This is a genomic window from Stenotrophomonas sp. GSD10, assembly GCF_056172695.1.
In genome coordinates, this window is record NZ_JAOCMC010000002.1 from 1088811 (window position 1) to 1313389 (window position 224579).

The following is a 224579-nucleotide window of genomic DNA, read 5'->3' on the forward strand; positions in this document are numbered from 1 at the left end:
TTGCTGCGCAGGCGGTTCATCGGGTACTTCGGCGACAGGATGTTCTCGCCGTCCAGCAGCACCTCACCACGCGCCTCCAGCTTCGGGTACAGCGCGTAGATGCGGTTGAAGATGCGCAGCAGGGTCGACTTGCCGCAACCGGAGGGACCGATCAGCGCGGTCACGCGCTTTTCCGGAATCTCCAGGTTGATGCCCTTCAGGGCATGGAACTTGTCGTAGTAGAAGTCCAGTCCGCGCGCGGCAAGCTTGACCGGAGCCGGCGTGTGCAGGCTCTCGTGCGAGGACGGCACGGCGATGCGCTGCATCGGCACGGCGTTGGAAAGGTCGTTCATGGCGTTATCCACGGAAAGGTCAGTCATGGGAGATACGGTTGCGCAGCAGGATGCCGCGGGCGGCAAGGCTGACCAGCAACACGAAGACGGTGAGCACCAGGGCACCGGCCCAGGCCAGCACCTGCCAGGATTCATACGGGCTGCCGGCGAACTGGTTCATCACCACTGGCACCGAGGCCATCGGCTGGAAGATGTTGTTGTTCCAGTACTGGTTGCCGAAGGCAGTGAACAGCAGCGGCGCGGTCTCGCCGGAGATGCGGGCCAGCGCCAGCAGGATGCCGGTGATGATGCCGGCCGACGCGCTGCGGTACAGCACCTGCACGATCACCTTCCACTGCGGGATGCCCAGCGACAGCGCCGCTTCGCGCATCTGCGAGGGCACCAGGCGCAGCATTTCGTCGGTGGTGCGCACCACCACCGGCAGCACGATGAAGGCCAGCGACAGCGCACCGGCGAAGGCGGAGAAGTTGCCGCCGGTCTGCATCACGTACAGGGTGTAGACGAACAGGCCGAGCACGATCGACGGTGCCGACAGCAGGATGTCGTTGACGAAGCGGACCACGGTGCCAGCCTTGCGGGCGTTGCCGTACTCGGCCAGCCAGGTGCCGGCCAGCACGCCCAGCGGGGTGCCGATGCCGATGGCCAGTGCACACATCACCGCACTGCCGAAGAAGGCGTTGGCCAGGCCGCCTTCCTGCATCGGCGGCGGCGTCATCTTGGTGAACAGATCCCAGTTGATGCCGGCCAGGCCCTTCGAGGCCAGGGTGAACAGGATCCAGCCCAGGAAGAACAGGCCGAACAGGGCGGTGGCGCAGGACGCCGCGATGGCAACGACATTGCCGATGCGGCGGCGCAGGTACAGTGAATCAGCGGTAGTGGACATCAGTTGCCCTCCTTGCGGGACAGGCGCATCAGCATCAGGCGGGCGATGGCCAGCACCACGAAGGTGACGATGAACAGGACGAAGCCGAGCAGCAGCAGGGCCGAACGATAGGTTTCAGTGGCTTCGCCGAAGTCGTTGGCGATCAGCGCGGCGATGGTGGTGCCCGGTTCCAGCAGCGACGGCGACAGGCGCACGCTGTTGCCGATCACGAAGGCCACCGCCATCGTCTCGCCCAGGGCGCGGCCGAGGCCGAGGAAGATGCCGCCGATCACCGCCGAGCGGGTGTAGGGCAGCACGATGTCCCAGCTCACTTCCCACTTGGTGGAACCCAGCGCATAGGCCGATTCCTTCAGGCGGGTCGGCACGGTCAGGAACACTTCGCGCATCACCGAGGAGATGAACGGAATGACCATGATGGCCAGTACGAAACCGGCGGTGAGCATGCCGATGCCCAGCGGCGGGCCCTGGAACATCGGGCCGATGATCGGCCACTCGCCCAGGGTTTCGTTGAGGAACGGGGTGACGTACTCGGTCATCACCGGCACCAGCACGAACAGGCCCCACATGCCGTAGATGATCGAGGGAATGCCGGCCAGCAGTTCGATGGCGGTGCCGACCGGTCCGCGCAGCCAGCGCGGCGCGACTTCGGTGAGGAAGAAGGCGATGCCGAAACTGACCGGCACGGCGATGACCATCGCGATCAGCGCGGTGACCAGGGTGCCGTAGATCGGAGCGAGCGCGCCGAACTTGTTTTCGACCGGATTCCAGTCGGCGGAGAAGAAGAAACTCAGGCCCTGCATCTGCAGGGCATGGCGGCCGCCCCACAGCATCGACAGCGCGGCGCAGGCCAGGGCAATCAGGACGAAGATGACGGTGCCGACCAGCACCCATCGGAACAGTTTGTCGTTGCGGGCATCACGCGCATCACGCGTGGACGGGGCGGCTACAGGCTGGGCGATGGCATTCATGGGGACGGCAGGGCCAGGAAGGGGCGGGGCGGTACGGCGTGGAAGCAGCGGTGCCCGCGCGGGGCGGGCACCGTCGTATCCATCACTTCAGGTCGGTCGCCCAGTAGGCCTCGATCTGCTTGACCAGCTCGGCCGGCAGCGGCACGTAGTGCAGCTCGTTGGCCTGGGCCTGGCCGTTCTCGAAGGCCCACTTGAAGAACGCCAGGGTGTCCTGGTTGCGCTTGGCGTCCTTCGGCTGCTTCTGCATCAGCATGAAGTTGGTGGCGGTGATCGGCCACGCCTGCTCGCCCGGGGCGTTGGTGATGACCAGATTGAAGTCCTTGGCGCTGGCCCAATCGGCGCTGGCGGCCGCGGCGGCGAAGGTTTCCGCGCTCGGCGCGACCCAGTTGCCGGCCGCGTTCTGCATGGCGGTGTACGGCATCCCGTTCTGCAGCGCGTAGGCCAGTTCGACGTAGCCGATCGAGCCCTTGATCTGCTTCACGTACGAAGCGACGCCTTCATTGCCCTTGCCACCGACGCCGTCCGGCCACTGCACCGAGGTGCCTTCGCCGACCTTGCTCTTCCACTCCGGGCTGACCTTGGACAGGTAGTTGGAGAAGTTGAAGGTGGTGCCCGAACCGTCCGAACGGTGGACCAGGGTGATCTTGCCGTCCGGCAGCTTCACGCCCGGGTTGGCGGCGACGATGGCCGGGTCGTTCCAGGTCTTGACCTTGCCCAGGAAGATGTCGGCCAGCAGGGCGCCGCTCAGGCGCAGCTTGCCGGCTTCCAGGCCTTCGATGTTGACCACCGGCACCACGCCGCCGATGGCGGACGGGAACTGGGCCAGGCCGGCCTGGGCCAGCTCTTCGCTGCTCAGCGGCTTGTCGGAGGAACCGAAGTCGACGGTGCCGGCCTTGATCTGGGCGATACCGCCGCCCGAACCGATCGACTGGTAGTTGATCTTGGCGCCGGTGGTGGCGTTGTAGTCAGCCGACCACTTGGAGACCAGCGGGAAGATGAAGGACGCGCCCGCGCCGGACACTTCGGCGGTCACTTTGGCACCGGCGGCGGCCGGAGCGGCGGCACCGTCGGCAGTCGGCTGCTGCGCGGCCTGCTTGTCGCCACCGCAGGCCGACAGGCCCAGGGCGATGGCCAGGGAAAGGGCGGCAAGGCCGGCCGAGTGCAGTTTCATGGTCACTCCATAGCGGGGTAGAGCCGACGTGGTCGGCGGATGCGGCTATGAAATGATGTTTTTGTTACAGCCGTATTACGACCATGACAGAGGTGTCCTGGATCACGTTCTGACAGGGGTTTCACGGGGTTGGGCCGCCCTGGGAAAGGCCCTGGAGACCCAGGATCTGCGCACCGGCATGACCGCCGGTTGGCCTGAGTAGCGTCGAGCTTGCTCGACTGCTCCATGCCCTCGGTAGGTGCGGACCGTTGGTCCGCACGCTCACGCACCCAGCCGGGTCTTTGGCCCTTCGTAGAGTCGAGCTTGCTCGACTGATGCCCGCCGCGAGCAGTCGAGCAAGCTCGACTCTACACGCCCGTGCGCCGCAAACGAGAAAGGCGCGGGATCTCGAGGATCTCGCGCCCGGTTGGGGCCGGCGGGGAGAGAGGACCCGCCGGCCCCGTTCCTGCGGGGGAACGCTTACTTCAGGTTCTGCGACCAGTAGGTCTCGATCTGGCGCACCAGGCTGTCCGGCAGCGGCACGTAGTCCAGCTGGCGGGCCTGGGCGTCGCCGCTCTTGTAGACCCAGCGGAAGAACTCCTGGGTGGCCTTGCCGTTGGCCGCGTTCTTCGGCTTCTTGTGCACCAGGATGAAGTTGGTGGCGGTGATCGGCCAGGACTCGGCGCCCGGGGCGTTGGTCATCACCAGGTAGAAGTCCTTGGCGCTGGCCCAATCGGCGCTGGCGGCGGCCGCGGCGAACGAGGCGTCGCTCGGCTGCACGAACTTGCCGGCGGCATTCTTCATCGCGGTGTACGACAGCTTGTTCTGCAGTGCGTAGGACAGTTCGACGTAGCCGATACCGCCCTTGATCTGCTTCACGTAGGCGGCAACGCCTTCGTTGCCCTTGCCGCCGATGCCGGCCGGCCACTGGACCGAGGTGCCTTCACCGACCGAGCTCTTCCACTCCGGGCTGACCTTGGACAGGTAGTTGACGAAGTTGAAAGTGGTGCCCGAACCATCCGAACGATGCACGACGGTGATCTTGGCGCTCGGCAGGGTCACGCCCGGGTTCAGCGCGGCGATGGCCGGGTCGTTCCAGGTCTTGATCTTGCCCAGGAAGATGTTGGCCAGCACGGTGCCGTCCAGCTTCAGCGCGCCCGGGGCGATGCCGGCCACGTTGACCACCGGCACCACGCCGCCGATCACCGACGGGAACTGCGCCAGGCCCGAGGCGGCCAGTTCTTCCGGCTTCAGCGGCGCGTCGGAGGAGCCGAAATCAACGGTCTTGGCCTTGATCTGCGCAATACCGCCGCCCGAACCGATCGACTGGTAGTTGACCTTGTTGCTGGTGGCGGCGTTGTAGTCGGCCGACCACTTGGACATCACCGGGTAGATGAACGAGGCGCCCGCGCCGGTGATTTCAGCGGCGTTGGCGGCGAACACGGACGACGCTGCGAAGACGGCAACGGCAACGCGCGACTTGAAGGCGTGGATCACGGGGTGGCTCCTGGGTTGATTGGGATGCGGGGTTACCCGCCCGGTGCACATTCCATAACGGTTCGATGACAGCGCAGGGACCGTTGTATGACGCAACCGTTACAGCGCTGGCCGCTGCGGTTGCGGCGCAGTCCGTGAAGGTTTCGCGCGCGCTCCAAGGCTGGGGGAAGCGCACCACCACCCTCTATATGTCGTCATCGGAGCATCTGGACCGACGCCTGCGCATCCCGGGAATGCGCATCCGGCAGCGATGCCCGCGTCACCAATGTGGCCGCACGGCGCTGCGCTGCACGTTGAGGGCGATACACCACGCCCTGTACCGCAAGGCTTCGACACAGGCCACGGCCGAATTGCGTCGTCCGCATGACCGCACGAAGAAACCTGTGTTTGGTGCGCAGTTTGTCATTCGACTGTCATGGTTTTAACGGAACGTTCGCAAAACGCTTGACCGGCCTGCCGGCGTGGCGTTCTGCCCAAGCCATTCCAACCCTCTGGAGAGATCCAAAATGCGTTCCCATTTGCTCGCCGCCGCGGTCGTTGCAAGCCTCGGTCTGGTTTCCGCCGACGCCTTCGCAGCCCCCGCCAGCTCGGGCGTTTCCCAGGCACAGCTGCAGCAGCTGCAGGCACAGATCGCCGCGCTGCAGGCCCAGGTCCAGCAGTTGCAGAACGATTCGCAGGCGCTGCAGGCGCAGTCCGACGCGCAGTCCGAAGTGAACATCACCCAGGCCCAGGCCCTGGAAACGGCGCAGAAGACCCAGACCAGCGTCGACAAGCTGGCCAAGCTGGTCAATGACAACAAGATCGGCGGTCGCATGTTCTTCGACCTGACCAACATCGACAAGACCAGCAACGGCAAGGACACCGCCGCCAGCGGCACCGGTCTGGACGTCAAGCGCTTCTACCTGACCGTCGACCACAAGTTCAACGACATCTGGTCGGCCAACCTGACCACCGACTTCCAGTACAGCTCGGCCATCGGCAACACCGAACTGTTCGTCAAGAAGGCCTACGTGCAGGGCAGCTTCGACCCGGCCTTCAACCTGCGCGTCGGTGCCGCCGACATGCCGTGGATTCCGTACGTCGAGAAGTTCTACGGCATGCGTTATGTCGAGAACACCCTGACCGACCGCCTGAAGTACGGCAACTCGTCCGACTGGGGCCTGCATGGCTTCGGCAACCTGGGCAACAACTTCAACTACGCCGTCTCGGTGGTGTCCGGCGCCGGCTACAAGAACCCGACCCGCAGCAAGGGCATGGACGTGGAAGGCCGCGTGGCCTACACCCCGAACGAGAACTTCGTGGTGGCCGTCGGCGGCTACAGCGGCAAGCTGGGCAAGGAAACCGACATCCAGAGCGCCGAGAACACCTACACCCGCGCCAACGCGATGGTGGCCTACGCCGACAGCGACTTCCGTGTCGGTGGTGAGTACTTCCAGGCCAAGAACCTCAACAACGTGACGACCGTTGCCACCGACAAGTCCAGCGGCTGGTCGGTGTGGGGCAGCGTGCGCGTGACCGACGGCGGCATCAACGTGTTCGGTCGTTACGATGACACCGACGTCAGCAAGACCCTGGACCCGACCCTGGGTGACAAGTACTGGAACGTCGGTGTCGAGTTCCCGGTCATGAAGAACCTCAAGCTGTCGACCGTGTACAAGTACACGCACCTGGCCAACGCCAGCGACAAGAAGAACGACAAGACCAAGGAATTCGGCGTCTGGGGCGACCTGTCGTTCTGATCTCCTGAAGCACGCTTGTCCTGAAACACAGACGGCGGGCCTTGTGCCCGCCGTCTTCGTCTGGTCACGACAGAGACTGCGTCATGCCTCGGCCGTGGTCTTTTCCTTGAACCGGCACAGGTCGGCGATCACGCAGCCCGGGCAATCCGGCTTGCGCGCCTTGCACACATAACGCCCGTGCAGGATCAGCCAGTGATGCGCGTCGAGCAGGAACTCGGCCGGAATCGCCTTCACCAGTTTGTCTTCCACTTCGCGCACGTTCTTGCCCGGGGCCAGTCCGGTGCGGTTGGCCACGCGGAAGATATGCGTATCCACCGCCATCACCGGTTCGCCGAACGCGGTGTTGAGCACCACGTTGGCGGTCTTGCGACCCACGCCGGGCAGCGCTTCCAGTGCATCGCGATCGCGCGGCACCTCACCGCCATGCTTTTCCAGCAGGATCGCGCAGGTGGCGATCACGTTCTTGGCCTTGGCGTTGAACAGGCCGATGGTGGCGATGTACTGCTTCAGGCCATCCTCGCCAAGCGCGAGGATCTTCGCCGGCGTGTTGGCCACCGGGAACAGGCGACGGGTGGCCTTGTTGACGCCGACGTCGGTGGCCTGCGCCGACAGCGCGACCGCCACCAGCAGCTCGAACGGCGAGCTGTATTCGAGTTCGGTCTTCGGGTGCGGGTTGAGTTCGCGCAGGCGCGTGAACATCTCCACCACGTCGGCGCGCGGCATTGCGCCGGCACGCCGCGCCGGGGCGCGCGGGGTCTTCTTCGCGGTGGCCATTACTGCTCCTTGCCGCTGGCGCGGGCCTTGGCCCGGGCGAGGATGGCGGCCGCCGCAGCGGGCAGGGCGGGCTTCACATCCGGCGCCGGGGCCGGCGTGCGGCGTGCGTCGCGCTCGGCCTCGCGTCGTGCCAGGCGCACCGCACGGGCGCGGTAACGCTCGCGCGCGGCCCAGGCCGTGTGCAGCTGCTGCTGGGCCTGCTGCAGGCGCTGCGGAAGCTCGGGGTGGCCGGGCAGCAACTGTTCGTCACCGGCACGGGCCACATAGTCCATCAGCCCGGCCTGCAGGGCGCCATCGAGATCGTCTGCCTGGACCCGGGCGAACAGCTGCGCGGGATTGGGTCGGGATGCCATGGCGTCAGCGGTTCTGGAAGGCCGGCGGGCGGCGCTGCAGGAAGGCGCTGGTGCCTTCGCGCATGTCCTCGGTGGCGAACAGCAGGCCGAACTGCGCGCTTTCGTATTCCAGGCCGGCCTCCAGGCTGCATTCGCCGCCCACGTGCACCGCATCGAGCAGGCCTCGCAGGGCCAGCGGCGCCGAGCGTGCCAGCTGGCGGGCGACATCCTGGACGCGGTTGTCCAGCGCGTCGGCTGGCACCACTTCGTTGACGATGCCCAGTTCCAGCGCACGCGCGGCGTTGATCGGTGCACCCAGCAGGCACAGCTCCAGGGTCGCGGCGCGGCCGCACAGGCGCAGCAGGCGCTGGCTGCCGCCGAAGCCGGGAATCAGGCCGAGGTTGATCTCCGGTTGGCCGACCTTGGCGGTATCGGCGGCAATGCGCAGGTGGCAGGCCATCGCCAGCTCCAGGCCGCCGCCCAGCGCAAAACCGTTCACGCGGGCGATGACCGGCTTGGGCATGCGTTCGATCTGCCGCATCAGGGCCTGGCCCAGCAGCGAGAAATCACGTCCCTGAACCGCGCTGAGTGTGTTCATCTCCGTGATGTCGGCGCCGGCCACGAAGGCCTTCGGGCCGGCACCGGTCAGCACCACCACGCGCACGTCCGGGTCGGCGGCGGCGGCGCTGAACGCCTCGGCCAGGGCCTGCAGGGTCGCGGCATTGAGGGCATTGAGCTTGTCCGGGCGCTGGACGGTCACGGTGCGGATGGCGCCGTCGTCGGCGACGGCGATCAGGGCATCGGCCACGGGGAAACTCCTGGAACGTTAAAAAAGTGATATTGAACTCTGCAAACGCAGACGGGTCATAGCCTGCATCGTGAGTAGCGGTTACACGTTGCGCCCGTTATCCTAACCCGTCGCCTCAGGGCGGCGCAGAACGTCCCTGAGTTACCACCCCTGGAGAACTGTTTGATGAAGTTGCGTTCTATCGCGGTCGCCGTCGCGGCCCTGGCCCTGACGGGCAATGCCTTCGCCCAGGACGTTTCGTCCGAAAAGGGCAAGCTGAGCTACTACTTCGGTTACGACTACGGTAACAACCTGGCGGAGCTGACCGGTCGCGGTGAGCAGCTGGACATCAACTCGGTGGTGAAGGGTCTGCAGGACGCCTACGCCAAGAAGCAGCCGGCGATCACCGCCGAGCAGCTGAAGCCGGCCGTTGAAGCGTTCCAGAAGCGCGAGCAGGGCCGTGCCCAGGCTGCCAAGGCCGAGTACGAAAAGGCTGCTGCCGAAAACAAGACCAAGAGCGATCAGTTCATCGCGGCGAACAAGGCCAAGACCGGCGTGCAGTCCCTGCCGAGCGGCGTGCAGTACCGCGTGATCGAAGCCGGCAAGGGTGCCAAGCCGACCCAGGCCAGCACCGTGCAGCTGGAAGTGGCCGGTCCGTTCCCGTACGGCCAGCGCCCGACCGAGGCCCGCCCGGCCCAGCAGATCCCGTCGATCAAGGTCAGCGAAGTCGAAATGAAGGCCATGCGCGAGACCCTGCTGCAGATGCCGGCAGGCTCGAAGTGGGAAGTCACCCTGCCGCCGGACCAGGCCTACGGTGCCGACCCGCGCACCCCGTTCCCGCCGAACGTGGCTGTGCAGTTCGAGATCAAGCTGGTCAGCGTCAAGTAAGTCGAAGCAGTAAACCAAACGCGCCGGTGATCCCACCGGCGCGTTTTTGTTTGCGCAGATCCCGCCTATTCGCGCTACTGTTGCCAGGTGCAAACAATGGAAGAATCGGCGCGTGTTGTCGCAAGTCCCTGCATCGGAGTGTGCACGCTGGATCCGCACCGGCAATGCACCGGCTGCGGGCGAAACCTCGATGAGATCGCGCGGTGGTCGTCGATGAGCAATGACGAACGCAGCCGCATCCTGCATCGCGTGCAACCGTTGCGCGCGCAACTTCAGCAGTCGCTGCGCGGCTCGCTGGCCGACCACGAACGATTGATGCGCGCGCTGCATCCGTTGGCCGATCCCCCGCCGGCGATGGCTGGAACCGCAGTGAACTGATCGATCTGTTACCGCCTGGGCCTCCTGTGGAAGCGGCGGTGCTGGCCGGTATCGTGCCGCGCGCCAACGGCGCCCAGGTGATCCTCACCCGCCGTACCGAAACGCTGCGCACGCATGGTGGCCAGGTCGGCTTCCCCGGTGGCCGCACCGAACCTGACGACCGCGACGCGCTGGCGGCCGCACTGCGCGAAAGCCAGGAAGAAATCGCATTGGCGCCAGGCCAGGTGCAGGCACTGGGGTATCTGGATCCCTTCGTGACGATTACCGGCTACCGGGTCACCCCGGTGGTGGCGGTGGTCGATCCGGACTTCGTGCCGATACCGCAGCCCAGCGAAGTGGCCGAGGTGTTCGAGGTGCCGCTGGACTACCTGATGGCCGCCGACAATCTGCGCCAGGTCGAAATCAACCATCGCGGCCGCATCCGCCACGTCCTCGAATACGGCTGGCCGGGCCAGCGCATCTGGGGGCGACCGCGGCCATTCTCTACAACCTGCGTCGTCGCCTGGAGCAAGTGCAATGAAGCCGATCGATCCACCGTGGACCACCCTGGTCGATGTCACCACCCTGGCTGCCGCATTGGGCGAGGGCGTGCGCGTGGTCGATGCACGCGCTACCGCCAGCACCGCCGTGCGCGTGGTCGATGCGCGGGCCTCGCTGGCCGATCCGCAGGCCGGTGATGGCCAGTATCTGGCAGGGCATGTGCCGGGCGCGGTGCATGCCGATCTCAATCGTGACCTGTCCGATCTCTCGCGCGTCGGCCATGGTCGCCATCCACTGCCAGACAGCGATGCCTTTGCCGCAAAGCTGGGGCAGTGGGGCATCGGCCCCGACACCCAGGTGGTTGTCTACGACGGCAGCGACGGCAGCATGGCCGCCTCGCGGTTGTGGTGGCTGTTGCGCCTGATCGGTCACCGCCGCGTGGCCGTACTCGACGGCGGCATCGCCGCCTGGCAGGCGGCCGGCCATCCGCTGGCGACCGGCCAGCAAACGGTGACAGCGCTGCCCGCCTATCCGGGCCGTTTCGACACCGCACAGATCGCCAATGCCGATGAAATCAGCGCACGCCTGAAGCACGCACCGGGTTGGCTGGTCGATGCGCGAGCGGGCGAGCGCTTCCGCGGCGAGGTGGAGCCGCTGGACCCGGTGGCCGGCCACGTGCCGGGGGCGGTCAACCGTCCGTTCGCCTTGAACGTGCTCGACGGCCGCCTGCGTGATGCACAGGAACTGCGCGCCGAACTGCAGGGCGTGATCGGCAACCGCGATCCAGAACAGGTGGTGCTGATGTGCGGTTCCGGCGTGACCGCCTGCCATCTGCTGCTGGCGATGGAAGCAGCGGGCCTGAGCGGCGCGCGGATCTATGCCGATTCCTGGAGCGGCTGGGTCAGCGACAGCAGCCGCCCGGTTGCCACCGGCGCCTGACTCTATCGTCTCGGTATCCACGCAAAGAGCAGTCGAGCATGGCTCGACTCTACAAAAGCCCGTACCGATCGATTTGACGTTCATCCACGCATAGCGTGGATGAACGGTGTCGACCAAGGTCGACACCTGCCAACAGCGGCAGAGATCTGTCGAAGGCGGGGTGGGTCCGGTTGCGGGGGTGTCCGCGGCATGGATGCCGCGGCCAAGCCCCAGGGATGGGTTTACGGCGTCCCCCGCAACCGGACCCACCCCGCCATCCCACGGAAGGCCCCAGCTCTTGACGTTGACGTTGCTTCTGCGGGTGCAGGGCGCAGCCCTGCCGGTCATTACTCCAAACCCTGCAACGGCACCTTCGCCAGCACCCGCGCCCAAGGGAACAGTGGCCCCGGATCACGCTTGCGCGCCACCGTCAACGCCGGATCATCACTGGCCGGCACCTGCTCCAGGTCCAGCTGGTCGTGCCCGGCAATTCGCCGCAGCGACGGGTAGCGCTCCACCAACGCCAGCAGCAGCCGCTCCAGCGCCTGCAGCTGCGCCTCGGTATACGCTTCGTCCATCGCCTGGTGACGGCTGTCGAACCAGTGCGGATAACGCCCGGTATTGACCAGCTCGATGCCCAGCGTATGCGCGTTCATGCCACGCACGTGATGCGCCACGCGCTCGGGTGCCACGTACTGCACCACGCGGCCGTCGCGGTCGATGTAGAAATGCCCGCTGTTGCCGGCGCCACTGTCGTACAGCACGCGCTCGCCGTACTCGCGGGCCATCTCCAGATCGGGCAGCTCGGTGCAGTGGATCACCACCATCTCCAGCGTGGCCGGGTCGCGCAGCGGCAGGCGGTCTTGGTAGGGCAGGGGCTGCAGCTGCAGGCCGGGCAGGAGCGGGTTGGGCATCCGGCGATGCTAGCATTGCGGCATGAACCTGCCTTCCCTTTCCTCGTCGGTGCGCGCGCACGGAGCCTGTGCATGAGCCGCGGCCACTGCATCCTGTCCCACGGCTTCGAGAGTGGCCCGGAAGCGACCAAGGTCACCGCCCTGGCCGAGGTTGCCGAGCGCCTGGGCTGGAGCCACGAGCGCCCTGACTACACCGATCTGGACGCGATGAGCGAGGTCAGCCGGGTGGGCGACGTGCCGACCCGCCTGCGCCGCCTGGTCGAGCGTGCCGCCATCGCCGCCCAACAGGGCCCGGTGGTGCTGGCCGGGTCGAGCCTGGGCGCCTACATCTCCGCCATCGCCTCGCTGCAGGTGCCGGTGGCCGGCCTGTTCCTGATGGTGCCGCCGACCACCATGGGCCCGATGCCAGCGCTGGATGCCGCCGCCGTGCCGACCACGGTGGTGCAGGCCTGGCATGACGAGGTGGTCCCGGCCGCCGGGGTGATCGCCTGGGCGCAGGCGCGCGCCGCGCAGCTGCTGCTGGTCGATGACGGCCACCGCCTGGAACACCACGTGGAGGCCTCCGCGCAGGCCTTCGAGCGCTTGTTGCGGCAACTGTGAAGCCCGGGCGCACGGCGCGCCCGCCCGCTTTGACTACAATGGCAGCCCCGCCGCCCCCGGCGCGGGCCTGCTGGCCGTGCTTGCGGCCCTCCTTTCCGACCGGCCCGGCCCCTGTGCCGCGCCCGACCACCTGCGAACCGATCCCGTGAAATTCTTCGTCTCCTGCGCCAAGGGCCTGGAATACCTGCTTGCCGATGAACTGTCGGCCCTGGGCCTTGGCAAGGCCACTGCCACCATTGCCGGCGTCAACGCCGAGGGCGAACTGGAGCAGGGGCTGCGGATCGTGATGTGGTCGCGACTGGCCAGCCGCGTGCTGTGGCCGATCGACGAGTTCGAGTGCCCGGACGAGCAGGCCCTGTATGACGGCGTGCGCGCGCTGCCGTGGCATGAGCACATCAAGCCGGAGATGACCCTGGCGGTGGACGCGCACGTGTCCGGCGACAAGATCACCCACGCCCGCTTCGCTGCGCAGCGGATCAAGGACGCCATCGTCGACCGCATGCGCGACGAGGGCCTTGAGCGCCCCTCGGTCAACACCGACCTGCCGGACGTGCGCGTGAACCTGTCGCTGCGCAAGGGCCGTGCTTCGCTGTCGATCGATCTCGGCGGTGGCCCGTTGCACCGTCGTGGCTGGCGTGGTGCCGCCCACGAGGCGCCGCTGAAGGAAAACCTGGCCGCCGCGCTGCTGCTGCGCGCGCAGTGGCCGCGCCTGCACGCCGCCGGCGGTGGCCTGCTGGACCCGATGTGCGGCAGCGGCACGCTGCTGATCGAAGGCGCGCTGATGGCCGCTGACGTGGCTCCCGGCCTGATGCGCCATGGCAGCCTGCCGCCGAGCCGCTGGCTGGGCTTCGACAAGGCCGCCTGGAAGGCGATCCAGAGCGAAGCGCGCGATCGCGAGGCCGCGGGGCTGGCCGCGCTGAAGCCGGTTATCCATGGCAGCGACATCGACCCGACCGCGATCCAGGCCGCGCGCGAGAATGCGGAAGTGGCGGGCGTCGCCCACGCGATCCGCTTCACCCGTGCCGACGTGGCCGATCTGGCCGCGCCGGAGCAGGAGATCGGCGCGGTGGTCTGCAACCCGCCATACGACGAACGCCTGGCCGCCGATCCGGCGCTGTACCGCGCACTGGGCAATGCCCTGCAGAAGGCGGTGCCGCAGTGGCGTGCCAGCCTGCTGTGCGGCAATGATGAACTTGCTTTCGCCACCGGCCTGCGCGCCGGCAAGAAGTACCAGATGTTCAACGGTGCACTGGAATGCGCGCTGATCGTCTGCGATCCGATCGCTGTGCCGGGCCGCGATCCGGCGCAACCGCGTGAGCTGAGCGAAGGCGCGCAGATGGTGGCCAACCGCCTGCGCAAGAACCTGAAGAAGTTCAAGAGCTGGCGCGCGCGCGAGGACATCACCTGCTTCCGCGCCTACGACGCCGACCTGCCGGAGTACGCGGCCGCCATCGACGTCTACGAGGAAGACGGTGGCAAGCGCCGTACCTTCCTGCATGTGCAGGAATACGCGGCACCGGCGGCGATTCCGGAGAACGACGTGCGCCGCCGCCGCAACGAACTGCTGGCTGCCGCGCGTGAAGTGTTCGGCGTGCCGCCGGAACAGGTCTCGATGAAGTCGCGCGAGCGCGGCAAGGGCGGCAGCAAGTACGGACGCTTCGAGCAGCGCGATGAGTTCATCGTGGTGCGCGAGAACAACGCGCTGCTGCAGGTGAACCTGTTTGACTATCTGGACACCGGCCTGTTCCTCGACCATCGCCCGCTGCGCCGGATGATGGCCGAGCAGGTGCGTGGCAAGCGCTTCCTCAACCTGTTCTGCTACACCGGCGTGGCCAGCGTACAGGCCGCCGTGGCCGGTGCCGCCAGCACCACCAGCGTCGATCTGTCGGCCACCTACCTGCAGTGGTGCTACGACAATCTGGCCTTGAACGGGCAGGGCGGCAACCAGCACCTGCTGGTACAGGCCGATGCGATGGCCTGGCTGGAAGCGGACCGTGGCCAGTACGACGTGATCTTCTGCGATCCGCCGACCTTCTCCAATTCCGCGCGCGCCGACGACTTCGACGTGCAGCGCGAGCAGCTGAAGCTGCTGCGTGCGGCCGTTGCGCGCCTGGCACCGGGCGGCGTGCTGTACTTCTCCAACAACTTCCGCCGCTTCAAGCTGGAGGAGAACGCCATCGCCGAATTCGCCCAGTGCCGCGAGATCACCGCGCGCACCATCGGCCCGGACTTTGAGCGCAACGCGCGTATCCACCGCGCGTGGGAGCTGAAGCGGTTGGGGTGATTCCAGCCGAAAGGGAATGCCGGCCAGCGGCCGGCACTACCCATGTGCGCGCAGAACGGTAGCGCCGGGCCATGCCCGGCGAGCGTGGGCCCGGTAGATCCATGCCCTGCGTGGACGGCTCTACAGCACCAGCAAGCGCCCCGGCGCGTGGGCCAGCGGCCAATGTCCCCGTTCGTACAGCGCAAGCACGGGTTCCCAGTGCGCCGGCAGGCCGAGGTGCGTTTCCAGCAGGCGTTGCCGGAAGGCGAACATCGCTCCATCGCGCGCCACCAGGTGCAGGTCATGCGCACCGCAGCGCAGTGCCGGCAGATCCAGTGCCGAAAGCGCGCGCATCAACCTCCGGTTGAGTTCGCGTCGGGCGTCGGCCAGCTCGGGCGGGCGGGGCAGGGCGCCGTGAAACGGATCCGAATCGCCCAGTGTTGTGGGCATCCATTCGAAACCACCGGTATCGATGGTCCGCAGTGCTTCGGCCAGCGATCGAACGGCGACGACGCCGGCCGTTGCGGGCAGTGTTTCACCCAACCGGGAAAAGAAGCCGATTCCAGCCGTCCGTTGCATCACGCTATCCATGCAGCCATTGTAGATCCACGCCATGCGTGGATGACGCAGACCCCGTCCTGCGGCTACAGCAACCCCACCACCAGCCCGACCACCGGCAACGCGATCGCCAGCGGGGCGATCCACTTCGGCCGGTACGGGTACAGACCGAACGACAGTGCCACGCCGCCCACGGTCATCGCGCCCAGCCACAGCACCGGGCCCATTGCCCAGCCGTGGTCGGCCACGCACAGCGCGAAGGCCACCGTCAGCAGCGCCCAGCCCAGCACCCGCCATTGCGTGCGCCGTGCCGGTGCCGCCGCGGCCTTGCCATGCAGGTCGTGCTGGTGCTTTTCCATCGCCAGTGACAATGCGGTGAACGCAGAGAACGACAGCGTCAGTGCCAGCAGCATCATGCGCTGGCCTCCGCTTCAGCCGCTTCTGCAGCGTCCACCGATGCCTTCGGCGCAGCCGCAGCGGCCGCACGCTTCTTCTTCTCGGCCGCACTCAGCGGCGGCGTCCAGCGCTGCATGCGCCAGCCGCACATCGCCAGCATCGCGCCGAAGGCAATCATCGACAGATCGACGCCGGCCAGCACCCAGTCACCGTTGCGCAGGGTGACGCCGAGGTGGGCATGCGTGGTCAGCGCGTTGACCACCGGCACCAGCGCGAACGCAGCCGCACCCAGGTACAGCTGCCACGCCCACATCATCCGCTTGGGCCAGATGAAGGCGGCCAGCAGCGCAGCGCCCCACGCGTAGAAGAACACGTTGGCCTCGGCACTGGAGCGCTCGGCGATGTCCAGCGGCAGCAGGCGGTTGCCCCAGAAATAGGCCGCGAAGGCGATCGGCAGGCCGGCCACGGTGCCGATGTTCAGCGCATCGACCAGGCGCAGGCCGAAGCCGGTGCGTCCGCTCTTGGCATGCTTCGGTCGTTCCTTCACCGCCCACAGCACCACGCCACTGGCTACCATCAGGCAGCCGACCAGGCCGGACAGGAAGAACAGTGCGCGCAGGCCCCAGTCGGCGAAGCGGGCCAGGTGCAGGCCGTACAGCACACCACGGGTGGCGGTGGCGCCACCGGACGGCGGCGTTTCTTCCAGCAGCGCACCGCTGACCATGTTGTAGCGCACGGCCGGAGTGTCGGTGGACAGGCGCTTGCCGTCGCGCTGGCGGATGTCGATCACCGCATTGGCCGCGCCCGGGTTGGATACGGTGAAGCCGGCCACTTCCACGCCGTGCCAATGCGCGCGTGCGCTGTCCAGCAGCTGTGCGATCGGCAGCGGGGTGGCGCGCCCTTCGGCCGGCGCGGTCACCTCCGGCATGCCACCGAAGGCCTCGAAGAAGAACTTGTCCTCGTCCTGCGGGTAGGCCACCTTCACCCCCACGGCAGGTACATGATCATCAGGGTAACGATGCCGGTGTAGGTGATCATCGCGTGGTAGGGCAGTGCCATCACCGCGCTGACGTTGTGGAAATCGAGCCAGGAACGCAGGCCCTTGTCCTTGCGGAAGGTGAAGAAGTCCTTGAAGATTTTCTTGTGGGTGATGACGCCGGTGATGATCGCCACCAGCATGAACATCGCGCAGAAGCCGACCAGGTAGCGCGCCCACAGCACCGGGATGTAGTGCAGGTCGAAGTGCAGGCGGTAGAAGAAGTCGCCGCCACGGGTCTCGCGCGCCTTCAATGCCTGGCCGGTGTTCGGGTCCAGGGTGGCGTCGCCGAAGCCACCGCGGCGGCCACGGCTGGGGTCGGCCAGTTCCGGCGGCAGCCGCCAGAACATCTGCATGGCCGGGTTGCGCGGCTGCGGCAGGGTGACGAACCAGTTCTCGGCCTGGCTGGCATTGGCCTGCAGGTAGTCCACCGCGCGCTGCGCAGCCACATCGATGCTGACTTTGTTGGCCGGCAGCTCCGGGCGCATCCAGCGGCTGATTTCCTCGCGGTAGTAGCTGGCGGTGCCGGCCATGAAGATCAGCAGCAGCAACCAGCCGACCAGCAGCCCGGTCCAGGTGTGCAGCCAGGCCATCGACTGGCGGAATCCGTTCTTCATGCCCAGGCTCCCATCAGGCGCGCGATGCCGGCCATCAGCAGAGCGGGGGCGAGGATGCCGACCCAGGCGCGCAGCGCGCTGCGGGTGGCAAACGCCCACAGTGCGGCGCAGGCGGCAACCAGGATCGCCAGCAGCATGCCGGTCAGCACGGTCTGGCCGCGCGCGCCGGGCAACGCCACCGCGCAGAACACGCTGGTCATCGAGGCCAGCGCATAGCCGCCGAAGATCGCGGCCAGCGAACGTGACAGCACGCCCCAGCGCGGGTTGGAGAAGAAGGGGCGGGGGCTGGCGGTTGCGGGCGAGCGGTCCACGGCGATCCTGCAGGTTTCAAGGGAAGAAGGCCGGCGCACCGAAGCGCGCCGGGGTTGGCCATCCGTGGCCGGGTGCCGGTCGCAGAACCGGCGCCATCCATCGGGGTCAGAGCTTCCAGCGCAGCGTCACGGTGACATTGCGTGGTTCGCCCCAGTACACGCCGTTGTAGAAACCGACATTGTTGAAGTACTTCTTGTCCAGCAGGTTGTTGATGTTCAGCTGGGCGCTGAAGTTTTCGTTGAAGCGGTAGCCGCCGGCGAGGTTGAGCAGATGGAACGCGTCCTGGGTGATGTTGGCCTTGCTGCGATCGGCCTTGGTGCTGGTGTTCCAGATGCGGCTCTGCCAGGTCACGCCACCGCCCAGCCAGAAGCGGCCATCGATGCCGCCAGGGCGCCAGCTGGTGTTGAGCCGGAAGGTGTCCTGCGGGGCGGTGGTCCGCTGCAGCACGCCGTCCTTGTTGCGGATGACGGTGTGGGCGAAGCCGGCCGAGATGTTCCACTGCTCGCCGATGCTGCCCTGGGTTTCGATCTCCCAGCCCTTGACCTTGTTGCCCTTGCCGGTGGAGCGGTAGGCCTGGCTGCCATCGGGCAGCGAGTTCACCGGCACCGAATCATCGATCTCGGCGACGTTGTCCTGCTTGCCCTCGAACACGGCGGCCGAGGCATTGAGCAGGCCGCCGAAGAACTCGGCCTTGACGCCGGCTTCGTACATGCTGCCGACCACCGGCTCGAGATAGTTGCCGTTGCGGTCGCGGTAGTTCTGCGGCTTGAAGATGTCGGTATAGCTGACATAGCCGCTGAAAATGGAGTTGAAGTCGTAGATCAGGCCGGCATACGGGGTGAGCATGTCGTCCGGCCTGTAGCCGGTGCGGGTGGTGCGGTTGCGGTTGCCGTTGGCATCGTAGCCATAGGCCCAGCTGCGGGTTTCCCAGCTGCCATAGCGCGCACCGACCACGGCCAGCAACGGATCGGCCAGGCGCAGGCGTGCGGCGACATAGGCTGCACGCTGGCGCAGTTCATTCTGCGATGACAGGCGGCCGAGGCGGGTGACGGGCAGCACCGGCACCTCGCCGGTCCAATGGCGCCAGTCCGGCACCACGGCATAGGCATCGTCGTAGTCGAAGTCCATGCCTTCCGATTCGCCCTTGCGCACCGCCTGGCCGAGCCCGAACACCAGTTCGTGCTCGCGGCCGAACAGCTGGAACGGGCCACCGACATTGACGTCGAACACGTCCATCGTGCTGTGTTCGTTGAAGTGCGAGATGTAGGCGGTGACGCCGGTGCCATTGGCGCGCGGGTTGCCGGCCGCGCCGTACCAGACGCTGCCATCGGTATCGCGCACGGCGTGGCTGAAGTTGCCCTTCACCGACCAGCCGTTGCCCAGCTGCTGCTCCAGGCGCGCGAAGCTGGTCTTTTCCACGATCGGCCAGGCGCTCCACGAGGCCGACAGGTTGGTCGAGCGCGGCAGGTTGGCCGGCGCGCCATCGGCGCCCCAGTACGGCACCACGCCCCAGGTCACGCCGGTGGTGCGCGGCGACTGGTACTCGTAGCCCACCTCGAACAGCGTGCTGTCACTCAGGTCGGCCTGCACGATGCCGTAGAGCACGTCCTTGTCCAGCGCATAGACATCACGGAACGAATCGCTCTGCTGCTTGGCCGCGACCACGCGCGCACGGATGCGTCCGTCCCAGGCAACCGGGCCACCCAGGTCGGCTTCCAGGCGGCGGTTGTTCCAGCGGCCCACGGTGAGGTTGGCGCCCATCTGGAAGGTATCGGTGGGACGCTTGCGGATCATGCTGATGGTGCCGGAGGGATCGCCGGCGCCGGTGGTCAGGCCGGTGGCACCACGGATCACTTCGATGCGCTCGTAGATCACGTTGTCGGTGTTGGTCTTGACCGAGCCACCGAAGGTGTTGAGCATGCCATCGATCTGGAAGTTCTCGATGGTGTAGCCGCGCGAGACATAGTTGATGCGCTCGCTGTCGGTGACCGACACGCTGACCCCGGTCACCTGGCCCATCACGTCCGACAGCGAGAACAGGCCCATGTCGTCCAGGCGCTGGCGGGTGATCACTGTCACCGACTGCGGGGTTTCGCGCAGCGACAGGTCCAGCTTGGTCGCACTGCGCGCGCCCTTGACCGTATAGCTGTTGGGAATCTCGCCGTCGGCGGTCACCTTCACCGTATCGAGCGTGCGCGCGGAAGGATCGGCGGTGCCGTCGGCGTGGGCCAGCGGAGCGATCATCAGTGCGGTCACGGCCAGGGCCAGCAAAGTAGGACGGGGGAGTTGAGCGGCGTTGCCATCGGTGCGGTTCCATGCAGGACGAAACAGGCGATGGAATGCGCAGACGCAGCAGCCGTGCGCTTCGCGCACGTCGCCCAGCGAGTCCCATCGACGGGGCGCCACCCGCGCAGTGCGGGCGACCCGGTAGTCGGGGGATGTACACGGGCGAAGGGGCGGGTGGGTGCGTGCTTCCGTGCCCCGCTTGGCTAAGCGTACAACCGATCAGCAAATGATAGGCATTCGCATTTCGTTAATCAAGCGTGAGGGCGGCACTCGCCGGCGCAGGGGGTACCTCAGAGGCGGAAGAGGACCGTCGCGGCGTGCAGCAGCAGGCCGATCAGACCGCCGACCAGGGTGCCGTTGAAGCGGATGAACTGCAGGTCGCGGCCCACGCTCAGTTCCAGCTGCTCGACCAGGTGCCGCTCGTCCCAGCCCTTCACGGTCTGCGCGATATGCGTGGTCACGCCTTCGCGCAGGCGCCCGGTCAGGCGCTGCGCACCTTCCAGCAGATGCTGGTTCAGCGCCTCACGCAGGGCCGGGTCGGCCTGCAGGCTGGCACCGAGCGAACCCAGGCTGCGCTGCAGGTGGCCGACCAGTGCCGAATTCTCGCGCTGCAGGTCCGCGCGCAGGCTGGCGTGGATGCGCGCCCACAGGCCCTGCACGTACTCCTGCAGCGCCGGGTGGTCGATCATTTCCTGCTTGAGCTGCTCGATGCGCTCGGCCAGCGCCGGGTCTTCGCGCAGGCGCTGCACGTAGTTCTGCAGCCAGGTCTCGTAGTCCTGGCGCAGCGGGTGCTGCGGCTCGGCCAGCACCTGCTGCAGCTCTTCGAGCACCGCACGCGCCAGGCGTTCGGCCAGGCTGTCGCCGATCTCGTCGATCGGCTTGACCCAGTTCACCGTGCTCGACAGCGTCGGCCATTCGCGCTGGATGTAGCGCACGATCAGCTGCGAGGCGCGCTCCTTCACTTCCGGCTGCTCCAGCCAGCGCCCCAGTCGTTGCAGGCCCTCGTCCAGCACGCGCTGGTGGCGCCCATCGGCGGTCAGCAGGGCCAGCAGTTCACCGGCGGTGGCGGCGGCATTCCACTGCCGCAGCTGCTGCACCACGAAGGCATGCAGCTGCCGGCGCACTGCGGCTTCGTCGAAGAAGTCCAGTGCCTGGAGGGCCCAGCCGCGGGCCATGTCGGCCAGCATCCGCGAGCGTGCCGGGTCGGCCAGCCAGCTGCCGAGGCGGCTGGCCGGATCGAACACCTGCAGCTTGGCCAGCAGCACGCCCGGTTCCAGGAACTGGTCGCGCACGAACAGGGCCAGGCTGTCGCCGATGCGTTCCTTGCTGCGCGGGATGATCGCGGTGTGCGGAATCGGCAGGCCCATCGGCCGCCGGAACAGGGCAACGACAGCGAACCAGTCGGCCAACGCACCGACCGCCGCAGCCTCGCAGAAGGCCGAGACCCAGGCCCAGATGCCGCGCTCGCCCTGCCAGTGGCTGACCGCGAAACCGGCCAGCATCAACAGCAGCAGGCCCAGCGCGAGGGCTTTCAGGCGCCGCAGCTGGGCGCGGCGCGGATCAATGGCAGGCGTCATGCTACGAGTCTAACCGCCACGGGATGAGCACCCGGTAGTGCCGGCCGCTGGCCGGCATTCCATGGCCGGTGAAGCCGTATCAGCGTTGCCGGCCAGCGGCCGGCACTACCGATCAGGCGTCCAGTAGCGCCGGGCCATGCCCGGTGGCACGGTTACAGCGCTTCCAGCTGCCTGCGCAGCGCGGCCAGCTGCGCGCGCAGGGTATCGTTCTCGCGGGTCAGGGCGACCACGCGGCGGCGCAGCGCCGGTGCGTCCTCACCCAGCTGCTCCAGTGCCGACAGCACTTCGGCATCGCGGCTGGCGATCTCGTCCTCGTCCGCTTCCTCGAAGTCCATCTCGGCCGGTTCAGGCTTCGGTGCGCGCGGCTTGCGCTTGGACTCGCGCACGCGCTTGGCGGCCTGCTTCAGCTCGTCCTTGCCGCCGGCAGCGGCGGCGCGTTGCTCGTCTTCCGGCAGATCGGCCACGGCGGCAGCAGCGCTGATCGAGATCACGCCGGCCTTGACCGCTTCCACCACTTCGGCCGCGGCCTGGGCATGAATGCGTTCGATCATGCCGACCTGGCTGGTGCTCAGCTTGGCTTCGCGGGCCAGTTCGGCGCGGCTGATCTTCGGTGCCGGTTCCCACGGCGGGCTGTCTTCGCCGCCCTCGTCGGCGACGTCGGCGGTGCCATCGCTTTCGCGCTGCAGCTGGGCCTGCTCGACCTGCTTGCGCGCCGCCAGGATGTCGCGCTTGCGCAACGCCAGCACGCCGCGCTGGAAGTCGGACACGCTGCGGCGGCCCAGGTGCTGCTCGATCATCCACAGATGCACGTCTTCCATGCTCTGGAAACGGGTGTTCTGCACCGTATTGAACGGCAGGCCATGCTTCTGGCAGATGCCGAACCGGTTGTGGCCATCGACCAGCACCTCGCCCCACAGCACCAGCGCATCGCGGCAGCCTTCGGCCAGGATGCTGCGCTCCAGCGCGTCATGTTCGTCCGCGGTCAGCGGGTCGATGTAGGCCTTGAGTTCTTCTTTGACGACGATATCCATGGGCACGGCAGCGAGCAGGAGCGGAACCGCCCATTGTACCTGCTCGCCAGCGCCGGCCCGGGCTCAGGCGGTGGCCCGGATCATCTCGCCCAGGGTGCAGGTGATCTGGTCGATCTGCGCCTTGTCCACGATCAGCGGCGGCGACAATGCGATGATGTCGCCGGTACAGCGCACCAGCAGCCGGCCGTCGTGGAAGCAGCGCCGGAACACCTCGTAGCCGCGGCTGCCGGGCATGTCCCGGCGTGGCGCCAGCTCGATCGCCCCGACCAACCCGAAGTTGCGGATGTCGATCACGTTGGGCAGGCCCTGCAACGCATGCAGCGATTCCTGCCAGTATTCGCCCAGTTCGATGGCACGTTCGAACAGGCGCTCCTCGGCGTAGACCTCCAGTGTGGCCAGGGCCGCCGCGCAGGCCAGCGGGTGGCCGGAATAGGTGTAGCCGTGGAACAGTTCGATGGCCTGTGGCGGTGCCTGCATCAAGGTGGCATGCACGGCGTCGCTGACCAGCACGCCCCCCAGTGGCACCGCGCCGTTGCTGACCGCCTTGGCGAAGGTCAGCAGGTCCGGCGTGACCCCGAAGCGCTGCGCGGCGAAGGGCATGCCGACCCGGCCGAAGCCGGTGATGACCTCGTCGAACACCAGCAGGATGCCGTGGTGGTCGCACAGCTCGCGCAGGCGCTGCAGGTAACCCGGCGCGGGCAGGATCACCCCGGCCGACCCTGCGATCGGCTCGACGAACACGGCCGCAATCGTCGAGGCATCGTGCAGGGCGATCAGCCGTTCCAGGTCATCGGCCAGTTCAGCGCCCTGGCGCGGCAGACCTTTGCTGAACGCATTTCGCTGCAGGTCCAGGGTGTGCCGCAGGTAATCAACGCCGCCCAGCTGCAGGCCGAAGGCCCTGCGGTTGTTGGGCAGCCCGCCCAGCGCCATGCCACCGAAACCCACGCCGTGGTAGGCCTTCTCGCGGCTGATGAAACGTGTGCGCTGGCCCTCGCCGCGCTGGCGGTGGTAGGCCAGCACCGTCTTCATCGCGGTATCCACCGCTTCGGAGCCGGAGCTGGTGAAGAACACATGGTTCAGCGGCGTCGGCGCCAGTGCGGCCAACCGCTGCGCCAGCGCGAACGCCGGTGGCGAGCCCATCTGGAACGCAGGCGAGTAGTCCAGCGTGCGCGCCTGCTCGATGATGGCGTTGACGATCCGTGGGCGCGCATGGCCGGCATTGCAGCACCACAGGCCGGCCGTGCCATCGAGGATCCGGCGGCCGTCGACATCCTCGTAGTGCATGCCCTCGGCCCGCACCAGCAGGCGCGGCGCGGCCTTGTACTGGCGGTTGGCGGTGAACGGCATCCAGTACGCCTCCAGTGACTCGGGGCGCTGGGTGGCGAGGTCGTGCAGGTCGCTTTCAGGGCGCTTCATGCCGGCTCCATCAGGTCCGATAGGGTGAATGTAGCGCAGCTGCGTCACGGCGGAGTCGCGGCCACGCCGGTATAACCGGGAACACTGTTCCGAGGAGCCCGACATGGCCGACTTCCCCGACCGCAGCCACTGGCAGGCGCTGTCCCAGCGCCTTTCGATGCCGGGCCAGGCCTTCATCGATGGCCGCTACGCCGACGCCGCCTGCGGCGCACGCTTCGACTGCATCAGCCCGATCGACGGGCGGATACTGGCGGCGGTCGCCGACTGCGACGCGCAGGATGTGGAGCGCGCGGTGCTGGCCGCGCGGCACGCCTTCGAGGCCGGCCACTGGTCGCAGGCCAGCCCGGCCCATCGCAAGCGCGTGCTGCTGGCGCTGGCGGCGTTGGTGGAAAAGCATGCGGACGAGCTGGCCCTGCTGGAAACCCTGGACATGGGCAAGCCGGTACGCGACGCCCGTCGCATCGACCTGCCCGGCGTGGTGCGCTGCCTGGCCTGGACCGCCGAGGCGGTGGACAAGCTGTATGGCGAGATCGCACCCACCGGTCCGCATGAACTGGGCCTGGTCACGCGCGAGGCGGCCGGCGTGGTGGCCGCGATCGTGCCGTGGAATTTCCCACTGCTGATGGCCTGCTGGAAGATCGCGCCGGCGCTGGCGGTGGGCAATTCGGTGGTGCTCAAGCCCTCCGAGCGTTCGCCCTTGAGTGCGCTGCGGCTGGCGGCGCTGGCCGCCGAGGCCGGCCTGCCGGACGGCGTGCTGAACGTGCTGCCCGGCCACGGCGCGCGCGTCGGCGAGCCCCTGGCCCTGCACAGGGATGTGGACGTGCTGGCCTTCACCGGCTCTACGGCCACTGGCGCGAAGCTGCTGGAGTACGCGGGCCGGTCCAATCTGAAGCGGGTCTGGCTGGAGTGCGGTGGCAAGAGCCCGCACCTGGTGTTTGCCGACGCGCCGGATCTGGACGCGGCGGCCAAGGGCGTGGCGCAGGGCATCTTCTTCAACCAGGGTGAAGTCTGTACCGCCGGTTCGCGGCTGCTGGTGCAGCGCTCGATCCGTGAGGACTTCGTGCGCCAGGTGGTTGCCTACGGCCAGCACATGCAGCCTCGTCATCCGCTGGACGCCGATGCGCCGATGGGAGCGCTGGTCGACGCCGCGCACGCGGACAAGGTGCTGGCCGACATTGCCCGCGCCGAGGGCGAGGGCGCCCGTCTGCTGCTGGGCGGCCACCGGGCCGAGGTGGAGGCTGGCGGGTGCTACGTGCAACCTACGGTGTTCGACCAGGTGCGGCCGGAGCAGGCGCTGGCGCGGGAGGAGGTGTTCGGCCCGGTGCTGGCGGTGCTCGGCTTCGATGACGAGGCCGAGGCGGTACGCCTGGCCAACGACAGCCGTTATGGGCTGGCGGCAGGGCTGTGGACGCGCGATCTCGGCCGCGCGCACCGTGTGGCCCGCCAGCTGCGCGCCGGTAGTGTGTGGGTGAACGGCTGGGACGGTGGCGACATGACCGCGCCATTCGGCGGTTACAAGCAGTCCGGCAACGGTCGCGACAAATCGCTGCACGCGTTCGACAAGTACAGCGAGATCAAGGCCACCTGGATCCAGCTCTGACCGCGCCCGGTTCTGCGCTGTTCCGTAGCGTCGAGCTTGCTCGACGGCCCTTCGCTGTTCTGTAGAGTCGAGCCATGCTCGACTGCCGTTCGCGAACAGCCGTCGAGCAAGCTCGACGCTACGGAAGGGCGCCCGCCACCTTCGTCGGCATCGGTGTCGGCTGAAACCATTGGCCCGTGCGGCCACCGGCCCGTGGCAGAATCGAACGATCCACCGTTGCCCGTACTGCCGATGTCGACGATCACCGCTGCCGCGCCACCCGTGAATTCCCCCGTCGTGTCCTGCTGGCCAGCCTGATCGGCACCACCATCGAATTCTTCGATTTCTACATCTACGCCACGGCGGCGGTGCTGGTGTTCCCGCACCTGTTCTTCCCGGACAGCAGCGAACAGGCGGCGCTGCTGCAGTCACTGGCAACCTTCGCGGTGGCCTTCATCGCCCGCCCGGTCGGCTCGGCGGTGTTCGGGCACTTCGGCGACCGCATCGGCCGCAAGGCCACCCTGGTCGCCGCGCTGCTGACCATGGGCCTGTCCACGGTGCTGATCGGCCTGCTGCCGACCCACGCGCAGATCGGCCTGTGGGCGCCGGCGCTGCTGGCGCTGTGCCGTTTCGGGCAGGGCTTGGGGCTGGGCGGCGAGTGGGGCGGGGCGGTGCTGCTGGCCACCGAGAACGCACCGCCGGGCAAGCGCGCCTGGTATGGCATGTTTCCGCAGCTGGGCGCGCCCATCGGCTTCCTGCTGTCGGCCGGCATCTTCCTGCTGCTGGGTCGCTACCTGAGCCAGGACGACTTCCTGCAGTGGGGCTGGCGCATTCCGTTCGTGGCCAGCGCGCTGCTGGTCGGCCTTGGCCTGTGGGTGCGCCTGAACATCCACGAGACCCCCGACTTCAAGCAGGCGCTGGAACGCAAGGCGCCGGTGCGGCTGCCGATGTGGACGGTACTGCGCGATCATCCGGTGCCGATGCTGCTGGGCACGCTGGGCGCGTTCGCCACCTTCGTGCTGTTCTACCTGATGACGGTGTTCAGCCTGGGCCATGGCACGGCGGTGCTGGGCTACAGCCGCGAGCAGTTCCTGCTGATGCAGATGGCCGGCATGCTGTTCTTCGCGCTGGGCATCCCGCTGTCGGCGCGCTATGGCGACCGCTGGGGCACGCGCCGCACGATGATCGTCGCCAGCGTGCTGATCATCGGCTTCGGGGTGCTGTTCGCGCCGCTGTTCCAGCCGCACAGCCCATGGCTGGTCACCGCCTTCCTGTGCCTGGGGTTGTTCCTGATGGGCCTGACCTACGGCCCCTGCGGCACCTTCCTGGCCGAGATCTATCCGGTGGAAGTGCGCTATACCGGTGCCTCGCTGTCCTTCAATCTGGCCGGCATCCTCGGTGCGGCGCCTGCACCGTACCTGGCCACCTGGCTGGCCGAGCGCTTCGGCCTGGTCGCAGTGGGTTACTACCTGTGCCTGACCGCGGTGGCGACCCTGTGCGCGCTGGTGGCCCTGCACCGTCGCGCGCTGCGGCTCAACCAAAGAAGCGCTTGAGCGTGCGCCCCAGCCAACCGCCGCCCTGGTGTTCGCGGGCGAACTGATTCAGGTGCGCCTTGACCTGCTCGGCGTAGGCCTGGTCGTCGCCGCGGATGTGGTTGAACAGCCAGCGCGAGAGCATGGTGCGCAGCTCGTCGCTGATGTCCTCGCCGGCCTGGAAGCGCAGCCGGTACTCGGCCACGCGCTTGATGAAGACCTCATGCACGCGCTTGTGCGCGGCACAGAACGGGTAGCCCGCTTCCTCCATCAGTTCTTCCTCGAACGCGAAGTGCGACATGGTGTAGTCCACCACCTCGTCGATCACCTCGCCCACCGCCGCACGCTGCAGACTGGCCTGGGCCACGTGCAGATGGTTGAGCATCTCGATGATGCGGCGGTGTTGTTGATCGATCACATCGATGCCGATGTTCAGATCGTCCTGCCAGACCAGTAGTGCCATCCCCGGCGCCCCTTCATGCGTATGTCGGGGCCGACTGTAGAGCCGCCAACCGCAGGCGGCGTTGATCTGGATCAAAGCGCGGCAATCAGGACAGCGCAGGTTCGCGCGGGCGCAACGGGCTGGCCACCGTGGTGCAGCTGACCCGGTTGCGGCCGCCGGCCTTGGCCAGGTACAGCTGGCGGTCGGCTTCGGAGATCAGCCGGTGCAGGGCATCGCGCTGCGGACGCAGGCAGCACAGGCCGATGCTGACGGTCATGCGCAGGGTGGCGGTGCCGATGTCCACCTCCAGCGCGGCGATGCGCTGGCGCAGTTCCTCGAAGTACAGCAATGCCTCGTCCTGCTCCATGTCCGGCACCAGCAGGCAGAATTCCTCGCCGCCGAAGCGCGCGATCAGGTCCTGGCTGCGCGCATGGGCGGCCACCGCGCCGGCCACGGCGCGCAACGCATCGTCGCCGGCCTCGTGGCCGTAGGTATCGTTGATGTGCTTGAAGTGATCGATGTCGATCATCGCCACCGCCACGCACTGGCCGTGCAGCTGCAGCTGTGGCAGCTGGCGCTGGCTCTGCTCCAGGAAGCAGCGGCGGTTGGGCAGGCCGGTGAGGAAATCACGGGTGGCCAGATCCTGCAGGGTGCCGATCAGCTCCAGCTGATCCACGTTCTGCGAGACGCGGCAGAAGAACTCCTCCCGTGAGAACGGCTTGCGCAGGAAGTCGTTGGCGCCGTTCTTCAGGAAGCGCGGGATCAGCGAAGCGTCGGTGTTGCCGGAAATGCCGATCACCGCGACCTTGTCGCGCGAGCGCAGGGTACGCAGGCGGCGGGTGAACTCCACGCCCTGCATGCCCGGCATTTCCTGATCGACCACCGCCAGGCGGATCGCGGGGTGGGCTTCGATCGCTGCCAGGCCCTCGTTGCCATCGGCGGCTTCATGTACTTCATGGCCGTACATGCGCAGCAGGGCGGCGGCATAGCCGCGCGCGGACGGCGAATCATCCACCACCAGCGCGGCGATGCGCCGGTTGCGCTCCAGGCGCTGCACCAGCCATACCAGGTAGTCGATGCTGCCGGGGGTGTTCTTCAGTACGTAATCGATGATCTGCTGCTGCAGCACGCGCTTGCGCAGATCCTCGTCATACACGCTGCTGACCACCACGGTCGGCAGGCCACGCTTGAGGAAGAACTCCACCACCGTGTCGCGGTCGCCGTCAGCCAGCACCAGTCCGGTCAGCACCAGGAACCAGCCGCCGCCTTCGCTCAGCAGACGGTCGGCCTCGGCCAGGGTGGGGGCAACCACGACCGGCAGCTCCAGGCGCTGCTCGATCGCCTCGCGCAGCATGCCGGTGAACGCGCGGGAGTTTTCGACCAGCAGGATCCGCTGTGGCAGTGGATCGGCGAGGTCGCCATCGACGGCGGCCTGCGGCAGCACGGGCATGATGCGGTGGCTCACGAGGGAGGGGCTCGGCACGGATAGCGGCGGTTTCGGGTGAAACTTTAGCGGAGGGGCTCAGTTGTGGACATATCTGCCCTATGCGGTTGGGGAGCGTGCACCGGGCATCTTTGGGAGAATAAGGGCAGATTCGAAGGCATGCCCTTCATGGCGCTCATGGCACGCCGTGGTTATGCTGGGTCGCGCCATCTCCCTACTGGTGTCTTGGACACGACTACGTCGAACGAAGGAGCCCTTCAAGCGAGGTCGAGAGCCATCCAGTCAAGGGGTGGCGAAACGGAGTTGCCTGGAGTCGTTTTCCAATCATCCATGGGGGTAAGCGTGAGATTTTCTGAATTGCGAGTGTTGCTTCCTGCCGCAGTCCTGCTTTCTGTGTCCGCTTTCAGCGCATCGGCGTGTTGTCCAAGTGGCGACAACGGAATCCATATGGCTCAGAGCGGTCTGGGAGAGTCCCTTCCTTTGGCCACGAACCTGAGTTCGAACCCCAATTGGCTTGTTTATGGGTTCGAGCGTGATGGGATCAGTTACTACCAAGTGAATGATCTCTTGGGTCAGGTCGTGCTGATCGTGGGAAATGTCGACACCACGTTCTGGACGCTCCCAGCTGGTAAGAGTGCTGCAAAGGTGTCTTTGCCTTCGCATCGACTTGGCTTGCCCGAGAAGGTTGTCCGACGCGTGGTGTTCCAGAGTGCTCAGTTCTCGCTGGTTGTCTATGGAGAAGGTGCGAGCGCTGTATGGGCGGTCGAATCTGTGGATACGGCAGGCTGAGGGCACTCTCGTTGGTGCCGGGATCTGGCATTTCGATTAAGCAGGAGCCGGGGGCGGCTCCTGCGATGATCCTATCGCCTAGGCCTTGCGTTCCAGTGGCTGGTGACAGTCAGGCTATGTCCGCTCGGCTTGTCCAGGCGGCATGCACGCTGCTTTGCGCGTTACTGGTCGCTGTCTCCAGAAGCAGCACGCGTACGCAGTTCCCTTCGCAGTGCACTTTCCCTCCATAGGCTTGTGCACGGGAGCTCAGGCGTTCGATAGCCAGCCTCGTTGTGTCGACGAGAAGATCGCGATCACGGTCCAGCAGGGCAATTCTGAGCAGAATTCCCTGTTGTCCTTTCAGTTTCCCACAGCGGGCACGTATCTGGATCTGTCCTTGTTCCTGTTTGAGCAGCAATGAGACGGCCTCGGTGAGAGTGCGGTAGGCCGCCAGTTGCAGGGCGATACTCAGTTTGCAGGGATCCCCGGTCAGGAAGGGAGATGTGACCCTGTGTGTCTGATCCCAGCTTTCGCGAATGCCGCTGACCTGCAGGGCAAGGTAAAGACCAACGTGCTCGACCTCGGTCGGATAGACCATGCTGGTCAATTCGCGGAACTGGCGGGAATGTGCGGTGGATGTGAGAAGCAGGTCCAGCGCCGGCGAGTGATGGCCATGTGTCTTCAGCAGGTCGGCTGTCCTGTTCAAGGAAACTTCAATGCCATCCGCGATTCTCCTCAGATCCAGGGCGCGCTCCCGCAGATCCATTTCGCTCGCCATATGAGCGGACCTTGATAGTCGAGCAGCCTGGTGCCCATCTACGTCTCTACGCGCCCGCTGATGATAGTGCCGGCTGATGCGCGAACCGAGTGCCAACAGCCCAGTCCCCGCAATGGCAATCAGCTGCTGTGTTGTGAAAGTTCGCTCATCGTATGAGCCAAGGAGACCGGATGTAGGAGTAACCACTGCAATGAGAATGTTCAGTAGGGGAACGCCAAGCGCTGCTCCCTGCCAGCCATGAATGCATGTCAACACGATCACGGGCAGTGCCATGGTCAACTGCAGACTTGTTTTGCTCGCATCCGACAAGCTGGGGATCATTGCGGTAATCAGACCAAGCCCCAGCATCACTGCGAGAGCGGTGACTGTCGGAGGAGAGCGCCAGAGCCTCCATTCGTCCATTGCATGGCGTCTGCTCCAGAGAACTGCCAGCGGCGCAACCGTCAGGATGGCGATGTAGTCACCGAGGACAAAGCGTACCGCCCTCGTCGCGACCGGTACGCTTGAAGGGTTCTCTGAAAGCAGGTGAGACAGTCCAAGCTTCAAGGCAGTGGCAATCACGGCGGCTGACACTGCGATCGAAAGCAGCCATCCATCTGCCCTTGCAGTCATGAATTTTCGATGCGCATACACAACCAGAGCAACCGCTGGCAGCAGGAATGCCGAACCCAGGATTACCCAGGCCAGCCCATATTGATCTATCAACGGGTAGCGCAGTTGTGCGAAGTACGCGTACTCGCCAATGAGCAGGTAGGGCCAGAGGCGAGGTGGACACACAAGCAAAGCTGCTACACGAATGCCCGCAGGCAGGTAAAACTGGTCCAGCGAGACCCGCCAGGCGGCCCAACACATGATCGCGTACATCGCGGCGATCGCCAGCCCCAAGGGCCGTACGCGAAACGTCAGCTCAATTCCCCTCTTCCACCAATTCAACCCAAGCCTCCATTGCTCGTGACATGGCGGCGGCCCCATTGCTTGTTTGAACGCGCCATTGGGTGACAGTATCCATAGAAGCACGGGGGCGCAATCACGCCAGGGGGCGCCTTGGCGGGGCGAGGGGGAGGCGCCGAACAAAGATCACTTTCGAGTAGTGATCTGCATCTCGTTTCCATGGGGGTCAGGTCGCGGCCCGCGGAGCGTCTGGATCGATGGAGCGTGGAAGCCCACCAAAAGCTTCGGGAGCGCCCGACTGGCGGGAATCTCTCCGCGCTTCGGTCAACACTATCCTGAGCCTGTTGCCCGTCATGTCCATGTGGCCACCATGTACCAGAATTCGGCCCAGCAACTGCTCATTTGCCAGTTCCGTGGTCCGGGCTCCCAATGATTCGTTTCGGCCTGCGAGGGCTACGCAGATGAATGCACCCGGCTTTTGGACGAAATTTCCGCAGCGGATACTGACCGAAATCTGTCCGGATTCGCATTTCAGTAGGAGTGATACCGCGTCAACCACGAGCCGATAGGCCGCAAGCTGCAGACCGACCCCGAGTACGCAAGGGTCACCCGTCAACCTCGGCTGGCCGATTCGATGCGTGGCGTTCCACGCCTCGCGTACCCCACCGGCCTGCAACGCCACGTACAAGCCCAATCGTTCCAGGGCGGCGGGATAGATCATGCTGGCCTGGGCCCGGAACAGGCGTGAATGCACCTCCGAGGTATGCCGCAGGCTGTCAGCCACGGCGTGATGACCCTGCGCATGCAGCCAGTTCACCATTTCGTTCAGCGACAGGTCCATGCCATCGCCCAGCTGGCGCAGGTGTGCCGCCCGTTCACGCAGGTCCATCTCGCTGGCCAGATGCGAGTTCCGGGCAAGCTGCAGGGCCGCCTTGCCGTCTTCTTCACGCATCCGGTGCTGGTTCTGGAAGTGGGTGATGCGCGCGCCCAGCAGCAGCAGGGCGATGCTGGCGATGGCCATGGCCTGCTGGGTGGCGAAGGTCGCCTGATCGAATGACGTCGGGTGGTCCGAAGGGGTGCTCAGGCCAAGGATCATGTTCACGGCAGCGACACCGATGGCTGCACCACGCCATCCCAGCAGGCAGGTCAGCGCGATCGCGGGAATGGGCAGGATCAGCAACGCCTGCAGCGAGCCTTCGGCCATGATCGAAGTGGGAACGGGCGTCGCCTGCACGCCAATGACCAGCATGGCCCCGACTGCTCCGACCGTGGCGGCAACAGACCGGGTCGTCCATTTCTCCTCGGCGCGGCGGATCCACAGCAGTGCCAGAGGCGCCAGGATCAGGATGCCAGTGAAGTCGCCCAGCGCATAGCGCAGCACGTTGGTGAGAAATGTCTCTTCATGCAACGGTTCCCAGATCAGGTACGAGATGCCCAGGTTGAGCAGGCTGATGACCGTGGCGGCGAGTATCGCAATGGAAATCACGCCGACGACCGTGGTACGTGCCAGCAGTTTCTGGTGCAGGCGCACGATCAGCATCACCGCAGGCATCAGGAATACCGAGGCGAGAATCACCCAGCTCAGGCTGTACTTGCTGATCAGGGGAATGCGCAGATGCGCGAAGTAGGCGTATTCACCAATCAGCAGATAGGGCCAGAGACGGGGCGGGCACAGTAGAAGTGCGGCCACCCGCACACCGGCGGGCAGGAAAAACTGGTCCAGGGACAGCTTGCGCGCCCCCCAGCAGGCGAGCGCATAGACGAATGCCAGCGCCAGCCCCTCGGGGCTGACCCGGATCCTCACCAGCAGGCCGTCCTTCCACCACTGCATCCACGTGCTCCCCAGCTCCTGCGCCGATTATGTGGCTGGGAAGGGTCCCACTACCACAACGCATCCCGCAGCTTGTACCACGACATCGCCGCCACCAGCAGTGGCGTGCGCAGCAGCCGCCCCCGGGAACGGCGCATGCCGCAGGCGCTGGAACACGTCCAGGCGCTCGCTCTGGCCGGCAATGGCGGCGGCGATGACCTCGCCGGCCAGACCGGCAGCCGCCACGCCATGGCCAGAGAACCCCTGCGCGAAGTACAGGTTGCCGTCCAGCCGGCCCCAGTGCGGGGCGCGGTTGCGGGTGATGTCCACGTAGCCGCCCCAGACCTGTTCCAGCGGCACGTCGGCCAGCTGCGGGAACACCTGGTGCATGCGCCGCTGCATCACCCCGCGCAGGCCCGGCGGCGGCAGCGCCGAGTAACTGGCGCGGCCGCCGAACAGCAGGCGGTGGTCGTGGCTGAGGCGGAAATAGTCCAGCGCCCAGGCGGTGTCGGCCACGGCCATGTCGTTGCCGATCAGGGCACGGGCGCGCTCGGCACCCAATGGCGCGCTGGCACCGATATAGGTGCCGACCGGCATGATCCGCCGTTCCAGCTCGGGCAACAGCCCCTGCAGCCAGGCGTTGCCGGCCACCACCAGCTGCGCGGCGCGTACGCTGCCCTGCGCGGTGTGCAGGGTGGGCCGCGGTCCGCGCTGCACGCGGGTTACCGCCGAATTCTCGTGGATCACCACACCCGCCGCGCGCACCGCATCGGCCAGGCCGCGCGCATAGGCCAGCGGGTGCAGGTGCGCGCTGAGCGGGTCGAACATTGCGGCGCGGTAGCGTGGGCTGTCCAGCTGCGCGTGCAGGGCGTCACGGTCCCACCACTGCATCGGGTAGTCGTAGTGGCGCTGCAGGTGCTCGCAGTTGGCGCGCAGCTCGCGCTCATGGCGTTCGCGGATGGCGACGCTGGCGTGGCCTTCCACCCAGTGGCAGTCGATGCCGTGGCGGTTGATGCGCGTACGCATCGCCTGCACCGCATCGCGCGACCAGTCGAACAGGTGGCGCGCATCATCGCGGCCAAGCTGCCGTTCCAGCTCGTCCACCTCGCAGCCGTAGCCGACCAGCGCCTGGCCACCATTGCGGCCGGAGGCGCCCCAGCCGATCCGCTGCGCATCCAGCACCACCACGCGGCGGCCGCGTGCGGCCAGTTCCAGGGCTGCGGTCAGGCCGGTATAGCCGGCACCGAGCACCGCGACATCGGCCTGTACATCCCCCGCAGCGAGGGCAGTGCGGGCGGTTCGGGCAGGCTGGCGGCATACCAGCTGGGCGGGAAGGCGGCACTCACTGCGGGCCTCGCGGGCGCAGGGCAACGGGGCAGGGCGGGGCAGGACGATCAGCGTTCACCCGGGTAGTTTCGCCGATGCGCGACGGCCCCGGTGTGACGGAGACGACTTGTCGCCGTCGCACGCCGGCGGGTAACGTGTCCACACGCCAAGGAGCTCTCCATGCGTCGCCTGCCCTGGGTGGGGCTGCCCACCGACAGCACCGTGCTCGGCCATCACCGTTTCGCGGTGGCCGGCGAGAAGTACGTGCGCGCGCTGGCCGGGGCGGCCGAAGTCACCCCGGTGGTGTTGCCGAGCCTGCAACCACCGCTGCCGCCCGCCGACTGGCTGCACGGCCTCGATGGCCTGTTGCTGACCGGTGCGGTCAGCAACATCGAACCGCAGCACTACGAAGGTGGACGCAGCTGGCCGGGCAACCCGCATGACCCGGCCCGCGATGCCACGGCCTTTGCGCTGCTGCACGAGGCATTGGCGCTGGATCTGCCGGTGCTGGCGATCTGCCGCGGTTTCCAGGAATTGAACGTCGCGCTGGGCGGCACCCTGCATCCGCAGGTGCACGCGGTGCCGGGCCTGTCAGACCATCGCGAGGACCCGCAGGCGCCGGTGGAGGTGCAGTACGGCCCGGCGCATCCGGTCACCCTGGCCGCCGAGGGATGGCTGGCGCAGTGGGCGGGCAGCGACCGCACGCAGGTCAATTCCGTGCACGGGCAAGGCATCGCGCGCCTTGCGCCGGAGCTGCACAGCGAGGCCTGGGCCGATGACGGGCTGGTCGAGGCGGCACGCAGCCTGCACCATCGGTTCGTGCTCGGCGTACAGTGGCACCCGGAGTGGCGTGTCATGCAGGCGCCGTTCTATCACGCTATTTTCCGTGCATTCGGCCAAGCTTGCCGAGAGCACCAACAGAAACGACTGGATTCCCGATGAGCTCCCGAACGCGCCCGCGCAAGACGGCCACGCCCCCGCACCGCAGGAAAGCAGCCTGCTGCGCTGGCTGAAGGAGCGGCGCATCACCGAGGTCGAATGTCTGGTGCCGGACATCACCGGCAACGCGCGCGGCAAGATCATTCCGGCCGACAAGTTCTCGCACGATTACGGCACGCGCCTGCCGGAAGGCATTTTCGCCACTACCGTCACCGGTGAATTCCCCGATGACTATTACGAGCTGACCTCGCCGTCGGACTCGGACATGATGCTGCGCCCGGACCCGGACACGGTGCGCATGGTGCCGTGGGCGGCCGATGCCACCGCGCAGGTCATCCATGACTGCTACACCAAGCATGGCGAGCCGCACGAGCTGGCGCCGCGCAATGTGCTGCGCCGCGTGCTGGCCGGATACGCCGAACTGGGCCTGCGCCCGGTGGTGGCGCCCGAGCTGGAGTTCTTCCTGGTGCAGAAGAACACCGACCCGGACTTCCCGCTGCTGCCGCCGGCCGGACGCTCCGGCCGCCCGGAAACGGCGCGGCAGTCGTACTCGATCGATGCGGTCAACGAATTCGACCCGATCCTCGACCTGATGTACGACTACGCCGATGCGATGAAGCTGGACGTGGACACCCTGATCCACGAATCCGGCGCGGCGCAGCTGGAGGTCAATTTCACCCATGCCGACGCCATGGATCTGGCCGACCAGGTGTTCCTGTTCAAGCGCACCATGCGCGAGGCGGCGATGCGCCATGGTGTGTATGCCACCTTCCTGGCCAAGCCGATGGAGAACGAGCCGGGCAGCGCCATGCACATCCACCAGAGCCTGGTGCGGGTGAGTGACGGCAGCAACGTGTTTGCCGGCGATACCGATGCCGAAGGCGAGTTCAGCCCGGTGTTCGGCCATTACCTGGGCGGGCTGCAGAAGTATGCACCGCAGGCGATGGCGTTCTTCGCGCCGAACGTGAATTCCTACCGCCGGCTGGTGTTCGGCGAGGTCTCGCCGAGCAACGTGCACTGGGGCTTCGACAACCGCACCTGTGGCCTGCGCGTGCCGCTGGATACGCCGGAAAACATGCGTGTGGAGAGCCGTTTCGCCGGTTCCGACGCCAACCCGTACCTGGCGATGGCCGCGACCCTGGCCTGCGGCCTGCTCGGCATCCGCGAGCGGCTGGCCCCGGACGCGCCGGTGACCGGCAGCGCCAAGGAACTGGGCTACAACCTGCCGCGCTCGCTGGGCGAGGCGCTGGACGGGCTGGAGCAGTGCAGCGAGCTGCAGGCGCTGCTGGGCGAGCGCTTCTGCCGGGCCTACATCTCGGTCAAACGCAAGGAATATGAGACCTTTTTCCGTGTCATCAGCTCGTGGGAGCGCGAGTTCCTGCTGCTGAACGTCTGAGCATCCGGAATAGAAAAATCCGCCGCCGGGGGTAGGCTGGCACCCGTCGCCGGCCCTGCCGGCCCCCTTCCCGCATTCTGGAGCACCCGATGAAGCTGCGTATCCTCACGCTCGGCCTGGCCTCCGCCATGCTTGCCGCCTGCAGCGGTGGCAACGGCGGCGCGCAGGACAGCCAGGTCCTGAACGTCTACAACTACAGCGATTACATCGCCGAGGACACCATTCCGACCTTCGAGAAGGAGAGCGGGATCAAGGTGACCTACGATGTGTTCGACAGCGATGAGATGGTCGAGACCAAGCTGCTGGCCGGCAACAGCGGCTACGACGTGGTGGTGCCGACGCTGAACTTCTTCGGCCGCCAGATCCAGGCCGGCGTGTTCCTGCCGCTGGACAAGAGCAAGATCCCGAACCTGGCCAATCTCGATCCGGCGGTGATGAAGCGCATCGCCACCCAGGACCCGGGCAACCAGTACGGCGTGCCGTACATGATCGGCACCACCGGCATCGGCTACAACGTGGACATGCTGAAGCAGCGCTTCGGCGGCAGCACCGACATCGCCAACAGCTGGGACCTGGTGTTCAAGCCGGAGAACATCAGCAAGATGAAGGACTGTGGCGTGACCATCCTGGACACGCCGGCGGACATGATCCCGATCGCGCTGCATTACCTGGGCCTGGATCCGCACAGTGGCGACCCGGCCGAACTGCAGAAGGCCGCCGACCTGCTGAAGTCGATCCGCCCGTACGTGCAGAACTTCCACTCCTCGCAGTACGTCGGCTCGCTGGCCAACGGCGGCACCTGCCTGGTGGTGGGCTGGTCGGGTGACATCATCCAGGCCCGCGACCGTGCCGAGGAAGCCAGCAATGGCGTGCACGTGGCCTATTCGATCCCGAAGGAAGGCGCCCCGCAGTGGTTCGACATGCTGGCGATCCCGAAGGATGCCAAGCATCCGGAAGCGGCCTACCAGTTCATCAACTACCTGCTGCAGCCGAAGGTCGCCGCGGCCAATACCAACTTCATCCACTACGCCAACCCGGTGCCGACCGCGACCCCGCTGGTGGACGAGGCGATCCGTACCGACCCGACCATCTACCCGCCGGCCGATGTGGCCGAGAAGATGTTCACCTACTCGATCAACACGCCTGAGACCGACAAGCTCTACACCCGGCTGTGGACCGAGGTGAAGACCGGCCGGTAAGCGGCCCGGGTAGCGCCGGGCCATGCCCGGCGGCTGCCTTACCCTGCGTCGGAGTCGACCCTGTCGCTCCGGCCAAGGTGCTGCAGGATGGCAGGCAGCAGGTCGCGTGCATCGCGACCACCGTTGCACAGGAACGACGAACTCATCCGCTGCAGGTTGTGCATGCCGATGAAGAACAGCCCCGGTTGCGGTGAAACACCGAATTCGCCGAGGGGTAGCCATGTGCATCCAGCGCGCCCGGTACGTCGAGCCAGGGCCATTCGGCGACGAAGCCGGTGGCCAGCACCACCGAGCGGATGCCCGCGGGCTGCAGGTCCAGTTCGCGCGGGGATGCGTCCGGTTCCCAGTGCAGGTAGACCTCCTCTGGAATGTAGCGGGCATCGTCGGTGCGTGGCTCGGGACGCGTGGCGTAGTACGCGCTGGCCAGCGAATCGAGATAGGCGTATTCGGCCCGCGTCGCCTCGATCGCGGTACGCAGCTGCGGGCGGACATCGGCGAAGCGGGCGATGCTTCCATCGAAGCCCTGCAACCGGCCCAGCAGCCTGATGCCCGCGCGGTGCATCGCCAGCAGGCTGATCGAGCTGCCCAGGCCGCCGCTTCCCTTGCCGGAAATGAGCGGGAACTCTGCGGTACGCGCCTTGCGCAGCGCATCCGGTTCCCCGGCCAGCACGCCCGCCGCTTCACTCACATGCTGGTGGATGCGTCCGGCCATGTCCCACCAGGTCATCGAGTCCTTGCCGCGCAGCCGGCGGGTATGCGAATGACGCTGGGCCAGTGACCAGTACACGCTGCGACCGCTGTCGCGCAGGTCCTGGGCGATCTGCGCACCGGACTGCCCACCGCCGATGACCAGCACGGCGCCATCGGGCAGCTGGCGGGCACTGCGGTAGTCGCCCGAGTGCAGCACGGCAAGGCCGGGCGCGGGCGCGAAGGGGACCCGGGGCATCCGCGCACGGCGGTACTCACCGGTCGCGACCACCACCGCGCGGGCATGGATCAGCCCCTGGCTGCTGTCGATGGCATAGCCGCCGCACGCGGGCGCGACCCGATGTACCGCGCACCCTTCGCTGATCGGCAACACGCGCTCGTCGGCATAGTCGCGGAGCCGACGGATCACCTCCGGGGCGCCCATGAAGCCTTCCGGGTCATCGCCCGAATAGGCATGACCGTGCAGGGCCATGGTCGCGTTGGCGGTGTTGGTCTGGAACGAATCCCAGCGCCGCTGCCAGCTGGCGCCCACGGTTTCGGCCTCCAGCACGCGATGCTCGACGCCGGCCTCCTGCAGGAGTGCGCTGAGGGACAACCCGGCCTGGCCGGCGCCGATGATGGCCAGCGGCAGCCCTGCGGGCACGGACGACGACGGACGGGAAGGGAGAGCGGAGGGGCTGACGGGGGGAATCAACGGGATGGGTCCATGCAAGGCCTTGATCCGGGCCATTGCACGGGGGATGCGCCGGGCCTTCAACAGATCCCGCTCCGAAAAACGTTGCAGATCGGGACGTTGCCCGTGGTGTCTGGCCGGGACGCCGCAGGCGCGATCGGGCAGCTCCGGCCTTTTGCGCGGACGGGCCCTGCTGGCGGGGTAAAACCGACACCCCCTGCGGCCCGGGAGCGGGCCGCTGGCGGCTTCCGCCCGTCGCCGTCATATCCCCTTCGGCCCCCGGCCGGTAGAATGGCGGCCGCTGTCCACCGCCCGCTCCCGGAGCCCCCATGCCCGTTGAAGCCCAGCCGGTAGCCGCCGTCGTCGACACGACCGGTGCGCCCGGCTATCTCTCCATTCGTGATTTGCGCAAGGAATTCGACGGTTTCGTCGCCGTCGACGACGTCAACCTGGACGTGCGCAAGGGCGAGATCTTTGCCCTGCTCGGTGGCTCCGGCAGCGGTAAATCGACCCTGCTGCGCTGCCTCGGCGGCTTCGAAACCCCCACCAAGGGCAGCATCACCCTGGATGGCCAGCGCCTGGACGCGCTGCCGCCGTACCAGCGGCCGGTCAACATGATGTTCCAGTCCTATGCCCTGTTCCCGCACATGACGGTCGAGCAGAACATCGCCTTCGGGCTGAAGCAGGATGGCCTGGGCAAGGACGCGATCAGCAAGCGTGTCGGCGAGATGCTGGAGCTGGTGCAGATGGGCCACCTGGGCAAGCGCAAGCCGCACCAGCTGTCCGGTGGCCAGCAGCAGCGCGTGGCGCTGGCACGGTCGCTGGCCAAGGGGCCCAAGCTGCTGCTGCTGGACGAGCCGATGGGCGCGCTGGACAAGAAGCTGCGCTCGCAGATGCAGCTGGAACTGGTCAGCATCATCGAATCATCGGGCGTGACCTGCGTGATGGTCACCCACGACCAGGAAGAAGCGATGACCATGGCCACCCGCGTCGCGGTGATGGATGCGGGCTGGATCCAGCAGGTCGGCAAGCCCGACGAGGTCTACGAGCAGCCGGCCAACCGCTTCGTCGCCGAGTTCATCGGTTCGGTCAACCTGTTCGACGGGGTGATCGACGAGGACCTGCCCGAGTACGTGACCGTGCGCTCGCCGCTGTTCCCGGCGCCGATCTACATCGCCCACGGCATCACCGGTTATGAAGGGCAGCCGGTCGCGTTCGCGCTGCGCCCGGAGAAGGTGATGATCGGCAAGGACGAGCCCGAAGGGCACACCAACAAGGCCCAGGGCGTGATCGAGGACATCGCCTATTTCGGCAGCCACTCGGTCTACCACGTGCGCCTGCCCAGCGGCGCCAAGGTGCTGGCCAACTTCGCCAACTCGCAGCGCTGGGCCAGCGATGGCCTGACCTGGGGCGACAACGTCTGGGTGCACTGGCGCGACAACGACGGCGTGGTGCTCACCTCATGAGCATCGCCGGCCTGAAGCGCTGGCTGCCGGGGCTGCGTGCCACGGTGATCGGCATTCCGTACTTGTGGCTGCTGCTGTTCTTCGCAGTGCCGTTCCTGATCGTGCTGATGATCAGTTTCTCGCACAGCCGGGTCGGCTCGCCGCCGTACACCTGGCTGCTGCAGTACGTCGACGGCGCGTTCTCGCTGAAGCTGAACCTGGAAAACTACCTGGCGCTGTTCCGCGATTCGATCTACGCCCAGGCCTTCCTGAGCTCGATCAAGATCGCAGCGATCTCGACCTTCCTCACTCTGCTGATCGGCTATCCGATGGCCTATGCCATCGCGCGCTTGTCGCCAGCCGCGCGCAACGTGGCAATGATGCTGGTGGTGCTGCCGTCGTGGACCTCGTTCCTGATCCGCGTCTATGCGTGGAAGGCGATCCTGGACCGCAACGGCCTGCTCGACCAGTTCCTGCAGTTCACCGGCCTGCAATCGCTGATGACCAGTCTGGGCCTGCCCAAGCTGCAGCTGATCGATACGCCGACCGCGGCCTACATCGGCATCGTCTACTGCTACCTGCCGTTCATGGTGCTGCCGCTGTACGCCAACCTGGTCAAGCATGACCACCGCCTGCTGGAAGCGGCCTACGACCTCGGCGCCAAACCGTGGCAGGCGTTCCTGCGCATCACCCTGCCGCTGTCCAAGGCCGGCATCATCGCCGGCTGCATGCTGGTGATGATCCCGGCCATCGGTGAATTCGTGATCCCGGAAATGCTGGGTGGCTCGGAGACGCTGATGGTCGGCCGCCAGCTGTGGAACGAGTTCTTCAACAACCGCAACTGGCCGGGTGCCTCGGCGATGGCGGTGGCGATGATCCTGTTGCTGCTGGTGCCGATCCTGCTGTTCAACCGTTCCCAGCAGCGTCTGCTGGAAGGAAAGCAGGCATGAGCCCACGTACCGCCAAGGGGCTGGGGCTGGGCGTGCTGCTGCTTGGCTTCGCGTTCCTGTACCTGCCGATCCTGCTGCTGATGTTCTACTCGTTCAACAGCTCGCGGCTGGCGATGGTCTGGGCCGGGTTCTCCACTCGCGCCTACAGCGACCTGTTCGCCGACCGTGCGCTGATGGACGCGATGTGGACCAGCCTGGTGGTGGCGTTCTGGACCGCCTGTACCGCGACCGTGCTGGGCACGTTGGCGGCGATGGTGATGACCCGCTTCAAGCGTTTCCGCGGCAAGCCGCTGTTCGGCGCGCTGGTCACCGCACCGCTGGTGATGCCGGATGTCATCCTTGGTTTCTCGCTGATGGCGTTGCTGGCCTCGATGGGCGCGATTCCCGGTTTCCCGGCGCGCGGCCTGACCACCATCTGGATCGCGCACGTCACCTTCACCCTGTGCTTCGTCACGGTGGTGGTGTCTTCGCGCCTGCAGGAAATGGACCTCTCGCTGGAGGAAGCGGCGATGGACCTGGGCGCGAGCCGGTTGACCGTGTTCGGCCGCATCACCCTGCCGATCATCGCACCGGCGCTGGTGGCCGGTTGGCTGCTGGCCTTCACCCTGTCGCTGGATGACGTGGTGGTGGCCAGCTTCGTCGCCACACCGGGCTCGACCACGCTGCCGATGAAGGTGTTCGCTTCGGTGCGCATGGGCATCAGCCCGAAGATCAACGCATTGGCCACGCTGCTGGTGTCGGCGGTGTCGATTGCCGCGGTGATCGGCTGGTACATCAATGCGCGTGCGGAGAAGCGCCGCCAGCGCGACCTGCAGTTGGCGCGGCAGGACAACGGCTGACGCCGCAGCCACATCCGGCTCACGGTCGGCAGCGCACAATGGGGGTCACCCTGATGGAGACCCCCATGACCGTCGAGATCGTCGACCCGGCCAGCGGCCAGGTGACCTACCGCCATGAACTGATGGGCGCTGCCGACATCGAGCAGCGCCTGCAGGCCGCCGCCGATGCCTTCCCCGACTGGGCCGCGCGTTCGTTGCAGGAACGCGGCGTGATCCTGCGCCAGATCGCCGCACAGCTGCGCACGCGCCGCGACGACCTGCAGCAGGCGATGACCCACGAGATGGGCAAGCTCAAGGCCGAGGCGCTGGCCGAAGTGGACAAGTGCGCGGCGGCCTGCGAGTACTACGCCGATCATGCCGCCGACTATCTCAAGCCGCAGCTGATCGATACCGAAGCGCAGCGCAGCTACGTGCGCTACGAACCGATCGGCTGCGTGTTCGCGGTGATGCCGTGGAATTTCCCGGTCTGGCAGGTGTTCCGCTTCCTCGCCCCGGCGTTCATGGCCGGCAACGTGGCCCTGCTCAAGCACGCCAGCAATGTGCCGCAGTGTGCCGACCTGATCCTGGCGGTGTGCCGTGACGGTGGCCTGCCCGACGGGGTGTTCGATGTGCTGCATATCGACAACGACCAGGCCGCCGACGTGCTGCGCGACGCACGGGTGAAGGCGGTGACGCTGACCGGCAGCGAGCGGGCAGGGCGCTCGATCGCTTCCAACGCAGGCAGCCAGCTGAAGAAGTCGGTGATGGAGCTGGGCGGCAGCGATGCCTTCGTGGTGCTCGACGATGCCGACCTCGACAAGACCGTGGCGGCGGCAGTGAAGTCACGCTTCGACAACAGCGGGCAGACCTGCATCGCGGCCAAGCGCTTCATCGTGGTCGAGGCGGTGGTTGATGAATTCACCCGCCGCTTTGTCGAGGCAGCGAGCGAGCGCCAGTACGGCGATCCCGATGTGCGCGGCACCACGCTGGCACCGATGGCCCGGGCCGATCTGCGCGAGGAACTGCACAAGCAGGTGCAGGCCAGCGTGGCCAAGGGCGCGCGGGTGCTGATCGGCGGTGAACCGATCGCCGGCACCCATGCCGGCTATCCGGCCACGGTGCTCGATCAGGTCGGCCCGGGCATGCCGGCCTACGACGAGGAACTGTTCGGGCCGGTGGCGGCGATCATCCGGGTCAAGGACGAAGCCGAGGCACTGCGCGTGGCCAACGACACCCGTTTCGGCCTGGGCGGCAGCGTGTGGACGCGCGACCCGGTCCGCGGCGAAGGCTTTGCCCAGCGCATGGAATGCGGCGCAGCGTTTGTCAACGCCATCGTCAAGAGCGATGCGCGGCTGCCGTTCGGCGGCAGCAAGCAGTCCGGCTTCGGCCGTGAACTGGCCGAGCATGGCATCCATGAGTTCATGAACATCAAGACCATCTACGTGGCTTGATGCCGAACGGTAGTGCCGGCCGCTGGCCGGCATTGCCGGGTTGCCGGCCAGCGGCCGGCGCTACCAGTTTTTGTGCCACGACCAACGGTCGTGGCCTACCGGTTTGGTGGGTATCGACCGTTGGTCGATACGCCCTACAGCCAGCCCGAACGCTTGAACAGCCGGTACAGGCCCACACAGACGCCGCCCACGCCGACGATCATCAGCGGGTAAGCCCAGGGTTGGCTCAGCTCCGGCATATGGCTGAAGTTCATGCCATACCAGCTGGTGATCAGCGTCGGCGCGGCCAGCAGCGCGGCCCACGCACCCAGCCGCTTCACCGTCTCGCCCTGCGCCAGCGTCACCAGCGACAGGTTCACGCTCAGTGCCGTGCCCAGCATCTCGCGCAGGGTATCGATCACGTCGCTGATGCGCACCGCGTGGTCGTGCACATCGCGCACGTACAGCTTCACCTCGTCCGGGATCAGATCGCCCTGGTAGCGCCGGATCTGCGCCAGCACGTCCTGCAGGGGCGCCACGGCCATGCGCATCTTGTTCAGTTCGCGCTTGAGTTCATACAGCCGCACCACCGTGCTGCGCTTGTAGTTGTCGGCGAAGATGTCCTTTTCCAGCAGGTCCAGGGTGTCGCGGAAGCGGTGCACGATCGGCAGGTAGTTGTCGACGACGAAGTCGGTGACCGCGTATAGGCAGTACGATGGGCCCATCTTCAACAGTTGTGGTTCGCGCTCGACGCGCGCACGCACCGGCGCGTAGGACAGCGAGGCGCCGTGACGCACCGTCACCAGGAAGCGTGGGCCAAGGAAGGCGTGGGTTTCGCCGTACTGGATGCGTTCGTCGACCATCTGCGCCGTGGTCACCACCACGAACAGCGAGTTGCCGTAGGTCTCGACCTTGGGCCGCTGGTGCGCATTGCGCGCATCCTCGATGGCCAGGTCGTGCAGGCAGAATTCCTCCTGCAGTTTCAGCAGTACATCGTCGTTGGGGTCGTACAGGCCGACCCAGACGAAGCCGTTGCCACTGGCGATGACATCGCTGATCGCGTCCAGACTGATGTCGTGGCGTCTGCCTTCGTCATCGTAGTGGACGCAGTTGATGACGCAGGTCGGGTTGGCCGAAACGGGGGCCGAAGCAGTGGCGGGCAATGACATGCCCGCCATCGTGCGTCAGGGCCGTGTTTCGGACAAGTGAGGATGGCGCCCCAGCACCCAGGCCAACGCCACGTGGATCGGCAGCAGCAGCACGATCCACTGCACGTTGTACTGTGCCTGCAGGCTCAGCCAGTGCAGCACCAGCGCGGCCACGGCCTGCACCGCCAGCAGCCACAGCACGATCCTGAACATGCGCCCCGGCACGCGCCGGCGCAGCAGGGCGATGGCGCCCGGCAGCAGCAGCACCGCCAGCGGCGAAAGCAGCAGCAGGTTGCGGTTGGCCCAGGCCGCGTAGTGGATGCTGAAGCCCCACAGGAACACCAGCAGGCCACCGGCAACGGCGCAGAACAGCCAGAACGGCAACGCCAGCCCGGCCAGCAGGCGCGGACGCCGGCGCAGCGCCAGCACACCGGCGGCGACGGCCAGGCCCAGCAGCAGCCAGGGCCACCAGCGGCGCGCAGTTTCCTTCGGTTCCGGATCGATGCGGTGCGGCAGCAGTTCCTGCTCGGACTGCACCAACGGCCGGCCATCACTGTTGCGCGCCTGGCGCAGTGCATCGGCCAGCCGCATCGGCACGAACGCTTCCTGCCAGCGCGACAGCGGCTGGTCGGCGAACGGCCCCAGGCCAAGGTCGAAGCCCAGCCACATCCACGGTGCCGGCGAGGCCAGGCGCACCGACTCGCTGCGGTAGGTGTTGCCGCGCGAACGCCCGGCCAGCTGCGACTTCAGGCCGCCACCCAGCGCCTTGTCCACGGTGTCGCGCACCATCGTGGCGCAGTTGGCGATGTAGTAGTCGTAGTGGTAGCGCGCGTTCTCCGGCTTCGCGCGTTCGGCCAGATCGGCGGCCATCGCCCGCGCCTGGTCCGGGCGCAGGTCCAGCCACTGCACGCTGGCGCCGCGGCCGGTCTCGTCGTAGTACGACAGGTCCTGCTGCAACGGCAGCGCGACCAGGTAATACATCATCTCGCCGCGCACGAAGCGGCCGATGAAATCGTCCTCGGACGGATCGAAGTAGCCGAAGTTGTACGAAGTCGCCTGACCACTGACCGGATCGAGCACGACGATGGCGTCGTGGCCGAAGCGTTCGAAGAACACCGTGCCCGGCTGCATGGTCACCACGCCGATGCGCGGGGCGGGGGCCTCAATGCCGGCAGGCGCCGCAGCGCCAGACGGGGCTGCCGCCGGCTGCGCGAAGGCGGCCAGCGGCAGGGCCATGGCCAGCACGCACAGTGCCAGCCAGAGGGTCACGATCAGGCCGCGGCGCTTCAAGTGTCGTCCTGCGCGTCCGGCGGCAGCACGGTCACGTGGAAGGCCTGCACCCGGCGCGCATCGGCGCGGGCAACGCGGAACATGAAGCGGTCCAGTGCCAGCTCGTCGCCGACTTCCGGCAGATGGCCCACGGCCTCGGTGACCAGGCCGCCGATGGTGTCGTAGTCCTCATCGGAGAAGCTGGCCCCGAAGCGTTCGTTGAAGTCGCCGATCGGGGTCAGCGCATCGACCACGTACTGGCCGTCGGACTGGATGGCGATCTGCGCCGACGGATCCTCGGCCTCGTCATGCTCGTCGTCGATCTCGCCGACGATCTGCTCCAGCACGTCCTCGATGGTGACCAGGCCGGCAACACCGCCGTACTCGTCGACCACGATGGCCATGTGGTTGCGCGACAGGCGGAATTCCTTCAGCAGCACGTTGAGCTTCTTGGCTTCGGGAATCAGCACTGCCGGGCGCAGCAGCTCACGCACGTTGGCCGGCCCGTTGTCGGCCACCACGCCGCGCAGCAGGTCCTTGGCCAGCAGGATGCCAAGGATGTCGTCCTTGTTCTCGCCATGCACCGGGAAGCGCGAATGGCCGGATTCGACCACCTGCTTCATCAGTTCCAGGAAGGGCGCCTCGACCGGCAGCGAGACCATCTGCGAGCGCGAGATCATCACGTCGCCCACGGTCAGTTCGGCCACCGAAATGGCGCCTTCCATCATCTTCAGGGTATCGGCGGCGATCAGACCCTCTTCCTGCGCGGTGTGCAGGACAGCGACCAGCTCGTCGCGGGTATGGGGTTCGCCGGAGAAGGCCGAGGTCAGGCGTTCAAGCCAGCCGCGCTTCTTTTCACTGGGCTCCTGTGCGGAGCTACTACTGTCGTCTTCTGACATCTCTGGAAAAAGGGCACCCGGCAAGCCGGGCGTTGGGCCCAGTCTAGCAGGATGTGGCGCCCTGTCAGTGACCGTCGCTGCCCGGGCCGGTGATCGGCGGTGGGGCCAGTTCAGGCCGGGCGGGGGCTTCTTCTTCGGGCAGGTCCAGGCTGTAGGTGCAGCCGGCCAGGGTCTTGCCGGGGTGGGAGGCCACGGTGGAGACGCTGAGGATGATCGACTCGATCTGGGCCTCGCCGGTCTTCGGGTCGGTCACGTCGCGGCTGACCAGCTCGCGCCCGGCCATGAACTTGCCATCCTGGTCGTAGCCGGTCTCCAGTCCCAGCCGCTTGGCCAGTGGCCGCGGGTCGGCCTGGTCGAGGATCGCCATGACGCTGGAACCGGCCACGGCGACCCGTTCGGTGCGGGCACCGAACACGCTGATCGGCTGCGCCAGCCGGTACTCGCTCATGAACTGGTTGCCCTGCGGCAGCGGCTGCAGGCCCTGGGCCACGGCCTTGAGTGGGTCGGCCAGCAGGGGCGCCAGCGCGGCCTGGTCGGCCACGCCCTGGCGGCATTCGATCAGGGCCGGCAGATCAAGCGCAGAGGCGGGGGCGGACACGGCAAGCAGCAGGGGCAGGGCAGTACGCAGCAGCACGAAAGGGTTTCCGTAGTAGAGCCGGGCCCATGCCCGGCTGCATTCCGGTCAAGTCCGGTGGCGCAGCCGAGCGCAGGCTCGGCGTTGAAATGGCACGTTCAGCGCTCGCCGGCGTAAGGGTCGGCAATGCCGAGCTCGGCCAGGATCTCGCGCTCCAGCTGTTCCATCGCTTCGGCTTCCTTGTCGTCCTCGTGGTCCCAGCCCAGCAGGTGCAGCACGCCGTGCACGGTCAGGTGCGCATAGTGGGCATTGAGCGCCTTGCCCTGTTCGTCGGCCTCGCGGGCCACCACCGGCGCACAGATCACCAGGTCGCCCAGCAGCGGGAACTTCACGCCCTTGGGCAGGCCTTCGGGCACTTCGGCCGGGAAGCTGAGCACGTTGGTGGCGTAGTCCTTGCCGCGGTAGTGGCGGTTCAACGACTGTCCTTCCTTGGCATCGACCACGCGGATGGCCAGGTCGGCCTCGCGGATGCGGCCCTTCAGCGCGGCCGCCACCCACTTGCGGAAACTCACCGCCGACGGCAGGCCGGCACGGGGCAGGGCGTAACTGACGGCGACATCCAGTCGCACGGGACCACGGGTCATGGAGTCGCTCCAGGTTGGATCTGATGCAGGTCGCGGCGATCGTAGGCGCTGACGATGCGCGCCACCAGCGGGTGGCGGACCACGTCGCGCGATTCGAAGAAGGTGAAGCTGACGCCGTCGACGTCGCGCAGCACATCGATGGCATCGCGCAGGCCCGACTTCACATGCTTGGGCAGGTCGGTCTGGGTCAGGTCGCCGGTCACCACGGCGGTGGAGCCGTAGCCGAGGCGGGTCAGGAACATCTTCATCTGCTCGATGGTGGTGTTCTGCGCTTCATCCAGGATCACGAACGCATCGTTGAGCGTGCGCCCGCGCATGTACGCCAGCGGCGCGATCTCGATGACGTTCCGCTCCAGCAGCTTGACCACCTTCTCCACGCCCATCATCTCGTACAGCGCGTCATACAGCGGGCGCAGATAGGGGTCCACCTTCTGGCTCAGGTCGCCGGGCAGGAAGCCCAGCTTCTCGCCGGCCTCCACCGCCGGGCGTACCAGGATCAGGCGCTGCACCCGTGATTCGTTCAGCGCTTCCACCGCGCTGGCGACGGCCAGGAAGGTCTTGCCGGTACCGGCCGGGCCGATGCCGAAGTTGATGTCATGGGTGGCGATCTGGTGCAGGTAGCGGCCCTGGTTGGCGCCGCGGCCGCGCACCGTGCCGCGCTTGACCTTGATCGCCACGTCCTGTGCCTCGTAGGAGCGCTCGGCGATCTGCTCGAGATTGGCCTGCGCCAGGCGCAGGTGGATGGCGTGGTTGTCGAAGGTGGTCTCGGCGGTCTCGGCGTACAGCGCCTCGATCAGCTTCTGTGCCTCGACGATGGCGTCCTTCGGGCCGCTGATGCGGAACACGAAGCCGCGATTGGCGATTTCCACGCCCAGTTTCAGTTCGACCTGTCGCAAATGGCCGTCGAACGGGCCACACAGGTTGGCCAGCCGCTCAATGTCTTCCGGCGACAGGGTGAAGTCTCGATGCTCGATGCTTTTCATTGCTCGGGGTGGGGCGGACGCCTTCCACCGCAGTGTCTTCAAGGGGAAACAAGGGTAGCGCGCGGGTGCGCGGACGGCCAGCACGGGCGCGCGGGGAAGTTCTCCACACCGGGTGTGGACGGTACCTGCGCAAACCTGTGGATAGACCTCGCCACTGCTTGTGCCACAAGCGGTATGAGCCGGTGGTGAAAAAACGTCACGGAGGCTGGCCGCCGGGGCGCCGGAAACTTGACGGCAGCCCCGTGCGGGGACGAGTATCGGCCCCGAGCCCCAAGGAAACAGGGTCTTCCACCCGGTCCTGCGCTGTGCGCGGACTGCCTGCCTGGCCACTTCCGGAATTCCGGCGGCGGTGCGGCCAGGTGCAGGGGGAAGCAGGCAGGCAAGCCATCGCCAGGACAGGAGTGCCTGGCTCAGGAGACGTCATGGATGCTTCACACGCGCGAGTCGCACTCGCTTCGCTGGTCGGGCTGGAGCCCGAGCACCAGCTGCACCGTCTGCAGGCCGAGGGCCTGCCCCCGCTGCTCGTCGAACAATGGTGGGGCCACGAGCGCCTCGGTGACGGATTCGATTACTGGGTGGATGTGCTGCATGTGGATGCCGGCCTGCCCATCAGTGAGGGACCCGGGCGCAAGGCGACGCTGATCACCCGGCTGGATGACGGCCAGGACCATGTCCGTTGCGGTTACATCGCCGCGATGCGCCTGCTGGATACCGACGGCGGGCTGGCGCGCTACCGCCTGCACTGTGTGCCGTGGACCTGGCTGCTGGGGCATGCCCGGCACAGCCGTGTGTACCAGGCGCGCAGCGTGCGCGAGATCGTCGAGGACGTGCTGGGCGGGCATGCCGGACTGGCCCGGTGGCGCTGGAGCGATGATGCGGTGGCCGACCTGGCCGCCGCACCGGCGCGCAGCTACTGCGTGCAGTACCGGGAATCGGACCTGGCCTTCGTGCAGCGCCTGCTGGCCGAAGAGGGGATTGCCGGTGCCTTCCAGAACGACGCCGAGGGCGCACTGACGCTTGTGCTGTTCTCCGACAGCAGCGCGCAGCCGGAAAATCCGCAGTCGGCCCGCGACGGCGGTATCCGCTTCCATCGCCATGACGGCACCGAGCAGGCTGATGCCCTGCAGGCACTGGGCGCGCGTCGGCAGCTGGGCAGCAACCGGCTGTCATTGGTCACCAGCGATTACAAGGGGCCGGTCGTCCGCCATGCGCAGCTGCCGTTGCAGGGCGCCGGCCACGGTTCGCGCGAAGTCTACGATCCGGCTGGTGCGCATGCGTTCGCCGACGCCGGTGATGGCCAGCGACGGGCCCGGCTGGCCGCCGAAGCCCATGAAGCCGGGTTGGGCGGATGGTGGGGGGCGGGTACTGTCCGCAGCCTGCAGGCGGGCCGGTTCATCCGTGTGCTGGCCACGGGTACCGGTTCGGCGCCGGTGATCCTGCCCACCGAGATACTCCATCATGGCTGCAACCCGCTACCGGTCGCGCAAGGGCGCGATCAGCCGCGTGCGGCGCCGCCGGCCCGCTGGCTTTCCGCCAGCGTCGCGCTGCCCGGTGCGCCGCTGGAAGCAAGCCCCGCGATGGGCTACGCCAACCGGTTCCGTGCCGTCGACCAGCAGCAGCGCTGGCGTCCGGTCCTGCTCGACGGCACCGGGCAGCGGCTCAACCCGCGCCCGATCGCGCCCGGTCACCAGAGCGCCACAGTGGTGTCCGGCGCAGGCCGCGACGACGCCGACCTGCATGCCGACAGCCAGGGCCGGATACGGGTCCGCCTGCATCTGCAGGGGGCCTCCGATGCGGCTGCCACCTGCTGGATGCGGGTGGCACAGCGCTATGCCGGGCCGGGTGTCGGGGCGCAGTTCCTGCCCCGCGTGGGCCAGGAAGTGCTGATCGGTTTCCTGGATGGTGACATCGACCGGCCGTTGGTGCTCGGTGCCCTCTACAACGGCCGTGGCGACGCCGGCATCGCCCCCACGCCTGCCGGGGCTGCCGCGGCGGACAGTGGCAGCGACATGTTCAAGCAGGCCGCCGACAACCGGCCGAGCGCGCAGGGCAACGCGGCCGGTGGCCACGCGCCGGCCTGGCACGCCATGGCCGCCGGCGACGACCAGCATCGGCACGCCGGTGCGTTGTGGGGCATCCAGTCGCGGGAATGGTCTGGCAGTGGCTACAACCGCCTGGTCTTCGACGATACCGATGCACAGCTGCGCCTGCAGCTGGCCAGCAGCCAGGCCCACAGCGAGCTGAACCTGGGGCACCTGCTGCACCAGGCCGACAACCATCGCGGTTCCCTGCGCGGTGAGGGCGTGGAACTGCGCAGCGATGCCTGGGGTGCGCTCCGCGCCGAACGTGGCGTCTGGTTGAGCGCACGCCCTCATACCGCGTTGTCGCCGGCCGGCGAAGCGGTGCCCGCAGGCGCGCTGCTGCAGCAGGCCACCACGCTGGCGGCCTCCAGTCACAACGTGGCCGCGGTCCACCGCACCGTCGGCCTGGCCAGCCATGCACCGTCGGACGACAGCGCCGGCCTGGCCGGCCTGCAGCGGATTGCCCGTGCCGTCGTGCCAGGGCAGAGCTATGACCTGGCACGCACAGGCGGCGATGAGCGTGCCACGGCCGGCAACATCCCGCACACCCGTGAACCCACGCTGGGGCTGCATGGCCATGCCGGGCTGGCGATGGTCACCGGTCAGGGCCTGCACTGGAGCAGCGCCTGCCAGGTGGTCCTGGCCAGTGGCCAGCACAGTGACGCCAGCGTGGCCGGCAACGCGCGCCTGCACGCGACGCAGGCGGTCGGCCTGCTGGCCGCCAGCGGTCGGGGGTTTGCCGGCGATGCGGCATTGACCGTGGTAGCGGGGCAGGCAGCGCTGGACGTCCGCGCCCAGTCCGCAGCGATCACCGTGCAGTCGCGGGCGGCATTGCGTGCCGCCAGCGCCCAGGCCGCTGTCGAGCTGGCCGCGCCGCGCACCCTGCACATCGCCACCGCCGGTGGTGCCAGCCTCACCCTGGAGGGCGGCAACCTGGTGGTGAACTGTCCCGGCACCATCACCGTGCATGCCGGACAGAAATCCTTCGTCGGGCCTGCGCAGCTCAGCTACGCGCTCCCGGACATGCCGACCAGCACCCTCAGCGAGCAGATTCCGAAGCTGGCCTTCCGCCTGCAGGACATTCCGGGACCACAGGGGCATCCGCTGGCAGGCCAGCCCTGGAAGATCGTGCGTACCCGCCAGGCGCTGGACGAGGACATGCGTGATGGCGCGCTGGTACCGGGCAACTGGGCCGAGACCCTTGCCGAAGGGCAGGCCGACGAGCAGGGCGACGTCAGCCTGGATGACACCCTGTGCGCGAAGATCTGGAACGATGCCGGCCGGTTCCCGGGGCGCCTGTTCCTGGTGCATGGGATCGACGCGATTCCCCTGCAGCGTCCGCGCCCCTACAGCAGTTCGCCGGGCGTGCGCGCCACCATGGACACGCTCGAAGCGATCAACTACGGCAAGACCCTGGCCGACCTTCCCGATGACGCGGCGCTGCATGCCTACCGGCAGCGCGCCGAGTACGAATTCCAGTCGCACATCGACGCCGACCCGGCCCAGCGCAAGGAGATCCAGTGATGGCAGACGGCACCAAGCTGGGCAGCGTCCCGCATAACGCATTGACCTGCCTGGACGGGCAGAAGGGCACCACCAGCGGCGACTATTACGCGCCACCGGACCGGCAGTTCGCGCCGGTGCGGAGCGGCAACAAGGTTGACGCCTACACCGACGGCCGCTCGGCGATGAAGGCGATGGCCGATGCCATCCGCGGCGCGCAGAAGTTCATCTTCATCGCCGACTGGCAGATGAACTTCGACACCGAGCTGGACAGCCGCGGTGGCGCCCACGCCAGCCGCCTGAGCGAACTGCTGTTCGATGCCATCAACCAGCGCGGCGTGGACGTGCGGGTGCTGCTCTACGACAGTGTCGAGGCGGCGGCCTACACCCACGAGAACGAAGCGCGCACGGCCCTGTACAAGATGCAGGATGCCAACACCCCGGGGCAGGTGCAGGTCGGCCTGCACAACCCGGCCACCGGCCGCACCGATGCCTTCAACATCGCCTTCTCGCACCACCAGAAGATCCTGGTGGTGGACGGGAAGATCGGTTTCGTCGGCGGCCTGGACATCGCCCACGGGCGCTGGGACGACGGCAACTTCGATGTGGTCTGCGACCCGAAGCTGCATGTGCTCAATGACCACTACAACAACTGCCTGAGCAAATTCCGGGGCATGACGAGTGCTGAGCAGGACCTGACCCTGGACAAGCCCGATACCAGCCCGGATGCGGTCGGCCGTGTCCGCCCCGGCTTTGCCCAGGCATACGTGCCGGGCCTGGCCATCGCGCTGGACCGGATGAAGGCGCAGTGGGATGCAGGCGCCGCACTGGCCGAACTGCAGGACTATGCGGACAAGCTGGGCGTTCCCGACGCACTGGAACGCGAAGGCATCCGCAAGCTCGCCGAAATGGTCATTCCGGGCATGGAAGAAGCCGTCAAGGTACAGCGTTCAGTCGCCAAGACCTTCCTGGCCATTCAAGGGTGGTTGACCGAGATCGAAAAGGAATACGCCGACGTCATCTCCGCCTCCAACCGGGCCGCCGACGAAGCGGTCAAGCTGAACGTCGGCGAGGCGGCTGCCGCCGCCGGGCGTGCGGTGGAAGGCTTCACCAAGATCCAGGCGAAGAAGTTCGGCGAGTGGGTCGATGAGCGCAAGGCCGCGATCAAGGACGTCATTCTGGGCCCGATCAAGACGGCCACCACCGTTGTGGGATACGTGCGCGATCCTGACTCGCTGGTCAAGGACGCCAAGACCAAATATGACGAGATCGAGGCCAAGTTCAACAAGGCCAAGCAGGCGTGGGAATCGCTGGTGAAGTGGATCAACGAGCCGGTGGATCGCATCCAGCGCCTGCTCGACAGTGGCCGCCAGCCGCGCATGCCGTGGCAGGATGTGCACGCGCGCCTGCAGGGCCCGGCGGTGTTCGATATCTGCCGCAACTTCATGCACCGCTGGAACGCCATGGTCTGGCAGAACCAGCGTGGCGACCGTGAAATCGGCACGGCGGTGCGCAAGGTCCTGAACCGTGGCATCCGCGGCGCCAACGACTGGATGGGCGCGGGCCTGCCGGAGCAGACCACGCTGGCACGTGGCATGGAACTGACGCCGTTGAGCGATCAATGGCTGCAGTCGATGGGCGGCATGCAGGCGTTGTTCGGTGACCTGGCCCGGCCGGGCACGGCCGGCGACGTCACCGTACAGATCGTGCGTTCCTCGGGCACGGCATTGCATGCGCTGGAAAAGAAGGGCTGCAAGGAACTCGGCCTGAACCTGGACGATGCCAGCTGCCTGCAGCCGTACTGGGAGCGCAACCAGCCGATGCACTCCATCCTTGATGCGATGGTCAACTGCATCGCCTCGGCGCGTGCTTTTGTCTACCTCGAGACCCAGTTCCTGATTTCCGAATGCGGTTGGTCCGACGCTGAGGCCGGCAGGACAGTGGAGACGGCGATCAAGGGCGGCGAACGGCGGCCCATGACCAAAGCCGAAAAGAAGAAGGCCGGCTACGTGGACAAGGGCGTGGCCATGAGTGGGCCCATCGGGAAAACCGGCGTCGTGCAGGACCTGGTGAAGCGCAAGCAGGGCGTGAAGTCAGCAGCCAGCAACCCGCTGGTGGCGGCCATCGCCGCGCGCATCCGTCGCGCCATCGTGGCCGGACAGGGCTTCCATGTGTACATCACCTTGCCCGTGCATCCGGAAGGCAGCCTGTTCGACGGTGCCGTGCTGAAGCAGCAGTACTGGGTGCAGCAGACCCTGTTGCGTGGCGACGACAGCCTGATCCGGCGCATCTGCCGTTCACTGATCGCGCGCGACAAGGACATCCGCGAGGCGAGCGTGGAAGAGGCCGATCTGCAGGCAGAGGTGAAGGCCGGGCGCTGGAAGGAATATCTGTCGGTAATGAACCTGAGAAGCTATGGGGTCCTTGCCGACGTCAACCATAAGAACCACTACGCACCGCATACGATCGGCGCGAATCAGGCCACCCCTTGTACGTGGTGACCGAGCAGTGTTACGTACACTCCAAGCTGCTGATCGTGGACGACGCCGTGGCCATCATTGGAAGTGCGAACTGCAACGACCGCAGCCTGCTGGGCACGGGCGATACCGAGATCGCCGCAGTGATCGTGGATGGTGCGGCCAAGTCGATGGACCTGGGCAATGGCTTGCAGGTGATAACCCGGAAGTTTGCGCGGGATCTTCGGATGAAGCTTTGGAAGAAGTTCCTGGGGCAGGCGCTTGAGACGAAGCCTGAGAAGGGGGAAGCAATTCGTCTTTTCTAATGCAACCGAAGACTACTACCCTTGGTTCAGCGAAAACGTTCCAACCCTGGAGGTCGACAAACCGGCAAGTGCCAGAACTTGGGCGGGAATCAGGGAGCTTGCGGACGCCAATTCGGAAGCTTATCAGCGTGTCTTCACGAATGTCCCTCGCGATTCGTTCCCGCGCTACGATTCCGTGTTTCATGGGTTCCCCGCAGCAGGTTTGAGTGACAAGGGGCACGTCAAGCGTATGTTGTATGCGCAGCCCCCTGACCTGCAGCCTGAATTCATGCAGGAGCCGAGCATTGTGACCAACTACGTGACCAGTGCTGTCGGTCGGCATGATGCAGAAGGGGCGACAAAGCTGCTGAGAGGTGATGATAAGCGCAAGGGAATTCAGGGCTTCTGGGTCACCATGCCGCTACTTTGGGGCAGCGGAATGGATGACCCGGCTGCCACGATGCCGAGCGAGATCATTGCAGTCGTGCCTGTTCAGGGGGATAGGTCAACTGAACTGGCTTACTCGAGTCGGCAGGTCCCCTGGAAACACGGAGAGCAGGTATGAGTGGGTATCAATTGTTGAGGGTATTCTTCGTCTTGGGTGGCCTGTGTGCTGTACAGGCTGCGCTTGCCGATTGTGGTTCGTCAAACGAGAAGAATGCACCGTTTCACGGCACTGAAGTGGTGCTCAAGTTCTCGCCGAGGGAAGTTGGCGAAGGGTCTGCAGTAGCCGCCAGTCTCGATCGTGCGAACACGGCTGCCCCCTATGTGCGAATTGACATGAACCCTCAAGTAAGTGAGTTGAACAATAAGCCGTTCGACTCGAGTGGTGGTTCGGTCTACTACTTGGAAAAAGGCGTTCAAGGACAACGGATATGTCGCGCCGAGCAATGGAAAAAGCGAGAGCACAAGTTGATTGGCGCACAGGTTCCTGAAAGCCTGCACCCTGCAGTCAGGCATGTGTATCCCTACTTCGAGGTCTACAAGACGCACGAGCTTGATTATGACGGGTCAGGCCAATTGACATCGATTCAACAGATTGACGCCGCAGGGCGCAAGGTCACAACGTTCTGTGCACTCTACGACGAAAAGGGTCGCATAGAAGTGGCAAATGAGAGTTCTGGGTTGATTGTCTCGGATAAGCCAGAGTTCCAGTGTTCGCAGCTCCGCGATATGCCATCCCGCGTTACCACTCGGTACTTCACTTATCGGCCGGATGGATTGCGCGCTTCCGATGTAGTCAAGCAGGCCACCCGTAAGCCAGGTGAGGATCCCTACCGCGAGGACGTCGGCCTTGGAACGGAGGCGACCGATGGTGCCTGGACTGTGGGGGCTTCGTCAATGTCGACGATGCTGAACTGAAACGGATCGTCGGCATTCGCTTCTATGGCAGCGAAAAGCGAGGGCTTGTAGGGGTGCAAAGCCCTTCCGCTACGCTGGTTCCGTCTGACGCCACTCCAGTTTTCGCAGAGCGCAGTCGGAGCGTGTCGCAGGAGGTGCGGTACACGTTCCCGGGTGAGCGTGTTCCTCCAGAGGTCGCCAAGGGGTACTTTGAAGGAGTCACAGGCTATACCCGTGTGCGTGAGTATCTGCACCGGTCGGATAGCAGGATTTTCGAAGTATTCGGACCGCAGGCAAAGCATCCGAGCGAACGCCAGTGGCGCAGGCTGGATCTGAATCGTCAGGAGAACTACGACGCAAATGGCAAGCTCACGCGAGTGATCCTGTCCGGTCCGGTATCCGATGACGACGGCTACACCGAGAACCTGCGCGCCTACGCCGACAAAGGCATCTTGAAGCTCACGCCGCTCACCAATGGCTACAGCTCTTACCGCGTGTATGACTACGACGCTGCCGGTAAAGAGACCCTGTCGTTCGTGTGCTGGCGCTATGAAGTCTCGACCAACAAGCCCTACGCCCATTTCCCCTGGTGGGAGCCTGATCCTCGGCCCAAGCGCAGTCGTGAAGCCGAGCTGCAATACGCCAGGACGCAGGTTGGTACTCGCTGTGGCACGCCGGACGGAAAGATGAGCGTGGAGGGCATGGGGCCGGTGAAGAAGCTGATGGAAACCAAATACGGCTTTGGTACCACGAAGCTCGGTTTGCCGGGCGAGTAACGAGTAAAGCGCTCTACGTACAAGGGTGCATGCCAGGAGGCAGTCATATGGAGTCGATGGGTGCGAGACCTCCGCAGAAGCGCGGGTGGTCAGTGGCGGGGCGGCGGGCAGGGGGCGTGATGCTGGCGTGTGTCGTGCTCAGCTCCTCGGCCTGGGCCTGTGGGGATAAGGTGGCAGACGATCCTTGGGTTTCCCCTTGGAAGATGGAGTACATCAGCGTTCTGACGTCCCCTCTGATCGATGACTATGCAACGGAGCTGAGAGAAGCATCGCCCATGGCTGATGGTCGGCTCTCGCTTCCGCAGATCAGGCTCAGTCGTTCGAATTCGGCCTCACGCACGCTTCCCTTCTCGCTGTTGGGTGGGAGCATTGTGTACGTCCAGTCGGAAGGCGGGGCCGGTGAGCGTGTCTGCCGCGAGGAGCTGTGGCGGAGCCGAGGATCTGATAGCTGGAATTCCGAAGCGGCCGGCCTGGTGTCCCGCGAGGTGCCTTTGTCCCCTCCTACCGACGTCGAGATTGATCCTTCAGCGAGAACGGCGGCTGCCGGACTTCTCCGGACGATATCCAAGGACTTCGTGCTCGCCGAAGCACGTGATTATCTCTACGACGACCAGGAACGCCTTGTCGAGATCCGCAAGCACGGGCGTGGATCGGATGGCATGTTGTTCAGCCAGACATTGAACTGCATGAAGTATGACAAGCACAGTCGACCGACATGGTCGGCGCAGCCAACCTCGGCCAGTCTGCGTCAAGGTGGAGAGGGATTGACCTGTGATCAGATGGATCAAGGCAACGCACTGGTGCAACAATATCTGCTCGATGATGATGGCCGGATGTATGCCTCCGTCAGATCAACGCCGCCGTCGCCATCGATGGGGCGGAATGTCATGGCATCGGTCAGGGGTACGTCCGGGTGGACCGGCGTTGCGGAGTACATAAGGCCGTCCGAGAGGAGCGTCTACGGATATGAGACCTATGCGATGGCCCGGATGGATCAGCAACTGGGGGTTTACGCGATCAACAGCATCGAAGGGGATCTGTTGCCGGCCGATGCGCAGCCTCTCTATCAGGATGCCGTTACCCGGCTGGGCGTGAAGGGTGCAGACCTGCGGTACGACTTCGTCAACGTCACCATTCCCGCCGAGGTGGGAATGAATGGGTTCTCGAAACTGTCGACCTATCCCCGGATCCGTACTCATCGCGTTGCGGAGAAGATGCGGGTTCACGAAGTGTTTGATGCAGATTCCCACGCACTGCGTCGGCGGGCCTGGGCCAGCGATTCCGGGCCGGTCTATCGCCAGGAGGATTACGATAAGGCTGGACGCCTGGTGCAGGTCATCAATGGCGGGGTGAATCCTGACGTACCGATGCCGGAAGACGCCATCGCTGCAGACGGATTCGATGCACGCGTGCTCCAAGGGTCGGGCAAAGGTTACAGGGTGTTTCACTTCGACCGGCGAGGACGTCCCGAGCGCGTGCTGGTGTGCGGGAAAATTGCAGCAGGCGCGGAAGCTGGCGATGAAATGCACTGCGGCAAAGGTGATCGTAGCGTTGTCGTCTACCAGAACAACGAGGTCAGTGGTTTCCTCAAGGATGCCTATGGATGGCGTGACCGGCCTCTGGCCGCAGGCTCTCCGCTCTGACGTCGCAGCTTTTCCACATCCGCTGTGGCTTCCCGCGCTGGTGGGATCGGCGCTCCAGCGGGATCCGATCTGGGCAATCAGGCCACCACAGCGGGCGCGCAGCGGGATGCTCAGCGTTTCGGTGATCACCCCGCTGCGTGATCCATCCTGCCGCCGGCGCACGTTCCATTGCCAGGCGAGCAATCCGGCCATCCCCTGCCGCTTTTCCACACCCGCTGTGGAATGATGCCGAATCAACCTGTGGATAGGTGGACCAGACCCTGACGGCACAAGGCCTGCCAGGGCGTGGTGAAAAACCGCCAGGGCGGATCGGCATCATCGCGGGTGCACGGGGCAGATGGCACCGTAGCGCCGTCGCTGGAGGGGATGGACATGGGCAACGGCATGCGTGGGTTCGGACTGGTGGGCCTGGCCCTGCTGGCAGGCTGTGGCCAGGCGCCACCGACTGCACTGGGAACGCTGGAATGGGACCGGGTCACCGTGCCGGCCCCGGCGGCTGAAGTGATTGCAGCGGTGGAGGTGCGCGAAGGCCAGCAGGTCAAGGCCGGTACCGTGCTGATGCAGCTGGACCCGGCCCGCGGTGACGCCCAGTTCGTTGCCGCACAGGCCGACACCGCGCGTGCACAGGCGCAGCTGGAAGAACTGAAGATCGGCCCGCGCCAGGAGCAGATCGCGCAGGCCCAGGCGCAGCTGACCGCACTGCGCGCGCAGGCCGCCGAGGCCAGTGCCTACTATCGGCGGGTGCAGCCGCTGGCACGCCAGCGCCTGATCGCCGCCGCCGAGCTGGACCGTGCGCGGGCGGCCGCCGGCAATGCCGAGGCCAGCGTCCGCGCCGCCGAGCAGGCCTGGCTGGAGCTGGTCCATGGCAGCCGCGCGCAGGACATCGCGCAGGGCCAGGCGGCGGCGGACGCGGCGCAGGCGCAGCAGGTGGTGCAGGGCGTCAACCTGCAGAAGCTGCAGCTGCGCGCACCCCGCGATGGCGTGGTCGACGCCTTGCCCTATCGGCAGGGCGACCAGGCCCCGGTGGGTGCCCCACTGGCAGTGATGCTGGTCGGCGAGCGTCCCTATGCACGCGTCTACCTGCCGCAGCCGCTACGTTTGCAGGTCAAGGTCGGGCAGGCCGCGCAGGTGCATCTGGAAGGGCAGGGCGCTGCGTTGAAGGGGCATGTGCGCTCGATCCGCAGCGAGCCTTCATTTACGCCGTACTACGCATTGACCGGCGACGACGTCGCGCGGCTGAGCTACCTGGCCGAGATCGAAGTGGACGAGGCGACCGACATGCAGAAACTGCCGGCCGGGTTGCCGGTGCGGGTGAGCTTCTGAACACCGGCGACGACATTGCCGTGCGTGCGCAGGGCCTGACCCGGCGCTTCGGCGATCTGCTGGCCGTGGACAATGTCGACCTGACCGTGCCTCGCGGCCAGGTCTACGGCTTCCTCGGCCCGAACGGCTCGGGCAAGTCGACCACCATCCGCATGCTGTGCGGCCTGCTGGAGCCGAGCGCGGGGCAGATCGAGGTGCTGGGCCTGTCGGTGCCGGAACAGGCCGAAGCGCTGCGCCGCCGCATCGGCTACATGACCCAGCGCTTTTCGCTGTACGAAGACCTGTCGGTGCGCGAGAACCTGGAGTTCCTCGCCGCCATCCAGGATCTGCCGCGCACGCAGGCCAGGAAGCGCGTCGATGCACTGTTGCAGCAGTATCGGCTGCAGGACCGGCAGCCGCAGTTGGCCGGCACGCTCAGCGGCGGGCAGAAGCAGCGTCTGGCCCTGGCCGGTGCGGTGGTGCATGGGCCCGAGCTGCTGTTCCTCGACGAACCGACCAGTGCGGTCGACCCGGAATCGCGCCGCGATTTCTGGGAGGCGTTGTTCGAACTGGCCGACGCCGGCACCACGGTGCTGGTCTCGACCCACTACATGGACGAGGCCGAGCGCTGCCACCGGCTGGCGATTCTGGATCGTGGCGCGCTGGTGGCCGATGGCACGCCGGCCGAACTGTGCGCGCGGCTGCAGGGGCGCACGCTGCAGGTCACCTCTTCGCAGCCACGCCAGGCCAGCCGCGCGCTGGCCGAACTGCCCGGGGTGCTGAGCGTGGCGCAGATCGGCACGCAGCTCCGCGTACTGTGCAGTGAAGACGTGGCCGACATGGCCACGTTGCAGCGCGCCTTGGCCGGTGCCGATCCGCAGGCGCGCATCGAGGCAGTGGCGCCGAATCTGGAAGACGTGTTCGTCGCCGCCACCCGCGGTCGTGGCCGGGAGCCGGCGGCATGAACCTGCGCCGGCTGTGGGCGATCATGCTCAAGGAGCTGCGGCAGCTGCGCCGTGACCGCATCACGCTGGCGATGATCGTCGGCATTCCGGTGATGCAGCTGCTGCTGTTCGGTTATGCGATCAATCTCAACCTGCGCCACCTTGATGCGGGTGTGGCCGACCAGGCCAACAGCGCAGCCTCGCGCGCGCTGGTGCAGGACATGGTCGCCACTGGTGTGATCACCCCGCGCAGCGAAGCCTACAGTCCGGACCAGCTGATGCAGGCGCTGCGCCGCGGCGAGATCAGTGTCGGCATCGTGGTACCGGCCGACTTCGAGCGTCGCCGTTTCGATGGGCGCGAAGCGGTACAGGTGCTGGTCGATGGCAGCGACACCGTGGTGCAGAGTGCGGCGATCCAGCTGGCGCAGGTACCGTTGGATACGCGCCCGACCAGCAACACACGGCCGCTGCGCGAAGGCAGCATCGCCAGCGGCCAGGTCAGCGTGACCAGTTTCTACAACCCGCAGCGGCGCTCGGCGGTGAATATCGTGCCGGGGCTGATCGGGGTGATCCTGACCATGACCCTGGTGATGTTCACAGCGGTGGCGGTGGTGCGCGAACGCGAGCGCGGCAACATGGAGCTGCTGATCGCCACGCCGGTATCGCGCAGCGAACTGATGGTGGGCAAGGTGCTGCCCTATGCGGCCATTGGCCTGCTGCAGACCACGCTGGTGCTGGTGCTGGGTACCTGGCTGTTCCAGGTGCCGATCCGCGGCAGCCTGCTGGATATCTACCTGGCCGCGGTGCTGCTGGTGCTGGCCAACCTCGCGCTGGGCCTGTTGATCTCCACGCGAGCGCGCTCGCAGTTCCAGGCGATGCAGATGACGTTGTTCCTGTTCCTGCCGTCGATCCTGCTGTCCGGCTTCATGTTCCCGTTCGCCGGCATGCCACGGCCGGTGCAGTGGCTGGCCGAGGTACTGCCGCTGACCCACTTCCTGCGCCTGGTGCGCGGCATCATGCTGCGCGGTGCTTCGCTGTGGGAGCTGTGGCACGACGCGCTGGCGCTGCTGGCCTTCATCGTGGTGATGATGACGCTGGCGATCCTGCGTTTCCGCAAACGCCTGGATTGAGGCATGCCGACCAACGGTCGGCATCTACCCAGGTAGGTGCCGACCGTTGGTCGGCACGCCTTATTCGGCCACCACCCGCGCGCGCAGCGAATTGGTCAGCGCTTCGGTAATCACCACATCCACGAACTGGCCGATCAGCCGTGCCGGCGCCGGGAAGTTCACCGACCGCATGTTCTCGGTCTTGCCGGTCAGTTCGTTCGGATTCTTGCGCGAAGGGCCTTCCACCAGCACCGTCTGCACGGTGCCGACCATCTTTTCAGAGATGCCGGCGGCGTGCGCATTGATGCGCTCCTGCAGGCGCGACAGGCGCGCGTGCTTCTCGGCATCGCTGATCGTGTCTTCCAGATCCGCAGCCGGCGTGCCCGGGCGGCGCGAATAGATGAAGGAGAAGCTGTGGTCGAAGCCGATGTCCTCGATCAGCTTCATGGTCTTCTCGAAATCGGCGTTGGTCTCGCCGGGGAAGCCGACGATGAAGTCCGAGCTGATCGAGATGTCCGGGCGCACCGCGCGCAGCTTGCGGATCTTCGACTTGAATTCCAGCGCGGTGTAGCCGCGCTTCATCGCCGACAGCACGCGATCGCTGCCGGCCTGTACCGGCAGGTGCAGGAAGTTGGCCAGCTGCGGCACGTCGCGGAACGCATCGATCAGCGAATCGCTGAACTCCAGCGGATGCGAGGTGGTGAAGCGGATGCGGCCGACGCCGTCGATCTCGGCGATGGTGCGGATCAGCAGGCCCAGGTCGGCGAACTCACCGTCGCCATACGGGCCGCGATAGGCATTGACGTTCTGGCCGAGCAGGTTGATCTCGCGCACGCCCTGCGCGGCCAGCTGGGCCACTTCCACCACCACGTCCTCGAACGGGCGGCTGACCTCGGTGCCGCGGGTGTAGGGCACCACGCAGAACGAGCAGTACTTGGAACAACCTTCCATGATCGACACGAACGCAGAGGCACCTTCGGCGCGCGGCTCCGGCAGGCGGTCGAACTTCTCGATCTCGGGGAAGCTGATGTCCACCTGAGGGCGCTTCTGCTCGCGACGGGCGCGGATCAGTTCCGGCAGGCGATGCAGGGTCTGCGGGCCGAACACCAGGTCGACGAACGGCGCGCGCTTGATGATCGCCTCGCCTTCCTGCGAGGCGACGCAGCCGCCGACGCCGATGATGACCTCGCGGCCCTTGTTCTTCAGGCCCTTCCACACGCCCAGCTGACTGAACACCTTCTCCTGCGCCTTCTCGCGGATGGAGCAGGTGTTGACCAGGATGACGTCGGCGTCGTCCGGGGTATCGGTCAGTTCCAGGCCATCACTGGCAGCGAGCACGTCGGCCATCTTGGCCGAGTCGTACTCGTTCATCTGGCAACCGTGGGTCTTGATGTACAGCTTGCCTTTCACCTGGTCGGGCTTGCGCGGACCAGTGGGCAGGGCAACGAGCGGGGTACCGCCCGGCGTGGCGGGCGGAAAGACGTCTGGCGTCCCGGTCATGGCGCTTAATCCATTCGGGTGGCGGGAAAGGCGGCAATTCTACCCGCATCCCGAGCCACCCGCCGCGCTGTGCGCTCGCGGGGCACGGCCCCGCGCTACCCGCATCCCGGCGGCGGCCCCGGTAGCGCCGGGCCGTGCCCGGCGGGCGTCCTTACGCCGCCGCCAGCTCCGCATCGATCTGCCGCGACCGGTCGAAGGCGGTCATCGCGCTCATCCGGGCGATGTAGTCGGCCGTTGCCGGCGCCGGCTGCACCAGGCCGAAGGCCGTGGTCCAGGCCAGCGCATTGCCCCACAGCACGTCGGCGGCACTCATCACCTCGCCCAGCAGGTACGGCCCCTGCGCCAGCTGGGCCTCGATCACCTGCAGCACGGTCTCGGCGTCGTTGTAGGGCGACATCGACTGCGGCGGCGGGTCGCGGCGCATCGCGCGGTCGATCATCGCCGGCTCGAAACAGGCGCCGTAGAAGGCCATCCACCGCAGGTAGGGGCCGCGCAGGGCATCACCGATCGGCGGCGCCAGCCCGGCTTCCGGGTACAGGTCGGCCAGATACAGGTAGATCGCCACCTGCTCGGTGACCAGCGCACCGTTGTGGACGATGGCCGGCACCTTGCCCATCGGGTTGATGGCCAGGTAGGCCGGGGCCAGGTTGGCGCCGGCCTTCAGGTCCAGCACCTGCATGCGGTAGTCGGCACCGAGTGCTTCGAGCAGGGCCACCGCGCCGCTCGAGCGCGAACGGGCGGCGTGGTACAGGGTGATCTGGCGTGAGGTCATGGCAGTGCTCCTTGCAGTGGGTGGTGAACTGGAGCCCATCCTGGGGCACTATTGCGGACGACTTCTGTCCTCGATCCTTCATGCGCCATACCGCTCATCGCCTGCTGCGCCTGATCGCCCTGTTGCAGGCCCGCCGCCAGTGGTCGGGGGCCGAACTGGCCGAACGCATGGGCGTGGACCGGCGCAGCATCCGCCGGGACATCGAGCGCCTGCGCGAACTCGGCTACCCGGTGCAGGCCTCGGCCGGGGTCGGCGGCGGCTATCAGCTCGGGGCCGGTGCGCCGGTGCTGCCGATGCTGCTGGACGAGGAGGAGGCCACCACGCTGGCCATTGCCCTGCGTGCGGCCTCGGCCACCGTCGCCGGCATCGATGACACTGCGCGCGGCCTGCTGTCCAAGCTCGACCCGCTGGTGCCGACCCGCCGTCGACAGCAGGCGGGCGAAGTGCATGCAGCCACCGCCACCCTGTCCGATCTGCCCGCCACCGATGCACGCCAGCTCGGCCGGCTGGCCCAGCACTGCCGGCAGGCCTCGCGGCTGGCCTTCGAGTACCGCAGCGCGCAGGACGCGGTGACCCAGCGCGAGGTCGAGGCCCAGCACCTGGTCAACTATGGCCGGCGCTGGTACCTGCTGGCCTGGGACCTGGGGCGCCAGGACTGGCGTACCCTGCGCGTGGACCGGATGGGCGCGGTGCGCGAGTGCACCGAGCCAGGCCTGCATCGGCGCACCCCGGCACCGCCGGACGTGATGGTGCGGCAGGCGGTCAGCCAGGCGCCGTTCGCGTTGCAGGCCATTGTGCGCCTGGCCGGCAGCCGCGCCGAGCTGGAAGGCCGCATCCCGCCGTGGTGTGGCGTACTGGAAGCAGATGGCCCCGACCACTGCCTGCTGCGCATGGGCGCCGAGAGCCGCGGCATGATGCTGGCGCAGATCCTCAGCCTGGACCGGCTGCCGGTGGCGCTGTGGACCACGCCACCGAGCCTGCGCGAGGAACTGGCGCAGCGTCTGGCCGGGCTGGGCCAGGTGCTGGCTGTGTCGCCGGTCACAGGCTGAGCCACATCGCTTGGCAAGCCCCGGCGAAGCTGGGACACTCGCCGCCATGAAGGGGATACTGGGGACAACGGCGATCATCATCGCTGCGCTGACCGCTGCGCCGGCCAGCGCCGGAACCCTGTTCAAGTGCCAGGGCGCCGATGGCGTCACCAGCTATGTCAGCAAGCGCGTGGCCGGGGCCCGTTGCAGCACGATCAGCTACAGCCGCGACACCCGCCCGGCGCCGCGTCCCATGCTGGCGGCGCCGAAGCCGGCGACGGCCACGGTGGCCAGCATCGAGCGCAACCCGGTCGCGGTCGCTGCCAGTGCCGCCGCGCCGGCCGTGGCCACACCGCCGCCCGCCGCCGCACCCGCGCCGGCAGCGTCTCGCGGCGGACGCATGGTCAGTGGCCAGGTCTATTCCTTCATGAAGGATGGCGTGCGCCACTACACCAGCGCACGCCCGACCCAGGTCGCCAACCTCGGCCCGGTGCGCACCATCCGCTACAGTTTCATGGAGCGCTGCTATGCCTGCGGGGTCAATCCGCGGGTCGACTTCGGCACGGTGCGTCTGAACACCACGGCCTTCCAGAGCGAGATCACCTCGGCCGCGCGCGAGTTCGGCGTGGACGAGGCGGTGGTGCGCGCGATCATCCATGCCGAGTCGGCCTACAACCCGACCGCGCTCAGCCGCGCCGGCGCGCAGGGCCTGATGCAGCTGATGCCGCCCACCGCCGCGCGGTTCGGCGTGAGCGATTCCTACGACGCCGGGCAGAACATCCGCGGCGGCGTGCAGTATCTTGCGTGGTTGTTGAAGCGCTTCAACGGCGATCTGACCCTGGCCGCAGCGGGCTACAACGCCGGCGAAGGCGCGGTCGACCGCCACGGTGGCGTGCCCCTTACAGCGAAACCCAGTACTACGTGCGCCGGGTAGGGCAGCTGGCCGAGCGTTACCGCACCGCCCTGAGTCACCAGTAGTGCCGGCCGCTGGCCGGCAACCCCTTGAACGGGTAGGTGCCGACTGTCAGTCGGCACGCGCTTCAAAATATTGTTGCACCGCGTTGTGTGGCGCGCGACGGTTCCGCTACACTCGCCCAAGATTCAATGCGGCTCTGGCCCCCACCGGATCCGCTGGCAGCCTTAAAGCTACCTAATCAATATCGGAGTGCCGGATGGCCAACGATGGGGTACACGATCCAGTCAACACCGGACGTCGGCGTTTTCTTTCTGCCACCACCGCCGTGGTGGGCGCCGTCGGCGTCGGATTCACCGCAGTTCCTTTCATCAAATCCTGGAACCCCAGTGCCCGCGCCAAGCTTGCCGGCGCACCGGTGGTGGCCGACATCAGCGCCCTGCAGGAAGGCCAACGCCTGATCGTGGAATGGCGCGGCCAGCCGATCTGGATCGTCAAACGGTCCAAGGCCATCCTTGATGCGCTGCACGGGCTGGATGGCCGCCTCAAGGACCCCGAGTCCGGCGAGAAGGACCAGCAGCCGGACTACGTGCTCAAGCAGAACCCCGAGCTGCGCTCGATCAAGCCAGACATCTCGGTGCTGGTCGGCCTGTGCACGCACCTGGGCTGCTCGCCGGAAATGGTCGCCGAGATCCGGCCCGAGCCCTATGACCCGCAGTGGAAGGGCGGCTACTTCTGCCCCTGCCACAAGTCGCGCTTCGACATGTCCGGCCGCGTCTTCAAGGACGTGCCGGCACCCATCAACCTGAAGGTGCCCGCGCACCACTACCAGGACGACAACACCATCATCATCGGTGTCGATCCGCAGGGGGCTGCCTGATGGCCAATATCCTCAGCCGTACCGCCAGCGGCGTGGCCGACTGGGTCAACGCCCGCGCGCCGGGCCTGATGCCGGTGTACCGCAAGCACGTCAGCGAGTACTACGCGCCGAAGAATTTCAACATCTGGTACTACTTCGGTTCGCTGGCGCTGCTGGTGCTGGTCAACCAGATCGTCACCGGCATCTTCCTGACGATGCATTACAAGACCAACGCCGCCGAGGCGTTCGGCTCCATCGAGTACATCATGCGTGATGTGGAGTGGGGCTGGCTGATCCGCTACATGCACTCCACCGGTGCCTCGCTGTTCTTCATCGTGGTCTACCTGCACATGTTCCGTGGCCTGCTCTACGGCAGCTACCAGAAGCCGCGCGAGCTGGTGTGGATCCTGGGCATGCTGATCTACCTGGTGCTGATGGCCGAAGCCTTCATGGGCTATGTGCTGCCCTGGGGCCAGATGTCGTTCTGGGGCGCCAAGGTGATCATCTCGCTGTTTGGCGCGATACCGGTGATCGGCAACGGCCTGACCGAATGGATCATGGGCGACTACCTGCCCAGTGACGCCACGCTCAACCGCTTCTTCGCGCTGCACGTCATCGCCCTGCCGCTGGTGCTGTTGCTGCTGGTGGTGCTGCACCTGGGCGCACTGCATGAAGTGGGCTCGAACAACCCCGATGGCGTGGAGATCAAGAAGGGCCCGAAGGGCAACCGCTGGTCGCCGAATGCGCCGGCCGACGGCATTCCGTTCCACCCGTACTACACGCTCAAGGATGGCGTTGGCGCCGGCTTCCTGCTGATCATCGCCGCCTTCATCATCTTCTTCGCACCGGGCTTTGGCGGCCTGTTCCTGGAGCACGACAACTTCACCGAGGCCAACCGCCTGGTGACCCCGGAGCACATCAAACCGGTCTGGTACTACACCCCGTACTACGCGATGTTGCGCGTGGTGCCGAACAAGCTCGGCGGCGTGCTGGTGATGTTCTCGGCCATCGCGATCCTGTTCCTGGTGCCGTGGCTGGACAAGGCGCGGGTGAAATCGGTGCGTTACCGCGGCTGGATCTCGAAGGTGATGCTGGGTGTGCTGGCGGTGTGCTTCGTGTGGCTGGGCGTGATCGGCTCGGGCCCGGGCACCGACGTGCACGAGACCTACATCGGGCGGGTGCTGACCTTCCTGTACTTCGCGTTCTTCATCACCATGCCGCTATGGACAAGGCTGGACAAGACCAAGCCGGTACCGGAGAGGGTGACCACGCATGACTGAGCGCTGGATGGTCCGGCTGGCCCTGGCGGCCACCCTGATGCTGGGCAGTTTCCTGGCCTCCGCCGCCGAAGGCGGCACCAAGCTGCTGCAGGCTGGCAACGACCTCGGTGACCGGGCGTCGCTGCAGCGCGGCGCGCAGCTGTACATGAACTACTGTTCCGGCTGCCATGCGCTGAAGTACCTGCGCTATTCACGGATGGCGGAGGATCTGGGCCTGACCGAGGAAGAGGTGATGAACAACCTCAACTTCACCGGCTCGGCGATCGGTGATCCGATCCCGGTGGCGATGCCCAAGGAAAACGCCGAGAAGTGGTTCGGCAAGATGCCGCCGGACCTCAGCCTGATCTCGCGTGTACGGGGCAGCGACTGGGTCTACACCTACCTCAAGTCGTTCTACCTGGACAGCAGCCGCCCGCTGGGCTGGAACAACGCCCTGTTCGCCAATGCGTCCATGCCCAACCCGCTGTGGGAGATGCAGGGCCTGCAGCACGCGGTGCATGGCAAGCCTGAGGCGCCGGGGATGGACCCGCCGGTGACCGGCCTGAAGATCGAAACGCCTGGTGCGGTCGATCCCGGCCAGTACGACCAGGCGGTGCGTGATATCACCAACTTCCTCGAATATGCCGGCGAGCCGGCCGCGCTCAAGCGCCAGCAGCTGGGCGTCTGGGTGATCCTGTTCCTGGCGCTGCTGACCTTCCTGCTGTATCTGCTGAAGAAGGAATACTGGAAGGACGTTCACTGATTCTGCCGCCGGCGATCACCCAAGCCTATTGGCTTTTGTGATGGCCGGTTGCACACTCGGGGAGGAGTCGACCGCTGGCACGGTGCTGGCGGCGCCGATGCGGCAGGCGGTCTCCTGTCGTAGGAGAGCCTTTGATGGCGGCGAGCGTACGCATGCGCAATACACTGACGCTGTTTTCCTCGAACGACGATGTACTGTGCCACCGCGTACGCCTGGTGCTGGCGGCCAAGGGGGTGTCTTTCGATTTCGTTCCGGTCGATCCGCAGAATCCGCCTGAAGACCTGATCGACCTCAATCCCTATCACTCGGTGCCGACCCTGGTCGAGCGGGAACTGGTGCTGTACGCCGCGTCGGTGGTCAGCGAGTACCTGGACGAGCGCTACCCGCATCCGCCGCTGATGCCGGTCGATCCGCTGTCGCGTGCGCGCATCCGCCTGGCGATGCTGCGCATCGAGCACGATTGGGTGCCACAGGTGCAGGCCATCCAGCTGGGCAACAAGACCCAGGCCGAGGCCGGGCGCAAGCGCCTGAAGGAGCTGCTGACCGCGTCGTTGCCGCTGTTCAAGGCCAGCAAGTTCTTCCTCAATCCGGAAATGAGCCTGGCCGACTGCGCGATGGCGCCGATCATCTGGCGCCTGCAGTCGCTGGATGTGCCGCTGCCGAAGGACGGCAAGGCGATCGAAGACTACGGCAACCGCATCTTCCGCCACCCCGGGTTCGTCCGCAGCCTGACCGACCAGGAAAAGAAGCTGCGCGACCTGCCGGTCTGATCCGGCGGAGGTCTACCCGTCTGCACGCCGACCGGTGTGCAGGCGATCCGCCCCGTCGGGGGCGCCGGGCGCGTACACTTCACGCATGACCGAAGACTTCTTCCACATGACCAGCCACCGCCCGTACCTGCTGCGGGCGCTGGTGGAATGGATCAACGACAACCAGCTGACCCCGCACATCCTGGTCGACGCCGGCGTTCCCGGCGTACAGGTGCCGCCTTCGGCGGTGAAGGATGGCCGGGTTGTGCTCAACATCGCCGAACGTGCCGTGGTGCGGCTGATGATCGACAACGAGATGGTGAGCTTCTCGGCGCGCTTCTCCGGTACCAGCTACCCGGTGCAGGTGCCGATCAGCGCCGTGCTGGCCGTCTACGCCCGCGAGACCGGGCAGGGCATGGCACTGCCGGATGATATTCCGGGCAACGAGACCGCGCCGACCAGCGACGAACTGCTGCATGACGACAGCACGCCGCCGGACGATACGCCACCGACCAGCCCGCCGCCGAAGGGGCGCCCGACCCTGCGCGTGGTCAAATAACGGCAGGTGCCGACCGTTGGTCGGCACATTGCCAGGCATCGGTGGGTGCCGACCGTTGGTCGGCACACCTTCAGCGCTTACACATCCTCGGCATCATCCACATCCGGCCGGATCTGGCTGATCCGCGCCGCGCCCGGCCCTGTGAATGAAATCAGCTGGTCGCCGCGCAACACCATGCGACCCACGTGGCGATCGATGCCGTCGTAGGAATACTCGAACTTGAAGGTGCGCTCGAAGCCGAGCCGGCCATCTTCGCCGCGCGACAGGCGCAGGCCGGTGGCGTGCACCGCCTGGTCCAGCCACTGCACATCGGCGGCGCGGCAGGCATTGCGGCCCAGTTCAACGGCGCGCTCGGCGGCCGAACGTGCCGCGTTCCACAAGAAGTAGATGATTCCGCCGGCAATCAGCAACAGCAGCAGGGTAGGCATGGCGTCAGCCGTCAGAGGTCGATCCCGCAAAGATGGCGGCGAACGCGCGCTGGATCAAGCGCGGTGACGCCTATGGATGGTCTAGCGATCGCAACGTGCGCCTTGGCCGGCGCGGCACGGGCAATGCCAACACGGGAGTGTCGCCAATGCCTCTCGAATTCCGAGGCGCTGACGGGCAGGGTCGGTGCTTTCCCGGGAATGGCAGCGCGACGCATGCAGGCACTGATGAAATGGGGGATGGGAATGCTGATGGCGGCGACAGGCTCGGCCGCGGCCGCGTCGAATCCGGCACAGGCCTGGCCTGCGTATCACCAGGCACAGGCACGACAGCCCTGGTCATATGAGGCGGTCGCCCGCACGCGCTTCGACGGTGGGCAGCGGCGGAGCTTCATGCTGGCCTCGCAGTCCTGGCCCGACCCGCAGCAGGGAACGGTCTGGCGTCATCGGGTCGAGCTGCTGCAGCCCGATGTGGCACAACCCGGTCCTGCACTGCTGGTCATCAACAATGGCGTGGCGCATGACGGCGGCGGCCGCCCGGCCGGTGCCGCCAATGATCTGCCCGACGGCGTGCTGGAAACGCTGGTGCGCACGCTGGGGATGGCCGTGGTGTCGATCGCCGACGTTCCGCCGCAGGCGATGGCGCTGCCGGGCGATCCTGCGCTGCGCACCGAGGACGATCTGGTCGCCGCCAGTTGGCGGCGCTACCTGGATGCGCCCGCAGAGCATGCGCATTGGCCGCTGCACTTGCCCATGGCGGCATCGGCGATCCGCGCCATGGATCTGGCCGACCGTGAACTGCCCGTGGCACAGCGCCCGTCCTACATCGTCACCGGTGCCTCCAAGCGCGCCTGGGCCAGCTGGTTGCTGCCACTGGTAGACGAGCGCGTCAGCCATCTGGCGCCGTTCGTGATCGACATGCACTGGCAGGCGTTGGCCCCGCATATCAGCCGCGTCTACGGCGGTCGCTGGCCGATCGCGCTGGGTCCATATGTGGAACATGGCATCACCGATGCCATCGGCAGCGAGGGCTTCGCCGATCTGATGGGTATCGTCGACCCGTACACTTATCTGCAGGGACCGCGCGCGTCCCGGCTGGCGTTGCCGAAACTCCTGGTCAATGCCAGCGGCGACGACTTCTTCCCGCCGGATGCGACGATTCACTACCTGTCTGCGCTACCCGGTCCGACCACGCTGCGGGTGGCGCCCAACAGCGACCACGGCGGAATCCGTCGGCATACCTTGGAGATGCTGGTTCCGGCCCTCAGGCGCTGGCGTTCCGGTCTTCCGCTACCGCAGGTGCATTCGCACTGGGAGGCCGCAACTGGCCGGATGCGCGTGCAGTCAGGAAAGGAGCGGCCGGTGAGTGCCGTGCTGTGGCAGGCTCACAACCCGGATGCGCGGGACTTCCGCCACGCCTGCGGCATTGCCTATGCCCCGACGGCGTTGGCAGTGGCCACCGATGGGCAGATGGATGTTGCGCTTGAGACACCCCTCGGGGCTGGACGGCCAGTTTCGTCGAGCTGCATTACCCGGACGGGATGATCGTCACCACCCCGGTGCAGGTGTTGCCGCAGGAGCGCTTCCCTGACCAGCCGCCGGTACAGGGGGCCGGGCGGTGCCGGTTGGTGCCTGCGCCGGCGGCAGCGGCGGTGGCGAACCTGCCGACGCAGCAGGAGTGATGGGGGCCGGTGGGGCCATCTGCAGCGGCGCCGTTGCGGTCAGCTGCAGCAGCGCCGCCCAGTCCTGGCGATTGAAGCTGCACTCGTCTTCGCGGCCCGGCGTGCAGCTGGGGTCGACGCCGGTGCTGTTGCGTTCGCGCGCAGGCGGCAGCTTGATCAATCCGGTGCGATCCAGTGGCAGCAGCCGCATCGCCACCGTGTTCATCACGTTGCCGCCCACCAGGTACAGGGTCTGGTCGCCGCCGAGGTTGGCGGCCACTACCACTTCGCAATGCGATTTCCAGTGGCCCACCGAACCATTGCCGAGCGCCTGCACCAGTCCGCTGTAGCTGAGCGTACTGCTGCGGTCGCGCAGGAAGCACAGCAGATCGCCAGGCGCGGGTTTGGCCGTGGCCGGGTCGACCAGCCGGTACGGCACGCCCGAGGGGCCACCCTGGTACGCGGCACGGATGTAGTCGATGTGGCGCGGCGACGTGTTGAAGCCGGGAACGCCGGCCTGCACCATCACCCAGGAAATGAACGCGGCCGACCACGGGTTGTCGATCAGGAAGGCGCGGCAGTCGCTGTCGGTGTAGCGCGTGCCCAGCGGGGCCAGGCAGCTGCTGGCGCCCGCGATGCTGCCCATCGCGTTGAGCGTGCCGCTGTTGCGCCAGTAGCCGGCCACGCGCTGCCAGGCGATCAGCCCGTTGTCGGCCAGGTGATCGCTTTCGCCTTCGGTGACGCTGAGGCTGGCAGCGCGGCCATCGCGATCGATGAAGGGGCGGAACCACAACCGGTGCTCGTTGCAGGCGGTATTGCGGATGGCCACCGCCAAGGGGCTCAGGCCGAAGCGCGGCGGCACGTCGCAGGCTTCTGCGGCGGCAGCGGACAGCGGCGTGGCGGCCAGCAGCAGGCAGGCAGGCAAGAGCATCCGGCGCATGCGCGGCTCCTGTGGGGGGATGACCGCAGCGTCGCAGAGGCAGGCGTGGCCGAGCCGTGAAGGCGAACGGGTCCTGTAGAGCCGAGCCCATGCTCGGCTCATCGCGCGAAGCACGTGCAGGGCTCGCTGCAGACCGAGAGGCAGCCGAGCGTGGGCTCGGCTCTACAAGGCCCGCAGGCCTCAACCCGGCGGCGGGCCCAGCTTCAACGACAGATCGATGGCCTGCACATGCTTGGTCAGTCCACCAATGGAAATGCAGTCCACGCCATCCTCGGCAATCGAACGCAGCCCGCCCAGGCCCACGCTGCCGGACACCTCCAGCGGGATGCGGCCGGCGGTGATGCGTACCGCCTCGCGGCGCAGATCCGGGCTGAAGTCATCCAGCAGGATGCGCTCGCAGCCGGCTTCCAGCGCCTGCCGCAGCTGCGCCAGATCTTCCACTTCGACCACCAGTGGCAATGCCGGCCATTGGCGGCGCGCGGCAGCCACCGCCGCAGCCAGCGAACCGGCGGCGCGGATGTGGTTCTCCTTCAGCATCACCGTGTCGTACAGGCCGAAGCGGTGGTTCTCGCCGCCGCCGCACCGCACCGCGTACTTCTGCGCCAGGCGCAGGCCGGGCAGGGTCTTGCGGGTGTCGAGGATGCGCGTGCCGGTGCCGGCCACCGCGGCCACGTAGCGGGCGGTGGTGGTGGCGGTGCCGGACAGGGTCTGCAGGAAGTTCAGCGAGGTGCGCTCGGCGCTGACCAGGCTGCGGCTGCGCCCGTGCAGCAGGGCCAGCACGGTGCCGGCGGTGACCGTGTCGCCCTCGGCAATGCGCCACTCGATGCGCACCTCCGGGTCGAGCGCGCGGTGGGTGGCGTCAAACCAGGGGCGACCGGCGATCACCGCGTCCTGCTTGCACAGCAGATAGGCGCTGTCGGCCTGGTCGGGCAGCAGGGCGGCGGTGACGTCGCCACTGCCCAGATCCTCGGCCAGCGCGCGCGCGACATCGGCGGCGACCACGGCCGCATCCGGCGTCGGCAGGGTGCTCATGCGGCCGGGAAGTCGGCGATCTGCGCGGTCGGGATGGCTTCCTCGGCCAGCAGCACCGGGATGCCGTCGTCGACGCGGAACACCTGCTTGCGGTCGCGGGTGACCAGCGCCTCGCGCAGCGGCTGCGCCAGCGGGTTGCCATCGGCCTTGTTCACCGCGCCGGTGGAAATGGCCTTGTTGAGGGCGTCCAGGCCCTTGCCATCCAGCAGGGACAGGGGCTGGCGGGTGTCCGGCGACACCAGCAGGTCGAGCAGCTTGCGATCCATGGTTCTTCGTCTTGCGTGGAAGACGGCTAGAATACGTCTTTAAGGCAGGTGACGGCCAATGACCCCCAACCCGATCGCGCCGCTTGTCGGCATCGTCATGGGTTCCCGTTCCGACTGGGAAACCATGCAGCACGCCGCCCAGAAGCTTGAAGCCCTGGGTGTTCCGTTCGAAGTGAAGGTGGTGTCCGCGCATCGGACGCCGGATGTGTTGTTCAGTTACGCCGAGCAGGCGGGCCCGCGCGGCCTGCGCGCGATCATCGCCGGTGCCGGCGGGGCCGCGCACCTGCCGGGCATGATCGCGGCCAAGACCGCGGTGCCGGTGCTGGGCGTGCCGGTGCAGTCCAAGGCCCTCAACGGCATGGACTCGCTGCTGTCGATCGTGCAGATGCCGGCCGGCATCCCGGTGGCCACCTTCGCCATCGGCAATGCCGGCGCGTCCAACGCCGCGTTGTTCGCTGCGGCGATGCTGGCCAGCGACCAGCCGGCGATCGGCCAGGCCCTGGACGCCTTCCGTGCGCGCCAGACCGAAGACGTGATGGCTCACGACGACCCGCGCCAATGAGTCTGACCGTCGGCATCCTGGGCGGCGGCCAGCTCGCCCGCATGATGGTACTGGCCGGTGCGCCGCTTGGGCTGCGGTTTGAGCTGTACGACCCGGCCGCTGACGCCTGCAGCGGGCCGCTGGCCCCGCTCACCGTCGCCGCCTTCGACGACCGCCAGGCGCTGGCGGATTTCGCCGCCAAGGTGGATGTGGTCACCTTCGATTTCGAGAACGTGCCGGCCGACAGTGCGCAGTGGCTGGCCGAACAGGTGCCGGTCTACCCGCCGCCGTCGGCGCTGGCCGTGGCCCAGGACCGGTTGAGCGAGAAGACCCTGTTCCAGCAGCTGGGCATCCCGCTGCCGGCCTTCGCCGATATCCGCAGCCGTGACGAACTGGCCGCCAAGGTGGCCGAGTTCGGCCTGCCGTGCATCCTCAAGACCCGCCGCCTGGGCTATGACGGCAAGGGCCAGTTCCGCCTGCGCAGCACGGCCGACATCGACGCCGCATGGGAAGCCCTCGGTGCCCAGGTCGAGCGCACCGGACTGATCCTGGAAGGCTTTGTCGCCTTCCAGCGCGAAGTCAGCGTGGTCGCCGTGCGTGGCCGTGATGGCAGCTTCCAGGCCTGGCCGGTGACCGGCAACTGGCATGTCGACGGCGTGCTGTCGGCCAGCGTGGCGCCGGCGGTGCTGTCCGCCGCCGAGCACGACGCCGCGGTCGGCTATGCGCGACGCGTCGCCGAGCATCTGCAGTATGTCGGCGTGTTCGCGCTGGAGCTGTTCTGCCGTGATGGCGAACTGTTGGCCAACGAGATGGCGCCGCGCGTGCACAACTCCGGCCACTGGACCATCGAAGGCAGCGAGACCTCGCAGTTCGAGAACCATCTGCGCGCCGTGCTGGGCCTGCCGCTGGGCAGCACCCGCATGCTCGGCCACGCCTGCATGCTGAACTGGCTGGGGGCGATGCCCGATCCGCTGCCGGTGCTGGGCCAGGCCAGTGGTCATTGGCATGACTACGGCAAGCAGCCGCGCGAAGGGCGCAAGGTCGGCCATGCCACGCTGCGCGACGACGATGCCGCTGCACTGGCCGACGCGCTGGAGCAGGTCGGCCTGGAGCTGGGCCGGCAGGCGCAGGTGGCACCGGCGGTGCACGTGCTGCGCCACCGCTGAGCCCGGTAGTGCCGGCCGCTGGCCGGCATTGCAACGCTGTGACGCGCCGGTGCAGGCATCGGCGCAACACTGCCGGTGATAGCGTGGAGCTCCTTTCACAGGAGTCACGACCATGCTCGACTGGAATGCCTACCGCAAGGAACTGAAGGGCCGCATCGGCGAGATCGGCAAGCTCTCGCCGGATACGGTGAAGGGCTATGCCACGCTGTCCAACGCGGGCGCCCAGACCAATCACCTTGATGCCAAGACCCGTGAACTGATCGCGCTGGCGGTGGCGGTGACCACCCGCTGCGATGGCTGCATCACCGTGCACGTGGACGCGGCGTTGAAGCAGGGCGCCAGCCGCGAGGAGATCGCAGAAGCGTTGGGTGTGGCGGTATCGCTCAATGCCGGTGCGGCGCTGGTGTATTCGGCGAGGGTGATGGACGCCGTGGCGGCGCACGAGAGCGTGTGAGGCCTGATCTGTAGAGCCGAGCCCATGCTCGGCTGGCCGGCCAGCAGTCGAGCATGGGCTCGGCTCTACAGGGCCTCAGCGCAGCTGGCTCTCGACGAATTCCCAGTTGACCAGTAGCCAGAACGCGTCCAGATAACGTGCGCGGTCGTTCTGGTAATCGGTGTAGTAGGCGTGTTCCCACAGATTGCAGCCCAGCAGTGGCGTGCTTTCGCCGGTCAGCGGGGTGCCTGCATTGCGGGTCGCCTGGATGCCCAGCTGCCCGCCCGGGTGCTGCACCAGCCATACCCAGCCGGAGCCGAACAGGCCCAGTGCAGTGCGGTTGAACTCTTCGCGCAGGCGCTGCAGGTCGCCGAACTGGCGCTTGATCAGCTCGCCGAGGCGGCCCTGCGGTTCGCCGCCGCCCCGCGGGCGCAGGCATTGCCAGTAGAAGCCATGGTTCCAGGCCTGCGCCGCTGCGTCGAACAGCGCGCCCTGGCTGTGGCGGACGATGTCTTCCAGTGGCGCCTCTTCCCACTCCGTGCCGAGGATGCCGGCATTGACCGCATCGACTTGGGCGCGGTGATGCCGGCCATGGTGCAGCTCCACGGTCTGGGCGGACAGGTGCGGCTGCAGGGAGCCGGAGAGGTAGGGCAGGGCGGGCAATTCGACGGGCATGGACAGGTTCGTGGCCAGGGGCGGCGGCAGCTGGTTCCATCGGCTTACAATGGCGGCTACCGTGGGCAGTCTAGCCGACCATCACGGTCGGTTTGTCCGGCGAAGCAAGGAGTGAGGTTGTGGCGGTAATGCAGCAAATCCAGGCCGAGGTCGATCGTTACCCGCTCGTGTTGTTCATGAAGGGGTCTCCGCAGTATCCGATGTGCGGCTTTTCCAGCCGCGCGGTGCAGGCGTTGATGGCTGCCGGCGCCGTGACCCTGCGCACCGTCAACGTGCTCGAAGAGCCGGAGATCCGTGCCAACCTGCCGCGCTTCTCCAATCTTCCGACCTTCCCGCAGCTGTTCATCAATGGCGAGCTGATCGGCGGCTGCGACATCGTCATGGAGCTGTTTGAATCCGGCGAGCTCAAGCGCATCGTCGAAGAGGCGACCCAGGGATGAGTGCCAGGCCATCGACGTCACCGACGGAGGGGGCGCTCGATGGCCGTCCGTTGCAGGACCGCGTGGTACTGGTAGCCGGCGCCGGCGGCGGCCTGGGCAGCGCTGCGGCGGTCGCCGCCGCTGCAGCCGGCGCGACCGTGGTGCTGCTGGGGCGCAAGCCGCGCCGGCTTGACCGGGTCTATGCCCAGGTCCAGGCGGTTGGCCCGGAACCCCTGCTGTATCCGCTGGACCTGGAGGGGCCGGACCCGATGACTATGCCGAACTGGCCCAGGCCCTGCAGCGTGAGCTGGGGCGGCTGGATGGCGTGCTGGTCTGCGCTGCCCATTTCCCTGGCCTGACCCCATTCGAGCTGGCCGACCCGGCCAGCTTCGCCCGCGCGGTCCATGTCACCCTGACCGCCCCGGCCTGGCTGGCGCAGGCCTGCCTGCCCCTGCTGCGGCAGCGCGAGGATGCGGCCCTGGTATTCGCGGTGGATGCGCCCGAACGGGTCGGACAGGCCTACTGGGGCGGCTACGGCGTGGCCCAGCACGGCCTGCGCGGGCTGATCGGCAGCCTGCATGACGAACTCGGGCGCAGCCCGGTGCGGGTCAGTGGCCTCTATCCCGGCCCCCTGCGCACGGCCCTGCGGGCCCGCGCCTACTCGGTCGACCAGGATCCGGCTGCGCAAGGCCCGGAGGCCGCCGCAGCGGCGGCTGTGACCCTGCTGTCCAGCGCCGGTGGCGCCTGGCGGGGGCAGATCCTCGATGCCAGCGGTGACTCGGCCGCCGTGTGAAGGTGGCCGTAAGGCGGAATGAAGATCCCGTCACGATTGCGTTGCGATCCGGTGCCGTTTGTCGCACAACCGTCACATTGAAGGCGTAGCGTGTTAATCTAGTGTTAACCGTTATGGCTGCCTTCAGCCAAGCGGTAGGGAACCCCAGATAACTCTCCGACCAGCCACCCGCAGGGCTGATTGGATGCGCTTTTTTCCGCCATCGCCAACTCGCATCGAGGCTACCGAAAAATGACCCACCCACTCCGGATGTCCAAGCTTACCCTTGGTCTCGTGGCTGCACTTGCTGCCGCTCCCGCCTTCGCCCAGAGCACCTCTGCCGGTGTCGGCGGCCAGGTCGTGACCCGCGGCGGCCAGCCCGTCGCTGGCGCTGAAGTCACCATCACCCACACCGAGTCGGGCACGGTTTCGCGTGCGACCACCGATGCGGCCGGTCGATACAACGCGCGCGGCCTGCGCGTGGGTGGTCCGTACAGCATCACCATCACCAAGCCGGGTGAAGGCACCAAGACCGAAGATGGCGTCTACCTGGGCGTGAACCAGACCGGCACCATCAACGCGACGCTGACCGGCGATCTGACCGGCGCGACCAACCTGGACACCGTGCAGGTCACCGCTGTCGGCGGCGGCTCGGAAGTGTTCAGCGCCACCAAGATGGGCTCGGGCACCAACATCAGCCAGCAGCAGATCGAAGTTGCGCCGTCCATCGGCGGCAACATCCAGGATCTGATGCGCCTGGATCCGCGCGTGACCTTCATCGATCGCGCCTCGGGCTCGATCTCGGCCGGCGGCCAGAACCCGCGCTTCAACTCGATCAACATCGACGGCGTCTCGGCCAGCGACACCTTCGGCCTGGAAGGCAACAACATGCCGACCCGCCGCCAGCCGGTGGCGATGGAAGCCATCGAAGCGCTGGACATCAACCTGTCCAACTACGACGTCAGCATCGCTGCTGCCGCCGGCGCCACCGTCAACGCGGTGACCAAGTCGGGTACCAATGAATTCCACGGTTCGGTGTACGGCACCTACCGTGATGGCGACTGGTTCGGTGACAACCCGGAAGGCCAGCCGTTCAAGGGCTTCACCAAGGAAAAGACCTACGGCATGACCCTGGGTGGTCCGCTGGTCAAGGACAAGCTGTTCTTCTTCGCCAACTACGAGAAGTTCGAGCAGGCCGCTCCGGGCGCCGACATTTCCGGCACCGCGCTGGGCAAGGCCAATGCCAACTTCAACGCCGCTGATGTGCGCGCGCGCAGCAGATTGCCCGGGACGTCTACGGCTTCGAGGCCGGCGGCACCGAGAGCAACGGCGACACCACCATGGAAGAGTACGCGCTGAAGCTGGACTGGAACATCAGCGACAACCACCGTGCCAACATCCGCTACAGCAAGATCGATCAGAGCAAGCTGCGCATCAACGGCATGAACTCGACCTCGGCCGCGTCGCTGAGCTCGTACTGGTACCAGCAGGGCAAGACCAACGAGAGCTACGTCGCGCAGCTGTTCAGCGACTGGACCGACACCTTCTCGACCGAGCTGAAGGCCTCGTACCGCGAGTTCTCTTCGATCCGTGACGTGCCGACGAATGCCCCGAGCATCCGTATCTACTTCCCGCGCAATGCCACCACCCCGCAGGGTGACTCGCTGTACCTGGGTACGGAAGCCAACTCGCAGGACAACATCCTGAAGACCAAGGCGTGGAACTACTACGCCGCAGCGACCTGGACCCTGGGCGACCACGACCTGAAGTTCGGTGCCTCCTACGACACCAACGACATCTACAACTACTTCGGCGCCAACTCGTGGGGCACCTACACCTTCTACGGCCTGGACAACTTCCAGAACGGTGTCTGGCAGACCTACCTGTACAACAAGGAAAACCAGCCGGGTTCGATCGCTGCTGACTACAAGTTCAGCAACCTGGCGCTGTTCGTGCAGGACACCTGGTATGTCAACAGCAACCTGACCCTGACCATGGGCGTGCGCGCTGACCGTCCGGACACCAGCCCGTCGCCGGCCTTCAACCAGAAGGCGCTGAACGCCTTCGGCTATGACAACAGCAAGGTGTTCGGTGGCAGCTTCCTGATCCAGCCGCGCCTGGGCTTCAACTACACCTTCGACACCGAGCGTCCGACCCAGCTGCGCGGCGGCGTGGGCCTGTTCCAGGGTGACGCTCCGCAGGTGTGGCTGAGCAACAGCTACTCCACCACCGGCTTCAACTACACCACCTACAACCTCACCCGTTACAACGGGCAGCAGTTCAACGCGGACAAGGACAACCAGCCGGTTCCGTCCACCCCGGGCCTGGCGCGCCAGAACGTCAGCTTCGTCGGCAAGGACTTCAAGCTGCCGTCGATCTACAAGGCCAACATCGCGCTGGATCACGAACTGCCGTGGTACGGCATCGTGGCGTCGGCTGAACTGCTGGTCACCAAGGTCAAGGACGGTCTGTACTACCAGCACCTGAACCTGGGCCAGGGTCGCCAGGTCGGTGCCGACGGTCGCGTCAACTACTACAACCCGGCTGCCGACGGCCGCCTGTGGGCCACCGGTGACGTGCGCAACCGCGCCAACGGTGACTTCGACGCGGTCTACCTGATCAACAACACCGACAAGGGTCGCACCTCGCAGGCCACCTTCTCGCTGGCCAAGCCGTGGAGCAATGACAGCGACTGGTCCTGGAACATCGGCTACACCTATACCGATGCCAAGGAAGTGGGTTCGCTGACCAGCTCCACCGCCGGTTCCGGCTGGGGCTACCAGTACGCCTTCGACGCCAACGCCGATCAGCTGACCACCTCGCGTTACCAGATCCGTGACCGCCTGTCGGGCTCGCTGAACTGGAAGCACAAGTTCTTCGGCGACTACGAAACCAAGGTGGGCCTGGTGTATGAAGGCCGCAGCGGTCGTCCGTTCAGCTACATCTACGCCAACGACGCCAATGGCGACGGCCGTTCGGGCAATGACCTGTTCTACGTGCCGCAGCGCGGTGAAGTGCTGTTCGGCGCGCTGAACGCCAGCGGCCAGTTCGTTGCCGATGCCGACATGGAGAAGAAGTTCTTCGCCTGGCTGGCGCAGAACCCGCAGCTGGAGAAGTACGCTGGCAGCGTGGCACCGGCCAACGGTTTCCGTACCGGCTGGATCAACACCTTCGACGTGCGCATCAGCCAGCAGCTGCCGGGCTTCATGAAGGGTCACAAGTCGGAGATCTGGGTCGACATCCAGAACGTCGGCAACATGCTGAACAAGAAGTGGGGCAACATCTACGACTACGGCTTCTACGCCAACAGCCGTGTTGCGACCCTGCAGGGCCTGTACCAGGGCAAGTACGTGTACAACTTCACCGGCGCGGACACCCCGAGCGTGGCCAACCAGGATGCCGACGGCTTCGACGCCGGTGTCTCGCAGTGGTCGCTGCAGCTGGGCTTCCGCTACCAGTTCTGATGCACTGACGTAGTCACGCTGTAGACGGAAACGGCCGGGGAAACCCGGCCGTTTTCCTTGCGCCGAAAATCCTTGCAGGCCGGTTGGCAACGGCGTAGCATCCAGAAATGTGCGCGGCGCCAACGCCGCAGAGCGGTCCCGAAACGGTGAGCGCGGTCGGCACACATCCAACGGTCGGGCTTCCCGGCCGTTTTGCTTTTAAGGGGGCGGCAGTACAGTCGGAAACCTTGAAGGAAGCGAAAAATTGGACATGACCACGAACGAAAAGGCGGCCCGTGCGCTGCCGGTGCAGGATGCGCGGATCTACCCGCGCGGCGGGCTGGACGTACTCTCGCGCGCTGAAGTCGCACGGCTGCGCGATGCCTCCGCCGGCGGCATGCACGAGCTGCTACGCCGCTGCGCGCTGGCAGTGCTGACCAGCGGCAGTGCCTCGGACGATCCGCGCGCGGCGCGCGATCTCTATCCGGATTTCGACATCCAGGTGGCGCAGCAGGATCGCGGCGTGCGCATCGATCTTTCCAACGCACCGGCGATGGCCTTCGTCGATGGCGAGATCATCCGCGGCGTGGCCGAACTGCTGTTCGCCGTGGTGCGCGACCTGGCCTACATGGCCATCGAAATGGGCCCGGCCTATGCGGCCGAGCTGGAATCGTCCGAGGGCATCACCAACGCGGTGTTCGGCCTGCTGCGCAACGCGCGCATCCTCAACCCGGGCGACCCGAACCTGGTGGTGTGCTGGGGCGGCCATTCGATCTCGCGCGACGAGTACCTGTACACCAAGCAGGTCGGCTACGAGCTGGGCCTGCGCGGTCTGGACATCTGCACCGGCTGCGGCCCGGGCGCCATGAAGGGCCCGATGAAGGGCGCCACCATCGCCCATGCCAAGCAGCGCAAAACGGTCACCCGCTATATCGGCCTGACCGAGCCGGGCATCATCGCCGCCGAGTCGCCGAACCCGATCGTCAACCACCTGGTGATCATGCCGGACATCGAGAAGCGGCTGGAGGCCTTCGTCCGCATCGGCCACGGCATCATCGTGTTCGCCGGTGGCGTCGGCACGGCCGAGGAGATCCTGTACCTGCTGGGCATCCTGCTGCGCGAGGAGAACAAGGATCTGCCGTTCCCGCTGATCCTGACCGGCCCGACCGTGGCCGCGCCGTACTTCGAGCAGATCGATCGTTTCATCCGCCTGACCCTGGGCGATGCGGCCGCCGAACGCTACGAGATCATCATCGGCGATCCGGTCGCGGTGGCCAAGAAGATGGCCAGCGGCATCAAGCGCGTGCGCGAGCACCGCCTGGCGCAGAAGGATTCGTTCTTCTTCAACTGGTCCATCGAGATTCCGTGGGAGTACCAGCAGCCGTTCGTGCCTACCCATGAAGCGATGGCCGCGCTGGACCTGCACCACGGCCGTGCACCGCACGCGCTGGCGGCCGATCTGCGCCGGGCGTTCTCGGGCATCGTGGCCGGCAACGTGAAGGAAGACGGCATGCGCCGCATCGAGCAGTTCGGCCCGTTCCAGATCCATGGCGACACGGACATGATGCAGGCGCTGGATGCGCTGCTGCGCGCTTTCGTCGAGCAGCGCCGGATGAAGATCTCCGGCGAGTATCAGCCCTGCTACCAGGTGCTGGCCTGACACGCCCGGGGTCGGATCCCGCCGGGCTCCGACCCCATTGCAGTCGGCCTGCAGGGCAGGGGCTGTCAACCCTTTGACGCCTGTCGCCCCGGATTGACCGTTCGTCCTGCCGCCGCTTGCCGGGGGCAGGGGGATGGCCCATCGTGGCCATCAACACGCTGGGGAGCGTCCAATGTCTTTGCGCCGGGAAAACGGCTTCACGCTGGTTGAGCTGATGGTGACGGTCATGGTTCTGGCCGTGCTCGCCACGATCGCCTTTCCCAGTTTCCAGAGCACGATCCGCTCCAACCGCATCGCGACCACCAGCAACGAGCTGATTGCCTCGCTGTCGCTGGCCCGCAGCGAGGCGGTGCGCAACCGCCGCGGCGCCGGTGTCTGCGCCTCCACTGCCGGCAGCGCCTGCGACGGCAAGAGCTGGGCCGAGGGCTGGCTGGTCTGGGAAGACCGCAATGGTGACGGTGGCCTGAGCGCCGGCGAGACCGTGCTGCGCTACAGCGCGGGCAAACCGGGCGTGAGTGCGGTGGGCACGCCGGACCTGTCGGTGAGTTTCGATCCGCGCGGGCGCAACCGCGCGGACGCCAGCCTGGATCTGACCCTGCGTCCGGACACCTGCGGCAAGCAGCCGCTGCAACGAACGCTGCGCATCTCGCCGACCGGGCAGGTCCGGCTGCTGAAGGAGGACTGCAAGTGAAAGCGCCCCGTTTCCGTTCGCCACGTGCCGCGCAGGGTGGTTTCAGCCTGATCGAAGTGCTGATCGCCATCCTCGTGCTTGGCGTCGGCCTGCTGGGCTTTGCCCTGATGCAGACCATGAACGTGCGCTTCGTGCAGAGCGCCAATTACCGGACCCAGGCGACCAACCTCACCTACGAGATGCTCGACCAGCTGCGCGTGAACCGCGCACGGGCGCCCTCCTATGTGGGCAACTATGCGGCGACCACCTCGACCAAGAACTGCCTTCCGCCCACCGGCAAGGACATCAGCCGCGACGCCTTCACCCTGGACTGGCGCTGCCGCCTGGGCAAGGCCCTGGGCGAGGGCGCCAGCGGCAGCGTGGTACGCAACGGCGATCAGTACACGGTCAGCGTGAGCTGGGGTGACGAGCGCTGGAAAGCCGATGCCGGGGATACCACCTTCACTGCCAGGAGTGGCCTGTAATGCGCGCGCCGTCCTTCCCCGGTCTGCCACCGGCCTGTCGATGGTCGAGTTGATGATCGCCCTGACCATCGGCCTGATCGTGATGCTGGGCGTGGTGCAGGTGTTTGCGGCGTCACGCGCGGCCTATCAGCTGTCCGACGGCCTGGCGCGTGTGCAGGAGAACAGCCGCTTCGCGATGGACACGCTGCAGCGTGAAGTGCGCATGGCCGGCCATTTCGGCTGCGTCAACGACCAGGCGCGCAATTCGCCGGACAACCCTTCGCTGTTCTCCACGTTTGCGGCGGCACCGCATCCGGCTCTGGATTTCCAGACCTCGATCCAGGGCTATGAAGCGACCGCGACCGCGCCGGGCGACGCGGTGACCCTGAGCGCCACGCCGGGGACCGGCGGCACCGACTTCAAGCCGGCGCTGCCGGCCCAGTTCGCCGCGGCCATGCCCAACCGCGTCAATGGCAGCGACATCATTGCCCTGCGTTACCTGATGCCCGACGGGGTGCCTATCACCGGCAACGCAGGCAGCGACGGGCAGCCGGTGTTCACCTTCGACAAGGCGCGGCTGGCGGTCCTCAAGAGCGGTGTTTCGAACCCGGGCCTGTATGGCGCGGCCGACTGCGCCAGCGCGACGGTGTTCCAGGCCCGCGCGGTGGATGCGGCCGCAGGCACCATCACCTTCGGCGAGACACCCAACAACGTCGGCAATTTCACCCGTCCGGTCACGGCCGGTCAGGCGATGCTGCATCGTGCCGAGAGCGCCCTGTACTACGTGGGCTACGACGCGGCGAGTGCGCGTTCCTCGCTGTACCGCGTGCGCTTCAGTGCTGTGCCCAATGGCGCGCTGGTGGCCGGCGCGCCGGAGGCGCTGGTCGATGGCGTGGAGAACATGCAGCTGCTGTACGGCCAGGACCGTGGCCTCACCACGGCGTACCCGACCGGTTTCATCGACCGCCAGGGCACCGCGGAAACCGTGCAGGCCTCGACCATTCCCGCCGGCAATGGCTGGCGCCGCGTCGGCGCGGTGCAGCTGGGGCTGGTGATGGCCAGCCCTGATCCGTCCGCTGCACCGCAGGCCGACCAGAACGCTTCGCTGATCTCGATGGGGGTGACGTTCACCGCCCCGACCGACGGTCGCATGCGCACGGTCTACCAGACCACCATCGCCCTTCGAAACCGCCTCTTCGGCAACTGAGGCCGCCATGCACCCGCGCCCACGCATTCCTTCCTTCGCATCGCCCCGCCAGCAGCGTGGCGCGGTGTTGTATGTCGCCCTGATCATGTTGATCCTGCTGGCACTGATCGGCATTGCCGGCATGCAGGTCACCGGCATGCAGGAGCGGATGGCGGCCAACTACCTGCGCTCCAATCAGGCCTTCCAGAATGCCGAATCCAGTGCGCGTGCGCAGGAAGCGGTGATCCAGGCCGCGATCGGCAGCGGCAACATCTACGAAGCCAACCAGGAAGAATGCAGCCCGGTATTCGATCCGGCGACCTGGGCCGACGGCAAGACCACGGCCACTGCGATCAACACCCGGCGCCTGGACAAGTGCGTGACGCGCGGGCCGATCAAGGTCGGCGTCCCCAAGAACGAAGAAACCGAGAACATCTACCAGATCACCGTGTTGGCCAGTGACGACCCGGCCAATCCTTCTTCCAGCGCCGTCATCGACACGATCTACATTCCATGAACACTCCGCGCCGCTTTTCCCGCATCGTCTCGACACCCTGGCTGCGCCGGGGCGCGGCTGTGGCCGTGCTGGCCGGCGTCGGGGCCCTGATGTATCCACTGTTCGCTGCGCTCGGTGACTACGACATCGCGCAGGAACCGCTGTACAGCAAGAAGACGCAGCCGCCGCTGATGATGATGGTGATGTCGCGCGACGAGCAGCTGTTCAACAAGGCCTACAGCGATTACAGCGACCTGGACGAGGACGGCACGCTCGATACCACCTACCAGGACAAGTTCGACTACTCGGGTTATTTCGACTCCAACCTCTGCTACACCTACAGCAGTGGTCAGTTCAAGGCCAGCGCGCAGGCCACCGGTACCCTGAAGCACACCTGCGGCGGTACCTGGTCGGGCAACTTCCTGAACTGGGCGACGATGAGCCGCCTGGATGTGATGCGCTACGTGCTGTACGGCGGCCATCGCATCACCGATTCCAACAGCAGGACCGTGCTGGAGCGCGCGCAGATCCCCAACGATCTGCATGCCTGGGTGAAGGTCTACAGCGGCAGCGACATCGGCAACTTCACGCCGTACAAGACCACCACCTCGTTCTGCAACGCCACCATCGCCAGCGGTGGTGCGCCGCTGATGCGCGTGGCCAGCGGCAGCTGGAGCGAGTGGGCCTCCACCGCCAGCCGCCAGTGCATCGCTGGGCGCTCCGATGAAGGCAAGGACGACTCGCCGCGTTCGGTCGTGGCCGACCTCAATGTGCGCGTGGAAGTGTGCGCGTCCGGCAGCGGCACATTCCAGGAAGCGTTCTGCCGCAAGTACAACGACGGCGCCAACGACTACCTGAAGCCGGCTGGCCTGCTGCAGTCCTATGGCGAGAGTGGGCGCCTGCGCTTCGGCCTGGTCACCGGAACCTACGCCAATCCGCGCGATGGCGGCGTGGTCCGGCGCAACATCGGCAAGATCGCCGGCAACGGCACCTCGTTCTGCGCGGCCGGTGATGAGATCAATCTGTCCAATGGCCAGTTCTGCAACTCGCTGACCGGTGGCGCCGAAGGCATCATCAATACCATCTCCAACTTCCGCATCGACCAGTGGAACTGGAGCAACAACTGGAACGACTGCAACGCCTACAGCATCCTCAACCGCCAGGGCTTCGGCGGCAACGGCAACCTGACCGATCCGGGCAATGCGTCCAAGACCTGCAGCGCATGGGGCAACCCGCTGGCCGAGATGTATGCCGAAGCGCTGCGCTACATCAAGGGCGAGACCAAGGGCATCTACAGCGCCAGCGGCGACCTGAGTGGCCTGCCCAATGCCGTGTCCTGGAAGGACCCGTACCGTTCGCCGAATGATGGCGGCAACTCCTACTGCGCCACCTGCAACATCCTGGTGATGTCCTCGGGCCTGCCGTCGTTCGACAGCGACAACATCGGCTCGGTCAGTGGACTGCCGACCGCAGCGAGCTCGACCGACGCCATCGGCAATCTGGAGAACATCACCGGCGGCAACTACATGGCCGGTCGCATCGGCCTCACCGAGCGCTATGCCTCGATCAACACGCACGAAGACATCTGCCGGGCGGCCAAGGTGACCGGACTGTCGCTGGTGCGCGGCATCTGCCCGGACGTGCCTTCCACCGAAGGCAGCTATCTGATGGCCGGCCTGGCCAAGTCGGCCGCCGAGAACGACCTGCGCCCACGCGTGCAGGACAAACCGGATTCGTACAAGCTGACCGCGACCACCTATACCGTGGCCATGGCCGAGAGCCTGCCGAAGTTCGAGATCCCGGTGGGCAATGGCAAGATCACCCTGGCGCCGCTGTGCCAGGCCAACAACACCGGTTCGGCGAAGATTTCCAGCACGGGCTGGCGCAGCTGCTTCCTGGGCTCGGTCGGCATCGGCACCAAGGCGTCGACGGTGTCGCCGAACTTCGTCTACGGGCGCACCTATCGCGCCGACGGCAAGGCCGGCAGCTTCTCGCTGGTCTGGGAAGATTCGCTGTGGGGCAACGACCACGACAATGACGTGGTGTCGATGCTCAGCTATTGCGTGGGCGAGACCTGCAACGAGGGTGACAACACCACCTTCCGCAACATCTGCTGGCGCTCCACCAGTGGCGAATGCAACAACAACGCAGTGCGCAACACGGTGGCTGCCGATGAAGTGTTGGTCCGCATCGAGAACCTGTCGGCCTACGCCGGCAACGCGATGCTGACCGGCTACACCATCGTCGGTTCCAATGCCGCCGACAATGTGCAGCGCCTGGTGCTGCGCCCCGGCGACAAGAACGGCTCGGTGTTGACCACCTCCTCGGCGCCGCCTGCGGAATGGACCGGTGCGATCGTGGCCCGCTATCGCCTGGGCAGCGGCCAGGCCGGCCAGCTGGAAAGCCCGTTGTGGTACGCCGCCAAGTACGGCGTGCCGGCAGGCAAGAAGTGGGACAGCAAGGTGGCTGGCGTGCCGGACAACTACTTCCTGGCGCGCAATCCGGCCAAGCTGAAGTCGGCACTGGAGGCGATCTTCGACAGCGCCGCGGCCGGTGAGGCACCGGTGGGCGGCAGCGCGACCGGCGCACGCGTCAATGCGGGCTCCTTCACCGTGTCCGCGCACTATGCCGTGGCGTCCGGCTCCAACGACTGGACCGGTGATCTCATCGCCAGCCAGGTGACGTCCACGGGCGGCATCGGTGCGGAGCTGTGGCGTGCATCGACCCGGATGAGCGCCTCCGGCCGCACCATCGTGATGTCGACCGCACCGACCTATGTGAACAAGTCCAACCAGCTGGTGGCGGCCGCGGCGGCGGATTTCACCGCCGACAACGTGCCCGGCCGTGATCGTGCCGAGAAGCTGGGCAACATGGGCCTGAACACCATCCCCAACTGGTTCGGTTCGCATACCGTGGCCGACCTGGTCAGCTACCTGCGTGGTTCACCGGTCAGTGGCTTCCGCCCGCGCAGCGTGCTGCTGGGCGACATCGTCAACTCCAGCGTGGAGATCGTGTCCACCAAGAACGACTACGGCTATACCTCCTGGAAGGCGCAGGGCGGGGTCGGCTGGAAGACCACGCTGGGCACGCGCTATGAGGCCTATTTGGCTGCCAAGAAGGCCTCCGGCGGCCCGCCATCGATGGCCTACGTCGGCGCCAATGACGGCATGCTGCACGGGTTCAATGCCAGTACCGGCACGGCCGCAGGCACCGAGCAGTTCGCCTTCATTCCCTCGGCGTCGCTGCAGCACATGGCCGAGCTGGCCAACCCGGCCTACGGCCATCGCTACTACGTCGATGGCGGCCTGACCTCGTCCGACGTCTACTACGGCAACGCCTGGCATACCGTGCTGGTGGGTTCGACCGGTGGTGGTGGTGCCAGCCGCGGTCCTTCGGCAACCTCGGTCGGCAATGGTTCGGTGTTCGGGCTGGATATCACCAATCCCACCGGATTCACTTCCAGCAACGTGCTGTGGGAGATTTCCGGCAAGACCGAGTCGGACATGGGCTTCGCCTTCGGCAAGCCGGTGGTGGTGCCGGTGGCCGGCTCCGATCCGGACGGTCCGCCGCGCTTTGTCGCCCTGTTCGGCAATGGCGTCAATTCCAGTACCGGTCGTCCGGTGCTGTACGTGGTCGACATCCAGACCGGCCAGGTGCTCAAGCGCCTGTATCCGACCGGCACCAAGTACGCGATCGCCAACGGCCTCAATCACGTGACCGCGGTGGGCCTGTACAACAGCAGCGGCCTGGCCGACACCGTGTACGGTGGCGACATGCAGGGCAACATCTGGCGCTTCGACCTGCGTGGTGGCGACACCACGGCCTGGAACGTGGGGCTCAGTGGTTCGCCGTTGTTCACCGCCATCCGAAGTGCGGTGGCGCAGCCGATCACCGGTTCGATCGAAGCCTCGGCCGGTCCGGGCGGTGGCGTCAGCCTGTTCTTCGGCACCGGGCGCTACTTCACCGCCGATGACAATGCGGTGACCCGCAATTCGCCGGTGCAGACCCTGTATGGCATCTGGGACAATCTCTCCAGTGCCGTCAGCGGCCGCGATGTGCTGGTGGGCCAGACCGTCAGTTCTGCGGGCGGCGGCTTCCGTGACATCTCCGGCAATCCGGTCGATTACGCGACCCAGCGCGGCTGGTATGTGGATCTGATCGTCGGTACCGACGTCGAAGGCGAGCGATTCTTCGGCTATCCGACGCTGCAGGGCGGCAACGTGATGTTCACCACCTACGTGCCGGGGCAGACGGTCTGTGGCACCGGTGGTGGCGTCAACTGGCGCTACCGGCTGAACATGCTCACCGGCCAGCCGGCCATGAGCGGGTTGACCGATAAGCCCGATGGCGGCAACCCACTGTGTGGCGCGAACTGCGGCGCCGGTGCGTTGACCCGTGGTGGTGACGTCACCAACGGCGCGCCGGTGCTGGGTACCCAGGTCAACAGCACCACGCTGAAGGGGTGCGATGCCAGCGATCCGAAGTGCTCGGTGGATGGCTCGATGGAACGCTGCATCGTGGCGTTCAACAATCCCGGCGCCGATACCGCCTACGGCCAGCGCGCCTGCGGCCGGCAGTCCTGGCGCCAGATCCGCTGACCCTCCTGAACATGAGAATGCCAATGCGCACTCCTGCATCGCGTCGTTCCACCGCCGGCTTCACCCTGATCGAGCTGATGATCACCGTGGCGGTGATCGCCGTGCTCGCGGCCATCGCCCTGCCGTCGTATCAGCGCCATGTGCTGAAGACCAACCGGGCGCTGGCCAAGGCCGATCTGGTGGAGGTCGCACAGCTGCTCGAGCGCTACCACACGGTGCAGAACAGCTATGACGGTTTCTCGCTGCCGTTCGACCAGTCGCCCCGGCAGGGCGCCAAGCGCTACACGCTGTCCCTGAGCGGCAAGGCCACGGCCAGCACCTACACGCTGCAGGCAGTGCCGGAAACCGGCCAGGACAAGGATGTGTGCGGCACGCTGACGCTGGATCAGGCCGGGCGCAAGACCCCGGACAAGAAGACCAATGCGGAGTGCTGGTAAGGCTTGGTCATCGCACGTGAAAAAAGGGCTTGCGCTGGCCGCCAAACGCTGGCTAAAATGCGCACCCCGCCCGAATAGCTCAGCCGGTTAGAGCACTTGACTGTTAATCAGGGGGTCGTTGGTTCGAGTCCAACTTCGGGCGCCAGATTCGAGAAAGCCGCGAGAAATCGCGGCTTTTTTCGTTGTGGCCGGCCGCTCAGCAGGCGGCGGGCTGTCGTGGCCGTTCGCTGCGCACCCGCCCAGGGACATTGATGATCACGCGGCTGTGCTCGTAGCCGTCCACGCACAGCACGATGGACTGGTTGGTGCCGGCGTTGCGGCCATCCGGCCGGAACTGCACCTCGGGACGATGATCGCTGGTGCGCAGCTCGACCCGGTGTTGGCGGCTGGTATGGGTGCGCAGCAGCCGGCCGGGGCCTTCGCCGGCCGTGCGTGGCTCGATCCGGACACGCCAGCCCCGGCTCCAGGCCTGGTCACACTGCTGGCCATCGGACGAGCCACAGACGGACACGCGGCGGCGTTCAGTGATGGCCGTGCTGCGTGCCAGCGACAGGCTGGCGACCAGCTCCCGGCGCAGGCTCTCGGCCTGCAGGTGGCGCAGCGCGCGTTGCCAAGGGCCCCAGGCCAGTGCCAGCGCCACCGCCAGCAGCATGACGATCAGCAGCAGTTCGATCAGCTGGAGGCCACGGGCGGGCCGGGCGGTGGGGGCAGGGAGGCGGCGAGGCATGGGCTCAGCCTCCGCCCGGGCGCGTTCGGCCGCCATCGGCCAACACCGTCCTTGCATGCCGGTAAACCCCTCAGCCTGCCGTCACCCCTTGCCTCGTATACTGACGTTTCCCGGGAACTGGCAACACCATGAGCGACCGTTTTGAACTCGTCTCGCCGTACTCGCCGGCGGGCGATCAGCCCGATGCCATCGCGAAGCTGACCAGCAACTTCGAAGCCGGCATCGCCAAGCAGACCCTGCTCGGCGTGACCGGTTCGGGCAAGACCTACACCATCGCCAACGTCATCCAGAACGTGCAGAAGCCGACGCTGATCATGGCGCCGAACAAGACGCTGGCCGCGCAGCTGTATGGCGAGTTCAAGGCGTTCTTCCCGCACAACGCGGTGGAGTACTTCGTCAGCTACTACGACTACTACCAGCCCGAGGCCTACGTACCGTCGTCGGACACCTTCATCGAGAAGGACAGTTCGATCAACGAGCACATCGAGCAGATGCGGCTGGCGGCGACCAAGACCCTGCTGTCACGCCCGGATGCGATCGTGGTGGCGACGGTGTCGGCGATCTATGGCCTGGGTGCGCCCGAAGACTACCTGTCGCTGCGCCTGATCCTGTCCAAGGGCGAGCGCATCGACCAGCGCGACCTGATCAATCACCTGACCCAGCTGCAGTACACGCGCAACGAATACGAACTGCAGCGCGGTACGTTCCGCGTGCGCGGCGAAGTGATCGACGTGTTCCCGGCCGAATCGGACAGCGAGGCGCTGCGCCTGGAGCTGTTCGATGGCGAGGTCGAGAAGATCACCCTGTTCGACCCGCTCACCGGCGAGACGCTGCGCAACATGCAGCGCTTCACCGTGTACCCGAAGACCCACTATGCAACCACGCGCGAGCGCGTGCTGGCGGCGATCGAGACGATCAAGGTCGAGCTGAAGGAGCGCCTGGAGCAGCTGTACGCGCAGAACAAGCTGGTGGAGGCGCAGCGCCTGGCGCAGCGTACCCAGTACGACATCGAGATGATGGCCGAGGTGGGTTTCTGCAACGGCATCGAGAACTACTCGCGACACCTGACCGGCAAGAATGCCGGCGAGCCGCCGCCGACCCTGTTCGACTACCTGCCGGCCGATGCGTTGCTGGTGATCGACGAATCGCACGTGACCATTCCGCAGATCGGCGCGATGTTCAAGGGCGACCGTTCGCGCAAGGAAACCCTGGTCGAGTTCGGTTTCCGTCTGCCGTCGGCACTGGACAACCGCCCACTGCGCTTCGAGGAGTGGGAGGAGCGCTGCCCGCGCAGCATCTATGTGTCGGCAACGCCAGGGCCGTACGAGTACCGCGAGGCCGGTGACGAGATCACCGAACTGGTGGTGCGCCCGACCGGCCTGATCGATCCGGTGGTGGAGATCCGCCCGGTGGGAACCCAGGTTGACGACCTGATGAGCGAGGCCAACGAACGCATCAAGGCCGGCGACCGCGTGCTGGTCACCACGCTGACCAAGCGCATGGCCGAGAACCTCACCGAGTACCTCACCGAACACGGCATCCGCGTGCGCTACCTGCACTCGGACGTGGACACGGTCGAGCGCGTGGAGATCATCCGCGATCTGCGCCTGGGCAAGTTCGACGTGCTGGTCGGCATCAACCTGTTGCGCGAGGGCCTGGACATGCCGGAAGTGTCGCTGGTGGCGATCCTTGATGCCGACAAGGAGGGCTTCCTGCGCTCCACCGGCTCGCTGATCCAGACCATCGGCCGCGCCGCCCGCAATGTGCGCGGCAAGGCGATCCTGTACGCCGACAAGATCACCCGTTCAATGCAGGCGGCCATCGACGAGACCGACCGCCGCCGTGCCAAGCAGGTCGAGTACAACCAGGAGCACGGCATCGTGCCGCGCTCGGTGGCGCGCCCGATCGTGGACGTGCTGGAGGGGGCCCGCTCGGATGCAGCGGAGAAGGAGGCCAAGAAGGGCAAGGGCAAGGGCAGGGCGGGTGTGGCCGAGGAGGGTGCCGACTATCGTTCACTCAGCCCGGCCCAGCTGGCGGCCCGGCTCAAGGCGCTGGAGCAGCAGATGTACCAGCACGCCAAGGACCTGGAGTTCGAGGACGCCGCACGCGTGCGCGACCAGATCCGGCAGCTGAAGGAGGCCAGCCTCGGCTGAACGCGGCAGTGCAGCATCATCTTCACAAAAGTGTTGCGCTTCACGGCCGGCGTCCGTAATATACGCGGCCTGCACCGACGCAATCGCGGCCTTGCAGATGCAAAACGGGCGGTTAGCTCAGCGGTAGAGCACTACCTTGACATGGTAGGGGTCACAGGTTCGAACCCTGTACCGCCCACCACGAAGTCTCCGGAAGGGGCTGTCGTGAACTGCAAAGCCCGGCCTTGGCGCCGGGTTTTTACGTAGCAAGGCCAGCCTTTGGGCGGCAAGAACAAGATGGGCGGTTAGCTCAGCGGTAGAGCACTACCTTGACATGGTAGGGGTCACAGGTTCGAACCCTGTACCGCCCACCACGACATCCTCGGCGAGGATCGACGTGAACAGAAAACCCGGCCATGGCGCCGGGTTTTTTGCGTTTCGCTCCTGGCCTGTCGCCATCTGCAACGCTTCGCGCTTGGGCATGCCTTCCATATGCGCGATTTACGAACGAGGCTGACGCAACTGTGCGGGAGTCAGAGTTCCAGCCTGCTTCAGGGATCCTTCTCGAATTAATGCAGCTACACTCGGCTTCAGACCGAGAGGGTGGCATAGGGTGCTCGGGTTCGGGCGCTGGTCCCTTATGGATGTTTCAGTCATTCAAGGATGGAGAATGTATGAATCTTAGAATTCTGTGGATTCTTGCTGTACTGGCTGCGTTGACGGCTGGAGGGGAAGTGCGGGCGCAGGAGGATCAGGGCCCATGCCCGATCAACAATAAGGTTTGCAGCCAGGCGCTTGCATCCCAATTGTGTTCGGAGCGTACGGTGGAATACGCAAATTCCACAGGAAATAGCGCCATCACTCCGGGAACCTGTGGGAAAGGTTCAAACTACTTCGTCTGCTATGCGACGATCAGTGGGAATCACAATGCCGGGAGATGTAGCAAGCCAGATGCCTATCACTGGGACAGCTCAGGGCCAAGCGAGGATGACGCGCTCGGCCCTCCTGACTGCAAGTCCAACTGTTTTGGCGACCCCATCAACGCGGGAAACGGCAACAAGTTTGAGCGCCGTGTCGAGTTCCAATCGCCAACGGGACCTTTGACATTCTCCTGGACCTATAACAGTCGCGCTGCCTCCACCGCAGTAAGAGATGGGGACGTCCTGGGAAAAGGAAGGGCGACGCTACTGTCCCAATCATTGGCGATCCTGACTGCCGAAAATCAACAATACGCTGCCATCCGACGCCCTGACGGAAAGCGATTCAAGTTTCTTTCATTCCGTGGCGAGTGGCGTCCCGTCAATGCGCTACAGGCAAGGCTGATTCGCCTCGGGACTGGCGAGTGGCTGCTTGAGGAGAAGGATGGAGAGAAGACTTATTTCAATACGTCGGGACAGCTCGTGGGCGCAGTTGATCCGCAGGGGCGTTCGCTCGCATTTACTCGGAACGCAACTGGTCAAGTCTCGATCATCGAAGACGACCAGGAAGGCAGCTTCGGCTCGTCTATGACGCTGCTGGTCGATTGATTGAGTTGATTGCGCCGGATGGAGGGCGGACGTTATTCGCCTACAGTGTTGATGGGTACTTAGCAAAAACCGAGTATGACGGGGGCGGCTTCTATCAGTATCTGTACGATGAGGCGGGATTCAGTGTTTCGTCCAGGAAGGGTTTGCTGACCGGGACCATCGACGAAACAGGGCAGCGTACGACATCGACGTACTATGACTACATGGGGAAAGCCTATAAGACGATCGAGGGCGCAAATAGCAGGGCGCAGGAGGCAACCTACTCGGTCGATTCTTTAGGCGAAGTTAAGCGGGCGACCATCTCGCATGCAAACGGCAGACAAAGGGCTCTGGAGTTTGGAGTGGTGCGTGAGCGTGTCGTGGTGCTGCGCGAAGTGGAGTCCTGCCTGGGTTGCGTTGATCGCATCAAGGAGTATGTGCATGCGCGCGATGGGGCTGTCATTGGGATTCGACGGAACGACATTCTGACGTCGTTCAAGTACGACGCAAAATCAAGGCTCATCGAAGAAGTCGAGGCGGACGGAACCGCGTCAATGCGAACTACCCGTTCCGGATGGGATGGAGATTCCAATCGATTGAGTTGGCGCTCTGTAATTAATTCGTCTGGGGGCGTCGAGTCCCGCGAGGAGTTTCGCTATGACAGCTACGGAAACCAGGTCGAGCATGCTGTCGGCTTGGCGTCCGACGAGAAGCGAATAACTCGGTCCGGCTATTGTGCCCAGATTGGAGGGGGCTGCCTTTCTCTTAATCAGCTGATCTACATCGACGGTCCGCTGCCAGGTGAGGCGGATCAGATTCAATATGTGCGGTATTCCGAAGATGCCGAGGGATGCTCTTCTGGCGCGGAATGCCCATACCGACGAGGAGACCTATGGAGAGTCGTGGATCCGCTGGGCGTCGTGTCAGAGTATTTGGCCTACGATGGCGCGGGGCGGCCCCTGTCTGTGAAAGATCGGAATGGTGTCGTCACCAGTTACGCCTACACGGCGCGCGGTTGGCTGGCGTCAATCTCGGCATTTGCCAATGGCGGAGCTTCCAGTAGAGTTACTTCGATTGGATACCTCCCAAACGGCCTTGTTCAAGCCGTGGCCACTCCGGGTGAGGGGGCATTGGTCTTTTCGTATGATGCTGCGAAGCAGCTGATCAACGTCAGAAACGAACTCGGCGATGAGATAAGGTACGGTCGGGATGCCGAGGGTAACGTGATTGCAGAAGAGGTTCGCGATCATGCGGGTGTGGTAACGAGGGCGCTGACGAAAGTCATCGATGCATACGGCCAGTTGCGTTCCACAACGTCAGCGTCCGCCAGTCACTTTACCGCCTCCTATGATTCCAATGGGAGAGTGAATTCAGTCGTCGATGCATTGGGCCGGTCGACAGAGATGCATCACGATCCCTTGGGGCGCCTGATCAGTACGGTGCAGGACGTGGGGGGATTGGAGCGACGGTTGCCCAAACGTATGACAGCCTCGGCAATACAGTGAAGGTCGTGGATCCAAAAGCGCTTGAGACGCGATATGTGCGCAATAGCTTCGGCGAAATCGTGAGCCAGTCCAGCCCGGACACTGGTAGAACCGACTTCACCTATGACGTGGCAGGAAATGTAAAGACCCGTACTGATGCTCGCGGGGTAACGGCCAATTACAGCTATGACGCGCTTGGTCGGTTACTGGCGGTTCGGTACGCTGATCCAGCCAACGACGTTGTCCATTCCTACGACGTAGCGCCCGAGTCCTGCTTGGTTGGGGAGCGCTATTCATTGGGGCGGATGAGTAAGATGGTTGATGGGAGCGGGCAGACGAGCTATTGCTACAACGCGTTTGGCGAAGTCGTGCGCAAGGTTCAAGTGGTCAATGGACGCACGCTTCAGGTCCGTTACGAGTACACCTCAGCTGGCAAGCTGGCCTTCGTGGTCTACCCTGACAATACGGTGGTGGACTACATACATAATAACGAGGGGCAGATTGCCGAGGTCGGCGTGACCTTGCCTGGAGAAGGTCGCAAAGTCCTGGTGACTGCTGCCCGCTATCTTCCTTTTGGTCCAAGTAGAGGTTGGATGTATGGAAATGGGCGGAAGTATCGCAAGGAATTTGATCTGGGCTATCGGCCCATAGCAATAGATGACAGTCGGAGCGAGCTTCGATTGACATTCGGTTACAGCGAAGTGGGGGATTTAACTCGGCTGGGCGTTGGTGATGAACAACTTCTGATTGATTACGATGCACTTGGTCGTTTGACATCTTTTCGCGATGCGCCAACGGGAGCTGCTATTGAGGATTACGGTTACGACGCAACCGGAAACCGGCTGACGTTTGACAGTGCCTCTGGCGTGGAGACTTACTCCTACTCGACGGATAGCCACCGGTTGTCGGCGGTGGGCGATGTCGCGCGGACCTACGACACGGCGGGAAACACAGTTAGTGTCGGTGGAGTCGCAAAGGAGTTCGTCTACAATGATCGTGGCCGATTGGCGCAGGTCAAGCTTAATGGCAATGAGGTGCAGCGATACTCTTACAACGGCAATGGTGAGCGTGTTCTGCGTTCGTCGGCAAGTGATTCCGTGATATCGATTTACGGCGAGGGTGGTCAATGGCTGGGGATTTCAATGCACAGGGTGGCATGGTTCAGCAGGTCATCTGGATGGATAGTGATCCGGTTGGTCTGCTGGCCAATGGCCAGCTGCTCTATGTCGAGCCAGATCATCTTGGTAGTCCGCGGTTGGCAGTGGATCCCGTGCGGGATGTGGCGATCTGGCGCTGGGAGATGAGCGGTGAGGCTTTCGGTAGAACTATGCCGAATGAAGATCCGGACGGAGATGGTGTCCTAATCAATCTGGATATGCGCTTTCCCGGGCAGCGCTTCGATTCCGCGACAGGACTCAATTACAATTACCTTCGCGATGGCTATGAGCCGTCGATTGGGCGATATACGCAAAGCGATCCTGTTGGGCTAATGGCTGGCGTTGGCACCTACGCATATGTGAGCGGATCACCTCTGATGTGGTTCGACATGTACGGATTACTGCAATGGACGACTAATCCGATTGTGTGGAATCCGACGCTGGTGCCGGGACTTCAGACTCGCACATTTCCCGGCGATGGTGTGTCTACGGTCACTGCAAGCAGCCTTGCCAGAACTACACTGGATTGGTCGATTTCGTCAGCATGCACGTGTTCTGCGGGTGGCTACTCTTTGGATGAGTTCAAAATCAGCTTTACCCCGGTTGTGTTCCTTAGGGGCGCTATGAGAATTCTGATCAAAGGCGCGATTCTCGGCGTGCTGAGATGGATCATGTCCGAGACTTCAATGGATGGATAGGCGGTGCAAGATCTTCGGCTCAGGCGCTGGAGGATTCGATGAAGGGTCAAAGCTTTGCAAGTGCTGCCGAGTGCGAGAATGCGGCGCGACAAGCCATGCAGCAACTTCTTCAGTCAGGCGCCAGAGAAACAGCAATCGATTCGCACATCAGGTGGGATGCGAGTGGGCGGCACACACAGATAATTCCGAGGCCGTGATGAAGATTGCCAACTTGGTTGTAATTTCCATCTTTATGCTGGTTTGTATGTCTGCTACGGCGCATTCGCGTTGTCTAGGTTCCGTTTCGGTTGAGTACAGGGGGATTCATCGATTGAAGGTTTGGGGTCGGGAAAGCCCATTCGGTTCATTTGCCGTGTCGAATACTGCAGGCAGGGAATTGAAGCTGCCTCTCGATAGTACGTATGAACCGGTTATTGTTCATGGGCGGTATATCGAGGTTCAAAGTAGGCCGGTTTCATCCAGCAGTCCTTGGGAGTTGGATGCGGTTGTTCTTGAAGAGTTCTTGCCGCCGCGCAAGTGGATGGTCATTGCACCTGGCGATGGTGCAATGATCTTCGTGGATATGGCAGGCGTATCGAGTGCTGGCGAACGAAGCCGTTCTCGCGAGTACCGCGTCGCGTTGAAAGATGTCATTGGCTGTCAATATTTATCGCAACCATTCCGCGTTGACTGAGCGGACAGGCGGCATCGAAGTACCGCATTGCGGTGCTTCGTATGGCATCACCAGGAGACGTGCCAAGAAACTGCTTCTTCTGTGACCGAGGCGATCGTGCGGCGCGCCTCGGCTCCTTGAGTGGGTCGACGAACTGAATCAGGACCAGGTGTTTTGGTCCGGGTATCGCCTCAGAAGGGAGGTGTGGGCATCAGTTCAGTGCGATGTACTAGTCGGTGCAATGCCAAGCGCCCGCTTCAGTTGCCAGTGTCCATCGACACGGTCCCATAGTTGCACCACCCACACCTCAGTTGCCGGTCGCGTTCGGCCATCGGCCAGCGCCTGCGGTAGCGGCTGGTGGATCAACTGCAGTACCCGGTCCTGGCGTAGGTGGTACAGCTGCATGCTGCTGACGTCCCCGGCGCGGAGCGTGTTGGAGGATGTGGGGCCGCGTGCCTGGGCGTGCAGAATCTGTTGACGCACTGCCACTTCGGCGGGCCCGCCGTGGTCGCCGAACAGGCCGGTGAACAGCAGCATCAGGGCAAGCATCGGCATGGCACGCTGCTCCAGCGGGAAAGTGCACGCAGGCTGGCACGCCGCCGCCAGGGCCGCAGCCGGCCTGCGACGAACAGCGGGATTGCGCCGCCAAAGCCAGCCAGGTTGCGATGAATCCGGGCCGGGCAGGCGTAGACTTGCCGCTACCGCGCAATCGCGGTCATCACAAGGAGCAGCTGCATGAGCGATCACGTTCCGGTTTCCAGGCCCAACCCGCTGTTCGAACTGCTGTTCGGCGGCAACATGCTGCAAGGCACGTTCAAGGCCGTGATCTGGGTGGCGCTGTTGTCGGCGGTGCTGGCCTGGAGCACGCTGCGCTGACGACGGCCACCTGCGCTCAACGCCCCGCCCTGCGGGGTGTCTGCGGGGTCAGGCGCTGAAGGCCTGGCGCAGGCTGTGCAGGGTGGCCTGGCGATGTTCCTTCGCGCTGGCCTCGCCCATCTCCAGCTCCTGCAGGCGCAAGCCGACCAGGGTCATCGACAGCGCGTAGCCGCGTGCCGCATCGGCGGCGCGCGACAGGCCCAGGGCGCGGCGGGCCAGCGCATTCACGTGCTCAAGATCGGGCATCAGGCCCAGGTAGGCACGCTCGGCGCTGTCCAGGTCGGGTGCACGCAGGATTGCGTGCGCTTCGCTGGTGGGGGAGACGGAGGCCATGGGGGTGTCCTTGTCCGTGGGAGACCACTGTGCGGGGATGGCTGTGCATGGTGCAGGCGCAACATTGTCAGAACATTGCGCCAGCGAGGTCGCCTGCGATCGGCGCAAAACTGCGGCGCCAGGCACTATGATCGGCACCGTTTCCGGTAGCCGAGCCCCTCATGCGCATCCTCCTGGTCGAAGACGATCCCGATCTGTCCCGTGCCCTGCAATCGGGCCTGGAGCGGCAGGGCGTGGTCGCCGACGTGGTCGCCAGCCTGGCCGAAGCCGCCATCGCGCTGCGCGAGCCGGTGCACCAGCTGATGCTGCTCGACCGCCAGCTGCCCGATGGTGATGGTGCTGGCTTCGTTGCCACGGCCCGTGCGCTGCGGCCGAACCTGGCCGTGATCATGCTGACCGCCAAGGGCACGCTGTCGGACAAGGTTGAAGGCCTGGATGTCGGCGCCGATGACTACCTCGTCAAGCCGGTGGCGATCGAAGAACTGATGGCGCGCATCCGCGCGGTGTCGCGGCGCCCCTCGGCGATGGTCACGCCCAGCCTGCGGCTGGGGCGTATGGAATTCGACTTCGAATCGTTGCAGGCACGGGTCGAAGGCCAGCCATTGCCGTTGCCACGCCGGCAGGTGCTGGTGCTGCAGGCGCTGGCGATGCGGCAGGGGCGCACGGTCACCCGCAGTGCGCTGGAGGCGGCGGTGTACGGTTTCGATGATGAGATCCAGTCCAACGCGCTCGACGCGCATATCTCCAAGTTGCGCAAGGCACTGCAACAGGCCGGTGCCGGCGTGGAGATCCACGTGATCCGGGGCGTCGGCTACCTGCTGGCGGAGGCCTGAGATGGCCCGTCCGATCCGTTCCATCACTCTGGGCCTGGCCTGGCGCCTGTTCCTTGCGCAGGCGTTCACCGTGTTGTTTGCGGTGGTAGCGCTGATCCTGACCTGGGGTGACAAGGACACCTGGGGCATGGACATGTTCATGGCCGAGGCGGTGGCCAAAGCGGTGCATAGCGAAAACGGCCGGCTGGTGCTGGACCAGGCGCGCTGGAACGCCCTCGATGCGCAGGCCGGCGGCAACCTGTGGTTCGCTGCGGTCGATGACAAGGGTGTCTGGCTCGAGCGTGGCACCCTGCCGGCAGTGCACGCGCCACTGTTGGCCCGCTTGCCGACGCTGGGCGCCACCGAGCTCGGTTCACTGGTACCGCCCTATCTGGATGTGGCGCGGGTGATGATCCGCAACGAGGAGGGGCGCCGCATCACGGTGATGGTGGGCGGCGCGCCGAAGGGTGGCCTGCTCGATGGCGCGCTGATGGTGCTGCGGCTGATCGGTCTGTGGTTCTTCCTGCCGCTGATCGTGGTCACGCTGCTGGTGATGCCGACGGTGATCCACCGCGCCATGCGTGGCGTGCGTCGTTCCGCGCAGCAGGCCAAGGAGCTGGATATCGGCCAACCGGGCGCACGGCTGGATGCGCAGCTGGTGTCCACCGAAGTGGCGCCGCTGGTGGAAGCGTTCAATGATGCGATCGACAAGGTGCAGCAGGGCTACGCGGCGCGTGACAAGTTCCTCGCCGATGCGGCGCATGAACTGCGTGTCCCGATCGCGGTGGTGCAGGCGCGCCTGTCGCAGCTGCCACAGGGCGAGCTGAAGTCGCAGTTGCTGACCGACGTGGCGCGGCTGGGCAATGTTGCCGAGCACCTGCTCGACCTGCAGCGGCTGGATCGCAACGTGGGCGCGCTGCAGCGGCTAGACCTTGCGTTGCTGGTGCGTGAGGCGGCCGCCGATCTGGCGCCTCTGGTGGTGGGTGCCGGCTACGGGTTCGAGGTCGATGCGCCGGACGTGCCGGTCTGGATCCATGGCGATGGCCTGGCCCTGGGGCGGGTGATCGCCAATCTGGTGCACAACGCGATCGTCCACGGCGGTGGCCGCGGCATCATCTGCGTGCGGTTGGATACGCGCGCGCTACTGGAGGTCAGCGACCAGGGCGCCGGCATTCCGGTGGGAGACCGCGAGGCGATCTTCGAGCCGTTCCACCGCTTGCGCGCGGCCGGCAGCGGCAGCGGCCTGGGCCTGCATCTGGTGAAGGAAATCGTGCAGCATCACGGCGGATCGGTGAGTGTCGGCGAAGCCGCCGGCGGCGGTGCCAGTTTCCGGGTCAACTTCCACCGCGGCAGCGTTCGGCGCTGACCTCCGAACGCGGCAAACGCTGATAGGCAGGCGACGGTCGGTGGCCGCAGGCTGCGGCCATGGCTGTCGATCGATCCGGTGCAACGGTGTTGGGGGCGGCTGCGCCGCCGGCCTGGTGCTGGGCGCGCTGGCCTGCGTGCAGCTGCCGGCACTGCCGCCTCTGTGGCTGTGTGCCGTGGCGGCGGTGGGCGCGCTGTGCGCCTGGATCCTGCGCTGGCGAGGACGGGTGCCGGCGGCTGCGCTGTTCGGCCTGGCCTGGACCGCGTTGCACGGGCACTGGGCATTGCAGCAACAGCTTGCGCCGGGTGCATCGGCGCAGGATGTCGTGGTTCGTGGGCGGATCATCGACTTGCCGCAGCATCGCTCCGGCCAGACCCGTTTCCTGCTGCGCGTGGACGATGACGACCGTCTGCCGTTGTTGCGAGGCAAGCGCCTGCAGGTCAGCTGGAAGGATCCGTGGCGGGGTACGACGGCAGGCCGCCGCAGTGGACGCCAGCAGCTGCGGGCAGGCGCGCGCTGGCAGCTGGCATTGCGGGTGCGGCCACCGCGCTCGAGGATCAATCCCGGAGGATTTGATGGCGAGCGCCATGCGCTGCTGCAGGCCATCGCTGGCACTGCCACGGTGCGCGACCCGGCTGGCGCACGCGAGCTGCAACCCGCGTTTGGCCTGCCAGCCTGGCGCGAGCGCAGCAGCGCCGCCATCGCCACCCAGGTGGTCAGCCCCGGCGCGCGCTTCGTGCAGGCGCTGGCGCTGGGTGATACGCGAGGATTGTCCGATGCCGACTGGGAGCAGCTCCGCGCGCTCGGCCTGACCCATCTGATCGCCATTTCCGGATTCCATGTCGGCATCGTCGCGGGGCTGGGTGTGCTGCTGTGCCGGCTGCTGTGGTGGCTCTGCCCGCAGCTGGGCCGCCACTGGCCCCGACAACAGGCGGCGGCCGGCGCGGCGGCGGTGGCCGCTGCCGGTTACGCGGTGCTGGCTGGCGGTGCGCTGCCCACGGTGCGTACGGCGGTGATGATCGGCCTGCTCGCGTTGGCGCGCGGCGGCCGGCGCCCGCTCGGTGTGGCGCACGGGGTGTCGCTGGCAGCGTTGGCGCTGCTGCTGCCTTCGCCACTGTCGGTGCTGTCGGCCGGCTTCTGGCTCAGCTTCGGCGGGGTGCTGTGGCTGCTGTGGTGCCTGCCGCAGTCGCCACCGCAGGGGTTGCGTGAACGGCTGCATGGCCTGCTCACCGCGCAGGGGGTGGCCAGCCTGGGGCTGCTGCCGTTGGGCATCGCGCTGTTTGGCGGCACCGCCCGGCTGGGCCCCCTGGTCAATCTGCCGATCATTCCCTGGTGGAGCCTGCTGGTGGTGCCGCTGTCGTTGCTGGGTACCGGCCTGCAGGCGTTTCATGAGGGTGCGGGGCGCTGGGCATGGTGGGCTGCGGCGTGGCTGTTCGACCTCAGTTGGCGCGTGCTGCAGCCGCTGGCCGTCCATCCAGAGGCGATGTGGTGGCTGGCCGAGGCACCCGCATGGGCGGTACCAGCGGCGCTGCTAGGTGTCTTCTGGTGGTTGCTGCCGCGCGGCGCAGGCGGTGGCCTGGCGGGCCTGTTGCTGTGCCTGCCGCTTCTGTGGCCGGCGCGTGAAGGGCCGCGGCAGGGCGAGCTGGAACTGCTGGTGCATGACGTCGGCCAGGGCACGGCGGTGCTGCTGCGCACGGCGCGGCATGCGCTCTGGTACGACGTCGGGCCAGCGGCCGGGGGCGACAGCAATGAACGCACCCTGGTGCCGGCGCTGCGTGCGCTGGGCCAGGCCATGCCGCAGCAGGCGGTGCTCAGCCATGACCATCAGGATCACACCGGCAATCTGCCTGCTGTGCGCCGGCAGCATCCGGGTCTGGCGCTGCTGGCGCCCGACGGCAGCGCCATCGCCGGGGCCCGGCCCTGCCGGGCAGGCCTGCGCTGGCACTGGGATGGCGTCGACTTCCAGGTACTGCATCCCGCCGCCGGCAGCCGGCAGGCCGTGAACGAGGGCAGCTGCGTGCTGCGTGTGGCGGGCGCCCATGGCGTGGTGCTGTTGCCTGGCGACATCGGCCGGGTTGCTGAAACGACGCTGTTGGCGACCTCTTCGCCGCAGTTGCGTGCGGATGTGGTGCTGGTCCCCCATCACGGCAGCGGTGGCAGTTCCAGCGCACCGTGGGTGGCGGCGGTGGCGCCACGGCTGGCGCTGGTCTCGGCCGGGCACCAGAACCGCTTCGGCCACCCGCGGCCGGAGGTGGTGCGGCGTTGGCGCGCGCAGGGGGCCGAGGTGGTGACCACCGCCGAGTCCGGAGCGATCCGCGTATGGCTTGGCGCACAGGGGCTGCAGCTGCGTGAACAGCGTATCCACGCGTCCCGGTGGTGGGATGCCGCTGGGCGGGCACGGTCGGCTGCTATCCTATCGCCGATCGAACAAGCGGCCGTTGGGCCGGAGGGTTGAAACGTGTGGGAACTGGTCAAGGCCGGTGGCTGGCCGATGGTGCCGCTGCTGCTGTTGGGCGTACTGGCTTTGGCGATCATCCTGGAGCGTTTCTGGTCCCTGCGGCGGACCGAGGTGCTGCCGCCGGGCCTCGGCCAGGAAGTGCGCAACTGGGCCGCGCGCGGCAAGCTCGACCCGGCGCACCTGCAGACCCTGCGCGCCAACTCGCCGCTGGGCGCGCTGCTGGCGGCCGCGCTGGAAGCGCGCAACCGTCCGCGTGACCAGATCCGCGAGCGGATCGAGGACACCGGCCGCCATCTGGTGCACCGCATGGAGCGCTTTCTCAATGCGCTGGGCACCATCGCCTCGGCCGGCCCGCTGCTGGGCCTGCTCGGCACCGTGATCGGCATGATCCAGATGTTCCTGGGCATCCTCGACCATGGCGTGGGCGACGTGAACCAGCTGGCCGGCGGCATCGGCAAGGCGCTGGTGTGTACCGCCACCGGCATGATCGTGGCCATTCCGGCGCTGATGTTCCATCGCTATTTCAAGGGCCGCATCCATGGCTATGTGGTGGAGATGGAGCAGGAAGCCAGCGCGCTGCTGGACACGCTCGACGGCCGCCCCGGCGTGATGAACGCCGCGCCGGCAGCACGTGCGGCCAGCCCCGCCACGGCCAAGGCCTGATCGATGCGCATCGGCAACGACCGATCCCAGGATGAGCCGCATATCGATCTGGTTCCGCTGATCGATGTGATCCTGGTGCTGATCATCTTCTTCGTGGTCACCACCACCTTCGATGCGCGTTCGACGCTGCAGGTGCAGCTGCCGACCGCCAGCCAGCAGCCCAACAACGAGCCGCCGCGTTCGCTCAGCGTGCTGATCAACGCCGAAGGCCGCTATTTCATCAATGACCAGGAAGTGCTGCGCAGCGACGTCGAGTCGGTCAAGCAGACCATCGCCGCCGTCGCCGGCAGTGATCGCAGCCAGCCGGTGCTGCTGCGCGCCGATGCACGCACTCCCTACCAGGCCGTGGTGACCGCGCAGGACGCGCTCGGTCAGCTCGGTTTCCGTCGTATCGCCATTGCAACTGCGCCAGAGGTGCGTCCATGAGTTCCCATCACGCGCCGGTGTGGCCGATCTACAAACGTCTGCTGGGCTACACCCGTACCTACTGGGTGTTCATGGTGGGTGCGGTCATCGCCATGGTGGTCGAAGCCCTGGCCGGCTATCACTTCACCAAGCTGATGGAGCCGCTGGTCAACCGCGGTTTCGTCAACCCCGAACCGCGCATGGCGGTGATCCTGCCGCTGACCATCCTGGGCCTGTTCCTGATGCGCAGCGTGGCCACCTGGGTCAGCGACTACACGCTGGCCAAGACCGGCCGCAGCGTGGTGCGCGACCTGCGCGAGCAGGTGCTGCAGAAGTACCTGCACCTGCCGTCGTCGCACTTCGATACCGAAGCGACGCCGGTGATGGTCAGCCGCCTGAACTTCGATACCGAACAGGTCACCCAGGCCAGCGCCGATGCGCTCAAGACCGTGGTGGCCGATACCCTGACCATCATCGCGATGCTGGCGGTGATGCTGCAGATGAGCGTCAAGGTCACCCTGGCGATGCTGCTGGTGGTGCCGCTGATCGGTGGCATCGTGTCCTATGTGGGCAAGCGCTACCGCCGCATCAGCCGTGGCATCCAGGATGGCATGGGCACGATGGCGCAGACCGCCGAGCAGTCGCTGGCGGCACAGCAGGAAGTGAAGGTGCACGGCACCCAGCAACACGAGATCTCGCGCTACTCGCGCCTGGCCAACCGCATGCTGGCGCTGAACATGAAGGTGGAAGTCACCCGCGCCGCTGCCTCCAGCGTGGTGCAGTTCCTGGCCGCACTGGCGCTGGCGGTGATCGTCTGGGTGTCGACCCGTGAAGCGCTGGCCGGTCGCCTCAATGCCGGCCAGTTCATGGGCCTGATGACCTCGATGATGGCCATCATTCCTTCGCTGCGCCGCCTGACCAGCGTGCAGACCTCGATCTCGCGCGGTGTGGCTGCCGCCGAGCGCCTGTTCGGCATCCTCGACATGCCGGTGGAGCGCGACGAGGGCCGCACGACGGTGCAGCGCGTGCGGGGTGAGCTTGCGTTCGACCACGTCATGCTGCGCTACCGCGAAGACAGCGGCATCGCCCTGGACGACATCAGCTTCGTCGCCAGGCCGGGCACCGTCACGGCCATCGTCGGCCGCTCCGGCAGCGGCAAGACCAGCCTGATCCGGCTGGTGCCGCGCTTCTATGAGCCCAGTGGCGGTGTCATCACCCTCGATGGCGTGGCCCTGGACGATTACCCGCTGGCCGATCTGCGCCGGCAGGTGGCCATCGTCGGGCAGAAGGTGATGCTGTTTGACGACACCATCGCCGCCAACATCGCCTATGGCATGGAAGCGACCGACGCGCAGATCCGCGCCGCGGCCGAAGCAGCCAACGCCTGGGAATTCATCGCACGCATGCCGCAGCAGCTGCAGACCCCGGTCGGCGAAAACGGTGCGCTGTTGTCCGGCGGCCAGCGTCAGCGCCTGGCGATCGCCCGCGCGATCCTGCGTGATGCGCCGATCCTGATCCTCGATGAAGCCACGGCGGCGCTGGACAACGAGTCCGAGCGGCTGGTGCAGGATGCGTTGCAGCGCCTGATGCCGGAACGCACCACGCTGGTCATCGCCCACCGCCTGTCGACCATCGAACATGCCGACCAGGTGCTGGTGATGGACCACGGCCGCATCGTCGAACGCGGCACCCACCGCGAGCTGCTTGAGATGGGGGCTGTACCAGCACCTGCACAGCATGCAGTTCCGCGAAAGGCAGGACTGATGGCAGGCAAGGGTACCCAGACCCCGCCGTACTGGTATGACGGCGCGCCGGTTCCGTGGGCGATGCGCCTGCTGGCACCGCTGTATGCCGGCGTCACCGCGCTGCGCCGGCGTGCCTACCGGCGCGGCTGGCGCAAGCGCCACGCATTGCCGGTACCGGTCATCGTGGTCGGCAACATCACCGCAGGGGGACCGGCAAGACGCCGCTGACCATCGCCCTGGTTGAACGCCTGCGTGCGGCCGGCTGGAAACCGGGTGTGGCCAGTCGTGGCTACGGCCGCGAAGACGCCGACACACCGCTGTGGGTGCAGGCCGATACGCCGACCGCCAAGGGCGGCGACGAGCCGGTGCTGATCGCCTGGAAGACCGGCGTGCCGGTGCGCGTGGACCGCGACCGGGTGGCGGCTGGCAGGGCGCTGGTCGAGGCTGGCTGTGATGTGATCGTCTGTGATGACGGCCTGCAGCACTACCGCTTGGCGCGCGATATCGAGATCGAAGTTGTCGATGCGCAGCGCCGCTATGGCAATGGCCTGATGATTCCGGCCGGGCCGCTGCGTGAACCGGTCAGCCGCGCCAGCGAATGCGACTTCCGCGTGGTCAACCTCGGCCAGGCCGAGGCGGAAAGCGCGGCCCAGGCCTGTGGTTTCGGGCAGTGGCCGATGGCGTTGCAGATCGACAGTGCGCAGCCGCTGGCCGGCGGTCGCGCGCGCCCGCTGTCGTACTTCAAGGGCCAGCGCGTGCATGCAGTGGCCGGTATTGCCCATCCACAGCGCTTCTTCGACATGCTGCGTGTGCGTGGCATCGGCGTGGTGCCGCATGCCTTCGCCGACCACCAGACCTACCGGCCGCAGGATCTGTCGTTTGGCAGCCAGCTGCCAGTACTGATGACCGAGAAGGATGCGGTGAAATGCCGTGCGTTTGGCAACGATTGGCACTATGCGGTGCCACTGCGCGCCGAGCTGCCGGCCGCGTTCTGGGTGGCGCTGACCGACCGCCTGGACAAGCTGCGACCGAACTGAGTGGCGCGGCGGCGCTTGCATTCACACGCCGCCGGCCGCATTCCCGTTGTAACGAGCCTGCCGAGTACCGCCCGCATGACCGAATTCGTTGTCGCCATTCCGGCCCGCTATGCCGCTTCGCGGTTGCCGGGAAAACCCTTGCGCCTGCTGGGCGGTGAGCCGCTGGTGCTGCACGTGGCGCGCCGCGCGTTGCAGGCCGGTGCCGGCGAGGTGTGGGTGGCCACCGACGATCAGCGCATTGCCGATGCGCTGTCCGGGTTGGCCGAAGTGAAGGTGGCGATGACCGCTGCGTCACATGCGTCCGGCACCGACCGCCTGGCCGAGTGTGCACGTATTGCCGGCTGGGCCGATGGCACCGTGGTGGTCAACCTGCAGGGAGACGAACCGTTCGCGCCGGCGGCAGGTATCCGCGCCGTGGCCGAGGCACTGGTCAACGGCACTGCGCCGATGTCGACCCTGGCCACCACCGTCGAGGACGCGCCTACGCTGTTCGACCCGAACGTGGTCAAGCTGGTGCGCAATGTGCGCAACGAAGCGATGTACTTCAGCCGTGCCCCGATCGCCTGGCACCGCGATGGCTTCGCGCGCAGTCGTGAGGCACTGCCGGAAGGCCATGCCTGGCTGCGCCACATCGGCATCTACGGCTACCGTGCCGGTTTCCTGCAGCAGTTCGCCGCCATGCCGCCAGGGCAGCTTGAACAGATCGAATCGCTGGAGCAGTTGCGCGTGCTCGAAGCCGGCTACCCGATCAGCGTGGCGATCTCGCCCGAGCCGTTCCCGCCGGGCATCGACACGCCCGAAGACCTGGAGCGCGCCGAGGCGCTGTTGCAGGCGCTGACCGCACGATGAGACTGCTGGTCGTCTGCCTCGGCAACATCTGCCGTTCGCCGATGGCCGAAGGCGCGTTGCGCGCCCGCCTGGACGCCTCGCCGCTGGCCGGGCGGGTACAGGTCGATTCGGCCGGCACCGGTGACTGGCACGTGGGTGAGCCGCCGGATCGGCGCGCGATCGCCTGCGCGGCCGGTCATGGTGTGGATATCGGCGGGCTGCGTGCACGCCAGTTGCAGGCCCGCGATTTCGACCGGTTCGACTGGATCCTGTGTGCCGACCCGGCCAATCTGCGCGATGCCGGGCGCCTGGCATCGCCCGCCCAGCGCGAGCGCCTGGCGCTGTATCTACCTTGGTCGGGCGGGCAGGGAGCGGGCGCGATCCCGGATCCCTACACCCGGGGCAGCGAGCAGTTCGAACAGGTTTGGACGCTGGTGGACGAAGCTGCAAAACGTGCGGTGGCACGACTGTTGCATGACGCCGACTCCGGCATAATCGGGTCATGAACGTCCAGCCCGTCCCGGACCTGCCCGAGTTTGCCGCCTGGCTCAATGCCACGCCCTGCACGCTGACCGAACTGCGCGGTCGGCCGGTGGCCCTGTTGTTCGTCAATGCCGCCTCCGCGTGGAGCGCGCAGCGCCTGGCCGAGTTCGGCCAATGGCTGTCGCGACACCCCGGCAAGCTGCAGCCGCTGGTACTGCAGGTGCCGCGATTCGATTTCGAGCGTGAGGCCGATGCCGCACTGAAACTGCTGCGTCGGCAGGGCTTGTCGATGCCGGTGCTGCTTGATACCGACTGGGACGGCTGGCGCCGCTTCGGCATCACCGCGTGGCCGACGCTGGTGCTGTTGGATGCACAGGGCCGCGAACAGCAGCGGCTGGTCGGGCAGGGCGCCCCCGGGGACCTGGAACGCGCCTTGAACGCGCTGTGCCAGGGTGCGCCTCTGGCGCCGCCCCGTGGAGGCAGCGAGCTGCATCCGGAGCCGCGCCATCCGCTGCGCTTTCCGCTCGGCCTGGCAGTCAGCACCGAACGGCTTTACATCGCCGACAGTGGCCATCACCGCATCCTTGAATGCAGCCATGGCGGGCGCATCCTGCGCCAGTTCGGCCTCGGTACCGCCGATTTCATGGACGGCAACCTGGCCGAGGCGGCGTTCCACCGTCCGCAGGCGCTGGTGCTCGAACGCGATTCGCTGTACGTGGCCGACACCGGCAACCATGCCGTACGCCGTATCAACCTGCTGACCGGTATCGTTGACACGTTGTGTGGCAACGGTCGCCCGGGTGCGCCGGTGGAAGGGCCGGTCGCGCAGGCGCGACAGGTCTCGCTGGACCATCCGACCGGCCTGGCCATTGCCGACAACCAGCTGCACATCGCCATGGCTGGCGACAACCGCATCTGGAGTTTCCATCTGGGCCAGCGCAGCCTGCAGTGGCGCGCCGGCAGTGGGTCGATCGATGAGCGTGACGGCAGTGGCCACCTGGCCGCCTTCGCCCAGCCGACTGCGTTGGCCGTGGTGCAGCAGGTGCTGTACGTGGCCGATGCGCTGGGCTCGTCGATCCGCGCGCTGCAGCTGCGCGGTGATCTGGTGCAGACCCTGGTCGGCCAGGGGGCCTGGCGCTTTGGCCATGAGGACGGCCCACGCGCGCAGGCCAGCCTGCAGTTCCCGCAGGCGATCGCGCTGAGCCCCGAGGCGCCCCTGCTGTGGATTGCCGATACCGGCAACGGCCATCTGCGCACGTTGCGCCTGGGCGGCGGTGAACTGACCACCCAGCCATTGCCGCGCCGGCTGCACGGCCCGGCGGGCCTGGCCGTCGGTGCGGGCGCGGTGTGGATCGCCGAGACCGATGCGCATGCCGTACTGCGGTTCGACCCCGACAGCGGCGTGCTCAGCGAAGTACCGATCAGCGAATGACCGACGCTTCCGCCCCGGCCTTCGACGGCAAGGCCTTCGCGGCCCATCTGAGCACGGCCCCCGGTGTGTACCGGATGTACGCCGCCGACGACACCCTGCTGTATGTCGGCAAGGCGCGCGCACTGCGCAACCGAGTGGGCAGCTACTTCAACGGCAGCCCGAAGAATGCGCGGATCATGTCGATGATCTCGCAGATCGCGCGCATGGACGTGACCGTGACGCGCTCGGAAGCCGAGGCGTTGCTGCTGGAGAACCAGCTGATCAAGTCGCTGTCGCCGCGCTACAACGTCTCGCTGCGCGACGACAAGACCTATCCGCATGTGCTGCTGACCCGTGAAGACTGGCCGCGCATCGCCCTGCATCGTGGCCCGCGTGCCATTCCCGGACGCTATTTCGGGCCGTACCCGGGCGTCACTGCAGTGCGCGAGACGCTCAACCTGATGCACAAGCTGTTCAAGCTGCGCAGCTGCGAGGACAGCGTGTTCCGCAACCGTTCGCGGCCGTGCCTGCAGTACCAGATCGGCCGCTGCAGCGCGCCCTGCGTGGAACTGGTGGCGCCGGCCGAGTACGCCGAGTCGGTGCGCCGCGCCGCACTGTTCCTGGAAGGCAAGAGTGATGAGCTGACCCGCGAGCTGGGTGAGCAGATGCAGGCCGCCAGCGAGGCGCTGGAGTTCGAGCAGGCCGCGCGCCTGCGCGATCTGATTTCCTCGTTGCGCAGCATGCAGACCCGCCAGTATGTGGATGGCCGCGCCGCCGATCTGGACGTGCTGGCGGTGGCCATGCAGGGCTCGCAGGCCTGCGTGCTGCTGCTGGCGTTCCGCGACGGCCGCAACCTCGGCACCCGTCCGTTCTTTCCGCGCACCAATGGCGAGGACAGCGCGGAGGAAGTGCTGGCCGCGTTCGTCTCGCAGTACTACATCGAGTTCGAGCCGCCGCGCGAGATCCTGCTGGACCGCGAGATTCCCGATGCCGATCTGCTGGTGGCGGCGCTGTCGGCCTCGGCCGAGCGCAAGGTGCAGCTGAAGTGGAACGTGCGTGGCGAGCGCGCCGGTTACGTGGAACTGGCCAGCCGCAACGCGCAGCTGACCTTGGCCACCGAGCTCAACAGCCGCAACGCACAGCATGCGCGCAGCGATGCACTGCGCGACATGCTGGGCCTGGCCGAGCCGGTCAAGCGGGTGGAATGCTTCGATATCAGTCATACGCTGGGCGAAGCCACCGTGGCCTCATGCGTGGTGTTCGACGCCGCCGGGCCGGTGCGCGCTCAGTATCGCCGTTTCAACATCAGCGGCATCGAGCCGGGCGATGACTATGCCGCCATGCGCCAGGCCATCGACCGTCGCTTCCGTCGTGCGGTGGAAGAGCAGGGCGTGCTGCCGGATGTGCTGCTGATCGACGGTGGTGCCGGCCAGCTGGCCCAGGCCCAGTCCGCACTGGCCGACCTGGGTGTGGAAGGGGTGCTGCTGGTGGGCGTGGCCAAGGGCGTGGAGCGCCGCGCCGGCCACGAAGCGCTGGTGATACCCGATGGCCGTGAGCTGCGACCGGGGGCCGCCAATCCGGCGCTGCAGTTCATCCAGCAGGTGCGCGACGAGGCGCACCGGTTCGCGATCACCGGCCACCGCGGCCGTCGCCAGAAGGCCCGGATGACCAGCAAGCTGGAGGACATCCCCGGCATCGGCCCACGTCGCCGTGCCAGCCTGCTCAAGCATTTCGGCGGTCTGGTCGGCCTCAAGGCCGCCGGCGAGGCGGAAATCGCCAAGGTGGAAGGCATCAATGACGCCCTTGCGGCGCGTATCTACGCTAACCTGCACGGGTTGGCCACGCCCGATGCGGCCGAGTAGAGAGAGAAGCACGCAAGCATGAAGTTGACCCTGCCCACCTGGCTCACGTTGTTGCGGATCGTGATGATCCCGGTGCTGGTGCTGGTGTTCTACCTGCCCTACACCTGGACCAACTTCGCTTCGGCGGCGATCTTCGGCCTGGCCGCGATCACCGACTGGCTCGATGGCTGGATCGCCCGCCGCTACCAGCTGGAGTCGGCCTTTGGCGCTTTCCTCGATCCGGTTGCGGACAAGCTGATGGTGGCGGTGGCGCTGTTCCTGATCGTGCAGGGCCACCCGACGCCGTGGATGGCCTTCTGGGCGGCGGTGATCGTCGGCCGCGAGATCGCGGTGTCGGCGCTGCGCGAATGGATGGCCGAGCTGGGCCAGCGCGCCAAGGTGCGGGTGGCGATGATCGGCAAGATCAAGACCACCGCACAGATGGTCGCGCTGCTGTGCCTGCTGTACTCGGTCGCGCCGAACGTGCCGGTGGAAGATATCTGGATGGGCTGGCCGGTGTTCCACATCGGTGATTGGACGCTGGCCATTGCCGCGGTGCTGACCCTGTGGTCGGGCCTGCAGTACCTGCACGCCGCCTGGCCGAGCCTGCGCGAAGATGAGCGCGCCGCGCGCGAGCGCTCGCGGCAGAAGAAGCTGGGCAACTGAGTGCCGGGGTCGGACCCATTTCCCAGGGAAAGGTCGCTGACCCCAACGATGATGTTTCCATCCACGCCATGCGTGGATGCGTAATGCAGGTCGCCTTGCAGACCCGAAAAAGGCGCTTGACGCCATCCTTGGAACGGGTAGAATTTCGCCTCCCAAGCGGGAATAGCTCAGTTGGTAGAGCGCAACCTTGCCAAGGTTGAGGTCGCGAGTTCGAGTCTCGTTTCCCGCTCCAGATTCAAGAAAAACGCTCCCGCAAGGGGGCGTTTTTCGTTTGCGGACAACGCGCTGCACGGTACCGGCGTTCCATGGCAAGCGGCGCCTGCACAGGGGATGGATCATCTGCCGGGCGATTGACCGCTCAACGTCGGACTGCACACCGGGGAACGTAGCCTGGGGCCTGAACGCTGCCCGGCCATGCAGGTGAAATCTCCTGTTGACGCCGTGCAGCAATATCGACACAATAGCGCTCCTTCGACGCAGGTCGAACGGAATCTGCGGGAATAGCTCAGTTGGTAGAGCGCAACCTTGCCAAGGTTGAGGTCGCGAGTTCGAGTCTCGTTTCCCGCTCCAGATTCAAGAAGAACGCTCCCGCAAGGGGGCGTTTTTCGTTTGGCACTCCGGGTGCACCATCGCCCCGTCAGCGTGCGTCCCCTGGCCTGGGCACCGCGCACGGTTCGAACGTGAAGATCGAAGATTCACCGGGAATGACGTTGCTGTGCTCCATCAGGAGCAGAACGGCGTTCGAGGCCAGCGGGGTGCTCAACGCGACCGCGAGTGCGGCGACAATCAGTGTGGTGATCAAGGCAGTCACTCGCCAGCGGCAATACACCGTGAAAGTCGTCCAGTGTTCCGTGCCGGGAACGCATTGAAAGCGTAGTGAAAGACTCGGTCGGCGTTGCCTGAACCGCACGCGTGCTGTGACCTTTTTCGGACCATTTCTCCATGTTCGCTCCACAATCGCACGGTAGCCTGCGTGCTCCCTTAACACGTTGGCGGGCCGGTGGTCAGGCGTATCACTCCAGTGGCAATGCCCAGGACCGGGCGCGGACTTACCTTGCAGGGAATGCTGCGTCCGGGCGCATTGCTGGCCAGCCTGGCGCTGGCCGGTTGCATGTCGGTGCCCGTTCCAGACCTGCCTGACCATACGCCCAGCGCCTGGACCCAGCCGCCACCGGGAAGGGGCGTGGCGGTGGATGCGCGGCAGTGGTGGAAGGTACTGTCCGACCCGGCACTCGATGGTCTGGTCGACCAGGCCATCGCCGGCAACCTCGACCTGCAGCAGGCCACGCTGCGCCTGCAGGCGGTGCGGATCGTCTCCGGTACCGCCGACTCGCGCTTCCTGCCGGAGATCTCGGCCAGCGCCAAGCAGGTGCAGGACGCCGCTGCCGTCGATACCTATTTCCATGCCGGCATCGAAGCGATCTGGGACCTGGGCCTGTTCGGTGCCGCCGAAAGCGCGCATCTGGCGGCGCAGGCATCGGCCGGCAATGCCGAAGCATTGCGCAGCGCGGCGCAGGTGGCTGTGATTGCCGATGTGGTGCGCAGCTATCTGGATCTGACCGTGGCACAGGCGCAGCAGGACCTGCTGGCCCGCCAGCAGGCCGTGGACGATCGCGGCGAGCAGCTGGCCCGGGTGCGGCAGCGCCTGCGCCTGGATGAGCCGGGCGAGCTGGAACGCCTGCAGGCGCGCCAGGCGGCCACGCGCGCGGCGTCGGCGCAGGCGCGTGAGAATGCAGACAGCGCAGCGCGTGCACTGGCGCTGTTGCTCGGCCGCGATGGCCCGGACCCGACGTGGCGCGCCTATCGCACGCCGCCCAGACTCGGTGTGTTTGCCTTGCAGCAGGTGCCAGCGGACCTGCTGCGGCACCGCCCGCAGATCCTGCTGGCCGAATCGGCGGTGCTGCAGGCTGTGGCCGACAAGGGCACCGCGCGCGCGGCGATGTACCCGCGGGTCAGTCTGGGCGGCTCGATCCTGTACGCCTACAACCTCACCCAGAATGCGCGCTCCAACTCTGATTCCAGCCCCTCGATCGGCCCCTACATCGATATACCGCTGTGGGACTGGGGCCAGCGCCGTGCGCGATTCCAGGCCGACGACAAGCAGCTGGACGCCGCGTTGCTGGGCTACCGCAAGGCGGTGCTGGAAGGCGTGAGCGAAGTAGAAGGCGCACTGGGCAGCCTGGCCCGACAGGACAGCAGCATCCAGTCGCTGCATGCGGCCAATGAGGCTGCCGGACAGCAGGTCACGCGCCAGGCACGGCAAGTGCAGCTGGGCCTGTCCAGCGAATTCGAGGGTCTGGACACGCAGCGTGCCGCACTCGCCGCGCAGGCTGATCTGATCGGTGTGCAGGGCGCGCGCGTGCTGGCGTTTGCGTCGCTGTACCGCGCGCTTGGTGGCGCACCGTTGCCGGTCGATACCGAGGATGCGGCGCAATGATCGCGCTGGCCCGCAAGACCCTGGCCTATGAGTGGCGCCGGTTCCTGCCGGTGGTGATGGCGATGTGCTTCGCTGGCGTGCTGCTGATCGTGCAGGCGGCGCTGGTGCTGGGCATCTTCGGCACCGCTGCGATGTACGTGAAAGCGTCGTCGGCCGATATCTGGGCCGGTTTTCCCGGGACACAGAGCGTCAACTACGGTCATGCCATCAGCGCCGATGTGGAAAGCCACCTGCGCATGGACCCGGATGTCACCCGGGTCGAACCCTACGAGTGGGTCGATGGCGAGTGGCGCTCCAGTGCGCCGGGCACCGGCAACGTGTCGGTGTACCTGTCCGGCATCGCCACCGCCGACGACGCGATGATGTTCGCGCGCATCCTGCCGGCTGACCTGCGTGCGCAACTGCGCGAGCCGGGAGCAGTGATCGTCGACAGCGCCGATCTGGATACGCTGGGCGTGGACCTGCAGAACAACCGTGCCTGGATCAACGGCAAGGCGGTGCGTGTGGTCGCCGCACAACCCGGCCTGCGTGGTCTTGGTGGTGTCAACGTGCTGGCCTCGCTGGATACCGCACGTGCCATTGCCGGCACCGATCCGCATGAAGGCAGCACCTATTTCGTGGCGGGCCTGCGCTCGCCGGAGCTGGCCGATCGCGTACGCGACCGCTTGGCCGCATCGATGGGCCAGGCCACACCGGTCGAGTTCTGGACCGCGCCCGAGTTCGCCAGCCGCTCGCAGCAGTATTGGTTGTTCGATACCGGCGCTGGCATCGCGGTGTTGTTCATGGCGGTCATCGTCTGCTTCGTTGGCGCGGTGATCACCAACCAGTCGTTCGCTTCGGTGGTGGCCGGTTCGGTGCGCGAGTACGCCACGCTCAATGCACTCGGTGCCGGTCGCTATGCGCTGGCGCGGGTGGTGTTCGAGCAGGCGCTGCTGATTGGTGGTGTGGGCATGTTGCTGGCGGCGGCGTTCAGCACCGTGGTGCTGTTGATCGCGCAGACCCAGCGCGTGCCGGTGCAGCTGACGCCGATGGTCATCCTCGGCTGCGTGGCGCTGGTCGCGGTGATGGCCATGCTGTCGAGCATCATGGCGGTACGCAGTGTCGTCCGCTCCGATCCATCGTTGCTGCTGCGCTGAGGGCCGGCCGATGACATCCACACGCGCCGTTGCGCCAACCCTGCAGGCCGACGCACTGGAGAAGGGCTTCCTGTCCGGCGATGTGCAGGTGCCGGTGCTGCGCGGCCTGTCACTGGACATCTATCCCGGTGAACTGACCCTGGTCTCAGGACCGTCCGGCTGCGGCAAGAGCACGTTGCTGTCGCTGCTGTCCGGCCTGTCGTCGCCCGATGGCGGTCGTGTGCATGCGCTCGGCCAGGATGTGGGGCACATGAGCCGCAGCGAGGTGGAGCGGTTCCGGTTGCATCATGTCGGGTTCGTGTTCCAGGGCTTCAATCTGTTCCCGGCGCTGACCGCGCTGGAACAGGTGCAGCTGCCCCTGGGCTACCGTGGCATGCGCAATCGCGACAGTGAACCGTTGGCACGCAGGGCGTTGGAAGAGGTCGGCCTGAGCCATCGCAGCCATATGCGGCCGGCGCAGCTGTCCGGCGGTGAGAAGCAACGCGTGGCGGTAGCGCGCGCCTTCGCCAAGTCGCCGACGCTGATCTTCGCCGACGAACCGACCAGCGCGCTGGACGCCGAGAATGGTCAACGCGTGATCGACATCCTGCATCGCTACGCGCGTGCACATGGCGCCACTGTGCTGTGCGTGAGCCACGATCCTCGCCTGATTCGGCATGCCGACAGGGTGATCGCCATGGAAGACGGCATGGTCCGTGATGACCGCCGCCAGAACGAAACTGTAGAGTCCGCCCCATGACCAAGACGTCGCACCTGCTCCCGCTCAGCCTGGCACTGTCCGCAGCGTTGCTGCTCGGCGCCTGCTCCAAGGACGCCCCCACGCCAGCGCCAACACCTGCAGGCAAGGCCGGCAGCGCGGCCGGGAAGGTCGCGGTGGCGCGCGGCATCATCGACGTCGAAGGCGGGCTGATTGCACTGGCGCCGCCGCTGGATGGCTCGATCAGCGCTGCGCCAGTGAAGGAGGGTGCGCTGGTGAAGAAGGGACAGCTCCTGCTGTCGCTGGATGGTGCATTGCTGCAACAGGAGGTGGCGATGGCCAGCGCCGATCTGGCCTTGGCCAATGACCGGTTGAAGGGCAGCCAGGCGCAGCTGCGCGAACTGGAGCGTAACGCCAGCCGCCTGGCCACCGGCGCCAGCGAAGGCGTGTCGTCCAACCAGCAGGCTGACGCGGCCCGGCAGCAGCTGGCGGGTGTACGCGTCGATGCCGACGTGGCCGCTGCGCAGGTCGACCTGGCCCAGCACAAACTCGAGCACGCCCGGCTGAAGCTGCAGCAGATGTCGCTGAGTGCGCCGGAGGCCGGCACCGTGGTCGGCCTGGTGCCGGGCCCCGGTGCCTTCGTGCAGGCCGGCAAGCCGGCGATCTCGCTGCTGCCGGCGCGCCCGCTGCAGGTGCGCGCCGAACTCAGTTCCGCCTACGCCGATGCGGTGCAGGTGGGCATGCAGGCCACCGTGGTGCCGGACAGCGATGGCGCCGGCAACGCCACCCCGCTGCCACTGGCGCGCGTGGTGCGCATCAGCCCGGTGTTCGCGCAGGCCCGATTGCCGGAAGATGCGGGGCGTGGCGTGGCCAAGGTGGTGGAGTGCGTGCTCGAGTTCGATGGCGAGGCCAAGGCGCGCTTCGGCCAGCACGTGCGGGTGGAGTTCCGGAAGCAGGCGCGGTCAGCGGTTGAGCCAACGCCGTAGCCGAGGGCAGGCGGAGACCGGCGCGATCACAAGCAGCGCCAGCAGCAGGATGGCGCTGGCGGCCAGCAACCAGAGCATGTGCACGCCGCGCACGGGCGATTGATGCATGGCCGTCGCGCCCCACAGCAGGGTCCAGCCCAGCCACGGCAGGATGCCGATCAGCATGCGCAGCCACAAGCGGTGGAATCGCCAAGGTTGCAGCATCAGGCCCAGCGCGACGATCTCTACAGCGATGATCAGTGCGAAGGTAATGACTGAGCCGGTGGGATAGGGCCCTGTGCCGGAATCGGTGTGGTGCAACTGCCAATGATCGGGTTGAAATCCTGCATGGACGAGCGCGCAGACAAGCAGCAGCCAGATGAGCATGGCCAGCTGCCAGAAGGTCCTGGAGGCACCGGCGCGGTGGTGGGATGAGGGCATCTAGCTGGCCAGGTAACCTTGCTCGGTCCAGAATTCCAGTGCGAAGGCATCTTCGTCCGCGAAGAAGGGTACTTCGCCGTCCAGAAGACCGGCGTTGGTGAAACGCATTTCCCGAGCGCCGAGCTTGAACAGGCGTAGTGCATCAGCGAGTCCAGCTCCTCCGACCGGATCGATCTGAGCGGGGGCTCATCCAGATCCTGGTCTGCCTTGTGCCGAATGCGGACACGCTCCTCACCGTCCAGGCAAGTCTCGACATCGTAGTAGTAGCTTTCGATGATGCTGGTTCCATCAGGTTGATGCAGTTCCCTGGACAAGCGAAGTATGGGTTCTTCAATGACAGGGGCACTCTTCTGCTGGCGGAACGCCGCATGGCAGTGGCCGACCCAGAGCCCGCACCGATCTTCATCGTCGTAGTCGTCGTACGGTTGACAGATCGCCAATGAAAGAAGGGTACGGATGTCTGACGGAGAAATGATCTGCGTGGTCCAATGGCGACTGGATGCACCCTCCTGGAGGAAGCGCCAGCCCTCGAGGATCAAGGCGATGAACGGTGGTTTGATCTCGTTCGCCTCGACCTGAATCCATTCCGGCTCGTCCAGCGTTGTATCGTTGCATACGTACTTCCAAAGGCCCCAGCCCCTCTCAGGTTGGCGGCCCAGAAGGCGATCAATCACACCCACCGTTGTCTCCACGTGTTCCATCACCAAGCGGGCGCCCGTCCGCTCTGACGGACGTTCCATCTGGATGATGTATGCCGGGGTATCCGGATGTTCGATGTCCGCTTGCACGCGAAGTGAGATTCCGCTGCGGCTGAACTGATACTCACACGTATCTTTGGGGAGCATGTCCTTGCCACAGATGCGCAGGAAGTTCTCCGGGCTGACATTGGCATCGCTGAACAGGTTGAGTACACACAACAGCGGATCCGCCGCTGTCAGGCCTTCCAAGCGTATGACGCTTCTCCCGGCGTCCAGTCGTTCAACAATCGTTTCCGCGCTCAGCGACCAGGTGCTGTCCGGATGCGAGTCCTCCCTGAAAAGGCAGTCCGGCTCGATGAGCTGGGCGAGCTCATCTCCATCCATGGCACCAACATCGTCGATACTGCGCAGGCACTGGATCGGACCCTCAAGCTCCATGGAGTAGTCGGTCTGGATGAGCAGCGCTGCCTCGGTACGTCCGGCAACGTGGAGGTGGCCATGGTTGTTGTCGCCCCAGTACATCTCGCTGACACGGAGATCGCCGCCCACCCGGATCTCCTGCCCCCGACGATGACGTTGGTCGAGGTCAGGCTGCCCGAGACAATCAGTCCGCACGCGCCGTCGGTTTCCAGGCAGTGGATGTGGCGGGTGATCTGCAGATCGCCGCGGACCAGGATGAACTGTATGTACTCGTCTGCTTCTCCTTCCCGCCATGGAGCCAGCGGGTCGTCCAGATCCAGTGTGTCGAGCTGGAGGTCACCGGGGGCGAGCAGAGCCAGCTCGTTTGGGTTGTCAATGGCGTACCTTTCCCCTCGGTACTCTGAGTCCTCTGGAATTTCGTCCTTGATGTCCTGGTAGCGGACCACCTGGAAGGGGCATTCCGGGGAAAGTCGAGCAGCGATGTCTTCAGGTGTCGGTGCGGGCGCTTGTCGGGTGATCGCGACCCGTTCGCCGTTCGATGCCTCCTGGAAAAGCTGGAACTCGATGAGCTGGGCCAGGATCGCGAAGTGCACCGGTGCATCGACCACCTGCAATGAGTCCAGCTGCGCGACGCCTCCCAGGCCGAGTGCCGGGAAGAATCCAAAACACTGTCCTGCACGCAAGGCACCATGCTTCAGCACGGCCGCATCGAACAGTGGTGCGCCGTCATCGCCGATCAGGTCCAACGCTTCGTCGGGAAGCCGGAAGGCCGACGTTGCGCCCTGGCTCGGACAGCCGGGAAAGGATGTGCCTTCAGTCAACTGCCTGCAGACGATTGAACCGCTCAGGAGATCGATTTGACCTGGGCCGTACTTCGCATGGATGAAGTAGAGGGTGCCAAACGCAGAATATGCGTAAGCGAGGGTGTCGGCAGGCATGAGGTCTCGATCATGTGCGAGCACAAGCTCCATCACGCCTGCGAGGTCCTGCGGATGGCATAGCTGAATCCGGCCACCCCTGAACACCGTTCGCCCACGGCGGACCAGCAGGTCGTGCAGTGCGGTAGGCAGCCCGCTTTCACGTTCGCGTGCTTTGGTGTCTACATCGCCGGGGGCTGGAAAGCCGGCTTGCTGGGCAGCTGCATGGTGAGTCCTGGATCGACAGGAGGTCATTGCAGGGCGCCATCAATGGAAGCACGGACTGCACTGCATACCTCGGGTCGATTACTGTCCACCATCGATCTGCTGCCGGGCCATGCAACTAGTCCGAAAAGCATGGGCTGCATTCGTCGTTCCGGTTCCGGGGCTGAACATCATCGCCCATCCGTGGATCTCGCCTGGTTTGTAGCTGCACGTCTGATCGCCTGCCACGCGCTCACTGCCGAGACCAGGCACAGCGCCAGCAGCAGGCCGACGTCCAGCAGCAGCAACCACAGCAGGTGCATGCCGTGCACGGGCGGTTGATGCATCGCCGACAGCATCCACGGCACCGACCATGCCAGCAGCAGGACAAAGGCGATCAGCAAGCGCAGCCACAGGCGTTTCAACCGCCAGGGCCGCACGATCAGCGCGGTCACCACCAGTTCAACGGTACCCAGCAGCGCGAACAGGATCACGGTGCTGGTCGGGTAGGGCAGCTCGGCGCCTTCCAGGCGGCGCAGCAGCCAGTAGTCGGGCGTGAAGCCGGCATTGACCAGTGCGGCGATCAGGGCGAGCCAGGTCAGTGCGACCAGCAGCCAGAACAAGCGGATGTAGCGCCTAGGCATCTGCGGTGTCCGTGCTGGGCAGCGAAGGTCCGGGTGATGAAAGGCGCCGGCTGGCGAAGATGGCAGCCAGTGTCAGCAGGCCAGGCCCGACGGTGAAATAGAGCATGCGCAGCGGATGGTTGTGCATCAGCATCCAGGTGGCGAAGGCCAACGGAATTGCCAGGACCAGCAGCTTGGCCCGCAGCGGCCGCAGCACGGCGATCAGCGGCTGGGCACCGATGAGCATCCAGAACAGATGGAACTGGGCGATGCCCAGGCCGATATCGCGATGCGAAGTGAAACCGACGGTGTCGCGATACCAGCTCATGCCCAATGGAATCAGTGCCCACAACAGCAGCGCCACCAGCAGATGCAGCAGCAGGGCGATCAGCAGGGGCATACCGCGAAGGAACATGTGCGAACCGGGCCGGGCGGGGCAGCGTACCCCACGGCGCAGGGCCATGACCGCATCGTGTGAAGACTGTTGACGACGTGAAGGAATTTGGACACAATAGCGCTCCTTCGACGCAGGTCGAATGAATCTGCGGGAATAGCTCAGTTGGTAGAGCGCAACCTTGCCAAGGTTGAGGTCGCGAGTTCGAGTCTCGTTTCCCGCTCCAGATTCTACAGGGCCCCGACAGGGGCCTTGTTTTTCTCCCGCCACGGCAAGGCGGGGCACGTTGAGCCACAAGGCTTTGCGCGCAGTCAGAAAGGTGAAATCGCTGGTGTGTGTTCCGGATTTCCGGTACCATGTCGGCTTATGCGGGAATAGCTCAGTTGGTAGAGCGCAACCTTGCCAAGGTTGAGGTCGCGAGTTCGAGTCTCGTTTCCCGCTCCATGTTCCGACAGGCCCCATCTTGGGGTTTTGTCTTGTCAGGGCTACGCTCCTGACGCGCAGTACGTTGGCCTCATGGCAGAGTGGCTATGCACCGGATTGCAAATCCGTTTACAGCGGTTCGATTCCGCTTGAGGCCTCCAAATAAAGCCCTGATTTATCAGGGCTTTTTCTTTGCCTGACGTTTGGCGGTCCTAGCCAAAATCCCCTGATTCGGCCCTGAAATCATCGGTCTGCCACCCATTTTCGGGTGGCAAACTCGCGTTAACATGTGCCGAGTGCGTTTACGTGAGTTTGAGCAGGGATGGCAACCAAGCGACGCCGGGGCGACTCCTGGCAGTACACGATCAAGCGGGCGGGGCTGCTGCCCCAGCCTGTCTATCTGAGCTTCGCCTCGGAGGCAGAGGGCGACGAGTACGTGCGCCGCCTCGAGGCGCTGCTCGACCGTGGGGTGGTGCCGGAGGAGCTGGCCAACACCAAGGCAGCCGCGAGGGATCTACGCAGCCAGGTCAGCGAGTATCGGAGCGCGCAGCACATCTCGGTCGATGACGAGCAGCTGCTGCCCGTACTGCTTTCACGGCTACCAATCGGCATCACCTTGCCGCAGCTGACTTTTACGTGGGCGACCGAGTGGGTCACCACCATGAAGCGTGAGCAGAACCTCGCGCCTTCAACTATTCGGCACTACGTGGGTGCCCTGTCGCGCGCCCTGGACTGGCTGGCTGCCCACGGCGCGCTGCCAATGAACCCACTGCGGCTTCTGCCCCGGGGCTATTCGACGTACACGGGTGACGACAAAGTAGCTGTGAAGCGTATCGACGGGGAAGCGAAAGCTGATCAGGAGCGTGATCGCCGTCTGGAGCCTGGTGAAGAAGAGCGCATCCGCGAGATCCTGGCCGGTGCAAAGCCGCCGGGGCGTCAGCGGCCGCTCGACCTACTGCAGCGCGAAGCGCTGATAATGATGTTCGACATGGCGCTGGAAACGGCCATGCGCATGCGAGAGATCTACACGCTGGAGCGCAGCCAGCTCGACGTGGCGCAGCGTACGATCTTCCTGGACAAGACCAAGAACGGGAGCAAGCGTCAGGTACCCATGACCTCAGTTCTGCTGGCGAAGCTTGCCGCGTATGGGGATGACTACGAGGGGCGGCTTTTCCCATTCTGGACCGGCGAGCGTAGCCCATTGGCCTTGCGGCGTGTATCGAGCAAGCTTTCGCGCCAGTTCGAGCGCATCTTCGTCTCGGCCGGGTGCGCGGATCTCGGCTTCCACGATCTGCGCCACGAAGCGACAAGCCGACTGTACGAAAGGACCTCGCTGACGGACATCCAGATCGCGAAAATCACCGGGCATCGCGACCCGCGTCAGCTGAAAAGGTATGCCAACCTGCGTGCTTCCGATTTGGCCGATCAGCTCTGGTGATCGGCCTGCTCATAGGCGCGGAGGTCCGGAAGCTTTGTGCGACGTGACCTGCTTGCACGTCTTGTCTGCCCTGGCTCAGGCGTGTTGGCTGCAGGTCGGTTGCCGATCATCGACTTCTTTCGTTCGGCGGCCTGCCGGCGCCCTTCCGAGCGTAGGAAGTCGATCAGGTCCTCGCGCAGCATGACCGTGTGCTTCTGATTCAGGCGAACGGCCGGCACCTCGCCCTTATCTACGAGTTCCTTCATGGCTTCGAGGCCCAAGCGCATCATGCGAGCTGCACCTTCAAGGCCTAGTGTGTCGTCCAAGCTCTCGACCTGGCCTTCATTGCCTTGCTTCATACGACGAGGCTCGCGACGCTGATTTTGATGAGTCATCGGCGCTCCTTGTGCCGCGCGGCAGGGTCGATGCCGTAGGTATCGGCGAGCGCGCTAGTGAGCCGATAAGCCGTCGCCCGGCTCACGCTGAACCGCGCGATCACCTCTTCGGCTGTAGGGAACTTCTCCTGCTCATGCGCCCACTTCATGAAAAGCATGATCGACCGCATGTAGCCGTAGCCCGCGAGGTCGTGCTTGACCCTGCGGACCTTGACCACCGGCGGCATCGAGGCGTCGGCGGCGAAGTCCCGTGCGCCGAGTCCCATAGACGGTGAGAGGTTCATGCGAACAGGTCCAGTTGGGCCGGAAGGGCCGGCATCGGGGTTGGGGCGGATACAGGGACTGCAGAGCGGCGTGGCTTTGCCGCAGATGGTGCACGGCGCACCAACTGCAGGTAGTCGCCGTCTCCGCGCATCTGCCAGGCTCGCCCCTTGATCGGGCATACATCGTGATAGCCCGCGTCGTAGTGGCCGGTGGGAGGTCCTTCGCGATACCTGAGCTGCACTTGGTAGTGCGGCCGACCCGCAAACCTTCCCGATTCGAGGTGTGGACCAGTCACGCTCTTGACGGTGAACAGCGGAAAGCATCGACTCCAGTTGGTGTCGTCATCTCGCTGATCGGGTTGACCGTAATCGGCCCTCGGCTCGTCTTTGTACCAAGCCCATACCTTGTCACCGACCTGGAACGGCCGCAGATGTTCAGTACCCGCATGAGTGCGATCAGGAAGCGGCGGGAACAGGTCGCGGATTGAGTACCAATTTCCGCGACCATTCATATCGCTCAGCTGCGTCATCGGGAAGAGGGCGACGACGATGACGCCGCCGCGCATCAGGTAGAACGCACGCCCACAAGGCGTGGGACCTCCCTCGATGCTGGACAGGATTGCTTGGCGCGACCATCCCTTGACCAGCCTCCGCGAAACGATGCTGTCGGCGATCTTGAATGCCAGGTCTGAATCGATGACAGGTTGGCCTTCCCCGGCGCAGTGGTGAGTGGCCGGTCAATCATGGGTGATCTCCTCCCGCTGCATTGGCGTGGCAGAATGCCCGGCAGTCCACAGGGGGATCAGGGAATGAGCGTTTTGCAGCAGTTGTGGGACGGAATCAGCCCTTGCATGGAACCAGGTGTGGGCGACTGCGTGGTCTGGTGGGACGCGTGGGCAGTAATCGTTGGCGCGAGCGCTGCTGGAGTTGCGATCGTTGCCCTGATCGTCGCTTGGTTGGGAATCGGCGTCACCACAGCATCGGCATTTGCAGTATGGAAGCTTGGAGTTGCTGCAAACTCTGCTAGTCACAAGGCCGCACGGATTGCCGGAGCTGAAGCAAGGCGCAGTCGCGACGAATCTGAACGTCGTGCATTTCGTGAGGAGACCGAGGAGCTGCTGGTACTTATTCAAGTGCATGGCGAAGTGGCGCTCGCTCTCGGAGTTGCTAAAAATCTTGTGCGCACGATCAGGGGTGCGGGTGTCGGCAAACAGCTTTTTCTGAGTGAACGCAAGTTTCGGCAGGCCGTCTTCGATGACGTCAACCGATTGGAATTTCCTCAGGTCGCCTCGGCAATGGATCGAATGCACTTCGTTGACCGCAAGGTCTCGGGCTCGCTTCTGCGAGCTGTTTCGACCGCAAAACTCGCCCAAGAGACCTACCGTTTCCATGCCGTCGCTGGGGTGACAGTGAACTACGCGGACGTGTATGAGAGCCTGTCGTTCCTGCTTCCGTCCGTATCTCTCGACCTGGAGCGAGTGATGGATGCGTGCGTTTCGGCCGTCAAGCGGATGGGAATTTCTGCGCCCATTCTCGATGGTGAGGGGGTTTCCGATCTGGATCGATGAAGCTGCCGTAACCGCCAGTTGGTTAACCATTGCCCACCGCCTGGATGTCGATCAGGACCAGCTCAGCCAGGCGCTCAGCACGAGGGCGCATGTGCTGGAAGTCGACCGTAGGGCGTGCGATCGCATCGATCTCTGCACAGGGCCACGGGATATCCGTATCGCGGGTGCGGTTCTGCTTGATGGCTTCTTGCTCGGTGTAGCGCCCAGCTTCATCCAGTCTGGTCACGTAGCCACTGCCGTTCGCGCCCCACCACACGGGGCAATTGCCGACGAACTGTCGCGTGTCCTGGATGTAGAACACGCGCTCCGCGCCGAGGTCCACGGCACGCGTGGGCGGGGCGGTGTCACCTTCGTCATCGTCGCGCGTGGCCGCGCGATTCAGGCCCTCGGCACGCCGTGCGCCCACGGTGCGGTCGTCTCCATGCAGGCGCTTCAGTTCTTCCCGAGCCGAGCGCACGGCTGCATCACGATCCGGCCACGTCGCCTTGAAGGCCCTGCTGCACGCTTCGTAGGTCGAGGCTGGCGCGTAGCCGTTCCCATCCGTCAGGTAGTCGTCCGCGAACTCGGCGAATGCCTCGCTGGCTGCGTCATCGTTCGCAGGCTCCCCACCGGCTGGCGGGCGGCGATTGCATTAAAAGCCGCGCGTATGGTCGCGGTATGGACCGGCTTGGAGTCCCCGTAGTACAGGTATTCCTCAGCAGCTCTCAGACCTGCCAGCAGATCGCTGTCACCCTCCTGACCACCCAGGGAGGGCTGGGCGGAGAGGTGTTGCCAAGCGAGCCACGCCTTTGCCGTGACTTCGAAGGCATAGTCGCCGAGCTTGCCCCGGGCAAGCGGCAGACCTTCCGCGCGGCCCCACGCTTCGAACCGCGCCCGCTCGGCCTGATCCGGAAGCCTCACCCTCCCACCGGGCTGCGCGTCTGCCAGGGTCTTGTTGTCGTTGCTCATGCCTGCATGTCCTTGCCGTTGGCGGGAAAGCGCGCCAAGCGCAGCGATTCCCAGGTAAGGGGATAGGGGCCACGCTTCACCCGCGTGTCTGCAGTGGTCATCGACACTCCCAGTTCGTCTGCGATCTGGCGCATCGTGTAACGCTTGTTCTCGACCACGCGGCCGTAAAGCGCGGCCTTTGCTTTGCCGGCCCGAGCGCGGTACCGTTGGTGTCGCTCATTTAGCGTGGGGTCCATCAGGTTGCGTCCGATCGGGAGGGGTAGCGGTCGGCCTGCTCATTGCGGCTATTGCCAGCGGCCGCACGAACCACGCAGCCAGACCGTCCTCGGTCTCGCCCAACCAGGCGAGACGCCAGTCGCCAGCGGGTGCCACCGGGTTCCAGTCATGCAGCTCCTGCGCGGTGCTGTAGACGCCCGATCCAATGCCTTCCTCGGAGAACGCGCCCTCAACCACGACCAGGTCGAAGCCCTGCGCGAGGAAGAGCGGTCGCAGCGATGCCTCGCGACCGTCGGCCCACGCCGGCACGTCCGGATGGCACAGGATCTCGCCGTCGGCATTGCGCGCTGGGAGGCGACTCGGGTGGTACAGACCTCGCCAGGGGTCCGCCGGATCAACGCCGTTGCCAGTCTGGCCGCGAACCAACTGCAGTAGGTGCGCGGCGTGCGCCAGCCGGGCCCTGGTGATATCGCAGAGTGGCGCGTCGCCTTCCTGGAAGCTGCTGCGGAGCGATGCGTACCAGGTCGCAACGGGTGCCTCGAACACACGCAGATCCTGCACGCGGGGCAGTCGGGCATAAAGGTCGAGCAGCGCGGTCGAGGCTTGAGCCAGAGGAACCACCTTTGCAGCATTGGGCATCCACACTGCCTCAACTGCGATCGCCTCTAGAGTGCGGACGGCCTCGCGCAGTACAGGGCACGCGTAGGCGATGGGGAGCTGTTTCGTCTGTTGGGTCACTGTCATTGGTGTGCCTGCTAGAAGTCGGTGTCGGTGTTGACGAACGCGCCTGCGAGCGGAGCCGGCTGGTTCTCTGCCATTGCGGCAACTGGTAGAGGGGGATCGGGCCAGCACTCCGGTAGCGCCTGTGCGGGTCGGCTGCATACCTCCCGTCCTCGATGCGAATCACCTGGTACTCGGGAAATGCGCTGGCCGGCAGGTAGGTCCTTGCCTCGCCAATCAGGCTGACGAAGCGCTCTTGCCAGTCGGCGGGCATCGACTGCAGCGATCGTCTACAGAGCACGTGGTATGCGGCGCGGGACTGGCCGAAGGCGCGATGGACCGGGCCCTGTGCGTACAGCACCTTCCGGGCGGTCGAAGGAACGTTGGGGCGATCTGTTGAAGGGGCACTCATCGAGATCACACCTCTTCCTGGCCGGGTAAACGGTCCATGTAGCCGCCGTGGTTTGCGGCATGGCGGCTCATCAGCGGTCGAAATGGGGTATGCCCGAGCACCTGGATGTGCCCGCCCGCTGCCAGGAATGCATCCAGGTCGTCGGCCAGCTGCTGCCGGTCGAGTTCCCGGTGTCGGATGGTGGTCGCCGCGTCACTGACGCCTGTAAGCGCACCAGGTGTGCAGGTCGGTTGCACCCGGGAAGGTCCCGCGCGGAGCGGGGCGATCGCATGTTGCGTGTGGCTGGAAAGGCGCCAGATGCCACGCACGCCGGAGCGGTGGCAGATGGCCTGGCCGCTGCGTGCCAACCCTTTGAGCGTGTAGCCGATAGCCTGGTGGCTGCTGTTGATGCGGCCAGCGGTCTTGATCTGTTCGACCGTTGCGCCTTGCGGGAACAAGGACAGAACCTTGCGTACTTCGGCGGCCCGGCCGATCTGTCGCGGGCGGGCGCTCATGTGCGGGCCTCCGCAAGCAGTTCGCGCATGGCCCAACCGTGGTGCAGGACACGCGATGAGTGGTGAGCAACGGCATCCGGATTGTTGGTCAGGACGAGCGTGTGCTCCAGGGGATATTCGGTGTGGCCGTCCCAGTCGTCCAGTACATCACGCAGGCCAAAGTGCGCGCGCAGTTCCTGTGCGTTAGAGGACTTGCCGCAGCGTTGCGGCCCGTAGATGACAACAGAACGGTTCATGCGGCGATTCCTCGCGTGCGGCGCGTAGCGCGGTTGTTGGGGAGATCGAACGAACGCGCACGCCTTGGCGGTCGAGCCACCGGTGCGCGGCCTGTGCGGCCAGTCGGTTGAGGGAGAACGTGACGCCACCAAGGGTGAGCGAGTGGTGCGATACCCCCACGCTCCGGCTGGCGCTGGCGGCGACCTTCAGGAGCGACTCGCGCGGCGCGGCGGAGTAAAGGCCGGCCCAGAGCCAGCCCTGGCATACCATCAGGACGAGTGACTCGCCCTGATGGCCGGTTGCGAATTGCTGCTCCACTGGCAGCGTGGCCTGCACGCTCATGCCGTCAGGGCCAAGTCGCGGGCCTTGGCGATTTCTGCCTCGGCGGCGGCGATGCCGGTGGCGGTCAAGGTTGCCTTGCGCGGCAGCTGCGGGTCGTCGTACCTGATCAGCACGCGCTCATCCAGCCAGTTCATGACGCGGCGCGTGAACATCTTCTCGGGGCGGTTGCGGGGCGCGAATCCGTTGGCGGTGCGGTGGAGGGTGAGGTCGGAAGCGCCATGCGCTGCGAGCAACGCGGCTTTTTCCTTCGGCTTCAGTGGAGCGGCCATGGGCAGTTCTCCTGGTCAGGCGGCGATGGGCGTGGAAGGGAGGGGGCAGCGATCTCGGCCAGGACCTCGCCCCGATGGCGGGCGAGCAGGGAGATCGGGATGCGCAGGTGGGCAAGGCTCGGATCGGTCCAGCGCAGCTCGGCCAGCGCGGCCTTTTCCATCGGTACCGGTCGCGTGGCAAGGCCACACCGATGGCATTCAATGTGCAGCAGCGGCGGGCAGGGGGCGCCCAGGCGATGTCCGGTCGGGGCGCCTTCGGTCACGACGATTTGCGGTCGGTGGCCGGGTGCGCACAGCGGTACTGAGCTGGGGAGCGGACGAGCGGTCTGGCGCATGGTCAGCCCCTCACCGAGGTGCTGAGCGCCCAGCGCACCTTTGCCGCATCGCGGTCTGTGTTCGCCTGGTGGATCTCAGCGATGCGCATCGGCACGACAACCGCAGCCACCAGCGCGACAGCTGCCCAAGCGAGCCGGAGGCGCCGGCTCATGCAGCGCCTCCTTTGGCGCGGGCGAGTGCGGCGTCGAAGGCAACCATCGATTCTTCGCACTCTCGGGCGAGCCGCGAGCGATTGATCAGGCTGTTGTCCAGGCCCAGCGCACGGAATGCAGCGGTCAGGCGGTCGCCCTGCTTGACCAAATCCGATAGCAAGGCATGAGCCGTGCGCAGATCGGTGGATTGCTTCTTCAACATGGATTCGCCAACGCGAATCATGAAGTCGAGGGTCGCAGCTGCCACGGCCCCAAACTCGGCGTTTGTCCCTGCAATGCGTTCCAGGGTTGCCAGCGCGGTTTCGGCAGCGCTCATACCCGCACCTCGGCTGACATGTCGCGCGAGCAGGCTTCCAGACGGAGGCTGGCGACGCCCATGCGCCGGGAACGGCGCAGCTGGTTGCGGCTGTGTTCGCCCTTGCTGCGGGCCCACAGGGTCCGGGCGGTGCTGTGGTCGCGTGCTGCCAATGCCCGCAAAGCCTTCACGGCCATCAGCGGCAGCAGGCAGGGGCTTTTATCGGCGTAGCGATGAGACATGGCGCGCTCCTGGTCGAAGGAGGGCGCCGGCGGGTCAGTGGCCGAGGGGGCGGCTACTGCCGGTTCGGGGAGGGGCCGGCAGGGTGGCGACCCGCCGGTCGCCCGCCGGTCGTTGGCCGGCGAGGCAATTTATCCCACAGCTAAATCTGCAATGCAATAGCTGAGAGCTAAATTTCCGGAAGGGGCTGAAAAAGGAAAGGGCACGCCTGATAATTCCCGGGCATACAGGGGCCAGGGAGGCTGCGATGTTGAACAGGTTGGTGATGCTAGGGGTTGCGCTTGCAGTTTCACCTTGGGCTTCGGCAGAGGTGTTCAAGTGCAAGGGAGCAGCGGGGGAGACGGTCTACTCGCAAGCCCCGTGTTCCGCAGGCGCAGCGCCGATGAAGCTGCGCTCCAATCGAGCTTCTACAGAGAGTGCGGGTGAGGTTGCCAATCGTGCGGCGGTCTATCAGACGACAGAGCTTGCAGATGCTGGCATCGCCGAACGAAACTGCTTGTCCTCGGAGCAAGGCAGGATTTACGGCCCGGTCAACGCCCGGGGGCAGGATGTGTCACGTCAGATCGCTGCGCTGAGCCGTGAACTGGCCACCGCAAGGAACAACCTTGCCGGCGCCACTTATGCGTCTGGGATAAGGTCTCAGATTGCCAGCCTGCAGCAGGCCCAGACAGCCGACAGGATCTCTGCAGATAGCCAGATGGCCGAGGCAAGGAAGCGATGCGGTGACGCTCGTACTGAGCGAGAACGAGCCACGCGGGAAAAATACTCAGGCGCTGGCACCCCATAGATGTGGGCGCGTTGCGCGCCCACTTGCTTTGATTCAGGGTCACGCGTCCTGGATGGAAACATCTCGGATGAAGCCAGCTTCATCCAATGGAACTCCGTCCATGCAGCATTCCCTGGCGGCTTCCATCTCCCGATGCAGACGCACCAGAGCGTCGTTTTCTAGGCAATCGATGCCTGGCGTGTTGAATGTTGCCTGGTCGATCAAGCAGCCCAAGTTGTAGTGATCGCGGAGCCAGCGGATACGCCGGAGAATGCTGTCTCGCGTGACGCTATCGATGGTTGATGGCCTAGGTGCTTCGACCAAGCGGAGCTTGGGCTTTTGCCCGTCACGCCTTGCGACGCGTTGTGCGATCACCTGAGCCAATGCTTCGAGCGTCCCGGCGGCCGGGGGTTCCTTCTTCTGCTTCTCCATCCTTCTCCCTGAGCCTTTGTGCAAGCGCCTTGCTGAAGTCAATCAGGTTGTCGGGAGTTACCGTTGCCTCGCCCCGCTGGTAGAGGTACTCGTAGGCATAAGCCAGTGGCGTACCGTCGTCTTCATTGCTGAAGTCATCAATCCCGAGGTTGGCGAACGTTAGCCTCACGAGCCTGATCGCGGAGGCGATGATCTCAGGGTCGATTCGCAGATCCTGAGAACCAGCAGCGGCACCAGCGTCGTCGTCGGACCTCGGCTGGTCCAGCCAGCCATGGGATAGCCCGGCCGCGCGTTCGATCTTGCGCGCGACGTCATCCCCCATCTTCTTGCCGCTCAACAGCTGGTTTAGATAGGAAGGTGCCATGTCCAGCTGGATCGCGATCGCCTTCTGCGTCCCGAGCTGGGGTTTGAGCGTGGCGACCAGGGCCTGGAGGTTGAGGTGTCTGGCGGTGATGGCATCCATAGGGCAAGCGTAGCTAGTAGCTAAACATCGAAGTTGCGCTGCGCGCTTGACAACGAGGTTTAGCTCCGGGCTAAATACTAGCCCTATGGACCTACTCACCTTCATTTCGGACCCCGAACGTAAGCGGCGCCTCGCTGCCTTGACCGGCAGTTCTGAGGGATACCTGTGGCAGTGCGCGACGGGCTGGAGGAACAAGAAGCCCAGTCCAATCTTGGCGCGAAAGATTCAGCTGGCGTCAGTAGAGATCGGTAGCGAGTTTGGCTGCGAGCCTTTGGCTCTTGCTGCGATCCGGCCTGACATCTGGCCGGCTGAGACGGCATGAATCGGTCTCCATACAAGAGCCTTGCGCGCCGGGGCGAACAGGACCGCGACCACGCCGCCGATGCCGGATGCGGCGTCGTAGGTTCGGATCGCGGTGAAGCGCATGCGCTGCGGGAAGCTGATGATCTCTGCCATGGCGCCAATGTTGCCCCGGCCGCAATCAGCCTTCCCACGATGATCGTTGGCCCGTTTCAGGGGGACGCATGACCTGCCTCCGCTCTGATCTCTACTGGCGGGATGCCCTGCACAACGCAGTGGCCCGCGCCCCAGGTGGTCTGCAGGATGCGGCCGCACACATCAGCAAGCGTAGGGGCAAGTCGATCTCGGCAGAGACACTGCGCAAAAAACTGCGAGGCATCGATGGTGAGTCTATCTCCATGGAGATGGCCGAGATCCTGACGGACTACCTGCAGCAGTTCGTGGTCACGCAGGAGATTGCCACCGACTGGGTGTGCTCCCTCGCAGGTCAGTACGACCTGATGGTGGATTACGTACCGCCGCCACCCGAGGGTGGTTGGCCGAACGAGCTGGCCGCGATTCAGGCAAAGCTGCTGGAGCTGCACAAGCTGACCGGCGCGCTGGCTGGCGCCGGTATCGACGCTATGGCCGACCAGCGCTTGACCGTCCCCGAGGCGGATCGAATTCAGGACCTATCGCGCGACGTGCGCAGGCTCTGCTACCGACTGGAGCGCAATGCCTGCCGTGCTGCTGGTAAGCAGGGGATGGAGGACTGACGTGGCAACCCACCACGCCCATCGATCCCGATATCGACGGCGTGGCATAGCCCGCGCATCTGCGCGGCGAGCAATGGAACTGGCCGCCTTGGCGCTTACTGACGCGGTGCCCGGGTTGGTAGGTGAAGAAGCATTGGCGGAGCGCGAGCGCATCCGCCAGCGACAAGAGCAGCAAGACAACCGGCAGCACTGCCTGCCTTTGGGGAATCCAGATGTACCAAGCAAGCACTGATTCGGCCCCATCCCCCGGGTGCCTTGTGAAAGGCCGCGTGCTGCCGGCGCTACTGAATCCGCGCTGGCATTGCGAGCCATTCGCGATACCAGTGATGGGTCCTCCCTGGACCTGACGGACGCGGGTAATCGGACGCGCATTTCCTGGGTAGATAGCGGCTCGGGAAACTACTGAATGTCTGAGAACTATGGGGATGTGCTGCAGCAGCTGCAGTCTGCCGGCCTGCTGGTCACCGAACTGGACACCACCGGGCGCATGGTCCGGTGCCGCGTCGAAGGTTCACGCGAGCGTCGGGGCTGGTACGCGCTCCACGAACTGAACACCTCGGCCGGCGAAGTGCTGGTCGTCGGCACCTACGGTGTCTGGCACGGCAACGAAAACGGCGCGACCAAGGTTGATCTGCGTAAGCGCGACAAGACCTTCTCCGATGAACAGCGCGAAGCGCTGCGCAACCGCCTGGCCGAGGATCGTCGCAAGGCGGAGTCCGCCCGGCAGACCCAAGCGAAGCGTGCGGCCGCGCGGGCATCGTCGGCCTGGGCCAAGGCGAATGCAGTCGGCGATGCTGACTACCTGGTCAGCAAGGGCGTGCAGGGCTTCGGCCTGCGCTATGGCACCACGGGTGCCGCACTTGTCCCGCTGCTGGACGTCAACGGCCAAGTGCACGGCCTGCAGGTACTGCGCAGCGCCAAGCTGGCGGCCGCAGGGCGCAAGCCGGCCAAGGAGTACTGGCCGGCAGGCATGGTCAAGAAGGGCCACTTCCACCTGATCGGCGGAAGCCCGCAGTGGATCTTGCTGGTGGCCGAGGGCTATGCCACTGCGGCAACGCTGCACATGGCGACGGGCTACCCGGTAGCCGTGGCTTTCGACGCTGGCAATATGCTGGCCGTCGCATCGGCCCTGGCGAAGCGCTATCGCAGCATCAAGATGCTGCTGTGCGCCGACGACGACGTGCTGCAGAAGTGCCGGCACTGCAAGAGCCGCCTGGTGCTGGTCGACCATCCGCAGTTCTGCCCATCGTGCGCGCAGCCGCATGGCGCGTCGAATGCCGGCCTGCTCGGTGCAGAGGCCGCTGCGCTGGACGTGGGCGGAGCGGTGCTGCACCCGGTCTTCGCCGATGAGCCGGCCAGGCGTGAGCGCTTCATCGTCAACGGCCGTAAGGTCAGCGACTTCAACGATCTGCACGCAAAAGAGGGCCTGCATGTCGTGCGGGCGCAGGTCGAAGCCCGTCTCACGGAGCTTTCATGGCGGGTGCCTGCAGAAAAACGCGCGCCTTCCATCACCAACGACGGGGGCGAGGGGAATGATCGCTTGGCCCCCATCCATTCGCTAGCTGAGCTGCTCGAGCGCTTCGCGCTGGTCTATGGGCAGGGCGGCACGGTGTTCGACCACAAAGAACACATGCTGGTTGCCTTGGGCGACATGCGCGATGCCTGCGTGCGCAAGGAACTGCATCGGGCGTGGATGGAGCACTCGGATCGGTCCATCGTGCGTGTGCGGGAAGTGGACTTTGACCCGTCGTGCGAAAAACCTGGGGTGACATGCAATCTCTTCGCCGGGTGGCCAACCGTACCGCAGGAGGGCAACTGCGACCGGCTGTTGCAGCTGCTCTGGCACATGTGCGGAAACGAGGCCAACCAGAAGGCGCTATACGACTGGGTGGTCAAGTGGCTTGCGTACCCGCTGCAGCATCCTGGCGCCAAGATGAAATCGACCATCGTCATTCATGGCCCGCAGGGCACCGGCAAGAACATGTTCTTCGATGAGTACATGAAGCTCTACGGTGACTACGGTCGCGTGCTTGACCAGGCGGCGCTGGAAGACAAATTCAATGACTGGGCAAGCCGTAAGCTGTTCCTGCTGGCCGATGAAGTGGTTGCGCGCACCGAGGTGTACCACCTCAAGAACAAGCTCAAGGCGCTGATCACGGGCGACCGCATCCGCATCAACCCGAAGAACATCCAGGCCTACGAGGAAGACAATCACGCGAACCTGGTGTTCCTCTCGAATGAAGCGATGCCGGTCGTTCTGGAAGAGGACGACCGGCGCCACGCGGTGATCTGGACGCCGGAGAAGCTGAGCCTGGAGTTCTACACCGAGGTGCTGGCCGATATCCGCAACGGCGCAACGGCAGCGTTGCACCACTACCTGCTGCAGGTTGACCTGACCGGGTTCACCAACGGCACCCATCCGCCGATGACCCATGCGAAGGAAGAGCTGATCGGCTTGAGCCAAGACAGCCCGCAGCGCTTCCTGGACGAGCTCTACGGCGATGACATTCCCGGGCTGAAGCCCATGCCGGCGCTCTCGAAAGAGTGGTACGAGGTCTACAAGGCCTGGTGCGCGCGTGAGGGCTTGCCGCGCCCGGCACCGTCACCAAAGTTCATCAACGCACTGGTGCGCAAGCGCCAGATCATCCACCCCGACCGGGCCCGGAAGCGCTACCAGATCGAGCAGACCGTGAACGGGCCACATGGCTTCCTGATGCTCGGCGATTGCACGGTGCCTGACGGGAAGACAGAGGCAGCATGGCTGGGCGACCAGGTCGTGTCCTTCCGCCGCATGTACTCCGACTACAAGGGGCGTGCGTGATCACTATGCCCATTGACGTGCGGGGAGTGCGGGATGTGCGGGCAGATGTGCGGGCACTGAATTACCGTGAATCGCTTGCGGCAGTAGGCATGTGCGGGACGTGCGGGCATCGGCCTACATGGGCGGGCGCGGGCGCGAACGGGTATCGCGCTTCAAAGCCGCAATGCGTCTCGCGTGCGTATGTGGGTGACCGCACATCCCGCACACACCGCACACGCCTTGTGCCACGTCGATTCAGCGACTATCGCATCCCGCACACGCCACCGCACAGCCCGCACATGCTCACGCGCGCGCGTTTTTCCGCTTTAACGATCTTCGAAGGAAATGGAGTAGGGGGAATCAATGGCTGAGGAAGACGTGACGATCACTGGCAAAGAGCTGGCCTCGCTGATCGGCTGCAAGCCGTCCTACGTGGTAGAACTGAGGAAGAAGGGCCGGGTGGTGGTCGGTGAGGGCGGCAAGGGATTCCTGAAGGCCGCCTCCCTGGAGCTCTACGCTCGCACCGCAGACCCGGTTTATGCCGGTGTCGCCCAGCGCCACGCAGATGAGCGCGGTAGCGCGCTGGTGGGGAGCGGGGAGGGGGTCGATGCTGTAGACGCCGACGTCGATGACAACGAAGAGGATGGCGACGACGACGATGCCAAGCCTTCACGGATAGGTCGGCCCCAGACCCCAGACTCCGCGCGCAAGGCCAAGGCGCTGGCCGACAAGGCAGAGACCGACGCGCACATGGCCCACATCGCGCTGCAGAAGGAGCTAGGGCTGCTGCTGCCGCGTGCGGACGTGGAGGCATTCCTCGCTGAGCATGCAACGACGTTCCGGGGGCGATGGAGCGCCTGGCCGACACGCTGGCGCCGCAGCTCGCTGCAACGCTGGATGAGGCCGGTTGCCGGCGGCTGGTCTGGGATGAGGTGAGCCACGCCTTGGAAGAACTCAGTCAGGGCTTCCGCACGTTGGCGGCCAAGGCAGCGGAGGCTGCGGAATGATGGAGGCACAGAGCTGCCTGGCGTCGGTGCTGGCGCGCTCGCTGCAGCCGCGGCGGCCCATGAGCGTTTCGCAGTGGTGCGACGAACACATGCGCCTGTCCACCAAAAGCGGCAGCAAGCCCGGGCGCTGGGTGACGGACCGCAACCCGCCACTGCGTGAGCCGATGGACAACATGTCCGCCCGTAGCCCGGTGCATGACCAGGTCTGCATGTTCCCGATCCAGTTCGGCAAGAGCCAGCTGGCGACCAATTCCATGGCCTACTGGATGGACTATGCGCCGGGCCCGATGATGTATGCGCTGCCGGGTGAGGTGTCCATGAACAAGTGGATCGCCCAGAAGTTGAACCCGATGATCGAGGTCTGCGCAGCAGTCAAGAAGGCGCTGACCAGCACCGCTAGCCGCGACAGCGCGAACCAGCGCACGTTCAAGGACTTCGCTGGCGGCCAGCTGTTCGTGGAGCACATGGGTAGCCCGCAGCGCCTGAAGTCCTCGACGGTGAAGTACCTGCAGGTGGATGAGATCGATGAGGCGCCGCAGCAGCTCTCCACCGGCGACGATCCGGTGAAGATGCTGGACGGCCGCACGTCGTCCTTCCCGACCACCTACAAGCGCCAGTACATCAGCACGCCTGGCATCGCCGGACTCAGCCGGATCGCGAAGCTGTACGACAAGAGCGACCAGCGCCGCTATCACGTGCCGTGCCCCCACTGCGGCCATTACCAAGCGCTGCAGTGGAGTGGCCTGGTGTGGTCGCCCGATAAGAGCCACGCGTGGTACGCCTGTTGCGAGTGCGGTGTCGCCATCGAGGAACACTTCAAGACCGAGATGATCGCCAACGGGCGCTGGGTCGCGGCCAACCCTGACTCGCCCATTCGCGGCTACACCATCAACTGCCTCTACTACCAGTTCGGCCTGGGGCCGCGCTGGTTGGACCTGGTGAAGGAATGGCTGGAGGCGCAGGGCGATCCCGCTTCCCTAAAGACCTTCGTCAATGATCGCCTGGCCGAGACGTGGGAAGACCCGTCAATGCGGGCAGTGAAGCACAACGTCATCAAAGATCGTGCCGAGCCCTATGCGCTTCGCTCGGCTCCGCAAGGTGTGCTGGCTATCACCGTAGGTGTGGATACGCAGGACAACCGTCTTGCTGTTCATGTCGTCGGCTGGGGACGGGGTATGACCGCATGGACGCTAGACTATGTGGAGCTGCAGGGCGATCCGGCCGAGGAAGCGGTGTGGGTAGCCCTGACCGATTTGCTCAACCGCGCAATCGAGCGCGAAGATGGCGCGCTGCTCCGGCCGATGGCAGTGGCCATCGACGCTGGTGGCCACCGCACCGAGGCCGTCAAGAACTACGTCCGTCAGCGGCGCATCACCCGACCAATGTGCATCTTTGGTGCTGTACCCAACAACGCTCCCGTGCTGTCCAAGGGCAAGCTGGCTGACGTCACCTGGAAGGGCAAGACTGACAAGCGCGGCATCACCATCAACCACGTGGGTACCGTTGCAGCCAAGCACTACCTCTACAGCCGTCTTTCGGCTGACGCCGAGCGTAAGCCCGAGAATCGCATGGTCCACCTCAGTGACCAGCTGCCGGATGAGTTCTTCCCAGGCCTGGTGTCGGAGGTCTACAACCCTGTCAAGAATCGCTTTGAGAAGAAGGTGACCCGAAACGAGCCGTTGGACACATGGGTGTATGCCTACGCGGCGACCCATCACCCAGAGGTCCGCATCAACCGCTTCACGCGTTCCGATTGGGACCTTTTGGAACAAAGGCTGGCTGCGCCGCCAAGCGTGAACGTTTCACGCGAAACGCAAGGTGCTGCGTCGGAGGCCGACACGTCCACTGATTCCCGTGAAACATCGGGTGTGCCTCGCCGGCAACGTCCCGCGCAGCCTCGCGGCACGGGGAGGCAGTGGTGAGCAGGAACACAGTCCGAAACAAGGTACGAATCAGTGAGCTGACGGAGGAGCTCGCGGTCGGCGCCGCGCTGCGCCTGCGATGTGATAGCGACGATATACGCAGCGTTGTGGAGGCCGTGGTGGCCTACCTTGTCGAAGAGTACCCAGCACAGGATCTGTACATCCCCGCCAGCATGCAAATCAGTGCCTACCCTGTGGATGAGATCCGAAAAGGGATGCAGGAACAGGAGTCTGTACGGTCGCTGTGCAGGAGGTTCAGGATTGACAGACGGACGCTGTACCGCTTGCTTGATGAGCCTTGCGCCAATGAGTAGGGGGTGCGGGTGAGTTCCCCGAGACTCACCCGCACTTGATCAGGAAACTTGCATCCATGATCTCGCGGATGCCTCACTGATGAGCTGGACCAAAGACGATGTGCAGAGGCTGAAGGCCGCCATCGCCAGCGGTCAGTTGTCCGTTCGGCATGGTGATCGTCAGATCACGTATCAGTCCGTCGACGCCATGTTGACGGCATTGGACCGCATGGAAGCTGAGGTTGCCGCCACGACGGCTGGCCGACGGAAGTCGGCCACACGCCGCTACCGCTTCACGACGCTGAGGGGCTTCTGACATGGCGGCCTCGCTGCTGGACAGGGTCATCGGCGCCATTTCTCCGCAGGCAGCCCTGAAGCGTCAACGCGCCAGGGCAACGCTGGATGCGGTACGTGCCTACGAGGGCGCTTCGCGCACTGACGGTTGGCGCGTTCGTAGAGCGGGGGCCAGCGCGAACACCGATCACCTGGCAGACGCCCGCGAGCTGCGCAACCGCGCTCGGGCGCTGGTGCAGAACGTTCCGTACTGCGCGCGGTCCCTCCAGGTGCTGGTGAGCGCAACGATCGGGACCGGCATTACTCCCAAGGCCGAAGGCCCAAACGCTTCCGCGCTGGACATCCTGTGGGGCCGCTGGGCTGATGTGGCGGATGCTGATGGAAAGTCGGACATCTACGGCCTCATGGCTACCGCGTATCGCGCGATGGAGCAGGACGGTGAGGTCATGATTCGCCGCCGCACCAGGCGTCAGTCGGACGGTCTCGCAGTCCCGCTGCAGCTTCAGGTACTGGAGATCGACTGGCTGGACGGGAACAAGAACGGGTCTGCGTCGGGCGGTGGTCAAATCATCAACGGAATTGAGTACGACGCGATCGGTCGGATTCGCGGCTACTGGTTGTTCGGAGCGCATCCCGGTGAGGCTGTGCGTGGCTCTGTACGCTTGAGCAGTTCGTTGGTGCCGGCATCCGACATCATCCACCTCTACAACCCCGTCCGCCCCGGGCAGGGACGCGGCATTACGCGCTTCGCCCCGGTGATCGCGCGAGTGCGGGACCTGATGCTGTACGAAGACGCCGAGCTGGCGCGGAAGAACCTGGAAGCGCGGCTTGGTGTGATCGTCAGTGGCGACATCGACTCGATGTCCAACGCGGACGATGACGGCCCTTCGCAGCTCGGCTCAGATCGCGACCAGGTCACCGACCTTGGGCCACTGCCCAGCGGTGGCGTCACCCACATCACCGGTGCCACAGCCTTCCAGACTGTCGAGCCAAAGCCGGCAGGGGGCTACGTCGAATATTGCAAGTTTAACGCGCACATCATTACTGCTGGCATCGGTGTCCCGTACGAGTCGGCCACCGGTGATATGCGTGAGGTGAACTTCTCCAGTGCCCGCATCCGGCAGATGGAGTTCCGTCGTGATTGCGAGCAGATGCAGTGGCTGGTGCTGGTCCCGCAGATGTGTAAGCCGATCTGGCGCTGGTTTGACGAAGCGGCTGCGCTTGGCGGTGGGGTGCGTTCCACGGGAAGCACTGCCGACTGGAGCACGCCGCGCTGGGACTACGTCAACCCCAAGCAGGACATTGAATCGGAAATCGCAGCGATGGGCGCCGGTCTCAACTCACCCAGTGAAGCGCTGCGTCGGCGTGGCTACGACCCGGATGCGGTCTACGTCGAGATGGGCAAGGACTTCAAGCGGATGAAAGAGACCGGCGCCCTCGGTCTGATGACTTTCCTTCAATCCAGTGGCGCCCGGACCGGCCTGGTCGACGCCTCAACAACCAACGAGGAATGACCATGCCCCAGCCAATCCAGGCTCCGAAGCAGGACGGTACGACACGCCTCATGCCCCCGCAGTTGCGTGAGGCCGAGCTGCAGCCGACCAGCTTCGATAGCGAGGCACGCACGATCGAACTCCAGTGGACCGCCGGTACCAGGGTGCGCCGCTACGACTGGTGGAATGACACGTACTACTGGGAGGAGCTGGTCGTTGATGAGGCTGCCTGCAACATGGAGCGTCTGTCCTCTGGCGCTGCTCCGGTCCTGGACAGCCATAACACCTGGGGTATCGGCTCACAGATGGGAGTGGTTGATCGCGCCTGGCTCTCCAATGGTGAAGGCCACGCCCTTATCCGTCTCTCCGGTCGCGAGGAGCTGGCCGGCGTAATCGCCGATATCGGTGCCGGGATCATTCGCAATATCTCGGTTGGTTACACCGTGCAGCGCTATGAGATCGAGCGCGCCGTCAACCCCGGCGATTTGCCGATCTACCGCGCGGTGGAGTGGACGCCGAGCGAGATCAGCTTCGTCACTGTGCCGGCCGACCCGGCAGCAGGTACTCGCAGCAATCAACCCGCACAGGGGACCCCCTGTGTATTCACCCGTAGCGCATCGTCGCAGGAGCACACCATGCCTCAGCCCGCCGCCCGCGCCGCCGAATCGGCGGTCCAGCAGGAACCCATCAACAACACCCCGGCTCCGGCAGCGCCGGCCGCAGCTCAGGTTCCGGAGGGTGACACGCGCGCAGCCGAAATCGTGGAACTGGCAACCCGCCACGGCCAGACCGAGCATGCAGCTGGCTGGATTCGCGCTGGTCACTCGGTCGATCACGTGCGTGGCCTGATCTTGACCACGCTGGAGCAGCGCGACGCCGCTGCTGGCGGCAACATCAACCGCATTAGCGTCACCGAGGACGAGCAGGATCTGCAGCGCTCCGCTGTGACGCATGCGCTGCTGCACCGAGCCCAGGTAATCGATCCCGCAACCAAGCGGATCTTCGCGCTCACCGGTGACAATCCAGTGCGCGGCCTGACCCTGATGGACCTGGCCCGTCGTAGCCTGGAGCGCTGCGGCGTACGCACCGATGGCATGGCGAAGCTGGAGCTGGTCGGCCGCGCGTTCACGCAGAGCGGCAGTGACTTCCCGGTGCTGCTCGAAAGCACGATGCACAAGGCGCTGCAGGCGGCCTACGCCGTTGCGCCGGACACTTGGTCCCGCTGGTGTGTCACCGGCACCGTCAGTGATTTCCGCGAGCATTCGCGCTACCGCGTGGGCAGCATTGGCAACCTGGACAAGCTGACCGAGTCTGGCGAGTTCAAGAACAAGAAGATCCCGGACGGCGAGAAGGCAACCATCACCGCTGGCACCAAGGGCAACACCATCAACCTGACGCGTCAGGCGATCATCAACGACGACCTGGGTGCGTTCCTCGGCTTGGCGACCGCCTTCGGTCGTGCCGCAAAGCGGACCATTGAGGCCGACGCGTATGCGTTCCTCGCCAGCAATCCGAAGCTGGATTCCAACAAGACGCTGTTCCACGCCGACCACGGCAACATCCTGGCGGCAGCAGTGCCGAGCGTCACCTCGGTCGACGCGATGCGCGTCCAGCTGGCCCAGCAGAAGGACGTGGGCGGGAATGATGTACTGGATCTGTCGCCGGCACTCTGGCTCGGTCCGACCAAGTACGGCAGTGCCGCGCGTGTCACCAACAAGGCCGAGTACGACCCGGACGCTGAAGGAAAGCTGCAGCGCCCGAACGCGGTGCAGGGTCTCTTCCGCGACATCGTCGACACCGCGCGCATCAAGGACGACAAGTGGTACCTGTTCGCCGATCCGAACGACTGTCCGGCCATCGAGGTCGCATTCCTTGATGGGATCACCGAACCCTTCCTCGACTACGAGGAAGGCTTCACCGTCGACGGTGTGCGCTGGAAGGCCCGCCTCGATTTCGGCATTGCCGCCCTCGACTATCGCGGCGTGCAGCGCTGCGGCTGATCCCCAACTGGAGCACTGAGACATGGCACAGAACTTCGTATCCGATGGGGACGTGATCCCCTGGACCAACACCACCGAACAGCAGGTTGCATCGGGTCAGGCGGTTGTCGTCGGTCATCAGCTGGGGGTCGCCCTGGTCAACATCGCTGCCGGCGCGACGGGCAGCGTAGCCCTGGGCGGCGTGTTCACGCTGCCGAAGGTGCCGACGGCGGTCTTCGAGCAGGGTGAAAAGCTGGTGTGGAGCGCAAGCGCCAAGGCAGTCGATGGTAGTTCCGCGACTGCCGTGGCCGGCGACATCACCGGCGCAGCGTTCGCCTGGGCCGCCGGCTCCACCGGCCAGACGACCGCCGAAGTCCGTCTTTCGCCCGGCAACGCCACCAAGGCGTAATCAAAATGGCCGGCACCGCTCACAGAAGCCCGGGTGGCGTGAGCGGTGCCGGTTCTTTCACAGCGACAACGGGGAATCGCATGGGCACCACCAGCACGCCGCGCGGCGTACGCAACAACAATCCTGGCAACATCGACCGCACCAGCACGCCGTGGCAGGGTGAGGATCGTTCCGATGCCGCCATCTCCCGCGAGCGACGCTTTTGCGTGTTCCTGACGCCCCAGGCCGGCTTCCGCGCTTTGGCGAAGACCCTTCTCACCTATCAGCGCAAGCACGGCCTGCGCACGGTGAAGGAGATCATCGGGCGCTGGGCGCCGCCGATAGAGAACGACACCGGCGCCTACGTGCAGCAGGTTGCGACGGCGGTTGGGGTCGCGCCTTCCGAGATCATCCGCCTGGACAATCCGGTCACGCTGGGTCGTCTCGCAACCGCCATCGCTAAACACGAGAACGGCGATATGTACTGGGGGCCGACGTGATAGCTGCCGGCGTTGCGGAGGCGCTGAGCTGATGGTCGGCGGGGACGTGACCGCCACTGGGCCCTGGTGGGCTGCGGGCAGCGTTGTGGCGTTGTGGCTTCTGCGCGAGACCTGGACGGCATTCCTCTCGCGCAAGAAGGAGCGTACCGAGACTGATGCCAATGTGGATCTCATCAAGGGCCTGTCCGACCGTGTCTCCTTCCTCGACCAGAGGGTCACTGCCCAGGATGAGCGGCTACAGGCTGAAATGCTGCTGCGGCTCAGGGCGCAGGAGGAGGCGAGCGCTCTGCGCACGCGTGTGCGCCAGCTCGAATCGACCCTGCGCAGCCTTGGTGCAGTTATCCCACCCGAAGACCCGGTGGTGTCCGCATGATCCGCGCCCTCGTCATCGCCATTCTTCTGCTGTTGGGCGTCATTGTCTGGCAGCGCGGCTCGGTGTCCATCGCTCACCGCGCGGCCGACAAGGCCGCGTCAAGCCGCGACGCCATGGAGGGCGAGCGTGATGCGGCTCGGGCCGAAGCCGATGCCGCAGCCAAAACCCTCAAGACGGAGCGTGACACGGCCGCCGCTGCAAATGCGCTGGCAACCCAATACGAAAAGGAGAAGGCCGATGCACAGACCTCGTCTGATCGCCTCATCGCTGATCTGCGCGCTGGCAACCAGCGCTTGCACCAGCGTTGGCAGGCATCCATCGCCACCGCCGAGCTGTCCGCAGCCGCCGCAGCCAGCAGCCAGCCTGATGGTCGAGCCAACGACCGAATCGAAAGTGCGGGCCGAGCTGTTGGCGCTGCCGCCCAGTGCGACGCCCAGGTGAGGGCGCTTCAGGCGTATGCGCTGCTGTGTTCGGGAGGGTCCCGGTGAGCGAGGTCGACTTCCTCCGCGATCTGGACGGCACGGTGCACGCCGCGTTTGCGCTGGCTGGCATGGCGTCGCGAGGCCGTTACACGGCCAAGGATGGTCAGGCCACCGAGAGTGTGCGTGCCTACGTGGAGCGCGACGTTGAGACCATCGGTGAACTGCGCCAATTCAGGGCAGGGCGTGTGGAGATCGCATACCTGCGATCGGATGTAGCGCCTGACCAGGGCGATCGCTTCGAGGTGGTTTCGAGCGCGTTCGGTACTGAGGTCTTCGTCAACAGCAAGAAGATCAGCGATGACGGCTCGCAGAGCCGCTGGCTGGTGACCCGTGGCTGACCTGGCAGAGCCGCTGTCGTGGCAGCTGGTGGAGTTCCTGGCTGCTCGCGTCCGCCTGATCTCGCGCAGCAGTGGCTTCCGCACCGACATCGGCGCTGGCGCCGTGATCATCGATGAAGCCGAGATCAGCGAGGACAGCACCGAGCCGGCAACAATCATCTCGGTCCGCCAGCTTTCGCGCAGTGGCGGGGGTGTGGCTCAGTCCAGCTCCGATGCGGCCATCACCATCGAGTTCGAAGTTCCGCGTGGCAGCGCTGAAGCGAATCCCAGGCAGCTCGTTCACCGCGCGCGCCACGACCTGATCCGCGCCCTGACGTTCAAAGAGAAGTCGCTGCCGCTCGGGGTGACCAGCTTCGAGCTGCTCGAAACTCAGCTGGCGACCCTGGAGGACGATGCCGGGCATACCGCCGTAGTCGCTCAGATCACCGCGCGGGCTGGTCTGACCGAGACCTTTGAGCCCGTGTCCAACCCGTAAAGGAACCATAACCATGGCACAGCCCAAAGTCCGCAAATTCGCAGGTGACCTGCGTTTCTGGGAGCACGGCGCGAACGGCGCCCGCATTCCCGTCATCCCCGAGCCGGCCGACAAGTTCGGCAACCAGCCGCTGGAACAATCTTCGCTGACGTTCAGCTATGAAGCCGGCGACTCGGTGGAGATCAAGAGCAAGCGCCGCGACGCGCGCTATCAGCAGATCATCCACAAGGATTCCAACCCCGGTGTCACCAGCGTGTCCATCACCGCGCTGGAAGTGCCGACCGCCATCCTGGCCCGCATGCTGTACGGCACCCTGGTGGCCACCCAGGTCGCCGCCGGTACCGCCACCGACGTGACCGTGACCGTGGGTAGCGTGGATACGCCGGTCAAGCTGCCGCACAACTTCCTGCTGGCCGATACCGAGCCGGTCTTCAAGAAGGGTGCCGACGACCTGGTGGTAGGCACCGACTACACCCTCGATCCGGTGCATGGCCTGCTGATCCCGAAGCCCGGCGGCGCGTTGCAGGCAGGCAACCTCGTGGTGGCCAACTACAAGTACGACGCCTATCTGGAAACTGCCATCAGCGGCGGCACCACGCCCAGCAAGTCCTTCCAGATCCTGGGCGACATGCAGGACCGCATCAGTGGCGACGAGGGCCTGCTGTCGATCCCCAATGTCGACCTGACCGTGGATGGCGACGTTGACTGGTTCAGCGACGAACCGATCCAGGTGACTTTGACCGGCCCGGTGATCTTCCAGGCCGGCGAGGCCGATCTCTACACCTTCAAGATCGCCGCGCAGTCGGCGGGCTGAGCCTGCCGGTGACCCCGACGAGGGAGGGCGCCGCGAGGGCGCCCTCCCGGTTTGAAACAGGAAGGGCATTGTGGCGTCCAATCGCAACAACAACCTGCTCAAGTACTACGTCAGCGGCCGGCGGGCAAAGGGCTTCCATGGTCTGACCGACCTGGCTGGCGAGGTGCTGAATCGATACGACCTGTCGGTGCAGCGGGCGTTTATTGGTCTGCAGCGCCGGGCGGGGCCGGCTACTGCGCAAGAGGTACGTGGCTCCTACAACATCCGCGCTTCTGCTCTGCGGGGGAAGTATCGCGTGGAGACGGGCGAGCGCGGCTACAGCACCGGCAAGCGCGGCAGGGACGACTTCCTTTCGATTTGGGCCAGCACGCGGCAGATCTCGCTGATCGAGTTCGGTGGTCGCTGGGCCGGTCGCAAATCCCGAGGTGCCACGGCCGGCATTGGCGTGGGCGAGTCGAAGACCTACGACGGCGCCTTCATCGCGACGATCAAGGGTCGCAGGGCCATCCGTGTGCGCGGCTGGGATCGGGCACAGCAGAAACGCCACGGTCGAGGCCCGGTTCGCATCCTCCGAGGGCCCAGCCCGTTCGAGATGCTCTCGGGTGCTGATGGCAACGGCCGCGCCCTGGAGGCCCGTCGCCGGCTGATCGAGCGCTTCCACACCACCTACCTGACAGAACTGCGCCGCCAGTGGCGCGTCAACGGAAGTTCCAATGGCTGATCGGCTGGAAGAAGCAATTCGGGTCGTCATCGAAACGCAGGGCCGCGAAGGTGTGGACGAACTGCGCGCGGCGTTTGGCGATCTGGGGGATGTGTCGGTCGAGACCGCTGGCAAGGCGACGAAGCTGCTCGACTCGCTCACTGGGCTGAACGACGCGGCAGCGAAAGCGGATGCCTTTGACGGCATGCTGACCGAGCTCGCGCAGTTGGAGCAGCAGTTTGACGACAACCAGAAGGCCGCACTGGCGCTCAGCCTCAGCATCGCGGAGATGGACAAGCCCTCCCGCGAGGTGCTGGCAACCCAGCGGGATCTGCGTAAGGAAGGCGAGCGGCTGAAGAAAGCGCTCAACGAGCAATGGGACGCCGTCAGCAAGGCCGACGACGAGCTTTCTTCGCTCGGCGTCAATACCGCGAACCTGGCTGACCACCAGCAGCGCCTGCGCATCGAGGTCGCCCGGAGTGCGTCGGCTCTCACCGAACAAGCCAGGGCTGCAGCGGCAGAGGCCGAGGCGGGCCGACGTCGCAAGCAGCAGATCGATGAGGCAGAGACGGCCCTCCGGAAACAGGCCAACACCAGCAGGGCTGCGGCCAAGTCGCTGGCGGAGTATCGCGAGCGTGCCGACGCCGCGACCGCCGGCAGTGCCGACCTGGCGTCGGCCACCGAGAGCACTGTCAGTTGGTTCGGCAAGCTGAAGGCCGTGGCGGCTGGCGCGCTCGCGTTTGTCGGCCTGAACCGAGTGGTCGATGGCATCAAGGCCATCGTGAAGGAGGGCAGTGACGCTGAACAGGAACTGGCGCAACTGGAGGCCGCTCTGCAGGCGACCGGGCGCAGTGGTGAGTTCACCGCGCAGAGCCTGGCCACAATGCGCAAACAGCTTCAGAGCGGACTCTTCGATGATGGGCAGATCAGCGCGGCCCAGGTGCGCCTGCTGTCCTATACCAACATCGTGGGTGAGCAGTTCCCGGCGGCGATGCAGATCACGATCGACCAGGCCCAGCGGTTGGGCATGTCGCTGGAACAGTCGGCCGAGGTCGTAGGCAAGGCTCTGCAGACGCCGTCGAAGGCGATGGAGAGCCTCAGCAAGCAGGGCTTCACGCTGGATGACAGCCAGAAGTCGCTGATCAAGAGCCTGGAAGCCACCGGCCAGGTGGCAAAGGCGCAGGCCATCATCCTCGATCTGTTGGCGGAATCCTATGGCGGCGCGGCCGCCGCCGCGAAGGTTGGCACCATCGCCGGCCTGTGGAAGACGGCCACCGATCGCTTCAAGGACTGGAAACAGGAAGTCGCTGACCAAGGCGTGCTGACCTATTTCAAGGAACAGCTCACCACCCTGCTGACCACGCTGGATCGGCTGGCTGCCGATGGCAGCCTATCGCGCTGGGCCAAGCAGACCGCCCAGGCCATCATCACCATGGCCGAAGCGGTGAAGGGCACGACGCAATGGGTTGTGGACCATGCCCGCGTGATCGGCCTGATGGCCGCCGCATATGCGCAGTTCAAGATCGTGGGGGCCCTGCTCCAGCTGAACGCATGGCGCGCAGCACTGATCGCGACCACGAACGCGCAGATTGCCAACAATGCAGCGGTCGCAAGCGGCAGCCGGGGTATCGGTCGGTTCGGCGCGTTGCTGCGCGGGTTGCCGAAGGCAGTCCCCATCACGGTGGCCGTGCTGGGATTGGAAGCGGCGATGGGCGGTCTGGATGTCCTCAAGACCGTGGCGCAGGACATCTGGAAGCAGCACGATCCGGCGCTGAAGCGTGCCGGTGAAGCGCAGCGGGCCTACATCAGCCAGGTACGGGATTCGGCGCTGCAGCTGCGTGAGCAGGCATTGTCCTTCGTGGCGTACCGTGACGTGGTCATCAAGTCAGCCGACGAGGTCGCCAAGCTGGGCGAGGCCGAGCGGCAGGCGTACGAGAAGCGTCTGTCCGGCTTGGAGCAGTACCTCACGGCGCAGGAAGGCTTCCTGCTGATGCAGCAGAAGGCTGGCGTCGCGACGGCGGAGCAGCTGCAGCAGCTGGGCCAGGTCACACAGAAGTTGCTGGAGGTGTCGACGGGCTTTGCGTCGCTCCGGGGTGGCGTCCAGACCGCTGCGGACGCGCTCACGAATGGAATCGGCCCGGCTGCCCAGCTGGTGGTGCAGCAGTTGGCGGGGATCGACGGGAACGCAAAGCTCGCGAGGGAATCGATCGGGAAGGTGTTCGAGGGCCTCAACTTCGCCGACACGGCAAGCTTGGAGGCGGTCGGCGCGGCGTTGGGCTATATCGCTTCCCAGGGCGCCGCCGCAGAGCGCAACGTGCGCGATGGGCTGCTGGAGACGCTAAAGAAGCTGTCCGGTGACGAGCTGCTCCGCTTCCAGGCTTCGGCCCAGTCGGCCTTCGAGGCTATGCCGCAGGGCGCCACCAATGCCGCCGCCGTGCTGCAGACCACGCTTGTTGCAGCAATGGAGCGGCTTGGTGTTTCCGCATCGCGCATGGGCGTCGGCTTCAGTGCTGGTGGCAAGGATGCGATCGCCGCGTTCGGTGCGGTGACTGAGAGCGCAATCGCCACCGGTGTCCAGATCGAGACGGCATTCAAGGCAGCACTTGGCAAGGTCGCGACGCTGGACGAAGCGCGCACGCTGGGCGCGCTGCTGGAATCGGCAGGGCGGCAGGGTAAGGTCGGCTTCGATGCGGCCGCGCGGTCAGCCGCAGCGCTGAACGCCCGCATCCGCGAGATTCAGGTCGCCATCGATCCGCTGGCGGACGAATTTGCCAGGCTTGGCATCCAGTCCCAAGCATCGCTCAATGCAACACGCGACGCCGCCAAGAGTGCCTTCGACGCGATCCGTGATGGCGCGGCTAGGGGCAAGGCATCCGTCGAGGACGTGCGTCGAGCCTTCCGGGCATATGCCGATGCAACTCGAGCCGCAGCCGCAGACAGTGATCAGTGGCGCCGGGACAACGTCGATAGCCAGCTCGCAGTGCAGGAATCGATCTACGACACCGAACGCAGTATGCAGCGGCTGGGCGATGTGAGTGACGTGGCAATGCGCCAGCTGCAGGATGGTGCCAGCCGCAGCCGGGAGCGGCTGGACGAGGTGCGCCAGAGCGCGGGTGGTGCGGCGGACCAGGTTGACCGGGTGGGGAGTAGCTCCGAACGAATGGGCAAGCAGATGGGGCAGGCCGGGGCCGCTGCGCAAGGAATGGCGTTCAGCATTGGCGAGGTCTCCGAATCTGCATTGCAGGCAATGCGCAAGCTCAGCGGCCCCAACCCGCTTGTGCAGTTTGCCAATGCGCTGAACCGGGTTACCGACCAGCGCAAGCAGCTGGCCGAGTACAAGGCAGAGCTTCAGGCGACCGCCGAGGCGGAGGACGAGCTTTCCAAAGCAGCGAAGGAGCGACTGGCCGGGCAGTTCGACTACGTGGGCAAGGGCGAAATCGCAGAGGTGGCGCAGCTGGAGGCCCAAGTCATGCGGCAGCGGCAGCAGCGAGACCAGGAGGCCGCCGCCGCGCTCGCCGAGCGCCGCAAGCAGGCTGAGGCAGAGGCAGAGGCGCAGGCGAAGGCGGACGCCGCTCGCATCGGCAGCAACGGCACCAACGAGCAGGTCATTGTCATTGACTGGAAGCTGCCTTCGAAGGAAGTGGTTGCCGGCGCCACCGCAGCCGAAGTGCAGCAAGCGCAGCGCCTCGCGGGCCTCGTCGCTCCGTTGGTCCTGCGGCAGGTTCAGCAAAGCAGGGCCGTTTCTGTTCGGGGGCGTAGCTGATGACCCGCATCGTTCTTGCTGGAATCGAACTGCCGGCTGACCTTCAGTGGACCGATGAGTTCACGGCCTGGAAGGTTGGGCAGCAGGCGCGTACAAGCCTGACGGGTGCCTTGATCGTCCAGGAGTCTGCGCGACAGGCCGGGCGGCCGATCACGCTTCAGACAACCCGGGACGGTACTGCCTACGTCGGCGTCGTCAGTCTTCCTGTTCTACGGGCGCTGCAGGCCAGTGAGAGCGAGGCTCGCCTGGCGCCGCTGGATCTGGTCATGCCGGCCCACAACAGCGGCGAGCGGTCATTCCAGGTCCGGTGGCGCCGCACGGATGGGCCGGCCATCGAAGTCGATCCCACCCGCTTTGCTGTCCCCGCGCTTGATGCGGACCTTTTCTCCATCACCCTTCGCCTCATGACGGTGTAATCCATGACGATTCTTGCTACCGATATCAAGCTGCGACAGTCGCAGCGCTTGACAGATAACCCTGACGGCGGTGGCCGCATGGTTCAGACCGAAATCATTGATGGGGCGATGAACAACCTCTTTCCGGATATCGGTGATGAGGAGCGGACCACTGGCCGAACCACCCTCCGCAAGATGTTTGTGCATGTGGATACACCGGCGCCTGACGTGCTGAAGGACGCGATCGCGGTGCTGATCGATCCTCCGGCAGACCCGCGCGTGACCGTCACGATGTTTGCCACTGGTTCTTACAGTGACGTGCGCCTCGACGCCAAGAACCGCGTCGAGAGCTACATCACGCGAGGCACAGAGTCCCGCTTTGTCCTACTGGGGAACCACTTCAGCGGCCAGATGACTATCCAGGTCTACGCGATGAAGGACGCGCCGAGCCCCGACATCAATGACAACTTCTCGCTGCTGACCCTCGCCAGCTCCGGGCACGATCCGGCAGAACAGTACGTGCGGGTCAAAGGCGTGCTGTCCCGTACGACACGGACTTTTACCGATGACCAAGGGGCATTTGAACGGGATGTCTTGGTGATCGAGCTGGTGAACGCGTTGCTGCGCGATTTCTACGGCCAGGAGGTGGTGCGGTACTCGGCCACCAAGCCCGCGACCAGGATCTACGAGACCAATGTGGTGGAGGCCACGAGCTATCACAGCGTCAAACGCCTCACCGCCGCCGGGAAGCCTGGCGATCTGGCTGTGCAAGTCGATACCCCGTACGTGTCCATCGTGCCTACCTCCACGGCTGAAACCCCGGTCAGTGACGTTCTGGCCGGCATGGGCACCATCAGCCAGGTCCCGTCCGGCCCTGCCGGCAGCCTCGGCCAGAACTTCAGTGCGAGCTTTGCTGCTGGCGTGCCGGTCAGCCGATACCTCGGTACTGGGTTGGTGGTAGGCGCAGTAAGGGTTGTCGCAGGCAGTGTCGAACTCACCGACGACGGTACTGGCGGGCTCGCTTCCGCCGTGGCCACGCCCTGGAGCGGTACGGTCGACTATCAGGGTGGGGTCGTAGCGTTGACGCATGCGAGTGGCGTAGGCAGTACCAGTATCAGCATCACCGCGTCCCCGGCGGGCTCTATCCCCATGCAGGGCTTCACCGACGAGATCGAGGTGACGCAGAACAACCAGGGCATGGTTTGGCTGTTCCAGCTGACCCCGTTGCCGGCCCCGGGAACGGTGGTGGTCGACTACCGCGCCCTCGGGCGCTGGATCAGGTTGACCGACAACGGCCGCGGCCGTCTGATAGGCAAGCCGGGCCAAGGCACCGGGACGATCAACTACCAGACCGGCTCCGTCGTGGTGACCGCTGGCGCGCTGCCGGATCTGAAGAGCAGCATCATCTCCAACTGGGGCACTCCCATCATCGCGGAGGCCCGGGTTGGTGATACTGCCATCCTGCCGCCGGCGCTCCGCTTTGTGCTGGGCGAGGGCTCGGCGGTACCGGGGACGGTGCAACTGACGCTGCGTGTCGGCGGCTCCAATGTGGCGGTCACAGATAACGGGAACGGCGGCTTGCTGATTGGCGGGCAGGTTCGTGGACAGATCAGCTACTCGACCGGTGAGATCTCGCTCCGGCCGCTGAGTCTGCCTGATGCGGATAGTCAGCTCTCGATCGCCTACGACTGGGGGCAGCCGCTACACGCAGCGCCGCAGCCTGTTCCGGACGCGGCCGGGATCGTCTCGTTCACCCTGCCGCAGGGACCGGTGAGGCAGGGCACAGTGCTTCTCGACTGGCTTGTGAGCGTGCGGCGCGATCGCGATGATCTGTCGTCGGCCCCTCAGGCGATGCGGGTCATCGCCAAGGATGATGGCGCAGGCAACCTGGTGGGCGTTTCGGTTGGGGACACGGGCTTCAGCACTGTGCTGGGCGCCGTGAACTACAGTACGGGCGCGGTCTCGCTGCAGGCGGGAAAGTTCATGGTCCGGCAGGTTTCCTATCCGGTGTATGAGATCCGGTCAGGGCGGCTGAAGGTGGTGGGCTACGAGCGCCTGGACGTGCTCGCACAATTCTCCGCCGGCAGTATCGTGTCGGCCGGCTGGATGCTCGCTGGGGAAGCGGCTCAGTCCGCGCAGGAGGTCATGCCGCTGCCGGCGGTCCAACTGCAGCTCACCCCGACCATCAGCGACAGCATCGTTCCGGGCAGCGTCCGCTTTGCATTCCGGGGGCGCACCTACGTTGACCGTAGCGGCGGGCTGTATCACTCCATCGATCCCACCACCGGCTCGGGCATCTATGCAGGGACGATCGACTACGCGGCAGGTGTGGTGAACCTGGTGCAGTGGGTGGCGGGCGGCGAGAACACCGTCCAGATCCAATCGCTCTTGACGCGGATCTCCGATCCAGGCGTGGCGGTGAGCTTCTTTCGTGCACCAGGATCACCGCTGCGGCCTGGCATGTTCACGCTGCGCGCGACCAGGACTGATGGCGAACTCCTCACGGTGGCTGCTGATATCAACGGCGTGCTGTCGGCCGCAGAGATCCGTGGCAAGGTCGACTGGGAGAGTGGTGTTGTGAAGGTTCAGTTCGGCCAGCTGGTGCCCGTGGCCGGGAATGAGGGCAAGCCGTGGTTTGATCCCGATCAGGTAGAGGGGACCAAGTCTGGAGGCCGACGCTCGTGCTGCCGGGCACGATCTACATGGGCGCGGTCGTGTATCGATCGATTCCGCTGTCGGAGGTGGTGATCGGCTTGTCGTCGGTGCGTCTGCCCAGCGACGGCCGTGCGCCAGCGTTCAAGCCGGGGCAGACCGTGCTGATCCACCACACAGCCAAGCACGTGGTGCCGTCGCCGCAAGCAGGACAGTTGGTCACTTTTGGTCGCGGCAGGATTGCAGGCATCGAAGTGCGTGACGCTGCGGGGCGGCCCGTCGACGCCGCATGGTTCACGGCGGATCTGGACGTTGGCAATCTGCGCTTCAGTGACCCGCTGAACCTGGCCGCGTACACGCTGCCACTGACGATCAGCGAGCGCGTCGAGGACCGGCGTTTGGTGGTTCAGCCTCAGATCACCGGGGAAATCGAGATCAATACCTCCCTGACACACGACTATCCCGTGGGGGAGTCGATGATCAGCACCGCACTGCGCTTGGGCGAGGCCAATGGGTCGTTGGACCTGCAGGCCCGTGTGGTAAGTCTGTTCGACCAGGCTGCATGGACCAACGTGTGGGCCGATTCCCCGAGCGGCAGTGTTGCGCCCGGTACCTACAACGACACGGACTATCCGCTCGCCGTGACGAACAAGGACGCGATCACTGAGCGTTGGGCGGTGCGGTTTACCAGTGCAACGCAGTTTGAGGTGATCGGCGAGACGGTCGGCACTATCTCTGTCGGAAACACGACCACGGATCTCGCGCCCATCAACCCTCGCACTGGGCAGCCGTACTTTGTGATGAAGAAGGAGGGTGGGGAACGGGCTGGTCAACCAACAACGCAGTGCGATTCAACACGATCGGTGGGTTGGCTCCGGTCTGGCTCATGCGGACAACGCTGCCGGGCACGCCGGAAGGCGCGTCCGATTCAACTCGCTTCCAGGTCATCGGCAACATTGCAGGGGAGGGCGCATGAGCCTCAAGCCAACGGTTTACCAGAGTACAGATCCTGGCGCTCCAGCTCTCACTGGACAGGCCGATTCGCTCATTGCGCTGTTGGACGCGATATTGGTAAACGGCTACGGCTCGGGGGCGCAAGCAAAGGCGTCATTGGGCTGGGTTCGTGAGTTCCAGGGGGTCAGCAAGCGCGTCTATCGAAACAACGTGGTGACCGGCTCTGGCTATAGGCTGCGTGTGGATGACAGCAATGCTCAGTACGCGTTGATGCGTGGTTTCGAAGTTATGGATTCCTTGGACACTGGTACGGGGCCGCTACCCACAGTTGCGCAGTGGGCGAATGGTTTGCTGTGGCCGAAATCGGCTGCGGCCAACAGTACGGCCCGGGCGTGGTTTGCTGTTGGCACCGAGCGATGCTTCTACTTATTCATCAACCACACTGGCGTAGCAAATCAGTTCTCCCCGCATTTTGCTGGCGACATTGTCAGCTACGTGCCGGATGATCAGCACTGCTTCGCAGTGTCGAGCTCCGGGCAATCAACCTACTCATCGGGCTTCGGGTTGAACCGGAACTTTGTCACGTTCAGCTCGGACCTCACCGACGCCGTGCCAACTTCTACCTCGGCAGCCATGTACGTTGGGCGGAAATCCGATGGATCGCTGGGCGCGGCGCCACTCGTCTCATTCGCACCTCTCTATCGCGGTTTCTCCTACTTCGTTTGGGGGGCGATGGGTAGCAGCACCGGGAGAGAATGGCCTGCCCCTGCGAACGGCGGTGTCTTCGGCTTCCCGGGATTTGTCATGGAAGGTGCCCGTCGCTTCCGTGGCGAGTATCCAGGCGTGATCGCCCCTTGCGCGGATTTGGCCTACGGTGACGCAAGCCTGATCCCAGGGCAGGCCATGGTGAGCAAGCGGTTCAGTGCATGTCCGACTACCGCAAGTAGCGCCGCTGACGTTGGCGAGGTGCTTTTCGATCTTGGCCGAGAGTGGCATTGATATGGTCGCCGCGAAGCGTGTTGAGGTCATCAGACGTAACCCTATACATTTGAATGGGTTCGGTTACTTGGCCGGATCGTTGCCTGAAAGTAGCGAGCCCGATTCCCCTGATGGCCGATTCCGAGTGATGAACTCACCGGCTCGGGGGCGCGTTGTCGCGCTTGAGCGAGGAACCCTGCGTATCGCCGGGTCCGCCATCAGTAAAGCGGACGGAACCTGGCGTATCGAGGGCCTGCCCGTGAACGTCTACTTTCTTGTGGTCGGCTTTGATGACCAGGGCAACTACAACGCTGCGGCCCAGGACTGGGTTCTACCTGCGGCGATGGACGGCTGATGTCGCCCCTGGGAGGTTTTGTTCAACTCAACCTGGGGCCGCGATTTGGCGGTGTTGGTTCATTCGTTGCGCTGAATCTTGGCGTCAACTGGGACGACAATGCGCCGGAGCCCGTCATAAGGGGAGTGAGGGGGCAAGTCAGCCTCGCTTGGGCAGGTAGTGTGACGGTGCGGCGGGTGACGTCGGCGCAGTGGGCTGAAGCGCAGTTGCTTGCGGTCGCAGCAGCAGACACGTGGAACGCTGCCCTCTCGATTGGAGCTTCCGATTCGTTGCATTGGGGATTGGCGCCTCGGGTTCATGGGGGCATCGGCTTCACCTGGTGCCAAAGCATGGGGTGGATCGCCAGCGATAGGAGAACGGGCTGGGGAGAATTGCCGGTCGCCCGTCGTGGGCTGACCCTTGCCTGGCGCCCAACTCTCTCAGCTATTGGCCGCGCGTCTGAGGTGCGCTGGCAGCGGCAGGGTCGTGCGCTTGCATCCCGACACGTTCGATGGCAAGGACAGACACCGCGCGTCGGTCCTGGGGCGGATCTGAGCTGGTCGCATCCGGTTGGTGCCCGCGTCGCCGCTCTGCTGCCTTGGGTGCCTGCGCGACGGGTTCCATGGGGTGTGCGCCCGGGGCCCGGCCCGGGCCCAGATCCCGACCCCGATACCACCTTCCCACCTGGGAACCGGGTCGGCCTCAACCTCGGTTGCCCAGTGATTGGCGTGCGTGGTCTGGCACCCCTGAATCTTGGTATCTCGGCGTGCTATGTGGTGCGCCCCCAACGTAGGACCTACGTCGTGATCAATGAGGTTTCATTTGTGCGGCTTCCTGATCGGGTGCCGATCGAACTAGCCCGCGTCTCGCTCAGCGCCGGCCGTTCGGCTTGGGGCTGGACCTTTGACATCGAGCTGGCCGATGCCGATCAGCTGGGACTGCTAAAGCCCACTGCCTCGGGTCCGCGACAGTTCGAGCTGGTGCTGAACGGCTACGTCTGGACGGGCATCATCGAGAGCTTCCAGAAACAGCGCGAGTTTGCTGGGGGCGGTGTGCGTTTGAGTGGGCGGTCAAGGACAGCGTTGCTGGCACCGCCTTACGCCCCGGCTCGAGTCAAGGCCACCACGGAGGAGCGCAGCATGGCCCAGCTTGTCGCCGAGGAGTTGGCGGACACGGGCTTTGCTAGTCGGTACGACACGGTTGATTGGTTGGTTCCGCCCGGCGCATGGTTCTATGACGCGAGCACGCCGCTGGATGCCATCAGTGCGCTCGCTGGTGCGAGTGGTGGGGTGGTGCAGTCCCATCCCTCGGACCTTGCGCTGGTTGTCCGTGCCAGCTATCCGGCCAGTCCTTGGCTGTGGCGGGAGACGACGCCGGATCACCTACTGCAGGAAGACATTGTGCTGACCGAAAGCCTGCAGATGCGCAGTGCGCCCCTGTATGACGCGGTGGTGGTCACGGGAGAGCTGGCCGGAAAGGGTGTCACCTGCAAGGTGCGCAAGGCCGGCGAAGCGGGCCAGCTCTTCGCGCAGCAGGTAAGTAGCCCGTTGATCAACGTCGCTGCCGCCGCAGCCGAGCGGGGGCGCAACATCCTGTGCGATCGTGGCGAACAGGCCGCAGTGGATCTGACCGTGCCACTGTTCCCGAAGCCGCTGAAGGGAGGGGAGATCGGGGTGATCTTGCCGCTCGACCTGGTGCAGGTGCTGAGTTCTGAAGGAACCTGGCACGGCCAATGCGAGTCGATCCGAATTGAGGTCGTCGTGGATCAACAGGCTGTCGTGATCGAGCAGACAGCAACTCTGGAGAGGCATTTCACTGATGCGGACTGATCTGTGGGATCAATTCGGCGAACTGGTCAGCGGCCGGCCGCGATTACTGGCAACGGTCACTGCACACAATGCAGACGGCACCAGCAGCCTGACAACCTATGACGGCGCGCAGATGCGTGCCTTCGGGCAGCTGCAGCAGCCCATTCCGTACAACGTTTGGGTCAGCGGTGGTCGATTGCTGGAAGCCGCGCCCAATCTCCCGTTGGAAGAAGTAGTCGTCTGACGAAACAGGGCGCTGCCCAGATGCCGGCAAGCATCCAGGCAGCGCCGCAACACAGGTGATCTCAGCACCTGGCATTGGCCGTGGCCCCGTCGCCCTCGCGAGAGCGGCGGGATTGTCGGCTTCCCCTATCGCAAATACTGAGAACCCATGCCCAAGCCCATAATTTCCTGGCCGGGTGGCAAGCGCCGCCTACTGAAACACCTCTATCCGCACTTCCCAACACACGACTGTTACGTCGAGGCCTTCGCCGGCGGCGCCGCGTCGCTGCTGATGCGACCGTATCCGGCCCAGATGGAAGTGCTCAACGACATCAATGGCGAGCTGGTGTCCCTCTACCGTTGCGTGCGCCATCACCTGGACGAGTTCGTGCGCATGTTCCGCTGGTCGCTGGTGTCGCGCCAGATGTTCGAGTGGGCGCAGATGGAGCGGCCGGAGACCCTGACCGACATCCAGCGCGCCGCCCGCTTCTATTACCTGCAGAAGCTCGCGTTTGGTGGCAAGGTGCAGGGGCAGTCGTTCGGCGTGGTTACCGCTGGCGGTCCACGATTGAACCTTCTGCGCATCGAGGAGGAGCTGAGCGCTGTGCATCTCCGCCTGGCGAATACGGTGATCGAGTGCCTGCCATGGCAGGAGTGCGTGCGGCGCTACGATCGGCCGGGGACGCTGTTCTACCTCGATCCGCCGTATTGGGAAACGGAGGGTTACGGCGTCGAGTTCCCCTTCGCTGAGTACGAGGCCATGGCCGAGCTGATGCGCGGCTCGGTCGGGCGCTTCGTGGTCTCGATCAACGACCACCCTGAGATCCGCGAAGTGTTCGCCGGCTTCGACCTGGTGCCGCTGCAGCTCGACTACACCATCGGTGGCGGGCAGGGGAGAGGGAAGAAGTTCGGAGAGCTGATCATCAAGAGCTGGGACGACAGCCAGGCCACCCTGCTGTAGGCGTCACGCAACTTGCTGGAGCAGGTCCTCGCGATTGTTGCGTGGCGTGTTGACGGCGCGGCTGACCCTGTACGCCTCCATGGACGGAGGCGAGCTTGCCAGCAGCATCGCCATGGCATCGTCGGGGCTCGCTGCCATCCACTCATCGATCTGGCCAGCCTGCAGCCAGACCGGCATGCGGTCGTGGATGTTGGCCGACACGCCGCTGCTGTCGCCGGTGATGATGGTGAACGTGCCCAAGTTGCCGTCGGGCAACAGGGGGCTCGTGTCCCCCACAGGCCGGCGGCCAGGAGTGGCTCTGCCGCGTGGATGAACCACGGATCCTTCTTGCCGTCCTCGGGGCTGACCGACCACTCGTAGTACCCAGCCATGGGGATCACACAGCGGCGCTTCTTGAACGCCGACCGGAAGGCGGGCTTGGTGGCCACTGTCTCGATGCGGGCATTGATGGTCGAGCCCTGCAGGCCCTTGGCCTTGGCCCAGAACGGCAGCAGACCCCAGGCCAGGCGGGTGACCTGCCGGCCTTCGCCACGGTCCAGGATCACCGAGGCGCGGTGCGTCGGGGCCAGGTTGTAGCTGGGCGGGATCTCGGCCAGGCCGGGGGCAAGGTCGGCCAGCTCCGGCTGGCCGAAGTCGACTACGGGAAGCTGGACGAAGCGGCCGCACATGGCAGAAGCGTAGGCCCGTCGCCCGTGCCTGCCGCGTGTAGGTCGCTTGGCCCTGTGTCCGGTGTCCCAAAGCAACGGATGAGGACGGCACGCGGACGCGGTTGGCGATATGATTCGGCCCCCCGCCCAACCGAGCTGAGCCTGATATGCCCAACCATGCCGTGGTCTTCGTCAGTGAGGCGATACCGGAGCTGGATAGTGGGCGTCTGGCCGAGTTGATCGGGGATGCGAGCCGCTTCAATAGGCGGGCGGGCGTGACGGGCGTGGCCCTCTATGATGGCAGCCGCTTCCTGACGTACATGGAAGGCCCGCCCGATGGCCTGAGCGTCGCCTTCTCCAGGGCATCAGGGTCCGGCAGCCACGGCGAGCTGATGGAGCTGGCTCGGGGACGGGTCGGGCCGAGGAGGCTTCCGTACTGGCCGATGCGGCTTTTCCCGGTTGCCCCCAATGAGCTGTTGCTTCTGGTGCGCGCCGACTGGACCGCTTTCCTGCAGCGTGGAAACCCACAAGTCGCGCCCGAGACGGCCATGGAGTTGCTGGTAGCCTTGGTAGAACCATTCGTCGAGATCGCGAGAGGCGCGCGCGAATCGTGATCCCGCAAGCTTGAGAGGTGTGGCCGGGGTGTCTAGCCCTGGGTCCCGCCGATTTGCTCAGTCAGAACTGTCAGCGATTGCTGGAAGGCTGCGGCGAAGAGATCGCTGCTGTCGGCCCTATGCTTGGCCGCAATGGTAGGCAATAGTTGGCGCCACGCGGTAGAGAGTTCCTCGGGCGCTGGGTGGGTCATTACGCACAGTCGCAGGGCGTATTCCATCGCCTTGAGGTAGCCGCGCTGCGCCTCGATCCCGACCTCGCAGGCATGAAGGCGTTCAAGGATTTCCGTGATCTCGTGGGCCATAGCGGACTCGACAGCAAACTGCGGGACGGGGGATAGTTCGCGGACCCTCAATCGAGCCCGCCATGAGCATCCTCAACGTTTTGCTCACTCGTGACCACCTCGTCGTTGCCGTGGATACCCTGGCCGAGGATGCCCTGACCGGTGCCCATTCCTCCGGAGCGAAGCTCTTGCTGATCCCCCAGCACAACCTGGTGCTGGCGACGCGCGGCTCTACACAGTTCTTCCTGCGCATCTACGAGCTGGCCCTGCAGGCCAGCTTCCGGGCGGACTTTACGATGGAGCAGCTATCTGCCGAGTTGGGGTTGGTAGTGGACCAACTGTGGCCGAACTACGAGAAGGCGGCAGCCGAGGCCGGCTTGCCGCTCGACCAGCTCGGGACCGAGTTGGTGCTGGGCGGCTGGTCGCCGAAGAACGGAAGGATGATGGCCACGGCGTATGCCAAGAGCGACAGCGGTCGCCCTTGCGTGGTCCAGCCAATCCAGGGCCAGCTGGCGGCGCCAGGCGAGCCGCTGCGGGCCGTGACGCCGAGCATGGCCAAGCTCGAACTGGTGGCCCATGCCCGGCTGCAGGCCAACTATCTCAATGAACAAATGGGACGAAGAGTGGCCGGCGGCCAGCTGCTGGCAGGGTTCTTCCAAGAGGGCCAAGCCGTCTTGAAGGACTTGGGGACGATCTGAATCCGAATGATTCAGGGGTGTGAGTTGATCCTTCGCAGCTATTGAGACGGCCAGCCGTATCCTTCCGGCCATGCTTCCCATGCACGGCTACCAAGGTTTCCGCACGGCCCCTGTTCCCTCTGGCTGGGTCCAGATGGGAGAGAGCTGGGTGCTGTGGTGGAGTGGACGACAGATTGCCCTGCTCACGCCGGCCAAGGACCATGGCGTGCGTGTGCACCTCGACGCCCGGAGGATGTGGCAGACCAAGGATGAGCGCGCCGCCAGCATCGCCCAGGGCAAGCGCTACGCCGAGCGCTGGTGCGCGGCCAGGCTCTACCCAGAGCTGCGGCTGCGCGTTGCCGTTGCCCGGCTGCTGGACGCGACGCCTAGCGATCCGCTCGAACCGCTCCCCAGCCTTCCTCCGACCCCCGAGCAGCAGCGACAGGCCCGGCGCCTGGTCGACGCAACGGCCACCGCTACCGCGCGGGTCAAGGAAGCGTTGGAGCCGCCCAGGCCGCCGCCGGCGACCAAACCCAGGCCAAGGGACGCCCGCAAGGTGTGGGTGAGGGCAGGGCTCCGCCATCTACGTGGTTGGTAGACGGAGGTGGTTCCCGAAAACACGGTGGCTGCCCATCGGGGGACTAGGGGCCCGTCCCCCGGCCTCCTGAATTGAACTCAGTCTAAGCTGTTGGCCGCGAAGCATAGTTGGCCTGCCGATCCAGCCGGCACCGCCACTGGCCGGCCTGCCGCCGACGCGCGAACAGCACCAGCAGGCCCAGCGATTGGGAGAGGCGGCTGTGGCTGCGTCCTCCAAAGTGATGGCGGCGCTGGAGCCTATCCGGCTACCGGCGGTGACCAAGTCCTGGCCGGTGGACCCCAGAAAGGGGAGGCTGCGGCTTGGGTGGGTCCCGCCTCGGGTTCAGTGGCAGATAGCGCGCTGTGATGAATGCAAATGTTACCCCGCACCAAGTGTCAGCTGCGGCCCCGGAATGTTGAATCCAAACAAAGGGGTCACACCCACCGAGGCCTCTCCAAGCCTGAAGAGCACGGCCTCAACCTGAGGCACGTCAAACGCCACGAATGGGAGTCCCCAGAAGAGGTTGTAAGTCCAAGTGTTGTTGCCGGTTTCAAAAGACTTCTGCTCGCCGGAGCCAGTGTAGATATTGATCGTGCTACCTGCAGCGACTCTGCCCGCACCTAGCCAGTACATACGATCCCGCAGCGGAACCATGGTGCCGCCTTTTTGCTTATATGCCAGCATCAATCCAACGTTGGCGGTATAGGTATCTTGGTTGACCCGAAGCACGATCCGCTCTTGGTTCGCCAGTCCTCGAGCAATTACCGCTTCCACAGCAATGTCGAAGAGTGGCGGCAGGCCCATTATCATTTTTTGCCTCCCTTCTCAAATATATTCAAAGCCTTAGGCCATATTCCGATGACTCCAGCTCCTACTGCGACGAGTAAGAAGCCGGTTGCGTACCAAGGCTTGTCTGGGAAGAGGCCGATAGCCATAGGCAGCAAAACGGCGGTGAGACCGAGGGCCATTTTGGTAACACGCTTCTCAGCCTTGGTGTCTGCCGCAGTGGTGCGAGCATCTGCTTTCAGGGCTTCAATCTCACCGCTCATTCTTGCCACGTCCACCCGAAGATCAGAGACTAGGCGTTCGGCTTGATCCTTTTGTTCCCCCAAGCGCTTGCAAGTTGCCTCCAGACTCTTACGCCTCTCTTCCATCTGGTAGAAGAGATTGGGGACGATCATGTTCAGGCGCTGGTCGCCGAATCCGCGACCGTAGGTCGACATGCTAGCCAAAGCGCCTGACAGTTCGTCATGAAAGGCCGTTGCAGGTGCGGGCGTCGGGGTAGGGGGCTGCTGTTGCGGTCCGCTTGGATGGACGTTTCCCTGTTCATCCAGATAGTCGCTATCGGTCACTGCCTCATCCCTGGTCCCTGTTCAGTAGAGAGTACCTGAACAAGTCTGTGATATTCGTATCCTCCATGTAATCGAGGAAAGTTGAGTGTCAGTTTGGGTGGCTGCGCAACATAAGGTATTGAATTAAAAGGAGTGATTGCGGATTGCAAATCCGTTTACAGCGGTTCGATTCCGCTTGAGGCCTCCAATTGAAAAGCCCTGACTCCGGTCAGGGCTTTTTTGTTTGCGCCCGCCGCCTCGCCTGCGGACTGCGCGGCTACACGCCGGTGGGTACAACGGGTTCCGCCCGGAAGTTGCGCCCTACCGGATCACTCACGCCCAGGTAGTGACGGAACAGATAGATCAGCGGCTTCCAGCGCATCACGTCGATGTGCTGGGTGCCCGCAATGGTGATGTCCTCATGCGCATGCACGCAGCGGACACGGCCATCCACCATCACAAAACCGGGGTCGCCTTCGCCGCTGGGTGAGTGCATCGCCATCACCGTGACTTCCACCTGCAGCGGGCATTCGGCAATCGCCGCAGGTGCTACCTGTGCGGAAGGCACCTGGGTGAAGCCAGCCAGCGCGAACTTGTCACGCACGTGCACGTAGCCCATCGCCTGCTTGGCGGCGGGGACCGGATCATGCCCCGTTGTCCGCGCGATTGCTTCGACCTGCGCGGCCTGTGTGGCGGAAGCGAAGTTCAGCACGCATTCGTTGCGCAGCTGCAGATTGCGATAGCCCTGGCCCTGCGTGCCAAGTCCCAGCACCACCCGGTCGGCCAGTGCCCAGAATGAGGAGAGCGGGCTGATGTTGCTGCTGCCATCGTCATTCAATGTGGTCATCAACAGCACCGGCGTGCCGGGGTAGAGCACCGAAGGGCGGATGCGTCGGCGCGCGAACGAAGCATTTTTCACTGTGGATCTCGTGGTGGGCTGGTGCTCACTGTGCGGTGTACGCAGCGTCCGACGCTTCGGCCTGCATCGAACTGTCCGTCCACTCCTGCGTGCCACAATGCCGGCATGGTCCATACCTCCGGTTCTCTTGTCAGTGTCGGTGCCCTGGTCGGCGACCAGGCGCGCGCCAGCATGCTGCTGCAGCTGATGGATGGCCGCGCCTACACCGCGATGGAGCTGGCGCGGGTGGCCGGGGTGACACCGCAGACGGCGAGCGCGCACCTGCGCAGGCTGGTCGAGGGGGATCTTCTGGTCGCCGTCGCGCAGGGGCGCCACCGTTACCATCGGCTGGCGTCGAGCGAGGTGGCCGACATGCTGGAAAGCATCCTGCGCGTTGCCGATCGCACGCCTTCGTGTACGGCAGCCGCGTCACGCAGCCTGCCGGCGCTGCGCGAGGCCCGCTCCTGCTATCGGCATCTGGCTGGTGTGCATGCGGTTGCGATTACCGATCGCCTGCTGCAGGCCGGGCATCTGCAACCGCGCGAGGGGCATTGGCAGGTCAGTGCGGAAGGGGCTGGTTTTCTCGGTGGACTGGGCCAGCCGCTGCGCGATCTCCTGCTGCAGCCGGTGACGGCCAAGCCCGCGCGTTACTGCCGTGGCTGCCTGGACTGCACCGAGCGACGTCCACATCTGGCTGGGCTGGTCGGCGAGGCGATGCTGGAGAGCTTCGTGAAGAACGATTGGCTGCGGCGCGTCGACGGCCGGCGCGAACTGCGGCTGACGCCACCGGGACGCGAGGCACTGTGGCGGCTGTTCAGCCTGGCGACCTGAGCCGCGTCCGTCCAGTCTCAGCCACCCACGACATGGCAAGGCGCTATGGTCAGGTTCCAAGTCTTAGGGAGCTGCAATGGCGAGCAAGGACATGAACGACCGTGGCACGCAGCCGGCAGGCCGGCAATGAACAAATCCTCTGCGGAAGTACGCTGGCTGACGTTCCGGCTGATGAACGGCCAGTCGATCGGGCCGGACCGTTTGAAGGACGGATGGGTGGTCGCATCGGAAACCCGCCATTGCGGCGTGCGCCGTGAGGCCATCGAAGGTGCCGGCGTGGTCTACGCACTGTATGCCCCGGCCAACCTGGCCTCGCCGCGACGCGCGGAAATGCGCATGCGCGAATTCCTGATGAGCTCCGGCTACACCTTCACGATGGGCACGCTGGGCGGCTGAGGCCGCCCGCTATCGGTTACGGACGCACGGTAAGGGCCTGGGCAAGCGTCCCGATCGGGCCGCGTGCATCGTGCAGCACCGTGCTGGTCAGGCCCAGGCCCTGCTGGCCGAACGACACCGAGGTGTCAAAGCCCAGCCATTCGCCTTCAGGCATGCCGAACAGGTGCGCGGTCAGGTCCAGGTTGGGGAAGGCCACAGTCCTGGGGTCGGCACGCACCGCCATGCCGTTGGACAGGTCGAACAGGGTGGCGGCACGGGCCAGCGCACTGACTGGCTCGCCATCGAGCAGCGCATGCCTGGCGCGGGCCCAGTAGGTGGCCCGGCCCGGCCCCTGCTCGTGGCGACGGATGTCCACGCTCTTGATGAAGCCGCCCGGCCAGACCGTGCCCGGGTCCCACACCGGCATGGAGCCCGGCGGTGCGATCGGGGCGATCGGTGTGCCGGCGATGGCGCCGGTATCGTTCGGTCGCATCAGCCAGGCGCGTACGCGCAGCGCTGGGCGATCGTCGTGGCGTAGCGTGGCTTCGACCAGTTCGATGGTGCGGCCAGCCCGCAGCACTTGTACCTCGGCCTCCATCGCTTCGATCGGAATGGTGCCGAGGATGTCGTAGGACAGGCGCGCGATCAGGAAGCCGTGGCCACGCGTGGCGGCGTCGCGTTCCAGGTGGTGGGCGAGCAGCCCGATGGCCGGGGCGATGTGCTGTTCGCGGATGTTCCAGGCGCCGCCGGTGTGTTCGGTCGGCAGGTAGCGGGTGTCACTCAGTCGTTCGAAGAAGGCCATCGTGTGCGTTGCTTCAGCAGGGAGAGGCGGCGGCAGGGGTGCTACCGGTCTCTGTATCGTAAGCGTTTGCCAACGTGGCGGGCTGAGCCGGCTCCCGCAGGAGCCGGCCGGACGCCGGTCAGGGAGACGGGCAATCCGTTTCGCGGCACAGGCGGTACTCGGCGTCGCACTGCTCGGAGGTCTTGCCCAGCGGTCCATGCGTCGCGCGCAGGCACTGTTCGTACTTCAGCGTGCAGAAGTCGCAGGAATCTGCGGCGAAGGCCAGGCCGGTCACGGCCATGCCAAGGAGCATCACGGTCTTCAAGGTCGTCTTGATCATCACGTCAGTCCTTTGTCTGCCCGTCAATGGGCCAGGCCACCATAGCAGTCGGTGCCGCGATGTCCCGCCGCACTGCGGCACGATGCTGCGCTCAGCGCTGCACCGCCTTCAGCGCCTCGACGACCTGGGCATCGGAGAAGCCGCAGTGACCTTCACCCACCGCAGGCAGCACCTGCGGCAACGGCGCAGCGCCGGCACGCCTGGCCAGTTGCGGATACAGCGTCTGCATGTGCGGCACGATGGTGGGATCGTTGTGGTTGAACTGGATCACCAGCGGCCGCTTCAGGGCGCCGGTCAGCGCCAGCGTGCTGCGCACCCTGGCCTGCGCGGCAGGCACCGCGTCGAGGCGCTGCACGCCGGCATTGAATGCGGCGTCGTCACCGAAACCGCTGTAGTCCACACTGCGGTTGCCGACCGGCAGGCCACCGCTGCGCATGGCCAGCTCGTGCAGGACCAGCGCATGCAGGCTGATGGTGCCGGCCAGTGCATCGCCGGAGACCTGCAACCGCTGCGCCAGCACTGCCGCGCGCGCGGGATCGCGTTGCAGTGCATGGGCGATGCCCTGGTACAACGCGCCCTGCGGCAGCGCTGCCGCTTCCCGCGAAACCAGGCCGCTGCGCGGCAGGCCTTCGGCGGCGGGGAAGAAATAATAAAATGCGACCAGTGTCGTCAGCAGGTCGGCGGCGATCTGCTCGCCGCTGAGGTTGGCGCCGCACAGCGAAACGCCGCCGGTGTAGTGCTGCGGGAAGCGCTCGAGGCTGCCGATGGTCACCGCACCGCCCATCGAGAATCCCAGCATCCAGGTATGGCGCACGCGCTTGAGTTCGCGCGCGGCATGTTCGCGCAGGCGTTCGGTGTCATTGATCGCGTCGGCCACTGCCCAGCCCTGGCTGGAATACGCGCTCTGCGCGACGGCGTAACCCGCGCCCAGCAGCGCTGCGGTGCTGTCATTGGCGGTCATCGGTGTGGTGCGTGGAACGCCCACAGGTTCATAGCCGTGGGCGAGCATCACCAGCTCGCCGTTCCAGTCTGCAGGCACATCCAGCCGCCACGGCGCCCCCTGCAGTTCGCCGCTGAGGGTGCGTGGTGCCGGGGCGGTGCCGCCAGCAACGATGTCGCAGGCAACAGCAGGGCGAGGGCGAGGGCATGTCGAAGCAAGCGACGCATCGTGATCATTCCATCCGGGAATGGCGCCGAGCATAGAGCGCGGCGCAACCTTGCGCGCGCTGCGCTGCCGCAGGGAATTGCAGCGAGAACAGGTGGCGCTCTACGCTGGCTGCAGGGCCCTGCACTTGCTGTGTGGCAAGATCGGCGCAGGCAAGTCCACGTTGTCGCAGCCATTGGCAGCAAGGCCGCCCCACGCGCTGATCAGCGAGGACGCATGGTTGACTGCGCTATCGTTCCAGGCCAGCGATGAGCAATTCGAGAAGATCACCCGTCACTTCGTGGCACCGGCCAAAGAAGAGGACTTCGTGGTGATCCGGCATACGGAACACGGCCCGGCATAATGCCCTCGGTTCAGTCGCCGAAGGCCGGTTTGCCTTCGGTGGCGGTCCGTACGAGCGTCCTGCGGAAGGTTTCGACCAGCGGGCGCAGGTTGATGCGATGCCAGGCCGCCCACAACGGCGTGCGGTAGCTGAACCACGGCAGCTCACGCAGCACCACACCGTCCGGTGCCTGGTGATCCAGGCTCTGCTGGACGGTGGTCAGGCCCAGACCGGCGGCCACCAGGCCCAGCGCGGCCAGTGGCTCGGTCGCTTCCATGGCGATGGTGGGGGTGAACCCGGCCTTCGCGCACGCGGCGATGAAGGTGTCATGGCGCAGTGCGTTTTCCCTGTGCATCACGCCGATCCATTGTTGGCTGGCCAGATCCGCAGGTGTGATGACTTCTGCACTGGCCAGTGCGTGCGCGGCCGGCACGGCCAGCAGCATCGGGTCGTTCAGTACCTGTGTGGCCTCCAGATCCGGATCGTCGAACGCCGGCGGTTCGCAGACCAGGGCGATATCCAGGCTGCGTTGCCGCAGGCCTTCCAGCTGCACGTCCGACTGCTGGTTGTAGAGCGCGATATGCACCGCCGGGCGATCGCCACGCAGTTCGCGCAGGGCGGCGGGCAACACGCCCGAGTGCATCGCGTATTCCAGATAGCCGATGCACAGGCCACCTTCATCGCCGCGGCCGAGCCGCCGCGCCAGCGATTCCAGGCGGTTGGCGTGGGTCAGCAGGGCGCGCGCCTCGGCCAGGAAGGTGCGGCCATCGGCGGTCAACCGGATGCGCTGCTGTGAACGTTCGAACAGCTGCAGTTCCAGCCGTTCCTCCAGCTGGGCGATCTGCCGGCTGAGCGGGGATTGGGAGATGTGAAGGCGCTCGGCCGCGCGGCCGACGTGTTCATCTTCGGCGACGGCCACGAAGTAGCGCAGTTGGCGGAGATCGAGCATAAGACCACACAGGACTCAAGTTGGAGAAATTATGTCTTGGACAGTCTTGGCGGGCAAGCCTAGTCTCTGCGTCAACCTCAACAACCTCCCCAACGGGAACCCCATGAGCATCAACACTCTGCTGACTGGCAAGACCCTCGGCTTCGGTACCGCGCCGCTGGGCAACATGTTCCGTGACATTCCCGAAGCCGAGGCCCAGGCCACGGTGGACGCGGCCTGGGAACAGGGCACCCGCTACTTTGACACGGCTCCGTTCTACGGCGCCGGCCTGGCCGAGATCCGCCTCGGCGACGCGCTGGCCAGGCGCAACCGTGACGACTTCGTGCTCAGCACCAAGGTCGGCCGCCTGATCCTGGACGAAGTGGAAGACACCAGTGCTCGCGACCTTGGCGAGAAGGGCGGCCTGTTCGTCGCCGGCCGCCCCAACAAGCTGGTCAACGACTATTCGGCCGATGCCACCTTGCGCTCGATCGACGACAGCCTCAAGCGGCTGAAGACCGATCGCATCGACATCGTCTGGGTGCACGACATCGCCCAGGATTTCTACGGCGATGAGTGGCTGTCCTACTTCGAGACCGCACGCCGCGGCGCCTTCAAGGTGCTGACCCGCCTGCGCGACGAAGGTGTCATCAAGGCCTGGGGCCTGGGCGTCAACCGTGTCGAGCCGATCGAGCTGACCCTGGACCTGGACGAAGCCCGTCCGGATGGCTTCCTGCTGGCGGGACGCTACTCGCTGCTCGACCACGAGCGTGCGCTGCAGCGGGTGATGCCCAAGGCGGCCGAGCGCAACACCGGCATCGTGGTCGGCGGCCCGTACAGCTCCGGCGTGCTGGCCGGTGGCAGCCACTTCGAGTACCAGAAGGCGTCGCCGGAGATCCTGGCCAAGGTCGAGCGCATCAAGGCCATCGCGGCCGAGTACGGCATCAGCATCAAGGCGGCCGCCCTGCAGTTCTCGCTGGCCAACCCCGCGGTGGCTGCGGTGATCCCGGGCGCCAGCCGTCCCGGGCGCATCGCCGAAGACTACGCCGCACTGAAGGAAATCATCCCGGCCGGGTTCTGGCAGGAACTGCGCGCCCAGGGCCTGGTTGCGGCCAACGCCCCGTTGCCGATCGACAACATCTGAGCCCGCAAGGAGACCTTCCCATGGCAACTGCATCTGTATCCATCACCGTGCCGACCCCGGCCGACCAGGTCTGGAACCTCATCGGCGGCTTCGATTCGCTGCCCGATTGGCTTCCGTACATTCCCCGGAGCACGCTCAGCGAAGGTGGCCGCGTGCGCCATCTGGCCAATCCCGATGGTGATGCCATCGTCGAGCGCCTTGAAGCCTTCGACCAGGCCGGCCGCAGCTACACCTACTCGATCCTGCAGGCGCCGTTCCCGGTCACCGGCTACCGGTCCACCCTGCGTGTGGTCGAGCAGGGCTGTGGTTCGAGGATCGACTGGTCCGGTGAGTTCACCCCGGTCGGCGTCAGCGACGCAGAGGCGTCCGCGCTGTTCGAGGGCATCTACCGCGACGGCCTGGAGGCACTGGAAAGCACGCTGGCCGGGTGAATGCCCGAGAGGTGTTGATCGCCTGCAGACGCCCCGGCCGGTCCGGGGCGTCTGCGTTTCAGTGGGTGGGTGATGGTCCACCACAGGCAACGCGGTGCATCGGGAAATCCACCGCCTGTTCCGGGTTGTCCTGCGCGACTTCGATACGCGCGTGCGCGCGCTGTTCGTCCAGGCGGCGGTAACGGATGCGCTGCGGGAAGTCGTTGGCCGGATTCTCGAACACGGCCTCGGTGTCATCGACGTGGGTGGCGTTGAACTCGGTGGGGTTCTGGCCCGAGGGCAGGGCGGTCAGCACCAGACGACCTTCATCGTGCTGGCGCAGCTGCATGAACTCGAAGCCAACGGTGCGCCCGTCGCGCACGCTGCGGCTGCTGCCCAACAGCGTGCCGCCGGCCAGCGTGGACCACTGCTCGCCGGTGCCTTCGGGGCGACCATCAAGCTGCCAGCATCCGGCCAGCCAGGCCAGCTGCGTGATCTTCGGCGGCGAGGCCGCCTGCGTGTGGGTGGACGCCGCCAACAGCAGCAGCGGCAGCAGAGTCAGGGCGATGCGGTTCGACATCGGTGCCTCCGTGCGTGGGATGTCTGGCGTGTATAGCGCCTGATCCATCGCCAGACCAGTGTCGCCCCATACAGCGCTGATTCCGATACGATTTGTCGTATTGAATGCCAACCGCGTGATCTGGAGTCCTGTCATGGTTGACCGCCTCGCCATCCTGCTGGAGCGTTTCGCGGTCACCGCCTCGGTGTTCCATGCCGGTGCGTTGTGCGGCATCAACAGCCTGGAGGGCGAGGACGAGGCCGGTCAGTTGCACCTGGTAAGGCGGGGGCCGCTGCAGGTCCGCCACGGCCAGCAGACCGTGCAGGTCGATGTGCCCAGTCTGCTGCTGTATCCGCGGCCGATGCCACACCGTTTCAGCACCGATCCGCAGCGAGGTGCCGACATGGCCTGCGCGAACCTGCATTTCGAGGGCGGCCGGCTCAACCCGATCAGTGCGGCGCTGCCCGATTTCATCTGCCTGCCGCTGGCCGAACTGTACGGCGGCAATGCGGCACTGGAGCTGTTGTTCGAAGAAGCGTTCGAGCAGCGCTGCGGGCGCGCGGCGATGGTCAACCGCCTGTTCGAGGTGGTGATGATCCAGGTATTGCGCCAGTTGATGGAGGGCGGCGAGATGCGCGGCGGCCTGTTCGCCGGGCTGGGTCATCCGCGGCTGCGATTGGCGCTGGTGGCGATGCACGAAGCGCCGGCGCAGGCGTGGACGCTGGAGGATCTGGCCGAGGTGGCCGGGATGTCGCGCAGTGTGTTTGCGGCCAGCTTCCGCGAGGCGATGGGCACCACGCCGGGCCAGTACCTGCAGGGCTGGCGGGTGGGATTGGCGCAGCAGGCGTTGCGTCAGGGCCGGCCGCTGAAGCGGATCGCCGATGAGGTGGGCTACGGCAGCGAAGCGGCACTGTCGCGGGCCTTCAAGGCGCACACCGGGCAGTCACCCCGGCAGTGGCGCGGGCAGGACCGCGCCAGCGCGGCCTGAGCCTCAGCCCAGCGCCAGCCGGGCCAACTTCATGCCGCCGAACAGGCCGGCCACGCCCAGGGCCACCGAGCCGCCGGCATACAGCGCGGCCAACCCATGCTGGCCACGCTGCAGCAGCAGGCCGATTTCAAGCGCATAGGTGGAGAAGGTGGTGTAGCCGCCCAGGATGCCGGTGGCCAGCAGCAGGCGCAGCTGCGGGGAGGCGCCATTGCGCAGTGCGAAGGCCTCCACCACCACGCCCATCAGCAGAGCACCGCTGAGATTGATCAGGAACGTGGACCACGGCCAGGCGCTGCCCACGGCGACCCGTGCGCCGATCAGGTTGCAGGCGTGGCGCAGGCAGGCGCCGACACCGCCTCCGACGAAGACCAGCAGATAGTTGTTCAGTGATTGCATCGCATGCCTCGAGAGCGGGTTCGCAGTGTTGATGGCGAACGCCGAAGGCAGACACGGCCTGCCATCGACGAACGCCACGTTCGTCCTGACAGGAGCCATCAGCCTTCTCAGGCGGTTATCGGGGAGCCCCATCCCCATCGCGGTCCATGCTACCAGTGCCGGCGAGGAAGCGTCAGCGCGTTCAGGACATCGAGGTCTTCAACACCCGGGCCACCTTGCTGCGGCTGAAGCCGTCCATCAACAGCTCGAAGGCCAGCAGATCCAGTGCGGCGTGGCGACGGTGGTCGATCTCCAGGCCGTTCTCCTCGACCAGGTGGCTGACCAGCTCGTAGGCGTCCTGCCAGACATCCAGATGGGCCTGGCTGGGCATGTAGGCGTTGCCGCGTTCACCGACCCCACCGCCGCTCACCCCGTACAGCAGTTCGCGCGCGTCCAGCTTGGCCGCATCGGCGATGCGGAACAGCTGTTCGGCCTTCACGTGGGCTGGGCTGACATGGTCGTTGAGCCAGTTGCTGATGGTTGCCGTCGTTGAATCGGCGGCACGGGCCAGATCGGCCGGGCGCGGGTGCCCGGCTTTCTTCATGGCGATGGCGAGTCGTTGGCCGAGAGTATTCATCTATGCAAGCCAGCTTAACGCCTGGATCGTAAAGAGGCCTTGTCGCAAGAATCTGTCTGATTAGCAGAAGGACCGATCATGACTGGATTCTGGAGCAAGCGGCAGGTGCGCGACCGGCTGGGCTTCCTTACGGACGCCGAACTGGCACGCTTCTTTGGCATAAGCCGATCCGCAGTGTCGCAATGGCCCAAGGATGGCCCGATTCCCGCGTTGCGGCAGTACATCCTTCATCAGCAATACCCGAACCTGTTCCCGGTCGTCGGGGCCGCCGAACCCGAATTCGGGTGATCTGCGCCGCAAGATGTCGCCTTTAGCGCGCTAAGCGTGAAACGCAAAGCATGCTTAACAAAGTAGGGAAATTCGATGAAACTTGCTCTGGCCATTGGCAGTGCCTACTGAATTGGGGCCACCGGGTGACGGGCGTCGTGTCGGGTCTGGCCCATCCGGAGCCATGGTGGTTCCGTATGCAGTTTTGTGAACGATTAATAATTTCGATCACGAAAGCGAGCGGATGTAATTGACCTGTCGTGAAATCTATGACTAATTGGAGTCAACCGGTCGTGAAGCCCGGGAGTCTTTCAGTAGCACGCAAGTGAGTCGGTAGACCGTCAACGATGCAGAACAAGTCCAACGGAGGTCGTATGGAATACGGCATGCATGGCTTGGCTGAACGGGTACGCCGCGAACTGGAAGCCAGCTATCACAAACACGGATGCGGTCCGGCGTTCTGGGATACCTACCAGCAGGTGCTGGACCGCCTGGTTCCGCAGGGGACCGAGCGTACCGAGGTCACCAACGAAATGGCGCTGATCATCGAACAGCTGGGCATCGTACGGCGTGCGCAGCTGGTTCCGCCGCACGCCAACGGGTCACGTTGAAGCGTTGATTCAGAGCAGGCGCCAGGCGCCCCAGGCCAACAGCGCCAGCAGCATCGACAATAGAACCAGGGTACGGGGCCGCCATCCGCGCCGCGGCTGTCCTGCCATCGCCTGTGGACTGCAGTAGCGCACCAGGCCAGGACCGAAACCGGCCTGGTGCTGCTGCCGTGCGCAGGCTTCCAGGCAGGCGCCACAGGCCAGGCAGTCGGCCTGCGGGCCCTGGCGGATGTCCAGCTGCATCGGGCAGACGCGGACACAGGCCAGGCAATCGGTGCAGTCGCCCAGCCGGTTGTCGCTGAAGGTCGGCGTCGGCCCGGCCAGCAGCGGGTGCGCTGCACGGAATACGTAGTCCTGTGCGGTGGTCGGGTCGAGCAGGCCACGACCACGGCCGAGCACGCCGCCCAGACCGGACGGGCGGGGCCCGCGCGGTTCCCCGCGCCGGGCGTCATACAGCATGCGCGGCGTGTATGGGTCGGTCAGTAGCGGCTGCGCACGCGCGAACGGGCACAGCGAGCGGCAGACCTGTTCGCGCAGGAAGCCTGCATTGCCCCAGGTGGCAGCGGCGTAGAACAGCACCCAGAACGTTTCCCAGCCGCTCCATGCAGCGCGGGGCAGGGCGGTGGCCAGTTCCGCGATCGGGCTGAACAGTCCGACGAAGGTGATGCCGGTCCAGAATGACAGCAGCGCCCAGGCCAGTTGCGTGGCCGGGCGCGTGGCCCTGGCCGGCAGCAGCCGGGCCATGCCGTGGGCGATCCAGTCGAAGGCGCGCCGCCACAGCGTCTGTGGGCAGGCATGGCCACACCACACCCGCCCGGCGAGGTGGGTGAGCAGGGCCAGGCCAACGGCCAGCACCGCCAGCAGGCCGATCAGCACGCCGACATCACCGGGCCAGAGGGTCCAGCCGAACAGGTCGAAGCGTCGCGCGTTGATGTCCAGCAGCAGGGCCTGGCGCCCGTCCCAGCGCAGCCACGGCAGCGCGTAGAACAGCACCAGCAGGGCGGCACTGAGCGCGCGCCGCCAGTGCCAGGGACGGGATGCAAGGGCGCAGGTCGTGTTCATCCCAGCGGCAGCTCGTCGTCGTCGTCGCTGGGCAGCGGTCGTTGCAGGTACCAGGTGACGGCGCTGGACAAGGCCGTCACCGCCCAGAACATGAAGAAGCCTGCGGTATAGCCCAGCTCGCGGCTGATGGCCGTCCCCGGGAAGCTGATGGCCTGCAGCCGCAGCGGATCGACGAAGGCAAAGAACACCACGCTGGCCAGGCCCGCGGCGATGAAGCTGGGCCAGAGGATGGCGCCCCAGTGCTGGATCAGTTGCTGGCGGCGGTTGGGGGGAGGTCTGTTCATGCTGTCCCGGATCGAAAAGTGGGCGGCGCGTATACTTCGTCCAGGTTGGCGCCGCATCCGCAGGGCATGCTTCCTGCAAGCATGGCAGCCTAGGTGCAGCCGAGTGCGCCGACATTGATCTGGATCAACGGCGATGCCGCCCTGCCGCGGCACACTGCCGGCACGCCTTGGGTACCCCGATGAACGCAATACCGCCGCCTGTCCTTCCTGTCGCCTCGCCCGAGCTGTGCACCGAGCAGGAAGTGACGCGCCTGGTCCACGACTTCTACGCCCGTGTGCGCGAAGAGGAACGATTGGGTCCGGTGTTCGAGGCGCACGTGCATGACTGGCCGGAGCACCTGGCGCAGCTGGTCGACTTCTGGTCGGCGATGCTGCGCGGCACCCGCCGCTTCAAGGGTTCGCCGATGTCCAAGCACATGGCCATCGAGCTGGACAAGGACCTGTTCGACCGCTGGCTGGTGCTGTTCCGGATCACCACCGCCGAGTGCGGCAACCTGCCCATGCAGGAGCTGGCCAACGACGTGGCCGCGCGCATTGGAGACACCTTCTGGAAGCGCTACCAGATGCTGCGCTGGCCGCAGGTGGGACTGCCGGTGCTGGGATTGCCCGGCCAGGATTGATCTGGGTCAAGGCGGCACCGTCCGTCCGGCGCGATGCTGGCGGCATGGACACGTTCTCTCCCGCTGCCGGCGGCCTGGCCTGGACCTTCGACCCCGATCTGCTGCGCCGGCACGACCGGCCCGGGCCGCGCTACACCTCGTATCCGACCGCGCCGCACTTCCATGAGGGCTTCGACGCCCCGGCGCTGCGCCAGGCGATCGCCGACAGCAACCGGCAGGCCCGCGCCTTGTCGCTGTACGTGCATGTGCCGTTCTGTTCCAGCCCCTGTTTCTACTGTGGGTGCAACCGGATCATCACCCGCGACCGGGGGCGCGGGCACAGCTACGTGTCGCGTGTGCTGGCCGAGGCCGATCTGCTTGCACCGCAGTTCGAGGACGGCCGCGAAGTGATCCAGCTGCACCTGGGCGGCGGCACCCCGAACTTTCTCGATGCCGACGCGATGACCACGCTGGTGGAAGGTCTGCGCCGGCGCTTCGACTTCAGTGATTCGTCACAGCGTGACTTCTCGATCGAGCTCGACCCGCGCTTCATCGACGCCGGTGACGTGGCCATGCTGGCACGGCTCGGCTTCAACCGCGCCAGCCTGGGCGTGCAGGATTTCGATCCGCAGGTGCAGGCATCGATCAACCGCGTGCAGGGCGTGCGCCAGACGCTGGACATCCTGCGCGCCTGCCGCGACAGCGGCATGCGCTCGGTCAATGTCGACCTGATCTATGGCCTTCCCGGACAGACCCTGCAGGGATTCGGCCTCACCCTGGAGCAGGTGCTGGCGCTGCGCCCCGATCGCCTGGCGGTCTACGGCTATGCGCACCTGCCTCACCTGTTCCGCGCGCAACGGCAGATCGACGAGCGCCGCCTGCCGTCACCGGAGGACAAGCTGGCGTTGCTGGGCCTGGCGGTGGAGAGGCTCTCGGCCGCCGGCTACCAGTACATCGGCATGGATCATTTCGCACTGCCGGAAGAAGATCTGTCGCGTGCACAGCGTGCCGGCCAGCTGCACCGCAACTTCATGGGCTACACCACGCACGCCGATACCGATCTGTTGGGGCTGGGCGTCAGTGCGATCAGCCACATCGGTGCCAGCTACAGCCAGAACCCGCGTGATCTGCCGTCGTGGGAGGAGGCGGTAGACCAGGGCCAGCTGCCGGTCTGGCGTGGCGTTGCGCTGAGCGCGGATGACCAGCTGCGCGCGGAGCTGATCCAGCAGCTGATGTGCCAGGGCGAAGTGGACCTGCATGCGCTGGGCCAGCGCCATGGCATCGACGCCGGACAGTACTTTGCCGAGGATCTGCGCTCGGTCCGGCAGTTGCAGGCCGATGGTCTGGCCGAGTGCCGCGACGGCGTGGTGCGTGCCAGCGAGCCGGGACGGCCGCTGCTGCGGTTGCTGGCGATGTGCTTCGATCCCTACCTGCGCAGCGCGCACGAACAGCCGCGCTATTCGCGTGCGATCTGAGCGTTTGCAGGTTTCCGTGCGATGTCCCGAAGCGCGGACACCCTGCTGCATTGCCATGTTGGTGCCCGGAGCCGGAATCGAACCGGCATGACCTTGCGGTCGGCGGATTTTAAGTCCGATGCGTCTACCAGTTTCGCCATCCGGGCGCGCAGCGCGGCGCCGATTGTAGCCCACCCGTGGCGGGTCGGTCGGTTCGACGCCGGGCGGCGGCATGCTTAACTGCCGCTCCTATTCATGTCATAGTCCCGGCCATCGTTCCCAGGGGGAGCCACCTGATGTCGCTGCACGCGATTGCCTACGCCAGCCAGGCCCATGCCGAACTGCGGACAACCGACCTTGACCGCCTGCTGGCCGATGCCACGGCGTTCAATCGTGTAGCCGGCGTCACCGGCGTGCTGATGTTCGACGGCCGACGGTTCCTGCAATACCTGGAAGGCCCCGAAGACGGCATCGATTCGGTGTTTCCGCGCATTGCCAATGCGCGCAGCCACGGGCAGCTGCAGCTGCTGTGCCGCGCGCCGGTGGCGCAGCGTGCATTCCCGCGCTGGTCGATGGGCACGCGCCGGATCGATCCGGATCTGCTGACACAGATCGTCAATGCGGCCTGGCCCGGGTTCCTGCACGGCAGTGGTGGCTTCGAGCGCCTGCGGCAGGCCTGGACCGGCGCCGATGGCGAACTCGAGCCGGCGGCGGTCGCGCTGGGTTCATGAGGCCGCCTTGGCGGCAGGGCGCCGGGGCCGTTACGCTGTAGCCTTTCTGGCCTGGGTTTCCCCGGAGTGGTGCAGCGGATGAGTGTGTTGGTCGGAGCCATGGCAACGCGCGTGCCACCCTCTGGTTGCGCGCGGTGCTTCGATGAGTGCGCCGCTGGCGGCGGCGGTCGCTCCTCGCTTCGCGGTGATCGGCCTGGGCTATGTTGGCCTGCCGTTGGCGGTGGCCTTCGGCCGGCACTGGCCGACGCTGGGGTTCGACATCGATCCGCAGCGCATCGCCGAACTCGGCCGCGGGCAGGACCATACGCTGGAGATGGAGCCCGATGAGCTGTCCAGCGCGCAGCAGCTGCAGTTCGGCAGCGATGCCGCGCAGCTGGACGCGGCCAATGTCTACATCGTCACCGTGCCCACGCCGATCGACGCCTACGAGCAACCCGACCTGGAGCCGTTGCGCTCGGCCTCGCGGCTGATCGCCTGCCACCTGCGCGCCGGCGATCTGGTCATCTACGAATCGACGGTCTACCCCGGCACCACCGAGGAAGTGTGCGTGCCGCTGCTGGAACAGGGCTCGGGGCTCCGCTTCAATGAGGACTTCTATTGCGGCTACAGCCCGGAACGGGTCAGCCCCGGCGATCGCCAGCGGCGTCTGGCCGATATCCGCAAGATCACCTCCGGTTCGACGCCGGAGGTCGCCGCTGTCATCGATCAGCTGTACCAGCGCATCATCGCTGCCGGTACCTTTCCGGCACCGTCGATGCGGGTGGCCGAGGCGGCCAAGGTGGTCGAGAACATCCAGCGTGACGTCAACATCGCGCTGGTCAACGAGCTGGCCCTGATCTTCGACCGGCTTGGCATCGACACCCAGGACGTGTTGGACGCGGCGGGCAGCAAGTGGAACTTCCTGCCGTTCCGGCCTGGCTTGGTCGGCGGTCACTGCATCGGCGTGGATCCGTACTACCTGCTGCACAAATCAGAGAGCGTGGGCTACCACCCGGACCTGATCCACACCGCACGCCAGGTCAACAACCGTGTCGGCGCCCATGTGGCGGCGCGCGTGCTGGCGATGCTGGCAGAGCGCGGCCGTTCGCCGGCGCAGTCGCGCATCCTGGTACTGGGCGTGACGTTCAAGGAGGATTGCCCGGACCTGCGCAACAGCCGTGCGCTGGAACTGGCGCAGCGCCTGGGCGAGGCCGGGGCCGAGGTGGATGTCAGCGACCCCTGGGTGGGCCCGGCCGCACTGGCGCAGGCCGGCGTGCAGTGGCTGGCCGAACCGGTTTCCGGCCGCTATGACGCGGTGGTGCTGGCGGTGGCGCATGCCCGCTTCAAGGCCATGGAGGAAGCAGCCATCCGTGGCCTGCTGGCACCGGGAGGCCTGGTCTACGACGTGAAATCGGCCTGGCCGCGCAACGTGGTTGACGGCCGACTGTAAGCGCGCTCGACGGGCCGCGCGGTAGACTCGGTGGCAGCTGCAATCGAGGAACGCCATGCACCGGTATATCGTCTACCTGCTCGCCATCCTGATGTTTCCTGTCTGCCTGTGGTTGGCCACGTTGTGGCCGGCCTGGTACTGGGGCGTTGGCCTGACCGCCGCCATGGTGGCACTGGGAAGCTGGGACCTGCTGCAGAAGCGCAGTACGCTGCGCCGCAACTATCCGGTGATGGCGCACTTCCGCTACGGGCTTGAATCGATCGGCCCGGAGATCCGCCAGTACTTCGTGCAGAGCGATCTGGAAGATGTACCCTTTTCGCGGCAGCAGCGCGCCTTGATCTATCAGCGCGCCAAGAACGAAATGGACACGGTGCCGTTCGGTACCCTGCGCAGCACCTACGCAGTGGATTACGAATGGATCAACCATTCGCTGGCGCCGACCGCCATCGCCAAGCATGACTTCCGCGTGCTGATCGGCGGCAACTGCGCCAAGCCCTATTCGGCCAGCGTGTTCAACATCTCGGCGATGAGTTTTGGCTCGTTGTCGGCCAATGCGATCCGCGCACTGAACGAAGGCGCGCGGCGCGGCGGCTTCTATCACGATACCGGCGAGGGCTCGATCTCGCCGTACCACCGCGAAATGGGCGGTGACCTGGTGTGGGAAATCGGCTCGGGCTACTTCGGTTGCCGCGATGAGAAGGGCGGCTTCAGCGAGGAGCGCTTCGTTGCCAACGCCACCCACGACCAGGTCAAGATGATCGAGATCAAGCTCTCGCAGGGCGCCAAGCCGGGCCACGGTGGCGTGCTGCCGGCGCCGAAGGTGACGGCCGAGATCTCGGTGACGCGTGGCGTTCCCATGGGCGTGGACTGCGTATCGCCGTCGCGGCATTCGGCCTTCTCCACGCCGGTTGAACTGCTGCAGTTCGTGGCCCGCCTGCGTGAGCTGTCCGGCGGCAAGCCGGTCGGTTTCAAGCTGGCCATCGGCCATCCGTGGGAATGGTTCGGCATCGCCAAGGCCATGAACGAAACAGGACTGCTGCCCGACTTCATCGTGGTCGATGGCGCCGAGGGCGGCACGGGTGCGGCGCCGGCCGAGTTTGTCGACCATGTCGGCGTGCCGATGCACGAGGCGCTGCTGCTGGTACACAACACCCTTGTGGGCCTCGACCTGCGCGAGCGCATCCGCATCGGTGCGGCCGGCAAGATCACCAGTGCCTTCGACATCGCGCGCACCATCGCGCTGGGGGCGGACTGGTGCAATGCCGGGCGGGGCTTCATGTTCGCGCTGGGGTGCATCCAGTCGCTCAGCTGCCATACCGACAAGTGCCCGACCGGTATCGCCACCCAGGATCCGGCCCGCTGGAAACACCTGGACGCCCCCGACAAAGCCACCCGCGTGCACAGCTTCCATGAGCACACGCTGCATGCATTGAAGGAGCTGCTGTGTGCGGCGGGGTTGAACGACCCGGCCGAACTGGGGCCCGAGCATATCCTGCGCCGGGTATCGCCGGTGGAGATCCGTTCGCTGGCTTCGCTGTACCGCTATCTGGAGCCTGGCGAACTGCTGCACAGGGTGCCGGATCACGCGGTGTTCCATGCGTTCTGGGCCGACGCACGCAGCGATTCGTTCCAGCCGCCGCCGAAGATCCAGGCCCTGCGCGCCAGCAAGTCGCGATAGCGTGTTGTCGTAGAGCCGAGCCCATGCTCGGCTGCCTTTCGGTAGCGTCGAGCTTGCTCGACTGCCTTGCTTGGTAGAGTCGAGCTTGCTCGACTGCGAAAGAACAGTCGAGCAAGCTCGACTCTACAGGGAGACATCATGCAGTTCAGGACCGGCACCCTCGACGATGTGGCTACGCTGTGGGCGCTGCGCACACGTTGCGTGCGTGAGACCTGCAGCAGCCACTACCCCCGGAGGTCATCGCGCCGTGGTCGGCGTCGCCGCCACCGTCGCAGTACGCGCGCCTGCTGGGGCAGGGCGGTTGTGTGGTGGCCGAGGATGCGCAGGGCGTCCTGCTCGGATTCGGCGTGTTTGACAGCGACGCCAATGAAGTCGACGCGTTGTTCGTCGATCCTGATCGTGGCGGCCAGGGCATTGGCCAGGCGCTGATGCAGCGGGTGCTGGCAATGGCCGATCGCGGGCGTGAGGTGGTACTGTCGGCCTCGCTCAACGCAGTGCCGTTCTACCAGCGGCAGGGCTTCATCAGCGTGCGCGAGGAGAGCTACCCGCATCCCAGCGGCGTCGCGCTGGCGTCAGTGAGCATGCGCCGGCCGTGGTGACGTAGCGTCGAGCTTGCTCGACTGCTCTTGTAGCGTCGAGCTTGCTCGACTGCCGTTGATTCAAGCCGAGCATGGGCTCGGCTCTGCCGCGCGAAGCAGTCGAGCAAGCTCGACTCTACCGGGCCGGTCCTACCGCCCGGCCAACCACTCGATCACACCCTCGGCCGCACGCAGGCCGCTGGCATAGCAGGCGGTCAACAGGTAGCCGCCGGTCGGGGCTTCCCAGTCCAGCATCTCGCCAGCGCAGAACACGCCGGGCAGGGTACGCAGCATCAGGCCCTCATCCAGCGCCTCCAGGCGCACGCCACCGGCGGTGCTGATCACCTCGGCCATCGGCCGTGGCCGCTGCAGGCGCAGTGGCAACCGCTTGAGCGTGGCAGCCACGGCCGGCAGATCGTTGCCTGCCTCCTTGCCGAGGGTCTCAAACACCAGCGCGGCCTTCACCGCATCCAGGCCCGCCTGGCGGCGCAGGTGTTCGCCGAAGCTGCGGCCCTTGCGCGCGCGCGACAGGTCGGCCAGCAACCGCGCCTCGTCACGGCCGGGCACCAGATCCAGCCACAGCATGGCGTGGCCGTCGCGATTGATGGTTTCGCGCAGATCGGCGGCCAGGGCATAGATCAGGCTGCCTTCAATGCCGTAGTCGCTGGCCACGCATTCGCCCTGCAGCGACTGCGGCTGGCCGGCCAGGTCGATCCAGTGCGCGACCACCGGTTTCAGTGGGGCGCCGGCATTGCGTTGGGCGAAGAACGGGGTCCAGTCCACGTCGAAGCCGCAGTTGGCCGACTGCAGCGGCGCGATAGCGACGCCGCGCGCCTGCAGGGGCACGACCCACGCGCCGTCACTGCCCAGCTGCGGCCAGCTGCCGCCGCCCATCGCCAGCACCGTGGCATCGGCGTGGACAAGGATTTCCTCTGCTTCGGTGGCAAAGCGAAGTGCACCGTCATCGCTCCAGCCGATCCAGCGGTGGTTGGCATGCAGCCGCACACCCTGTTCCTTCAAGCGGCGCACCCAGCCGCGCAGCAATGGCGCGGCCTTGCGGTCGACCGGAAACACGCGGCCGGAGCTGCCCACATAGGTCTCTACGCCGAAACCGGCGGCCCAGTCTCGCAGTGCCTGCGCGTCGAAGCCGTCCAGCCAGTGGCCCACGGCAGTGGCCTGCTCGCGGTAGCGGCTGTCGAACAGCGGGCGCGGATCGGAATGGGTGAGGTTGAGCCCGCCCTTGCCGGCGATCAGGAACTTGCGACCGGGAGAGCCCTTGGCCTCGTACAGATCCACGTCCAGCCCGGCCGCGCGCAGGCGTTCGGCGGCGAACAGTCCGGCCGGGCCGCCACCAACAACGGCAACCCGGCGCGGCGGGGTGGCATTACGGTTTGACATCGAGCAGCTCGACGTCGAACACCAGTGACGAGCCAGCCGGGATCGGGCCGACGCGGCGGTCTCCATAGCCGTAGTCAGGCGGGATCATCAGCGTACGCTTGCCGCCGACCTTCATCCCGGCCACGCCTTCATCCCAGCCGCGGATGACCTGGCCGGCGCCCAGCGCGAAGGTGAACGGCTCGCCACGGCTGACCGAGCTGTCGAAGGTCTTGCCGTGCTTGTTCTCGGTGCGGTTGTCGTAGATCCAGCCGGTGTAATGCACGGTGACCTTGCTGCCCGCGACGGCTTCGGCACCGGTGCCGGGCACGCTGTCGATGCGCTCGAAGGTGGTCAGGGTGCCACCCGGCGGCGGGCCGGACGGCTCGGTCGAGCAGCCGGCGGCGGCGAGGGACAGCAGCAGGGGAAGCAGTAGGCGGCGCATCGGGCGTCTCCGGAAGGGCGCAGGGCGAGGGCGGCAAGGGTAGCGCATCGGTGCCGAGTATCATGGCGGCATGGCCAAACTCCTGCTCAATCTGCGCAACGTCGGCGACGACGAATATGCCGATGTCTGTACCCTGCTGGACCAGCACGGCATCGCCTGGTACCGCACCGAACCCAGCCCCTGGGGCATTTCCAACGGCGGCCTGTGGCTGCGCGAGGACGCCGATCATCCCCGCGCCAAGGCGCTGATGGCCGGCTACCAGGCCGAACGCGGCCCGCGTATCCGGGCCGAGCGCGAGCAGGCGCTGCGCGAAGGCACCGCCGAGACCTTCGGCAGCCTGTTGCGGCGGCGCCCGCTGTATGTGGTGCTGGTGCTGCTGGCGATGGCGGCCGCGGCGGCCCTGGTGCTGCTGCCGTTCATGCTGCTGCGCGGGTAAAGGGGGCGGATTCCTCTGCTGCGCAGAGGGCGCTGCCCCTGAATGGGTGAACGCTGAATCTGACCCCGGCGCGCTCTGGCGCTAAAATGGCGGGATGATCGCCAACACCGCCGCCTACCATTTCGCCGTCATCGACGCTCCCCAGGCCCTCTGCGACCAGCTGCTGGCGCGTGCCGAGGCGGCGGCGCTGCGCGGTACGATCCTGGTGGCGGGCGAGGGCCTGAACCTGTTCCTGGCCGGCGCGCCGGACGCGATCGAAGGGTTCTATTCGACGCTGCGCGAAGACACGCGCTTCGTTGACCTGCGGGTCAAGACCAGCCTCAGCGAACACCAGCCGTTCGCGCGGCTGAAGGCCAAGGTCAAGGACGAGATCATCAGCTTCCGCCGCGACGACGGCCAGCCGCTGGATTATCCGCGTGCACCCGCGGTCGATCCGGCCACCGTGCAGCGCTGGTTGCGCCAGGGCCACGACGATGCCGGCAAACCGGTGGTGATGCTCGACACGCGCAACCTGCAGGAGGTCGAGTACGGCACCTTCAAGGATGCGCTGGTGCTGCCGATCCACAAGTTCACCGACCTGCCCGAGGCGCTGGCGCCGCATCGCGAGGCGCTGAAGGACAGCACCGTGGTCAGCTTCTGCACCGGCGGCATCCGCTGCGAGAAGGCCGCGCTGTGGATGGTCAACGACGGCATGGACAACGTGCTGCAGCTCGATGGCGGCATCCTGGGCTACTTCGAGGAAGTGGGTGGGGAAGGCTATGAAGGCCGTTGCTTCGTGTTCGACGAGCGTGTGGCGCTGGATGCAGAGTTGAAGCCGATGGTGGACCAGCCGTTGCCTGAGCTGCGCCCCAGCGCGTTCTAACGCTTCCGCGGTAGAGCCGGCCGCTGGCCGGCTGCCAGGGTGCCCTGCCTGCCGGCCAGCGGCCGGCACTACCGGATCACGCCCTGCGGGCGCTGAACCCATCCTGCGGGAATCAGCATCCCGCCACCGTCACTGGCCGTTGCCCCCGGCCGACCCCATCACAAGGGGAATCCTGTGACGGAATACCGCCTGATGATCCCGTTGTCGATTCTCGACCTGGCCCCGGTCTGCGAGGGCAGTGACACCACTGCCGCCTTTGCCAACATGCTGGAACTGGCCCAGCACGCCGACGCGCTGGGCTATCGCCGCTACTGGCTGGCCGAACACCACAACATGCCCGGCATCGCCAGTGCGGCCACCGCCGTGCTGATCGGCCACGTCGCCGGTGGTACCCAGCGCATCCGTGTTGGTGCCGGCGGCATCATGCTGCCCAACCATGCACCGCTGCAGGTGGCCGAGCAGTTCGGCACGCTGGCCTCGCTGTATCCGGACCGCATCGACCTCGGCCTGGGCCGCGCGCCGGGCACCGACCAGCCTACTGCGCGCGCACTGCGCCGCTACTTCGACAGCGCCGACCAGTTCCCGCAGGACGTGCGCGAACTGCTGCACTACTTCGAACCGGTGCAGCCGGGCCAGGCCGTGCAGGCTGTTCCCGGTGGCGGCCTGCGCGTACCGACGTGGATTCTCGGTTCCAGTCTGTTCGGCGCGCGCATGGCCGCGTCGATGGGCCTGCCGTACGCGTTCGCCTCGCACTTTGCGCCTGATGCAATGGACGAAGCACTGGCGGTGTACCGCCGCGAGTTCCGCCCCTCGGCCACGTTGAAGCATCCGCACGCGATGCTGGCGCTGAACGTCGTCGCCAGTGACAGCGAGGCCGAATCGCGCCGCCTGTTCACCAGCCAGCAGCAGAGTTTCGTGAACCTGCGTCGCGGCCGACCGGGCAGGATTCCGGCGCCGATCGACGACATCGAATCGTTCTGGGAACCGCACGAGAAGCTGGGCGTGGAACGGGCGCTGGCCTGCACCGTACTCGGCGATCCGCAGCAGGTCGCTGAGGGCATCGCCGCCTTCGTTGACCGCCACAAGCCCGACGAGCTGATGCTGACTGCCAACCTGTATGACCACCGAGCGCGCCTGCGTTCGTTCGAACTGGCCATGCACGCCTGGCATGCCCGCCACGCGGGCTGAACAATTGCGTCACGGTGCATTGCGCTCAAAGCGCGTCTGATGGGGGCCCCACACCGATGGAGCCCCCATGGCCGACACCCGTGCCGAACACATCGCCCAGCTGGCCGAACTGATCCAGGACGTGGAGGTGGCCATGTTCACCACCACCGGCGTTGATGGCCGCCTTTACAGCCGGCCATTGGCCACCCAGCAGGTCACCTTCGACGGTGACCTGTGGTTCGTCATCACCGCCGACAGCCCTAAAGTGGCCGAGATCGCGCTCGATCCGCAGGTGAATGTGGCGTATGCCTCGCCGTCGAAGAACACCTATGTGTCGGTGGCAGGACGTGCGCGTGTGGTCGATGACCGCGCGAAGATCGAAGAGCTGTGGTCGCCGGCGATGAAGCTGTTCTTCCCTGGTGGGAAGGATGACCCCAACCTGCGCCTGATCCATGTGTGTGCCGACAGCGCCGAATACTGGGATGGCCCGGGCACGCTGCTGGGCAAGGCGCTGACGTTCGTGTTGTCGGCGGTGCAGGACGAACCAGCGGCGTTGGCCGACAACGGGTTCATTGATCTGCGTGGATGACGGACATCCGATGTTGGTAGTGCTGGCCGCTGGCCGGCAATCCCGGAAACGTGGCAGCCGGCCAGCGGCCGACTCTACCGGGTGCGGGTTCAGAACCAGCGCTGGAACAGATCCACCGTGTAGCCCACCAGTTGCCCCGAACTGAAACCGAAGAAGGTGATTGCCGCCAGCGCTGCGATCCAGTTGAACAGCATCAGGGCACCATCACGCTCCAGCAGCGCCAGCGAGAACAGCAGCAGCTGGAAGCCGAACAGGAAGTTGGTGAACGGAATCGGCAGCGACAGCAGGATGCCCAGCAGCACCAGCAGCAGACCGGTGAAGGCGTGCGCCGGCAGCGGTGTCAGCAGCTGCGGCAGGCGTGGCTTCAGCATCCGGTCCAGGCGCCGCAACGGCCGGTCGATGCGGTCGAGGAAGCGGTGCATGGTGCCGCGCTTCGGCCCGCGCCGGGCGATGAGGCCCGGCAGCCACGGGCGGCGCAGGCAGCACAGCATCTGTAGCCCGATCAGGATCACCAGCGGGCCGCTGACCGCGCCGCCCATGCCCGGAATCGGAATGAACGACGGCAGGATGGCCACGAACAGGAACACGCCGAACGCGCTCTGCTGCAGGTTGCGCAGAATCTGGCCGAGCGGCATGTGCTCGGCCGGGTCGCCGGAAGCGAACATCTCCAGCAGGGTGCGGATGCCCTCGTTGCGATAGGCCGGGCGCTCCTGGCCCGTGCCCGGGTCGGCCTCAGGCGGTGAGCTCATCGGCCTGCTCGTCGGACAACGTACGCAGCAGCAGCTTGTCTACGCGCGCACCGTCCAGGTCGACGATCTCGAAGCGCCAGCCGGCCCAGTCGAAGTACTCACCGGCGTGCGGGATGCGGCCGAAATAGTGGATGCACATGCCGGCCAGCGTGTAGTAGTCGCCGTCCTCGGCATCGGGCAGGTCGTTGCTGCCGATCAGTTCGCGCAGGTCTTCGATCGGCAGCGAACCGTCCACCAGCAGCGAGCCGTCCTCGCGGGTCACCACCAGCGCGTCCTCATCGGCGTTCTCAACGGCCTGCAGGCGGCCGACCACCGCGCCCATCAGGTCGCTGATGGTCACCAGGCCCTGGATCTCGCCGTATTCGTCCACCACCAGCGCCATCGACTGCTGTTCCTCGCGGAAGATCTCCAGCAGCTTCATCGCGTGGGTCGATTCGGAGACATACAGCGCTTCGCGCAGGGTCTGGAACAGGGCGTTGTCACCGCGCGCCATGCGCGTGGCCAGCGATTTCAGCTCCAGCACACCGACCACGTCCTGGTCGTTGTCGCGATACACCGGATAGCGCGAGAACTCATGCTCGGCCATGATTTCCAGGTTGCGCTCCAGCCCGGCCTGGGTATCGAGCCAGGCGATGCGGTTGCGCGGGGTCATCAGGCTGTCGGCGGTGCGGTCGCCCAGGCGCATGACGCGGTTCATCATGTCGCGCTCGTGGGCGTCGATCACGCCGGCCTCGTGGCTCTCGGCCACCAGCATGCGGATTTCTTCTTCAGTCACCGAGGCGGCTTCGTCCTTGCCGAGCCCCATCAGGCGCAGGACCAGGCGGGTCGAATGGGACAGCAGCCACACAGCCGGGAATGCAATTCGGGCCAGCCAGCCCATCGGCAGGGCAACCATGCCGGCGATATCTTCTGAGCGGGTGATGGCCAGGCGCTTGGGCACCAGCTCGCCAAAAATCAAGGTCAGGAAGGTGATCAGCGCCACGGCCAGCGTCTTGCCGATCAGGTTCGACAGGGGTTGCGGATCACCGAACAGGGTGATGGTGTCGGCCAGCGACGGGAACATCACCTGCAGATGGTGGGCGATGCTGTTACCAATGGCCTCACCGCCGTACACGCCGGTCAGGATGCCGCCCAGGGTGATGCCAATCTGGACGGTCGACAGGAAGTTCTCCGGCTTCTCCGACAGCTCCAGCGCCTTGGCGGCGCGCTTGGAGGTGCTGGCCATCTGCTTCAGGCGGCTCTTGCGCGAGGTCATGACCGACATCTCGGACATGGCGAAGAAGCCGTTGAACACGATCAGGGCGAGGACAATCAGGATTTCAAACACGGGCGTCGTCCCCGGTTGGTGGCAGGGAGGGCGGGTGCTGGCGATGGCGGCAGGCGCTCAGGCACGGGGTCCGGCGCGGCGCAGGGGGATAAGGGTCGTCGTCCATAAGGTGCGCCCGAAGGCGCGCTGGCATCTTAGCAAAGGGGCATGGCCGGGTGGCAACCGCCTGTTCAGGTTGGGGTGGACAGGGGCCTGGAATGGGGAAGGGATACCCGAGATGGTCATCTAGCCGTCATAATTCGCCTTGGTGCCGTCCTTCCCGCGACGGCTGACAGGTTTCTCAATGTTCTCTCTGCAGACCATTTTCGGTTCCGGCAAACAGTTCTACACCCTGCTCGATGAGGCTGCCGTGGCGGCCTCCGACGCCGCCAAGGCGCTGCATTCCATGCTGCGTGAGGCCGACCGCCAGCCCGCGCTGGACGCTTTCAAGCTGGCCCGCCTGCGCGAACGCGCGGCCTCGGACAAGATCAGCCAGGCGCTGGTGGACAGCTTCATGACCCCGATCGAGCGCGAAGACATCGAAGCGCTGGGTTCGGCGCTGTACAAGATTCCCAAGCAGATCGAGAAGTTCGCCGACCGCTATTCGCTGGCCACGACCCACCTGGAGCACATCGACTTCGCGCCGCGCGCGGCGATGCTGGAGCAGGCGGCCAGCGTGGTGGTGGAGATGGTGGCCGATCTGCGCCACATGAACCTGGACCGGATGACCGCGCTGAACGAGAAGCTGCGCTCGCTGGAAAACGAGGCCGACCGCCTGATGCTCGAGCTGTACCGCGACATCTATTCCGGCCGCTTGGACAACCTGCAGATGTTCCTGTTGAAGGAATTCTTCGAGATCCTGGAAAAGGCCATCGACCGTTGCCGCGAGGCCGGCGTGGTGGCGTACCAGATCGTGTTGAAGAACAGCTGACGGACGCCGCCGCATGTTGACCCTTGTCCTGGTGGTGATCCTGGCCGCGCTCGTCTTCGAGTTCATCAACGGCTTCCACGACACCGCCAACTCCATTGCCACCGTGGTCGCGACCAAGGTGCTCTCGCCCGGCTGGGCGGTGATGCTGGCCGCCTTCATGAACCTGATCGGTGCGCTGACCGGTACGGCCGTCGCCCTGACCATCGCCTCCGGCCTGCTCAACACCAACGTGGTCGATGTCACCCCGCAGGTGATCCTGTGCGCGCTGCTGGGCGGCATCATCTGGAACCTGATCACCTGGTGGAAGGGCCTGCCGTCGTCCTCCTCGCACGCGCTGATCGGTGGCCTCTGCGGCGCCGGCCTGGCCGCCGCTCACAACAACTGGGACGCGTTGATCTGGTCCGAGCGCCTGGGCAACTGGGCGCAGAACAAGGGCCTGCTGTGGAAGGTGTTCGTGCCGATGATCACCTCGCCGATCGCCGGCTTCCTGCTGGGCATCGTGGTGATGGTGCTGCTGTGGGCGCTGATCGCTGGCCTGGCCAAGGTTGGCGGTGCCATCGGTCGCCTGGCCCGTCCGCGCATCGTCAACGCCTTCTTCGGCAAGGCCCAGATCGCCTCGGCGGCCTACATGGGCTTCGCCCACGGCCACAACGACGCGCAGAAGACCATGGGCATCATCGCCATGACCCTGATCGGCGCTGAAGCCACCGGCGCGCTGGACAACCTGCCGTCGTGGCTGGCCTTCATGCACCCGGATGCGCATGCCGGTGATGGCATCGCGATGTGGATCGTGCTGACCTGTGCGGTGGTGATGGCTGCCGGTACCGCCTCGGGTGGCTGGAAGATCATCAAGACGCTGGGTCACAAGATGGTCAAGCTGCACCCGATCCACGGCTTCGCCGCGGAGACCAGCTCGGCCACCATCCTGACCCTGGCCGCCCACTTCGGCATGCCGGTATCGACCACGCACAGCATCTCCACTGCGATCATGGGCGTTGGCTTTGCCAAGAACCCGCGCTCGCTGAAGTTCGGTGTGATCGAGCGCATCATCTGGGCCTGGATCCTGACCATTCCCGCTGCCGGCGGCTGTGCGTACCTGATCCTGAAGCTGTTCGAACTGTTCGGCTGGACCTGATGCCAGCAACCCTGGGGTCAGAGCCCTTTCCCTGCGCGAAAAGGATCTGACCCCGGAGAAGAAAAAGCCCGCCGGATTTCGGCGGGCTTTTTCATGGGAGAAACAATTCTTCTGCACCCATCATGTCGACCACGGTCGACACGTACCAGAGCAGAACCAGGGTCAGAGCCCGTTGCCAAACAACGGGATCCGACCCCGTGCCGACCAACGGTCGGCACCCACCAATAGCGGCAGGAACCTGTCAGCAGCAGGAACCTCGCCAGCCCTCAGGAAGCCAGCTTTTGCCGTTGCCGTCAGGGGTGCCGGGCCGCAGGCCCGGCCCGAACCCCTCAGTTGCGCTGGAACAGCGCCTGCACATCCTTGCGGAACGCCGCCTGGCTGTCCGCCCGGCTGTAGAACATGTGGCCGCCCGGGTAGCTGCGCACCTGCACCCGGTCCGGGTTGCTGCCCATTGCCGGCATCTGGTCCACGGTCAGGATCGAACCCATGAACGGGCAGGACAGGTCATTCCAGCCGTGCACGATCAGCACCTGCAGATGCGGATCGATCGCCACCGCCTGGCGCAGCTGGGTCACCGCGCCCTGGCGCAGTTCGCCATTGCGGTCCCACAGCCGGTTCACCTCGTAATTCAGCGCCTGGTAGCGCGCATCCACCTTCCAGCCGACCACGCGCGTCACGAAGTCGACCATCGCGGTGGTGGTCGGCGCGATGATGCTGTCCAGCAACGGATCATTGGCGCGCTGTTCCGGATCGTTCGGGAACGGATCGAACGCGGTCACGTTGGAGTCGTAACGGCTGCCCAGCGTGCCCTTGTCGCGGAACACTTCGCGCAGGTAGGCCTGGGTCTCCAGGCGGCCGCCGGCACGGCGCACGAACTGGGGGTCCAGCCCGGTCAGTTCGGTCACCCGACGCAGCATCGCCTCGGTGGCCTGCGGGTCGCTGCGGCCCTTCATCAGTGCGGTGGCGTAGTCGCTGCGGGTGTATTCGACCACCTCGCGCATCGCCGCATCGGTCAGCTTGCCCTGGCGCTCCAGGTGCGCTGCGGCGATCGATGGCAGCGTCTGCATCCACGCCATCGGCGAGACGTCGGCGTTGTCTTCTAGCGTCGGGCTCAGATAGGGCGACACCAGCACCAGGCCGTTCATCGCCACGCCCAGCCGGGTCTGCAGGAAGTGGGTGATGCGCGGGCCGCGATAGCCACCATAGCTCTCGCCGGTCAGGTACTTGCGCGAGGCCATGCGCTGGTTGCGCAGCAGCCAGTCGTAGATCGAGCGCGACAGGTATTCGATATCGGCGCCGGGGTTGTACAGCTGCTTCTTGGCTTCATCGTCGCCGATGCGAGCGCGGCTGAAGCCGGTGCCGACCGGATCGATGAACACCAGGTCGGTGAAGTCCAGCCAGGTGCCCGGGTTGTCGTGCAGGGTGGCCGGCGCCGAGGCGCTGTCTCCTCCGAACCGAAGGTCACCACCTTCGGCCCGATCGCGCCCATGTTGAGGTAGACCGACGACGCGCCGGGGCCACCGTTGAGTGCGAACGTCACTGGCCGGTCCTTGCCCGGCATCGTGTAGGCGGTGAACACCACATCGGCAATCACCTTGCCCGTCTCGTCGCGTACCGGCAGGGTGCCGACGGTGGCGGTGTAGTCGAGGGTGCGCCCGGCCAGGCGCATGCTCTGGCGGGCCGAGGCGTCGGCCGGCAACGCGGGCGCTTCGCTGGTATCGCCTTTCGAATCAGGCTGGGCAGCGGGCGCGGCCAGCGCGCTGGCAGGGGCGATGAGCAGGCCGACGCAGAGCGCGGCAGTGTGCAGCAGGGACTTCATGGCACCGGATCGGCAGCGGAAGGGGATTCCGATGCTAGGCCGCCCGGGTCCCGCGACGAATGTGTCCAAAGGCATGCCCGCGCGCACTGGCCGGTTGTGGCCAGATTGGGTCAAGCGGGCAGGGCGGTGGCTGCGTCGTCGTGCGCCAGCAGGCCATACACGGCCGAGTCCGAGAGTTCGCCCTGGATGCGCCAGCGCTGGCGCAGGATGCCTTCGCGGTGGAAGCCCAGGCGTTCCAGCACCTGTGCGGAAGGCGCATTGCGCGGATCGATCTCGGCTTCGATGCGGTGCAGGTGCAGGGTGCGGAACAGGTAGGCCAGCACCTGCTGCAGGGCTTCGTGCATGTAGCCCTGGCCCTGGCGGTCGGGCGCCAGCAGGTAGCCGATCTCCGCGCGTGCGGCGTCGCGATCGACGGCGAACACCACGCAGATGCCCAGCAACGGGCCGTCCAGGGTTTCGCGTACAGCCAGCTTGAGCTGGGTACCGATGGCATGGGCGGCCAGGTCGTCGTCGATCTGTTCGCGGGCCTCGGCCGGTCGGGTCCAGGCCGGATGGTTCCACCAGCGCATCACGTCCGGATCGGATTGCAGCGCGAACAGCGCGGCAGCGTCGTCACGGCGGATCGGGCTCAGGACCAGTCGCGCACTGTGCAGCGGCAGGCCGGGGAACAACTGCGAGTGGCTGGCCAATACGGTGGTCCACACGGAGGGACGCGCATTATGGCGCCGCCGGGTTTGCCGATGGCGGCGGATGGAGCCGGGCGCCCGAACCGGTAGTGCCGGCCGTTGGCCGGCAGTCGAGGTTGCCGGCCAGCGGCCGGCACTACCGTGGATCCAGGGTCAGACTTCCAGCGAGGCCAGGTCGCCCTTGGTTTCCAGCCAGCCCTTGCGGTCCGAAGCGCGCTTCTTGGCCAGCAGCATGTCCATCAGCGAGCGGGTCTGCTCGCCGTCGTCCACGGTCAGCTGCACCAGGCGGCGCGTATCGGGGTGGATGGTCGACTCGCGCAGCTGCGGCGGGTTCATTTCACCCAGGCCCTTGAAGCGGGTCACGTTGATCGCGCCCTTGATCTTCTCGCGTTCGATCTTGTCCAGCATCGAGCGCTTCTCTTCCTCGTCCAGGGCGTAGAACACCTGCTTGCCCACGTCGATACGGAACAGCGGCGGCATCGCCACGAACACGTGGCCGGCATCGACCAGCGCCGGGAAGTGCTTCAGGAACAGCGCGGTCAGCAGGGTGGCGATATGCAGGCCGTCGGAGTCGGCGTCGGCCAGGATGATGACCTTGCCGTAACGCAGGCCGCTGATGTCATCCTTGCCCGGGTCGCAGCCGATGGCGATGGCCAGGTTGTGCACTTCTTCCGAGGCCAGCACGCTGTTGGACGACACTTCCCAGGTGTTCAGGATCTTGCCGCGCAGCGGCATGATGGCCTGGAAATCCTTGTCGCGCGCCTGCTTGGCACTGCCGCCTGCCGAGTCACCTTCCACCAGGAACAGCTCGGTGCGCGACAGGTCCTGGCTGATGCAGTCGGCCAGCTTGCCGGGCAGGGCCGGGCCCTGGGTGACCTTCTTGCGGACGACCAGCTTCTCGGTCTTCAGGCGCGCGCTGGCGCGCTCGATGGCGATCTGCGCGATCTTCTCGCCCAGCTCCACGTTCTGGTTCAGCAGCAGGCTGAAGGCATCATGCGCGGCGCCTTCAACGAAACCGGCGGCCTGGCGCGAGGACAGGCGTTCCTTGGTCTGGCCGCTGAACTGCGGGTCGGTCATTTTCAGCGACAGCACGAACGACACGCGGTCCCAGACGTCTTCCGGGGCCAGCTTGACGCCACGCGGCAGCAGATTGCGGAAGTCGCAGAACTCGCGCAGCGCCTCGGTCAGGCCGGTACGCAGGCCGTTGACGTGGGTGCCGTGCTGCGCGGTGGGAATCAGGTTGACGTAGCTTTCCTGCACCAGCTCACCTTCCGGCAGCCAGGCCACGGCCCAGTCCACCACCTCGGTGTCCTTCTTCAGGTTGCCCACGAACAGGTCGGCCGGCAGCGATTCGCGCTCGCCCAGCTCCAGCTTCAGGTAATCGCGCAGGCCGTCTTCGTAGTACCAGGTATCGACTTCACCGGTGGCTTCGTCGGTCAGCTTGACGGTCAGGCCCGGGCACAGCACGGCCTTGGCGCGCAGCAGGTGCTTGAGCGCGCGCACCGCGAACTTGGGCGTATCGAAGTACTTCGGGTCCGGCCAGAAGCGCACACGGGTGCCGGTGTTCTTCTTGCCGACGCTGCCGACCACTTCCAGCGGGGTGGCACGGTCGCCGTTGCGGAAGGTGATGCGGTGTTCGGCACCTTCGCGCTTGATGTGCACTTCCACCAGGGTCGACAGCGCGTTGACCACGCTGACGCCGACGCCGTGCAGGCCGCCGGAGAAGGTGTAGTTGTTGTTGCTGAATTTGCCGCCCGCATGCAGGCGGGTGAGGATCAGCTCGACGCCCGGAATCTTCTCCTCCGGATGGATGTCCACCGGCATGCCGCGGCCGTCATCGCTGACCTCCACACTGCCGTCCTTGTACAGGGTGATCTCGATCGAACGGGCGTGGCCGGCGAGGGCCTCGTCCACCGAGTTGTCGATCACTTCCTGCGCCAGATGGTTCGGGCGCGCGGTGTCGGTATACATGCCGGGACGGCGCTTGACCGGGTCAAGGCCGGACAGGACTTCAATATCGGCGGCGTTATAGCGGGCGTTCATCTATCTTCTAAAGCGCGGAGCGACGCGCAAGTGTGCGGTCTGTGCGGCGAATTTGCACGCCTGCGGTTCAGCCTCGGCGGCCGGGAGGGGTAAAATGGCAGCCGCTGGAATCTGAACGCCGGCGACCCCCATCGGGTCGAAACGTCCAAGCCATACCGCGAGGAGGACCTCATGAAGAAGTTGCTGACCATTGCGATCCTGGCCGCTGCCGCCGTTGCAGTGCCGCTGGTGCTGGCGCAGAACGCCGGCCAGCCGGCTCCGCAGCAGGGTGCCCAGGCCGACAAGGCGCAGTCCGAGGCGGACGCCAAGGCCAAGCGCCGTGCCCAGGCCAATGCCGAAATGAAGGCGCAGGGCCAGCCGGCCCCGCAGCAGGAAGAGGAAGAAGAGGCGAGGAAGAAGAAGTAACGCTTCCGCCCTCTGAAGCCCTTGCTGCAAGGGATTCGCCCCCGACGCCCCGCTCAGCGGGGCGTTTCTTTGGGTGATGGCCGCAACTGCCTCTTGGGTTGGCGGCCATCAATCTGTAAACTATGGCTTTCCGGGAGTAAGTGCGTGTCCACCCTTTGCGAATGGGCTGGCACGGCCAAGCGTGGCCGCCAGCAATGCGGGTCGCAGGTGACGGTCGATGTGACCGGCACGGCCACCCCGACCTCGCACGGTGGTCCCCGTCCGGCGCCTGCCGCCGCACGGCCCAGCACCTCCCTCGCTGTCCCAGCGAACCGGAAAACCCCTCTGAGCACCATGCCCGCCCTCCGGGTGCGCGTGGTGCTGCCGTTTTCCATTTCCAGACAGGATGCTTGCAGCCATGACTCCCTTGATTTTCGTAACCGGCGGCGTGGTGTCCTCGCTCGGCAAAGGCATTGCCGCTGCGTCACTGGCCGCCATTCTCGAAGCCCGTGGCCTGAAGGTCACGATGATGAAGCTCGACCCGTACATCAATGTCGATCCGGGCACCATGAGCCCGTTCCAGCACGGTGAGGTCTACGTCACCGATGACGGCGCCGAGACCGACCTCGACCTGGGCCACTACGAGCGCTTCGTGCGCACCCGCCTGAGCCGCAAGAATTCGGTCACCACCGGTCGCATCTACGAGAACGTGATCCGCAAGGAACGCCGCGGCGACTACCTGGGCGCGACTGTGCAGGTCATTCCGCACATCACCGACGAAATCCGCCGCTGCATCGACGAAGCCACCGAAGGCTACGACGTGGCCCTGGTCGAGATCGGTGGCACCGTCGGCGACATCGAGTCGCTGCCGTTCCTGGAAGCGATCCGCCAGGTGCGCACCGAGCGTGGCCCGGAGAAGGCGCTGTTCATGCACCTCACCCTGGTCCCGTACATCGGCGCGGCCGGTGAGCTGAAGACCAAGCCGACCCAGCACTCGGTGAAGGAGCTGCGCTCGATCGGCATCCAGCCGGACGTGCTGCTGTGCCGCTCCGAGCAGGCGGTACCGGATTCGGAGCGCCGCAAGATCGCCCAGTTCACCAACGTCTCCGAGCGTGCCGTCATCAGCGTGCCGGACGTGGACGTGCTGTACCGCATTCCGTCGGGCCTGCATGCGCAGGGCCTGGACGAGATCGTGGTCAACCAGCTGAAGCTGGCTGACAAGGCCGGTCCGGTCGACCTGTCGATGTGGGAAGACGCGGTCGATGCGACCCTGCACCCGCTGGACGAAGTGACGATCGCCGTGGTCGGCAAGTACGTCGACCACCAGGACGCCTACAAGTCGGTGGGCGAGGCGCTCAAGCACGGCGGCCTGCGCCAGCGCACCAAGGTCAACCTGAAGTGGCTGGAAGCACAGGACCTGGAAGGCACCGACATGGCCGCGCTGGCCGATGTCGACGGCATCCTGGTGCCGGGTGGCTTCGGTGACCGTGGTTTCGAAGGCAAGGTGCTGACCTCGAAGTTCGCCCGCGAGCAGCAGGTGCCGTACTTCGGCATCTGCTACGGCATGCAGGCGGCGGTGGTCGATTACGCACGCAACGTGGTCGGCCTGGAAGGCGCCAACAGCACCGAGAACGATCGCCAGTCGCCGAACCCGGTGATCGGCCTGATCACCGAATGGCGCACTGCCAGCGGCGATGTCGAGAAGCGCGACGACAAGAGCGACCTCGGCGGCACCATGCGCCTGGGCCTGCAGGAACAGCGCCTGAAGCCGGGCACGCTGGCCCGCGAGCTGTACGGCAAGGACGTGGTTGCCGAGCGTCACCGCCACCGCTACGAGTTCAACAACCGCTACCGCACCCAGCTGGAAGACGCTGGCCTGGTGATCGCCGGCAAGTCGATGGACGACACCCTGGTGGAAGTGGTGGAACTGCCGCGTGATGCGCACCCGTGGTTCCTGGCCTGCCAGGCGCATCCGGAGTTCCTGTCCACGCCGCGTGACGGCCACCCGCTGTTCATCGGTTTCATCCGCGCCGCGCGCGAGCGCAAGGCCGGCGGCAAGCTGCTTTCCGAAGTGCGCGCCTGACGTCGGTGAGGGCTTCGGGTGAGTCGTGACCCGTGGCAGGCGCTGGAAAACCAGCGCCGCCGCCGGCACTGGAGGCAGTGGCCGTGGGGCCTGGTCGCACTGGGCCTGGCGGTGCTGTTCACCGTGGGCATGTTCGGGCTGGTGCTGATCGGTGCCGCGTCCGTGCGCCCGCCAGGTGATGGTGGCAGCGCCTTCAACCTGCGGGCCTGCTTCATTGCGCTGCTGGCCGGGGAGTTGGTGGCGGCCGTAGGCTGCGTCGCTGCCGCCGGACTGGCCTGGCGACTGAATCGCGGCAAGGTGGCCGCCGGCCTGGCGATCATCCTGCTGTCGCTGTGGCTCGGCGCGCTGTTCTACGGGCTGCTCTGATGAATGCGACCCTGGCAACGCGTGATCGGCCCTGGGGCCTGATCGCGCTGGCGCTGGCGGTTCTTTCCTGGGCTGGGCTGACGGTAGCCGTGCTCGCCTTCGCCGCCAGTTTCGGCTCGCCCGGCGATGGCAGTCACGGCATTCAGGCCATGCAGCTCTGGATCCTGGCTGCGCTCGCCATGCTGGTGCTGTCGTTCGTCGGCAGTCTGATGGCGATGGTGATGGCCTGGCGTCGCCGCCGCGGCGGCGTGTTGGCTGCCATAGCCGGCGGCCTGCTGGTGGTGATGATGTCGTTGATCCTGATGGTGATCGGGGCCAGTCTGGCCTGACGGCGCCCGCGCCATTTGGCAAGTGGCGGGCAGCCGGGGATAATCACGCGGCATTCGTTTTGTCGCCCCCTCTCCAGACAGGTAACCGGCCCGACCATGAGTACGATCCGCAGCATCCATGCCCGTGAAATCCTCGACAGCCGTGGCAATCCCACGCTGGAAGCCGAAGTCATCCTGGAGGACGGTTCGTTCGGTCGCGCCGCGGTTCCCTCCGGCGCCTCGACCGGCACCAAGGAAGCGGTCGAGCTGCGTGACGGCGACAAGACCCGTTACCTGGGCAAGGGCGTGCGCAAGGCCGTCGACAACGTCAACACCACCATCGCCGCCGCGCTGAAGGGCTTCGAGGCCACCGACCAGGTCGGCCTCGACCGTCGCCTGATCGACCTGGACGGCACCGAGAACAAGGGCCGCCTGGGCGCCAACGCGCTGCTGGGTGTTTCGATGGCTGCCGCGCACGCCGCCGCCGCATCGAACAAGCAGGCACTGTGGCAGTACCTGGCCGCCAAGACCGGCGTGACCCCGTCGCTGCCGGTGCCGATGATGAACATCATCAACGGCGGTGCGCACGCCGACAACAACGTCGACTTCCAGGAGTTCATGGTGCTGCCGGTGGGCTTCACCTCGTTCTCCGAAGCGCTGCGTGCCGGCACCGAAATCTTCCATTCGTTGAAGTCGGTGCTGAAGGGCCACGGCCTGAGCACGGCCGTGGGCGACGAAGGCGGCTTCGCACCGGACTTCCGCAGCAACGTTGAAGCGCTGGACACCATCCTCGAAGCGATCGGCAAGGCCGGCTACACCGCCGGTGAAGACGTGCTGCTGGGCCTGGACGTGGCCTCCAGCGAGTTCTTCGAGAACGGCAAGTACAACCTGGTCGGCGAGAACAAGCGCCTGACCTCCGAGCAGTTCGTCGACTTCCTCGCCGACTGGGCCGCGCAGTACCCGATCATCACCATTGAAGACGGCCTGGCCGAGAACGACTGGGCCGGCTGGAAGCTGCTGACCGACCGCATCGGCAAGAAGGTGCAGCTGGTCGGCGACGACCTGTTCGTGACCAATCCGAAGATCTTCCAGGAAGGCATCGACTCGGGCACCGCCAACGCGATCCTGATCAAGGTCAACCAGATCGGCACCCTGAGCGAAACCCTGGAAGCGATTGCCATGGCCGACCGTGCCGGCTACGCCGCCGTGGTCTCGCACCGTTCGGGCGAAACCGAAGACACCACCATCGCCGACATCTCGGTGGCTACCACCGCCACCCAGATCAAGACCGGCTCGCTGTGCCGCAGCGATCGCGTGGCCAAGTACAACCAGCTGCTGCGCATCGAGGAAGCCCTCGGCGCCGGCGCGCGTTACGCCGGTCGTGACGCGTTCGTTTCGCTGAAGCGCTGAGCCGATGCGCGACTGGCGCTGGATGCTGCTGGTGCTGGCCCTGTTGCTGGGCTGGCTGCAGTATCGCTTCTGGTTCGGCCCGGGCAATTCGGGCGAAGTGATGATGCTCGAAGCCCAGGTCGCCAACCAGGAGCGGGACAATGAGGGCCTGCAGCAGCGCAACGATGCGCTGGCTGCGGAAGTGAAGGACCTCAAGGAAGGCCAGTCCGCCATCGAGGAACGCGCGCGCAGTGAGCTGGGCATGATCAAGCCCGGCGAGAAGTTCTACCGCGTGGTCGAGGATGCGCCGGTCCCTCCGGCGCAGCCCGCTGCGGGCGTCAGTGCCCAGGCCGGCGAACATCCGGCGGACGTGCCATGAGCGCGGCGATCTGGGTGGTGGTTCCGGCCGCCGGTCGTGGCGCGCGGTTTGGTGCGCCGTTGCCCAAGCAGTACCTGCAGGCGGGTGGACAGATCCTGCTTGCCCACACCCTGGACGCGCTGCTCGCGCACCCGGCCGTGGCCGGGGCGATGGTGGTGATCGGCCAGGATGATGCCGACTGGCCGGGCTGGAGTGAATGGGCCGGCAAGCCGGTGTTGACCTGCACCGGCGGCGCGACCCGTGCCGCCTCGGTACTGGCCGGGTTGCAGGCGCTGCCAGACTCGGTACGCGCCGATGAATTCGTGCTGGTCCACGATGCGGCGCGGCCGAACCTGTCGCCGGTCGATCTGGGTCGTCTGCTCGAAGTAGGGCGTGCCGATCCGGTCGGCGCGATCCTGGCCGCGCCAGTGCGCGACACGCTCAAGCGTGCGGGCGACGACGGTGGCATCGATGCCACCGAGCCGCGCGAACGCCTGTGGCGTGCACTGACGCCGCAGCTGTTCCGTCGCCACCAGCTCAGCCGTGCACTGGCCGAGGCGGCCGCCGCTGGCGTCGAAGTGACCGACGAGGCGATGGCGATGGAGCGCCAAGGCCAGCGCCCGCTGCTGGTGGAAGGCAGCGAGGACAACTTCAAGGTCACCACCCCGGCCGATCTGGACCGGTTTGAATTCGTACTTTCCCGCCGCGCTGGCTGATTGTCCGCGCGGCCCTGCTGCAAGGGTTGCATCCATGAGCACCGCACCGTTCCCGCCCGTCCGCATCGGCCAGGGCTACGACGTCCATGCCTTCGGCGAAGGCGATCACATCATGCTCGGCGGGGTGAACGTACCGCACAGCTGCGGCGTGCTCGCACACAGCGACGGCGACGTGATCCTGCACGCGTTGTGCGATGCAATGCTTGGTGCGCTGGCGCTGGGCGACATCGGCCAGCATTTCCCGCCGAGCGACGACCGCTGGAAGGACGCCGACAGCAGCGACTTCGTGCGTCACTGCGACAGCCTGCTGCGCGAGCGCGGCTGGCGTGTCGGCAACACCGACATCACAGTGATCTGCGAGCGTCCGAAGGTCGGTCCGCATGCACTGGCCATGCGCGAGCGCATTGGCGGTCTGCTGCAGCTGCCGCTGGATGCGGTCAGCGTCAAGGCCACCACCTCGGAGAAGCTGGGTTTCACCGGCCGCGGTGAGGGCATCGCGGCGCAGGCCGTCGTGCTGCTGGTGGCGGCATGATCCCGGTACCGCTCGCGTTCGGTACGCCGTTGCTGACGGCACGCATCCGCACCACGCCGGAAGATTTCCAGGTGGACGAACTGCCGGCCTTCGAGGCCACCGGCGAAGGCGAGCACCTGCTGCTGCACATCCGCAAGCGCGGTGCCAATACCGTGCATGTGGCCAAGCTGCTGGCCAAGTGGGCCGGCCTGCCGGAAATGGCGGTGAGCTACGCCGGCATGAAAGACCGACACGCGGTCACCACCCAGCGCTTCAGCGTGCACCTGCCCAAGCGCGTCGCGCCGGATCTGGCCGAACTGGCCAGCGCTGAGATCGAGGTGATCGAGGCCACCTGGCACAACCGCAAGCTGCAGCGCGGCGCATTGGCCGGCAACCGATTCAAGCTGGTGCTGCGCGAGGTGCGGGGCGATGCCGCTGCGATCAGCGAGCGCCTGCAGCAGATTGCCGAACGCGGCCTGCCGAACTGGTTCGGCGAGCAGCGCTTCGGCCGCGACGGCGGCAACGTACCGGCGGCGCTGGCCATGTTTGCTGGTCGGCGCATGCGCAAGGATCAGCGTTCGCTGTTGTTGTCCGCGGCCCGTTCGGCGCTGTTCAATCGCGTGCTGGCCGCGCGCGTGGAGCGGGGCAACTGGGATCAGCCACTCGACGGCGAGGTGTGGATGCTCGACGGCAGCCGTAGCGTGTTCGGCCCCGAGCCGTACACCGACGTGCTGGCCGAGCGCCTGGCGCGGTTCGACATCCATCCCAGCGCACCGCTGTGGGGCGAAGGCGAACTGCGCAGCGCCGACGCCGCGCGCGAACTGGAGCTGGCCGCACTGGATGACGAGGAGTCCAAGGCACTGCGTGCCGGGCTGGAAGATGCGCGCCTGAAGCAGGAGCGTCGCGCGTTGCGCCTGCGTCCGGCGCTGTTGCAGCACCAGTGGCTGGCCGACGACGTACTCGAGTTGTCGTTCGCGCTGCCGCCGGGTTGCTACGCCACCGCCGTGCTGCACGAGCTCGGCCCGGTCGAAGACGCCTCACAGGCCTGAGCCGGGCACACGGTAGAGTCGACTGTCAGTCGACTTACGCGCGCAGCGCGGGGTTTTCGCGTGCCGTTGGAGCAGCAGTCGACTAACAGTCGACTCTACCTGGATACATGGCGTCCCCTTTCTTCAGCGTCGTGCCAGCAGTACCAGCACCGCGCCGGTGCCGCCTTGCCCGGTGGGCGCCGAATGGAAGGCCAGCACGTCGTTGCGCAGCCGCAGCAGGCGGTCGACCAGGTTCTTCAGCACCGGCGCACCACCATCGGACTGCAAACCCTTGCCGTGGATGATGCGCACGCAGCCGTACTCGTGTGCATGCGCTTCCTGCAGGAACTGGCGCAGCAGAACCTCCGCCTGCGCGGCGGTGGCGCCATGCAGGTCCAGTTCGTCCTGCACCGAGTACTGGCCTCGTTTGAGACGCTGGAACAGGCGTGGCGGCAGATTGTCGCGGCGATAGCTGGCCACGTCGCCCGCCTCCAGCGGCGAACTGTCACGCAGCAGCCGCGCGAACTCGCCGGCCGCTTCAGCCTCATCGCGCTCGGCCATGCGCGCGCGCGGCTTCGGCCGGGGCGCCGCGGGTGCCGGCTCGGCATCCTTGCGCAGCGGCGTCACTGCGCCGATGGCCGCGCGGAACAACGCGGCCGGATCTTCGTCTTCAGGGTGCGACATGCGCACAGGGTAAACCGCCGGCGCAGGTCTGCCTATGACGGTTCGATGTCGGGCGTGACCGCCGGCAGGGTAGGACCGGCGGCTCGCATGCGGCACAATAGATGATGCCCTTGCAGGGTCGACCGCTTCCTCAGGGGAGCGCGACGGTCCCGCCCACACTGCACGGTGATGGAATCGAATTCTTGGAAAATCAAGCGGTTAAATCGAAGATGCGAATCCTGGTCAGCAATGACGATGGTGTCGACGCCGCAGGCATCCGGATGCTTGCCTCAGTCCTGCGCGAGGCCGGACACGAAGTGACGGTGGTCGCACCCGACCGCGATCGCTCCGGTGCCAGCAATTCGCTGACCCTGGACCTGCCGATCCGGCTCAAGCGCATCGACCACTACACCGTCTCGGTGGCCGGTACACCAACCGACTGCGTGCACCTGGCGCTGACCGGCCTGCTTGAATTCGAGCCTGACATTGTCGTGTCCGGCATCAACAACGCCGCCAACCTCGGCGACGACGTGATCTATTCCGGCACCGTCTCGGCGGCGATGGAAGGCCGCTTCCTCGGCCTGCCGGCGGTGGCGGTCTCGCTGGTCAGCCGCAATCACGACCCGAAGCATTTCGAGACCGCCGCGCGTGCCGCGGTGGAGATCGTCGCCCGGCTCAAGGCCGACCCGTTGCCCGCTGATACCATCCTCAACGTCAACGTGCCGGACCTGCCGTGGAACGAGGTCAAGGGCTTCGAAGTCACCCGCCTGGGCAACCGCCATCGCGCCGAAGGCTGCATCGCGCAGAAGGATCCGCGTGGCAACGAGGTGTACTGGATCGGCCCGGCCGGCCGCGAGCAGGACTCCGGCCCCGGTACCGATTTCCACGCCGTGCGCACCGGTCACATCTCGATCACGCCGATCCAGGTCGACCTGACCCGCTACCAGGCACTGGAGAAGGTGGCCAGCTGGGTCGGCGGCCTCAGCGCCGCGCTGGACCCGCAGGCATGAGCCCACGCCTGCGCCTGCAGCCTGAAGCTGTCGGTATCGGCATGACCTCGCAGCGCGTGCGTGATCGTCTGGTCGACCGTCTGCGTGAAGCCGGCATCGTCGACGAGTCCACCTTGAACGCGATCCGGGTCGTGCCGCGTCATCTGTTCATCGACGAAGCACTGGCCTCGCGTGCCTATGAAGACACCGCGCTGCCGATCGGCCATGGCCAGACCATCTCGCAGCCCTGGGTGGTGGCGAGGATGACCGAGGCCGTGCTGCAGGTGGCGCCGAAGCGCGTGCTGGAAGTCGGCACCGGCTCCGGCTATCAGGCGGCCATCCTCGGCGCGCTGGGGCTGGAGGTCTATACGGTCGAGCGCATCGGCGACCTGCTGCGACAGGCGCGCAAGCGCTTCCGCGCGCTGGGCATGAACATCCGCACCAAGCATGACGATGGCCGCGTTGGCTGGGCCGAGCACGGTCCGTTCGATGCCATCGTGGTCACCGCGGCGGCACCGGCGCTGGTTGATGCACTGGTGGAGCAGCTGGCCGAAGGCGGGCGCCTGGTGGCCCCGGTCGGCGGGCCGGGCGGGCAGTCACTGGTGCAGCTGGACCGCAAGGCCGATGGCAGCATCGAACAACGCGTGCTGGCGCCGGTCACGTTCGTGCCGCTGCTGTCTGGCATGCTCGACTAATCCACGGAGCAGGGTTGCATGAAGATTTTCGGGCCGCTGTACGAGCGGGCGATGAAGTGGGCGGCGCACGAACGGGCGCCGACCTACCTGACGGTATTGAGCTTCTTCGAGGCGATCATCTTCCCGGTGATGCCGGAGGTGATGCTGGCGCCGATGTGCGTGGCCCAGCCCAAGCGCGGGTGGTGGTTCGCTACCCTCAGCCTGGCCGGCTCGATGGTCGGTGCGCTGGTCGGCTATGCGCTGGGTCATTACGCGTTCGAGGCGATCAAGCCGCTGTTCGAGGCGCTCGGCATGCTGCCGGCGATCGAGCAGGGCATCACCACCGTGCAGGCGAAGATGGCCGAGTCGCCGTGGGCGGTGTTCACCTTCCTGGTGCTGGGCGGCTTCATGCCCATCCCGATGAAGGTCTTCACGTGGGCATCGGGTATCGTCGGCGTACCGATGCCGCAGTACCTGTTGAGCATGCTGATCGGTCGCGGCAAGCGCGTGTTCGTGCTGGCCGCGGTCATCCGTATCGGCGGTGCGCGTGCCGAAGCGGCGCTGCGCCGCTGGATTGAACCGCTGGGCTGGATCGCCACCGCGTTGGTGGTGGTGCTGATTGCCTGGCTTGTATGGAGGTCGAAGTTCGCATGAGTCCTGATCGTCTGAGCAAGGGAGTGCGCATCGGCGCGCTGGCTGTGCTGGTTTCCACCCTGGCTGCCTGCGGCACCGCCACCGTGGTCCGACCGGGTGGAGGCAGCAGCAGTGGTGGCGTGACCACGCCGAAGACCTCGGTGCCCAAGCCGGGGCAGACCGTGGTCGTGCGCAAAGGCGACACCATCTATGCACTGGCCCGTATCCACGACATCACGCCGGCCGACCTGATTGCCTGGAACAGTCTGGACAATCCATCGACCATCCATCCGGGGCAGGTGATCCGCCTGTACCCGCCGGGTGCCAGCGGTGGCCGCGCGCCCACGACCGTGGTGACCGCGCCGCGTCCGGGCGGCAGTGCCGGCAGCACCGCGCCGGTCACCGCACCGGCGGGGCCGGTGAAGAGCAACATCGCCTGGCGCTGGCCGGCCGATGGCGCGATCGTTGGCCGCTATGTCGCCGGTGATGCGACCAAGCAGGGCGTGGACATTGCCGGCACCAGCGGCCAGGCGGTGAAGGCCACCGCCAACGGCGTGGTGGTGTATTCCGGCGCCGGACTGGTCGGTTACGGCGAGCTGATCATCATCAAGCACAGCGACCAGTGGCTGTCGGCCTATGGCCACAACCGCAAGCGCCTGGTGAACGAAGGCCAGAGCGTGAAGGCCGGCGAGCAGATTGCCGAGATGGGCCGTACCGGTGCGAACCGCGACATGGTCCACTTCGAGATCCGTTACAACGGCAAGCCGGTCGACCCACAGCAGTATCTGCCGGCGCGCTGACGCAGGCGGATGCGGGGTAGCGCCGGGCTTGCCCATGTAGAGCCGAGCCATGCTCGGCTGCTCTTCGCCGCGATGTGGCGCCGGCCGGGCATGCCCAGCGTGCGCCCAGGCTGAACGGCAAGGGCTGTTTACGATCCTGATTGCCGCGTCTCCATCTTCCCGGTCAACCGCGAACGCGGCATCCTGCTGCAGACCCCATCGCCTGTGGTGCCGCATGATCTGCCGCCTTTCCGTTCTGGCGTCGCTTGCCATCCCGGCGCTGGCAACCGCCGCCAGCAATCCCCATGACGTCGCCACCCGCTTCTACGCCGCCCTGCAGAACAGCGGGCCGGATCAGGCGGTGATCGCGCCGCTGCTGGGTGATGCCCTGCGCGCCGCCATCGATGCGCAGCGCGGCTATGAACAGGCCTGCACCGCTCTGGCGGCGCCTGACGAAAAGCCGCACATGCTGGACCAGAGCCCCTATCTCATGGCGCCGGATCGGCCGGAAACGGTAAAGGTTGGGCTGCCCGGCGCGAGCGGCGAAGCCACCTGGATGCCCGTCGAGATGGCGATAGGCGACTATCGCTGGACCGACCGGGTCCTGCTGCAGAGGCAGGGCCAGGACTGGAAGGTCATGGATATCCGCTGGGGCCAGGGCGGCAGCCTGATCGGGCGGCTGAAGGACTTCTCGGCCTTTCGTTGTACCGCCACGCACGGGTAGCGCCGGGCCATGCCCGGCGGCGGCGCCTCAGCCTTCGAGAATGAAGGCAGCCGCGACCTTGCGGCCTTCGCCGGCGAGAATGTTGAACGTGCGCGCGGCGGCGGGGTTGTTCATCACTTCCAGACCGATGCCGCGGGACAGGCAGGCCGCCATCACTGCAGCCGGCGGAAACACCTGACGATCACCGGTGCCAAGCACGATCAACGCCGGGTTCAGCGCCAGGATCGGCTCCAGGTCGGCCAGCTGCAGCTCGGCCGAACGCACCACCGGCCACTGCTCGACCAGCTGGTCAGGGGTCAGGAAGAAACTGCTGTCCAGCACCTGCTCGTTCACCCGCGCCGAGCGGCCGTCGGCGGCGCGCAGGCTGTAGGCGTAATCAGGCGGTTCGTGGTTCAGCTGCATGGCGGTAGGGCGGTCAGCCGCGCGGCAGCACGATCTGGCGCTGTTCCTTGCTCGGACGGTACAGCACGGCGACGTGGCCGATGCGCTGCACCAGCGCGCTCCCGGTGGCGTCGACGATCTCGCCGATCATCACATCACGCGCTTCGCGGTCCTCGGCAGCGACCTTCACCTTCACCAGTTCGTGGCGCTCCAGCACTTCGTTCAGCTCAGCGAGGAAGGCCGGGGTCACGCCCTTGCCGCCGGTCTGCAGCAGGGCCTTCAGGTCGTGGGCTTGGCCGCGCAGGAAACGGGTCTGGGAGGCGGTCAGGGCGATGGACATGCAGGAAAAGACGGTTGAATGGGGCGATCAGGGTATCATGAGGACCCCATCCGCCCCTATTTTCAATGGCTACCCGCAGCAAAAGCAGCCAGCGCTGGCTCAAGGAACACTTCTCCGACCCCTTCGTGAAGAAGGCGCAGGCCGAGGGCATGCGCTCGCGCGCCGCCTACAAGCTCGAAGAGCTGCTCGAACGTGACCGGTTGCTGAAGCCCCACATGGTGGTGGTCGACCTCGGCGCGGCCCCAGGCGGATGGTCTCAGCAGGTTCGGAGACAGATCGGCGACACTGGCCGCGTGCTGGCCCTGGACATCCTGGACATGCCGCCGCTGGCCGGCGTGGAGTTCCTTCACGGTGACTTCAGGGAAGAAGCCGTCCTATCGCAGTTTGAAGCCATGCTCGGGGATCAGCCGGTAGACCTTGTGCTGTCGGACATGGCCCCCAATAAGAGTGGTGTGGGCGCGGTCGACCAGCCGCGGATGATGCACCTGGCGGAGCTGGCCCTGGATTTTGCCGACAACCACCTCAAGACCGGTGGGGCATTCCTGATCAAGCTGTTCCAGGGCGAAGGCTTTGACGACTACGTGCGCGACATGCGCCGCCGGTACGACAAGGTTTCCATCCGCAAGCCGGAAGCGTCGCGCAAGCGCTCTCCCGAGGTGTATGCCTTGGGTCAGGGAAAACGCGCCCACATGAAGTAAGCTCGCAACGTACGCAAGTTCGACCCCAACGCAACGCCAGCACTAAGAGGAACACCGGAGCCAATGAGGATGAACGACTTGACCAAGAACCTCCTGCTATGGGTGGTCGTCGCCGTCGTGCTGATGGTGGTCTTCCAGAGCTTCTCGCCCAAGACCTCCGGGGCTGGGGCGCAGGGCGCGTCGTATTCGCAGTTCCTGGACCAGGTGGACAGCGGCAACGTGCAGAAGGTCGCCTTCGGCGGCGACATGCGCGGCGGCACCAGCCAGCTGACCTACACCACCCGCGGTGGGCAGTCGTCCACGATCACCGCGCCGTTCGATCGTGACCTGATCAACGTGCTGCGCACCAAGAACGTGGAAATCGTGCAGGAGGAGCCGTCCAGCGGCATTTCCCTCGGCGCGATCCTGATGAATTTCCTGCCGGTCATCCTGATCATCGGCTTCTGGTTGTTCATCATGCGCCAGATGCAGGGCGGTGGCGGCGGTGCCAAGGGCGCGATGTCCTTCGGCAAGTCGCGCGCCAAGCTGCAGGGCGAAGACCAGATCAAGGTCACCTTTGCCGACGTCGCCGGCTGCGACGAGGCCAAGGAAGAAGTGGGCGAGCTGGTCGACTTCCTGCGCGACCCGTCCAAGTTCACCAAGCTGGGCGGCAAGATTCCGCGCGGCGTGCTGATGGTGGGCCCGCCGGGTACCGGCAAGACGTTGCTGGCCAAGGCCATCGCCGGCGAAGCCAAGGTGCCGTTCTTCTCGATCTCCGGTTCGGACTTCGTGGAAATGTTCGTCGGCGTCGGCGCCAGCCGCGTGCGCGACATGTTCGAGCAGGCCAAGAAGCACGCCCCGTGCATCATCTTCATCGACGAAATCGATGCCGTCGGTCGCCACCGTGGTGCCGGCCTGGGCGGCGGTCATGACGAGCGCGAGCAGACCCTGAACCAGCTGCTGGTCGAAATGGACGGTTTCGAGGGTGGCGAAGGCGTGATCGTGATCGCCGCGACCAACCGTCCGGACGTGCTGGACCCGGCGCTGCTGCGCCCGGGCCGCTTCGACCGCCAGGTCGTGGTCGGCCTGCCGGACGTGAAGGGCCGCGAGCACATCCTGAAGGTGCACATGCGCAAGCTGCCGCTGGCCGACGACGTCGAGCCGATGGTGATCGCGCGCGGTACCCCGGGCTTCTCCGGTGCCGATCTGGCCAACCTCTGCAACGAGGCGGCCCTGTTCGCCGCGCGTGGCAACGAGAAGGAAGTCCGCATGGACCACTTCGACCGTGCCCGCGACAAGATCCTGATGGGTGCCGAGCGCCGCTCGATGGCCATGAGCGAGGACGAGAAGACCCTGACCGCGTACCACGAAGCCGGCCACGCCATCGTCGGCCGCCTGGTGCCCGAGCACGACCCGGTCTACAAGGTCACCATCATTCCGCGCGGCCGTGCGCTGGGTGTGACCATGTACCTGCCGGAAGGCGACAAGTACTCGATGAACCGCGTGGCGATCCAGTCGCAGCTGTGCTCGCTGTACGGCGGCCGCGTCGCTGAAGAGCTGATCTTCGGTGAGGACAAGGTCACCACCGGTGCCTCCAACGACATCGAGCGCGCCACCAAGATGGCCCGCAACATGGTCACCAAGTGGGGCCTGTCCGAGCAGCTCGGTCCGATCGCCTATGGCGAAGAGGACGACGAGGTGTTCCTGGGCCGCTCGGTCACCCAGCACAAGAGCGTGTCCAACGACACCGCGCGCCGCATCGACGAGGAAGTGCGCAACATCCTCGACAAGGCCTACGCCCGCACCACGCAGCTGTTGACCGACAACATCGACAAGCTGCACGCGATGTCGCAGCTGCTGCTGCAGTACGAGACCATCGACGCGCCGCAGATCGACGCCATCATGGAAGGCCGCGACCCGCCGCCGCCGGCCGGCTGGAACAAGTCGAACAAGGACGGTGGCAATGACAAGGGCGGCGACGCCCGTCCGCTGCCGCCCATCGCAGGCCCGGCCGAATCGCACTGACGGCCCGCTGCACGTGATACCAGACGAGGCCGGGGCAACCCGGCTTCGTCGTTTCCGGGCCCGCGCCCCTCCCGAAGAACCGAACTGACGCTGGAGCCCGCATGTCCGCCCCGAAGCCCGAACCGATTTCCCACACCGCCGAGATGATCATCGCCACGGTGGTCGGCGTGGGCGTAGGCCTGGGCGCCGACAACCTGCTGCTGGGCTGTGTGGTGGGTATCGCGGTCGGCATCGTGCTGAGCATCGCCAAGACCCTGTACGTAGACCGCAAGCGCCGCCGCCGTTGAGCGGGGCAACAGGGCTGCGCCCTGCACCCGTGGTAATGCCAGCCGCTGGCCGGCAACCTCAGCAGCAACAGCGACAGCGGCATTCCGTGGTTTGGCGGGGCGGTGTCGGATGGCGGGGACGCCGTAAACCCATCCATGGGGGCTTGGCAGCCGCATCCATGCGGCTGACACCCCGCCATCCGACACCGCCCCACCTCTGACAGATTCCTGCTGCTGTTGGTAGGTGTCGACCTTGGTCGACACGGTAGATCCACGCCATGCGTGGATGCATTTCGATTCCAATTCGAAATATTCGATTCCGATGGAGATTCATCCACGCATGGCGTGGATCTACGACAGATCGCGGAGATCTGTCGAAGGCGGGGTGGGTCCGGTTGCGGGGGCGTGAGCGCCATGGATGGCGCGACCGAGCCTACATGGAGGTATTTACGGCGTCCCCCGCAACCGGACCCACCGCGCCATCCCACAGGAAACCCGCTGTTGCTGTTGCTCTGGCCTCTGCGGGTGCAGGGCGCCGCCCTGCCGAACTAAACTACCCGCCGTTGTCCCAGCAGGATCACCCATGTTCGATACCTCGCCCCAGCTCGATTGCGCCGGCCGCATCCTGCGCCTGGACCGTGCCCGGGTCATGGGCATCGTCAACGTCACCCCGGACTCGTTCTCCGATGGCGGCGCGCACGACACCACCGAGGCCGCGGTCGCCCACGGCCTGAAGCTGGTCGAGGAAGGCGCCGACCTGCTCGACATCGGCGGCGAATCGACCCGTCCGGGCGCTGCGCCGGTATCGGTCGAGGAGGAGCTGCGTCGGGTGATCCCGGTGATCGAGCAGTTGGCCGCGCGCAGCGCCGTGCCGATCAGCATCGACACCTTCAAGCCGGAGGTGATGCGCGCCGCGGTGGCCGCCGGCGCCGGCATGATCAATGACATTTTCGGCCTGCGCCAGGACGGCGCACTGGAAGCGGCTGCCGACGCCGGCGTGCCGGTGGTGCTGATGCACATGCAGGGCGAGCCGGGCCATATGCAGGCCGACCCCCACTACGACGACGTGGTCGCCGAGGTGCATGGCTTCCTGGTCCAGCGCCTGTTCGCTGCGGAAATGGCCGGTATCGCCAAGAAGAACCTGCTGATCGATCTTGGTTTCGGCTTCGGCAAGACCACCGGGCACAACATGACCCTGCTGGCACGTTCCGAGCGCTTCCTGGAACTGGGCGTGCCGATGCTGGCCGGCCTGTCGCGCAAGCGCAGCCTTGGCGAACTGACTGGCCGCGACAGGCCCTCCGAGCGCGTGGCTGCCTCGGTGGCCGCGCATCTGATCGCGGTCCAGCGCGGTGCCCGAATCGTGCGCGTGCATGACGTGGCCGCCACCGTCGATGCGCTGAAGATCTGGCAGTCCGTCGAAGCCGTGCCGACGCCGCGCGCCGACGCCACGCCGACGATCCGCTGGCCGGACGAAGACTGATGGGCATCGACCGGCGCCCGCTGGCGATCGCCGTGATGGGGCCGACCGCCAGTGGCAAGACCGCCACCGCGATCGCCCTGGCACAGCAGCTGGATGGCGAAATCGTCAGCGTCGATTCGGCGCTGGTATACCGCCACCTGGACATCGGCTCGGCCAAGCCTGATGCGGCTGAGCGTGCACAGGCGCCGCACCATCTGCTGGACCTGCGCGATCCCTGGCAGACCTACTCGGCGGCCGAATATGCCGCCGATGCCGGCCGGGTCGTGACCGACATCGTGGCACGCGGCAAGATGCCGATCCTGGCTGGCGGCACTGGCCTGTACTTCCGGGCGCTGCTGCAGGGCCTGTCACCGATGCCGGAGGCCGATCCGGCGACGCGCGAAGCGCTCAGCGCCGAGGCAGCCGAGCGTGGCTGGGCGGCACTGCACGCTGAACTGGCCAAGGTCGACCCGGCTGCCGCCGCGCGCATCCACGCCACCGACCCGCAGCGCATCCAGCGGGCGCTGGAGGTCTACCGTCTCACCGGCACGCCGATCAGTGAATGGCAGCGGCGGCCGGGCGTGGCGCCGTTGCCGGTGCGCACCCTGAAGCTGATCCTCGCGCCGCGTGTCCGCGCCGTCCTGCACCAGCGCATCGAGGCCCGCTTCGATCTCATGCTGGCGCAGGGCTTCCTCGACGAGGTCCGCGCGTTGCGCGCGATGCCGCAAATGGCAGCGGTGGAGGCGCCCCTGGACCTGCCTGCGGTGCGCGCGGTCGGCTATCGCCAGGCCTGGGAGCATCTGGACGGGGAGGGCGACCCGGCCCGCTTCCGGGACAAGGCGATCTTCGCCACCCGCCAGCTGGCCAAGCGCCAGCTGACCTGGCTGCGCGGCGAGCTTGATGGGCGCTGGTTCGACCCCCACATCGACCAGGAGCGACTGGCCGAGGCGGTGTCGACCTTCATCGCACGCTGAACCCCCGCCAGCCGTGTAACATCATCGGTCGGCGGGCGGCTCGGGGGCCGTGGCAAACCGTCGGCAACCCAATAAGAACAATAATCAGGAGTGTGCAATGTCCAAGGGGCAATCGCTGCAGGATCCTTTCTTGAACGCACTGCGGCGCGAGCGCGTGCCGGTTTCGGTGTACCTGGTCAACGGCATCAAGCTGCAGGGCACGATCGAGTCGTTCGACCAGTTCGTTGTCCTGCTTCGCAATACGGTGAGCCAGATGGTCTACAAGCACGCCATTTCCACGGTGGTGCCGGCACGCAACGTGAAGGTGGGCCCGGGTGGCGGCTATGTGCAGTCCAGTGAAGGTGGTCAGGCAGGTGATGAAGCAGACGAGTAAGACCGGAGCGGTGAATGTTTGACCGCTCGAAAAAGGGCGAACACGCCCTGTTGATCCAGCCGCATTTCGGCAAGCTGGAAGACGATGTGCTGGAAGAGTTCGGTGATCTGGCCCGCTCGGCCGGGGCCAGCATCGCCGCCACGATCACCGCACGCCTGGACCGTCCCAACCCGTCGACCCTGATCGGCAGCGGCAAGCTGGACGAGATCAAGGCGGCGGCCGATGCCAGCGGGGCCGACCTGATCCTGGTCAACCATGCGTTGAGCCCGGGCCAGGAGCGCAACCTGGAGCGGTTCCTGGAACGCCGGGTGATCGACCGTACCGGCCTGATCCTGGACATCTTCGCCCAGCGTGCGCACAGCCACGAAGGCAAGCTGCAGGTCGAACTGGCGCAGCTGCGCCACCTGGCCACGCGGCTGGTGCGAGGCTGGACCCACCTGGAGCGCCAGCGCGGCGGCTCGATCGGCCTGCGTGGGCCCGGTGAAACCCAGCTGGAAACCGACCGCCGCCTGCTGCAGAAGCGCGTCGAGCAGCTGCAGAAGCGGCTTGAGAAGGTCGAGGTGCAGCGCACCCAGATGCGCCGTGCCCGCGTGCGCAGCGAACTGCCGCGTGTGGCCCTGGTGGGCTATACCAATGCCGGCAAGTCGACGCTGTTCAATGCCATGACCGGCGCCGAGGCCTACGCCGCCGATCAGTTGTTCGCCACGCTGGACCCGACCGTGCGTCGTATCGCGGTGCCGGGTGGCAACGTGGTGCTGGCCGATACCGTCGGCTTCGTCCGCGACCTGCCGCACGATCTGGTCGCCGCGTTCCGCTCGACCCTGTCCGAGGCGCGCGAGGCCGATTTCCTGCTGCACGTGGTCGATGCCGCCGACCCTCATCGCGAGGAACGCATCGCGCAGGTGGACGAGGTGCTGACTGCGGTTGGCGCCGGCGATCTGCCGCAGCTGCTGGTGTTCAACAAGATCGATCGTATTGACGGCGCCGACGTCCGCCACGACGGTCAGGACGGCGTGCCCGACGAATCGCGGCGTGAACGCGTGTGGATTTCCGCACGCGACGGGCAGGGCCTGGAGCTGTTGCAGGCGGTGCTGGGCAAGCGCCTGGGCCTGCAGCACGTCACCGGCGAGCTGCGCCTGCCACCGGATGCCGGCCGCCTGCGCGCGCGCCTGCACCAGCTGGAGGTGATTCGCAGCGAGCAGGCCGACGAGGAAGGCTGGCTGCTGCAGGTCGACCTGCCGATCGCCGAGGCCGAGAAGCTGGCCGCCAGCGCCGACGGTGCACCGATCCGGGCGCTGCTGCCGGAAAGACTGCCGGAGTGGTGAGGTAGCGGCCCGGCCCGGTAGTGCCGGCCGCTGGCCGGCAACGCAACCGTTCCGGGGCGCGCGACATCAACCTGTCATCTGCGGTACAACGTGCAGGTTCTTCACCCCACCGTCATGCCGATGTCCATCCCCACCGACGCCGTTCTCAACGCCCAGTCCGCCGCGCTTGGGCAGCGCCTGCAGCAGGCCTCGCTGCAGATGGTGACCGCCGAAAGCTGTAGTGGCGGCTGGATTGCCAAATGCATGACCGATGTCGCCGGCTCCTCGGCGTTCTTCGACTGCGGCATGGTGGTCTACAGCTACGAGGCCAAGCAGCGCCTGCTGGGCGTGCGCGCGCAGACTCTGGAGCAGTTCGGTGCGGTCAGCCGCGAAACCGTGCTGGAAATGGTGTCCGGCGCCCTGGTCAACTCCGGTGCCGGCATCGCGGTGGCGGTCACCGGCATCGCCGGCCCGGGCGGTGGCAGCCCGGACAAGCCGGTGGGCAGCGTCTGGATCGGCTGGAAGCGCCGTGGCGGTTACGCCCGCGCCGAGCTGTTCCAGTTCGATGGCGACCGCGAAGCCATCCGCCGGCAAACCGTGGCGGCGGCGTTGCGCGGCATCGACGCCCAGCTGTGACATGCTGCTCCGGTAATCGTCCGGAGCACGCATGATGTGGGAAACGCTGGGCACGGTCCGTGACCTGGGCCGACTGCAGGAAATTGCCGTCGTCCTGATCCGCTACGGCTTCGGCGACGTGGTGCGGCGCATAGGCCTGGCCACCACGCTGGAGCGGGCAGGGCGCCTGCTGCACTGGAACGAGGACCGCCAGGAACTGCTGCGGATGACCGCGCCGGTGCGCGTGCGCAGCGCGATGCAGGATCTGGGCCCCACCTTCGTCAAGCTTGGCCAGGTGCTGGCCACGCGCGTGGACCTGCTGCCGCCGGAGTGGATCGCCGAGTTGTCCGAGCTGCAGAACGCGGTGCCCGCGCTGCCGTATGCCGAGATCCGCGAGCAGCTCGAGTCCGACCTTGGCGCCTCACCGGCCGAGGTCTTTGCCTTCCTCGATGAAACCCCGATGGCAGCCGCCTCGCTGGCACAGGCCCATCGCGCGCGCCTGCACGATGGCCGTGAAGTGGTACTGAAGGTGCGCCGCCCGGGCATCCGTGACGTGGTCGAAGCCGACCTGCGCCTGCTGGCACGGCTGGCCGAGATCGTCGAAGCCCGCCTGCCGGACCTGCGTCGCTACCGTCCGGCCGAGGTCGTGCAGCAGTTCACCGTGTCGCTGCGCCGCGAGCTGGATTTCGCTGCCGAATGCCGCAACGCCGAGCGCATCGCGCGCAATTTCAACGGCCGTGACGACATCCTGATTCCGGGCGTGCACTGGCAGTGGACCTGCGAGAGCCTGAACGTGCAGGACTTCGTCGACGGTATTCCCGGTCGTGATCTGGCTGGCGTCGATGCGGCGGGGCTGGACCGCCGTGAACTGGCCCGGCGCGGCGCCGACATCGTGTTGAAGATGGTGCTCGAGGACGGCAGCTTCCACGCCGATCCGCACCCGGGCAACATCATCTACCTGCGCGACGGCCGCATCGGCGTGATCGATTTCGGCATGGTCGGCGCGTTGTCCGAGGTGCGCCGTTTCCAGGTGGCGCAGTTGCTGCACGGCCTGGTCGAACAGGACCCGCAGGGTGTGGCCGACGTGCTGCTGGACTGGGCCGGTGGCGTGGAAGTGGACGAGAACCGACTGCAGCACGACATCAGCCAGTTCGTCGACCAGTATCGCGGCGTGCCGCTGAAGGACCTGCGCATCGGTCTGATGCTGGGTGACATCACCCAGCTGCTGCGCAGCTACAGCCTGACCCTGCCGGCCGATCTGGCCTTGATGATCAAGGCCTTCCTGACCCTGGAAGGCATGGGCCGGCAGCTTGATCCGGATTTCGACATGGCCAGCGCTGCGCGCCCGTTCCTTGAACGCGTGGTGTTGCAACGCTACGCCCCCAGGGCGCTGCTCAAGCGCGGCCGACGCAGCCTGCTGGGCCTGGTCGACTTCGCCGGCGAGCTGCCGCGCGACCTGCGCAAGCTGGTGCAGGCAGCGCGCCGTGGGCGACTGCAGCTGAAGGTGGAAACCAGCGCGCTGCAGGGATTTGGCGAGCAGGTCAACCGCGCCGCGAACCGGCTGGTGATGGGCATCGTCACGGCCGCACTGATCATCGGCTCGTCGATCGTGATGCACAGCGTCGGCGGTGTCTCCAGCCGCTGGCTGCTGGCGCTGGGCGTGTGCGGCTTCATCGGCGCCGGCTTCTGCGGCGTGTGGATCCTGTTTTCGATATGGAGAAGCGGCAAGCACACGTAGTGTGCTTGCCGCAGCGGTTCCCGAAGGGAACCGCGGAATCGCGCAGCGATTCCTGTAGAGCCGACTGTCAGTCGGCTGCCTTTGCTTTTGCTTTTGCCTTTGCTCTTGCCTTCGCCGGCTGGCCGACCGGCCGGCTGGCCGGGGCACGCCGGCCGAGCATGCCCCGGCCCCACAGGTCCGCACCCCTTGTCGCCCCCGGCACTTGCAGTCCCGGATATTAGTAGTAATACTACTAACCATGGACCTGACCGACACCCAGCAGGCGATCCTGCAGTTGATCGCCGAGCGTATCGAGAGCGAAGGCGCACCGCCGTCGCAGACTGAAATCGCACGTGCGTTCGGCTTCAAGGGCGTACGCGCGGCCCAGTACCACCTGGAAGCCCTTGAGCAGGCCGGTGCGATCCGTCGTATTCCGGGCCAGGCCCGCGGCATCCGCCTGGTGCAGGCGCCGCCGGTGGAGAAGCTGGCCGAGCCGGGGCTGCCCGACAGCGTGCTGCGGCTTCCGGTGCTGGGCCGGGTTGCGGCAGGTCTGCCGATCGGCGCAGACATCGGCTCCGATGACTTCGTGGTGCTGGACCGGGTGTTCTTCTCGCCGGCCCCGGACTACCTGCTGAAGGTGCAGGGCGACTCGATGATCGACGAGGGCATCTTCGACGGTGACCTGATCGGCGTGCACCGCACCCGCGACGCCCATTCCGGGCAGATCGTGGTGGCCCGCATCGATGACGAGATCACGGTCAAGCTGCTGAAGATCGCCAAGGATCGGATCCGCCTGCTGCCGCGCAATCCCGACTACAAGCCGATCGAGGTGCTGCCGGCTCAGGATTTCGCGATCGAAGGCCTCTATTGCGGCCTGCTGCGGCCCAACCGTTGACTTCTCTCACAGTGCATTACCCGCGGTCTTTTGTGGCGATTCTCTGGTTCCACTGAGGTTGGTACGGATGTCCGATAATTCTTTTCAGAGCGCCGGGCAGAATCTCAGCCTGTGCGATACGTCCGACTTAAAGTGAGCCCATGGCAAAGAAGACCCCCAAAGACATCACCTCCAACGATTCCACCTCTGCAAGGACCCCTCCGATGGACGAGAACAAGAAGCGCGCCCTCGCTGCAGCTCTGGGCCAGATCGAGAAACAGTTCGGCAAGGGCTCGGTGATGCGCATGGGCGACCGCGTGGTCGAGCCCGTGGAAGCCATCCCGACCGGCTCGCTGATGCTTGACATCGCACTGGGCATTGGCGGCCTGCCGAAGGGCCGTGTCGTTGAGATCTACGGGCCGGAATCCTCGGGCAAGACCACGCTGACCCTGCAGGCCATCGCCGAATGCCAGAAGATGGGCGGCACTGCAGCCTTCATCGACGCCGAGCACGCGCTGGATCCGATCTACGCCGGCAAGCTGGGCGTGAACGTGGACGATCTGCTGCTGTCGCAGCCGGATACCGGTGAGCAGGCGCTGGAAATCGCCGACATGCTGGTCCGTTCGGGCTCGGTGGACATCCTGGTGATCGACTCGGTCGCCGCGCTGACCCCGAAGGCCGAAATCGAAGGCGAGATGGGCGACCAGCTGCCGGGCCTGCAGGCCCGTCTGATGAGCCAGGCGCTGCGCAAGCTGACCGGCAACATCAAGCGCTCCAACACCCTGGTGATCTTCATCAACCAGCTGCGCATGAAGATCGGCGTGATGATGCCGGGTCAGAGCCCGGAAACCACCACCGGCGGCAACGCGCTGAAGTTCTACGCCTCGGTCCGCCTGGACATCCGCCGCATCGGTGCGATCAAGAAGGGCGACGAGATCATCGGCAACCAGACCAAGATCAAGGTCGTCAAGAACAAGCTGGCGCCGCCGTTCAAGCAGGTCATCACCGAGATCCTGTACGGCGAGGGCATCAGCCGCGAAGGCGAACTGATCGACATGGGCGTGGAGGCCAAGCTGGTCGAGAAGGCCGGCGCCTGGTACAGCTACGGTGAAGAGCGTATTGGCCAGGGCAAGGACAACGCCCGCGGCTACCTGCGCGACAACCCGACCGTCGCCGCCAAGCTCGAAGCCGAGCTGCGCGAGAAGTTCCAGCCGGCCGAAGCGGCCCGCGAGGAAGGCGACGACGACGGCGACGACGAGTAAGGCTTGCTGTGGGGCAGGGCGGCGCCGTCAGTGACGTTGCCCTGTCCCGCAGGTTCGAATCGCCCAGGGATGGGCAGGGCGCCACGGACGGCGCCACCCTTGGAGTACCGATGTCCGACGCCGAAGACATTCCGACTGGCCGCAAGCGCCGGCCACGCGAGCAGACTCCCGTACAACGGGCACTGGGCCTGCTGGTTCGCCGTGAGCACTCGCGCAAGGAACTCACGCGCAAGTTGACCGCGCGCGGTATCGAAGACGAAGCCGCGCAGGCTGCTGTCGCCAAGCTGACCGAGGCCGGCTGGCAGGATGACACCCGTTTTGCCGAGAACCTGGTGCGGATGCGTGCCAACACCGGCTATGGCCCGATCCATGTCCGCGCCGAACTGGGTACCCACGGTCTGGACAGCGCGGCAATCGCCGCCGCGATGGACAGCTACGAGGGCGACTGGCAGGAAAACGCCCGTGATCTGGTCCGCCGCCGCTTCGGTGAGGCCGGTCCGCAGGACCTGACGCAGCGGCGCAAGGCCGCCGATCTGCTGGCCCGGCGGGGTTTCGACGGCGAGAGCATCCGCCGGGCGACCCGCTACGACCCGGATGACTGAGACTGGCGGCGCCGGGCCTGATACCCTTTAGGTTTTCGGCGGTCCGTCGCGACCCTGGCCAACGCGGCCGGTGGTCCGGGTCCGCCGGCCCGCAGACTGCCAGCCCCCAATGAACGCATCCGCCAAATTCACCACTTCCCAGATCCGCAGCGATTTCCTTGAATTCTTCAAGGGCAAAGGCCACACCATCGTGCCGTCGGCGCCGCTGGTGCCGGGCAATGATCCGACCCTGCTGTTCACCAACTCCGGCATGGTGCAGTTCAAGGACGTGTTCCTTGGCGCGGAGAAGCGCAGCTACGTGCGTGCGGCCGACGTCCAGCGCTGCCTGCGCGCGGGCGGCAAGCACAACGATCTTGACCAGGTCGGTTACACCGCACGCCACCACACCTTCTTCGAAATGCTGGGCAACTGGTCGTTCGGTGACTACTTCAAGAAGGATGCGATCGCCTGGGCCTGGGAGCTGCTGACCCAGGTCTGGAAGCTGCCGGCCGAGCGCCTGCTGGTCACCGTCTACCAGACCGATGACGAAGCCTATGCGCTGTGGCGCGACATGGTCGGCATTCCGGAATCGCGCATCGTGCGCATCGGCGACAACAAGGGCGCGCCGTTCGCTTCGGACAACTTCTGGCAGATGGCCGACACCGGCCCGTGCGGCCCGTGCACCGAGATCTTCTACGACCACGGCGACCACATCGCCGGTGGCCCGCCGGGTTCCCCGGATGAAGACGGTGACCGCTTCATCGAGATCTGGAACCTGGTGTTCATGCAGTTCGACCGCCAGCCTGACGGCACCCTGGTGCCGCTGCCGGCGCCGTGCGTGGATACCGGCATGGGCCTGGAGCGCCTGGCGGCGATCCTGCAGCACGTGCATACCAACTACGAGATCGACCTGTTCCAGGCGCTGATCCGCAAGGCCTCCGAGCTGACCGGCACCGCCGACCTGGAGAACAAGTCGCTGCGGGTGATCGCCGATCACATCCGCGCCTGTTCGTTCCTGATCGTCGACGGCGTGCTGCCGTCCAACGAAGGCCGTGGCTACGTGCTGCGCCGTATCATCCGCCGCGCCCTGCGCCACGGCTGGATGCTGGGCGTGCGCCAGCCGTTCTTCAGCAAGCTGGTGCCGACCCTGGTCGAGCAGATGGGCGAGGCCTACCCGGAACTGCCGGCGGCGGTGGACACCGTCACCCGTGCGCTGCAGGCCGAGGAAGAGCGTTTCGCCGAGACCCTCGATGCCGGCATGAAGATCTTCGAGGATGTCGCCGGCAAGGCCAGCAATGGCGTGATCCCGGGCGTCGACGCCTTCCGCCTGTACGACACCTATGGCTTCCCGCTCGACCTGACCCAGGACATCGCCCGCGAGCGTGACCTGACCGTCGACATCGCCGGCTTCGATGCGGCGATGGAGCAGCAGCGCGAGACCGCGCGTGCGGCCGGCAAGTTCGGCGGCGGCGTGACCCTGCCGGCCGAGCTGGTGGCCACCCTCAGCCCGACCGTGTTCCTCGGCTATGACCG

217 protein-coding genes, 9 tRNA genes, 16 pseudogenes and 1 riboswitch (2 of these 243 cut by a window edge) are annotated in these 224579 nt (G+C 65.9%); of the genes and pseudogenes, 156 read left to right on the forward strand and 86 right to left on the reverse strand.

Features of this window, described 5'->3' with window-relative positions; translation table 11 throughout:
• From pstB to pstS (N4G47_RS05205), 5 genes are all read right to left on the reverse strand, one after another.
• Window positions 1-332, reverse strand: the beginning of a protein-coding gene (gene pstB, locus N4G47_RS05185; RefSeq protein WP_049411272.1) for a phosphate ABC transporter ATP-binding protein PstB. The gene continues 499 nt to the left of window position 1, outside the view; 332 of the gene's 831 nt are visible here — the first part of the coding sequence; it begins with the start codon at window positions 330-332; the stop codon falls past the left edge of the window.
• A gap of 19 nt (window positions 333-351) precedes the next feature.
• Entirely contained in the window at window positions 352-1215 is an 864-nt protein-coding gene (gene pstA / locus N4G47_RS05190; protein WP_057498349.1) for a phosphate ABC transporter permease PstA, read from the reverse strand.
• Complete coding sequence (gene pstC / locus N4G47_RS05195; protein ID WP_008267250.1) at window positions 1215-2183, reverse strand: phosphate ABC transporter permease subunit PstC; 969 nt, start codon at window positions 2181-2183, stop codon at window positions 1215-1217. The genes pstA and pstC overlap by 1 nt, the downstream gene beginning before the upstream one ends.
• 82 nt (window positions 2184-2265) lie before the next feature.
• Window positions 2266-3354, reverse strand: a complete 1089-nt coding sequence (gene pstS / locus N4G47_RS05200) for a phosphate ABC transporter substrate-binding protein PstS (protein WP_475285640.1) — start codon at window positions 3352-3354, stop codon at window positions 2266-2268.
• Between the two features lie 459 nt (window positions 3355-3813).
• A complete protein-coding gene (gene pstS, locus N4G47_RS05205) occupies window positions 3814-4830 on the reverse strand; it encodes a phosphate ABC transporter substrate-binding protein PstS (protein ID WP_014036550.1) in 1017 nt (338 codons plus the stop codon).
• Between the two features lie 506 nt (window positions 4831-5336).
• On the opposite strand from pstS (N4G47_RS05205), the gene N4G47_RS05210 reads away from it, so the two are divergent.
• A complete protein-coding gene (locus tag N4G47_RS05210) occupies window positions 5337-6569 on the forward strand; it encodes a porin family protein (RefSeq protein WP_107230371.1) in 1233 nt (410 codons plus the stop codon).
• Between the two features lie 81 nt (window positions 6570-6650).
• Here N4G47_RS05210 and nth read toward each other — a convergent pair whose 3' ends face one another.
• From nth to N4G47_RS05225, 3 genes are read right to left on the reverse strand one after another with little or no spacing between them, the layout of a single operon-like run.
• Window positions 6651-7343, reverse strand: a complete 693-nt coding sequence (gene nth / locus N4G47_RS05215; RefSeq protein ID WP_475285643.1) for an endonuclease III — start codon at window positions 7341-7343, stop codon at window positions 6651-6653.
• Entirely contained in the window at window positions 7343-7696 is a 354-nt protein-coding gene (locus N4G47_RS05220; RefSeq protein ID WP_249844548.1) for a hypothetical protein, read from the reverse strand. The genes nth and N4G47_RS05220 overlap by 1 nt, the downstream gene beginning before the upstream one ends.
• Window positions 7697-7700: 4 nt before the next feature.
• Window positions 7701-8483 carry an enoyl-CoA hydratase/isomerase family protein gene (locus N4G47_RS05225; protein ID WP_228355185.1) on the reverse strand — a complete coding sequence of 261 codons (783 nt, stop codon included), beginning with the start codon at window positions 8481-8483 and terminating at the stop codon, window positions 7701-7703.
• 165 nt (window positions 8484-8648) lie between these two features.
• Between N4G47_RS05225 and N4G47_RS05230 the strand changes: the two genes are divergently transcribed.
• The 3 genes and pseudogenes from N4G47_RS05230 (at window position 8649) to N4G47_RS05240 (ending at window position 11147) form a co-directional block, all read left to right on the forward strand.
• Window positions 8649-9350: an FKBP-type peptidyl-prolyl cis-trans isomerase N-terminal domain-containing protein gene (locus N4G47_RS05230; RefSeq protein WP_475285645.1), complete on the forward strand. Its 702-nt coding sequence runs from the start codon at window positions 8649-8651 to the stop codon at window positions 9348-9350.
• 96 nt (window positions 9351-9446) lie between these two features.
• A pseudogene (locus N4G47_RS05235) lies at window positions 9447-10248 on the forward strand (CoA pyrophosphatase).
• Entirely contained in the window at window positions 10245-11147 is a 903-nt protein-coding gene (locus tag N4G47_RS05240; protein ID WP_475285647.1) for a sulfurtransferase, read from the forward strand. Before N4G47_RS05235 ends, N4G47_RS05240 begins: the two are co-directional and overlap by 4 nt.
• 326 nt (window positions 11148-11473) lie before the next feature.
• Here the strand turns inward: N4G47_RS05240 and N4G47_RS05245 are convergent, their stop codons facing one another.
• A complete protein-coding gene (locus N4G47_RS05245) occupies window positions 11474-12040 on the reverse strand; it encodes an N-acetylmuramoyl-L-alanine amidase (RefSeq protein WP_475285649.1) in 567 nt (188 codons plus the stop codon).
• A gap of 72 nt (window positions 12041-12112) precedes the next feature.
• Between N4G47_RS05245 and N4G47_RS05250 the strand changes: the two genes are divergently transcribed.
• Entirely contained in the window at window positions 12113-12640 is a 528-nt protein-coding gene (locus tag N4G47_RS05250; RefSeq protein WP_475285650.1) for a hypothetical protein, read from the forward strand.
• Between the two features lie 145 nt (window positions 12641-12785).
• The gene (gene rlmKL, locus N4G47_RS05255) at window positions 12786-14924 is read left to right on the forward strand and encodes a bifunctional 23S rRNA (guanine(2069)-N(7))-methyltransferase RlmK/23S rRNA (guanine(2445)-N(2))-methyltransferase RlmL (RefSeq protein ID WP_475285652.1); all 2139 of its coding nucleotides are present in this window, start codon (window positions 12786-12788) and stop codon (window positions 14922-14924) included.
• A 120-nt stretch (window positions 14925-15044) separates the two neighbouring features.
• Here the strand turns inward: rlmKL and N4G47_RS05260 are convergent, their stop codons facing one another.
• The 8 genes and pseudogenes from N4G47_RS05260 to aptA form a co-directional block, all read right to left on the reverse strand.
• Window positions 15045-15482 carry a hypothetical protein gene (locus N4G47_RS05260; protein ID WP_475285653.1) on the reverse strand — a complete coding sequence of 146 codons (438 nt, stop codon included), beginning with the start codon at window positions 15480-15482 and terminating at the stop codon, window positions 15045-15047.
• A gap of 65 nt (window positions 15483-15547) precedes the next feature.
• On the reverse strand, window positions 15548-15877 hold the full coding sequence (locus N4G47_RS05265) for a DUF3325 domain-containing protein (RefSeq protein WP_249844540.1): 330 nt from the start codon (window positions 15875-15877) through the stop codon (window positions 15548-15550).
• A pseudogene (locus tag N4G47_RS05270) lies at window positions 15874-17510 on the reverse strand (PepSY-associated TM helix domain-containing protein). Before N4G47_RS05270 ends, N4G47_RS05265 begins: the two are co-directional and overlap by 4 nt.
• Window positions 17507-17821, reverse strand: coding sequence for a DUF3649 domain-containing protein (locus N4G47_RS05275; RefSeq protein ID WP_475285656.1), 315 nt, complete (start codon window positions 17819-17821; stop codon window positions 17507-17509). The pseudogene N4G47_RS05270 and the gene N4G47_RS05275 overlap by 4 nt, the downstream one beginning before the upstream one ends.
• Before the next feature lie 106 nt (window positions 17822-17927).
• Window positions 17928-20078, reverse strand: coding sequence for a TonB-dependent siderophore receptor (locus N4G47_RS05280; protein ID WP_475285658.1), 2151 nt, complete (start codon window positions 20076-20078; stop codon window positions 17928-17930).
• 320 nt (window positions 20079-20398) lie between these two features.
• Window positions 20399-21685: a DUF445 domain-containing protein gene (locus N4G47_RS05285; protein ID WP_475285660.1), complete on the reverse strand. Its 1287-nt coding sequence runs from the start codon at window positions 21683-21685 to the stop codon at window positions 20399-20401.
• A gap of 152 nt (window positions 21686-21837) precedes the next feature.
• Entirely contained in the window at window positions 21838-22716 is an 879-nt protein-coding gene (locus N4G47_RS05290) for a plasmid replication/partition related protein (protein ID WP_475285662.1), read from the reverse strand.
• 63 nt (window positions 22717-22779) lie between these two features.
• A complete protein-coding gene (aptA, locus tag N4G47_RS05295) occupies window positions 22780-24132 on the reverse strand; it encodes an omega-aminotransferase AptA (protein WP_475285664.1) in 1353 nt (450 codons plus the stop codon).
• Between the two features lie 103 nt (window positions 24133-24235).
• Here aptA and N4G47_RS05300 point away from each other — a divergent pair, with 103 nt between their 5' ends.
• Together N4G47_RS05300 and N4G47_RS05305 are read left to right on the forward strand one after the other, a co-directional pair.
• Window positions 24236-25732, forward strand: coding sequence for an aldehyde dehydrogenase (locus tag N4G47_RS05300; RefSeq protein ID WP_475285666.1), 1497 nt, complete (start codon window positions 24236-24238; stop codon window positions 25730-25732).
• A gap of 240 nt (window positions 25733-25972) precedes the next feature.
• Window positions 25973-27264 (forward strand): annotated as a pseudogene (locus tag N4G47_RS05305) (MFS transporter).
• Here the strand turns inward: N4G47_RS05305 and N4G47_RS05310 are convergent.
• Both N4G47_RS05310 and N4G47_RS05315 read right to left on the reverse strand, forming a co-directional pair.
• Window positions 27245-27706: a bacteriohemerythrin gene (locus N4G47_RS05310; RefSeq protein WP_053509854.1), complete on the reverse strand. Its 462-nt coding sequence runs from the start codon at window positions 27704-27706 to the stop codon at window positions 27245-27247. The pseudogene N4G47_RS05305 and the gene N4G47_RS05310 overlap by 20 nt on opposite strands.
• 85 nt (window positions 27707-27791) lie before the next feature.
• Window positions 27792-29135, reverse strand: coding sequence for a diguanylate cyclase (locus N4G47_RS05315; protein WP_475289894.1), 1344 nt, complete (start codon window positions 29133-29135; stop codon window positions 27792-27794).
• Between the two features lie 441 nt (window positions 29136-29576).
• Here N4G47_RS05315 and N4G47_RS05320 point away from each other — a divergent pair, with 441 nt between their 5' ends.
• Window positions 29577-29918 carry a hypothetical protein gene (locus tag N4G47_RS05320; protein WP_475285668.1) on the forward strand — a complete coding sequence of 114 codons (342 nt, stop codon included), beginning with the start codon at window positions 29577-29579 and terminating at the stop codon, window positions 29916-29918.
• A gap of 109 nt (window positions 29919-30027) precedes the next feature.
• Here the strand turns inward: N4G47_RS05320 and N4G47_RS05325 are convergent, their stop codons facing one another.
• The 3 genes and pseudogenes from N4G47_RS05325 to N4G47_RS05335 all read right to left on the reverse strand — a co-directional run bounded on the left by N4G47_RS05325 (window position 30028) and on the right by N4G47_RS05335 (window position 34722).
• A complete protein-coding gene (locus N4G47_RS05325; RefSeq protein ID WP_475285670.1) occupies window positions 30028-31608 on the reverse strand; it encodes an MASE1 domain-containing protein in 1581 nt (526 codons plus the stop codon).
• Between the two features lie 184 nt (window positions 31609-31792).
• On the reverse strand, window positions 31793-33397 hold the full coding sequence (locus N4G47_RS05330) for an MASE1 domain-containing protein (protein WP_475285672.1): 1605 nt from the start codon (window positions 33395-33397) through the stop codon (window positions 31793-31795).
• A gap of 50 nt (window positions 33398-33447) precedes the next feature.
• Window positions 33448-34722 (reverse strand): annotated as a pseudogene (locus N4G47_RS05335) (NAD(P)/FAD-dependent oxidoreductase).
• Window positions 34723-34882: 160 nt separating this feature from the next.
• Here N4G47_RS05335 and N4G47_RS05340 point away from each other — a divergent pair.
• The 3 genes and pseudogenes from N4G47_RS05340 to N4G47_RS05350 all read left to right on the forward strand — a co-directional run bounded on the left by N4G47_RS05340 (window position 34883) and on the right by N4G47_RS05350 (window position 38236).
• Complete coding sequence (locus tag N4G47_RS05340) at window positions 34883-35644, forward strand: gamma-glutamyl-gamma-aminobutyrate hydrolase family protein (protein ID WP_475285674.1); 762 nt, start codon at window positions 34883-34885, stop codon at window positions 35642-35644.
• Window positions 35641-37037: pseudogene (locus N4G47_RS05345) on the forward strand (glutamine synthetase family protein). Before N4G47_RS05340 ends, N4G47_RS05345 begins: the two are co-directional and overlap by 4 nt.
• Window positions 37038-37126: 89 nt before the next feature.
• Window positions 37127-38236, forward strand: a complete 1110-nt coding sequence (locus N4G47_RS05350; RefSeq protein ID WP_154262979.1) for a polyamine ABC transporter substrate-binding protein — start codon at window positions 37127-37129, stop codon at window positions 38234-38236.
• Window positions 38237-38274: 38 nt separating this feature from the next.
• On the opposite strand, the pseudogene N4G47_RS05355 reads toward N4G47_RS05350, so the two are convergent.
• Window positions 38275-39674, reverse strand: a pseudogene (locus tag N4G47_RS05355) (flavin-containing monooxygenase).
• 272 nt (window positions 39675-39946) lie between these two features.
• Between N4G47_RS05355 and N4G47_RS05360 the strand changes: the two are divergent.
• The 4 genes from N4G47_RS05360 to N4G47_RS05375 all read left to right on the forward strand — a co-directional run bounded on the left by N4G47_RS05360 (window position 39947) and on the right by N4G47_RS05375 (window position 44281).
• Window positions 39947-41083 (forward strand): ABC transporter ATP-binding protein, encoded by a 1137-nt coding sequence (locus tag N4G47_RS05360; protein ID WP_475285677.1) that lies wholly within the window; start codon window positions 39947-39949, stop codon window positions 41081-41083.
• The gene (locus tag N4G47_RS05365; protein ID WP_107230397.1) at window positions 41080-42012 is read left to right on the forward strand and encodes an ABC transporter permease subunit; all 933 of its coding nucleotides are present in this window, start codon (window positions 41080-41082) and stop codon (window positions 42010-42012) included. Before N4G47_RS05360 ends, N4G47_RS05365 begins: the two co-directional genes overlap by 4 nt.
• Entirely contained in the window at window positions 42009-42851 is an 843-nt protein-coding gene (locus N4G47_RS05370) for an ABC transporter permease subunit (RefSeq protein WP_004151945.1), read from the forward strand. Before N4G47_RS05365 ends, N4G47_RS05370 begins: the two co-directional genes overlap by 4 nt.
• 65 nt (window positions 42852-42916) lie before the next feature.
• Entirely contained in the window at window positions 42917-44281 is a 1365-nt protein-coding gene (locus N4G47_RS05375; RefSeq protein WP_475285679.1) for an NAD-dependent succinate-semialdehyde dehydrogenase, read from the forward strand.
• Window positions 44282-44415: 134 nt separating this feature from the next.
• Here the strand turns inward: N4G47_RS05375 and N4G47_RS05380 are convergent, their stop codons facing one another.
• The 6 genes from N4G47_RS05380 to N4G47_RS05405 all read right to left on the reverse strand — a co-directional run bounded on the left by N4G47_RS05380 (window position 44416) and on the right by N4G47_RS05405 (window position 49777).
• The gene (locus N4G47_RS05380; RefSeq protein WP_475285681.1) at window positions 44416-45438 is read right to left on the reverse strand and encodes a magnesium and cobalt transport protein CorA; all 1023 of its coding nucleotides are present in this window, start codon (window positions 45436-45438) and stop codon (window positions 44416-44418) included.
• Between the two features lie 6 nt (window positions 45439-45444).
• On the reverse strand, window positions 45445-46698 hold the full coding sequence (locus tag N4G47_RS05385; RefSeq protein ID WP_475285683.1) for a lipoprotein N-acyltransferase Lnb domain-containing protein: 1254 nt from the start codon (window positions 46696-46698) through the stop codon (window positions 45445-45447).
• Complete coding sequence (locus tag N4G47_RS05390; protein ID WP_475285685.1) at window positions 46695-47576, reverse strand: HlyC/CorC family transporter; 882 nt, start codon at window positions 47574-47576, stop codon at window positions 46695-46697. Before N4G47_RS05390 ends, N4G47_RS05385 begins: the two co-directional genes overlap by 4 nt.
• A gap of 64 nt (window positions 47577-47640) precedes the next feature.
• Complete coding sequence (locus N4G47_RS05395) at window positions 47641-48207, reverse strand: hypothetical protein (RefSeq protein WP_475289895.1); 567 nt, start codon at window positions 48205-48207, stop codon at window positions 47641-47643.
• 101 nt (window positions 48208-48308) lie between these two features.
• Window positions 48309-48794 carry an rRNA maturation RNase YbeY gene (ybeY, locus tag N4G47_RS05400; RefSeq protein ID WP_107230403.1) on the reverse strand — a complete coding sequence of 162 codons (486 nt, stop codon included), beginning with the start codon at window positions 48792-48794 and terminating at the stop codon, window positions 48309-48311.
• The gene (locus N4G47_RS05405; RefSeq protein ID WP_475285687.1) at window positions 48791-49777 is read right to left on the reverse strand and encodes a PhoH family protein; all 987 of its coding nucleotides are present in this window, start codon (window positions 49775-49777) and stop codon (window positions 48791-48793) included. The genes ybeY and N4G47_RS05405 overlap by 4 nt, the downstream gene beginning before the upstream one ends.
• Before the next feature lie 422 nt (window positions 49778-50199).
• Between N4G47_RS05405 and N4G47_RS05410 the strand changes: the two genes are divergently transcribed.
• The 10 genes from N4G47_RS05410 (at window position 50200) to N4G47_RS05455 (ending at window position 63258) form a co-directional block, all read left to right on the forward strand.
• The gene (locus N4G47_RS05410) at window positions 50200-53382 is read left to right on the forward strand and encodes a type VI secretion system Vgr family protein (protein ID WP_475285689.1); all 3183 of its coding nucleotides are present in this window, start codon (window positions 50200-50202) and stop codon (window positions 53380-53382) included.
• Window positions 53382-55862 (forward strand): phospholipase D-like domain-containing protein, encoded by a 2481-nt coding sequence (locus tag N4G47_RS05415; RefSeq protein WP_475285691.1) that lies wholly within the window; start codon window positions 53382-53384, stop codon window positions 55860-55862. Before N4G47_RS05410 ends, N4G47_RS05415 begins: the two co-directional genes overlap by 1 nt.
• On the forward strand, window positions 55856-56143 hold the full coding sequence (locus N4G47_RS05420) for a phospholipase D-like domain-containing protein (protein ID WP_475289896.1): 288 nt from the start codon (window positions 55856-55858) through the stop codon (window positions 56141-56143). Before N4G47_RS05415 ends, N4G47_RS05420 begins: the two co-directional genes overlap by 7 nt.
• A complete protein-coding gene (locus N4G47_RS05425) occupies window positions 56100-56687 on the forward strand; it encodes a hypothetical protein (protein WP_475285693.1) in 588 nt (195 codons plus the stop codon). The genes N4G47_RS05420 and N4G47_RS05425 overlap by 44 nt, the downstream gene beginning before the upstream one ends.
• A complete protein-coding gene (locus tag N4G47_RS05430; protein ID WP_475285695.1) occupies window positions 56684-57484 on the forward strand; it encodes a hypothetical protein in 801 nt (266 codons plus the stop codon). The genes N4G47_RS05425 and N4G47_RS05430 overlap by 4 nt, the downstream gene beginning before the upstream one ends.
• A 122-nt stretch (window positions 57485-57606) precedes the next feature.
• Window positions 57607-58239 (forward strand): hypothetical protein, encoded by a 633-nt coding sequence (locus tag N4G47_RS05435; RefSeq protein WP_475285697.1) that lies wholly within the window; start codon window positions 57607-57609, stop codon window positions 58237-58239.
• A gap of 134 nt (window positions 58240-58373) precedes the next feature.
• On the forward strand, window positions 58374-59882 hold the full coding sequence (locus N4G47_RS05440) for a hypothetical protein (RefSeq protein ID WP_475285699.1): 1509 nt from the start codon (window positions 58374-58376) through the stop codon (window positions 59880-59882).
• Window positions 59883-60248: 366 nt separating this feature from the next.
• Window positions 60249-61205, forward strand: a complete 957-nt coding sequence (locus tag N4G47_RS05445; protein ID WP_475285701.1) for an HlyD family secretion protein — start codon at window positions 60249-60251, stop codon at window positions 61203-61205.
• 20 nt (window positions 61206-61225) lie between these two features.
• Window positions 61226-62149, forward strand: a complete 924-nt coding sequence (locus N4G47_RS05450) for an ABC transporter ATP-binding protein (RefSeq protein WP_475285702.1) — start codon at window positions 61226-61228, stop codon at window positions 62147-62149.
• Complete coding sequence (locus N4G47_RS05455) at window positions 62146-63258, forward strand: ABC transporter permease (protein WP_008265309.1); 1113 nt, start codon at window positions 62146-62148, stop codon at window positions 63256-63258. Before N4G47_RS05450 ends, N4G47_RS05455 begins: the two co-directional genes overlap by 4 nt.
• A 60-nt stretch (window positions 63259-63318) precedes the next feature.
• Here N4G47_RS05455 and miaB read toward each other — a convergent pair whose 3' ends face one another.
• Together miaB and N4G47_RS05465 are read right to left on the reverse strand one after the other, a co-directional pair.
• Complete coding sequence (gene miaB / locus N4G47_RS05460; protein ID WP_475285705.1) at window positions 63319-64737, reverse strand: tRNA (N6-isopentenyl adenosine(37)-C2)-methylthiotransferase MiaB; 1419 nt, start codon at window positions 64735-64737, stop codon at window positions 63319-63321.
• Window positions 64738-64888: 151 nt separating this feature from the next.
• Entirely contained in the window at window positions 64889-65509 is a 621-nt protein-coding gene (locus N4G47_RS05465) for a glutathione S-transferase family protein (RefSeq protein WP_107233026.1), read from the reverse strand.
• Between the two features lie 80 nt (window positions 65510-65589).
• On the opposite strand from N4G47_RS05465, the gene N4G47_RS05470 reads away from it, so the two are divergent.
• The 7 genes and pseudogenes from N4G47_RS05470 (at window position 65590) to N4G47_RS05500 (ending at window position 71639) form a co-directional block, all read left to right on the forward strand.
• Window positions 65590-66558: a helix-turn-helix transcriptional regulator gene (locus N4G47_RS05470; RefSeq protein WP_475285707.1), complete on the forward strand. Its 969-nt coding sequence runs from the start codon at window positions 65590-65592 to the stop codon at window positions 66556-66558.
• A 46-nt stretch (window positions 66559-66604) separates the two neighbouring features.
• Window positions 66605-67515: pseudogene (locus N4G47_RS05475) on the forward strand (lytic transglycosylase domain-containing protein).
• Window positions 67516-67709: 194 nt separating this feature from the next.
• Window positions 67710-68330 carry a ubiquinol-cytochrome c reductase iron-sulfur subunit gene (petA, locus tag N4G47_RS05480; protein ID WP_004151998.1) on the forward strand — a complete coding sequence of 207 codons (621 nt, stop codon included), beginning with the start codon at window positions 67710-67712 and terminating at the stop codon, window positions 68328-68330.
• Entirely contained in the window at window positions 68330-69589 is a 1260-nt protein-coding gene (locus N4G47_RS05485) for a cytochrome b (RefSeq protein ID WP_006429450.1), read from the forward strand. Before petA ends, N4G47_RS05485 begins: the two co-directional genes overlap by 1 nt.
• Window positions 69582-70331, forward strand: a complete 750-nt coding sequence (locus N4G47_RS05490; RefSeq protein WP_249844504.1) for a cytochrome c1 — start codon at window positions 69582-69584, stop codon at window positions 70329-70331. Before N4G47_RS05485 ends, N4G47_RS05490 begins: the two co-directional genes overlap by 8 nt.
• A 134-nt stretch (window positions 70332-70465) precedes the next feature.
• A complete protein-coding gene (locus tag N4G47_RS05495; RefSeq protein WP_107233030.1) occupies window positions 70466-71101 on the forward strand; it encodes a glutathione S-transferase N-terminal domain-containing protein in 636 nt (211 codons plus the stop codon).
• 85 nt (window positions 71102-71186) lie between these two features.
• Window positions 71187-71639 carry a ClpXP protease specificity-enhancing factor gene (locus N4G47_RS05500; protein ID WP_107233031.1) on the forward strand — a complete coding sequence of 151 codons (453 nt, stop codon included), beginning with the start codon at window positions 71187-71189 and terminating at the stop codon, window positions 71637-71639.
• 77 nt (window positions 71640-71716) lie between these two features.
• Here N4G47_RS05500 and N4G47_RS05505 read toward each other — a convergent pair whose 3' ends face one another.
• Window positions 71717-72067, reverse strand: a complete 351-nt coding sequence (locus tag N4G47_RS05505) for a DUF3301 domain-containing protein (protein ID WP_197654446.1) — start codon at window positions 72065-72067, stop codon at window positions 71717-71719.
• A 213-nt stretch (window positions 72068-72280) separates the two neighbouring features.
• Between N4G47_RS05505 and N4G47_RS05510 the strand changes: the two genes are divergently transcribed.
• A complete protein-coding gene (locus N4G47_RS05510) occupies window positions 72281-73609 on the forward strand; it encodes a PhoPQ-activated protein PqaA family protein (RefSeq protein WP_475285710.1) in 1329 nt (442 codons plus the stop codon).
• A gap of 3 nt (window positions 73610-73612) precedes the next feature.
• Here N4G47_RS05510 and N4G47_RS05515 read toward each other — a convergent pair whose 3' ends face one another.
• The 3 genes from N4G47_RS05515 to N4G47_RS05525 all read right to left on the reverse strand — a co-directional run bounded on the left by N4G47_RS05515 (window position 73613) and on the right by N4G47_RS05525 (window position 75963).
• Window positions 73613-74665: a DUF2272 domain-containing protein gene (locus tag N4G47_RS05515; protein WP_475285712.1), complete on the reverse strand. Its 1053-nt coding sequence runs from the start codon at window positions 74663-74665 to the stop codon at window positions 73613-73615.
• 180 nt (window positions 74666-74845) lie between these two features.
• Complete coding sequence (nadC, locus tag N4G47_RS05520; protein ID WP_475285714.1) at window positions 74846-75697, reverse strand: carboxylating nicotinate-nucleotide diphosphorylase; 852 nt, start codon at window positions 75695-75697, stop codon at window positions 74846-74848.
• Window positions 75694-75963, reverse strand: coding sequence for a Trm112 family protein (locus tag N4G47_RS05525; protein WP_475285716.1), 270 nt, complete (start codon window positions 75961-75963; stop codon window positions 75694-75696). The genes nadC and N4G47_RS05525 overlap by 4 nt, the downstream gene beginning before the upstream one ends.
• Window positions 75964-76021: 58 nt before the next feature.
• Between N4G47_RS05525 and purE the strand changes: the two genes are divergently transcribed.
• The 3 genes from purE (at window position 76022) to N4G47_RS05540 (ending at window position 78124) form a co-directional block, all read left to right on the forward strand.
• Window positions 76022-76525, forward strand: coding sequence for a 5-(carboxyamino)imidazole ribonucleotide mutase (gene purE / locus N4G47_RS05530; RefSeq protein ID WP_005412808.1), 504 nt, complete (start codon window positions 76022-76024; stop codon window positions 76523-76525).
• The gene (locus N4G47_RS05535) at window positions 76522-77670 is read left to right on the forward strand and encodes a 5-(carboxyamino)imidazole ribonucleotide synthase (RefSeq protein WP_475285717.1); all 1149 of its coding nucleotides are present in this window, start codon (window positions 76522-76524) and stop codon (window positions 77668-77670) included. Before purE ends, N4G47_RS05535 begins: the two co-directional genes overlap by 4 nt.
• A gap of 112 nt (window positions 77671-77782) precedes the next feature.
• Window positions 77783-78124, forward strand: a complete 342-nt coding sequence (locus tag N4G47_RS05540; protein WP_475285719.1) for a carboxymuconolactone decarboxylase family protein — start codon at window positions 77783-77785, stop codon at window positions 78122-78124.
• Window positions 78125-78199: 75 nt separating this feature from the next.
• Here the strand turns inward: N4G47_RS05540 and N4G47_RS05545 are convergent, their stop codons facing one another.
• Window positions 78200-78778: a superoxide dismutase gene (locus N4G47_RS05545; protein WP_475285721.1), complete on the reverse strand. Its 579-nt coding sequence runs from the start codon at window positions 78776-78778 to the stop codon at window positions 78200-78202.
• Between the two features lie 119 nt (window positions 78779-78897).
• On the opposite strand from N4G47_RS05545, the gene grxD reads away from it, so the two are divergent.
• From grxD to N4G47_RS05600, 11 genes and pseudogenes are all read left to right on the forward strand, one after another.
• Window positions 78898-79218, forward strand: coding sequence for a Grx4 family monothiol glutaredoxin (gene grxD / locus N4G47_RS05550; RefSeq protein ID WP_057495823.1), 321 nt, complete (start codon window positions 78898-78900; stop codon window positions 79216-79218).
• Window positions 79215-79990: pseudogene (locus N4G47_RS05555) on the forward strand (SDR family NAD(P)-dependent oxidoreductase). The gene grxD and the pseudogene N4G47_RS05555 overlap by 4 nt, the downstream one beginning before the upstream one ends.
• Window positions 79991-80239: 249 nt before the next feature.
• Window positions 80240-83433: pseudogene (locus N4G47_RS05560) on the forward strand (TonB-dependent receptor).
• 250 nt (window positions 83434-83683) lie between these two features.
• Entirely contained in the window at window positions 83684-85072 is a 1389-nt protein-coding gene (ppnN, locus tag N4G47_RS05565) for a nucleotide 5'-monophosphate nucleosidase PpnN (protein WP_107233042.1), read from the forward strand.
• 172 nt (window positions 85073-85244) lie between these two features.
• Window positions 85245-85763, forward strand: a complete 519-nt coding sequence (locus N4G47_RS05570) for a GspH/FimT family pseudopilin (RefSeq protein WP_249844494.1) — start codon at window positions 85245-85247, stop codon at window positions 85761-85763.
• Window positions 85760-86227: a type IV pilus modification protein PilV gene (pilV, locus tag N4G47_RS05575; RefSeq protein WP_249844493.1), complete on the forward strand. Its 468-nt coding sequence runs from the start codon at window positions 85760-85762 to the stop codon at window positions 86225-86227. The genes N4G47_RS05570 and pilV overlap by 4 nt, the downstream gene beginning before the upstream one ends.
• Window positions 86187-87413: a PilW family protein gene (locus N4G47_RS05580; RefSeq protein WP_475285724.1), complete on the forward strand. Its 1227-nt coding sequence runs from the start codon at window positions 86187-86189 to the stop codon at window positions 87411-87413. Before pilV ends, N4G47_RS05580 begins: the two co-directional genes overlap by 41 nt.
• A gap of 7 nt (window positions 87414-87420) precedes the next feature.
• Window positions 87421-87909, forward strand: a complete 489-nt coding sequence (locus N4G47_RS05585; RefSeq protein WP_309333733.1) for a pilus assembly PilX family protein — start codon at window positions 87421-87423, stop codon at window positions 87907-87909.
• Window positions 87906-92486, forward strand: a complete 4581-nt coding sequence (locus N4G47_RS05590) for a pilus assembly protein (protein WP_475285727.1) — start codon at window positions 87906-87908, stop codon at window positions 92484-92486. The genes N4G47_RS05585 and N4G47_RS05590 overlap by 4 nt, the downstream gene beginning before the upstream one ends.
• 23 nt (window positions 92487-92509) lie before the next feature.
• The gene (locus N4G47_RS05595; protein ID WP_309333735.1) at window positions 92510-92923 is read left to right on the forward strand and encodes a type IV pilin protein; all 414 of its coding nucleotides are present in this window, start codon (window positions 92510-92512) and stop codon (window positions 92921-92923) included.
• A gap of 68 nt (window positions 92924-92991) precedes the next feature.
• A tRNA-Asn gene (locus N4G47_RS05600) sits at window positions 92992-93068 on the forward strand.
• A 51-nt stretch (window positions 93069-93119) separates the two neighbouring features.
• On the opposite strand, the gene N4G47_RS05605 is transcribed toward N4G47_RS05600, so the two are convergent.
• The gene (locus N4G47_RS05605; protein WP_475285729.1) at window positions 93120-93650 is read right to left on the reverse strand and encodes a GspH/FimT family pseudopilin; all 531 of its coding nucleotides are present in this window, start codon (window positions 93648-93650) and stop codon (window positions 93120-93122) included.
• Window positions 93651-93778: 128 nt separating this feature from the next.
• On the opposite strand from N4G47_RS05605, the gene uvrB reads away from it, so the two are divergent.
• The 8 genes from uvrB (at window position 93779) to N4G47_RS05645 (ending at window position 101299) form a co-directional block, all read left to right on the forward strand.
• Window positions 93779-95803: an excinuclease ABC subunit UvrB gene (uvrB, locus tag N4G47_RS05610; protein WP_249844487.1), complete on the forward strand. Its 2025-nt coding sequence runs from the start codon at window positions 93779-93781 to the stop codon at window positions 95801-95803.
• A gap of 106 nt (window positions 95804-95909) precedes the next feature.
• A tRNA-Val gene (locus N4G47_RS05615) sits at window positions 95910-95984 on the forward strand.
• Between the two features lie 97 nt (window positions 95985-96081).
• A tRNA-Val gene (locus N4G47_RS05620) sits at window positions 96082-96156 on the forward strand.
• 270 nt (window positions 96157-96426) lie between these two features.
• Entirely contained in the window at window positions 96427-97308 is an 882-nt protein-coding gene (locus tag N4G47_RS05625; RefSeq protein WP_475285731.1) for a DUF6531 domain-containing protein, read from the forward strand.
• Complete coding sequence (locus N4G47_RS05630; protein WP_475285733.1) at window positions 97305-98792, forward strand: RHS repeat domain-containing protein; 1488 nt, start codon at window positions 97305-97307, stop codon at window positions 98790-98792. Before N4G47_RS05625 ends, N4G47_RS05630 begins: the two co-directional genes overlap by 4 nt.
• A 35-nt stretch (window positions 98793-98827) precedes the next feature.
• Window positions 98828-100075 carry a hypothetical protein gene (locus tag N4G47_RS05635; protein ID WP_475285735.1) on the forward strand — a complete coding sequence of 416 codons (1248 nt, stop codon included), beginning with the start codon at window positions 98828-98830 and terminating at the stop codon, window positions 100073-100075.
• Window positions 100072-100626, forward strand: a complete 555-nt coding sequence (locus N4G47_RS05640; RefSeq protein WP_475285737.1) for an RHS repeat-associated core domain-containing protein — start codon at window positions 100072-100074, stop codon at window positions 100624-100626. The genes N4G47_RS05635 and N4G47_RS05640 overlap by 4 nt, the downstream gene beginning before the upstream one ends.
• 196 nt (window positions 100627-100822) lie before the next feature.
• Window positions 100823-101299, forward strand: coding sequence for a hypothetical protein (locus tag N4G47_RS05645; protein WP_475285739.1), 477 nt, complete (start codon window positions 100823-100825; stop codon window positions 101297-101299).
• Window positions 101300-101494: 195 nt separating this feature from the next.
• Here N4G47_RS05645 and N4G47_RS05650 read toward each other — a convergent pair whose 3' ends face one another.
• Window positions 101495-101815: a hypothetical protein gene (locus tag N4G47_RS05650; RefSeq protein ID WP_475285741.1), complete on the reverse strand. Its 321-nt coding sequence runs from the start codon at window positions 101813-101815 to the stop codon at window positions 101495-101497.
• Window positions 101816-102013: 198 nt separating this feature from the next.
• On the opposite strand from N4G47_RS05650, the gene N4G47_RS05655 reads away from it, so the two are divergent.
• A complete protein-coding gene (locus N4G47_RS05655) occupies window positions 102014-102154 on the forward strand; it encodes a hypothetical protein (protein ID WP_181358754.1) in 141 nt (46 codons plus the stop codon).
• A gap of 48 nt (window positions 102155-102202) precedes the next feature.
• Here N4G47_RS05655 and N4G47_RS05660 read toward each other — a convergent pair whose 3' ends face one another.
• A complete protein-coding gene (locus tag N4G47_RS05660; RefSeq protein WP_249844485.1) occupies window positions 102203-102487 on the reverse strand; it encodes a hypothetical protein in 285 nt (94 codons plus the stop codon).
• A 161-nt stretch (window positions 102488-102648) separates the two neighbouring features.
• On the opposite strand from N4G47_RS05660, the gene N4G47_RS05665 reads away from it, so the two are divergent.
• The 19 genes and pseudogenes from N4G47_RS05665 to N4G47_RS05755 all read left to right on the forward strand — a co-directional run bounded on the left by N4G47_RS05665 (window position 102649) and on the right by N4G47_RS05755 (window position 121458).
• Window positions 102649-103320, forward strand: a complete 672-nt coding sequence (locus tag N4G47_RS05665; RefSeq protein WP_249844484.1) for a response regulator transcription factor — start codon at window positions 102649-102651, stop codon at window positions 103318-103320.
• Window position 103321: 1 nt separating this feature from the next.
• The gene (locus N4G47_RS05670; protein WP_475285743.1) at window positions 103322-104665 is read left to right on the forward strand and encodes a sensor histidine kinase; all 1344 of its coding nucleotides are present in this window, start codon (window positions 103322-103324) and stop codon (window positions 104663-104665) included.
• A gap of 40 nt (window positions 104666-104705) precedes the next feature.
• Window positions 104706-107120 carry a DNA internalization-related competence protein ComEC/Rec2 gene (locus N4G47_RS05675; protein WP_475285744.1) on the forward strand — a complete coding sequence of 805 codons (2415 nt, stop codon included), beginning with the start codon at window positions 104706-104708 and terminating at the stop codon, window positions 107118-107120.
• A 3-nt stretch (window positions 107121-107123) separates the two neighbouring features.
• Window positions 107124-107786, forward strand: coding sequence for a MotA/TolQ/ExbB proton channel family protein (locus N4G47_RS05680; RefSeq protein ID WP_057495839.1), 663 nt, complete (start codon window positions 107124-107126; stop codon window positions 107784-107786).
• Between the two features lie 3 nt (window positions 107787-107789).
• A complete protein-coding gene (locus N4G47_RS05685; RefSeq protein ID WP_014036620.1) occupies window positions 107790-108212 on the forward strand; it encodes an ExbD/TolR family protein in 423 nt (140 codons plus the stop codon).
• Window positions 108209-109955: pseudogene (gene msbA / locus N4G47_RS05690) on the forward strand (lipid A export permease/ATP-binding protein MsbA). The gene N4G47_RS05685 and the pseudogene msbA overlap by 4 nt, the downstream one beginning before the upstream one ends.
• Window positions 109955-110973: pseudogene (gene lpxK, locus N4G47_RS05695) on the forward strand (tetraacyldisaccharide 4'-kinase). The pseudogenes msbA and lpxK overlap by 1 nt, the downstream one beginning before the upstream one ends.
• Before the next feature lie 75 nt (window positions 110974-111048).
• Window positions 111049-111822, forward strand: a complete 774-nt coding sequence (gene kdsB / locus N4G47_RS05700; protein ID WP_475285746.1) for a 3-deoxy-manno-octulosonate cytidylyltransferase — start codon at window positions 111049-111051, stop codon at window positions 111820-111822.
• Window positions 111819-112307: a low molecular weight protein-tyrosine-phosphatase gene (locus tag N4G47_RS05705; RefSeq protein ID WP_475285748.1), complete on the forward strand. Its 489-nt coding sequence runs from the start codon at window positions 111819-111821 to the stop codon at window positions 112305-112307. Before kdsB ends, N4G47_RS05705 begins: the two co-directional genes overlap by 4 nt.
• The gene (locus N4G47_RS05710; RefSeq protein ID WP_249844476.1) at window positions 112304-113716 is read left to right on the forward strand and encodes a hypothetical protein; all 1413 of its coding nucleotides are present in this window, start codon (window positions 112304-112306) and stop codon (window positions 113714-113716) included. Before N4G47_RS05705 ends, N4G47_RS05710 begins: the two co-directional genes overlap by 4 nt.
• Entirely contained in the window at window positions 113713-115557 is a 1845-nt protein-coding gene (gene uvrC, locus N4G47_RS05715; protein ID WP_475285751.1) for an excinuclease ABC subunit UvrC, read from the forward strand. The genes N4G47_RS05710 and uvrC overlap by 4 nt, the downstream gene beginning before the upstream one ends.
• 18 nt (window positions 115558-115575) lie before the next feature.
• Window positions 115576-116202 (forward strand): CDP-diacylglycerol--glycerol-3-phosphate 3-phosphatidyltransferase, encoded by a 627-nt coding sequence (gene pgsA / locus N4G47_RS05720; RefSeq protein ID WP_021203601.1) that lies wholly within the window; start codon window positions 115576-115578, stop codon window positions 116200-116202.
• A 156-nt stretch (window positions 116203-116358) separates the two neighbouring features.
• Window positions 116359-116434, forward strand: a tRNA-Gly gene (locus N4G47_RS05725).
• 262 nt (window positions 116435-116696) lie between these two features.
• Window positions 116697-116772: transfer RNA gene (locus N4G47_RS05730), tRNA-Gly, on the forward strand.
• 110 nt (window positions 116773-116882) lie between these two features.
• Window positions 116883-117071, forward strand: coding sequence for a hypothetical protein (locus N4G47_RS05735; protein ID WP_475285753.1), 189 nt, complete (start codon window positions 116883-116885; stop codon window positions 117069-117071).
• Between the two features lie 194 nt (window positions 117072-117265).
• Window positions 117266-118639, forward strand: coding sequence for a TolC family protein (locus N4G47_RS05740; protein WP_475285755.1), 1374 nt, complete (start codon window positions 117266-117268; stop codon window positions 118637-118639).
• Window positions 118636-119775 carry an ABC transporter permease gene (locus N4G47_RS05745; RefSeq protein ID WP_475285757.1) on the forward strand — a complete coding sequence of 380 codons (1140 nt, stop codon included), beginning with the start codon at window positions 118636-118638 and terminating at the stop codon, window positions 119773-119775. The genes N4G47_RS05740 and N4G47_RS05745 overlap by 4 nt, the downstream gene beginning before the upstream one ends.
• Before the next feature lie 10 nt (window positions 119776-119785).
• Window positions 119786-120514 carry an ABC transporter ATP-binding protein gene (locus N4G47_RS05750; protein WP_475285759.1) on the forward strand — a complete coding sequence of 243 codons (729 nt, stop codon included), beginning with the start codon at window positions 119786-119788 and terminating at the stop codon, window positions 120512-120514.
• Window positions 120511-121458 carry an HlyD family secretion protein gene (locus N4G47_RS05755; protein WP_475285761.1) on the forward strand — a complete coding sequence of 316 codons (948 nt, stop codon included), beginning with the start codon at window positions 120511-120513 and terminating at the stop codon, window positions 121456-121458. Before N4G47_RS05750 ends, N4G47_RS05755 begins: the two co-directional genes overlap by 4 nt.
• Here N4G47_RS05755 and N4G47_RS05760 read toward each other — a convergent pair.
• The 5 genes and pseudogenes from N4G47_RS05760 to N4G47_RS05780 form a co-directional block, all read right to left on the reverse strand.
• Window positions 121435-121623: a hypothetical protein gene (locus N4G47_RS05760; RefSeq protein ID WP_475285762.1), complete on the reverse strand. Its 189-nt coding sequence runs from the start codon at window positions 121621-121623 to the stop codon at window positions 121435-121437. The two genes, N4G47_RS05755 and N4G47_RS05760, sit on opposite strands and share 24 nt — an antisense overlap.
• Before the next feature lie 71 nt (window positions 121624-121694).
• Window positions 121695-123014, reverse strand: a complete 1320-nt coding sequence (locus N4G47_RS05765; protein WP_475285764.1) for a hypothetical protein — start codon at window positions 123012-123014, stop codon at window positions 121695-121697.
• A 560-nt stretch (window positions 123015-123574) separates the two neighbouring features.
• A pseudogene (locus N4G47_RS05770) lies at window positions 123575-124168 on the reverse strand (T6SS immunity protein Tdi1 domain-containing protein); the annotation flags it as partial.
• Window positions 124169-124308: 140 nt separating this feature from the next.
• Complete coding sequence (locus N4G47_RS05775; protein ID WP_475285766.1) at window positions 124309-124761, reverse strand: hypothetical protein; 453 nt, start codon at window positions 124759-124761, stop codon at window positions 124309-124311.
• A complete protein-coding gene (locus N4G47_RS05780) occupies window positions 124754-125155 on the reverse strand; it encodes a hypothetical protein (protein WP_475285767.1) in 402 nt (133 codons plus the stop codon). Before N4G47_RS05780 ends, N4G47_RS05775 begins: the two co-directional genes overlap by 8 nt.
• Before the next feature lie 129 nt (window positions 125156-125284).
• Between N4G47_RS05780 and N4G47_RS05785 the strand changes: the two genes are divergently transcribed.
• The 4 genes from N4G47_RS05785 to N4G47_RS05800 all read left to right on the forward strand — a co-directional run bounded on the left by N4G47_RS05785 (window position 125285) and on the right by N4G47_RS05800 (window position 126995).
• Window positions 125285-125360: transfer RNA gene (locus tag N4G47_RS05785), tRNA-Gly, on the forward strand.
• Window positions 125361-125502: 142 nt separating this feature from the next.
• Window positions 125503-125578: transfer RNA gene (locus N4G47_RS05790), tRNA-Gly, on the forward strand.
• 66 nt (window positions 125579-125644) lie between these two features.
• Window positions 125645-125718, forward strand: a tRNA-Cys gene (locus N4G47_RS05795).
• A gap of 161 nt (window positions 125719-125879) precedes the next feature.
• Window positions 125880-126995, forward strand: coding sequence for a tyrosine-type recombinase/integrase (locus tag N4G47_RS05800; protein WP_475285769.1), 1116 nt, complete (start codon window positions 125880-125882; stop codon window positions 126993-126995).
• Here the strand turns inward: N4G47_RS05800 and N4G47_RS05805 are convergent.
• From N4G47_RS05805 to N4G47_RS05815, 3 genes are read right to left on the reverse strand one after another with little or no spacing between them, the layout of a single operon-like run.
• On the reverse strand, window positions 126983-127369 hold the full coding sequence (locus N4G47_RS05805; RefSeq protein ID WP_475285771.1) for a hypothetical protein: 387 nt from the start codon (window positions 127367-127369) through the stop codon (window positions 126983-126985). The genes N4G47_RS05800 and N4G47_RS05805 overlap by 13 nt on opposite strands.
• The gene (locus N4G47_RS05810) at window positions 127366-127653 is read right to left on the reverse strand and encodes a hypothetical protein (RefSeq protein ID WP_475285773.1); all 288 of its coding nucleotides are present in this window, start codon (window positions 127651-127653) and stop codon (window positions 127366-127368) included. Before N4G47_RS05810 ends, N4G47_RS05805 begins: the two co-directional genes overlap by 4 nt.
• Window positions 127650-128198 (reverse strand): hypothetical protein, encoded by a 549-nt coding sequence (locus N4G47_RS05815; RefSeq protein ID WP_475285775.1) that lies wholly within the window; start codon window positions 128196-128198, stop codon window positions 127650-127652. Before N4G47_RS05815 ends, N4G47_RS05810 begins: the two co-directional genes overlap by 4 nt.
• Window positions 128199-128441: 243 nt before the next feature.
• Here N4G47_RS05815 and N4G47_RS05820 point away from each other — a divergent pair, with 243 nt between their 5' ends.
• Complete coding sequence (locus tag N4G47_RS05820) at window positions 128442-129200, forward strand: hypothetical protein (RefSeq protein ID WP_475285777.1); 759 nt, start codon at window positions 128442-128444, stop codon at window positions 129198-129200.
• A gap of 22 nt (window positions 129201-129222) precedes the next feature.
• Here N4G47_RS05820 and N4G47_RS05825 read toward each other — a convergent pair whose 3' ends face one another.
• From N4G47_RS05825 to N4G47_RS05875, 11 genes are all read right to left on the reverse strand, one after another.
• Entirely contained in the window at window positions 129223-129657 is a 435-nt protein-coding gene (locus N4G47_RS05825; RefSeq protein WP_475285779.1) for a hypothetical protein, read from the reverse strand.
• Between the two features lie 86 nt (window positions 129658-129743).
• Window positions 129744-130148: a phiTE_015 family protein gene (locus N4G47_RS05830; RefSeq protein WP_475285781.1), complete on the reverse strand. Its 405-nt coding sequence runs from the start codon at window positions 130146-130148 to the stop codon at window positions 129744-129746.
• Entirely contained in the window at window positions 130145-130282 is a 138-nt protein-coding gene (locus N4G47_RS05835; protein WP_475285783.1) for a hypothetical protein, read from the reverse strand. The genes N4G47_RS05830 and N4G47_RS05835 overlap by 4 nt, the downstream gene beginning before the upstream one ends.
• An 82-nt stretch (window positions 130283-130364) precedes the next feature.
• On the reverse strand, window positions 130365-131108 hold the full coding sequence (locus N4G47_RS05840) for a hypothetical protein (protein ID WP_475285785.1): 744 nt from the start codon (window positions 131106-131108) through the stop codon (window positions 130365-130367).
• A 393-nt stretch (window positions 131109-131501) separates the two neighbouring features.
• Window positions 131502-131990 (reverse strand): hypothetical protein, encoded by a 489-nt coding sequence (locus tag N4G47_RS05845; RefSeq protein ID WP_475285787.1) that lies wholly within the window; start codon window positions 131988-131990, stop codon window positions 131502-131504.
• Window positions 131987-132226 (reverse strand): hypothetical protein, encoded by a 240-nt coding sequence (locus N4G47_RS05850; RefSeq protein WP_475285789.1) that lies wholly within the window; start codon window positions 132224-132226, stop codon window positions 131987-131989. The genes N4G47_RS05845 and N4G47_RS05850 overlap by 4 nt, the downstream gene beginning before the upstream one ends.
• 318 nt (window positions 132227-132544) lie before the next feature.
• Window positions 132545-132817 (reverse strand): hypothetical protein, encoded by a 273-nt coding sequence (locus N4G47_RS05855; RefSeq protein WP_475285791.1) that lies wholly within the window; start codon window positions 132815-132817, stop codon window positions 132545-132547.
• Window positions 132802-133080, reverse strand: a complete 279-nt coding sequence (locus tag N4G47_RS05860) for a hypothetical protein (protein WP_475285793.1) — start codon at window positions 133078-133080, stop codon at window positions 132802-132804. The genes N4G47_RS05855 and N4G47_RS05860 overlap by 16 nt, the downstream gene beginning before the upstream one ends.
• A 74-nt stretch (window positions 133081-133154) precedes the next feature.
• Window positions 133155-133304, reverse strand: a complete 150-nt coding sequence (locus N4G47_RS05865) for a hypothetical protein (RefSeq protein WP_475285795.1) — start codon at window positions 133302-133304, stop codon at window positions 133155-133157.
• Window positions 133301-133621: a hypothetical protein gene (locus tag N4G47_RS05870; protein WP_475285797.1), complete on the reverse strand. Its 321-nt coding sequence runs from the start codon at window positions 133619-133621 to the stop codon at window positions 133301-133303. Before N4G47_RS05870 ends, N4G47_RS05865 begins: the two co-directional genes overlap by 4 nt.
• Window positions 133618-133842 carry a hypothetical protein gene (locus N4G47_RS05875; protein ID WP_475285798.1) on the reverse strand — a complete coding sequence of 75 codons (225 nt, stop codon included), beginning with the start codon at window positions 133840-133842 and terminating at the stop codon, window positions 133618-133620. Before N4G47_RS05875 ends, N4G47_RS05870 begins: the two co-directional genes overlap by 4 nt.
• A 263-nt stretch (window positions 133843-134105) precedes the next feature.
• Between N4G47_RS05875 and N4G47_RS05880 the strand changes: the two genes are divergently transcribed.
• A complete protein-coding gene (locus N4G47_RS05880; RefSeq protein ID WP_475289897.1) occupies window positions 134106-134627 on the forward strand; it encodes a DUF4124 domain-containing protein in 522 nt (173 codons plus the stop codon).
• Window positions 134628-134666: 39 nt separating this feature from the next.
• Here N4G47_RS05880 and N4G47_RS05885 read toward each other — a convergent pair whose 3' ends face one another.
• From N4G47_RS05885 to N4G47_RS05895, 3 genes are all read right to left on the reverse strand, one after another.
• Window positions 134667-134981: a hypothetical protein gene (locus tag N4G47_RS05885; RefSeq protein WP_475285800.1), complete on the reverse strand. Its 315-nt coding sequence runs from the start codon at window positions 134979-134981 to the stop codon at window positions 134667-134669.
• Entirely contained in the window at window positions 134953-135501 is a 549-nt protein-coding gene (locus tag N4G47_RS05890) for a helix-turn-helix domain-containing protein (RefSeq protein ID WP_475285802.1), read from the reverse strand. The genes N4G47_RS05885 and N4G47_RS05890 overlap by 29 nt, the downstream gene beginning before the upstream one ends.
• Window positions 135502-135726: 225 nt before the next feature.
• Complete coding sequence (locus N4G47_RS05895; protein WP_475285804.1) at window positions 135727-135957, reverse strand: hypothetical protein; 231 nt, start codon at window positions 135955-135957, stop codon at window positions 135727-135729.
• A gap of 68 nt (window positions 135958-136025) precedes the next feature.
• Between N4G47_RS05895 and N4G47_RS05900 the strand changes: the two genes are divergently transcribed.
• The 24 genes from N4G47_RS05900 (at window position 136026) to N4G47_RS06015 (ending at window position 162481) form a co-directional block, all read left to right on the forward strand.
• A complete protein-coding gene (locus N4G47_RS05900) occupies window positions 136026-136556 on the forward strand; it encodes a hypothetical protein (RefSeq protein WP_049423631.1) in 531 nt (176 codons plus the stop codon).
• Window positions 136557-136962: 406 nt separating this feature from the next.
• Window positions 136963-139377, forward strand: a complete 2415-nt coding sequence (locus N4G47_RS05905; RefSeq protein WP_475285806.1) for a DUF5906 domain-containing protein — start codon at window positions 136963-136965, stop codon at window positions 139375-139377.
• A 342-nt stretch (window positions 139378-139719) separates the two neighbouring features.
• Complete coding sequence (locus tag N4G47_RS05910) at window positions 139720-140292, forward strand: hypothetical protein (RefSeq protein WP_475285808.1); 573 nt, start codon at window positions 139720-139722, stop codon at window positions 140290-140292.
• A gap of 67 nt (window positions 140293-140359) precedes the next feature.
• Window positions 140360-142285: a phage terminase large subunit family protein gene (locus N4G47_RS05915; RefSeq protein ID WP_475285810.1), complete on the forward strand. Its 1926-nt coding sequence runs from the start codon at window positions 140360-140362 to the stop codon at window positions 142283-142285.
• On the forward strand, window positions 142282-142599 hold the full coding sequence (locus N4G47_RS05920) for a helix-turn-helix domain-containing protein (RefSeq protein ID WP_199157845.1): 318 nt from the start codon (window positions 142282-142284) through the stop codon (window positions 142597-142599). The genes N4G47_RS05915 and N4G47_RS05920 overlap by 4 nt, the downstream gene beginning before the upstream one ends.
• A 79-nt stretch (window positions 142600-142678) precedes the next feature.
• A complete protein-coding gene (locus N4G47_RS05925) occupies window positions 142679-142894 on the forward strand; it encodes a phage head-tail joining protein (RefSeq protein WP_475285812.1) in 216 nt (71 codons plus the stop codon).
• A gap of 1 nt (window position 142895) precedes the next feature.
• Window positions 142896-144386, forward strand: a complete 1491-nt coding sequence (locus N4G47_RS05930) for a phage portal protein (protein WP_475285814.1) — start codon at window positions 142896-142898, stop codon at window positions 144384-144386.
• Window positions 144383-146365, forward strand: coding sequence for a prohead protease/major capsid protein fusion protein (locus N4G47_RS05935; RefSeq protein ID WP_475285815.1), 1983 nt, complete (start codon window positions 144383-144385; stop codon window positions 146363-146365). Before N4G47_RS05930 ends, N4G47_RS05935 begins: the two co-directional genes overlap by 4 nt.
• A 22-nt stretch (window positions 146366-146387) precedes the next feature.
• Window positions 146388-146753 carry a DUF2190 family protein gene (locus N4G47_RS05940; RefSeq protein ID WP_049442274.1) on the forward strand — a complete coding sequence of 122 codons (366 nt, stop codon included), beginning with the start codon at window positions 146388-146390 and terminating at the stop codon, window positions 146751-146753.
• An 80-nt stretch (window positions 146754-146833) separates the two neighbouring features.
• Window positions 146834-147232, forward strand: coding sequence for a structural protein P5 (locus tag N4G47_RS05945; RefSeq protein WP_475285818.1), 399 nt, complete (start codon window positions 146834-146836; stop codon window positions 147230-147232).
• A gap of 31 nt (window positions 147233-147263) precedes the next feature.
• Complete coding sequence (locus N4G47_RS05950) at window positions 147264-147605, forward strand: hypothetical protein (RefSeq protein ID WP_475285819.1); 342 nt, start codon at window positions 147264-147266, stop codon at window positions 147603-147605.
• Window positions 147602-148093, forward strand: a complete 492-nt coding sequence (locus tag N4G47_RS05955; protein ID WP_475285821.1) for a lysis system spanin subunit — start codon at window positions 147602-147604, stop codon at window positions 148091-148093. Before N4G47_RS05950 ends, N4G47_RS05955 begins: the two co-directional genes overlap by 4 nt.
• Window positions 148090-148425 (forward strand): head-tail joining protein, encoded by a 336-nt coding sequence (locus N4G47_RS05960; RefSeq protein ID WP_475285823.1) that lies wholly within the window; start codon window positions 148090-148092, stop codon window positions 148423-148425. The genes N4G47_RS05955 and N4G47_RS05960 overlap by 4 nt, the downstream gene beginning before the upstream one ends.
• Window positions 148418-148900, forward strand: coding sequence for a hypothetical protein (locus N4G47_RS05965; protein WP_475285825.1), 483 nt, complete (start codon window positions 148418-148420; stop codon window positions 148898-148900). The genes N4G47_RS05960 and N4G47_RS05965 overlap by 8 nt, the downstream gene beginning before the upstream one ends.
• A 13-nt stretch (window positions 148901-148913) precedes the next feature.
• Window positions 148914-149714 (forward strand): phage tail tube protein, encoded by an 801-nt coding sequence (locus N4G47_RS05970; protein ID WP_475285827.1) that lies wholly within the window; start codon window positions 148914-148916, stop codon window positions 149712-149714.
• Window positions 149715-149784: 70 nt separating this feature from the next.
• Window positions 149785-150435, forward strand: a complete 651-nt coding sequence (locus N4G47_RS05975) for a hypothetical protein (RefSeq protein WP_475285829.1) — start codon at window positions 149785-149787, stop codon at window positions 150433-150435.
• Entirely contained in the window at window positions 150428-154177 is a 3750-nt protein-coding gene (locus N4G47_RS05980; RefSeq protein WP_475285831.1) for a Laminin subunit alpha-2, read from the forward strand. Before N4G47_RS05975 ends, N4G47_RS05980 begins: the two co-directional genes overlap by 8 nt.
• Window positions 154177-154593 (forward strand): hypothetical protein, encoded by a 417-nt coding sequence (locus N4G47_RS05985; protein ID WP_043402241.1) that lies wholly within the window; start codon window positions 154177-154179, stop codon window positions 154591-154593. Before N4G47_RS05980 ends, N4G47_RS05985 begins: the two co-directional genes overlap by 1 nt.
• A gap of 3 nt (window positions 154594-154596) precedes the next feature.
• Complete coding sequence (locus N4G47_RS05990; protein ID WP_475285833.1) at window positions 154597-157320, forward strand: hypothetical protein; 2724 nt, start codon at window positions 154597-154599, stop codon at window positions 157318-157320.
• On the forward strand, window positions 157254-158351 hold the full coding sequence (locus N4G47_RS05995) for a hypothetical protein (protein ID WP_475285835.1): 1098 nt from the start codon (window positions 157254-157256) through the stop codon (window positions 158349-158351). The genes N4G47_RS05990 and N4G47_RS05995 overlap by 67 nt, the downstream gene beginning before the upstream one ends.
• On the forward strand, window positions 158335-159177 hold the full coding sequence (locus tag N4G47_RS06000; RefSeq protein WP_475285837.1) for a hypothetical protein: 843 nt from the start codon (window positions 158335-158337) through the stop codon (window positions 159175-159177). Before N4G47_RS05995 ends, N4G47_RS06000 begins: the two co-directional genes overlap by 17 nt.
• Window positions 159178-160293: 1116 nt before the next feature.
• The gene (locus N4G47_RS06005) at window positions 160294-161319 is read left to right on the forward strand and encodes a hypothetical protein (RefSeq protein WP_475285839.1); all 1026 of its coding nucleotides are present in this window, start codon (window positions 160294-160296) and stop codon (window positions 161317-161319) included.
• Window positions 161309-161542, forward strand: coding sequence for a hypothetical protein (locus tag N4G47_RS06010; RefSeq protein ID WP_475285841.1), 234 nt, complete (start codon window positions 161309-161311; stop codon window positions 161540-161542). Before N4G47_RS06005 ends, N4G47_RS06010 begins: the two co-directional genes overlap by 11 nt.
• Window positions 161543-161689: 147 nt before the next feature.
• Complete coding sequence (locus tag N4G47_RS06015; protein WP_475285843.1) at window positions 161690-162481, forward strand: DNA adenine methylase; 792 nt, start codon at window positions 161690-161692, stop codon at window positions 162479-162481.
• A gap of 3 nt (window positions 162482-162484) precedes the next feature.
• Here the strand turns inward: N4G47_RS06015 and N4G47_RS06020 are convergent.
• Window positions 162485-163149: pseudogene (locus N4G47_RS06020) on the reverse strand (SOS response-associated peptidase).
• A gap of 146 nt (window positions 163150-163295) precedes the next feature.
• Here N4G47_RS06020 and N4G47_RS06025 point away from each other — a divergent pair.
• Complete coding sequence (locus tag N4G47_RS06025; protein WP_475285846.1) at window positions 163296-163742, forward strand: BLUF domain-containing protein; 447 nt, start codon at window positions 163296-163298, stop codon at window positions 163740-163742.
• Between the two features lie 32 nt (window positions 163743-163774).
• Here the strand turns inward: N4G47_RS06025 and N4G47_RS06030 are convergent, their stop codons facing one another.
• On the reverse strand, window positions 163775-164044 hold the full coding sequence (locus N4G47_RS06030) for a hypothetical protein (RefSeq protein WP_475285848.1): 270 nt from the start codon (window positions 164042-164044) through the stop codon (window positions 163775-163777).
• A 62-nt stretch (window positions 164045-164106) separates the two neighbouring features.
• On the opposite strand from N4G47_RS06030, the gene N4G47_RS06035 reads away from it, so the two are divergent.
• Window positions 164107-164721 carry a hypothetical protein gene (locus N4G47_RS06035; protein ID WP_475285850.1) on the forward strand — a complete coding sequence of 205 codons (615 nt, stop codon included), beginning with the start codon at window positions 164107-164109 and terminating at the stop codon, window positions 164719-164721.
• Window positions 164722-164791: 70 nt separating this feature from the next.
• Window positions 164792-165298 (forward strand): hypothetical protein, encoded by a 507-nt coding sequence (locus N4G47_RS06040; protein ID WP_475285852.1) that lies wholly within the window; start codon window positions 164792-164794, stop codon window positions 165296-165298.
• Window positions 165299-165655: 357 nt separating this feature from the next.
• Here N4G47_RS06040 and N4G47_RS06045 read toward each other — a convergent pair whose 3' ends face one another.
• The 3 genes from N4G47_RS06045 to N4G47_RS06055 form a co-directional block, all read right to left on the reverse strand.
• Window positions 165656-166087, reverse strand: a complete 432-nt coding sequence (locus N4G47_RS06045; protein ID WP_475285854.1) for a hypothetical protein — start codon at window positions 166085-166087, stop codon at window positions 165656-165658.
• On the reverse strand, window positions 166084-166629 hold the full coding sequence (locus N4G47_RS06050; protein ID WP_475285856.1) for a PspA/IM30 family protein: 546 nt from the start codon (window positions 166627-166629) through the stop codon (window positions 166084-166086). The genes N4G47_RS06045 and N4G47_RS06050 overlap by 4 nt, the downstream gene beginning before the upstream one ends.
• Window positions 166630-166885: 256 nt before the next feature.
• The gene (locus tag N4G47_RS06055) at window positions 166886-167527 is read right to left on the reverse strand and encodes a flavin reductase family protein (protein WP_475285857.1); all 642 of its coding nucleotides are present in this window, start codon (window positions 167525-167527) and stop codon (window positions 166886-166888) included.
• Window positions 167528-167632: 105 nt separating this feature from the next.
• On the opposite strand from N4G47_RS06055, the gene N4G47_RS06060 reads away from it, so the two are divergent.
• Window positions 167633-168337: an ArsR/SmtB family transcription factor gene (locus N4G47_RS06060; protein WP_475285860.1), complete on the forward strand. Its 705-nt coding sequence runs from the start codon at window positions 167633-167635 to the stop codon at window positions 168335-168337.
• A 126-nt stretch (window positions 168338-168463) separates the two neighbouring features.
• Window positions 168464-168733 (forward strand): hypothetical protein, encoded by a 270-nt coding sequence (locus N4G47_RS06065; protein WP_057495854.1) that lies wholly within the window; start codon window positions 168464-168466, stop codon window positions 168731-168733.
• Window positions 168734-168749: 16 nt separating this feature from the next.
• Here the strand turns inward: N4G47_RS06065 and N4G47_RS06070 are convergent, their stop codons facing one another.
• From N4G47_RS06070 to N4G47_RS06080, 3 genes and pseudogenes are all read right to left on the reverse strand, one after another.
• Window positions 168750-169514: a thioesterase family protein gene (locus N4G47_RS06070; RefSeq protein ID WP_475285862.1), complete on the reverse strand. Its 765-nt coding sequence runs from the start codon at window positions 169512-169514 to the stop codon at window positions 168750-168752.
• A 118-nt stretch (window positions 169515-169632) separates the two neighbouring features.
• A complete protein-coding gene (locus N4G47_RS06075; RefSeq protein WP_249844467.1) occupies window positions 169633-169833 on the reverse strand; it encodes a hypothetical protein in 201 nt (66 codons plus the stop codon).
• A 91-nt stretch (window positions 169834-169924) separates the two neighbouring features.
• Window positions 169925-171000 (reverse strand): annotated as a pseudogene (locus N4G47_RS06080) (alpha/beta hydrolase family protein).
• 59 nt (window positions 171001-171059) lie between these two features.
• On the opposite strand from N4G47_RS06080, the gene N4G47_RS06085 reads away from it, so the two are divergent.
• Complete coding sequence (locus N4G47_RS06085) at window positions 171060-171341, forward strand: AAA family ATPase (protein ID WP_475289898.1); 282 nt, start codon at window positions 171060-171062, stop codon at window positions 171339-171341.
• A 10-nt stretch (window positions 171342-171351) separates the two neighbouring features.
• On the opposite strand, the gene N4G47_RS06090 is transcribed toward N4G47_RS06085, so the two are convergent.
• On the reverse strand, window positions 171352-172269 hold the full coding sequence (locus tag N4G47_RS06090; protein WP_475285863.1) for a LysR family transcriptional regulator: 918 nt from the start codon (window positions 172267-172269) through the stop codon (window positions 171352-171354).
• A 103-nt stretch (window positions 172270-172372) separates the two neighbouring features.
• Here N4G47_RS06090 and N4G47_RS06095 point away from each other — a divergent pair, with 103 nt between their 5' ends.
• Window positions 172373-173392: an aldo/keto reductase gene (locus N4G47_RS06095; protein WP_475285865.1), complete on the forward strand. Its 1020-nt coding sequence runs from the start codon at window positions 172373-172375 to the stop codon at window positions 173390-173392.
• A gap of 20 nt (window positions 173393-173412) precedes the next feature.
• On the forward strand, window positions 173413-173823 hold the full coding sequence (locus N4G47_RS06100; RefSeq protein WP_475285867.1) for an SRPBCC family protein: 411 nt from the start codon (window positions 173413-173415) through the stop codon (window positions 173821-173823).
• A 58-nt stretch (window positions 173824-173881) separates the two neighbouring features.
• Here the strand turns inward: N4G47_RS06100 and N4G47_RS06105 are convergent, their stop codons facing one another.
• Window positions 173882-174382, reverse strand: coding sequence for a DUF6265 family protein (locus N4G47_RS06105; RefSeq protein WP_475285869.1), 501 nt, complete (start codon window positions 174380-174382; stop codon window positions 173882-173884).
• A 133-nt stretch (window positions 174383-174515) separates the two neighbouring features.
• Between N4G47_RS06105 and N4G47_RS06110 the strand changes: the two genes are divergently transcribed.
• The gene (locus tag N4G47_RS06110; RefSeq protein WP_475285871.1) at window positions 174516-175349 is read left to right on the forward strand and encodes an AraC family transcriptional regulator; all 834 of its coding nucleotides are present in this window, start codon (window positions 174516-174518) and stop codon (window positions 175347-175349) included.
• A gap of 3 nt (window positions 175350-175352) precedes the next feature.
• On the opposite strand, the gene crcB is transcribed toward N4G47_RS06110, so the two are convergent.
• Both crcB and N4G47_RS06120 read right to left on the reverse strand, forming a co-directional pair.
• On the reverse strand, window positions 175353-175745 hold the full coding sequence (crcB, locus tag N4G47_RS06115) for a fluoride efflux transporter CrcB (RefSeq protein ID WP_475285873.1): 393 nt from the start codon (window positions 175743-175745) through the stop codon (window positions 175353-175355).
• Between the two features lie 82 nt (window positions 175746-175827).
• Window positions 175828-175890: riboswitch (Fluoride riboswitch) on the reverse strand.
• A 36-nt stretch (window positions 175891-175926) separates the two neighbouring features.
• A complete protein-coding gene (locus N4G47_RS06120; protein ID WP_107233083.1) occupies window positions 175927-176328 on the reverse strand; it encodes a helix-turn-helix domain-containing protein in 402 nt (133 codons plus the stop codon).
• Window positions 176329-176439: 111 nt separating this feature from the next.
• Between N4G47_RS06120 and N4G47_RS06125 the strand changes: the two genes are divergently transcribed.
• Window positions 176440-176649, forward strand: a complete 210-nt coding sequence (locus N4G47_RS06125) for a helix-turn-helix domain-containing protein (RefSeq protein ID WP_475285875.1) — start codon at window positions 176440-176442, stop codon at window positions 176647-176649.
• A 353-nt stretch (window positions 176650-177002) separates the two neighbouring features.
• A complete protein-coding gene (locus N4G47_RS06130; RefSeq protein ID WP_019337197.1) occupies window positions 177003-177239 on the forward strand; it encodes a hypothetical protein in 237 nt (78 codons plus the stop codon).
• A gap of 9 nt (window positions 177240-177248) precedes the next feature.
• Here N4G47_RS06130 and N4G47_RS06135 read toward each other — a convergent pair whose 3' ends face one another.
• Both N4G47_RS06135 and N4G47_RS06140 read right to left on the reverse strand, forming a co-directional pair.
• A complete protein-coding gene (locus tag N4G47_RS06135) occupies window positions 177249-178298 on the reverse strand; it encodes a 4Fe-4S dicluster domain-containing protein (RefSeq protein ID WP_475285877.1) in 1050 nt (349 codons plus the stop codon).
• On the reverse strand, window positions 178295-178582 hold the full coding sequence (locus N4G47_RS06140) for a hypothetical protein (protein WP_249844459.1): 288 nt from the start codon (window positions 178580-178582) through the stop codon (window positions 178295-178297). Before N4G47_RS06140 ends, N4G47_RS06135 begins: the two co-directional genes overlap by 4 nt.
• A 179-nt stretch (window positions 178583-178761) precedes the next feature.
• Between N4G47_RS06140 and N4G47_RS06145 the strand changes: the two genes are divergently transcribed.
• Both N4G47_RS06145 and hemN read left to right on the forward strand, forming a co-directional pair.
• Window positions 178762-179202 (forward strand): group III truncated hemoglobin, encoded by a 441-nt coding sequence (locus N4G47_RS06145; protein WP_475285879.1) that lies wholly within the window; start codon window positions 178762-178764, stop codon window positions 179200-179202.
• Between the two features lie 44 nt (window positions 179203-179246).
• Window positions 179247-180656, forward strand: coding sequence for an oxygen-independent coproporphyrinogen III oxidase (hemN, locus tag N4G47_RS06150; RefSeq protein ID WP_475285881.1), 1410 nt, complete (start codon window positions 179247-179249; stop codon window positions 180654-180656).
• A gap of 59 nt (window positions 180657-180715) precedes the next feature.
• Here hemN and N4G47_RS06155 read toward each other — a convergent pair.
• Window positions 180716-180802, reverse strand: a tRNA-Leu gene (locus tag N4G47_RS06155).
• 129 nt (window positions 180803-180931) lie between these two features.
• Here N4G47_RS06155 and N4G47_RS06160 point away from each other — a divergent pair.
• The 4 genes and pseudogenes from N4G47_RS06160 to N4G47_RS06175 all read left to right on the forward strand — a co-directional run bounded on the left by N4G47_RS06160 (window position 180932) and on the right by N4G47_RS06175 (window position 185072).
• The gene (locus N4G47_RS06160) at window positions 180932-181366 is read left to right on the forward strand and encodes a BLUF domain-containing protein (protein ID WP_107233088.1); all 435 of its coding nucleotides are present in this window, start codon (window positions 180932-180934) and stop codon (window positions 181364-181366) included.
• Between the two features lie 142 nt (window positions 181367-181508).
• Entirely contained in the window at window positions 181509-182795 is a 1287-nt protein-coding gene (locus N4G47_RS06165) for a nucleotide sugar dehydrogenase (RefSeq protein WP_475285884.1), read from the forward strand.
• 55 nt (window positions 182796-182850) lie between these two features.
• On the forward strand, window positions 182851-184473 hold the full coding sequence (locus N4G47_RS06170) for an FMN-binding glutamate synthase family protein (RefSeq protein ID WP_475285886.1): 1623 nt from the start codon (window positions 182851-182853) through the stop codon (window positions 184471-184473).
• Window positions 184474-184611: 138 nt separating this feature from the next.
• A pseudogene (locus N4G47_RS06175) lies at window positions 184612-185072 on the forward strand (GNAT family N-acetyltransferase).
• A gap of 129 nt (window positions 185073-185201) precedes the next feature.
• Here the strand turns inward: N4G47_RS06175 and N4G47_RS06180 are convergent.
• Both N4G47_RS06180 and N4G47_RS06185 read right to left on the reverse strand, forming a co-directional pair.
• Window positions 185202-186449 (reverse strand): TIGR03862 family flavoprotein, encoded by a 1248-nt coding sequence (locus N4G47_RS06180; RefSeq protein WP_475285888.1) that lies wholly within the window; start codon window positions 186447-186449, stop codon window positions 185202-185204.
• The gene (locus N4G47_RS06185; protein WP_475285890.1) at window positions 186436-186870 is read right to left on the reverse strand and encodes an FKBP-type peptidyl-prolyl cis-trans isomerase; all 435 of its coding nucleotides are present in this window, start codon (window positions 186868-186870) and stop codon (window positions 186436-186438) included. The genes N4G47_RS06180 and N4G47_RS06185 overlap by 14 nt, the downstream gene beginning before the upstream one ends.
• 70 nt (window positions 186871-186940) lie before the next feature.
• Between N4G47_RS06185 and N4G47_RS06190 the strand changes: the two genes are divergently transcribed.
• The 4 genes from N4G47_RS06190 (at window position 186941) to N4G47_RS06205 (ending at window position 189924) form a co-directional block, all read left to right on the forward strand.
• The gene (locus N4G47_RS06190; RefSeq protein WP_475285891.1) at window positions 186941-187306 is read left to right on the forward strand and encodes a DUF6164 family protein; all 366 of its coding nucleotides are present in this window, start codon (window positions 186941-186943) and stop codon (window positions 187304-187306) included.
• Between the two features lie 94 nt (window positions 187307-187400).
• Entirely contained in the window at window positions 187401-188168 is a 768-nt protein-coding gene (locus N4G47_RS06195; RefSeq protein ID WP_475285893.1) for a sulfurtransferase, read from the forward strand.
• A 192-nt stretch (window positions 188169-188360) separates the two neighbouring features.
• Window positions 188361-189356: an LLM class flavin-dependent oxidoreductase gene (locus tag N4G47_RS06200; protein ID WP_475285895.1), complete on the forward strand. Its 996-nt coding sequence runs from the start codon at window positions 188361-188363 to the stop codon at window positions 189354-189356.
• A gap of 67 nt (window positions 189357-189423) precedes the next feature.
• Window positions 189424-189924 carry a pyridoxamine 5'-phosphate oxidase family protein gene (locus N4G47_RS06205; protein WP_475285897.1) on the forward strand — a complete coding sequence of 167 codons (501 nt, stop codon included), beginning with the start codon at window positions 189424-189426 and terminating at the stop codon, window positions 189922-189924.
• An 89-nt stretch (window positions 189925-190013) separates the two neighbouring features.
• On the opposite strand, the gene N4G47_RS06210 is transcribed toward N4G47_RS06205, so the two are convergent.
• Window positions 190014-190673: an exopolysaccharide biosynthesis protein gene (locus tag N4G47_RS06210; protein WP_475285898.1), complete on the reverse strand. Its 660-nt coding sequence runs from the start codon at window positions 190671-190673 to the stop codon at window positions 190014-190016.
• Window positions 190657-192000, reverse strand: coding sequence for a hemolysin family protein (locus N4G47_RS06215; RefSeq protein ID WP_475285900.1), 1344 nt, complete (start codon window positions 191998-192000; stop codon window positions 190657-190659). Before N4G47_RS06215 ends, N4G47_RS06210 begins: the two co-directional genes overlap by 17 nt.
• Before the next feature lie 283 nt (window positions 192001-192283).
• Here N4G47_RS06215 and N4G47_RS06220 point away from each other — a divergent pair, with 283 nt between their 5' ends.
• The gene (locus tag N4G47_RS06220; RefSeq protein ID WP_006431321.1) at window positions 192284-192910 is read left to right on the forward strand and encodes a DUF47 domain-containing protein; all 627 of its coding nucleotides are present in this window, start codon (window positions 192284-192286) and stop codon (window positions 192908-192910) included.
• Between the two features lie 13 nt (window positions 192911-192923).
• Complete coding sequence (locus N4G47_RS06225) at window positions 192924-194045, forward strand: inorganic phosphate transporter (protein WP_057495877.1); 1122 nt, start codon at window positions 192924-192926, stop codon at window positions 194043-194045.
• A gap of 329 nt (window positions 194046-194374) precedes the next feature.
• Here N4G47_RS06225 and N4G47_RS06230 read toward each other — a convergent pair.
• The 3 genes and pseudogenes from N4G47_RS06230 to parE all read right to left on the reverse strand — a co-directional run bounded on the left by N4G47_RS06230 (window position 194375) and on the right by parE (window position 198593).
• Window positions 194375-195864: pseudogene (locus N4G47_RS06230) on the reverse strand (S10 family peptidase).
• A 110-nt stretch (window positions 195865-195974) separates the two neighbouring features.
• Entirely contained in the window at window positions 195975-196553 is a 579-nt protein-coding gene (locus tag N4G47_RS06235; protein WP_475285903.1) for a GNAT family N-acetyltransferase, read from the reverse strand.
• A 150-nt stretch (window positions 196554-196703) separates the two neighbouring features.
• Window positions 196704-198593 carry a DNA topoisomerase IV subunit B gene (gene parE, locus N4G47_RS06240; RefSeq protein WP_006431439.1) on the reverse strand — a complete coding sequence of 630 codons (1890 nt, stop codon included), beginning with the start codon at window positions 198591-198593 and terminating at the stop codon, window positions 196704-196706.
• Window positions 198594-198764: 171 nt separating this feature from the next.
• Here parE and N4G47_RS06245 point away from each other — a divergent pair, with 171 nt between their 5' ends.
• From N4G47_RS06245 to truD, 9 genes are all read left to right on the forward strand, one after another.
• Window positions 198765-198998, forward strand: coding sequence for a hypothetical protein (locus N4G47_RS06245; RefSeq protein ID WP_475285905.1), 234 nt, complete (start codon window positions 198765-198767; stop codon window positions 198996-198998).
• 397 nt (window positions 198999-199395) lie between these two features.
• Entirely contained in the window at window positions 199396-201060 is a 1665-nt protein-coding gene (locus tag N4G47_RS06250; protein ID WP_057495881.1) for a CTP synthase, read from the forward strand.
• 18 nt (window positions 201061-201078) lie between these two features.
• Window positions 201079-201426, forward strand: a complete 348-nt coding sequence (locus N4G47_RS06255) for a hypothetical protein (RefSeq protein WP_475285907.1) — start codon at window positions 201079-201081, stop codon at window positions 201424-201426.
• Window positions 201426-201755 (forward strand): hypothetical protein, encoded by a 330-nt coding sequence (locus N4G47_RS06260; RefSeq protein ID WP_475285909.1) that lies wholly within the window; start codon window positions 201426-201428, stop codon window positions 201753-201755. The genes N4G47_RS06255 and N4G47_RS06260 overlap by 1 nt, the downstream gene beginning before the upstream one ends.
• A 96-nt stretch (window positions 201756-201851) precedes the next feature.
• Window positions 201852-203144: a phosphopyruvate hydratase gene (gene eno / locus N4G47_RS06265; RefSeq protein ID WP_475285911.1), complete on the forward strand. Its 1293-nt coding sequence runs from the start codon at window positions 201852-201854 to the stop codon at window positions 203142-203144.
• A gap of 4 nt (window positions 203145-203148) precedes the next feature.
• The gene (gene ftsB / locus N4G47_RS06270) at window positions 203149-203502 is read left to right on the forward strand and encodes a cell division protein FtsB (protein WP_107233104.1); all 354 of its coding nucleotides are present in this window, start codon (window positions 203149-203151) and stop codon (window positions 203500-203502) included.
• Window positions 203499-204197 carry a 2-C-methyl-D-erythritol 4-phosphate cytidylyltransferase gene (ispD, locus tag N4G47_RS06275; protein WP_475285913.1) on the forward strand — a complete coding sequence of 233 codons (699 nt, stop codon included), beginning with the start codon at window positions 203499-203501 and terminating at the stop codon, window positions 204195-204197. Before ftsB ends, ispD begins: the two co-directional genes overlap by 4 nt.
• 34 nt (window positions 204198-204231) lie before the next feature.
• Window positions 204232-204729 carry a 2-C-methyl-D-erythritol 2,4-cyclodiphosphate synthase gene (ispF, locus tag N4G47_RS06280; protein ID WP_475285915.1) on the forward strand — a complete coding sequence of 166 codons (498 nt, stop codon included), beginning with the start codon at window positions 204232-204234 and terminating at the stop codon, window positions 204727-204729.
• Window positions 204726-205757, forward strand: coding sequence for a tRNA pseudouridine(13) synthase TruD (gene truD / locus N4G47_RS06285; RefSeq protein ID WP_475285917.1), 1032 nt, complete (start codon window positions 204726-204728; stop codon window positions 205755-205757). Before ispF ends, truD begins: the two co-directional genes overlap by 4 nt.
• Before the next feature lie 123 nt (window positions 205758-205880).
• On the opposite strand, the gene N4G47_RS06290 is transcribed toward truD, so the two are convergent.
• Complete coding sequence (locus N4G47_RS06290) at window positions 205881-206420, reverse strand: Smr/MutS family protein (protein WP_475285919.1); 540 nt, start codon at window positions 206418-206420, stop codon at window positions 205881-205883.
• Window positions 206421-206629: 209 nt separating this feature from the next.
• Between N4G47_RS06290 and surE the strand changes: the two genes are divergently transcribed.
• The 5 genes from surE to N4G47_RS06315 all read left to right on the forward strand — a co-directional run bounded on the left by surE (window position 206630) and on the right by N4G47_RS06315 (window position 210198).
• Complete coding sequence (gene surE, locus N4G47_RS06295) at window positions 206630-207409, forward strand: 5'/3'-nucleotidase SurE (RefSeq protein WP_475285921.1); 780 nt, start codon at window positions 206630-206632, stop codon at window positions 207407-207409.
• Entirely contained in the window at window positions 207406-208083 is a 678-nt protein-coding gene (locus tag N4G47_RS06300; RefSeq protein WP_475285923.1) for a protein-L-isoaspartate(D-aspartate) O-methyltransferase, read from the forward strand. The genes surE and N4G47_RS06300 overlap by 4 nt, the downstream gene beginning before the upstream one ends.
• A gap of 18 nt (window positions 208084-208101) precedes the next feature.
• A complete protein-coding gene (locus N4G47_RS06305; RefSeq protein ID WP_014036746.1) occupies window positions 208102-208716 on the forward strand; it encodes a YqaA family protein in 615 nt (204 codons plus the stop codon).
• Window positions 208713-209495: a peptidoglycan DD-metalloendopeptidase family protein gene (locus N4G47_RS06310; protein ID WP_107233110.1), complete on the forward strand. Its 783-nt coding sequence runs from the start codon at window positions 208713-208715 to the stop codon at window positions 209493-209495. The genes N4G47_RS06305 and N4G47_RS06310 overlap by 4 nt, the downstream gene beginning before the upstream one ends.
• Window positions 209496-209709: 214 nt before the next feature.
• A complete protein-coding gene (locus N4G47_RS06315; RefSeq protein WP_475285925.1) occupies window positions 209710-210198 on the forward strand; it encodes a YqhG/Tai3 family protein in 489 nt (162 codons plus the stop codon).
• A 27-nt stretch (window positions 210199-210225) separates the two neighbouring features.
• Here N4G47_RS06315 and N4G47_RS06320 read toward each other — a convergent pair whose 3' ends face one another.
• Window positions 210226-210600: an Mth938-like domain-containing protein gene (locus N4G47_RS06320; protein ID WP_107233112.1), complete on the reverse strand. Its 375-nt coding sequence runs from the start codon at window positions 210598-210600 to the stop codon at window positions 210226-210228.
• Between the two features lie 13 nt (window positions 210601-210613).
• On the reverse strand, window positions 210614-210919 hold the full coding sequence (gene yhbY / locus N4G47_RS06325; RefSeq protein ID WP_475285928.1) for a ribosome assembly RNA-binding protein YhbY: 306 nt from the start codon (window positions 210917-210919) through the stop codon (window positions 210614-210616).
• A gap of 65 nt (window positions 210920-210984) precedes the next feature.
• On the opposite strand from yhbY, the gene rlmE reads away from it, so the two are divergent.
• The 13 genes from rlmE to alaS all read left to right on the forward strand — a co-directional run.
• Window positions 210985-211617, forward strand: coding sequence for a 23S rRNA (uridine(2552)-2'-O)-methyltransferase RlmE (gene rlmE, locus N4G47_RS06330; protein WP_005409014.1), 633 nt, complete (start codon window positions 210985-210987; stop codon window positions 211615-211617).
• 69 nt (window positions 211618-211686) lie between these two features.
• Window positions 211687-213621, forward strand: coding sequence for an ATP-dependent zinc metalloprotease FtsH (gene ftsH / locus N4G47_RS06335; protein WP_162292081.1), 1935 nt, complete (start codon window positions 211687-211689; stop codon window positions 213619-213621).
• Between the two features lie 101 nt (window positions 213622-213722).
• Window positions 213723-213908, forward strand: a complete 186-nt coding sequence (locus tag N4G47_RS06340; RefSeq protein WP_475285930.1) for a hypothetical protein — start codon at window positions 213723-213725, stop codon at window positions 213906-213908.
• Window positions 213909-214470: 562 nt separating this feature from the next.
• A complete protein-coding gene (folP, locus tag N4G47_RS06345; RefSeq protein WP_475285932.1) occupies window positions 214471-215367 on the forward strand; it encodes a dihydropteroate synthase in 897 nt (298 codons plus the stop codon).
• Window positions 215367-216320 carry a tRNA (adenosine(37)-N6)-dimethylallyltransferase MiaA gene (miaA, locus tag N4G47_RS06350; RefSeq protein WP_475285934.1) on the forward strand — a complete coding sequence of 318 codons (954 nt, stop codon included), beginning with the start codon at window positions 215367-215369 and terminating at the stop codon, window positions 216318-216320. The genes folP and miaA overlap by 1 nt, the downstream gene beginning before the upstream one ends.
• 97 nt (window positions 216321-216417) lie before the next feature.
• On the forward strand, window positions 216418-216693 hold the full coding sequence (gene hfq, locus N4G47_RS06355; RefSeq protein ID WP_057498314.1) for an RNA chaperone Hfq: 276 nt from the start codon (window positions 216418-216420) through the stop codon (window positions 216691-216693).
• Window positions 216694-216707: 14 nt separating this feature from the next.
• The gene (gene hflX / locus N4G47_RS06360) at window positions 216708-218018 is read left to right on the forward strand and encodes a ribosome rescue GTPase HflX (protein ID WP_475285936.1); all 1311 of its coding nucleotides are present in this window, start codon (window positions 216708-216710) and stop codon (window positions 218016-218018) included.
• Between the two features lie 120 nt (window positions 218019-218138).
• Window positions 218139-218633 carry a CinA family protein gene (locus N4G47_RS06365; protein WP_475285938.1) on the forward strand — a complete coding sequence of 165 codons (495 nt, stop codon included), beginning with the start codon at window positions 218139-218141 and terminating at the stop codon, window positions 218631-218633.
• Between the two features lie 34 nt (window positions 218634-218667).
• Window positions 218668-220350, forward strand: coding sequence for a 2-polyprenylphenol 6-hydroxylase (gene ubiB / locus N4G47_RS06370; protein ID WP_475289899.1), 1683 nt, complete (start codon window positions 218668-218670; stop codon window positions 220348-220350).
• Between the two features lie 238 nt (window positions 220351-220588).
• A complete protein-coding gene (lexA, locus tag N4G47_RS06375; protein WP_475285940.1) occupies window positions 220589-221224 on the forward strand; it encodes a transcriptional repressor LexA in 636 nt (211 codons plus the stop codon).
• A 203-nt stretch (window positions 221225-221427) separates the two neighbouring features.
• On the forward strand, window positions 221428-222465 hold the full coding sequence (gene recA / locus N4G47_RS06380) for a recombinase RecA (protein ID WP_057498318.1): 1038 nt from the start codon (window positions 221428-221430) through the stop codon (window positions 222463-222465).
• Window positions 222466-222575: 110 nt separating this feature from the next.
• The gene (gene recX, locus N4G47_RS06385) at window positions 222576-223067 is read left to right on the forward strand and encodes a recombination regulator RecX (protein ID WP_475285942.1); all 492 of its coding nucleotides are present in this window, start codon (window positions 222576-222578) and stop codon (window positions 223065-223067) included.
• 109 nt (window positions 223068-223176) lie between these two features.
• Window positions 223177-224579: the 5' portion of an alanine--tRNA ligase gene (gene alaS, locus N4G47_RS06390; RefSeq protein ID WP_475285944.1), read on the forward strand. 1246 nt of this gene lie beyond the right edge of the window; the window shows 1403 of its 2649 coding nt (coding positions 1-1403); its start codon is at window positions 223177-223179; its stop codon lies off the right edge, out of view.

Bases quoted from the DNA above. Each gene is read 5' to 3' on its own strand.
- ispD (WP_475285913.1), top strand. From the start codon at position 203,499: ATGAGCGCGGCGATCTGGGTGGTGGTTCCGGCCGCCGGTCGTGGCGCG.
- N4G47_RS05850 (WP_475285789.1), bottom strand. From the start codon at position 132,226: ATGAACCGTTCTGTTGTCATCTACGGGCCGCAACGCTGCGGCAAGTCC.
- N4G47_RS05290 (WP_475285662.1), bottom strand. From the start codon at position 22,716: ATGGATATCGTCGTCAAAGAAGAACTCAAGGCCTACATCGACCCGCTG.
- N4G47_RS06025 (WP_475285846.1), top strand. From the start codon at position 163,296: ATGCCCAACCATGCCGTGGTCTTCGTCAGTGAGGCGATACCGGAGCTG.
- hflX (WP_475285936.1), top strand. From the start codon at position 216,708: ATGTTTGACCGCTCGAAAAAGGGCGAACACGCCCTGTTGATCCAGCCG.
- N4G47_RS05300 (WP_475285666.1), top strand. From the start codon at position 24,236: ATGGCCGACTTCCCCGACCGCAGCCACTGGCAGGCGCTGTCCCAGCGC.
- ispF (WP_475285915.1), top strand. From the start codon at position 204,232: ATGAGCACCGCACCGTTCCCGCCCGTCCGCATCGGCCAGGGCTACGAC.
- N4G47_RS05250 (WP_475285650.1), top strand. From the start codon at position 12,113: ATGAGCCGCGGCCACTGCATCCTGTCCCACGGCTTCGAGAGTGGCCCG.
- N4G47_RS05890 (WP_475285802.1), bottom strand. From the start codon at position 135,501: ATGGATGCCATCACCGCCAGACACCTCAACCTCCAGGCCCTGGTCGCC.
- N4G47_RS05880 (WP_475289897.1), top strand. From the start codon at position 134,106: ATGCTAGGGGTTGCGCTTGCAGTTTCACCTTGGGCTTCGGCAGAGGTG.
- N4G47_RS06310 (WP_107233110.1), top strand. From the start codon at position 208,713: ATGAGTCCTGATCGTCTGAGCAAGGGAGTGCGCATCGGCGCGCTGGCT.
- N4G47_RS05645 (WP_475285739.1), top strand. From the start codon at position 100,823: ATGAAGATTGCCAACTTGGTTGTAATTTCCATCTTTATGCTGGTTTGT.
- N4G47_RS06180 (WP_475285888.1), bottom strand. From the start codon at position 186,449: ATGTCAAACCGTAATGCCACCCCGCCGCGCCGGGTTGCCGTTGTTGGT.
- N4G47_RS05875 (WP_475285798.1), bottom strand. From the start codon at position 133,842: ATGTCTCATCGCTACGCCGATAAAAGCCCCTGCCTGCTGCCGCTGATG.
- N4G47_RS06035 (WP_475285850.1), top strand. From the start codon at position 164,107: ATGAGCATCCTCAACGTTTTGCTCACTCGTGACCACCTCGTCGTTGCC.
- N4G47_RS05655 (WP_181358754.1), top strand. From the start codon at position 102,014: ATGAGCGATCACGTTCCGGTTTCCAGGCCCAACCCGCTGTTCGAACTG.
- N4G47_RS06120 (WP_107233083.1), bottom strand. From the start codon at position 176,328: ATGAAGAAAGCCGGGCACCCGCGCCCGGCCGATCTGGCCCGTGCCGCC.
- N4G47_RS06315 (WP_475285925.1), top strand. From the start codon at position 209,710: ATGATCTGCCGCCTTTCCGTTCTGGCGTCGCTTGCCATCCCGGCGCTG.
- N4G47_RS05855 (WP_475285791.1), bottom strand. From the start codon at position 132,817: ATGGCCGCTCCACTGAAGCCGAAGGAAAAAGCCGCGTTGCTCGCAGCG.
- N4G47_RS05410 (WP_475285689.1), top strand. From the start codon at position 50,200: ATGGATGCTTCACACGCGCGAGTCGCACTCGCTTCGCTGGTCGGGCTG.
- N4G47_RS05755 (WP_475285761.1), top strand. From the start codon at position 120,511: ATGACCAAGACGTCGCACCTGCTCCCGCTCAGCCTGGCACTGTCCGCA.
- crcB (WP_475285873.1), bottom strand. From the start codon at position 175,745: ATGCAATCACTGAACAACTATCTGCTGGTCTTCGTCGGAGGCGGTGTC.
- N4G47_RS05970 (WP_475285827.1), top strand. From the start codon at position 148,914: ATGGCACAGCCCAAAGTCCGCAAATTCGCAGGTGACCTGCGTTTCTGG.
- N4G47_RS05990 (WP_475285833.1), top strand. From the start codon at position 154,597: ATGACGATTCTTGCTACCGATATCAAGCTGCGACAGTCGCAGCGCTTG.
- N4G47_RS05240 (WP_475285647.1), top strand. From the start codon at position 10,245: ATGAAGCCGATCGATCCACCGTGGACCACCCTGGTCGATGTCACCACC.
- nadC (WP_475285714.1), bottom strand. From the start codon at position 75,697: ATGAGCACCCTGCCGACGCCGGATGCGGCCGTGGTCGCCGCCGATGTC.
- N4G47_RS05320 (WP_475285668.1), top strand. From the start codon at position 29,577: ATGGCTCAGAGCGGTCTGGGAGAGTCCCTTCCTTTGGCCACGAACCTG.
- N4G47_RS06260 (WP_475285909.1), top strand. From the start codon at position 201,426: ATGAATGCGACCCTGGCAACGCGTGATCGGCCCTGGGGCCTGATCGCG.
- N4G47_RS05625 (WP_475285731.1), top strand. From the start codon at position 96,427: ATGTTTCAGTCATTCAAGGATGGAGAATGTATGAATCTTAGAATTCTG.
- N4G47_RS06190 (WP_475285891.1), top strand. From the start codon at position 186,941: ATGGCCAAACTCCTGCTCAATCTGCGCAACGTCGGCGACGACGAATAT.
- N4G47_RS05310 (WP_053509854.1), bottom strand. From the start codon at position 27,706: ATGGCACTACTGGTCTGGCAGGACGATCTGAACATCGGCATCGATGTG.
- folP (WP_475285932.1), top strand. From the start codon at position 214,471: ATGTTCGATACCTCGCCCCAGCTCGATTGCGCCGGCCGCATCCTGCGC.
- N4G47_RS05430 (WP_475285695.1), top strand. From the start codon at position 56,684: ATGAGTGGGTATCAATTGTTGAGGGTATTCTTCGTCTTGGGTGGCCTG.
- N4G47_RS05955 (WP_475285821.1), top strand. From the start codon at position 147,602: ATGATCCGCGCCCTCGTCATCGCCATTCTTCTGCTGTTGGGCGTCATT.
- pstC (WP_008267250.1), bottom strand. From the start codon at position 2,183: ATGAATGCCATCGCCCAGCCTGTAGCCGCCCCGTCCACGCGTGATGCG.
- N4G47_RS05285 (WP_475285660.1), bottom strand. From the start codon at position 21,685: ATGACGCCTGCCATTGATCCGCGCCGCGCCCAGCTGCGGCGCCTGAAA.
- N4G47_RS05505 (WP_197654446.1), bottom strand. From the start codon at position 72,067: ATGCCTACCCTGCTGCTGTTGCTGATTGCCGGCGGAATCATCTACTTC.
- N4G47_RS06170 (WP_475285886.1), top strand. From the start codon at position 182,851: ATGCACCGGTATATCGTCTACCTGCTCGCCATCCTGATGTTTCCTGTC.
- uvrB (WP_249844487.1), top strand. From the start codon at position 93,779: ATGAGCGACCGTTTTGAACTCGTCTCGCCGTACTCGCCGGCGGGCGAT.
- N4G47_RS05465 (WP_107233026.1), bottom strand. From the start codon at position 65,509: ATGACCTCACGCCAGATCACCCTGTACCACGCCGCCCGTTCGCGCTCG.
- N4G47_RS06140 (WP_249844459.1), bottom strand. From the start codon at position 178,582: ATGAACAGACCTCCCCCCAACCGCCGCCAGCAACTGATCCAGCACTGG.
- N4G47_RS05390 (WP_475285685.1), bottom strand. From the start codon at position 47,576: ATGTCAGAAGACGACAGTAGTAGCTCCGCACAGGAGCCCAGTGAAAAG.
- N4G47_RS05930 (WP_475285814.1), top strand. From the start codon at position 142,896: ATGGCGGCCTCGCTGCTGGACAGGGTCATCGGCGCCATTTCTCCGCAG.
- N4G47_RS05265 (WP_249844540.1), bottom strand. From the start codon at position 15,877: ATGATGCTGCTGGCACTGACGCTGTCGTTCTCTGCGTTCACCGCATTG.
- N4G47_RS05540 (WP_475285719.1), top strand. From the start codon at position 77,783: ATGCTCGACTGGAATGCCTACCGCAAGGAACTGAAGGGCCGCATCGGC.
- ftsH (WP_162292081.1), top strand. From the start codon at position 211,687: ATGAACGACTTGACCAAGAACCTCCTGCTATGGGTGGTCGTCGCCGTC.
- N4G47_RS06095 (WP_475285865.1), top strand. From the start codon at position 172,373: ATGAGCATCAACACTCTGCTGACTGGCAAGACCCTCGGCTTCGGTACC.
- N4G47_RS05315 (WP_475289894.1), bottom strand. From the start codon at position 29,135: ATGCCCGTGCTGCCGCAGGCCGCCGTCGATGGCGACCTCGCCGATCCA.
- N4G47_RS05835 (WP_475285783.1), bottom strand. From the start codon at position 130,282: ATGCGCCAGATCGCAGACGAACTGGGAGTGTCGATGACCACTGCAGAC.
- N4G47_RS06200 (WP_475285895.1), top strand. From the start codon at position 188,361: ATGATCCCGTTGTCGATTCTCGACCTGGCCCCGGTCTGCGAGGGCAGT.
- N4G47_RS06010 (WP_475285841.1), top strand. From the start codon at position 161,309: ATGCGGACTGATCTGTGGGATCAATTCGGCGAACTGGTCAGCGGCCGG.
- N4G47_RS05590 (WP_475285727.1), top strand. From the start codon at position 87,906: ATGAACACTCCGCGCCGCTTTTCCCGCATCGTCTCGACACCCTGGCTG.
- N4G47_RS05760 (WP_475285762.1), bottom strand. From the start codon at position 121,623: ATGCTGATCGGCATCCTGCCGTGGCTGGGCTGGACCCTGCTGTGGGGC.
- N4G47_RS06225 (WP_057495877.1), top strand. From the start codon at position 192,924: ATGTTGACCCTTGTCCTGGTGGTGATCCTGGCCGCGCTCGTCTTCGAG.
- N4G47_RS06130 (WP_019337197.1), top strand. From the start codon at position 177,003: ATGGAATACGGCATGCATGGCTTGGCTGAACGGGTACGCCGCGAACTG.
- N4G47_RS05780 (WP_475285767.1), bottom strand. From the start codon at position 125,155: ATGTTCCTTCGCGGTATGCCCCTGCTGATCGCCCTGCTGCTGCATCTG.
- N4G47_RS06145 (WP_475285879.1), top strand. From the start codon at position 178,762: ATGAACGCAATACCGCCGCCTGTCCTTCCTGTCGCCTCGCCCGAGCTG.
- N4G47_RS06320 (WP_107233112.1), bottom strand. From the start codon at position 210,600: ATGCAGCTGAACCACGAACCGCCTGATTACGCCTACAGCCTGCGCGCC.
- N4G47_RS05775 (WP_475285766.1), bottom strand. From the start codon at position 124,761: ATGCCTAGGCGCTACATCCGCTTGTTCTGGCTGCTGGTCGCACTGACC.
- N4G47_RS06040 (WP_475285852.1), top strand. From the start codon at position 164,792: ATGCTTCCCATGCACGGCTACCAAGGTTTCCGCACGGCCCCTGTTCCC.
- N4G47_RS05950 (WP_475285819.1), top strand. From the start codon at position 147,264: ATGGTCGGCGGGGACGTGACCGCCACTGGGCCCTGGTGGGCTGCGGGC.
- N4G47_RS05515 (WP_475285712.1), bottom strand. From the start codon at position 74,665: ATGCGCCGGATGCTCTTGCCTGCCTGCCTGCTGCTGGCCGCCACGCCG.
- N4G47_RS05820 (WP_475285777.1), top strand. From the start codon at position 128,442: ATGAGCGTTTTGCAGCAGTTGTGGGACGGAATCAGCCCTTGCATGGAA.
- N4G47_RS06245 (WP_475285905.1), top strand. From the start codon at position 198,765: ATGAAGAAGTTGCTGACCATTGCGATCCTGGCCGCTGCCGCCGTTGCA.
- N4G47_RS05605 (WP_475285729.1), bottom strand. From the start codon at position 93,650: ATGCCTCGCCGCCTCCCTGCCCCCACCGCCCGGCCCGCCCGTGGCCTC.
- N4G47_RS05350 (WP_154262979.1), top strand. From the start codon at position 37,127: ATGAAGCTGCGTATCCTCACGCTCGGCCTGGCCTCCGCCATGCTTGCC.
- N4G47_RS06205 (WP_475285897.1), top strand. From the start codon at position 189,424: ATGGCCGACACCCGTGCCGAACACATCGCCCAGCTGGCCGAACTGATC.
- N4G47_RS05340 (WP_475285674.1), top strand. From the start codon at position 34,883: ATGCGTCGCCTGCCCTGGGTGGGGCTGCCCACCGACAGCACCGTGCTC.
- N4G47_RS05360 (WP_475285677.1), top strand. From the start codon at position 39,947: ATGCCCGTTGAAGCCCAGCCGGTAGCCGCCGTCGTCGACACGACCGGT.
- N4G47_RS05375 (WP_475285679.1), top strand. From the start codon at position 42,917: ATGACCGTCGAGATCGTCGACCCGGCCAGCGGCCAGGTGACCTACCGC.
- N4G47_RS06305 (WP_014036746.1), top strand. From the start codon at position 208,102: ATGAAGATTTTCGGGCCGCTGTACGAGCGGGCGATGAAGTGGGCGGCG.
- lexA (WP_475285940.1), top strand. From the start codon at position 220,589: ATGGACCTGACCGACACCCAGCAGGCGATCCTGCAGTTGATCGCCGAG.
- N4G47_RS06185 (WP_475285890.1), bottom strand. From the start codon at position 186,870: ATGCGCCGCCTACTGCTTCCCCTGCTGCTGTCCCTCGCCGCCGCCGGC.
- N4G47_RS06030 (WP_475285848.1), bottom strand. From the start codon at position 164,044: ATGGCCCACGAGATCACGGAAATCCTTGAACGCCTTCATGCCTGCGAG.
- N4G47_RS05535 (WP_475285717.1), top strand. From the start codon at position 76,522: ATGAGTCTGACCGTCGGCATCCTGGGCGGCGGCCAGCTCGCCCGCATG.
- N4G47_RS05750 (WP_475285759.1), top strand. From the start codon at position 119,786: ATGACATCCACACGCGCCGTTGCGCCAACCCTGCAGGCCGACGCACTG.
- N4G47_RS05910 (WP_475285808.1), top strand. From the start codon at position 139,720: ATGGCTGAGGAAGACGTGACGATCACTGGCAAAGAGCTGGCCTCGCTG.
- N4G47_RS05935 (WP_475285815.1), top strand. From the start codon at position 144,383: ATGACCATGCCCCAGCCAATCCAGGCTCCGAAGCAGGACGGTACGACA.
- N4G47_RS05445 (WP_475285701.1), top strand. From the start codon at position 60,249: ATGGACATGGGCAACGGCATGCGTGGGTTCGGACTGGTGGGCCTGGCC.
- N4G47_RS05500 (WP_107233031.1), top strand. From the start codon at position 71,187: ATGACCGAAGACTTCTTCCACATGACCAGCCACCGCCCGTACCTGCTG.
- uvrC (WP_475285751.1), top strand. From the start codon at position 113,713: ATGACCGACGCTTCCGCCCCGGCCTTCGACGGCAAGGCCTTCGCGGCC.
- N4G47_RS05405 (WP_475285687.1), bottom strand. From the start codon at position 49,777: ATGAAAAGCATCGAGCATCGAGACTTCACCCTGTCGCCGGAAGACATT.
- N4G47_RS06090 (WP_475285863.1), bottom strand. From the start codon at position 172,269: ATGCTCGATCTCCGCCAACTGCGCTACTTCGTGGCCGTCGCCGAAGAT.
- N4G47_RS06340 (WP_475285930.1), top strand. From the start codon at position 213,723: ATGTCCGCCCCGAAGCCCGAACCGATTTCCCACACCGCCGAGATGATC.
- N4G47_RS06110 (WP_475285871.1), top strand. From the start codon at position 174,516: ATGGTTGACCGCCTCGCCATCCTGCTGGAGCGTTTCGCGGTCACCGCC.
- eno (WP_475285911.1), top strand. From the start codon at position 201,852: ATGAGTACGATCCGCAGCATCCATGCCCGTGAAATCCTCGACAGCCGT.
- recA (WP_057498318.1), top strand. From the start codon at position 221,428: ATGGACGAGAACAAGAAGCGCGCCCTCGCTGCAGCTCTGGGCCAGATC.
- surE (WP_475285921.1), top strand. From the start codon at position 206,630: ATGCGAATCCTGGTCAGCAATGACGATGGTGTCGACGCCGCAGGCATC.
- N4G47_RS06160 (WP_107233088.1), top strand. From the start codon at position 180,932: ATGTCGCTGCACGCGATTGCCTACGCCAGCCAGGCCCATGCCGAACTG.
- pgsA (WP_021203601.1), top strand. From the start codon at position 115,576: ATGAAGTTGACCCTGCCCACCTGGCTCACGTTGTTGCGGATCGTGATG.
- N4G47_RS05640 (WP_475285737.1), top strand. From the start codon at position 100,072: ATGAGCGGTGAGGCTTTCGGTAGAACTATGCCGAATGAAGATCCGGAC.
- N4G47_RS06195 (WP_475285893.1), top strand. From the start codon at position 187,401: ATGATCGCCAACACCGCCGCCTACCATTTCGCCGTCATCGACGCTCCC.
- N4G47_RS06125 (WP_475285875.1), top strand. From the start codon at position 176,440: ATGACTGGATTCTGGAGCAAGCGGCAGGTGCGCGACCGGCTGGGCTTC.
- N4G47_RS06100 (WP_475285867.1), top strand. From the start codon at position 173,413: ATGGCAACTGCATCTGTATCCATCACCGTGCCGACCCCGGCCGACCAG.
- N4G47_RS05665 (WP_249844484.1), top strand. From the start codon at position 102,649: ATGCGCATCCTCCTGGTCGAAGACGATCCCGATCTGTCCCGTGCCCTG.
- N4G47_RS05705 (WP_475285748.1), top strand. From the start codon at position 111,819: ATGAGACTGCTGGTCGTCTGCCTCGGCAACATCTGCCGTTCGCCGATG.
- N4G47_RS06015 (WP_475285843.1), top strand. From the start codon at position 161,690: ATGCCCAAGCCCATAATTTCCTGGCCGGGTGGCAAGCGCCGCCTACTG.
- pstA (WP_057498349.1), bottom strand. From the start codon at position 1,215: ATGTCCACTACCGCTGATTCACTGTACCTGCGCCGCCGCATCGGCAAT.
- N4G47_RS05470 (WP_475285707.1), top strand. From the start codon at position 65,590: ATGCGCCATACCGCTCATCGCCTGCTGCGCCTGATCGCCCTGTTGCAG.
- N4G47_RS05830 (WP_475285781.1), bottom strand. From the start codon at position 130,148: ATGAGCAACGACAACAAGACCCTGGCAGACGCGCAGCCCGGTGGGAGG.
- N4G47_RS05925 (WP_475285812.1), top strand. From the start codon at position 142,679: ATGAGCTGGACCAAAGACGATGTGCAGAGGCTGAAGGCCGCCATCGCC.
- N4G47_RS06210 (WP_475285898.1), bottom strand. From the start codon at position 190,673: ATGAGCTCACCGCCTGAGGCCGACCCGGGCACGGGCCAGGAGCGCCCG.
- N4G47_RS05585 (WP_309333733.1), top strand. From the start codon at position 87,421: ATGCACCCGCGCCCACGCATTCCTTCCTTCGCATCGCCCCGCCAGCAG.
- N4G47_RS05940 (WP_049442274.1), top strand. From the start codon at position 146,388: ATGGCACAGAACTTCGTATCCGATGGGGACGTGATCCCCTGGACCAAC.
- N4G47_RS05905 (WP_475285806.1), top strand. From the start codon at position 136,963: ATGTCTGAGAACTATGGGGATGTGCTGCAGCAGCTGCAGTCTGCCGGC.
- N4G47_RS06290 (WP_475285919.1), bottom strand. From the start codon at position 206,420: ATGTCGCACCCTGAAGACGAAGATCCGGCCGCGTTGTTCCGCGCGGCC.
- N4G47_RS05330 (WP_475285672.1), bottom strand. From the start codon at position 33,397: ATGCAGTGGTGGAAGGACGGCCTGCTGGTGAGGATCCGGGTCAGCCCC.
- yhbY (WP_475285928.1), bottom strand. From the start codon at position 210,919: ATGTCCATCGCCCTGACCGCCTCCCAGACCCGTTTCCTGCGCGGCCAA.
- N4G47_RS06105 (WP_475285869.1), bottom strand. From the start codon at position 174,382: ATGTCGAACCGCATCGCCCTGACTCTGCTGCCGCTGCTGCTGTTGGCG.
- ppnN (WP_107233042.1), top strand. From the start codon at position 83,684: ATGACCACGAACGAAAAGGCGGCCCGTGCGCTGCCGGTGCAGGATGCG.
- pstS (WP_475285640.1), bottom strand. From the start codon at position 3,354: ATGAAACTGCACTCGGCCGGCCTTGCCGCCCTTTCCCTGGCCATCGCC.
- N4G47_RS05230 (WP_475285645.1), top strand. From the start codon at position 8,649: ATGAAGTTGCGTTCTATCGCGGTCGCCGTCGCGGCCCTGGCCCTGACG.
- hemN (WP_475285881.1), top strand. From the start codon at position 179,247: ATGGACACGTTCTCTCCCGCTGCCGGCGGCCTGGCCTGGACCTTCGAC.
- N4G47_RS05895 (WP_475285804.1), bottom strand. From the start codon at position 135,957: ATGGCAGAGATCATCAGCTTCCCGCAGCGCATGCGCTTCACCGCGATC.
- N4G47_RS05525 (WP_475285716.1), bottom strand. From the start codon at position 75,963: ATGGATCGCAAGCTGCTCGACCTGCTGGTGTCGCCGGACACCCGCCAG.
- N4G47_RS05220 (WP_249844548.1), bottom strand. From the start codon at position 7,696: ATGGCATCCCGACCCAATCCCGCGCAGCTGTTCGCCCGGGTCCAGGCA.
- N4G47_RS05245 (WP_475285649.1), bottom strand. From the start codon at position 12,040: ATGCCCAACCCGCTCCTGCCCGGCCTGCAGCTGCAGCCCCTGCCCTAC.
- miaB (WP_475285705.1), bottom strand. From the start codon at position 64,737: ATGACCGGGACGCCAGACGTCTTTCCGCCCGCCACGCCGGGCGGTACC.
- N4G47_RS05415 (WP_475285691.1), top strand. From the start codon at position 53,382: ATGGCAGACGGCACCAAGCTGGGCAGCGTCCCGCATAACGCATTGACC.
- N4G47_RS06065 (WP_057495854.1), top strand. From the start codon at position 168,464: ATGAACAAATCCTCTGCGGAAGTACGCTGGCTGACGTTCCGGCTGATG.
- N4G47_RS06365 (WP_475285938.1), top strand. From the start codon at position 218,139: ATGTCCATCCCCACCGACGCCGTTCTCAACGCCCAGTCCGCCGCGCTT.
- N4G47_RS06045 (WP_475285854.1), bottom strand. From the start codon at position 166,087: ATGATAATGGGCCTGCCGCCACTCTTCGACATTGCTGTGGAAGCGGTA.
- N4G47_RS05260 (WP_475285653.1), bottom strand. From the start codon at position 15,482: ATGCAACGGACGGCTGGAATCGGCTTCTTTTCCCGGTTGGGTGAAACA.
- rlmE (WP_005409014.1), top strand. From the start codon at position 210,985: ATGGCTACCCGCAGCAAAAGCAGCCAGCGCTGGCTCAAGGAACACTTC.
- N4G47_RS05870 (WP_475285797.1), bottom strand. From the start codon at position 133,621: ATGAGCGCTGCCGAAACCGCGCTGGCAACCCTGGAACGCATTGCAGGG.
- N4G47_RS06060 (WP_475285860.1), top strand. From the start codon at position 167,633: ATGGTCCATACCTCCGGTTCTCTTGTCAGTGTCGGTGCCCTGGTCGGC.
- N4G47_RS05510 (WP_475285710.1), top strand. From the start codon at position 72,281: ATGCAGGCACTGATGAAATGGGGGATGGGAATGCTGATGGCGGCGACA.
- N4G47_RS06075 (WP_249844467.1), bottom strand. From the start codon at position 169,833: ATGATCAAGACGACCTTGAAGACCGTGATGCTCCTTGGCATGGCCGTG.
- N4G47_RS05380 (WP_475285681.1), bottom strand. From the start codon at position 45,438: ATGGCGGGCATGTCATTGCCCGCCACTGCTTCGGCCCCCGTTTCGGCC.
- hfq (WP_057498314.1), top strand. From the start codon at position 216,418: ATGTCCAAGGGGCAATCGCTGCAGGATCCTTTCTTGAACGCACTGCGG.
- truD (WP_475285917.1), top strand. From the start codon at position 204,726: ATGATCCCGGTACCGCTCGCGTTCGGTACGCCGTTGCTGACGGCACGC.
- petA (WP_004151998.1), top strand. From the start codon at position 67,710: ATGGCCAACGATGGGGTACACGATCCAGTCAACACCGGACGTCGGCGT.
- N4G47_RS05455 (WP_008265309.1), top strand. From the start codon at position 62,146: ATGAACCTGCGCCGGCTGTGGGCGATCATGCTCAAGGAGCTGCGGCAG.
- N4G47_RS05985 (WP_043402241.1), top strand. From the start codon at position 154,177: ATGACCCGCATCGTTCTTGCTGGAATCGAACTGCCGGCTGACCTTCAG.
- N4G47_RS06165 (WP_475285884.1), top strand. From the start codon at position 181,509: ATGAGTGCGCCGCTGGCGGCGGCGGTCGCTCCTCGCTTCGCGGTGATC.
- nth (WP_475285643.1), bottom strand. From the start codon at position 7,343: ATGGCCACCGCGAAGAAGACCCCGCGCGCCCCGGCGCGGCGTGCCGGC.
- N4G47_RS05570 (WP_249844494.1), top strand. From the start codon at position 85,245: ATGTCTTTGCGCCGGGAAAACGGCTTCACGCTGGTTGAGCTGATGGTG.
- N4G47_RS05580 (WP_475285724.1), top strand. From the start codon at position 86,187: ATGCCGGGGATACCACCTTCACTGCCAGGAGTGGCCTGTAATGCGCGC.
- N4G47_RS06135 (WP_475285877.1), bottom strand. From the start codon at position 178,298: ATGAACACGACCTGCGCCCTTGCATCCCGTCCCTGGCACTGGCGGCGC.
- N4G47_RS05740 (WP_475285755.1), top strand. From the start codon at position 117,266: ATGCTGCGTCCGGGCGCATTGCTGGCCAGCCTGGCGCTGGCCGGTTGC.
- N4G47_RS05980 (WP_475285831.1), top strand. From the start codon at position 150,428: ATGGCTGATCGGCTGGAAGAAGCAATTCGGGTCGTCATCGAAACGCAG.
- N4G47_RS06250 (WP_057495881.1), top strand. From the start codon at position 199,396: ATGACTCCCTTGATTTTCGTAACCGGCGGCGTGGTGTCCTCGCTCGGC.
- N4G47_RS05670 (WP_475285743.1), top strand. From the start codon at position 103,322: ATGGCCCGTCCGATCCGTTCCATCACTCTGGGCCTGGCCTGGCGCCTG.
- N4G47_RS05840 (WP_475285785.1), bottom strand. From the start codon at position 131,108: ATGACAGTGACCCAACAGACGAAACAGCTCCCCATCGCCTACGCGTGC.
- N4G47_RS05710 (WP_249844476.1), top strand. From the start codon at position 112,304: ATGAACGTCCAGCCCGTCCCGGACCTGCCCGAGTTTGCCGCCTGGCTC.
- N4G47_RS05495 (WP_107233030.1), top strand. From the start codon at position 70,466: ATGGCGGCGAGCGTACGCATGCGCAATACACTGACGCTGTTTTCCTCG.
- miaA (WP_475285934.1), top strand. From the start codon at position 215,367: ATGGGCATCGACCGGCGCCCGCTGGCGATCGCCGTGATGGGGCCGACC.
- N4G47_RS05685 (WP_014036620.1), top strand. From the start codon at position 107,790: ATGCGCATCGGCAACGACCGATCCCAGGATGAGCCGCATATCGATCTG.
- N4G47_RS05745 (WP_475285757.1), top strand. From the start codon at position 118,636: ATGATCGCGCTGGCCCGCAAGACCCTGGCCTATGAGTGGCGCCGGTTC.
- N4G47_RS06070 (WP_475285862.1), bottom strand. From the start codon at position 169,514: ATGGCCTTCTTCGAACGACTGAGTGACACCCGCTACCTGCCGACCGAA.
- N4G47_RS05595 (WP_309333735.1), top strand. From the start codon at position 92,510: ATGCGCACTCCTGCATCGCGTCGTTCCACCGCCGGCTTCACCCTGATC.
- N4G47_RS05845 (WP_475285787.1), bottom strand. From the start codon at position 131,990: ATGAGCGCCCGCCCGCGACAGATCGGCCGGGCCGCCGAAGTACGCAAG.
- N4G47_RS05650 (WP_475285741.1), bottom strand. From the start codon at position 101,815: ATGCTGCTGTTCACCGGCCTGTTCGGCGACCACGGCGGGCCCGCCGAA.
- N4G47_RS06220 (WP_006431321.1), top strand. From the start codon at position 192,284: ATGTTCTCTCTGCAGACCATTTTCGGTTCCGGCAAACAGTTCTACACC.
- N4G47_RS06300 (WP_475285923.1), top strand. From the start codon at position 207,406: ATGAGCCCACGCCTGCGCCTGCAGCCTGAAGCTGTCGGTATCGGCATG.
- N4G47_RS05485 (WP_006429450.1), top strand. From the start codon at position 68,330: ATGGCCAATATCCTCAGCCGTACCGCCAGCGGCGTGGCCGACTGGGTC.
- ftsB (WP_107233104.1), top strand. From the start codon at position 203,149: ATGCGCGACTGGCGCTGGATGCTGCTGGTGCTGGCCCTGTTGCTGGGC.
- N4G47_RS05800 (WP_475285769.1), top strand. From the start codon at position 125,880: ATGGCAACCAAGCGACGCCGGGGCGACTCCTGGCAGTACACGATCAAG.
- N4G47_RS05765 (WP_475285764.1), bottom strand. From the start codon at position 123,014: ATGGAGCTTGAGGGTCCGATCCAGTGCCTGCGCAGTATCGACGATGTT.
- N4G47_RS05900 (WP_049423631.1), top strand. From the start codon at position 136,026: ATGACCTGCCTCCGCTCTGATCTCTACTGGCGGGATGCCCTGCACAAC.
- N4G47_RS05545 (WP_475285721.1), bottom strand. From the start codon at position 78,778: ATGCCCGTCGAATTGCCCGCCCTGCCCTACCTCTCCGGCTCCCTGCAG.
- N4G47_RS05810 (WP_475285773.1), bottom strand. From the start codon at position 127,653: ATGAACCTCTCACCGTCTATGGGACTCGGCGCACGGGACTTCGCCGCC.
- N4G47_RS05490 (WP_249844504.1), top strand. From the start codon at position 69,582: ATGACTGAGCGCTGGATGGTCCGGCTGGCCCTGGCGGCCACCCTGATG.
- recX (WP_475285942.1), top strand. From the start codon at position 222,576: ATGTCCGACGCCGAAGACATTCCGACTGGCCGCAAGCGCCGGCCACGC.
- aptA (WP_475285664.1), bottom strand. From the start codon at position 24,132: ATGAAGCGCCCTGAAAGCGACCTGCACGACCTCGCCACCCAGCGCCCC.
- N4G47_RS05660 (WP_249844485.1), bottom strand. From the start codon at position 102,487: ATGGCCTCCGTCTCCCCCACCAGCGAAGCGCACGCAATCCTGCGTGCA.
- parE (WP_006431439.1), bottom strand. From the start codon at position 198,593: ATGAACGCCCGCTATAACGCCGCCGATATTGAAGTCCTGTCCGGCCTT.
- ubiB (WP_475289899.1), top strand. From the start codon at position 218,668: ATGTGGGAAACGCTGGGCACGGTCCGTGACCTGGGCCGACTGCAGGAA.
- N4G47_RS05370 (WP_004151945.1), top strand. From the start codon at position 42,009: ATGAGCCCACGTACCGCCAAGGGGCTGGGGCTGGGCGTGCTGCTGCTT.
- N4G47_RS05365 (WP_107230397.1), top strand. From the start codon at position 41,080: ATGAGCATCGCCGGCCTGAAGCGCTGGCTGCCGGGGCTGCGTGCCACG.
- N4G47_RS05805 (WP_475285771.1), bottom strand. From the start codon at position 127,369: ATGACTCATCAAAATCAGCGTCGCGAGCCTCGTCGTATGAAGCAAGGC.
- kdsB (WP_475285746.1), top strand. From the start codon at position 111,049: ATGACCGAATTCGTTGTCGCCATTCCGGCCCGCTATGCCGCTTCGCGG.
- purE (WP_005412808.1), top strand. From the start codon at position 76,022: ATGACCCCCAACCCGATCGCGCCGCTTGTCGGCATCGTCATGGGTTCC.
- N4G47_RS05945 (WP_475285818.1), top strand. From the start codon at position 146,834: ATGGGCACCACCAGCACGCCGCGCGGCGTACGCAACAACAATCCTGGC.
- N4G47_RS05865 (WP_475285795.1), bottom strand. From the start codon at position 133,304: ATGAGCCGGCGCCTCCGGCTCGCTTGGGCAGCTGTCGCGCTGGTGGCT.
- ybeY (WP_107230403.1), bottom strand. From the start codon at position 48,794: ATGACCCGTGGTCCCGTGCGACTGGATGTCGCCGTCAGTTACGCCCTG.
- N4G47_RS05815 (WP_475285775.1), bottom strand. From the start codon at position 128,198: ATGCGCGGCGGCGTCATCGTCGTCGCCCTCTTCCCGATGACGCAGCTG.
- N4G47_RS05210 (WP_107230371.1), top strand. From the start codon at position 5,337: ATGCGTTCCCATTTGCTCGCCGCCGCGGTCGTTGCAAGCCTCGGTCTG.
- N4G47_RS05915 (WP_475285810.1), top strand. From the start codon at position 140,360: ATGATGGAGGCACAGAGCTGCCTGGCGTCGGTGCTGGCGCGCTCGCTG.